The organism is Amycolatopsis sp. WQ 127309, assembly GCF_023023025.1.
Taxonomy (GTDB): domain Bacteria; phylum Actinomycetota; class Actinomycetes; order Mycobacteriales; family Pseudonocardiaceae; genus Amycolatopsis.
In genome coordinates this window covers 10,898,471-11,129,156 of record NZ_CP095481.1, presented here as the reverse complement: position 1 = coordinate 11,129,156, position 230,686 = coordinate 10,898,471, and the positions used below count along the sequence as shown (strand labels likewise).

The window sequence follows — 230,686 nt, the reverse complement described above, 5'->3', positions numbered from 1 at the left end:
AAGTCGGGGGTGCCGACGCGGCCGTCCTGGTAGACCGTCCGCAGTGCCGGTACGGCCAGCGCGATCCCGAACACCACGGCGACCAGCCCGGCTCCGGCCAGTCCGACCAGGGCGGACCGCCGGAACGAGCGCAAGCCCAGGTCGGACCCCGACAAGCCCGCCCAGCGCGCCAGGCCGATCAGCACCGACGCGGCCACCAGCCCGCACACCGGGTACGCCCAGCCGGGCAGCACGCGGTTGGCCAACGTCGTCGACGCGGCCAGCGTCACGACCGCCACGACCAGGGCGAACGCTCGGATCAAGGGATGATGTCCCGCGAGTCGAGCGCGTCGGTCAGCCGTTCGCGCAGCTCGGCCGCGGTGGCCCGCGGGTCGATCTCCGACGGCGGCGACAGCACCTTCGAGATCACCGTCGACAGGTTCTGGTACGCCGGGGTCAGCGGCCGGACGGCGGCGTCGGACAGCGCGGCCAGGATGTCCGGCTTCATCGGGAACCGGGCCGCCATCGTCGAGCCGGCGTCGGCCGGGTCGAGCGGCGCCGGGTCGTCGTAGACCGAGCGGGTCGTCGGGGCCAGGCCGTCCTCGATCGCCTGGTACTTCTGGCTCGCCGGGCTGCGCAGGCACAACGCGGCGTCGAACGCCTCCGCCCGGTGCGGCGAGTACGTGCTGATCGCCAGGTTGAAGCCGCCGATCGTGACGCGGCTCGCGCGCCCCTGCACCACCGACGGGTACCGGGCCCACTTCACGTGCGCCAGGTCCTGCGGCTTCTCCTTCGCGTAGGACGCGTAGACGTACGGCCAGTTCAGCTCCAGCGCGCCCTGCCCGCGCTGGAACGCCTGCCGGACCTCGTCCTCCTTGGCGTTGCCCAGCGACGGGTCGGTGACCCCGGCCGTGGTGAGGGTCTTCAGCAGCTCCAGCGCGCGGACGGCGCCGTCGTCCATCAGCACGGACTTGCCGTCGTCGGACAGGATGTGCCCGCCCGCCGACGCGACCAGCGTGTTGTAGAACACCACCAGCCCCTCGTACTGGGCGCCGGTGAACAGGATGTTGGCCGGCTTCCCGGCCGCTTTCAGGGCCTGGGCCTGCGTGATCATCTCGTCGAACGTCTTCGGCGGTGACGGCGTGAGCCGGTCGTCGTACCAGAGCAGCTGGACGTTCGTGTGCTTCGTCGCCGCGTACAGCTTGCCGTTCCAGCGCGCGGTCGAGAGCGGTCCGGGCAGGACGTCCCGCGTCGCCTCGGCCTCGGCCGCGCCGGTCCACGGCACCACCCAGCCCGCCTCGGCGAACTCCGGCACCCAGGTGACGTCGAGGCCGAGGACGTCCAGGGACGAGTCCTCCGCGGCGAGCCGGCGCACCATCTGCTCACGCTGGCCGTCCGCGCTGCGGGGGAGCTTGTGGTACTCGATCCGGTAGCGGCCGGCGGCGGCCGCGTTGCAGGTGTCGACGACGTGCTGGAGGTTGTTCTCCGGCGAGACGTACAGGTTGATCGTCAGGCCGGAGCCGCTGCCGCACGCGGTCAGGGTGCCCGCGACCAGCACCGTGGCCAGCGTGATCGTCGTCGAGCGCATGGGCGTCCCCTCACCTCGGCCGGGCGATCACCCGATCATGGGTGCTGCCCGGCCGGGGGACAAGGGGTCACCCGACCGCGTCCGAAAGATCGTCGGCCGGTGAGCGTCGCTGGACGGGCACCCGCTTGGCCATCGGCAAGGTGGCCTCGGGGTCGGACGGCCCCTCGTCGAGGGCGACGGCCGCTTCGGCCAGCAGACCCCGGCAGCCGAGGAGGCTCGCGTGGAGCTTGTCGCGGACGTCGGTGAGGGCCGCGACCTCGCGTTCCGCGGCCGTGACCAGAGTTTCACCCTTTCGGGTGGCGTCGGTGATCAGCTGCCCGGCCGTGGCCCGGGCCGCGGCGAGCTCGGATTCGCCCGTGGTGACCAGGGTTTCCTTGCGCTGGGTGGCATCGGCGACCAGTTTTGCGGCCTTCGCCCGGGCGGCGGCGTCCTGCTCGGCCAGCTCGCGCGCGGCTTCGGTGCGGCGGGCCGTGATCGCTCGCGTGTGATCCTCTTCCTGGCGGGCCCGGCGGTGCGCCGCGGCTTCGTCGAGCTCGCGGCGGCGCTGCTCGGTCGCCCGCAGGAGTTCCTCGTGCTCGACGCGCTGCCGCTCACGCTCGGCTTCGGCCAGAGCGAGGACTTCGTGTTCCTTCTCGGTGAGCCGGACGGCCTCGAGCTCGGCGTCACGGCGGATCCGTTCGGCGTTTTCCCTTGCCCGCCCGGTGATTTCGGTCGCTTCCTCGCGGGTGAGCTCGATCATCCGGCGCGAGCGCTCCTGCAGCGCGTCCGGCGCGATCGGGGTCCGGCTGATCCGGTCGATCTTGACCCGGAGCTCACGGTTCTCGTCGGCGAACGCGGCCGCGCGCCGGGCCGCGGCGTCGCGTTCGTCGGTGAGTCTGCGGATCTCGGCCTCGGCCCACTCGACGTATTCGACGACCTGCGCGCGGTGGAAACCGCGCCACGCCTGGTCGAATCCGGGCTGCGTGCGCGCCACGTCCTCGCCACCGCCGGGGGCCATGCCTCACCTCCGAATTGGATGGTTTCTCCTCGGCCGCACGTTTTCCTTGTGGTGCCGGGGATTTCCGTGTGCACCCCAGTGTGCCGCAAACCGGCCCCCGCGCGCTGCCCGGGCGGGCGATCATTCGTCGAGCGGTTCCCCGGCGCCGGTGGACGTGCTCCGGACGCCGGGCAGTTCGGCCAGTTCGGCGGCTAAGTCGTAAAGATCACCTCGGCCGTCGAGGCGCAGCGTGACGACCGCGATCCGTTGCCCTTCCTCGGAAGTGGACTCGTGGTCGACCTCCACGTGGTGCACGGACCAGCCGCGCCCGGTGCACGTGGCGAGCGCCGCGCGGAGCACGCCTTGGCCGTCGACGTAGCTCAAGCGCACCACCGGCGGCTCCTTGCGGTGGCGGGCGACGAAGCGCTGCAGCGGCGGCAACCCGCGCGTCACCACGAAGTGCCCGATCGTCGTGCCGACCGCGAGCACCGGCAGCCCGGCACCGCACGCCGTGCCGACCGCGGCGGTGAGCCAGATCGTCGCGGCCGTGGTCAGCCCGCGGACCGCGTCGCGCCGCACGAAGATCAGCCCGGCGCCGAGGAAGCCGATGCCGGACACGATCTGCGCGGCGATCCGCGACGGGTCGAGCGAGATGCCGCCGGTGCCGAGCAGGTCGGCGAAGCCGTACTTCGACACCAGCATGAACACGGCCGAGCCGACGCCGACCAGGCTGTGCGTCCGCAGGCCGGCGGCCTTCATGCCGGCTTCGCGTTCGAGGCCGATGGCGACGCTGAGCAGCAGCGCGAGCACCACCGGCGGCAGCAGCTGCCACTGCGCCGACGTGGACCACAGAGTGGTCAAGATCACTACCTCCCGAGGTCGTCGGTGCCGGCACGCGGGGAGAACCGCCGGGGCCGTCACCAGGGGATACTGGGTCGAGAGCACCGATCGTGCCAGGGTGGGGTGGAGCGCGTGACAGCGAGTCGGCCGGTTCCGGCCCCGGACTTCGTGGGCTACCCGGAGGTGCGGCGCGGCGTCCGCGCGCTGCTGGAGGCGCGGCCCGGCACCCACCTGCGCCCGGTGCCCGCGTGCCGGGAGTGGACCGTCACGGACCTGGTCGCCCACGTCGTGGAGATCGCCGAGCGCGTCCTCGGCCATGGCGGTACTCCGCCGCCCGCGCCGAGCGTCCCGGCCCTGCTCGACCGCTGGGACGACGTCGGCGAGCAGCTCGACCGCCGGCTCGCGGCGGCAGACGGGCGCAGTGGCGAGATCATGGTGATGGACGCGTACACCCACGAGCTGGACCTGCGCGCGGCGCTGGACGTGCCGCCGCCGGCGGAGCACCTGGCGTGGGCGCCGAGCTTCGAGGTGCTGGTCAGGGGCTTTTCCGGCGCCGTGTCGGCCCGCGGCCTCCCGGCGCTGCGGCTGCGCACGACCGGCGGTTCGGAGTGGACGGCCGGGCGCGGCCGGGTGGCCGGGACGCTGACGGCACCGGCGCACGACCTCTACCGCGCACTGGCCGGCCGCCGGTCGCCCGCGCAGCTGGCGGCGTTCGAGTGGACCGGTGACCCGGCGCGGTGGCTCCCGGCCTTCACCTGGGGCCCGTTCGTGCCGCCCGCGTACCCCGGGGTGTAGCCGAACCCGCTGGTCGAGCGCGGTTGCCGACGGGGGTTCCGGTGGCCCGGCGACGCGCTGTGCGGACTTGAACCTGCAGGTCAGCGGCGGGTCGGTTGCCGATGAGTTCCGGCGAAGTCGGCCCGAGCGTTCGCCGCGCCCTTCCGGGGTGGCCGACACGGTGACGGGAGTGGCCGACACGGCGTGCGGCGGTCGTCGGCGAAGCCGCTGCGGTGTGGTGGCCGTGCCGGGCGCACGCGCCGGCGGGGGAGCGGAACCGGAAAGACCGCGCACCCGGGGCGGGCCCGGGTGCGCGGTCTTCGGCTCGGTTCAGGCGGCTTCGGCGGCGGTGCTCGCGACCGCGGTCAGGCGGACCGGGAGGGTGCGGTGGCCGTTCATGATGAACGTCGGGAGCGGGGGCAGCTCCTCGGCGGACACGGCGAGGGTCAGTGCCGGGAAGCGGTCGAACAGCGCGGACAGGCCGACCTTGGCCACCATCCGGGCGATGCCCGCGCCCAGGCAGTAGTGCGGGCCGTAGCCGAAGGACAGGTGCTCCTTGTCCTCGCGGGCGATGTCGAACGTGCAGCGCGACTCGCCGTGCAGCTCCGGGTCGCGGCCGATCGCGGCGTAGTTGACCAGGATCGGGTCGCCCTTCGGGATGACGACGTCGCCCAGGTCGATGTCCTCGACGGCGTAGCGCAGCGGGAGGTTCGCGATGGGCGACTCCAGCCGCAGCACCTCGTCGATGACGGCGTCCCAGTCGGCCTCGCCGGACTTGACCAGCTCGAGCTGCTCCGGGTGGCTGAGCAGCAGCGTGATCGCCTTGTCGAAGAAGTTGATCGTGGTCTCCGAGCCGGCGCCGAGGATGGCGAAGATCGTGTCGGCGAGCTCCTGCTCGGACAGCCGGGAGCCGTCCTCGTCGCGGGCGGCGATCAGGTCGCTGGTGATGTCCGCGCCCGGCTCGACGCGCTTGAGCGCGACCAGGTCGGCGATCGCGGTGCGCCAGCCCACCAGGACGCCCTGCGCCTGCTCCGGGGTGATCGTGGTGTCCAGCATGACGTCGAGGACCTTCGCGGCCGCGACCCGGGCCTCCTCGGACATCCCGATCAGGTCGGCGACCAGCATGCCGGGCAGCGGGTAGGCGAACCGCTCCTTGAGGTCCACCACCTCGCCGGGCGGCACCGCGGCCAGCGCGTCCAGCAGCACGGTCGCCAGGTTCTCCACGTGCGGGCGGATCTCTTCGGTCCGCCGGGAGGTGAACGCCTTGCCGATCAGCCGGCGCAGCCGGTGGTGGTCGCGGCCGTAGGTGGTGGAGACGTTGTCCATCGCCACCCAGCTGATCAGTTCCCAGTCCGGGCGGAGCTCCCCGTTGGTGAACGCCGGCCAGTGGTTGCGGGCGCTCTTGGTGACGTTCGGGTCGGTCAGCAGCTTCTTGATGACGTCGTGGCTGTTGACCGACCAGACGAGCACGTCGCCGGGCAGCTTCACCTGGACGGCGGAGCCCTGCGTGCGCAGCTCGTCGGCCTGGCCGTGGATGTCACGGCCGCTCGGATCCAAGGCGGGGCAGCGATTTTCCATGGGGTGACTCCTGAATCTGTGCGGACACGAAGATGCCGGCGGCGAGCCACTGCCCGCCGATGTCTTGCTCCGATCCTGCCGAGGCCGGTCCGGTAGCTCGTCTTCATTGTTGCGAATTCCGTTGTGTCACAAGGAGAATGCGCACTGTTCCGGCGTGGGCGGCCAGCGCAAGGCGGGAGATGCGGCGTGCGGCGCCGGGGTGTGACGCTGGCCGCATGACTGAGTTCAAGGGCAGGACAGTTCTCATCACCGGCGGTGGGAGCGGCATCGGTTTTGCCACCGCGAAAAAACTTGTCGACGCGGGCGCGAACGTGGTGCTCGCCGGGCGGCGCATCGAGAAGATCGATGCTGCGGCAAAGGATCTGGACCCCAGCGGTGAGCGGGTCCTCGCCGTGGGCACCGACGTGTCCCGGCTGGACGACCTGGACGAGCTGGTCGAGCAGATCAAGCGTCGTTTCGGCCGGCTGGACGGCATCTTCGCCAACGCGGGAGTGGCCATGGCCTTCTCCATCCCGCGGGAGTTCACCGAGATCGAGTTCGATCAGATCGTCGGGACGAACTTCAAGGGCGCCTTCTACACGATCCAGAAGGCCTCGGCCCTCTTCGACGAGGCCGGCGGCGCCGTCGTGGTCAACGGCACCGTCCTCGTGCAGCACGGCATGGGGCTGGCCATGGGGCTGGCGACGGCCTACTCCACGACGAAGGCCGCCGTGACCAACCTGGCCCGCGCCCTCGCCGCCGACCTCGGCAGCCGGGGGATCCGGGTCAACGCGGTCACCCCCGGGTTCATCGACACGGAGATGTTCGACGAGCTCGCCCCGATCGACGAGGTGCGGGAGATCTGCCGCCGCCAGGTCCCGATCGGCCGGCTCGGCCAGGCCGACGAGGTCGCCGACGCGGTGACCTTCCTGCTGTCGCCGCGCGCGGCGTACATCACCGGGCAGGCGCTCGGGGTCGACGGTGGCCTCGGTGGCTCCCTGCCGATGAGTGGCGCCGCGGCCTGACCACCCCTCGGCGTACTCGGGCCGGAGCCGTTCCAGCGACGTCCCAGCGCGGGGCGCACGGGGAACGAATCCACACGGTCACAACGAGTACGAGACGAGGAACAACATGCCAAACCGTCGGGACTTCCTACGACTGGGCGTAGGTGCCGGCGCGGCCGCGGTGCTCGGCACGACCGCGGCCGCGGCCGCGAGCGGCGCGGTGTCGTCCGGTCGCGGCCGGGCGATCGACTGGAAGGCGTTGCGTCGCCACGTCGCGGGCGACGTGGTCCTGCCGGGTGAAGCGGACTACGACCGGGCTCGCGTGGGGGCGAGCTCGCAGTTCGACGCGATCCGGCCGCAGGCGGTCGCGTACTGCGAGTCGAGCGCCGACGTGGCGACGGTCCTGCGCTTCGCCGGGGACAACGCGCTGCACCTGGTCCCGCGCAGTGGCGGGCACAGCTTCGGCGGCTACTCGAACACGACCGGGGTCATCCTGGACGTCTCCCGGATGAACAGAATCCAGGTCAACGGCGCCACCGTCACCGTCGGCTCGGGCACGCAGCAGATCGATGCGCTCGCGGCGCTGTCCCCGCGCGGGCTCATGCTCGCCGGCGGCCAGTGCGCGACGGTCGGGGTCGGCGGTTTCCTGCAGGGCGGCGGGATCGGGATGCTGACCCGCAAGGCGGGCCTCGGCGCCGACCGGATGGTCGGCGCCGACGTCGTGCTGGCCGACGGCCGGAAGGTGCGCGCGTCCCAGCAGGAGAACCCCGACCTGTTCTGGGCCCTGCGCGGCAACGGCGGCGGCAACTACGGGGTGATCACGAGCTACGAGCTCGCGCCCGTGCCGGTCACCTCGATGGTCAACTACACCGTCGCCTGGCCGATCGACGTGGCGAAGCAGGTCATCGAGACCTGGCAGCCGTGGGCGATCGGCGCGCCGTGGGACCTCGCCGCCTCGCTGTCGGTCTACACCCCCGACGCCGCGGCCGTGCCCTCGGCGGTGGTCGCCTACGGCGCGTGGTTCGGCACCCAGGCCGCGCTCGAGAGCCTGCTCGACACCCTCGTCGCGCAGGTCGGGGTCGCACCGACCGCCCGCGTCGTGGGCCAGAAGGCCCCCCGTGACGCGATGCTGGAGTGGTACGGCTGCAGCCAGCTGACCACCGACCAGTGCCACCGGGTCGGCTACTCGTCCGCGGGGCAGATGCCGCGGACGAACTTCTACCGCACCCGCAACCGGATGTTCGGCGGTCCGGTGCCCTCGGTGGACGCGGTGCTCGCGGCCTACGAGGCCGACCCGCGCCCCGGGCAGTTCAAGATGCTGTACTTCGAGACCCTCGGCGGCCAGGCCGGCGTCCCGGACCGGCGCGCGACCGCCTACGTCCACCGGAACAGCCGAATGCTGTGCGGCTACTCGGTTTCGCTGAACAACGCGAACTACGTCGCCGAGGACGCCGCGGCCGGCGAGCAGTGGCTCACCGGCGGCTTCGCCGCGCTGGACCGGCACTCCCTCGGTGAGAGCTACCAGAACTTCATCGACCCGGCGCTCCCGAACTGGCAGGCCGCCTACTACGCCGAGAACTACCCGAAGCTGGTCGCGGTCAAGCGGCGCTACGACCCGCACCGCTTCTTCCACTTCGACCGCGCCATCGGCTGAAGTCCCGCACCACAGCAAAGAAAGACCGGCCGGCCCGAGTGGGCCGGCCGGTCTTTTCTTGGTGCCGAACCGTTTCCGGATCAGACCACGTGCACGTCCGGCACGTACAGCAGCCACTTGCCGCCGTCCGCGACGAACTCCTGCTCCTTGGCCATGATCTCCTCGGCGTGGTTCCACGCGAACAGCAGCGCGTAGTCGGGCCGGTTCTCGGCGAAGTCCGACGGCGGCCGCACCGGGATGCGCTGCCCCGGCGTGACGAGCCCCTGCTTCGCGTCCGTCGAGTCGCTGATGTACTCGACCAGGTCCGGCCCGATGCCGCAGAAGTTGAGCACCGTGGCGCTCTTCGCGGTCGCGCCGTAGCCGACCACGCGCGCGCCCGCGGCGCGCAGCTCGGTCAGCTTCGCCACGAGGGCGGTCCGGATCTCCAGCACGCCCTCGGCGAACGTCTGCAACGTCGCCGGGGACGTGAGCTCACGCTCGGCCTCCTCCGCCAGCAGCGCCTCGACCGCCGCCGACGGCGTGCGGGCGCCGAGCCGGGCGATCGTGTAGCGCACCTCGCCGCCGTGCACCGGCAGCCGCCGCACGTCCACGAGGTCGAAACCGAACCGGTTCGCCGCGGCCCGCACCGAGCGCGCGGAGAAGAGGTAGAAGTGCTCGTCGTAGATCTGGTCGAACGACCGCTTCGCGACGATGTCGCCGAGGTAGGGGTCCTCGAAGACGAACACGCCGTTCGGCGCGAGCAACGCGTCCACGCCGCGGAAGATCGAGTCCAGGTAGGGGATGTGGCAGATCGTGTTGGCCGAGTAGATGACGTCGGCCGGCCCGTCGGCCGCGGCCGTCTCCCGGGCCGTCGACTCCTCGAAGAAGTCGCCGCGCACCCGGATGCCGGCCGCCCTGGCCATCTCGGCCGGGTGACCGGACGGCTCGAAGCCGAGGTGGCGGACGCCGGCGTCCCGGATGGTCCCGAGCATGACGCCGTCGTTGCTGCCGATCTCGACGATGAACGGGTCGTCGCCGGCCAGCTCGGTCTCCAGGAAGTCCCGGGCCACGCCGCTGAAGTACTCGGTCATGTACCGCGAGCCGGACGAGGTGAACGGGTAGTCCTCGTGGAACATCTCCTCCCGCGGCACCTCCTCGACCAGCTGCACCATCGTGCACGTCGTGCAGTGGCCGACGGCGAGCCGGAAGAAGAACTCGCCGGAGGTGTCCTCCGGAGTGCGGAAGCGCTGGGATACGGGCTGGCTGCCCAGGTCGAGGAACTCCTCGACCTGGCCGCCGCACACCCGGCAGCTGACGTCGGATGGGGTAACGCTGTCCCGATCGGTCACGGGGTAATCCTCCTCGTCGTTCGTTCGATGGCGCGGCTCAGAGGTCCGCGATCACGTCGCGGAGCGCGCCGATCACCTTGTCCTGGGTGTATTCGGGCAGCGACGGGTACATGGGCAGCGAGAAGATCTCGCCGGCGAGCCGTTCGGTGACCGGCAGCGAGCCGGTGGCGTAACCGAGGTGGGCGAACCCGGTCATCGTGTGCACCGGCCACGGGTAGCTGATGTTGAGCGCGATGTCGTAGGCGGCCAGCCGTTCGATGATCGTGTCGCGCTGCGGGTGGCGCACGACGTAGACGTAGTAGACGTGCTCGTTGCCGGGCGCGGTGACCGGCAGCCGCAGGCCGGGGAGGTCGCCGAGTCCTTCGGCGTAGCGGTCGGCGATCGCCCGCCGGGCCGCCACGTAGTCGTCGAGGCGGCGCAGCTTGCGGCGCAGGATCTCGGCCTGCAGCTCGTCGAGGCGGCAGTTGTGGCCCGGCGTGCCGACCACGTAGTACTGCTTCTCCATGCCGTAGTAGCGCAGCCGGCGCAGGTTTTCGTCCACTGTGGAGTCACTGGTGAGCACCGCGCCGCCGTCGCCGTACCCGCCGAGGACCTTGGTGGGGTAGAAGGAGAACGCGGCCGCGTCGCCCATGGTCCCGGCCGGGCGGCCGTGGTGGCGCGCGCCGTGCGCCTGTGCGCAGTCTTCGAGCAGCACCAGGCCGTGCTCGTCGGCCAGCCGGCGCAGCGGGGCCATGTCGGCGCACTGGCCGTAGAGGTGCACCGGCAGCAAAGCCTTGGTGCGCGGCGTGATCGCGGCCGCGACCTGCCCGACGTCCATCAGGAAGTCCTCTTCCCTGATGTCCACGAACACCGGTGTCGCGCCGGCTCCGTCGATGGCGAGGACGGTCGGGGCCGCCGTGTTGGACACGGTGATCACCTCGTCACCCGGGCCGACGCCGAGGGCCTGCAGCCCGAGCTTCACCGCGTTGGTCCCGTTGTCGACGCCCGCGCAGAGCCCGCCGCCGTGGTAGTCGGCGAACTCCGCCTCGAACCCGCTCACGCTCGGCCCGAGCACGAGCTGACCCGACTCGAAGACCGTCGTGACCGCGTCGATCAGTTCGGCCTTCTCCATCTCGTATTCCAGCAGGTAGTCCCAGACCCGAGTCGTCACGTGAGCTCCTTCTTCGTCGCCTCCGCGGACCGTGCGGCCCGGACGTTCATGTAGTTGCTGTCGTGATCGAGCCCGAGGGCCTGCGCGCTGAGGTAGTCGACGGCGTCCGGGTAGGTGTAGGGCTGCATGAAGCAGCCGGCGCGGGCGTCGCGGTAGAGCCGGGCGAGCGGGTGCCCCGCGGTGAACGAGGCGCCGCCGGTCAGCGTGAGGCAGTCGCCGACGATGTCCGGCACCACCTTGTTGACGTGCTGCTTGGCGTACTGGAACGGGAGCATCATGAGCCGGCCCCGCTCGTCGAGGTCCCCGCTGAGGTCCACGTTCGCGATGTCCGCGTTGGCCAGTGCGGAGCCGACGGTGGCGCGGACGCTGTAGAGCCGCGTGTCGATCTCGGCGACGAGCGTGCGGACCGCCGCGGCCGGGGTGCCCTTCCGGCGCGCCACGGCCGCCACCGCGATGTCGCGGGCGGCCTGGGCGACCCCGACGTAGACCCCGAGGTTCGCGCAGGAGCTGACCGTCTGCCCGGCGAGCCCCACGTCGCTGCGCGTCCCGACGACCCCGCGCAGCAGCACGTTCTCGTCCGGCAGCAGGCAGTTCTCGAAGACGATGTCCACGGTGCCGGACGCCCGCATGCCGAGGCCGTCCCAGTTGTCGATGATCGTCATCCCCGGGGTGTCCGCGGCCAGCACCGGCGCGGCCAGCCGGTGCGGCTCGCCCTCGACCCGCGTCTCGGCGGAGACGATCACGTGCTTGGCGATGCCGGCCATGGTCACCAGCGTCTTGCGGCCGTTGAGCACCCAGCCCTCGCCCGATCCGGCCCGGGTCAGCGTGGTGACCCCCGAGTGGTGGTCCTTCACCCCGCCGCACACCGGATCGCCCGCGGCCATCAGCTTCAGCACCTGCGCGGCCAGCTGCTGGGCCGCCGGCGAACCGTGCTTCCACTCGTACTGGAAGGTCAGGCCGCGGCTGAACTGGGCGTGCAGCACGAGGGCCGTCGACGCGTCCGCCTCGGCGACCCGGCTCAGCGCGACGGCGACGTCGTAGAGGCTGCGCACCCCGAGGCCGCCCAGCTCGGCCGGCACCGTGCCGCCCAGCACGCCGTTGCGGCCGTACGCCTCGATGACGTCGACCGGCAGCGTGCCCGCGCGGTCGTGGTCCGCCGCACCGGCTCGCACGGCCGGGAGGTGCTCGTCGATCAGGTCGAGCAGCGCGCGCCCCTCCTCGGTGACCGGCTGGTAGAGCGCGCCGGATGCCCGGTGGATCACGGTTTCGGTCAGCATGTCGTCCCCACAGCTCCTTGTGCGCGGTCCGCGCTCAGTCGAAGAGGCGCACGGCCCCGGTGTTGATGGCCGCCAGCAGCGTGCGCGCCTGGATGTTCACGTAGTGGCCGTGCCGCATCAGCGAGCTGAGCTGGTTCGGCGTCACCCACTGGTAGCCCTCCGGCGGCTCCAGCGGCGCCTGTGCTTCGTCGGCCTCGACGATGAGGTAGCGGTTCTCCGCGTTGAGCAGGCGACCGCCTTCCTCGGACTGCACCGAGGTGTAGCGGACGCGTTCCGGTGCGGCGTCGAGGACCAGGTTGAGGAACCGCGACCGGGACGACCCGTCGAGTGGGTGGTACTGCGGGGTGCACTGCACCGTCGGCCCCATCTCGACGCCGTTGCGGAACCCGCCCTCGGCCCGCGCGTGCACCAGCAGGTGCGGCACGCCGGCGAAGTGGCGCAGCACGAACGCGGTGAGTCCGAAGTGGACGGGTTCGAGCAACGGCTGGCTCCACTGGGTGACCTCCCGGCTGTCGGCCCGCACGGACACGGCGACGACCCGGAAGTACCAGTCCCGCTCGTGCTTGACCGTCCACTCGTCGCTCGTCCAGTCGACGACGTCGTTGAGCGGGATGTGCCGGGCGTGCACGTCGTAGCGGGACCGCTCCGCGGTGAACCACGAGAGCACGTCGGCGTCGGAGTGCAGCGCGCCGTCCTCGGCCACGTTCGCCGGGGTGCAGGCCAGGACGGTGCGGGTGTCCATGTTGATCACGTTGTCCTGCCACAGCAGGTCGCCGACCTGGCCGAGGGTCAGCCAGCAGAAGTCCTCGCGCGCGGGGACGTCCTCGTCGACCTCGATGATCATGTTCCGGTTCACCTTGCGGGAGAACCAGGAGCCGTGCTCGGACTGCAGCACGTCCGCGATCACCTTGCCGCGCCCGGGATCGAGGAAGTACTCGAGGTAGGGCACCGAGGCGCCCTTGTGCACGCCGGTGTAGTTGCTGTGCGTGGCCTGCACGGTCGGCGAGAGCTGCAGCGGGTTCGGGTTGCCCGGCTCCATCTTCGCCTGCAGCAGGCAGTGCAGGACGCCGTCGAACTCCTTGACGAGGATGCCGAGGATGCCCACCTCGGGCTGCACGATGATCGGCTGCTGCCAGTGCCGGTAGGAGCTCGGCGAGCCGCCGTCCACCGTGACGTCGAGCCCCTCGATGGTGAAGAACTTCCCGCTGCGGTGCGCGAGGTTGCCGGTCTCGGGGTGCGTGGACCAGCCGTCCAGCTCGGTGAACGGGATCCGGTCCACCTGGTAGCGGTGGGCCCGCGCGCGACCGGCGAGCCAGCCGGTGACGTCGGCGGTGTCGTGCAGGTGGTCGCCGTGCTTCGCCGCGGCGGAGCGGGCGAGCCGGTCGGGCAGCGACCGGTCCTCGCGGGGCTCGAGCCGGACCGGCGCCGCGGCGCGCTCGCCGGGCGGCACGATCCGGGCGAAGCGGCCGACGACGGAGTCGTTCAGGGCGGTGCCCCGGACCGACGCGCCGTCGAGCACGATCGAGTCCGTGAGCGTGGCCGCGTGGATCACGCAGTCCTCGCCGACCGCGGTGTTCGGGCCGATCTCGCTTTCGGCCACGACGGTGTGGGCGCCGACGATCGCCGGCCCGACGATCCGGGACCGGACCACCCGCGCCCCGCGCTCGACCACGACCGGGCCGACCAGCTTCGTCTCGGCGTCGACGGCACCGGCGACGTCACGGTGCAGTTCGCCGAGCAGGTGCCGGTTGCACTCGAGCACCGCGTCCGGGGACTCGACGGCCCGCCAGAAGCCGAAGTACTCCTGCGCGCCGACTTCGACGCCCCGCTCGTGCAACCAGCGGACCACGTCGATGATGCCGGGCTCGGCCGCGTCGCCGGCGGCGGCGGAGACGGCCGCGGCGGCGGCGTGGATCCCGGCGGTGAAGAAGTACGCGCCGATGACGGCCAGGCCGTCGCCGCCGGCGTCCGCGAGGTACTCCGGCAGGCAGCGCACGAGGCCGTTGTCGCCCACTTCGGCCACGGCGAACGCGCTCGGGTCCGGCACCTTGTGCACGAGCAGCTGCGCCACCGGCCGGGTGGAGCGGAACTCCGCGGCCGCCGCGCCGAGGCCGTCGGCGAGCAGGTTCGCGCCGGAGTACAGCAGGAAGTCGTCACCGTCGAGGAAGTCCCGGGCCGCGGCGAGGGCCGGCAGGATCCCGGGTGGACCGTCGTGGGGGAGCACGCGCACGCCGTCGCCGACCGCGCCGAAGTTCTGCGACTCGCGGTCGTCGATGACGATCCCGATGTCGCTCACCCCGATGTTCCGGACGGTCTCCAGGACGTAGTCGAGCAGGGGCTTGTTGGCGATCCGGACGAGCTGGGCGGGCGTGGACCGATCGAGCGGGTGTCGCCAGTCGTCCCAGCCGCCCGGCAGCACCAGAGCCTTCATTAGCCCGTCCCTTAGTCGCCGTTACGGAGGAGAACTTCCTGTACACACAGTGAACTCGCCGGTGTTCGGCGGGCATCTCCCGACTTGCCTTTCGTCCACGGCAACGACTTCTCGCGACAGCGCAACTCCGGAGATGCCCGGGACAGCGCCGGGAAGAAGGGTGGTGGCATCTGCCCGAGAAGAGGAGCGATCCCCATGACCGAGCCAGAACGTCCACTCGTCGCCGTGCTCGGCGCGTCCGGCTTCATCGGCTCGGTGGTGACCGCGGCGCTCGCCGAGCGGCCCATCCGGCTGCGCGCGGTGGGTCGCACCCGCAGCGTCGTGCCGGCCGGCGGCGCCGCCGACGTCGAGATCCGCACCGCCGACCTGACCGTCCGCGAGGAACTCGCCGACGCGGTGGCCGGCGCGGACGCGATCGTCCACCTGGTCGCCCGCACCTCCGGCTGGCGCGAGCCCGGCGCCGAGGCGGCCGGCGAGCGCGTGAACGTCGGCGTGCTGCGCGATCTGCTCGACGTGCTGCGGGAACGCCGGGACCCCGGCAAACCCGCGCCGGTCGTCGTCTACACCGGATCGACGTCCCAGGTCGGGGTGCCGCCGCGGACCCGGCTCGACGGCACCGAGGCCGACCTGCCGGAGATCCCGTTCGACCGGCAGAAGCTCGCCGCCGAGCAGCTGCTGCTGGCGGCCGGCGCGGCGGGCGTCGTCCGGGGTGTGTCGCTGCGCCTGCCGACGGCGTTCGGGCACAGCCCCGTCACCGGCGCGCTGGACTCCGGGGTGCTCACCTTCATGGCGCGCCGCGCGCTCGCCGGCGAACCGATCACGATGTGGCACGACGGGACGGTGCAACGCGACCTGCTGTACGTGCGCGACGCCGCGAGCGCCATCGTCGCCGCGCTGGACCACGCCGACGCGCTGGCCGGGCGGCACTGGCTGATCGGCACCGGCGTCGGCGCGCCGCTCGGCGACGTGTTCCGCACGATCGCCGCGCTCGCCGCCGAGCGGACCGGGACCGAGCCGGTGCCGGTCGTGTCGGTCGAGCCGCCCGGCGTGGTGTCGGAGACCGACCTGCGCAGCGTGGTCATCGACGCCGGCGCCTTCCGGGCGCGCACGGGCTGGCGCCCGGCGGCCGACCTGAACGAGGCGTTGCGGGCCACCGTCGAAGCCGCCTGACGCACACCAGGAGACGTCCGGGTGGACGTCCCGGTGCTGGACTGACCGCACGAAAGCCCTGCAGGAGGAGCCACGCATGCGAGTTCTCTTCGCGCCCGTCCGCCACCCGAGCCGCTCGCCGCGGCTCTTCCCGCACCCCGGGGCGCTTCCCGCCCTCGCCGAACTCGCCACCAAGCACCGGAGCGGATCGTGACCGAATCGGACACCTCGCAAACGCTGTCCCTGCAACAGGAATTCATCAACGCGCTGGACAAGGGCGACGAGATGGGCTCGTTCGGCCCGGCCTACGTGCTGGCTTCGGCGTGGCGGCTGCGCGGGCCGGTCGACCCGGCCGTGCTGGCCGGCGCGCTGGACGACGTCGTGACCCGGCACGAGATCCTGCGTACTCCGGTGTCGCGGGGGACGTCCGTCGCGCTGCCGGCGGACCCGGCGCCGGCGCCGGTGCAGCTCGCCGTGCACGACCTGAGCGGGACGCCGCTCGACGAGCGCGACCTGCGCGGTGAAGAGCTGCTCAACGCCGTCGAGGCGGGGCGCTACCCGGCGACCGAGCTGCCGCACCTGCGGGCCGCGCTGGCCGTGTTCGCCCCCGACGACGCCGTGCTCGTGCTGCTGGTCCACCACCTCGTCGCCGACGGCTGGTCGATGGGCGTGCTCATGCACGACGTCGCCCACTTCTACGCGGCACGCAGTGGTCACGACGTGCCCGCGCTGCCGCCGGCCCGGCAGTACCACGAGTTCGCCGCCGCGCAACGCGCCGGCCTCGGGGACAAGTCGGTCGCGAAGGCCGTGGCGTACTGGGGCGAGCAGCTGGCGGGCGCCGAGATCTCGGTGATCCCCGCCGACCGGCCGTTCGCCGGGAAGACCGCGGTCTACGCGGCCCAACGCTTCCTGCTCGACGCCGAGCTCACCACCGCGACGTCCAAGCTGGCGAAGTCGCTGCGCGCCTCGCCGTTCATGGTGTTCCTCAGCGCCTACAACCTCCTGCTGCGCGAGCTCACCGGCTCCGACGACATCGTGGCGGCGTCGTTCAGCGCGGGCCGCGGGTTCGGCGACTTCCACCACGCGGTGGGCCCGTTCCTCAACTTCGTGCCGCTGCGCACGAAGCTCGCCGGCAGCCGCACGTTCGCCGACGTCCTCGACCGCACCCGGACGTCGTGCCTCGGTGCCTACAGCCACGAGCTGCCGTTCCCGCTGATCGCCGGGGCCGCTCCCGACCTGATGGGGCCGGCGATGGCGCCGGAGCGCGACCTGCCCGCGTTCGAGCTCCTCCAGTTCCCGGCGGACAAGAGCAGCGAAACGATCGGTGGGCTCGCCGTCACCGAGCTGCGCCGCCGGCTGCTGTCCCAGGACGTCAGCAGCGGCATCCCGGACGGGATCGTGTGGGCCCTGGACGTGCTGCCCACCGGGGAGACCGTCGCCAGCCTGAAGTTCGACACCAACCTCTTCGACGCGGAGACCATCCGGAGCTGGGGGCACACGTTCGAGCGGATCCTGCGCGCGGCGGTGACCGATCCGGACGCCGCGTTGCCCGAGTGGCCGCCGGCCGGTGCGGAGACAACGGAAACGCCCGCTGCCAATCCGGCCGCCGCGGCCCTCGCCGCCGCGCTGGTCGAAGCCGAGGACGCCCGCAAGGGTGAGCTGGCGATCCTGCTCGGCCTCGCCGTCGAAGCCGAAGAAGGACAGCCGGCGGGTCCCGTGACCGCTGCCGTGCGTGCCCACCTCGACGGCTACCTGGCGATCTGGCGCGAGACCACGGACGAGGCGCTGTCGCTGGCGCTGCTGTACCTGGTGGCGCACTTCCCCCAGGACCGGTCCCGGGTGCTCGACACGGCGACGACGTTGCCGCTCGACCCGGAGGACCTGTCCCGGCTGGGTCGCGCGCTGGCCGAGCTGGACCCGGACGACCCGGACATCGGCCGGGTCTTCCCGCACCCGGCCGCGTGGGAGCTCGACGAGGCCGCGCGCCGGTTCGACCGGGCGCGGATCAGCGCCCTCGGTGCGGAGAAGATCGCCGAACTCTGGCAGGAGGACACCGAAACCGTGCTCGGCCACCTCGGCGTGAAGGCGCGCTGGGCGGTCCGCAACGGACCGGTGCTGCCCGCGTCGTCGGACTCCGTGCCGGACCGCGACCTCCAGCCGGCCGCCGCCGGAGCGGAGCTGCTGGCGCAGCACGCGGCGGCGTTCCGCTGCCCGGGCTGCGGCGGTTCGCTGCGGCTCGAGGGCAACCTCGCCACGTGCGAGGCGTGCTCGAACGCCTACCCGGTCGAGAAGGGCATCCTCGACCTCACCGCCCGCGTCGGCGAGACGGGTGACGACTTCCTGCTCAAGCTGGCGCAGGTGCCGAGCATGGGACACTACTACGAGGCGCACGCCCGGCCGAACTTCGTGCGGTTGTGCGGATCCAACTGGGCCGGTCAGGTCCTGCCGTCCGACGAGGACGACTACATCGCCACGCACGTGCGTCCCGTCGACGGCCCGGTGCTCGACCTGGCGGCCGGTGCGGGCCGGTGGACCGAGGTGCTGGCGAAGACCGTCGGCCCGGAGCGGGTCATCGCGCTCGACCTGCTGCTGCCGATGCTCGTCACTCTGCGCGGCCGGCTGCCCGAGGTGCCCGCCGTGCTGGCGAGCGCCGCCACGTTGCCCTTCGGTGACGCGTCGCTCGGCGCCGTGCTGTGCTGGAACGCGTTGCAGGCCTTCCCGGCCCAGGCCCCCGCGGCCATCGCCGAGGTGGCCCGCTGCCTGCGCCCGGGCGGGACGTTCACGGTGCTGACGTTCCGCAACTCCGACGACCCGGTCTACCGGTACTTCGCGCGCCGGCACCGGTTCCCGGCGCACAACGACGGCCTGACGCTGTTCGACCGGGACGAGCTGGTCGGCTGGCTGACCGACGCGGGCCTGGAGATCGAGGAAGAGACGACGCCCGGCACGTTCCTGATCGTCAACGCCGTGCGTCCGTGAGATCCACGGTCCCGCGGGGGCAGCAGCGCACACCCCGGCCGCCGGCCACACTTCCGCGCCCGATCGAGCATCGGGTGTGGTCGTGGCCGGTGGCGGGGCTGCTGCTGCTCGCCGCGGGCGTGGTGCTCCACCTGAGTTTCATGCTGCCGCACTTCCTGCCGGAGTTCGTCGACCCGGCCGTTCCCGCGGTCCGGGTGCTGCACGGCTCGTTCGGCATCCTGGCCGTGCTCACCGCGTTCGTGCAGCTCTGGCCGGGACTGCGGCGGCGGTGGCCGCGTCTGCACCGGTGGAGCGGTCGCGCCTACGTCTTCGCGGGCGTGCTGCCGTGTTCGGTCATGCTCGCCGGGTTGCTGTTCGCCATCGGCAACCCGGCGAACACGGCCAGCTTCTTCTGGGGCACGGTGTGGGCGGTCACGACCGCGATCGCCTGGCGGGCCGCCCGGCGGGGCCAGTTCGACAAGCACCGGCAGTGGATGTCCTACAGCGTCGCGCTGACCCTGGTGGTCACCACGAGCGCCGGGCTCGTCGTCGCCGCGCCGCTGCTCGCCCCGCTGGTCAGCCCGGCCCTCGTCGTCGACTCGATCGACTGGCTGCCGTGGGTGCTGCACCTCGCTGTCGCCCACTGGTTCGTGGTCCGCGGCAAGAGCGCGTCCCGGGCGAAGAGCGTGCCGGTCGCCGGTGACCCGGTCGTCATCGACCTCGCGCAGCGAGCCGCCGGCCGGCGGCGGCGTCCGGGCGAGCACGACGAGGCAGCCGCGGCGTGACGGCACCCGCCCGGCGGGCCGGCGCAAGGCTGGAGACGCCGCGCGATCTCGAGAGCAAGCAGACTGAACACCAGTTGGTCCACGAGGCGAGGAGCGGATGATGCGGCACACCTCGATCCCGCACTGCTTCGTCGAGCAGGTGCACCGGACGCCGGACGCGGTCGCACTGTCCGAAGGGGACACCCGGCTGACCTACCGCGCGCTGAACGAACGCGCGAACCAGGTCGCCCACCGGCTGCTGGACGCGGGCGTGACCGCCGGGGAGCCGGTCGCGCTGGCGATGACGCGGTCGGTCGAGCTCGTGGTTGCGATACTGGGCGTGCTCAAGGCGGGCGCGAGTTACCTTCCGGTGCACGAGGCCTATCCGGTCGACCGCGCGCAGGACATCCTCGACCGGGCGAACGGCCCGCTGCTGCTGGCCGACGCGCCGGCCCGGATGCGTGGCCTGCCGCGCGCGGAGCGGGTCGTCTTCGCCGACGACCCGGCGGAGTTCGCCGGACAGTCCACAGTGGACCCCGTGCTCGCGGAGGCGGACGGCGGCCAGGTCGCCTACGTCATGCACACGTCCGGGTCGACCGGTGAGCCGAAGGGTGTCGCCGTCACGCACCGCGGCGTGCTCGGCCTGGCGCTGGACTCGTGCTGGGACACCGGCCGCCACGCGCGGGTGCCGATGCTGGCGCCGCACGCCTTCGGCGTGTCCACCTACGAGATCTGGGTGCCGTTGCTGCGCGGCGGGACCATCGTGCTGCCGCGTGTCGCGCTCGACGTCGACGGGCTGCGCACGCTGGTCGCCGAGGAGTCGATCACCGCGATGCACCTGACGGCCGGGTTGTTCCGGGTCGTCGCGGACGAGGCGCCGGAGGTGTTCGCCGGGGTCCGCGAGGTGCTGACCGGGGGCGACGTCATCGCGCCCGCGGCCGTGCGGCGCGCCCTCGAAGCCTGCCCCGAGCTCGTGGTCCGCGCGATGTACGGCGCCACCGAACTGTCCTCGTTCGCCGCGCACTTCCCGATGACCGCGCCGTTCGCGGAGCCCCGGACCATCCCCGTCGGCTACCCGATGGACGACGTCCGCCCGCACGTGCTCGACGACGAGCTGCGGCCGGTCGGCCCGGGCAAGGTCGGCGAGCTCTACATCGGCGGGCCCCGGCTGGCGCTCGGCTACACCGGCCGGGACGACCTGACGGCCGAGAAGTTCCGCGAGGACCCGTTCGAGGGGCCGGGAAACCGCGTCTACCGCACCGGGGACCTGGTGCGGACGCGGACCGACGGCGTGCTCGAGTTCGTCAGCAGGGCGGACAGCCAGGTCAAGATCCGCGGCTACCGCGTCGAGCTCGGCGAGATCGAGTCGACGCTGGCCACGCACCCGTCGGTCGTGCACGCCACGGTCGTCACGCGCGAGACCGAGCTCGGCGGGCACCGCCTCATCGCCTACGTGGTGTTCCCCGCCGGGACGGACCCGGTGCCGGCGACCGTGGAGCTGCTGGCCGACGCGGCGCGCCGGCTGCCCGACTACATGCTGCCGTCGGTCGTCGTCCCGCTCGACCGGCTGCCGTTGACGCCGAACGGGAAGCTGGACCGCGCCGCGCTGCCCGAACCGGACTCCGGGACGTCGGCGAACTACCGGCCGCCGGTGACCGAGCGCGAAGCGGTGCTGTGCGCGGTGTTCGAGGAGGTCCTCGACGTCGGCCGGGTCGGCATGGACGACAGCTTCTTCGATCTCGAGGGCAACTCGCTGCTCGCCATGCGGCTGATCAGCCGGATCGTCACGCGGTTCGACGTCGAGCTCACCATCGCCGACTTGTTCAACGCGCCGACCGTGTCCGACCTTTGCAAGCTCCTCGACGACCGGGGAGTGACCAACGATGAGTGAGCGACGGGCCGACCCGGCCGAAACGGGAGGAAATGTGAGCGCGGAGTCTGTGAACGACGTTTGGTACGTGAACGGCGTCGAAATGAGGCGGGGGATCGCCGAGGATTTCCGGAGTGCGCGCGACGCCGCCCACATCTACAACTCGGCCGTGGCCGCTTGGGCGATCTGCGCGGCCTGGGAGGTCGGCGCGCTGGACGAGCTGAACGAGAACCGCAAGCTCGACTCCGCGGAGTTCGCCGAGGCGCACGGCCTCGACCCGCTCTCCACGCTCAGCATGTTCCGCGCGCTGGCCTCGGTCGAGATCGTGCGCCGGATCGAGACCGTCGTCATCGCGACCGAGAAGTTCGACGAGATCTACCGGACCAAGTCGTTCTTCCACTGGCTGAACCGCGGCAGCGCCGCGTTGTTCCGGCAGATGCCCTCGGCGCTGGTCGAGAAGAACCGCGTCGGTGACTACTACGAGCGGGACGCCGCGGCGATCGCGTACGCCTGCCGCGACATCAGCGCCATCACCTACGACCAGACGTTCTACGCGGCGCTGAGCCGCATCGACTTCCCGTTCACCGTGGTCGCCGACCTCGGCTGCGGCAGCGGCGGCCGGCTGATGGACATGCTCCGCCGGCATCCCGGCACCACGGGGTTCGGCATCGACATCGCCGAGCCGTCGCTCCAGGTGGCCCGGGCCGAGGCGACGGAAGAGGGCTTCGGCGACCGCGCCCGGTTCTTCCAGGACGACGTGCTGAACCTCCAGGAGCGGCCGGAGTTCCGCGAGGTCGAGGTGCTGACCTGTTTCATGATGGCGCACGACTTCTGGCCGCGGGAGCAGTGCGTCGCGACCCTGCGCCGGCTGCGGGAGCTCTTCCCGAACGTCAAGCGGTTCCTGTTCGGTGACGCGACGCGGTCGGTCGACGTCCAGGACACCGATCTCGGCGTGTTCACCCTCGGCTTCGAACTCGGGCACGACCTGATGGGCACCTTCCTGCCCACCCTGCGCGACTGGTGCTCGGTCTTCGCCGAGTCGGGCTGGGACCTGTTGCGGGTCAACAGGATCGAGGTCGCGGCCGGCGAAGTGATCGCGGAACTCGCCTGAGGGACGGGAAACCCCAGTGACGACACTCGCGGCGGCAGTGGCCCACGAACTCGCGGCCGGCGGCGTCCGGCACGCGTTCGGCGTCGTCGGCGGCGGGAACATCCTCGCCGCCGCCGGCCTCGTCGAACGTGGCGTGCACTACGTCGCGGCCCGGCACGAGGGCGGGGCCATGGCCATGGCCGACGCCTACCACCGGGTGAGCGGCGCGGTCGCGGTCTGCACGACCTCCCACGGCGCGGGCATCGCCAACACGGCGACGGCGCTGGCCGAGGCCGTGCGGCACGGGAGCGGCGTCGTGGTGCTGTGCGGCGACAGCCCGGTGGGCGGCCTGCGCCGCTGCGACGTCGACCAGACGGTGTTCGCGCGGGCGCTCGGTGCCGAGGTCGTGCGGGTGCGAGACGTGGATACCGCGCGGGCCGACGCGGCCGAGGCGTTGCGCCTGGCCCGCACGCTGAGCCGGCCCGTGCTGCTGTGCCTGCCGAACGACCTGCTGAACGCCGAGGTGCCGGGCGGCCCGGTGTCCGTGACAGCCGTCTCGGACGCCGGCGCCGAGCGGGTGCCGGCCGCGCCGTCGGTGAGTGACGTCGGCGCGGTGCTGGATCTGCTGGCCACCGCCCGCCGCCCGCTGATCCTTGCCGGGCTGGGGGCGTGGCGGGCCGGCGCCGCGAAACCCCTGGCGGACCTGGCCGCGCGGACCGGCGCGCTGCTGACGACGACGGTGATGGCGAACGGCCTGTTCGCCGGGAACCGGTACGCGCTGGGGATCTGCGGCGGCTTCGCCGCGCCGCCGGCCGCCGAGCTGATCGGCCAGGCCGACCTGGTGCTGGTGTTCGGCGCCGACCTCGACCCCTTCACCCTGCACGGCGGGCGGCTGCTCGATCCCGGGGCGACGGTGGTCCGGGTCGACACCGCGGCGCGCACCCGCACCGCCCCGGTGTCGCTCGAGATCACCGCCGACGCGTCCGTCACGGCGTCGGCGCTGACCGACGCGGTGAACGCGGCGAACCTGCCCGCGTCGGGCTGGCGGGAGGCGACCGAGGACCTGCTGCCGTGCGGGACCTGGGCCGATCAGGCCCACCCGGACGCGAGCACGCCCGGCCGGATCGACCCGCGCACGCTGACCAAGGCCCTCGGCGAGCTGCTGCCCGCCGAACGGACGGTCGTCTACGACGGCGGGCACTTCATCAGCTGGCCGTCGATGTACTGGTCCGTGCCCGACCCGGCGGCGATGGTGTTCATGGGCGGCGCGTTCCAGGCCATCGGGCTCGGGTTCGGCGGCGCGGTCGGGGCCGCCGCCGGGCGGGCCGACCGGCTGACCGTGGTGGCGCTCGGCGACGGCGGCTCGCTGATGGGGCTGCCCGAGCTGGACACCCTCGTCCGCGCCGGGTCACCCGCGCTCGTGGTCGTCTACGACGACGCCTCCTACGGCTTCGAAGCGCACCTGTACACCCCGCGGGGCGCCGATCCGCGCACCGCGTCGTTCGCCGACACCGACTTCGCCGGCGTGGCCCGGGCGCTGGGCGCCGAAGCGGCCGTGGTGCGCACGGTGACCGACCTCGACGCCGTGCGCGACTGGCAGGCCCGCGGCTCCCGCGGCGTGCTGGTGCTCGACTGCAAGGTCGTGCCGGACGTCATCGCCCCATTCCTGTCCGACCTGATCGCCGGGCACTGACCACACGGAAGGAGTCCGCGATGGCACCGAAGACCGTTTCCCTCCCGCACGAGCCGGGTTTCGCAGAAGCCACCCAGGTCTTCAACCTCGCCGCCGTGCCGGAACCGGCGGCGGCGCTGACGGCGCACACGATCGACGACATCCGCGCGGCGCTGCGGTACGCCGAGGCGAACGGCGCGCCGGTGCGGATCCTGGCCACCGGGCACACGGCGGGCGCGCAGCGTCCGATGGCCGGCGCGGTGCTCGTCAAGACCGCCCTGCGCGGCGAGGTCGAGATCGACGCCGCCGCCCGGGTCGCCCGGGTGCCGGCCGGCACCCGCTGGGGCGCGGTGGTCGAGGCCGCCGCCCCGCACGGGCTGACCGCCCCGCACGGCTCCTCGCCGACCGTCGGCGTCGTCGGGTACTCGCTCGGCGGCGGGATGAGCGCCTACGGCAGGCGGTTCGGCCTGGCCGCCAACAGCGTCCGGGCGATCGAGCTCGTCACGGCGGACGGCGAGCTGCGCCGGGTGGACGCCGGCACCGACGCCGAGCTGTTCCGCGCGTTGCGGGGCGGCGGTGGCGGCTTCGGCGTCGTCACCGCGATCGAGATCGCCCTGTTCCCCGCGTCGTCGGTGCACACCGGCGCCGCGTTCTGGCCCGCGAAGCACGCCGCCGAGCTGCTCGCCGCGTGGCGCGCGTGGACGCTGACCGCCCCGGACGAGGTGACGACGTCGCTGCGGGTGCTGAACCTGCCCCCGCTCCCCGACGTGCCACCGGTCCTGGCCGGCGGGCCGGTCCTCTGCCTCGACGGCGCGGTGCTCAGCACGGACGACGACCACGAGGCCACCGCCCGCCGGCACACCGCCGAGCTGCTCGACCCGTTGCGCGCGATCGCCGAGCCGGTCATGGACACCTGGCACCGGGCCGAACCGGCCGCCGTGCTGGCGGCGCACATGGATCCGACGGATCCGGTCCCCGTCGTCGGCGAGCACATGCTGCTCGGCGAGCTCGACGACGGCGGTGAGGCCGCGTTCCTGCGGGTGCTCGGCGAGGGCTCGGGCTCACCGCTCGTGGCGGCCGGGCTGCGTCAGCTCGGCGGCGCGTACTCCCGGCCGGACCCGGCCGGCGGCGTGCTGAACCACCTGGACGCCCGGTTCTCCTACGCCGGGTCCGGGGTGCCGATGGGGCCGGTGACCGTCGAGGCGCTGCGGAAGCACGCCGCCGTGGTGCGCGCGGCGCTGAGCAAGTGGGACACCGGGCGGACGGTACCGTCGTTCGTCGAGCACGTGGAGCAGCCGCAAGGCCACCTCTCCCCGGAGCAGATCGCCGAGGTGGACGCGGTGCGCGAGCGGGTCGATCCCGCCGGCCGGTTCCGCGGCGACATAGCCCCGAATGCCACAGCACTCGGCTAAGTGGAGTACACCGCAATTTCGGAGAAGAATCAGTTGGCCACAGACGGTACAACAGGAAGGGCGCACAGAAGGGTGTGATCCCACGGGGCCGCTCGCGGGACCCGACGACGCGAAAGAGTGCATCATCATGGACACAAGCGCTGGACCGACCGGGTTGGCCGGTCGGAAAGAGTTCATCGGGCTGGCGGTGCTGGCCCTGCCCACCATTCTGGTGGCGCTCGATATGAGTGTGCTGTATCTGGCGCTGCCGCATTTGAGTGGTGATCTCGGGGCCAGCAGTGTGCAGCAACTGTGGATCACGGACATCTACGGCTTCCTGGTCGCCGGCCTGCTCATCACGATGGGGAACATCGGCGACCGGATCGGCCGCAAGAAGCTGCTGATGATCGGCGCGGCCGCGTTCGCCGTCGTTTCGATATTGGCGGCGTACTCCACGAGCCCGGAGATGCTGATCGTCATGCGGGCCCTGCTCGGGGTCGCCGGATCCACGATCATGCCTTCCACCATGGCGCTCATCGCCGCCATGTTCCCGAACCCCAAGCAGATGTCCATGGCCATGGGCGTCTGGATGGGCTGCTTCATGGGCGGCACGGCGCTCGGGCCGATCATCGGCGGCGGGCTGCTCGAGTTCTTCTGGTGGGGTTCGGTGTTCCTGATCGGCGTGCCGGTCATGGTCATCCTCCTCGTGGTCGGACCGAAGGTGCTGCCGGAGTTCAAGAACCCGGCCGCGGGCAAGATCGACCCGGCCAGCGTCGTGTTGTCGCTGCTGGCGATCCTGCCGGTCATCTACGGCCTCAAGCAGATCTCGCACGACGGGCTCTCGGCGGTGTCGATCGTCGCCGTCGTCGTCGGCGTGGCGTGCACGATCACGTTCCTGCGCCGGCAGAAGCGGATCGACAGCCCGCTGCTCGACCTGACGCTGTTCAAGAACCGGACGTTCAGTTCGGCGCTGAGCATGACGGTCGCCTCCGGGTTCATCGCCGGCAACCAGCTCTTCGTCTACATGTACCTGCAGTCGGTCTCCGGGCTGTCGCCGGTGGCGACCGCGCTGTGGCTGGTGCCGCCGGCGCTCTGCACGCTGGTCATGATCCAGGTGGCGCCGCTGCTGGCCCGCCGGATCCCGCCGGGCCGGCTGATGGCGGTGGGCCTGGTGGTCTCGGCCATCGGGTACCTGTTGCTGACCCAGCTGGACAGCACCGGCAACAACATCCCGTTGCTGCTCACCGGTCTGATCATCGCGAACATCGGCATGGGCCCGCTGGCCGGGCTCGGCGCCGCGCTGGCGATGCAGTCGGCTCCGTGGGAGAAGTTCGGTGCGGCGGCCGGCATGACGTCGACCTCGGGCGAGTTCGGTGTGGCGATGGGCGTCGCGGTGCTCGGCACGGTGGGCACCACGCTGTACCGGAACACCGTCGTGGTCGACCCGGCCATCCCCGCCGCACAGGCCCACGCGGCCGGGGAGAGCATCGCCGGTGCCCAGTCCGTCGCGGGCAGCCTGCCCCCGGCGGAGTCCGGGAACCTGCTGAACAGCGCCTACGAGGCCATCACGAGCAGTGTGCACGGCACCGCGATCGGCAGCGCGATCATCATCGCGGCGGCCGCGGTCATCGCCGCGGTCGGGCTGCGGCACCTGCCGGCCACCGGGCAGCAGCAGGCGCCCGCACCGGAAGCGGCCGCCGAGCCGGACGCCGAGGCCGCGGACACCGCGGACACGGCCGCCGAGCCGGCGGCGCGAAGCTAGAAAGCGCGTGCGGGCGGGGAATCCGGTGGCGACGTCGCCACCTGGTCCGCCGGCACCCGCGCACCACCCCTGAGGCCGTCGCTCGCGAAGGGCGGCAGCCGCCGGCTCAAGGACCGCGACCTCGGTCGCGGTCCTTGAGCCAGTGCAACCGAAGAACCGAAGATCACCACAGGCGAGAAAGGACATGCGATGGCTGACGCGTCATCAGCGACCACCAAGGAATTCGGGTTCACCCGGATCATCGACGCCCCGCGCGAGCGGGTCTTCGAGGCGTGGACCGACCCGGACCAGCTCGCCGCGTGGTGGGGCCCGACCGGGTTCAGCACCGCGCGGTCCACCGTGTCGATCGACGCCCGGCCCGGTGGCGAGTGGGCCGCCACGATGAAGTCCGACGGCGAGGACGGCACCGAGGTTCCGTTCCACGGTGTGTACAAGGACCTGGAGTCCCCGTCGGTGCTGTCGTTCACGCTGATCGACGACAACCACGTCGACGCGGACAACGCCGAGCTGATCGTGGTCGCGTTCAACGACCAGGGTGAGAAGACCGAAATCGTCTTCAAGCAGATCGGGCACCTGCCGGACGAGCAGATCGAGCCGAGCCGGCAGGGCTGGCTGAGCTTCATGGAGTCCCTGGCCGACTACCTCGCGCAGGCCTGAGCCGACCGGTGCTTTGGTCGGTGTGCGCTCATCGCACCCGATCAAAGTGCCGGGCTCGTCCGGCAATCGGGGAGATGTCCGGTCCGATCCGGCCGTGTGACCATGTGGGTGTCGCTTTCCGGGTTACGCGGTGAGGAGCTCGAATGGGCAAGGTCGTGATCGACGTATGGGTGCCGGACAATACGTTTCCGGGCTGGATGGAGCGCTGGTACCAGATCGGCGCCGAATTCGAGAAACTGCACCCCGAATACGCCATCAAGGTAACGGCCACGAGTTTCTGGAACGCGCCGCTCGAAGTCGCGCAGGCCGCCGCGCAGGGTAACCCGCCGGCCGTGTCCGAGCTGTACTCCTACCTGGGCCAGTCGGCCCGCGACATGACCCGCCAGGACGGCCGTCCGCTGTTCACCTCGCTGGAGAAGGCGATCGACGGCCGCACCGAGATCGGCGGCGAACCCGTCGTGGCGGGCGACGTCATCGCACCGTTCCGCGACTACTTCAGCCACCAGGGCGACCTGTTCTCGATGCCGTCGGTCGGCACGACGAGCCTGCTGTTCGCGAACACCCGCCTGCTCGAGGCCGCCGGTATCACCCGGCTGCCGGAGACGTGGGACGAGGTCACCGCCGCGTGCGAAAAGCTCGCGGGCTCGAAGAACCCCCCGAAGCACCCGATCACCTGGGCGAACCACGCCATGCTGTTCCAGCAGGCGGTGGCCACGCAGGGCGGGCAGCTGGTGAACAACGACAACGGGCGCTCCGGCCGGGCCACGAAGATCGAGCTGGCGTCGAAGGAGATGCTGACCTGGGTCGAGTGGTGGCGTGAGCTGCACCGCGACGGTCACTACCTGCACACCGGCGCGATTCCCGGCTGGATGGAGAGCTTCGCCCCGTTCGCCGAGCAGCAGGCCGCCATCCGGCTCTCGTCGTCGAACGACATCAACTACACGCTGCGCGCGGCGGAAGGTGCCGGCTTCGACCTCGCCGTGGGCATCTTCCCGTTCAACGACCACGTTCCCTACGCCGGCAACCACGTCGCCGGCACGTCGCTATGGCTGACGAACGGTCTCGACAAGGCCACCGAGGACGGCGCGCTCGCGTTCACGCAGTTCCTGCACAACCCGCGCAACGCCGCGGACCGGCACAAGGACAACAGCTTCGTCCCGATGACCTACGGCGCGTTCGACCTGCTCGAGAGCGAAGGCTGGTTCGCCGAGCACCCGTACCACCGGGTGGCGAGCGACCACCTCCACGCCGCCCCGGCGAAGGCGACCCCGGTCGCGAGCGGGGTGCCGCCGGTGCGGGGTGCGGTGTTCGGCAACTTCGCGGGCACCCAGGACGTGATGAACCGGGCCGTGCAGGACGTGCTGGAGGCCGAGATCGACCCGGCCGAGCGGCTCGCCGCGGCGACGCGCGAAGCGCAGGGCCTGCTGGACGACTACAACGCCTGGGCGACGGGTCCGGCGCCGCGCGACCCGGACGCGGCCCCGCACAGCAGCTTGAAGGTGGAGCACTACGCCGGCGTGGTGGCCGGGAAGGACTACGGCGGCCGCGACCTCGAACGCATCGTCAACAAGGACTGACGCGGCACGGAACCGACCGGGGCGCGACATCCCACACGAGAACGGGCCTGACCGGCTGGTCAGGCCCGTTTCTCATGTCTAGCCGGCGACCCAGTCCATGTGCTCGATCCAGTGGTCGAGCGACGCGCGGTCGCCGTGGAGGTCCAGGTTCCGCGCGGCGTCCAGGGGACGGCGCCGGGTGAGCACGAGCAGCAGCTCGGCGGCCGGGCCGCGGACGGTGGCGTCGGCTTCGGCGTGCGCGCGCTCCAGGACGACCAGGTCCGGCGTCCGGCGCACGAGCCATTCGTGTGCGCTGTCGGTGGCGTGGAAGTGCAGGACCCGGCCGGTGTCGCGGATCGCGTCGACGAACTCCGGCCGCGCCTGCGCGTAGCCCGGCGACGTCATCGTCTCCAGCCAGTCGTCGATGGTCGCGGCGGCGTGGTCCGGCGACACGTCGTAGTGCTCGCCGAGCGCGCCGGCGGCGTCGGCGCGGTGCACGGTGATCTCACCGAACAGCCGCCGCGCCCAGAACGGCACACCCGAGTCCCCGCCGGAGGGGTCCCACACCGGCGTGCTGTCGTCGACCGAGCCGAACGCGTCGGCGGCCGCGGCCGCGGTGCCGGTCAGCCACGCACGCCAGCCGGCCGGATCGGCGGGCCCGGTGTCCATGGCGGCCAGCGCGGCGCTGGGGTCGGTCAGCCGCTGCCCCACCAGCGTCGCCACCATCCGCTGCGTACCGCCGACGTGGCCGACGAGCTCGGCGAGACTCCACTTCGGGCAGGTGGGCACCCGGGTCGCCGGGTCCTGGCCCTGCACCCACTCGGCGAAGGTCGTCGTCTGCGCGACGACGGATTCCAGGTGCGCGGAGGTGTCCACGGTCTTCGCCTCGATGTTCGCTAGACGCCAGTAGCACTCCGTATCGGACCAGCACGGTGCGTGGCTGTCAACCCGGAACGGCGGCGAACGCGCGAATACCGCCCGAGCGTGTAACAGCACGCTGGGGCGGTATCCGGAAGTGCGGTGGCGCTCAGCCCTCGTAGGGGCTGACGGTGACCGGGATGCCGTTGAACACCGCGTTGCCCGAGGGGACGTCCACGACGAGGTCGCTGGTCAGTGCGTTCGCGTTGACGCCGGCGTTCTCCTCGGCCACCCGCTGGCGGCCGCCCTTGTGGCCCCAGCCGTGGGGGAGGCTCACGACGCCGGGCATGACCACGTCGGTCGGCTCGACGTCGACGATCAGCTCGGACACCGCCGACCGCACGACCGCCCGCTCGCCCAGCCCGTACTTGGCCATGTCGGCCGGGTTGACGTGCAGGGTGCACGTGTTGCTGCCGCCGACCAGGGACTTCACGTTGTGCAGCCAGCTGTTGTTGGACCGCAGCTGGCGCCGTCCGATCAGCAGCATCTCCGGCACCGGTTCCGCGGCCTTGGCCCGCAGCCGGGCCAGGTCGGAGACGATCGCCTCCGGCGTGAGCTCGACCCGGCCGGACGGGGTGGTCAGCAGCTCCTTGAGCCGCGGCTCCAGCGGGCCGAGGTCGATGCCGTGCGGCTGCTCCTTGAGCTTCGCGAGGGACAGCCCGTACGAGCCGAACTTCAGCAGGGTGTCGAGGATCTGCTCGACGCCGTCGTCGCCCTCGATGGTGGCCCGCAGGTCCGCGACGTCCATGCCCTCGACCGGGGAGCCGGGCATCTGCGTCGCGCCCGTCAGCAGCTGGCCGATGAACCCCTCGTCGATGGCGGACGTCGGCGCCGCCAGGGGCGCGCCCGCGGCGATCAGTGTCAGCCGCGCCAGGATCTCCGCCTCGGACCGCTGGTCCTCGTCCAGCGGCAGGGCCGCGGGCGAGTAGCGGGTGTAGTTGCGCACCATGACCATCTGCATCAGGAAGTCGTAGTGCGGCGCCTGCAGCATCCGCGGCGGCGGCAGGATCACGGTGGCGTGCTTGGTGGTGTCGTTGAGGTACGGGTCAACGGCGACCATGAAGTCCAGCTGGTCGAACGCCTTCCCGATCCGCGGCCCGTTGGGCGCGGCGACGACCTGGTTGGCCCCGATGTTGATGAGCGCCCGGACCTGGCCCTCGCCGGGGGTCTCGATCTCGTCGGCCAGCGTGGCCGTCGGCAGCTCGCCGAGCACCTCGGGGTACCCCTTGACGCGGCTGTGCCAGCGGGCCCACTCGTACGGCTGCCCGGTGCGGAACACCTCGAGCGCGGCGGTCTTGGCGAACATCGTGCCGCCGGGGTTGTCCAGGTTGCCGGTCAGGATGTTGATCACGTCGACCAGCCACTGGGTCAGGGTGCCGAACTCCACCACCGACCCGCCCATGCGCGAGTACACCGCGGCCGTCGGCGCCGCCGCCAGGCCGCGGGCGATCCGGGTGATGCCGTCGGCCGGCACGCCGCAGGCGTCCGCGACGGCGTGCGGCGGGAACTCCTTGACCAGCTCACGGAGTTCGTCGAGGCCGTTGACGTCGAGGGTGACCGTCGCGAGGTTCTCCTCGAGCAACGTGTGGACGACGCCCAGCAGCAGGAAGGGATCCGTGCCCGGCCGGACGAAGAAGTGCTCGTCGGCCATCGCCGCGGTGCGGGTGCGCCGCGGGTCGACCACGACCAGCTTGCCGCCCCGCTTGCGCAGCGCCCGCAGGCGCTTGGGCATGTCGGGCGCGCAGAACAGCGAACCGTGCGACTCCATCGGGTTCGCGCCGATGACCAGCAGGTAGTCGGTCCGGTCGACGTCGGGGACCGCGATCGCGAAGGGGTCGCCGTACAGGTGCCCGCACACGACGTGCTTGGGCATGTGGTCGATGGTGCCGGACGAGTAGACGTTCTTGGACGCCAGCGACTGGATCAGCGGCATGCGGTACAGGAACCCGGCCATCGTGTGGTAGGTCGGGTTGCCGAAGAAGACCGCGACCGCGTCCCGGCCGTACTTCTCGATGACGCCGTTGATGCCGCGCTCGACCGCCGCGAACGCCTCGTCCCACGAGGCCTCGCGCCACTCGTCGCCCTCCCGGATCATGGGGTGGCGCAGGCGATCGGGGTCCTCGTCGAGGCGGCCGATGCTCGCGCCCTTGGGGCAGAGGTAGCCGCCGGTGAACGGGTCGAGGTCGTCACCGCGCACCGCCGTGACGTGGCCGGTGACGTCGAGGTCGATCTTGAGCCCGCAGACGGAGTCGCAGATGGGGCAGGTGCGGTGCGCGGTCGTCATCCTCGGGCCACCTTGGGATCGCGGTCGGCTTGCTGGGTTCCCTCCCAGGATGACCGCGCCGCGGCGCGTTGTCTTATCCGCACATGCCCTCTGGGCGCCGAGTGCGCGACCGGACGGCTCGGCAACACTAGAGAAGCCACGGATTGCCGGAACGGCGACCATTCTCCTATGGAGCAGATGGTTCTCGTGCCGGGTGGTGAGTTCCTGCAGGGGTCGCCGCCGTGGCTGGTGGACTGGATGTTGGAGGCGGACCAGCCGCTGCCGCGGGACTGGTTCGGTGACGAGACGCCGCAGATCAAGCGGGCCGTCGCGCCGTTCTGGATGGCGCGGCACCCGGTCACCGTGGCCGAGTTCGCCGAGTTCGTGCGGCAGACCGGCTTCGTGACCGACGCCGAACGGCGTGGGTTCGGCCTGATCTACGACGACTTCGGCTGGACCGAGCACGAGGGGGTGTGGTGGCGCGAGCCGGGCGGACCCGGGATCGTGCCGGACGACTACGACGACCACCCCGTCGTCAACGTGTCCTGGGACGACGCCAACGCGTACGCGGACTGGGCGGGCCTGCGGTTGCCGACCGAGGCCGAGTGGGAGTTCGCGGCGCGCGGCGTCGAGGTCCGGATCTGGCCGTGGGGCGACGATTGGCAGGGCGACAACGCCAACACCGCCGAGTACCACGCCGGCAAACTGACCACTTTGGACTCGTGGCGGGAGTGGTGGCTGACGCTGTACGCCAAGCGGGGCCCGGTGCCGTTGAGCACGCCCGTCGGCGCGTTCTCCGGCCGTGGCGGCGACAGCGCCCACGGGTGCGCCGACATGGCGGGCAACGTCTACGAGTGGACCTCCACGCTTTCCCACCTGTACGACGAGTCGACCCGGTGCGATCCCACGATGCACGCCACGGTGGGGCGCTACCGGGTGATCCGCGGTGGGTCCTGGATGAATTTCCGCTACCAGGTCCGCTGCACCGAACGGATGCACGGCGATCCGTTGGGCTGGTCCAGCTTCGCGCATGGGTTCCGCTGCGCGAAGGACGCATAAACACACGGAGGAGTCACCATGATCACGATCATTGTGCCGGCGGTGTGGTCCCCGGAACGGCGGACCGGCTACAAAGTGGACGGATCCGGTTTGCTGTACGACGTCATGCGACGTTTCGTCGACGAGAACCCGGTGTTCCGCCGCCGCCTGATCGGCACCGACGGCTCGCCGGTGAAGTACGTGAACATGTTCGTCGACGACGAGCTCATCATGCGCAACCACCGCGACAGCACCGAGGTCGCGGCCGGCAGCACGGTCACCATCATCTCCCCGATGGCCGGCGGCTGAGCCGGTCGTCCGCCACGAAACGGCCCGGTCACCTCGATCCGAGGTGACCGGGCCGTTTCGTGTGTACGGGAAACGTTCCGGCACGCACGAAACCCCCGGTCGGCGAACCGGCCGGGGGTTTGCGTACAGCGGCGTTTCAGGTCACTGAAGGTCGGCCGGCACCTGCGCCTGGTGCCGCTCGACGAGCCGGACCAGCTCGGGGATCAGCTCGGCCGGGCTCGGCCGGTCGGCCCACGCCTTGTGCAGCGCCTTGGCGCCTTCCCGGTACGCCGGGTCGGTCAGCAGCGCGTCGATCTTCGCGCGGATCTCCTCGACCGACTCGGTCTGGTGGTTCACCCGGATCCCGGCGTTGTGGTCGGTCATGTACTTCGCGCAGACCCACGAGTCGCCGTGCCGGTCGGCGTTGCTGACGCTGATGTTGTCGCCGTCGCCGCTCCAGATCATCCGGTGCTTCTCGTCGGTGTCCAGGATGATCTGCGGGATGCCGGCCGAGTGCGCCGCCCAGAAGGTGCCGGTGGCGCCGTGCGAGATGATCGCGTCGCAGGTCGGCAGCAGCTGGATCAGCGGGACGTAGTCGACGACCTGCACGTTGTCCGGGATCGTCTCGACCTGCTTGAGCTGCTGCTCGGTGACCGTGGCGATCACCTCGACGTCCAGCTCGCCCACGGCCGCGAGCAGCTTCGGCAGCCGGGGGTCGCCGTCGACCTGCCACAGCCGGTTGGACAGCCCGAGGGTCAGCGCGATCCGCCGCTTCGCCGGCCGCCCGTAGAGCCACTCCGGCTTCTGCGCCCCGCCGTTGTACGGGATCGCCCGCACCGGCGCCGCGGTGATGTTCTCGGACATCCGCAGCTCACGGGGCAGCGGGTCGATCGTCAGCTGGCCGAGCAGCAGGTCGTCGTCGATCTCGACGCCGTAGCGCTTCGCCACCGGCTCGAGGTCCTCGACGATCGGGTTGCCGCCGATCGCGGCGACCGCGTCGTTGCCCTTCTGCGCGTACAGCTCCAGCGACCAGGCGCCGTAGTCCGGGCTGATCAGGATCCGCGCGTGCGCGGCGCCGGACGCGCGGGCGATGATCGCGCCGAACTGGAACCAGTTCTCCCACAGCACCAGGTCGGGCTTCCACGCCTTGGCGAAGTCGACGAGCCCGTCGAGCGTCGCCTGCGGCTCGGTCGGGATGGACATCCGGTTGTTGAACGCGAAGAACTGGTAGAAGGCGTCCCAGCGGTCGCGGGTGGCGTCGTCGAGCTCGAACGCGTCGGCGAACCGGTCCATCTTTTCGAGGTCGGGCACGCCGACCTTGCGCAGGTTCGCCGGGGTCAGCGGCGTCGGCACGCCGTTGCTGACGGCGGTCAGACCGGCCGCGACCAGCGCGGGTTCGGCTCCCGGCGGCGCCGCGACGACGACCTCGTGGCCGGCGTTCTGCAACGCCTGGGCGTAGGGAACGAGCGTGTAGAAGTGGCTCGGATGGGGCACCGTCGCGATCATCACGCGCATGGCTTCGTCCTTCGGTCGATCTCGGTGGGCGGTCGGACGGCGGGGCGCCGTCCGGCCCCGCGGTGTCGAGCCAGGACGGGCGTGCTTCAGCGCGGCGCGAGCGAGCCCGGGCGAGAAACACGCGTCCGCTGGACACTCAGCAGCCTGCCAGGGGCCCTCCGCCGCAACATCTCTTCGAGTGCGCACCTGACCGTCGTGGGTTCGCGGCCCGGTTCGAGCGTCCACAATGGACTACCGGAACCGGCCGGGCGTCCGCAATGCGGGAGATGACCCCGCGCGGCCGCGAATGTGACGCTGACCTTCGCGTGGACGGCGGGTTTGGCGAGTTTCCCTTCCACTGGATGTACCGGATCAGGACTGACGAGATCACCAAATTCTTAGGTATCAAGGAGGAATCCGTGATGAGCCACAACGCTGGATCGCGCGCGGTGGTGCTCGGTGGAAGCATCGCCGGGTTGTTCGCGGCACGAGTGCTCGCGGATGCCTACGACGAGGTGCTCATCGTGGACCGCGACGTACTGGTCGGGACGAAGGGCATCCGCCGGTTCTGCCCGCAGAGCCAGCAGGCCAACGGCCTGCAGGCCAGGGGCGTGCACGCCATGGAGGAGCTGTTCCCCGGCATCACGCAGGAACTGGTCGACAACGGCGCGCCCAAGGGTGACCTGGCCGGCACCTGCCGCTGGTACACCCAGGGCTACCGGCTCAAGCAGCACCACGCCGGTCTGCCGGCCCTAGGTGTGCTCCGGCCGGTGCTGGAGTGGCACATCCGCGAGCGCGTCCAGGCCATCCCCAACGTCTCCTTCGTCGAGCAGCACGACATCCTCGGGCTCGAGACGACGGCGGACAAGAGCCGGATCACCGGCGCCCGCGTGCAGGCGCACGGGAAGAAGACCGAAGAGGTCCTCGAAGCCGACCTGGTGGTCGACGCGACCGGCCGCGGCTCGCGGACCCCGGTCTGGCTGGAGCAGCTCGGTTACGCGAAGCCCGAAGAGGAGCGCAAGAAGATCGACCTGGTCTACGTGACGCAGCACTACAAGCTGCGCCCCGGCTGCGACCCGTTCGGCAAGGACACGGCCATCAACCAGATCGCGCACCCGGGCCTGCCGCGGGGCAACGTCTTCTTCAAGGTCGACGGCGGCCTGCTCGAGCTGACGACCTACGGCCTGCTCGGCGACCACCCGACGACCGACCAGAACGAGCTCTACGAGTGGATCCGGTCGCTGGGGGCCAAGGACGTCTACGACGTCCTGCGCTACGCCGACCCGGTCGACGCGCCGATCGCGTTCCGCTTCCCGACGACGCTGCGCCGGCACTACCAGAAGCTGGACCGGTTCCCGGAGGGCCTGCTCGTCACCGGCGACGCGGTCACCTGCTTCAACCCGGTCTACGCGCAGGGCATGACCGTCGCCGCGCTGTGCGCGCTCACCATGCGCCAGCACCTGCACAGCGGCGCCGGCCCGATCCCGCTCGACTACTTCCAGGACCTGGCGAAGGACGCGATCGACCAGGCGTGGGAGATGACCAACACGATCGACCTGACCTTCCCCGGGGTGAAGGGCGACCGGACCCGGCAGGTCCGCATGGCGCAGAAGTTCCTGAAGAAGACGCAGATCGCCGCGACCCGGGACGGCAAGGTGGCCGCCGCGTACTTCAAGGTCGCCGCGTTGATGGCGACGCCGGATTCGCTGATGCGCCCCGGCATCCTGCTGCGCGTGCTGGTGAAGTCGATGTTCGGCCCGTCGAAGGAGAGCCTGCGCCCGCACGTCTGGCAGGCCCCCGCGGACGTGGAGCCGGTGTTCACGGCCGCCGCCGACGTGCGCAAGGCGGCCTGACCGGCCGAAGGTGAGCCGCCGCCGGACGTCCCGTCCGGCGGCGGTCCCGTCACGAAGGGCCCGATTCCGGGCACGAGCCACGTTTCTCGAGAGAAGGCTGGGTTATGACTGCGGTCAGGAGTGTGTCCGAAGAGGACTACCCGTCGGCGCCGGAGCCGGGGTTGACGCCGGGGGAGGCGATCGCCCGGGCCGAGCGGATCGCGGCGACCCTCGTCGACCGCCAGGCGGAGACCGAGGAGCGCGGGTACTACGCGCTCGACACCCACGACGAGTTCCTCCGCGCGGGCCTGTACCGGTTGCTGGTGCCGCGGCGTTACGGCGGTTACGAGTTCGACCTCGAGACCCACGCCCAGGTGGTGTCCGCGCTCGCCCGGGGCTGCCCGTCGACGGCGTGGATGTACACCTTCGGCGCGTCGCACGCGCTCCTGGCGGCGACGCTGTTCTCCCAGGCCGCGCAGGACGAGCTGTTCGCGAACGGCGACTTCATCTGCCCGGCCACGGTCGGGATCTCCGGGTTCGCGCAGCCGGCCGACGACGGCGGCTGGATCATCGAGGGCGTCCACCCCTACAGCTCGGGTTCGCCGTACGCCACGCACTTCATCGGCCACACCCTGGTGGCCGGCCCGGAGGGCGCGCCGCCGATCCCGATGCTGTTCGTGGTGCCCCGCGCGCAGTGGCGGCGGCTGGACGACTGGGGTGCGCAGCTGGGCCTGAAGGGCAGCGGCTCGCACAGCGTCGCGATCGAGAAGGCGCACATCCCGGCGCACTTCGGCCTGGTCGGCACGCACATGGGGATGACGTCGGTCGTCGACGGCACGCCCGGGCAGGAGCTGCACGGCAACGCCATGTACGGCGGCGGGGTGCTGAGCTCGGTGCAGTTCCCGCTCGCCGCGATCGCGATCGGCATGGCCACCGGCGCGCTGGACGCCTACGGCGGGCTCATGCGGGAGCGCACGACGCTCTTCCCGCCGATCACCTCCCGCACGGAGGACCCGGACTACCAGTTCCGCTACGGCGAGGCCGCGGGCAAGATCGCGGCCGCCGAAGCGGCGCTCTCGGGCGCGGTGCGGCAGTGGACGGCCACCGCCGAGCGCGGGCCGGGCGCGTTCACCCGCGAGGTGGACCTGCGGCTGTCCCTGATCAGCCGCGAAGCGGTCCGGCTGTGCTGGAGCGCGGTGTCCGAGCAGCTGTTCCCGACCGCGGGCTCGAGCTCGGTCCGCGCGGGCGCCCGGCTCGAACGGGTCTGGCGGGACATGTCCACCCTGCACAGCCACGCCGGAGTCAGCATCTTCCTGGCCAGCGCCGCGAACCGCGAGCTCGCCCGCCTGGTCTTCGACGTGACGAACTGACCCCATGCCGGCACACGAGGGTGATGATCAGATGACCGAGCAGACGACCCGGCCGCTCACCGGCGACGAGTACATCGAGAGCCTGCGCGACGACCGCGAGGTCTACCTGTACGGCGAGCGGGTCAAGGATGTGACCGAACACCCCGCGTTCCGCAACCCGGTGCGGATGGTCGCCCGGCTCTACGACGCGCTGCACGATCCCGAGCACCGCGACGTGCTCACCACCGCGACCGACGCCGGCGGCCCCGGGGGCTACACCCACCGGTTCTTCACGACGCCGCACAGCGCCGAAGACCTCGTCGCCGACCAGCAGGCGATCGCGTCGTGGGCGCGGATGAGCTACGGCTGGATGGGGCGCAGCCCCGACTACAAGGCGTCGTTCCTCGGCACGCTCGGCGCGAACGCCGACTTCTACAACCCGTTCGCCGACAACGCGCGCCGCTGGTACCGGGAGTCGCAGGAGAAGGTCCTCTACTGGAACCACGCGATCGTGCACCCGCCGGTGGACCGGCACCGGCCGCCGGAAGAGGTCGCCGACGTCTTCGTCCACGTGGAGCGCGAGACCGACTCCGGGCTGATCGTCAGCGGGGCGAAGGTCGTGGCGACCGGGTCCGCGCTCACGCACTACAACTTCATCGCCCACTACGGGTTGCCCATCAAGGACAAGAAGTTCGCGCTCGTGGCGACCGTGCCGATGGACGCGCCGGGCATGAAGCTGATCTGCCGCCAGTCCTACAGCGCGGCGTCCGCGGTGACCGGGAGTCCCTTCGACTACCCGCTTTCCTCGCGGCTGGACGAGAACGACACCGTCCTCGTGCTGGACAAGGTCCTCGTCCCGTGGGAGAACGTGTTCATCTACGGCGACGTCGCCAAGGTGAGCATGTTCACCGGGCAGTCCGGGTTCATCGAGCGGTTCACCTTCCAGGGCTGCACCCGGCTCGCGGTGAAGTTCGAGTTCCTGGCCGGCCTGCTCGCCAAGGCGCTGGAGATCACCGGGGTCAGCGACTTCCGGGGCGTGCAGACGCGTCTCGGCGAGGTGCTCGCCTGGCGCAACCTGTTCTGGGGCCTGTCCGACGCCGCGGCGCGCAACCCGGTGCCGTGGCGCAACGGCGCGGTGCTGCCCAACCCGCGGTACGGCATGGCCTACCGGTGGTTCTCCCAGCTCGGTTACGCGCGGCTGCGCGAGATCGTGCTGCAGGACGTCGCGAGCGGCATGATCTACCTCAACTCCAGCGCGCAGGACTTCCGGAACGAGGACATCCGGCCGTACCTGGACAAGTACCTGCGTGGCTCGCACGGCATCGACGCGGTCGAGCGGGTGAAGGTCATGAAGCTGCTGTGGGACGCGGTCGGCACCGAGTTCGGCGGCCGGCACGAGCTCTACGAGCGCAACTACGCCGGCAGCCACGAGAACACCCGGCTGGAGCTGCTGTACGGGCAGATGGCCGACGGTCAGCTGGACGGCTACAAGGCCCTCGTCGACCAGTGCCTGTCCGAGTACGACCTGGACGGGTGGCAGGTGCCCGACCTCGCCTCGTTCGACGAGCTGGGCAAGGCGGGCCGCGACCTCTTCGGCGGCTGAGCCGCTGCTGGGACAGACCCGGGGCGGGCCGTTCGCGGCCCGCCCCGGGTCATGTGCGTGCCCGCGACCGGCCGGACGACGCCGGACGCCCGAGGTGCTGCCGCCGGAGCGAGTGAGCCCGCGGTGAAACCAGGGCAGTCCGGTGAGGACGTTCGAGGATCCGGGCGACACCATCACGCACGGCTGCGGAGTGGACTGGGCCGGACGCGACGAGTATCGGTGTGGCTCGACATCGGGTCGCAGACGGAGAAGGCGGGTCAGCCGCCGGGCGGGGTGACCGTCAGGAACGCCGCCAAGGCGAGGACGACCACGCTGAGCAGGACCTCCGTCGACACCGCCAGACGGAGGCGGCGCAGGTCCGTGGTGAGCGTCGCCGTGCCGCCGGGCGCGGGGGTCGCCATCCGGCGGACCGCGCGGCGGGACCGGCTCGCCACGGCCAGCAGCGCCGCGAAGCCCGCGATCTTCAGCAGCACCAGCAGCCCGAACCGGGTGGTCCACAACGACGTCAGCGACGGCATGATCCGCAGCGCCAGCACCGCGCCGCTGAGCGCGATCGCCGTCACCGCGCCCGCCGCCAGCCTGGAGAACCGGGCCGCCACGCCGGCGACGTCCTCGCCGTCGGCCGGGCGGTACAGGCACAGCGCCAGCTGGACCAGGCCGCCGGCCCAGATCGCGATCGCGCCGAAGTGCACCAGGTCCGCGGTCACCGAGAAGTACATGATCGGGTCGGTCACCGGGTGCCCGGTCGCCGAGAACGTCAGCAGGACGAGGAAGCCGGCCACCATCGCCAGGTTCTCGAAGCGCGGCCGCAGGTGATCCGACGGCCGCAGCAGCCGGGCCGTGCACACCGCCAGCGCGCCCACCGCGACCAGGCGCAGCAGCAGCAGCTTCCCGTACGCGACGCGGAGCGTGTCGGCCAGCAGGGCCGGGTCGGTCACCGCGGCCAGATCGCGCCCGGCCGCGTACGGGCCCTGCAGCACGAACGCCGCGGCCGCCATCGCGCCGACCAGTACCGCGCCCCAGCGCAGCAGCCGCCGCGCGCGGCCGTCGGTGCGAGCGCCCGGGCGGCAGAGCAGCACGAACGCCAGCCCGCCGAGCAGGACGACGCCGAGGTAGGCCAGCCAGCGGACCGCCGTCGACACGGCGTCGACCGCCGGGTCCGTGCCGGTGGCCGCCGAGACCGCGCCCGCCGACGTCACCAGCGGGCCGGTGCCGACGACGAACGCGAACGTGCCGCGCACCGGGTGCGAGTCGGCCGAGACGAACGCGTACTCGACCAGGTAGCTGCCGTCGGGCAGGCCCGGCTCGAGGCGCACCGCCACCTGCTCGGCGACGTCGCCGGGCTGGAACACCGGGCCGGTGTCGGCCTGCTTCCCGGACAGGTCCACGACCTTGATCGAGCCGGGCTGGATGCCGATGTTCTCCGACAGCGTCACCGACACCAGGGACGGCGCCGCCGTCAGGCGGGCACCGTCCCCGGGGGTGGACGAGATGATCTCGACGTGAGCCGAAGCGGGAACGGCGCCGACCACCAGCAGGCCGAGGACCAGGGCCAGCAGGGCCAGCGCGCGTTTCACGACGCGGCGAGCGCGGAGTGCCGGGGCAGCCCGCAGGTGCAGCCGGTCAGCTCGTGCTCCGCGGCCGAGGCCCGCCGGTGCAGCACGATCGCGACGATCATCGGGATGGTGACGATCGTGTTGTAGAACAGGTGCAGCTCCACCCGCGGGATCAGCAGCTGGATGATGCTGGTGGGCACCTTCTGCCCGGCCAGCCGCCAGCCCGACTGCGCCTGGATGAACAGCAGCAGGTGCTCGATGTGGTGCCAGAACTGGATGCCCAGGGCCAGGTTCCACCACTGCCGCGAGCGGCCGGCGAAGCCGTGGCGCAGGACCCACAGGAACACCAGCATCACGAGCGCGTAGCCGTAGTGCAGCCACTCCTGCGAGATCAGCCACGGGAACGGCATGCCCAGCACGCCGCGGGCGCGCGAGGTCGGCCAGCCGAAGCCGTAGATCTGCACGGCCTGCACGATGTGCTCGGCCCAGTGCCCGATGACGATCACCATGAACACGGCGAGCGCGCGGTGGTGGTACCGGCTGTTGAGCGCGGCGAGGAACCCGGCGGGGCGGGTGATTTCGGACGTCGACATGCAGACCCCAGTATCCCGAAAATGACGTTTCGCACGGATCTTAGCCTTCGCCGGAGGGCAATCCGTTCCTCCGGATTGCCCATCTCGTGGCGAAATTTGCGGCGGTGTGGCGGATTGCGCGGACCCGGGTCAGTGCACGGCCAGCCCGGTCGGGCGCTCCGGGGCCGGCGGGATGTGGAACAGCCGGGTGAACAGCTCCAGGTGTGCCGGGTCGCCCTCGACGTGGACCTGACCGCCGGACAGCGCGTCCTGCGCGGTCAGGCTGCCGTTGAGCAGGTCCAGGATCGCCGGGCCCTGCGGCTCGATCACCAGGTCGGGGCTGGGCAGCGAGCCGGCGGAGACCTTGAGGGTGCCGTCGTCGACCAGCGCGTGCACGATCATCTCGCCGCCGAGGTGGCGCAGCTCGTAGTTGACGTGCACGCCCGCGGCCTCTTCCTCGCGGAAGGTCGTGTAGAGCGACAGGATCGCGGTGTCCATGCTGAAGGCGTCACCCGGCTTCGGGTAGCCGAGCGAGCGGGCACCCCACAGGCCGAGGTCGAGCACGATGTGGTCGAGCTCGCAGCCGTACTCGGTGAGCTCGTAGACGACCCCGGCGTCCAGCTGCGACAGGACCCGGCGGCGGATCACGCCCGCCTCCTCGAGCTCGTTGAGCCGGGAGGTCAGGATGCTCACCGGGATGCGCGGCAGGGTCTGCTGCAGGTCGGTGAAGCGCTTCGGACCGAGCACGAGGTCCCGCACGACGAGCAGCGACCATCGTTCGCCGATGATCTCGAGCGCCCGGGCCAGGCCGCAGAACTGTCCGTAGGTGCGAGCAGAGGTGGGCATACTCGGTTCCTCACTTTTTCGGGTGCCTGGCCGGCTGCCGCCCGAGTCGCGCGGTGCCGCGGGCTCGGTTACGGTTCCGGCGACGTGCCGTGCCGCCACGGGCGTCGCTGTCCACGGTGACGTCCCGGGCCGCGCGCTGCCAGTGAGCCGCGCACCGGCGACCCCTGTGTTTCCCAGGTCGAAACATGCGTTTCGCACGACTTCTCCGTGCATTTCCACACTGGCCGGGCCCCGGCCTGCAGGAGCAGGATTCGGGTCCTCGTTCAATCCTCCCGACTGCCGGCAGGAGAGCCCCATGCGCACAACAGCGGTGGACGTGCGGGTACCGGACGACGGCGGGCCCGCCGCGGCCACGCCCGCTCCCGCCCCGACCCCGGCGTTCCGGCGGCACCTGCGGGCGGAGGTCCACGCGGGCAAGGGCGCCTACCTGTTCTCCGAGCAGGGCGTCATCGCGATGCGCGGGGCCAAGATCGAATCGCTGGCGGCCCTGCTCGACGGCACGCACGACCTCGACCGGCTGCTGCGCGGGCGGCCGGGGGGAATGGCCCCGGAGGAGGTCGCCGCGCTGCTGACCCAGCTGGTCGACGCCGGCCTGGTGACGTTGCGCAAGCCGGCCGGGGGCACCCGGCCGGGTGACGAGCGCGCGCTGGCCTACTGGGACGCCTGCGGCATCGACGCCGACGTCGTCGCCGCGCGGCCGGGCACCGCGGCGCTGATCGCGGTGGGCGACAGCGCCGCCGGCACCGACCCCGGAGCCGTCGAGCGGGCGCTGGCCGACGCCGGTATCGCGGTGGTGCCCGCGGACGCCGGCGTCGCCGACCTCTCGATCGTGCTGTGCGCCGACTACCTCGACCCGCGCCTGGCCGTGATCGACGCCGAGCACCGCCGGACCGGGCGGCCCTGGCTGCTCGCGCGCCCGTCCGGGGCCCAGGTGTGGATCGGCCCGGTGCTCCAGCCGGGGGAGGCCTGCTGGCACTGCCTGACGCACCGGCTGTGGGGCCACCGGCACGCCGAGGCCTGCGTGCAGGAAGAACTCGGCCACGCCGGCCCGGCGCACCGCCCGGTGTCGGCGCTGCCGTCGCTGACCGCGGCCGCGGCGCACCTGGTCGCGCTGGAGGCGTCCAAGTGGCTGGCCGGCTACCGCCATCCTGGCCAGCAGTGCGTGTGGACGCTGGACACGCTCGACCTGCAGGGCCGGCTGCACGAGCTGCGCCGCCGCCCGCAGTGCCCGGACTGCGGCGACCCGTCGCTGGTGGCCGGGCGCACGGACCGCCCGGTGGTGCTGCAGCCGGCGAAGAAGGCGACCACCGGCGGTGGCGGGCACCGGACGACCACCCCGGCGGAGATGCTGAGCCGGCACCGGCACCTGGTCAGCCCGGTCACCGGGATCATCAAGGAGATCCGGCCGGACCCGGACGCGCCGTCGTTCGCCAACGCCTACCGCTCCGGGCCCAACGTCGCCCGCGGCGTCACCGGGATGGCCGCGTTGCGCGCCGGGTTGCGCTGCGAGAACGGCGGCAAGGGCGTCAGCCCGCTCGACGCCGAGGTCAGCGCCCTCTGCGAGGCGGCGGAGCGGTTCTCCGGCAACTTCCAGGGCGACGAGCTCCGCATCCGCGGCTCCTACGAGCAGCTGGGCGAGGAAGCCGTCCACCCCAACGAATGCATGCTCTTCGACGACCGGCAGTACCGCGACCGCGCGGCCTGGAACCGCGCCCACGCGGAGTTCCAGGGGATCCCCGCGCCGTTCGACCCGGCGGCCGAGGTCGACTGGACGCCGGTGTGGTCGCTCACCGGGCAGCGCCGCCTGCTGCCGACGTCCTACCTGTACTACGGCATCCCGCGGGAGCACGCGACGCCCGGGGTGCGCGCGGACTCGAACGGCGCCGCGGCGGGCAGCAGCCTGGAGGACGCGATCCTGCAGGGCGCGCTGGAGCTCGTCGAACGCGACGCGGTGGCGCTGTGGTGGTACAACCGCACGCCGGTGCCGGGCGTCGACCTCGCGTCCTTCGGCGACCCGTGGCTGGAGGAGATGTCGGCCGGCTACGCGACGCTCGGCCGGGAGCTGTGGGTCCTCGACGTGACGTCCGATCTCGGGATCCCGGTGGCCGTCGCGCTTTCGCGGCGGACCGACGGCCCGCACGAGGACATCATGATGGGCTTCGGCGCCCACCTCGACCCGCGAATCGCGGTGCGCCGGGCGGTGACCGAGCTCAACCAGATGCTGCCCGTCGTGCAGGCCGCGGGCCACGACGTCGACGACCCGGACGCGCGGCGCTGGCTCGCGTACGCCACCGTCGCCAACCAGCCCTACCTGCGGCCCGCGGCCGGGCAGCGGATGCGGGCCGCGGCCGACTTCCCGTACGTCAACCGGTCCGACGTCCGCGACGACGTCGAGGCGCTGGCCCGGCTGCTCGGTCAAGCGGGTCTCGAGCTGCTCGTGCTCGACCAGACCCGGCCGGACGTCGGGATCCCGGTGGTCAAGGTGCTCGTCCCGGGCCTGCGGCCGTTCTGGGCCCGGTTCGCGCCCGGCCGGCTGTTCGACGTCCCGGTCCGGCTCGGCCGGCTCGACGCGCCGACGCCGTACGAGGGCCTCAACCCGTTCCCGATGTTTCTTTAAGAGTCCCGCGGGAGGCTCAGTGCTCGTTGTTCCGCCCTAGGAGAATACCTTGCTTGCAGACGGCCTGGAGGGCAGTCCGGAGACCGTCCGGCTGTGGTCCCTGAGCGAAGACACCCTGCTGGAAGCGGGGGAGGACGACACGCTCGTCGCGATCACGTGGTGGGGCGAGTACGAGCTGGCGAGCATTCCCGAAGCGGTCCGCGAGTCGCTGAGCCGGCTGCTGCTCGGGCCGGTGTCGATGGCCAACCTGGTCTCGTCGGCGCGCGGTGGCGCCGAAGCCTGGGCCGGCACGCTGCGCCGGGTGCTCAACCGGCTGGCCGGCTCGGTCGTGCACTCGCTCGCGCTCAACGACGGCCGCGGTCCGCTGCTCTCGGCGATCCCGGTCACCCAGTCCCCGGTCTTCCAGGCCGAACCGGTGCCACCCGGCCGGCAGGTCAAGCTCTCCCGGTTCTCGGCGATGCGCCCGGACGGCGGCGGGCTGCTGCTCGAGTCCCCCCGCGCCCGGTACCGGGTCGCGCTGCTGCGGCCGCCGGCGATGCTCGTGGTCTCGTCGCTGGCCGGTCCGGTCACCGTCGCGCAGGTCGCGGAGACCACCGGGCTGGCCGAGCCGGTCGTGGCCGACATCATCGCGTTCCTGGTGGCCGCGGGGGTGGCGCTGCTGGCCGACGACTGGGCGCGGTTCACCGAGGACACCGACGGTGACCTGGCCGTCTGGTCGCCCGGTGACCTGCTGTTCCACGCCCGGAGCCGGACCTGGCAGAAGGGCGGCCCGACGGATCCGGGGGCGCACCGCGAGGGCGCGGAGCCGCCGGTGGTCAAGCAGACCGCGGCCGGCTCGACCTTCCCGCTGCACCGGCCCAGCCCGGCGATGCTCCAGGCCAACGACCCGACGCTGAGCGAGCTGCTCGAAGACGACCACACCTGCCCCGAGATGACCGAGCGCGCGTTGTCCGCCGAGCAGATCGGGGAGCTGCTCTTCCGCGCCGCGCGGGTGCGCTCGGTCGGCCCGGCGTACCTGCCCGGCGGCCCGGCCCACGAGGCCTCCCAGCGGCCCTACTTCAGCGTCGCCTGCCTGTACGAGCTCGAGATCTACGTCGCGATCAACCGCTGCGTCGGCCTGGCGCGGGGGATCTACCACTACGACCCGCTGTGGCACACCCTGACGCTGACCAACGACGACGCCGGTGGCCTCGACGGCCTGCTCGACCTGGCGATGGTCGGGGCCGGCAGCCACCGCCGGCCGCCGGTGCTGCTGACGATGACCGCGCGGATGTCGCGGATCGCGTGGGTGCTGGGGAACGCCGCGTACGCGACGACGTTGCTGCACGTCGGTGCCCTGCAGCAGGTCCTTTACCTGACCGCGAAGGCGATGGGGCTGGCCGCGCACGCCGTGCCGGTCGACGCCGGGGACCGGGTCGACCGCTCGCTGAAGCTGGAGTGGCCGGCCGAGGTGAGCGTCGGCGAGTGCGTCCTGGATTTCCCGCCCTCGCGGTGACCTCCCGTTTTCCCGGACTTCCCTGTTACCTTGGAGTCTCCGGGATCCAGGGGGTATCTGGGAGGGCTCGTGGTTCAGCCGATACCGATTCGCGGGACGCGGCTCCAGGGGCCGGCCGCCGATCCGCCTCCCGCGTTCGAGGACGAGCGGTCCGAGACCCGGACACTCGTGTTCGCCGCACAGGTGGCGGCCGCGATCGGGGTGGCGTCGCTGGCGTCCCTGCCCGTGCTGACCGGCCCCCAGCCCGGGCTCGTCCGGCTGGCCGCGCCGGTTTGCGCCGCGGTGCTGGCGGTGGCGTACCTGGCCGGGTTCGGCCGCGGCCGAACCCGGCGACCGGTCCTGGTGCTGCTCCTGCAGGCGGTGGTCGGCTTGCTGCCGTTCGGCGCGTCGTGGAGCGTGGCCGGCGGGTTCTTCGCCGGGGGCGTGCTGCTGACGTTCCGGCCGGTCATCGCGGTGCCCGGCGCGTTGCTGGCGTGCGCCGGGGCGGCGGTGGTCCCGGCGTTGCCGGGTGGGTCGGTCGCCGCCGGCCTGGCGGGCGCGGTGTCCGCCGGGGTCGCCACGCTCGCGCTGTTCGGGCTGGGCACGGCCGCGCGGCTGGTGGCCGAGCGCGGCGAGCAGGTGCGCGAGCTGAAGCGCCAGGCCATCACCGAGGAACGCAAGCGGTTCTCCAGCGACCTGCACGACCTGCTGGGGATGAGCCTTTCGGCGATCACCCTGAAGGGTGAACTGGTCGACCGCCTCGTGCTCGACAGGCCGGGCCAGGCCAAGGAGGAGCTCGGCGAACTGCTGGTGATGTCGCGGCGCGCGCTGGCCGACGTGCGCACGATCGCCGCCGGCTACCGCGACCTGTCGATCGAGGACGAGTGCCGGGCGGCGGCGGCGGTGCTGAGCGCGGCCGGCACCCGCGTGACCGTGGCCCGCTCCGGGCTCGGCGGCCTGCCGCCGCAGGTCGCCACCGTGCTGGCCATGGTGCTGCGCGAAGGGGTGACGAACGTGCTGCGCCACAGCAGCGCGAGCTGGTGCGCGTTCTCCGTCAGCACCGAAGACGGAACGGCCTGGCTGGAGATCGTCAACGACGGAGCCGCGGGCGCGGCCTGCGACGGCGCGGACTCGGGCGCCGGGCTACGCAACCTCCGCGACCGCGTACAGGCCCTGGACGGCGCCCTGACGACGGAAACGGGCCCGGACGGCACCCACCGCCTGCTGGCCGCGATCCCGGTGCGCTCAGGCCCGCAGCTCGCCCGCCGCCGCCGGGCGAGCTGAGCGCCCGAGGTGAGTGGGTGGGCGGGCTGTGTGCCGGGCTGCGCGGGCGGGCTGAGCAGCCGAGCCGAGCTGAGTGCCTGAGCTGAGTGGGCGAGCCGAGCACCCGAACTGAGTGCCCGGGTTGAGTGGGCGAGCCGAGCGCCTGAGCTAAGTGGACGCGTTGTGTGGTCGGGCTGAGTGCCCATGCTGAGTGCCCATGCCGAGCGTCCAACCGGCTCCCGAGGTCCGGTCACATCGGACCGGTCAGAGCCATTCGGCTTCGGTGGCGATGCGGATGGCGTGTACCCGGTTGCGGGCGTTCAGCTTGGTCACCACGGCGGCCAGGTAGTTGCGCACCGTGCCCGCCGAGAGGTACAGCTCCGCGGCGATGTCGGCGACCGTGCGGCCCTTCGCGGCCAGGGACAGGATCTCGAGCTCGCGCGGGGTGAGCGGGCAGTCGTCGGTTTCCCAGGCCGCCAGTGCGAGTTCGCTGTCGATGAACCGGCGTCCTATCGCGACCGAACGCACGGCGTTGGCCAGTTTGTCCGACGGGGCGTCCTTCAGCAGGAAGCCGTTCACCTTCGCGTCCAGCGCCCGGCGCACCGTGCCCGGCCGGCCGAGGCTGGTGAGGATCAGCGTGTGGCAGTCGGGCAGGCTCTCGTGGATTTCGATCGCCGCGGACAGCCCGTCCTTGCCCGGCAGGTCGATGTCGATCACCGCGACGTCGGGCATCGCCGCTTTCGCGGCGGGCAGGATCTGGTCGCCCGAGGACACCTCGGCCACCACTTCGATGTCGGACTCCAGGTTCAGGAGGGCGACCAGGGCGCCGCGAACCATGTGCATGTCCTCGGCCAGCAACACCTTGATCACGCCGGTACCTCGCCCCCCAGTTCAGCGACTCCGTGTGGTGATTGTACGTCATTCGTCCCCGGTGCCGGTGTTTCGCGGACGCCGCTCGATCGTCCGGGTGAGAACGTCCGGAATTCCGCGGTTCCCGCCGGAGCGGACCCGTGACGCGCGAGACCCGCCGTCCGCGCGGTGCGGACGGCGGGTCCACGGCCGGAAAAGCGCGCGTTCAGCTCGCCATCGGCCGGGATATCGCGGGCTGGCGCAGGTCCGGCAGCGCCAGCAGCACGGGCGGGTCGAAACCGTCCCGCGGTCGCATCCGGACGTCCGCCAGGCTCGCGGTGACGCCGCGGTGGATGGTCAGCGGTCCGGTCAGGCCGGTGAAGGGCCGCAGCGCCGTGTCGTCGGGCGCCGTGGTGCCGTAGGCGTGCGACAGCACGAACCACGAGCCGAGCGGGACGTTCGTCAACGCGTAGGGCCCGGGCCGCGGCAGGATCACGTGCCGGGCCGGCGCGCCTTCGGTGATCCGGGCAGCGAAGAGCCCGATGAACACCGGCCCCACCTCGGCCGGCAGGGGCACCCGCAGCTGGCCCCGGATGGTCGCCTCCGAGCCGGGGCAGGCCTGCCGGTCGGACAGCCGCGGCGCGGTGCCGCCCAGCTGGCGGTAGCCGGACGGCGAGACGCCCACGCTGCCGCTGAACCGCGCGCTGAAGGTGCCGACGCTGTTGTAGCCGACCTGGTGACTGATGTCGGCCACCGAGGTCTCGGTGGTCGCGAGCAGGCGTTTCGCCTCGGCCAGCCGCAAGGCGGACAGGAAGCGGCCGGGCGAGAGCCCGGTGACCCGGAGGAACACCCGGGTGAAGTGGAACTTGCTGAACACGGCCGCACGGGCGAGGTCGTCGATCGTGAGCCGTTCGTCCAAGTGGTTGCGCATGGTCACGATGGCGCGAGCCACAGCTTGCCGGACGATCTCATCCATCGCGGGCCGTCCTTCCGACGTGGGAGCCGCCCTCCGGGCCTTCCCGACGAAGGCATCCGCTGCGGGCACTTGATTTCGACCAAAACTGTAGATCTGCGGACGTCTACTTCTTAAGTGCTCTGTGCACCGGTGCGCATGGGTTTCGCCGATGGTCGACATGCGTTTCGCACATCCGGGTCCGGCGGCCGCCGGACCGGGTAGTCCGACCATGACGAGATGTGCGTTCTGCACGCTGCGTAGCGGCGGGCCGTGACCGACCGGACGCGGACGGTGACGAAAGCCCCCGGATCGCTCCCGCGTCGATGGTTTGTTAGCCCATTCGGAGTCTCTCCCGAGCCGCGCGGAGCATGTGTAAGCCACAACGGCCCGGTGACACCGGCACTGGTTGTCAACGCATCCCTGAGCGACGATTTGTGGCACGTGGAGAATTCATCTTCGTCACTGGGGAGAACAACAATGACTGCACATGTTTCCGCTGACGTTCGCGCGCTTTTCTCGGATATGGGCATCGAGTTCGACAAGACGGCCACCGACCTGGTGATCGAACAGTTCGGACAGTGGCAAGAGGCCACTTCGGGCGGCCCGGCTCGTACCTGTTTCTGCCGGGCGGACGTCCTGGAAGCCGCCTGAGCGTCGTTTCCGCAGTTCCGCACCCGGCCCGTCGCTTGTGGACCGTCGCACAGTCCACAAGCGGGGCAAGCCGGAAAATTTCCCACCACGCTCGTCCGAGCCTCCGTCACCGGTCACCACAGGTAGCTGTCCGGTTGCGGATAGATCTTTTCCTCGAGCCGTCCCGGTGGGTGCCCGGACATTTCGCGATGCCGGCGCCAGTGGTGCCCGAATGGTGCAACCGATTCCTCGGGCAGAATGTTTAACTGGGGTTCTGGGGAATCGTGAGTGCGGAGGCATCCGTGATCAGAGTGCTCGTCGCAGAGGACATGCACATCGTGCGTGGGGCGCTGGTCGCCCTGCTCCGGCTGGAGCCCGACATCGACGTGGTCGCGGAGGTGGCGTCGGGCCTCGACATCGTGCCGATGGCCCGCGCGAAAGAGGCGCAGGTGGCGGTCATCGACATCGACCTGCCGGGCATGGACGGGCTCACCGCCGCCGGTGAGCTGCACGAACAGGTCCCGGACTGCCGGACGGTCATCCTCACCAGCCTCGGCAGACCCGGGACGCTGCGCCGGGCGCTGGACGCCAAGGTGGGGGGCTTCCTGCTCAAGGACGCGCCCCCGGACAAGCTGGCCAACGCCGTGCGGGGGGTCCTCGCCGGCCGGCGCATGGTCGACGGCGACCTGGCGCTGGCGGCCTGGGACTCGGTGGACTGCCCGCTCACCGCCCGGGAGCTGGACGTCCTGCGGATGACCGCGCAGGGCTTCGGGACGGTCGAGGTGGCCGCCCGGCTCTACTTGTCCGCCGGGACCGTCCGCAACTACCTCACGACGGTCGTCGCGAAGCTCAACGCCCGCAACCGGGTGGACGCGATCCGCATCGCCGAAGAGTCCGGCTGGCTGTGACCGCGGAAAGGTCTGGACCGGGTGGTTCAGACCGCGTGGTCCAGACCGGGTGGTTCAGACCGGGACGACGGCCCGCAGCCGGAACCGGCCGTCCGGCTCGATCCCGGCGGTGAGCTTGCCGCCGAGGTCGGTGACCCGGTGGGAGAGGTTGCCGATCCCGCTGCCCGGGGACGCGTCGGCGGGCACGGCGACCGTGCCCGCGAGCCGCGGTGCGGGCACCCCGGCCGCCGCCTGCTCTTCCGAGCGGGTGGCGGGCACGCGGGCGGCGTCCCGCTGGACACCGTCGTTGACGATGTCGAGGCAGATCCCGTTGCCGGTGCGGCGCATCGCGATCTCGCAGCTCTCCACCTTGCTGTGGCGCAGCACGTTCGTGATGCCTTCGCGCAGGACGACGGCCAGTACCGTGCGCACCGTCGTGGGCAATTCGTCTTCGAGCATCTCCATGCGCACCTTGACGTCCGCGGCCACCAGCACGGACCTCGCGGTGCGGGATTCACTGTCGAGGGACAGTTCGCGGTAGCCGCTGGCCACCGACCGGACGTCGGAGAGCGCCTGGCGGGTCAGGCCGAGGACCTCCGTCAGCTCCTCTTCGGCCCGGCCGCGGTCCAGCGGCAGCACCCGGGCGGTCAGCTCGCTCTTCAGCGCGATCGCGGACAGGCTCATGCCGAGCAGGTCGTGCAGGTCGCGGGCGAAGCGCAGGCGTTCCTCGGCGAGGGCCATCTCGGCCAGGCGCCGCCGGGTGCTGTCCAGCTCGGTGACCAGCCGGACCAGCCACAGCAGCCCGAACACGGCCAGCCCGGTCATCACGGTCGCGGCGGTGTAGAACACGGTGGAGGTGATGTCGGCGCCCGAGATCCGCTGGATCTCCGCGTAGGCGGCGATGTTCAGCGCGAAGAACGCCCAGCCCAGCACCGGGGGCAGGACCAGCAGCGCGCTGCCGATCAGCAGCCCGGGCAGGCTGACCCAGTTCTGCCCCAGCGGCAGCAGCGGGAGGTAGATCAGGCAGGCCTGGACGAACAGCATCCCGTAGCTTTGCGCCGAGCGCAGCTGGGTCGTCGGGCGGTTGAAGTACGAGAACTGCAGGGCGAGCAGCGCCGCGATCGAGCCGACGACCAGGGCCAGGTCCCACGGCTGGTCGGTCAGCTGGAGCTCGTGCACGGTCGCGCCGAAGGCCATCATCGCCATGGTGAGCGGCAGCAGCCTGCGGATCCGCTTCGACTCGATCTGCGTCCGCTGCTCGCCCTCGTGCGGGGCGGGGGTGCCCTGGCGGCCGGGCACGGGCAGCTCGACGCGCAGCCGGAACCGGCCGTCCGCGTCGATCTTCGCGCTCGCGGTGCCGCCGAGCGCGGCGAACTCCCCGGGCAGGCTGGTCAGCCTGCTGTCCGGCGAGAGCGCCGGGGCGTCCGCCGTCATGCCGTCGTTGACGATCTCCAGGGTGACCTTGCCGTCCTGGTGCCGGACGTCGATCTCGCAGTGCTCGACGTCGCTGTAGCGCAGGACGTTCGTGACCCCTTCGCGGAGCACCTTGGCCAGCAGCGTGCGCGTCTGCACCGGCAGGTCACCCTGGTCGAGGTGGATCTGCACGGCGATCTCGGAGCCCGACAGCAGCGATTCGGCCGTCCGGGACTCCTTTTCCAGCGACAGCTCGCGATAGCCGTGGGAGATCGCGCGGACGTCGGACAGGGTGCGCTGGGCGGTGGCGGTGATCTCGGCGAGCTCGGCCTTGGCGCGGTCCACGGACTTCCGCATCAGCCGGTGCGCGAGCTCGCCCTTGAGCGCGATCGCCGACAGGCTCATGCCGAGCAGGTCGTGCAGGTCGCGGGCGAAGGCCAGCCGCTGCTCCGCGACCGCGCGCTGGGCCAGTTCGGTGCGGGCCTCGTGGAGGTTGTGCACCATGCGCGCGAGCCGGGTCAGCAAGTAGAAGACCAGGCTGTAGAACACCGAGCCGGCCGCGTTGTACACGATGCTCAGCGGCGAGGCGTCGAAGAACCAGTAGATCCAGGCGACGCTGAAGAACACCGCGGTCAGCGCCGGCCCGGCGTATCGCGCCGGCAGGGCGAGCAGCACCGCTCCGCCGACGAAGACGGGCATGTCGGCCCACAGCAGCCCGAAGGTCAGGAGGGGGACGTAGGCCAGCACGACCATCACGGCGACCAGGATCAGGCTGGTGGCGGAGTCGTGCCGGACGGCCGGGCGGCTGAACCAGAGCAGCTGGATGGCCAGCAGCCCGCCGATGCCCAGCAGCGCGTAGGCGCCGCGCAGGAAGCCGACCGGCCCCGGCAGCAGCAGCAGGTTGACCAGCCCGATCACGCTGAAACCGGCGACGACGGCGACGACGATGGCCGAGGCCAGGTAGGCGGCCAGCCGGGGCCGCCGGTCCGCCGCGGTCGTACCGCGGGGTTCGGCGGTCACCGAACGTTCGGCGGCAGACTCGAGTGCGGTGACCGGAGACAATCAGGTGCCCCCTCCGGGATCGGCGCGGCGACGTGCCTGCCGGGACGCCCGGTCCGGGCGCGGTGTCGCTCTCTTACGGGTGGCTCTTTTACGGCTGATCTTAACGTACCAGAGCACACCGCAAACGAAGAGAAGCGCGGAACACCGTTCCGACGACGGATTCGGCCGAATGGCCGTCACGGAGCGGAGAAGAGCGGTCAGCGGCCGGCCGGCGCCGGCGGATAGCCGCCCTGCTCCGCGAGCAGACCCAGGAACCCCAGCCGCGGCACGGTGACCGACCCCATGTGCAGCACCTGCCCGCCGGCCAGCCGGAAGAAGCTCAGCCCGGACTCGTCGTCCCACGAGTCGCCGCCCGCGCCGGGCACGTGCCGGGTCGCCGGGAAGTCGTCGGTGAACGCCGTGCCGGCGGCCGAGTACGCGGGCACGCCCCAGCCGAGGTAGCGCCGGTACTGCTCGACCTTCGCGTAGGGCGCGTGGGAGACGAGCGCCAGCTGCAGGCCGGGTCCGTGCAGGGCGGTGGCGATGTCGGCGAGCGGCACGACGTCCGCCGGGCCGCTGTGGTCGGCCATCGGGTGGTGCACGGCCAGGCGGTCGTGCCGGCCGAACAGCCCGGCCAGGGAGACGAGCCCCCGCGGGCCCTCGAACAGGTGGTGCGCCCCGGCCACGACCCGGGGGCGGTCCAGCTCCAGCACGGTCGGCTTCGTCATGACTCGTCCTCCCTGGCTGCGGTCCCTCTTCGGATTGTGACCGCGCTGCACGGGCGGGCCCAGCGTTCGCCACCGGAACCGCAAGCTGGGAGACGAGCTCCGCCTTCGCCCCAGGTTCCGGCAGTCGTTCCAGTGCTTGTCACGCGCTGCCCGCAGCGGCCGACACGCCGCTGCGGGCGGTGAGTTGGCCGTTGCCGTCCTCGCCGGGCCCGGTCGGGTGACGGGGGACTTCGCCGGGGCCCGGCCGTCGTGCCGGGGTTCCGGGTGGCCCCTAGGCTCTGCGGTCATGGCACGCTATTTCGACCTGCACCCGGAGAACCCGCAGCGCCGGGCGCTCGGCCAGGTCGTCGAGATCCTCCGGCACGACGGGCTGATCGCCTACCCGACCGACTCCTGCTTCGCGCTCGGGTGCCGGCCGGGCAACCGCGCCGGGCTCGACCGCATCCGCACCATCCGCAAGCTGGACCACCGGCACCACTTCACCCTGGTGTGCCAGGACTTCGCGCAGCTGGGCCAGTACGTCCACGTGGACAACGCGGTGTTCCGCGCGATCAAGGCGGCCACCCCGGGCAGCTACACGTTCATCCTGCCCGCCACCAAGGAGGTGCCGCGGCGGCTGATGCACGAGAAGAAGAAGACGGTCGGCGTGCGCATCCCGGACCACCGCGTCACCCAGGCGCTGCTGGCCGAGCTCGGCGAGCCGCTGCTCTCGAGCACGCTGCTGCTGCCCGGCTCGGGCGAGCCGATGACGCAGGGCTGGGAGATCAAGGAAGAGCTGGACCACCAGCTGGAAGCGGTGCTCGACTCCGGCGACTGCGGGGTCGAGCCGACCACGGTGGTCGACTTCTCCTCCGGGGAGCCGGAAATCCTGCGCGTCGGCGCGGGCGACCCGGCGCTGTTCGAGTGACGCTCAGGGTGAGGTTCAGCCTTCCAGCAGTTCCAGCCACTCGGCCGTGCGCCCGCCGGTGAAGGTCAGCGCGAGGTCTTCGGCGTAGCGGCGGCCGGTCACCAGGAGGCAGAAGTCCTCGGCCGGCCCGGCGACGCGGTCGGTGGCGTCCTCCGGCCCGAAGTCCCACCGCGCGCCGGACGGGGCCCGCAGCTCGAACCGGAACTGCTCGGCGGGCGGCGTCGCCTGCCGGCGCAGGTAGGCGCGGTCCCTGGTGCGGACGCCGTAGTAGGCGACGTGGCCGATGGAGTCGTCCCGGCGGGGCCGGACGCCGAACGCGTCGGCGATGTCCTGGCCGGCGGCGAACACCTCGGTCAGCACGGCCGCGGCGAGCACGGACGGGCGCAGCGGGCCGTCGCTCCACGGCAGCTGCTGGTCCTTCGGGGCAGCGGCGAGCAGGGCGGTGGCCTTCCGCTGCTCGAGCAGCCACGTCAGGATCGCCTCGTCGAGCGAGTCGTAGGAGATCTGCGGGGTCACGCCGAACACGCCCGGGTTCTCGACGCTGAGCCGGACCAGCCGCGCGGTCGACGTCAGCCGGGCGAAGTACCCGGTGATGTCGGGTCCCGGACCGGGGCCGCGCCCGTGGCGCTCGGCCAGCTCGGCCAGCGCCTCGGTCTCGGCCTGCAGTTCCGTGAACACGTCGGCCATCGGTGCCACCTCCTGGTGCCGGGAAACCGCGACTGCCCCGGTTCAGGCTGGCAGGCGCGACCGCGATGACTCCACTTCCCGCTTGCGGCGTGGCATCACGGGCTCCGCGCGCCTCGGCTAGGGTCGGGCCGCGGACCAGGCGCGGTGGCCGAAGGGAGCCGGGACGTGAAGTACCTGCTGGCGATGTACCTGAACCCCGACGTGATGGCGAAGCTGTCCGAGCGGGACATGGACGCGATCAAGACCGGGCACGGGGAGTTCATCCGCACGATCCGGGAATCCGGCGAGATGATCAGCACGCAGGCGCTCGCCCCGGCCGGCGAGACCACCGTCGTGCGCGGGCGCTCGGGCCCGCCCGCGGTCACCGACGGCCCGTTCCTGGAGACGAAGGAGTTCCTGGCCGGGTACTACCTCGTGGAGTGCGTGAGCAGGGAACGCGCGGTCGAGCTCGCGGCGATGATCCCGGACACCGCCTTCGACGGCCTCGGCGTCGAGGTGCGCGAGGTCGTCTTCTTCGCCGGCGCCGAAGCCGAAGTCCCCATGGCGTGACCGCCGTCGCCGAGGTCCTGCGCCCGCTGGTGCCCTCGGTGCTGGGCGCGCTGGTGCGCCGGTACGGCCGGTTCGACGCGTGCGAGGACGCCGTCCAGGAGGCCCTCCTCGCGGCGAGCGAGCAGTGGCCGGGCGAAGGCGTCCCGGACAACCCGCGCGGCTGGCTGGTCACCGTCGCGTCCCGGCGGCTCACCGACCAGTGGCGCAGCGAGAGCGCGCGACGCCGGCGCGAGGAGTCGGCCGCCGCGCGCGAACCGGCGGCCGCGGTACCCGGGCCCGGCGAGGAGCGGCCCGCGAACGCCGACGACACCCTGACCCTGCTGTTCCTGTGCTGCCACGCCGCGGTGTCGCAGCCTTCGCAGGTCGCGCTCACGCTGCGGGCGGTCGGCGGGCTCACCACGGCGCAGATCGCGAAGGCGTTCCTGGTGCCGGAGGCGACCATGACGCGGCGCATCACCCGCGCGAAGGAGGCCATCGCCGCCGCGGGCTCGACGTTCGGCGCGCCGTCGCCGGACGACTTCCCGGAGCGGCTGCGCGTCGTCCTCCAGGTGCTCTACCTGATCTTCAACGAGGGTTACACGGCGACGTCGGGGGAGGACCTGCTGCGCGTCGAGCTGACCGCGGAGGCGATCCGGCTGACCCGCGCCGTGCACGCCCTGCGCCCGGACGAGGGCGAGGTGACGGGCCTGCTGGCGCTGATGCTGCTGACCCACGCGCGGCGGGCGGTGCGCACCGGCCCGGACGGCGAGCTCGTGCCGCTGCCCGAGCAGGACCGCGGCCGGTGGGACGCGGCGATGATCGCCGAGGGCGCCGGGCTGATCCGGTCCGCGCTCGGCCGCGGACCGGTCGGGCCGTACCAGGTGCAGGCGGCGATCGCGGCGCTGCACGACGAGGCGCCCAGCACCGAGGCGACCGACTGGCCGCAGATCGTCGAGCTCTACGGCGTGCTGGGCGAGCTGGTGCCGGGCCCGGTGGTGACCGTGAACCTCGCCGTCGCCCTCGCCCAGGTGCTGGGGCCCGCCGCCGGCCTGGCCGTGCTCGACGAGCTCGACGGCCCGCCCGGCGTCGGTGCCCGGGCCGACGCCGTGCGGGCCCACCTGCTCGAACGCGCCGGTGACCCGGCCGCCGCGCGCGAGCACTACCTCCGGGCCGCGGACCGGACCGACAGCGGACCGGAACGCCGGTACCTGCGGGCCCGTGCGGACCGGGCCGGCCGGGCGGAACCCCGGCCCTGACCCGGTCGCCGGGTCAGCGGACGACGATGCCGGTCGCCGGCTCCGGTGCCGCGGGGATGTGGAACAGCTGCGCGAACATCTCGAGGTCCGCGACGGCCCCTTCGATGCCGAGCTTGCCGGTGCGGGTCGCGTCGGCGGCGGTCAGCCGGCCGCTCATCAGGTCCAGCAGCGCGGTGCCGGCCGCCGCCTCGATCACCAGCTCGGCCCCGGGGAAGCGGCCCTCGCCGACCTTGACCGCGCCGTTCTCGACCAGCGCGTGCACGATCATCCGGTCGTCGTAGCGGATCTCGAAGTTGATCTGCACGTTCTCCGCGGCGTCGGAGCGGAACGTGGTGTAGAGCGACAGGATCGCCGCGTCCAGGGTGAACACCTCGTCGGCCTTCGGGGCGTTCAGCGAGCGGGCGCCCCAGAGCCCGAGGTCGAGCACGATGTGGTCGAGCTCGCTGCCGTACTGGGTCAGCTCGTAGACCAGACCGGCGTCGAGCTCGGCGCGGACGCGGCGGCGGAGCACGCCGGCGGCCTCCAGGTCGTTGAGCCGGGCCGACAGGATCGACGGCGGGATCTTCGGCAGACCGGCCTGCAGCTCGTCGTAGCGCTTCGCGCCGAGCACCAGGTCACGGATGATCAGCAGCGACCAGCGCTCGCCGATGAGCTCGAGTGCGCGGGCGATGCCGCAGAACTGTCCATAGGTACGCGTGTGCGGAGCAGACATCGGACTTCCTCACTTCGTTCTCGGGCGTGCGACGGAAACGGCCGGAGCCGGGCAAAGCGGTGGGTCAGCGGTGATCCCCTTCGGAGATCAGCTCGCGGTGCAGCACCTGGAGGTCGTCACACGGCTCGACTCCCAGTTCGCCGGCCAGCCGCGACCGCAGCCGGCGGTAGACGGCCATCGCGTCGGACCGGCGCCCGCTGCGGCCGAGCACGCGCATCAGCTGCCCGTGCAGTGCTTCGTCCAGCGGGCTGCCGGTGGCCAGCGACCGCAGCTCGCCGATCAGCTCGCGGTGCTTGCCGCTGATGATCTCCGCTTCGATCCGCAGGTGCAGCACACTGCGCCGCTGCTCCAGCAGTTCCGTGCGGTAGGCCGACAACACCGGTCCACAGTGGACGTTCGCCAGCGGCGGCCCGGACCAGAGGTCGAGCGCCGCCCGGTAGGCGTCGGCCGCCGCGGCGTGGCGTCCGGCGTCCTGGTGTTCGTGGCCGAGCTGCTGCAGCCGGATGAACCGGTGGGTGTCCACTCGCGTCGGGTCGATGTAGAAGGTGTAGCCGGACTGCTTGGTGGCCAGCATCTTCTCGCCGTCGGCGGCCAGCCCGTTCTGGTCGATGCACCGGCGGAGGTGGTAGACGTAGGTGTGCAGCGTCGTGCGCACCGTCCGCGGCGGGTTGTCCGACCAGAGCTCCCGGATGAGCGTGTCGATGTGTACCATCTTGCCCGGGCGCAGCACGAGCACGGCGAGCAGCTGCAGCACCTTGGGCGTGGTCGGCGCGTAGTCGACCCCGCCACGCAGCACTTCCAGCGGCCCCAGGACGGTGAACGTCACCCCGGTGTCGTCCGGCGGTGGCGGCGATTCGGAGTACATGACTGGCCTCCAGCGTATTCAGTGCGCCCCCGCACTCCCCAGTGGTGCCGCTCGTGTCGCGGGACGGCCGACACCGAGCTTCTCCCTGAATGTGACAGAGAGCCGGACCGGCGGCCAGTGAGGCACCCACCAGAGTCGAGGTGCGTTTGTCGGGTGCTCACGTGCGTCACGCAGGTTCGCGGTGTGCGTTTTGCACGGTCCGCCATTCGGCCTACCCTGGTCGTCCGTCTTCGCGGGTGTTCGCTGGAACGGACCAGGCACGGGCGCGCCGGGACCGCCCACTCCACACGTGCGGGCGTCCCGCACCCGCGCGCCGTGCGTTCCACACGGTCCGGTCGATGTGGATTCCCCGTGGCCGCTCGGACGCCGTCCGGCCGAGTGCGTTTCGCCTGGTAGGCCTCGACCGCTCGTCAATCGAACTGCAAGCAGCGGCGTCTTCCCTGGGCACCAGGAGAACTGCCATCAGGGGAATTCGAGGTTGGACGCATGATGTTGCGGTCTATAGCTGCTGTCGGATACGAGAGCGAATTCGACGATGAGCCCCGGGCACCGGCCATCGAGCGCGTGGAGAAGTCGGTCCGGCCCGCGGTGCTGCAGGCGATTTCCATGATCCAGGAGCGCTACTACGAGCCCATCACGCTCGGGGACCTGGCCTCCGAGGTGTTCGTCAGCCGGTTCCACTTCTCCCGGATGTTCGCCCACGCCACCGGCGTGACGCCGGGCCGGTTCCTGACCGCCGTGCGCCTGTTCGAGGCGAAGCGGCTGCTGCTGACGACGTCGCTGAACGTCTCCGACATCGTGTGCAGTGTCGGCTACAGCAGTGTCGGCACGTTCACCAGCCGGTTCTCGCGGGCGGTCGGGCTGACGCCGACGCAGTACCGCGAACCGCAGGTGGCCGAGCTGCTCGTGGCGATTTCGCCGACGCTGCAACGGCTTCCGCCGCTGCGCACGTTGCGCGCGGCCGGTCGCAGCTGCGCTTCGCTGCAGTCGGGCACGGGTGTGCTGTCGATGCGGCTGGACATGCCGGGTGACGCCGCGCCCGCGGACACCCTCGTCGGGCTCTTCGCCGACCCGGTGCCCCAGTGCGGTCCGGTCGCCTTCGGCGGCTCGGCCGGCATGAGCTCGGGAGAGCTGTCGATCCACGGCGTGCCCGCGGGGCGGTGGACGGCGATCGCCGTCGCGCAGCACCAGCCGGGCCTGGGCGGGCCGCGCTTCTCGATCGGCTACTCGAGCGTGACCGTGACGGCGGAGGGCCTGTCCACCGGCCGGGTGGGCCTGCGCGCGCCGGCCGCGACCGACGCGCCGATCGCGATCACCCTGGCCTCGAAGCAGTCGCCGTTCACCCAGCGCATGCGGGCCGCTCAGCACCCGCACCTGCGCGCCGTCGCCTGATCCGCCGAAGAGAAGAGGACGACCACGTCATGTCCACGGTAATCGGAGTCCTTCGGAAGCGGTTCCTGGCTCCATCACTGGCTTCGGTCGGGTTCGCCGAGCGCGGCTTCCCGGTCACCCACACCGACGCGACGGCCCGGCTGGAGGCGGTGCCGCAGGCGGTCGTGTGCGGGTTCGAATGGGCCATCGAAGGTGCGCCGCTGTGGGAGATCGAGCGCCGGCTGGCGCTGGTCGAGCCCGAGCAGCGCGGCTTCGCCTACGAAGGCGCGACGATGGGCTACACGATCCTCGACGCGATGCCGGGCGGCGGCCGCGACCGCACCCGCGCGCTGCTGGAAGGGCCGGGGCGCCCGCACATCTTCCTGACCTACATCGGGATCGGCTTCGCGATGGCGCGGCTGCCGCGGCCACTGTGGAAGAACATCCTGCCCGAGCTGACCGGGGTGACCTACCACCCGGTGATGAGCTGGCTCGCCGTCGACGGCTACGGCTTCGACCGCGCCTACTTCGACACGGACAAGTGGGTGGGCGAGCAGGCGGACCCGGTGCCCTACCCGTGGGCGGGCCGCCCGGAGTACTTCGGCCGGGCGTTCGACCAGGGGGTCGGCCGCGCGCTGTGGTTCATCAACGGCGGGAACTCCGACGCCGTGGCCGAAGCGGTCGGGCGGTTCCCCGAGGCCCGCCGGGCGGACCTGTGGAGCGGGGTCGGGCTGGCCGCGACGTTCGCCGGCGGCAGTGACCAGTCCGGCCTGGCCCGGCTGCGCCACGCCGCGGGGGAGCACTACGACCAGCTCGCGCTCGGCGTCGTGTTCGCGGTGAAGGCCCGCACGTACGCCGGGTACGTGCCCGCGCACACCCACCTCGCCGCCGGCGTGCTCACCGACCTCGCGGTCGGGCAGCTGCAGGCCATCTCCGACCGGACGGAGGCGGTCGGCGACGACGGCGGCCCGCTCCCGCGGTACGAGCTGTGGCGGGCCGCGATCCGGGCGGAATTCCGGCCGCACGCACAACGCGCGGCGAGCTGAATCCGGGCCGGGCAATCCGGCGGCAACGGTGGAGTAGACCGTCCGGAGTGGAATCTGTGACAGTTGAATCGAGTATCGGAAGATGTTCGTAGCCCGAAAGGGGAATGCGTTGGGCGACGGTTGGCGCGCATTGAGGCGCCGGATCCTGACACCGGACGACTCGGAGACGTCGCTGGACAAGCGTGGTTTCCACAAGAAGAGCCCGCAGGCTCAGGAGCTGCTGGAAACGGTGGGGAAGAAATTCCTGCTCGGTTACGCGCACGCCGTCGAGTCCCGCAATCCCGCGCAGTGCGAGGAATGGCTGGAACGCATTCCGGTGCAGTTCCGCGGATTCGCCTACGAGGGCGCGGGAATGGGTTACGCGATGCTCGACGGGCTGCCTTTCGGCAGCCGGCGGCACGTCGACGACTTCATCGCCGGTCCGGGTGGCGCGCGGCAGCACTACATCATCCTGGTCGGCGCCGGCTGGGCGATGGCGCGGCTGCCGCGCTTCGCCTGGCCGAAGGCCGACCGGTTCGACCCGCTGCTGCGGTGGCTGGTGCTCGACGGCTACGGCTTCCACCAGGCGTACTTCAAGACCGAGAAGTACGTCCGGCAGCAGTACCAGGAGCCGGGCTTTCCCTGGCCGGCCAAGGAGTACAGCGGTTACGCGCTGCGGGCCATCGACCAGGGCATCGGCCGGGCCCTGTGGTTCATCTGCGGCACGGACGTCGACCTGGTGACGAAGACCATCGCCGGGTTCGACCCGGCTCGCCACGGTGACCTCTACGCCGGGGTCGGCCTCGCGTCGACCTACGCCTGCGGCGTCAAGGAAGACGAGCTGACCGAGCTGGCCCGCCGCGCGGGTAAGCACCGCGGGCAGCTCGCCCAGGGGAGTGCGTTCGCGGCCGACGCGCGGGTGACCGCGGGCCTGCTGCTGCCGGAGACCGAGGTCGCCACCCGGGCGATCTGCGGCCTGCCCGCCGAGCGCGCCGCGGCGATCACCCGGGAGGTGTGGCCGGCGACTGTCGTCGACGGCGAGCTCCCGGCGTTCGAGACCTGGCGGCAGCGGATCGCCGATGAAGTGCTGACTCACGGAGGAGTGAACAAATGACCGCGACCTCGCGCTGGCTGCGCCGGCAGCTGGCGGGCATCGTGGCGATCGCGCTGGTGCTGACGATGTTCTTCGTCGCGCGCCTGCCGAGCGTCTCGGCCGCCGAGCAGGACCAGCTGGCAGCCCAATTCCACTTCACGCCCATGACGATCGCGCTGCCCGCCGCGGCGAAGTCGCAGAACGTCCGGACGCTGAACAAGCAGTACGAGCACATTTCGGCCTGGATGTCCTCGACCGGCGCCGGCATCGCGATGAACGACCTCGACGGTGACGGCCTGGCCAACGACATCTGCCTGGTCGACCCGCGCAGTGACCAGGTCGTGGTCACGCCGGTGCCGGGCCAGGGCCAGGACCGCTACGCGCCGTTCGCGCTCGACCCGGCGCCGTTGCCGACGTGGGACTACATGGCCCCGATGGGCTGCGTTCCCGGCGACTTCAACGAAGACGGCCGGATGGACGTCATGGCCTACTACTGGGGGCGCACGCCGGTCGTGTTCCTGCAGAAGGCCGGCGCCACCAAGCTGTCCCCCGCGGCGTTCCAGCCGACCGAGCTGGTGCCGGGCAACCTGCGCGGCCCCGACGGGAAGTACAACGGCCCGCTGTGGAACACCAACGCGGCCACCATCGGCGACTTCGACGGTGACGGCCACGTGGACGTCTTCATCGGCAACTACTTCCCGGACAGCAAGGTCCTGGACCCGAACGCCGACGGCGGCATCACGATGAACCAGTCGATGTCGCACGCGAACAACGGCGGCGGCAAGTTCATCTACCGCTGGACCGGGGCCACCGCGGGGACGAACCCGTCGGTGTCCTTCGTGGACTCTTCGACGGCCATCCCGGCGAACGCCCGCTCCGGCTGGTCGCTGGGCGCGAGCGCCACCGACATCGACGCCGACGGCCTGCCGGAGCTCTACATCGCCAACGACTTCGGGCACGACCACCTGCTCTACAACAAGTCCAAGCCGGGCAGCATCGAGTTCGGCGAGGTCACCGGGGTCCGCGGGTTCACCGACCCGAAGTCGAAGGTGCTCGGGAACGACTCGTTCAAGGGCATGGGTGTCGACTTCGGCGACTTCAACCACGACGGGCTGTACGACATCTTCGTCAGCAACATCACCACCTCGTGGGGTGTCGAAGAGTCGAACTACCAGTTCGTGAACACCGCCAAGGACCTCACGGACCTGCGCAGCCAGCTGCAGCAGGGCGTGGCCCCGTTCCACGACGAGAGCGGCGAGACGCGCACGGCGTGGTCCGGCTGGGGCTGGGACCCGAAGATCGAGGACTTCAACAACAGCGGTGACGTCCAGATCGCCCAGGCCACCGGCTTCATCAAGGGCCAGGTCAACCGCTGGCCGCAGCTGCAGGAGCTGGCCGTGGCCAACGACGGCGTGACGTCGAACCCGTTCTGGTGGCCGAACGCCCGTCCCGGCGACGACCTCGCCGGCGACCAGACGCTGCACTTCTTCGTCAAGCGCGCGGACGGCACCTACGTCGACCTCGCGCCGAACCTGGGCCTGGCGGTCCCGGTGCCCACCCGCGGCATCGGCGTCGGCGACGCGGACGGTGACGGCCTGCCGGACTTCGCCGTCGCGCGGCAGTGGGAGCAGCCGATCTACTACCACAACGACAGCCCGAAGACCGGCAAGTTCCTGCAGCTGAAGCTGACCACCGACGCCCCCGTGGCGCCCGGGCCCCTGCCGTCGGCCGGTTCGCCGGCGATCGGCGCCGAGGCCACCGTGACCACGGCGGACGGCAAGAAGTACGTCGGCCGCGTCGACGGCAGCAGCGGGCACTCCGGCCGCCGCAGCTTCGACGTCCAGATCGGCCTCGGCGCCGACGTCACCGGTCCGCTGGCGGTGCACCTGCAGTGGCGGGACCGCACCGGGCAGCTGCGCACGCAGGACCTGAAGCTCGCACCGGGCTGCCACATGTACCAGCTCGGTACCCAGGCGAAGGAAGAGATGTGACGTCATGGTGACGCCCATAACGACCAAAGTGGACACTGCACCGCCGAAGCGGACCAACAAGGTCATCACGGCCCTGCGCCGCTTCGCCATCTCGATCTCGATCTTCAACATCCTCGGCTACACCGTGCTCGGGTTCGAGCAGCCGTGGCTCTACCCGCTCGTCGCGCTGGCGGTCTCCTACACCACGGAAATCGTGCTGGAGACCATCAACGCCCGCGTGACGAACCGGCCCGTCCGCTACCGCGGCGGCGGGTTCAAGGGCCTGGTGGAGTTCCTGTTCCCGGCGCACATCACCGCGCTGGCCCTGAACATGCTGACCTACGTCAACGACCACATCTGGGCGATGATCTTCGGTGTCATCGTCGCGGTCGGCACCAAGTGGGTCCTGCAGGCGCCGGTGTTCGGCCGGATGCGGCACTACATGAACCCGTCGAACTTCGGCATCACCGTGATGCTGCTGGTGTTCCCGTGGGTCAACATGACGCCGCCGTACCACTTCTCGGAGAAGGTCGACACCTGGATCGGCTGGCTGATCGTGGCGATCATCCTGATCTCGGGCACGGTGCTCAACTCGCTGCTGACCGGCCGGATGTGGCTGATCGGGGGCTGGCTGTCGTTCTTCGTCATCCAGGCCGTCCTGCGTGGGGTGCTCTTCGGCACGGCCATCCCGGGCGCGCTGGCGATGGGCACCGGGATCGCGTTCGTGCTCTACACGAACTACATGGTGACCGACCCGGGCACCACGCCGTCGAAGCCGGCTTCGCAGTTCGCCTTCGGCGCCGGTGTCGCGATGATGTACGGCTTCTTCACCGCCGCGCACATCGCCTACGGGTTGTTCTTCGCCACCGCGTCGGTGTGCCTGATCCGCGGGCTCTTCCTGTGGGGCCTGCACTTCTCGAACAAGTCGCGGATCAAGTTCGAGGCCGAGCAGGCCGAGCAGAAAGCGAAGCTCACCGCGGCACCGCCCGTCCCGGCCGGTGACGAGAAGCCGCTCGCGGCGTGATCCCGGAAACGCGGAACGCAACTCTCCGCTTCGGACAGTGAGGAGGCAGGCCGGTGGCCAGCGAAGAAGAAGTCCAGGTGCTGACCCTGGAGGCGTACGCCGACACGATCGTGCCGGGGGAGAAACGCTCCCCGGACGACCACGCGGTGGCCGGGGTTTCCCCGGGGGCCGGCGCGGTCGAGGCGGGCGCGCTGGAGCTGCTGAACTACGACGCCACCGGCATCACCGCCGGCCTGCCGTACCTCGCGCAGTCGCTCAACGACCACGCGAAGACCTACGCGGGTGAGGTCGAGCTGGAGCTCGACTCCGACCTGCCGCCGTTCGTCGCGCTGCCGTACGAGCACCGGCGTGCCCTGGTGACCCGGCTGACGAAGCCGGGTCACCCGGAGAAGGAGGGCTGGGTCAGCCTGGCCCTGTTCTGCAACATGGCCTACGACACCGCCCCGCACCGGCACACCGCCGAAGCGCTGGCGGCCGGGCACCCCGGCCTGCTCGCGCTGGGCTACCGGCTGCCGGACGCCGACGGCCTGTGGCGGTTCCCGAAGTTCTCCTACGGCCGCAAGCTGGCCGAGCCGCATCCCGACACCACACCTTCGGGGAGTCCCGCATGAGCGCGATCGAGAAGACCGACGTCGTCATCGTCGGCAGCGGCTTCGGCGGGTCGATCCCGGCCTACCACCTCGCCGCGGGCGGAGCCAAGGTCGTGGTGCTCGAGCGCGGGCCGTGGCTGGCCGCGGACGAGTTCGAGCACGACTACATGCTCGGGTCGAGCTACACCCGGGTGTTCGACTTCGTCGCCGGCGACGGGATGAGCGTGCTCGGCGGCAACTGCGTCGGCGGCGGGAGCGTGGTGTACTTCGCCGCGATGCCGCGGGCGCCGAAGTTCGTCTTCGACCGCCAGGGCAGCATCGGCCGCCGCATGTGGCCGGCGGAGATCAGCCGCGACTCGCTCGAGCCGTGGTACGACCGGGTCGACGAGTCGATCCCGGTGTCGCGCCAGGACTGGAACGACGTCAGCTACGCCGGTGGGCTGTGGGCCGCGGCCTGCAACCACTCGGGCCGCACGGCGAACCCGGCCCCGGTGGCGGTGGACAACGCCCGCTGCACCAACTGCAACTTCCAGATGGCCGGCTGCCGGTTCGACGCGAAGCGCTCGATGCTGACGAACTACCTGCCCGCCGCGCTGGCGCACGGCGCGCAGATCCGGCCGCTGCACGAGGTGGAGCGGCTGGAGCGGACCGAAGACGGCGGCTACCGCGTCCACTACGACCTGATCGACGAAGAGGACTACCGCATCCACAACGGTTCCGGCGTGATCGAGGCGAAGGTCGTCATCATCGCCGCCGGCGCCGGGGCGACGCCGGTGATCCTGCAGCGGTCAGAGGCGTCGCTGGGCCGGATGCCGCACGGGGTCGGCCGGTACTTCTCCGGCAACGGGGAGCGGCTCAACACGGCCATCATCGACGAGGACCGCGTGCGCGAGGTGCTCGGACTGTCCCGTGAGGACGGTGCCGTCTACGCCGCGAACCACATCGGCAAGGGCCCGACCGTGGCGAACTGGGACAAGCTCGACGGCTCGCTGCCCGAGTACGAGCGGTACTCGCTGGAGCAGCTGTACTTCCCGCCCGGGCTCGGCACGATCCTCGCGCAGGCGCCCGGTGGCGAGGAGCCGCGCTGGTTCGGCGCGGAGAAGAAGGAAATCCTCAAGCAGTGGTCGAACTGGCTGACGATCTTCCTGATGACCGAGGACGACAACGAAGGCGTCTTCGGCACCCCGCCGCCGACCGGGAACGCGTACCGGATCTCGCAGCAGATGCTCGGCCGCGGGCCGTTGCGCTACGACCCGACGCCGAACACCCTGCGCGGCTGGGCCCTGGCCGACGCCGACTGCAAGGCCATCATCGAGAAGGACGGCCTGGCGAAGGTCGCGCCGTGGACCAACGACGTCGTGGGCGCCTACACCGTGCACCCGCTGTCGTCGTGCCGCATCGGTGACGACGCGGCGACGTCCGCGCTGCACCCGAACCACGAGCTGCGCGATCACGCGGGCATCTTCGTCACCGACAGCGCTTCGGTTCCCGGCGCGCTGACGGTGAACCCCGCCATGACGATCGCCGCGCTCGCCGAGCGGTCCGTGCCCGGCATCGTCCGCGCCCTGAACGAGCGCGGTGTCGCCGTCACCTACGGCGCGCCCGCTCCCGACGGCTCCATCACCGGCCGGCGCGCGGTGTCCAAACTGGACCTCGTGGCCGGCAGCTGAACCCCGAACGAGAGGACGGAACAACGTGACTGACACGACGGCTGTGCTCGCCGACCTGACCGCCGAGGCCGCCGAGGTCGACGCGCTCGTGGCCGGCCTCACCGAGACCGGGTGGGAGACCCCGTCGCCCGCGCCGGGCTGGCGGGTCCGGGAGCAGATCGCCCACCTCACCTTCATCCTGCGCATCGCCGGCTTCGCCTCGGCGCAGCCGGAAGCGTTCGTCGCGATGACGAAGTCGCTCACCGGCGGCCTCGACGCGGCGGTCGAGGCCGCGCTGAAGGAGTTCGAAACCGACCCGGGCGAAGTGCTGCTGGCCAAGTGGCGCGGCGAGCGGGACACCGCGATCAAGGCACTCGCCGCGGTGCCGGGCGACCAGCTCGTGCCGTGGCTGGTGAACCCGCTGCCGCCGTACGTCCTCGCGTGCGCCGGGATGATGGAGCTGTTCGGGCACGGGCAGGACATCGCCGACGCGCTCGGCGTGACGCCGGTGCGCACCGACCGGCTGCGGCACCTGGTCGGGTTCGCCGTCCGCGTCTGGGACTTCGGTTACCAGGCCCGGAACCTGACACCGCCGGAGACCGAGTTCCGGTTCGAGATCACCGGGCCCTCGGGCGCGCTGTGGACGTTCGGGCCGGAAGACTCGCCGGAGCGGATCACCGGTTCGGCCGAGGACTTCTGCTTGCTGGTCACCCGCCGGCGGCACCGCGACGACCTCGACGTGCGCGCCGAGGGAGCGCTGGCCGACGGCTGGCTCGACATCGCGCAGGCGTACCGCGGGCCGGCCGGCGAAGGCCGGACGCCAGGCCAGTTCGGCCGCTGAGCGGTACCGGATCGGGCGAATTCGAGGATGCGTGTCGCCGGGTGCTGTCCCGGTGACCGCGGGCATGCAGAAAGAAGACACGACCGGAACACCGGGTCATGCTGAACCGGGGCCGGTAATCGGGGCACGAGTAGCCAGTGGGAGTGCGGTGGCATGAGCGGTGAGCGGATTTCGATCGTGGGTATCGGTCTCCGGTACCCGGACGCGGGTTCACCGGAGGAGCTCTGGGAGAACGTACTGGCCGGTCGCCGGGCGTTCCGCAGGCTGCCCGACGAACGGATGAATCGGGCAGACTACTATTCGCCGGACCCCAAGGCACCGGACCGGTTTTACGCACAGAAGGCCGCGGTGCTGCGGGACTACGAGTTCGACCGGGTCGCCCACAAGGTCGCCGGGAGCACGTTCCGGGCCACCGACACGACCCACTGGCTCGCCCTCGACGTCGCCGCGCAAGCGCTGGCCGACGCCGGGTTCCCCGAAGGCGAAGGCACGTCGAAGCCCGCCACCGGCGTGGTCATCGGCAACAGCCTCACGGGTGAGTTCTCCCGCGCCAACGTGATGCGCCTGCGCTGGCCCTACGTCCGGCGCACCGTCGCCGCGGCGCTGGCCGGGCGCGGCTGGGGCGACGACGAGACCGGCGACTTCCTGCGCGAGCTGGAAATCCAGTACAAGGCGCCGTTCCCGGAGATCAACGAGGACACCCTGGCCGGCGGCCTGGCGAACACCATCGCCGGGCGGGTCTGCAACCACTTCGACTTCGGCGGCGGCGGGTACACCGTCGACGGCGCCTGTTCCTCCTCGCTGCTTTCGGTGGTGAGCGCGGCCAACGCCCTGACGCAGGGCGACCTGGACGTCGCCGTCGCCGGCGGCGTCGACCTCTCCATCGACCCGTTCGAGGTGATCGGGTTCGCGAAGACCGGCGCGCTGGCCAAGCGCGACATGAAGGTCTACGACGCCGACTCCAACGGCTTCTGGCCCGGCGAGGGCTCGGGCATGCTCGTGCTGATGCGTGAAAGCGACGCGATCGAGCAGGGCAAGCGGATCTACGCCTCGGTCACCGGGTGGGGCGTGTCCTCCGACGGCAAGGGCGGCATCACGCGGCCCGAGGCCGCCGGGCACCGGCTGGCGCTGAAGCGCGCGTACACCCGCGCCGGCTACGGCGTCGAGACCGTGTCCTACTTCGAAGGCCACGGCACCGGCACCGCGCTCGGCGACGCCACCGAGATCGAGGCGCTCTCGACCGCCCGCCGGGACGCCGACCCGCTGGCCAAGCCGGCGGCGCTGTCCACGATCAAGGGCAACATCGGGCACACCAAGGCCGCGGCCGGTGTGGCCGGGCTGATCAAGGCCACCCTGGCCGTCTACCACCAGGTCATCCCGCCCGGCACCGGGCACTTCGACCCGCACGAGTCGCTGACCGGCGACGCGGCCCGGATGTACGTGCCGAGCGAGGCCGAGCTGTGGCCCGCGGAGCACCCGGTGCGCGCCGGCGTGTCCGCGATGGGCTTCGGCGGGATCAACTCGCACGTCACCGTGGCCGAGGGGCCGCACGCGCCCCGCCGCGACGAGCTCGACGAGCGCTCCCGCGCCCTGGTCGCCGGCCGGCAGGACGCCGAGCTGCTGCTGCTCGACGCCGACGACGTCGCCACCCTGCGCGGACGCCTCGCGGCGCTCCTCGAATCGGTGCCGAAGCTGTCGTTCGCCGAGCTGACCGACCTCGCCGGCAGCCTCGCCGCCGAGCTGTCGGGCAAGCCGGTCCGGGCCGCGGTCGTCGCCGCGAACCCCGAGCAGGCCGAGCGCAAGCTCACCCGGCTGCTCGAACTGCTCGAAGAGGGCGACTCGGTGTTCGAGAGCACCGACGGCATCTTCGCGAGCTCGCGGCCCACCGCGCCGCGGATCGGGTTCCTCTTCCCCGGCCAGGGATCCGGGCGCGGCGGGGACAGCGCGGTCCGCCGCCGGTTCGACGTCGCCCGCGAGCTCTACGACGCGGCCGCGTTGCCGACCGACGGCGACCAGGCCTCCACCGAGGTGGCCCAGCCGCGGATCGTCACCGGCTCCCTCGCCGGGCTGCGGGTGCTTCGCGCCTTCGGCGTCGAAGCGAGCTCCGCCACCGGGCACAGCCTCGGCGAACTGACCGCCCTGCACTGGGCCGGCGCGGTCGGCGAGCGCGAGGTGGCCGAGCTGGCCAGGATCCGCGGCCGGGTGATGGCGACCGAGGTCGGCCCCGGCACGGGCGCGATGGCCGGTATCGCCGCGTCGCCGTCCCGGACCGAGGAGCTCGGGCTCGGCACCGACGTCGTCATCGCGGGCTACAACGCGCCGCAGCAGACGGTGATCTCGGGACCGATCGCGGCCGTCGACCGGGTGGTCGCACTGGCCAAGGCCCAGGGCGTCGGCGCGACCCGGATCAAGGTGTCGCACGCGTTCCACTCCCCGGCCGTCGAACCCGCCGCCACCGCGATGATCGAGCGGCTCGGCGAGTTCAGCTTCGAGCGGCTCCAGCGGCCGGTGATCTCCACGGTGACCGGCGACGTCCTGCACGCCGCCGAGAACCTGCCGGAGCTGCTGTGCGAGCAGATCGTGCAGCCGGTCCGGTTCCGGGAGGCCGCCGCGAAGGTCGCCGAACGCAGCGACCTGGTGATCGAGGTCGGTCCCGGCCGGGTGCTCACCGGGCTCTTCGAGGACATCGCACCGCGGACGCCGGTACTGGCGTTCGACACCGACAGCACCTCCCTCGGCGCCGTCCTGCGGGTGCTGGGCGCGGCGTTCGCGCTGGGCGCCCCGGTCACCCCGGAGCGGCTGTTCGCCGGCCGCGTGGTCCGGGAACTGCCCGCCGACGGGGTCTACCGGTTCCTGGCCAGCCCCTGCGAGGCGGCTCCGGCGATCGACGCCGAGCTCGCCGCGGAGCAGGCTGCCGCCGGTGCCCGGCCCGCCGAGGCGGAAGCCGCCGACACCGAGAGCACCACGCTCGACCTGCTGCGCAGGCTCGCCGCCGAGCGCGTCGAGCTGCCGCTGGAGACGGTCACGGCCGACACCCACCCGCTCGACGACCTGCACCTTTCGTCGATCACCGTGGGCCAGCTGGTCAACGACGTCACCCGGGCCCTCGGCCGGCCCGCGCTCGAGGGCATGCCGAACTTCGCCACCGTCTGTCTCGGCGATCTCGCCGAGATGATCGACGAGCTGGCGCAGACGGCGAAGCCGGCGGACGCGGCGGGCAAGGGCGAAGCACCGGGCATCGGGCCGTGGGTCCGGCCGTTCGCGGTCGAGTACCTGCCCGCGGCCCTCCCGGCCGCGGACCTGCCCTCGGGCACCGTGTCCGCGCAGTGGCAGGTCTTCTCGACCCCGGGCAACCCGCTCGCCGAGCCGCTGCGGACGGCGCTCGCCCGCAGCGGTGCGGGTGAGGGCGTGCTGCTCTGCCTGCCCACCGACTGCGACGCCGGGCACGTCGGGCTGTTCCTCGAAGCCGGCCGGGCCCTGATGGCCGCGCCCAACGGCACGCGGTTCGTCGTGGTGCACCACGGCTACGGCGCCTCCGGCCTGGCGAAGACGCTGCGCCTGGAGGACCCGTCGGCGAAGACCACGATCGTCGACCTGGCCGACCCGACCCCGGCGGAGCCGGCGGCGATCGACCGGGCGGTGACGACGGTGGTCGCCGAAGTGGCGGCGACGACGGACTTCGTCGAAGCCCGCTACGGCTCCGACGGCGGCCGCACGGTCCCGCGGCTGGTCGGCTTGCCGGCGGCGGCCTCCGGTCCCATCCCGGAGACCCTCGACAGCACCGACGTCATGCTGGTCACCGGCGGCGGCAAGGGCATCACGGCGGAGAGCGCGCTGGCACTGGCGAAGGACTCCGGCGCGAAGCTCGCGCTCCTCGGGCGCAGCGACCCGGAAACGGACCCCGAGCTGCTGGAGAACCTCGACCGCATGGAGGCGGCGGGCATCCGCTACGTCTACGAGCGGGCCGACGTCACCGACGCCGCGCAGATCGCCGGCGTGGTCGCCCGCGTGGAGGCCGAGCTGGGCCCGGTCACCGCGGTCATGCACGGCGCGGGCCGCAACGAGCCGGCCGCGTTGTTCAGCCTGACCGAGGACGCCTTCCGCAAGACCATCGCGCCGAAGATCGACGGTCTCAACGCCGTGCTCGACGCGGTCGACCAGGACCGCATCAAGCTGCTGGTGACCTTCGGCAGCATCATCGGCCGCGCCGGCCTCCGCGGTGAGGCGCACTACTCCACGGCCAACGACTGGATGACCGAGGCGACCCTGCGCTTCGGCCGGGAACACCCCCGGGCGCGGGCGATCGCGCTGGAGTGGTCGGTCTGGTCCGGCACCGGCATGGGCGAGAAGCTCGGCGTGGTCAGCGCCCTGATGCGCGACGGCATCACGCCGATCCCGCTCGACGAGGGCATCACCATCCTGCGCCAGCTGCTTTCGGACCCGGCCACGCCGCCGGTGCTCGTCATCTGCGGCCGCATGAACGGGCTGCCGACCCTGCCGATCCAGCGGCGCGAGCTGCCGCTGACCCGGTTCATCGACCGGACGGTCGTGCACTACCCCGGGGTCGAGCTGATCACCGAGGCCGAGCTGTCCGCGGGCAGCGACCCGTACCTGACCGACCACCTGCTCGACGGTCAGCTGCTCTTCCCGGCCGTGCTCGGCATGGAGGCGATGACCCAGGTCGCGTCGGCCACCGTCGGTCGCGGCGGTACCCCGGTGCTGGAGGGCGTCGAGTTCCTGCGCCCGATCATCGTCTCGCCGGGCAAGTCGACCACCATCCGGCTGGCCGCGCTCGCCCGGGACGCCGACACCGTGGACGTCGTGATCCGCAGCGACGAGACGGGCTTCAGCGCCGATCACTTCCGGGCCCGGCTCAACTTCGCCCGGCCGGAGTCGCTCGGCGAGACCACCCTGCGGGACGTCGCGCTGCCGTCGGTCCCGGTCGACCCGATCCGCGAGCTGTACGGCTCGGTCCTGTTCCAGGGCAAGCGCTTCCAGCGCGTGCTCGGGTACCGCCGGGCCAGCGCGCGGCACGCGGTCGCCGAGATCTCGACGTCGGCGAACGTGGCGTGGTTCGCGCCGTTCCTGCCGCAGGACAAGCTGCTGGCCGACCCGGGCACCCGGGACGCGATGATGCACGCGATCCAGTGCTGCATCCCGGACGCGACGCTGCTGCCGCAGAGCATCGAGAAGCTCTACCTGGCCGCACCGGGCGAGCAGCACGACGAGTACGTCCTGCTCGACGCGCGCGAACGGTCCCAGGACGGCGACAGCTACGTCTACGACCTGGACGTCCGCAACCCGGACGGCACGCTCGTCGAACGCTGGGAAGGGCTGATGCTCCGCGCGGTGCGCAAGCGCGACGGGGCGGGACCGTGGGTGCCGTCGATGCTCGGGGCCTACCTCGAGCGGGCGTGCGAGCGGCTGCTCGGCGGCCGGCGATCGGTGGTGCTGGAGCCGGACCCGGCGGACCGCGTGTGCGAAGGCATCGCGGAGCGGCGCGTCCAGACGGCGCTGGCGGCGAGCCGCAGCCTCGACCGGCCGGTCGAGGTGCGCTACCGGCCCGACGGCAAGCCGGAGATCGACGGGGCCGAGGTGACTGCGTCGCACACCGCGCAGCTGACGCTGGCGGTCACCGGCTCCGGGCAGCTCACGTGTGACATCGAGAGTGCGATCGAGCGGACCGACGAAGACTGGACCGGACTGCTGGGCGAAGAGCTCGTCGCCGTCGGCCGGCTGCTGGCCGCGGACACCGGCGAACCGGTCGCGGTGGCCAACACCCGGGTCTGGAGCGCGCTGGAGTGCGTGCGCAAGACCGGCGGGATGACCCAGGCCCTCACGGTCCGCCGGGTCGAGGCCGACGGGTGGGCGCTGCTCGCCTGCGGCGACGCCCTGATCGCGACCTGGTCGACCACGGTCGACGACCGGCCGGCCCCCGTGGTCTTCGCCGTCCTCCACGCAGAGGGGAACCGAGAATGACCGGCTACTACGAGCTCCGCCACACGGTCGGCTTCGAAGAGACCAACATGGTGGGCAACGTCTACTACGTCAACTACGTCCGGTGGCAGGGCCGGTGCCGCGAGATGTTCCTCGTCGAGCGGGCTCCGGCGGTACTGGCGGACATCCGCGGCGACCTGAAGCTCTACACCCTCAAGGTGGAGTGCGAGTTCTTCGCGGAGATCACCGGCTTCGACGAGCTGTCCATCCGGATGCGCCTCGAGGAGCTGACCCAGACGCAGCTGCAGTTCACCTTCGACTACGTCCACCTGCACCCGGACGGCGAGCGGTTGGTGGCGCGCGGACGTCAGCGGATCGCCTGCATGCGGGGACCGAACTCGGCGACCGTGCCGGTCCGGGTGCCCGAGGCGCTGCTGGAGGCGTTGGCGCCCTACACGACGGCTACGGCGCGCAACGGCAAGGGAGTCTAAATGGGCCACCCAGGAGCAGGCCCCGCCGAGCGGACACCGCTGCAGCGGGTGCCGACGTCGGCGGCGCGCCGCGGGCTCAGCCCGCAACCGGCACTGCGCCAGGTGATGGCGCAGTTCGCGACGGGCGTCACGGTGCTCACGGCCGGCGGCGCGGACCCGCACGGGATGACCGCGAACGCTTTCTCGTCGGTGTCGCTGGATCCGCCGCTCGTGCTGTGCTGCGTCGCCAAGGCGGCACGCATGCACAGTTCCATCGTCGCCGCGGGCTCGTTCGCGGTGAACATCCTGGCCTCGGACCAGCAGGCCGTGTCGAAGTACTTCGCCGACTGGAAGCGGCCCGACGGGCTGGCCCAGTTCGACGCGGTCAGCTGGACGCCGGGCGGCAAGACCGGGGCACCGCTGTTCACGGGCGCCCTGGCCTGGCTGGAGTGCGAGCTGGCGCAGGTCATCGAGGGCGGTGACCATTCGGTCTTCCTCGGCCGCGTGGTCGCCACCGGCCGGGGGGCCGGCGAGGACGCCCTCATTTTCTACAGCGGCGGCTACCACGACGTGGACGGCCGGGTCGCGTGAACCGACGCCGGCCCCGAGCACTACCGGGGCCGCACGAAGGAGAGGGAAAGTCATGACTGCCAACAACACGGGTCGCACGGACGCCGCCGCGGCCACCTCGCGGTACGTCGAGCCGGTGGAAGCGCCGGTCGACCTGACCGTGCGGCCGATGCCGCGGCTCGGCCGGGGCATCGTCTGGTCGGACGTCGTCGCCGAGATGGAGCGTGACCTCGAGGAGCGGCTGGGCGAGGCCGCGTAAGCGGTTCCCCGGACGGCCTCGCGCCACGAAGCCGGGCCCGGCGGGACACCGACCCTCAGCGACGGTGTCCGCGCCGGCCCCGGCTTCGTCCCCTTGACGGGCGCCGGGTCTCGCGGTGACCGACGGCGCACCGGTGATAGCTCGAACGGCTACGGCGGATCCTTCCGCCGTAGCCGTTCGGGTTTCCGGCGTGTGGTCCCGCGGACCGCCGTAGGACATCCGGCGAGGCCGGCACGAATCGTGCCGGCCTCGCCGAGTCGGTGGTACGACATCCCGGCACACCGCCCGCAACGGCCGACACGGCAACGAGAACGGCCGGCACACCGCCCGGCGTGGCCACCACGGCACGCGGCGTCGACAGCGAACCTGCCTGCCGGTGTGTCGGCCGTTCTCGTCCGCGCTGCTCCCATCGCGACCAAGCGGAAATGCCGCGGGCGCAAGGGTTTCCACGCAACCAAGAAGGCCTCCCCGCCCTTTCGGGTGGGGAGGCCTTCGGGCTACCGCGGGGTCACGCGTGGTCGGCGACGGCCCCGGCGAGCAGGCTGCTGACCCGGCGGGCCGCGGCCATCCCGGCCCACGCGGTCAGCTCGATCAGGGTGTCGTCGCCGGGCGCGGTGGTGCGGAACGCCTCGACGAGCCCCTCGTCGACCTGGTAGGACGCCAGCGCCGTGGCCAGCGCCAGCCGGCCGGCCGGCCGGTCGGCCTCGGCGAGCCCGGCGACCGCCTCGTCGAGCCAGGACCGGCTGAGCCCCGGCGCCTGCCCGTCCCAGGCGGCCAGCCGCTCCCGCACCAGCGCGCGGACGCCGGCGGGCACCGAACGGGCACCCGCCGCTTCGGCCACGGCGTAGGCGCGGGCGAACGCGTCGGCGATCACCGGGTTCCCGCGCGCCCAGCCCAGGTCCGCCGGCGCCGGAGCGGCCGGGAGCAGCTCCAGTGACGCTCCCGGCCGCGGTCCCGACGTCGCCGGGGGCCGCAGCACGCCGCCGAGCACCCGCCGCGCCTGCGGCTTGGCGGACTCGGGGACGTGCGCGGGGAACGGCGAATCCCGGAGGTACACGTTCACCATGCGGTTGTAGTACTGGAACGCCACGGCGACGCCGATCAGCTCGGGCGCGTGCGCGGCCGGGAACGGCGGCGCGGGCGCCGTCGTCGCGGACGCGCGCGCCCACGCTTCGAGTGCCGCCCGTTCGGCGCCGCCGGACTCGCCGGGGCCGTCCGGGATCGCGGCGAGCGTCATGCCGTGCACGTCCACGCAGTACGGGCAGCTGTTGGCCGCCGACACCCCGGTGGCCACCGCCTCCTTGGCCGCGCGGCCGGCCGGGCCGGGCACCAGCAGCGTCTCCCGCAGGATCAGCCACGCCGCGGCCATCGACTCCGGCGCCGCGGAGTGCAGCGCCGTCGGCGGCGCGAGCATCCCGAAGTCCTGCTCCACCTGCCGGTAGACCGCGGCCACCAGGCCGCGGGCCCGGCGCCGGGGCACCACGCCGACGTGCCGGGTGTCGCGCAGGGACTTGCGGACGGCGAAGCGGACCAGCCCGGCGATCACCGGGTGCTCGCGCGGGCGATCACGGCGCCGACCACGAAGTCCGGGTACTGCTCGGCGATGGCGTCCACGTCGGGCAGGACCGTCACGTCGCCGAGCCCGGCCGCCTCGAACGTGGCCCGCCAGGCGGCCGGGGTGAGGAAGCCGTGCGTCGGCCGCTTCACCGGGTCGGTGATGACGTCGGTGAAGCTGTCGAGGAAGTCGAAGATGATCTCGGCGTGGATGGGCCGGGCGAGCTTCGTCGGCCGCACGCATTCGGACACCACGACCGCGCCGCCCGGCTTCAGTGCCTTCGCCGCCTCGGCGACGACGAAGTCGAGGTCGGGCGCCACGTGGAAGCAGTTGACCGCGTACACGGCGTCGAACGTGCCGGGCTCGACCCCCTGCGCCTCCCAGGGCAGCGTCATGTCGATGCGGGCCGACTCGACCGTCGTCGACGGCGACGCGGCGGCCGCGGCCGCCTTCTCGCCGTGCCGGGCGAACGTCTCGGCGACTTCGGTGAACCGGTAGCGCGTGACGTCGGAACCGAGCGTGCGGAGCACCTGCTCGGCGCCGCTGCCGCAGCCGCCGCCGATCTCGAGGATCTCGAACGGGCCGCCCGCCGCCGGCACGAGGCGGCTCAGCGCCTCCGCGCCGACCTTGTTGTTGATGGAGTACAGCAGGTTGTCGTTGGAGAAGTACTTCAGCCACAACGGAAGCTGCGCGGGCGCGAAGAGGATCTCGTCGCCGGTCGCTTCGCCGGCGAAGAACGTCTTCGCCTCGTCGACGAGCGTCCGCAGGATCTCGACGGCGACAGCGGCACCCGGCTCGCGCGCGGCGAGTTCGGCGGCGACGTCGTCGAACGACGGGACGGCCACCGTGCCGGGCACGTACCGGCCGCCTTCCCGGGCGAAGATCCCCGAGTCCGACAGCTTCTCGTACAGGAAGTGCAACGGGATCGTCCGGCGCCACGGGATCGACAGCTCCTGCTTGGCCTGCGGGACCGAGGTTCCGGAGGCGGTCGGCAGGGCGCCGATCGCGGAGAGGATCCGGTGGGCGGTGGCGTCGACGAGGCGGGCGAACGTCTCGTTGGCCGCCAGGAAGCGGAACGGGAAGTGCTCCCGGACGCCCTCGTCGGCGATGGCGGCTCGCAGCTTCGCGAACTCCGCCGCCTTCGGGTGGTCTTCGGGCCGGCCGTAGCCGTTCTCCGCCTGCTCAGTCATGTTCACTCACTTTCGCGATGTCCGGCGGTCAGGCCGCGGCACGGCCGAGGTCCGGGAACGAGTGGACGGTCAGGGGCAGCCCGCCGCCGAGGCGCAGCGACATCATCGGCTCCGGCTTGACCGCGAACCCGGGCACGGTGTCGAACCGCAGGTCGCGCATCAGCGTGGAGATGATGAAGGTGGCCTCCATCATCCCCAGGTGGTTGCCGACGCAGAACCGGGGACCGGCGCCGAACGGGATGTGCGCGTAGCGCGGGCGATCCGACGTCACGTCCGGGTCGAACCGCTCCGGGAGGAACCGGTCCGGCTCCGGCCAGTAGCGCGGGTGCCGGTGCAGGATGTACGGGCAGATCAGCACTTCCGAGCCCGCGGGCACGTGGTACCCGCCGACCTCGTCGTCGGCCAGCGCCCGGCGCGGCAGGATCCACACCGGCGGGAACAGCCGCATGGCCTCCTGCAGCACCATGTGCGTGTAGCGCAGCCGGGTCAGGTCCTCGTAGGCCGGGCGACGGTCGCCGTAGACCGCCACCGCCTCCTCGTGCAGCCGCTCCCGGACCTCCGGGTGCCTGCTCACCAGGTCCAGCGTCCAGCCGACGGTGCTGGCCGTCGTCTCGTGCCCGGCCAGCAGCAGCGTCACCAGCTCGTCGCGCATGCGGCGGTCGGCGACCCGTTTGTCGGATTCCTTGGCGGTGGAGGCGATGAGCCGGGTCAGCACGTCGTCGCCGGTCGCGGACGGCCGGGCCTTCCGCTGCTCCACGAGGAGCCCGACGACGTGCTGGAGGTGGTCGCGGCCCGCGCGGAACGCCCGCTGCCCCTTGAGCGGGAGCCACCGCGGCACCATGCCCAGGGTCTCCATCTCGAACATGGCCTGGTCCTGCACGGCCTCGAAGGAGTGCTCGACCGCGTCGAACGCGCTGAGGTCGGTGTCCAGCAGGGTGCTGCCGAGCACGCCGAGGGTCAGCGCGGTGATCTCGGACAGCACGTCCACCGGCGCGCCGGAGTCCCGGTGGGCGGTGAGGCGCTCGACCAGGCTGAGCGCCTCGTCGATGATCACGTCGGCCTGCGCGGCGATCCGCTTGTGCTGGAACACCGGCTGGATGGTGCGCCGCTGTTCCTTCCACAGCGCGCCTTCCGACGTCAGCAGCCCGTCGCCCAGCGCCCGCTTGGCCTCGGTGTAGCCGATGCCCTTGTGGTAGTTGGCCGCGTTGTCCGCGAGCACGTGCTTGGCGTGGTCGGGGTGGTTGAAGATGTAGAGCGTCTTCGGGCCGATCGACACCCGCACCGCGTCGCCGTACTCGCGGACGGCCTCGCTCATCAGGCCGATCCGGTCCGAGCGGAGCTTGCGCAGGATCCCGGGGGCGGCCCGGCGCGGTGGTCCCGGGGGGACGCGGCGAGGGCTGGCGGTCATGCCGTCGTGGCGGTCGAGCCGGGCGTGGGCAGGCCCTGCTTCGCGGTGCTGTTCTGGTAGGCCGCGAGCCGCCACTGGCCCTCGGTCCGCACGGCCAGCCAGGAGGAGCGGATCGCCTGCGCGGCCGACACCTCGGTCTCGCCGGCCGCCAGCACCCCGCCGGACGACAGCAGCAGCGCGACGTCCGGGCCGAGGAAGCGCAGGCCGATCGGCTTGCCGACGACCTGGGTGCCGGCGTACGGGCCCTCGAAGGCCTCGGCGAAGTACTCCTTGATGTCCTGGCGGCCCTGGCGGAAGACGCCGGGCAGGATCAGCGTGCCGTCCTCGGTGAACAGGTCGGCGATCGACGCGGCGTCCTGGTGCGCCCAGGCCGCGAGGAGCCGCTGGGGGATGACTCCGATGGCCGCCTGGTCGGCGGCCGGCACCTCGGTGGTCGTCATGGCGCTTCCTTTCGGGCGAACGGCGGGACGGCGGCGGGCACGGGAAACCGGCCGGACGGCGCGGCTTCCCGGTCACTCGTCCACGTTCGCATCGAGCACCGCCCGCCCACGTCTCCCGCAGTGCGGGGGTGCCGGGCCCGCCCGGGCGCCGCAGCGCAAGTTCGGAGATGAGCCCGGCGGGTGTCCCGGGGCAAACTGGAAGCTGTTTGGGCCGGAGTGTCACCAGGGCCCGGCGGGCCGGGGCCCGCGGCCCGTCTCGGGTAACCCCGCGGACGTTTGGTTGGGAGGCCGGCGGATGGCGATGCGCCTCCAGCTCATCGAGGGAACCGAACTGCTCGACAAGTGGGCCGAATCGGCGTCACAGGCCCAGCGAAATGTCATGTACGAAGCATTGTTCGCCGTTGGCGACGGTTCCGCATTCCTCATTTACGACATTTTCGGCGATCCCGGGGACCGCGGTATTTTCGTGGTCGCGGTGCGGCCCGATCTGGTGCTCAAGGTCCTCCTGCGACGCGCGGACTCCTCGTTCGCGATTCGCTACGTCGGCCTGCCGGACAGCGAAGCCGCCGGTCTCGGCGGTGCGGTCGGGCCGCCTGTGGAGGAGCCCAGTAGCCCGGACGGTGGCTAGGCCGAACGGCCTAGCCACCGCGCCGCCGCCCGGCGGACGCGCGTCACGCTCTGTCGATGTGTTCCTCACCTTGACAGCGTCTCTCGGCGTGTGAAAGCCTTTTCGTGTTTGCGGGTCGGTCCGCATTCTGGGGGATCCTTGGTTAAAAGGAGGACGGATCATGTCGTCACCCGAGTTGCCCGGACTGGATGTCCACGGACGAGTGAGGGCCCGTGACATCCAGATGACCGGGACGGCCGATCTGAGCCGCCGCGTCCTGATGATCACCGGCGCCATCGACACGACCGACCACGACGTCTCGATCAGCGTCACCCTGCCGGAGCCGGGCCGCTGGCAGGTGATCAAGGCCGAGACGAACCTGACCGACCGCACGTGGGTGGCCATGCAGGCCGTGCTCGACGAGGACTCGACGTTCGTCGACGACCCCGGCACCGCGGTGATGTCCCCGCAGTTCGCGAAGAGCTTCATGACGCCGGACCAGCGCCGCCTCACCTTCTACGACGGTGAGGTCCGCCCGGGCGAAGCGGTGCTCAAGATGTATTCGATGGAGACGAACGGCCGCAAGCCGGGTTACTTCTACTCCCGGTACAGCCCGATCGCCTCCGACAGCGCCGAGCAGTCGGAAGCGACGCTGAGCCAGCTGGTCAGCGACGGGATGCAGCAGCGTCCGGTGATCGAGCTGATCGTGCCGATCACCGTCGTCGGTTGAGCCCGGCGGGCACGGCTGTGGGTGCCTCGTGATCAAGTTCGTGCCGGAGCCGCACCTGCTGGAGTCGCCACGCGGGCGTGACTGGCCGCGGCTGCCGCGCCCGGCCGTCCGCGACCGGCGCGAGGGGCCGGCGAACTCCGCCGAAGTCGTCATCGTCGGCGCGGGCCCGGCCGGGCTCGCGGTCGCGTCCGCGCTGTGGCACCACGGCGTGCGCGACGTCGTCATCGTCGACCGGGACGGCCGTCCGTGCGGCCGGTTCTTCGACCGGGTCGACCGGCTGGGCCAGCGGGTCCTCCGCTCACCCTACGAGCACCACCCCGGCGTCGAGGGGTACCGCGACTGCGAGCTGCTGGACTTCGCGCGGCTGCACTGGGCGCGCCTGAACGCCACCGAGCGGCGCGAGGTCCGGATGGCCCAGGCGGGGCACCGCTCGGTCGTGCCGGTCGACGTCTTCGAGGCCTACTGCGACCACCTGGCCACCAGCCACCACGTCACGGAGAACACCTGGCCGGGCTCGGTGCGCGAGGTGCTGCCGACCGACGACGCGGTGACCGTGCGCGCGAACCGGTTCACCGTGACCGCCCGGCACGCCGTGCTCTGCCTCGGCGAAGAACGACGTCCGGCGCCCGAAGCCTGGTGGGGCGGCGGCCGGCCGCCCGCCGGAGTGTCCTACTGGGACGAACCGGCGGCGCCGGGCGGGGAGAGCCAGGTCGTGGTCGGCGCCGGGCTCACCGCGGCGCACCTGATCGCCGGCGCGCTCGAGGCGGGCCGGCAGGTGCACTGGGTGGTCCGCGAGGCCGGCGAGCACTACCAGTGCGCCGACGTCAACTCCTCGTTCTTCCGCCCGGAGGGGCGGGCGCGCTTCGACGGCGTCGACCGGGCCGGGCGGCTGGACCTGATGCGCCGCTTCCGGCGGGCGTCCATCATGTTCGAGTTCCGGCCCCTGCTGCAGCAGGCCGAAGCCGACGGACGGCTGGTCGTGCACCGCGGCGAAGCGGTCAAGGAAGTCGACGCGGGCGTCGTCTGCCGGCTGGAGAGCGGCCGGACGATCAAGGCGGACACCGCCGTGCTGGCGCTGGGCACGACCCCGTCGATCGGCAGCGGCCTGCTGCCGTCGGCGGTCGTGGGCGAGCGCGACGGCTGGCCGGACCTGGACGAGCGGACGCTCCAGTACACCCGCGCCCCGCGCGTGTCGGTGGTGGGCGCGGCGGCCGGACTGGTGTTCGGCCCGGCCGCGCGCAACATCGACGGCCACCGGGTGGCGACCGCGCGGGTGGCCGCGTCGATCGCGCACGGCCTGCGCCACGGCCTGGTCCCGGCGGTGGCCGGTGCCCGATGACCTCCGGTTCGCGCTGGCCTCGATCGACGACCCGGACGGCACCGAGGTGGGCGTCATCCTGCTCGGCCTCGACGCGGAGCGGCTGCTGGCCGGCGTCGGATCCGCCCGGCTCGCCGACGCCGACACGGCGCTGGTCACCCAGGCCGTCGACCAGGCCCGGCACGAGGTGGCCGGTCCCCGTTACGCCGACCTGATCGCGGCCGGGCGGGCCCGCTGGCGCGCGGTCCGGGCGTCCCTCGCGAGCCTGCCCGTCGCGGCGAACCCGGCTTCCCCGCGGCGCGCCTGGGCCGAAACCGCCGCGCACGTCGCCGCCGCCGTCCCCGGCGCCGGACCGGCGTCCATCAGCTACCTGACCGCCTGCACGCTGCGTCGCCGGGAGGTCGACCGGCTCGCCGACGAACGAGGAGAACCCGATGTCCTACTTGAAGGCCCTGCCGGCTGAGACCGCCCTGCTGGACGTGTTCCGGGCCTACCCCGGCCCCGCCGGGCCGCTGCTGGACCTGCACGAGCAGGTGATGCGGGCCGAGTCCCCCTTCACCCCGGGGGAGCGGGAGCTGATCGCGGCGTACGTCTCGGGCCTCAACGGCTGCGACTACTGCCACGGCATCCACACGGTCACCGCGGAGGCGTTCGGCGTCCCCGAAGGGCTGCTCGCCGCCGCGGTGCAGGATCTCGACTCCGCGCCCGTCGACGAGAAGATGCGGCCGGTGCTCGCCTACGCCGGCAAGCTGACCCGCACGCCGTCCCGGGTGACCGAGGCCGACGCCGAAGCGGTGTTCGCCGCCGGCTGGGACGAGCGCGCGCTGCACGACGCGGTCCTGGTGTGCGCGCTGTTCAACTTCATGAACCGGATGGTCGAGGGTGTGGGGCTGCGCGCCGACGCGGCCTACGCCGAGGTGTCGGGCCGGCGGCTGCACGAAGTCGGCTACGCGGGCTTGGGGAAGGTGCTCGCCGCCGAGAGCTGAGCCGCGCGCCGCGGAGAATCGAGCACGACGGCGGGTGCGCAACCGTGGAGACGCAGCTAGCGGCCGCCCTGCCGGATGCTCGGTTCCTCGGGCCACCGCCACGGTGGTCGCGGCCGGCGGAAGGTGCGGAATCATGGTCGTCGTGATGGCTGCCGATGCCACGGAAAATGACGTCGAGGAAATCGTCGACCGGGTGGCGGCCGCGGGCGGCGAAGCCTTCGTCAGCCGCGGCGTGAGCCGGGTGGTCGTCGGGCTCGTCGGCGACGTCCACCGCTTCGAAACGCTGAACATCGGCGCGATGCCGGGCGTCCACAGCGTCACCCGCATCTCCGCCAAGTTCAAGCTGGTGAGCCTGGAGCACCACCCGCAACGGTCCACGGTGTACGTCCGCGGCGTGCCGATCGGCCCGGACACGGTGACCCTGATCGCCGGGCCGTGCGCGGTGGAGACCCCGGAGCAGACGCTCGAGGCGGCGCGGATGGCGCAGGCCGCGGGCGCGACCTTGCTGCGCGGCGGCGCGTTCAAGCCGCGCACGTCGCCCTACGCCTTCCAGGGCCTCGGCGAGCTGGGGCTGAAGATCCTGGCCGACGTGCGGGCCGAGACCGGTCTCCCGGTGGTCACCGAGGTGGTCTCCGCCCACGACGTCCCGATGGTCGCCCGGTACGCGGACATGCTGCAGATCGGCACCCGGAACATGCAGAACTTCGGGCTGCTGCAGGCGGTCGGCGAGGCCGGCAAGCCGGTGCTGCTCAAGCGCGGCATGAGCGCGAGCATCGAGGAATGGCTGATGGCCGCCGAGTACATCGCCCAGCGCGGCAACCTCGACATCGTGCTGTGCGAGCGGGGGATCCGCACGTTCGAGACCGCGACCCGCAACACCCTCGACATCTCCGCCGTTCCGGTGGTCCAGCGGCTTTCGCACCTGCCGGTGATGGTCGACCCGTCGCACTCCGGCGGGCGGCGCGACCTGGTGCTGCCCCTGTCGCGCGCGGCGGTCGCGGTCGGCGCGGACGGCGTGCTCGTCGACTGCCACCCCCACCCGGAGCAGGCACTCTGCGACGGCCCGCAGGCCCTCGTCGCCGAAGACCTGCGGATCCTGCAGAGCTCGCTGGAGGACCTCGCCGCCGTACTGGGCCGGCAGTCGCCGGCGTGGCGGACCCGCAGCGCCGGCTGAGCGGACCCGGGTGCGCGTCTGGATGTGCGGTCCCCCAAGGGATCGCGCACCCGGCGACCCAGCGCTTCGCCACGGGGGAGGGCATCTCCGGCGTTGCGAGCACGCAGCAGCCGCGAAGACGTGCCGGTGTGCCACCCGTTCCTAGTGTCGGGCAGGCACATCTCGGCGGCTCGACGGGGAGACACGCATGCGAGTACTGCTCACGTCCGCGGCCCTGTGCGGGCACTTCTACCCGCTCGTCCCCCTGGCGTGGACGTTTCGCGGCCTCGGCCACGAGGTGCTGGTGGCCGTCGCCGACGACTTCGTCCCCGAGGTGCTGCGGGCCGGGCTCCCCGCCGCCTCGTGCGGCCCCGCGGCGGACTTCGCCGGGCTCGCGGTCGGCGGCGCGACCGACCGGCTGTCCGCGCGGCGGTACGGCAACGGCCGGGTGTTCGGCCGCAACGCCGCGCGCAACCTGCCGGGCCTTCTGTCCATTGTGGACTCATGGCGGCCGGACCTGGTGCTCGGCGAGCGAGCGGAGGCGGCGGGCCCGGTGGCTGCCGCGGCGGCCGGCGTCCCCGCGGTCGAGCTGCAGTGGGGCATCCCGCTGTTGCGCGAGTACCGCATCGCGGCGGAGGACGAGCTCGAACCGCACCTGGACCGCCTGGGTGTGGCGGCCGCACCGCCGCCGATGACGGTGCTGAACCCGTGGCCGCCGAGCCTGCGCCGCTCGCACGCCGTGCGCCAGCGCCGGATGCGCAACGTGCCGTACGACGGCCAGGCCCGGGTGCCCAACTGGGTGTGGCAGCCGCGGAAGCGGCCACGGATCTGCCTCACCCTGGGCACCGTGCTGCCCCGGTTCGGTCCCGGCGGGGGAGCGGAGGTCGTCATGCCGATGCTGCACGCGCTCGCCCGCCTCGACGTCGAGGTGGTGGTGGCGGTCGAGGACGAGGTCGTCGCCGGCTGGCCCCCGCTGCCCGCAGTGGTGACCCACGCGGGCCGGCTGCCGCTGTCCCACGTCCTCCGGGCGTGCGACGTCACCGTCCACCACGGCGGCCAGGGCACATCCCTGACGGCCCTCGGAGTGGGCATCCCCCAGCTGGTGCTACCGGTGTTCGACGACCAGCTGGACAACGCGGCGGCCGTCGTGTTGTCGGGCGCCGGCCTGAGCCTGCCGCCGGGCGAGGCGGACCCGGCCGCGGTGGCCGACCGCTGCGCCGAGCTGCTCGAGAGGCAGGCGTTCCAGCAGGCCGCGGCGGCGATCGCCACGGAGATCGCGACTCAGCCATCCCTGGCGGCCGTGGCCGTCGACCTGACGGCCCTGGTGGGTCCAGCGCGCCGGCTGAACGCCGCGTGACACGGCTGACGGTTTCTGTTCCCCCTGGAGGCAGTCTGCCTTCCTCGCCGCGCTGTGAACCCGCGGGAGCCGGAGGGTGAATTCCCTTCGGCCGAACGAATCCCGAAGCTCCGGGCGGGCCCGGCGCACACGAGGAGACGTGCGAACCGGGTCCCCGAGGGCAGCCTGGAAGGGGAAGTTTTCCGGACGCCGGCCCGGTTTCGCGCGACTGGTGTTCCTTCTCGTCCGCTCCCTTTTGGAGGATATCTTGGCCACCACGATCCCGACGCGCGAGGAAATCGTGCGCAAGGTGTCGGACCTGCTCCCAACCCTGCGCAGCCGCGCGGCGTCGGCCGAGGAGAACCGGCGGCTGCCCGAGGAAACGATCGAGGCGCTGGCCGACGCCGGGGTCTTCAAGCTGCGTCGCCCCAAGCACTTCGGCGGGTACGAAGCGGACACCCGGACGATCACCGAGGTCGCCACCGAGCTCGGCCGCGGCTGCGGCTCCACCGCCTGGGTCGCGTCGGTGTACTGGATCCCGACCTGGATGGCGTGCCAGTTCCCGGACGACGTCCAGGAAGAGGTGTTCTCGACCCCGGACACGCGCATCTGCGGCACGCTGAGCCCGACCGCGATGGCCACGCCGGTCGACGGCGGCATCGTCGTGAACGGCAAATGGGGCTTCATCAGCGGTGCCCACCACGCGCAGTGGCAGGAGATCATCGCGATCCTGATCCCGGCGGACGGCGAGCCGTACCCGGTGACGGCGCTCGTGCCGATGTCGGACCTGCTGATCGTGGACGACTGGGACACCGCGGGCCTGCGCGGCACCGGCAGCGTCAGCACGTTCGCGAAGGACCTGTTCGTCCCGCAGGAGCGGGTGCTGCCGTTGCCGGTGGTGCTGTCCGGCCAGGGCGCGTCCCAGCGCAACGCGGACTCCCCGATCTACCGCCCCCCGCTGATGCCGGTCGCGGCGGCGTCCTCGACGGGCGCGATCGTCGGCATGGCCAAGGGGGCCATGGACGTCTTCCTGGACCGCCTGCCCGACCGCAAGATCACGTACACGAACTACGACAGCCAGCGCGAGGCGCCGATCACCCACTTCCAGGTGGCCGAGGCGACGCTCAAGCTCGACCAGGCCGCGTTCCACGCCTGGCGCGCGGGTGAGCTCGTGGACCGCAAGTCCGACGAGGGCACCGAGTGGAAGCTGGAGGAGCGGGCCCGCACCCGCGCCGACGTCGGCAGCGTGATCCAGCTGTCCAAGGAGGCCATCGGGATCCTCGCCAACGCCAGCGGCGGGACGTCCATCTACAAGGGAATCCCGATCCAGCGCATCAACCGCGACATCCTCGCGGTCAACCAGCACGCGCTGATGCACCCGAACACGAACTTCGAGCTGTACGGCCGCGTCCTGTGCGGCCTGGAGCCCAACACGCTGTACGTCTAGTCCCGGTCGAGACGGGGCCGCTACCCGCATCCGCGGGCAGCGGCCCCGTTCCGCTTCCTGGAGGTCCGATGTTGGTAGGCATCACGGGCGGCACGGGATACGTGGGCGCCCACTCGGCGGCGGCCGTGCTGCGGGCGGGCCACCGCGTCCGCTTCCTCGTCCGCGACGAGTCCGCAGTGGAGCGTGCGCTGGCGCCCCTCGGCGTGGACGCGGGAAACGTGGACGTCGTCACCGGCAACGTCCTGGACCGCTTCAGCGTGGACCGCCTGATCCGCGGCACGGACGCCGTGCTGCACGCGGCATCGGTCTATTCGTTCGACAGCCGAGCGCGCCACGAACTGGCCCGGACGAACGTCGCCGGCACGGAGCAGGTCCTGGAAACGGCCCGCCGGGCCGGAATCGGCCGCATCGTGTACGTGTCCAGCTTCGGAGCGCTGCTGCCGTCCCCTGGCAAGGTCCTGGACGCGGATTCCCCGGTCGGCCGCCCTCGCGAGCGGTACCTGGCGGCGAAGGCCGCGGCGGAGTCAGTGGCCCGCGCCCACCAGGAGGCGGGAGTCCCGCTGACGATCACCTACCCGCCGGCACTGCTGGGCCCCCACGACCCCAAGCTGGGCGACCAGGTGACGCGCCTCCGCAACACGTTGCGCCACTTGATGCCGATCTGGCCGACGGGCGGCCTCCCGATGGGCGACGTCCGCGACACAGCGTCCCTCCACGCGGCGTTGATCACGGGCACCGGCCCAGCCGGCGGCCGCCACTTCGGCCCCGGGCGGTACGTGAGCACCCGCGAGTTCATGGCAACGCTGCGAGAGGTGACGGGCCGGTCCCTACCCGCGATCCACCTCCCGGCCCGGGCGATGCTGCCGCTGGGCGCGCTGGTGGACTGGGCGCAACGAGCATGGCCGTGGCACATCCCGGCCGAGTACGGCGCGATCTACACGTGCGCCTGCGCGGCCCAGGTACCCGGGAGGCCGGGCCGCCCGCTGGCGGAGACGCTGGTCGACACGATCCGCTGGCTACACGGCGAGGGCCTGCTCCCAGGCCGAGCTGCAGGAGCCGCGGCAGCCGAGGGATTACGCGCGGCTTGAGGGGTGTGGAGCGCTCGGTCCCCGCGTCTGCGCATGCTTGCCTGCCGCGCCGGGACAGTTGCCGGACTTGGCCGCGTCCCGCTCGCCTGCCGCGCCGGGGAAGCCTGTTGGACTTCACCGCACCACGCTCGCCTGCTGCGCCGGGGATAGCTGCTGGACCTGAGCGCTTCGCGCTCGTCGGCCGCGCTAGGGAGGCCCGCCAGGCGGCTTGACCGCATCACGGTCGCGCGTCGCGCCGGGAAGGCCTGCTGGGCTTGACCGCTTCGCGCTCGCCTGCCGCGCTGGAGAAGCCTGCTGAGCTTGACCGCATCACGCTCGCCTGCCGCGCTGGGGATGGCTGCTGGGTCTGACCGCATCCCGTTCACCTGCCGTGTCAGGACGGCTTGTTGCCGGAACCACCCGCAAACGCCACCCCCTCTCAGGCCGCGGCCTGGTCGGCAGGACTCGACCGTTTCGCGCTCGTCGGCCGCGCCGGGACGCCTGCTGGACTCGACCGCATCGCGCTCGCCTGCCGCGATGGGACGCCTGCCGGATTCGACCGCATCGCGCTCGCCTGCCGCGCCGGGACGCCTGCTGGACTCGACCGCATCGCGCTCGCCTGCCGCGATGGGACGCCTGCCGGATTCGACCGCATCGCGCTCGCCTGCCGCGCCGGGAAAGCTTGCTGGTTGACCGCGCTGCGCTCGCCTCCCGCACCGGAGAAGCCTGCTGGTTGACCGCACCGCGCTCACCCGCCGCGCCAGGGGAGCGCTGCCGGACTTGGCCGCTTCACGCTCGCCTGCCGCGTGAGGGAAGTCCTCCCGGACTTCACTGCGCTGCCCTCGGCAGGCCCTGGCCGGCGGGCCCGACGCGGGCGAGAGACGCGACCGGTTCCGGTGGTCGACTTCTCTTCCCGATCTGTTGGCCCGCGTGCCGGAGCTGCAGCCTGGGGCGTGGCCCAGTGGCAGGGCGGGCCCGGATGGGCCGGTGGCTGCCGGGCAGTGTCAGGCGGCGTCCGATGTGGAGTGCGGGCCCTCCGTTGCCTGCTCGGGCGTTCGGGGATCGGGGTCGGCGGTGGGTGGGGTGCGCTCGGCCAGGTATCGGAGTTTCGTCAGGTGGCGTCGGACCAAGCCTGCGCGGCGGGCTTCGTCGAAGGCTGTGCGGGTGATGGCGTTCTCCCTTCGCCGGCGGTGGCGGCCGCCTGGGGGTTCCTGGTTCACCGTGGGCGTCTTCCTTTCTGCGTTTCGCTTGATCTGCTTGCTCAGCGGGCGTTGGCCTGATCGCTCGGCGTGACGGTTCGGCTGCGGAAGGGCGCGAGCGACCGCCCAGCCGGTCAGGTAACAAGGTTGTCTCGGATGGGTTCGGCCGGGGAGCGTTGGGCCACCTGGACGCACACGCGGTGCGACTTCCGGGCTCAGGCAACCGGGAACGAAAACGGTGACCGTCCACAGTGGGAGCACGGCCGAGAAGGGGCGGTGTGGGGCCGATCACTTCGCGCGGTGGACGTCGTGCGCGCTCGCGCACGACGTCTTCCCTGGTGGCGCCCCCGGCAGGACTCGAACCTGCGACCTAGAGATTAGAAGGCTCTTGCTCTATCCAGCTGAGCTACGAGGGCCCGCGCCGACGGACCGCGCCGACCGTGCCGGTCGCCCGGCATCGGCAGCTTAGTCGTCGCCATCCTCTCGATCGTTCGACACCGGCGAATCGTTTCAGGTCTCGTTCGACGGAATTTCGGAGTTCGGCGGCGTCGAGGTCAAAGCGGTGCGGCGCCCCGAGGTCGCGGGCCGGTGCGCGAAAGTGGTGCGGACCTTTCCGCGCGGTGGTCGAGGATCCGCGGGTTCCACCCGGTCGGGTGAGGTCCCGGCCGTGGGGCCGGGAGGGTGTGGCGGGGCATGTTTGTTCGACCCTTTCGAGGAGCGGCGCGCGGACTGCCGGTGACGCGCGGGAGCTGGCTGGTGGAGGTGCTTCGGACTGTCAGGCTGGCGGCGCGGGCGATCGGCCTGGCGCCGTGAGTCGGGTGTGGTCACCGGTCGGGATGGTTGCGGGCTTGCTCGCCCCTGGTGGCCGGGGCTTGTGGACGACTGGTGGTGCGCCGGGGCCTTGGCCGCTGGGTGTCTGCGGCGCCTGGGTGGTGGGCCCGTGGGCGCGCCCTGCCGCTGGGCGCGCCCACGGGTGGGGCCGCTTCGGGGCAAGCGGCCCCCCGGGGCTCGGCTGTCGCCTGGCGAGCCGGCTCGCTCCATGGAGCTGGCGGTCTGCCGGGCCCTGGTCGGGGGTTGCCGCTCCTGAGGTCGCGCGAGACGGCTCGGGAGCAGCAGGTGGTCGCAGAGGACCACGTTCGGTGGCTTCGCTGGGAAACGCTGGTTCGTGGCCGGGCGGCCACGGCTGGACGTTTGATGCGTCCGGGTCCTGGCCGCGGTCGGCTTGGCCTTGGGCGCAGACCAGGCGCTGAAAGGATCGCGCGAGGTGTGGTCCTGTCCGGTGCTGCGGTCGGATCGGCTGAGTCTTGGTCACGGGCACACGCCGGGCTTTCGCCCGATCGCGTGGAGTCCGGTCCGGCAGGCTGGTCGCGTGGGCCGCGGTCGAGGGCGCCGTCTCTGGTGCTGAGCGCGGGCTGCTTGCCGGGCTCGGTGGTCGGCTGCGTGGACCGCGGCCCGCGGGCTACTCCCAGATCTTGATCGCGCGGACCACGAACGGGGAGTTCGGGACGTACGTTCCCGCACCCGGGTAGGTGATGAAGTCGCCCTCTGTTGTGCATTCCTCGCTCTGGTAGACCGTGACGTCGCGGCTCATCAGGTTGACGAACGACGATCCGTCGAATCCCTCGGGCAGGGGAATGCAGTCCTCCGGATTCGCGGTGCGCAGGTCGAAACGCTGGGCGTCACCCGAATAGTGGTCGGCCGACCAGATGCAGAATTCGCCCTTCTTGCAGACCGGGTCCGGCTGGGACGGGGCGGCCTGGGCGACTCCGGCGCTGGTCAGGAGGCCGATCGTGGCCAGGAGCAGCAGGTGCGGCAGGCGGGCGCGGAGGCGGCGTGAAGACATCGTGGATCCCCTCGGGAGTGCGGCCGGTGGGCCGCGGTGAATGTGTGATTCCAGATTGGCGGGTTTGCGGGGAGTTGTCAGTACGCACTTTTGAATCTGTGGACAACGGACGGAAACGAGAATGGTTGTCCACAGATCCGCGAATGGTCTTGATCAACAGGCGTGGCAGTGCTAGGCGCGCGCTGTGCTGGCGCGGATCACCAGCTCCACCGGCACTTCGGCGGGGCCGCCCGGTCCTCGGCGCAGCCTTCTTGCCTCAGCGTGACCGAGGCGCTTCAGTCACGCTGAGGCAAGAAAGGGGGTCCGATGCGGGATCGGGTCGCGGTGTTCACCGTGTTCGCGCTCAACGGGCTGGCCCTGGGCTCCTGGGCCTCGCGCACGCCCGCCCTGTCCGCGCACGTGCACGCCTCACCAGGGGTTTTCGGGCTCGCGCTGCTGGGCGCCAGCGTCGGCATGCTCGCCGCCGCGTCCGTTGCCGGGCGGCTTGTCGAACGGGTCGGCGCCCGGGCGGTCGTCGCCGGGAGCACCGTGCTCGCCGCCGGCTCGCTGGTGCTGATCGGGTACGCGCCGGACGTGCCGCTGCTGGCCGGTGCGCTGCTCGTGATCGGGGTCAGCGTCGGGCTGCTCGACGTCGCGATGAACGTCGCCGCGGTCGCCGTCGAACGGCGCGTCGGCGTGGCGATCATGCCGGTGTTCCACGCCGGGTTCAGCTTCGGCGCGCTCGCCGGGTCGCTGGCCGCGGGCCTCGCCGCCGGGCACGGCTGGTCGCCGGCGCGTCACCTGACCGTCGCCGCGATCGTCGCTGTGCTGGTGCTGCTGGTCGTGGTCCGCGCTGTCCCCGGCAGCCGGCCCGAGCAGGCGAAAGACGCCGCACCGGGCCGGGCGCCCATCCGGCGTCCGGTGCTGTGGCTGCTCGCCGCGGTCGCGCTGTGCTCGGCCATCGCCGAGGGCGCCTCGTCGGACTGGTCCGCGTTGCTGATGACGGCCGAACGCGGGGTCGGCCCGGGCGCCGCGGCGCTGGCGTTCGCCGGGTTCCAGCTGGTCATGGCCCTGTCCCGGCTCGCGGGGGCGTGGGCGCAACGCCGCTTCGGCCCGACGCGCTGCCTCGTCGTGGGGTCCGCGCTCGCCGCGATCGGGCTGCTCGCGACGGCCACCGTGCCCGTCGCCGCGGTGGGTTACCTCGGGTTCGCGCTCGCCGGGGCCGGGCTCGCCGCGTCGTTCCCGCTCGCGCTGAGCCTCGCGGGTGACGCCGGGAAGCGCGGGGACGGCACCGGCGGTGAGCGTGAGATCGGCTTCGTCTCGGCCATCGCCTACACCGGTTTCCTCGGCGGTCCGCCGGTCATCGGCGGCATCGCGCAGGTGAGCGGCTACAGCGTGGCCTTCGTGTTCGTCGCGCTCGTGGCGGCCCTGATCCTGCCCGCCGCGCTGGCCGCCCGCCGGTCGCGACGGCGCGAGGACGCGGCCGCGATCGTCGGCCGCTAGCCGTTCCCGATGCGAAATCCGTGCCGCCAACCGGGTTTCAGCCACGCCCCGGGCGTTGACAGGCTCGCGGTGCGAGAGGCAAGCTGAGCCCCGTCGGTAAACTGAAATGAATACGGCGACGTTTCCATTTCAGGTCGGCTGATCGGGGTAGGGGCCTCGGTCGCGGGAGGGACGTCGTGAGGGTTGTACTGCTCGGCGGCGCGGGGGCGCTCGCCGGCGTGAGCGGGCGCTTCGGGCCCGGGCTTTCGCTGGTCCAGGGCGCCGTACCGCGGCTCGTGCTGATCCCGGTCGTGTTCCGGCTGGCGCTGTTCGTGCAGGTGGTGTGGGCCGCGGACACCGTCACCACGCCCGTGCTCTGGTTCGGCGTGGCCGGCTACCTGGTGCCGAACCTCCTCGAGATCGCCTGGGTCTTCCGCCGCACCACCGGCATCCGGCCGGTCCTGGCCGCCGACACCACGTACACGGTGGTCACCAGCGTGGCCGCGGCCTTGTTCGCGGCGCACCCGTCCTTCGCCGACCTCCTGACCCTGACCTGGCCGAACATCATGGGCACGGTCATGATCTGGACGCTCCTGCGCGGCGCGCTCGCCGGTGGCGCCGCGATCGCCGCGGCGGTGCTCCTGCGGTACGTGCTGGCCGCGCTGTCCGGCACGGCGGCGCCCGCGACGTGGATCCTGCTCGCGCTGGTCGCCGCGGCGGCGACGTCGCTGGCCATCGTGGTGCTGGTCGCCGGGTCGATGCGGTTCGCGCTCGGGCTGGGCGAGCAGCGCGGCCGGGCCGCCGAACGCGAACGGCACCGCCGCGACGTCCACGACACCGTGCTGCAGGTGATGGAGGCGCTCGCGCTGCCCTCGCCCGGCGACCTGCGCGACCCCGGCGCCAGCCTCGACCAGGTCCGCCGCACCGCCCGCGCGCACGCCCTGCGCCTGCGGCTGAGCCTCGAAGGCGACGCGCCGGCCGAGCCGGGTGGCCTGGAGCACCGGCTCGGCGCGCTGGCGGTCGAGATGACGGCCGAGGGGCTGCGGGTCGACCTCGTGGTGCTCGCGAAGGTCACCGACGTCCCCGAAAGCCTCGTGAACGCGCTTCACGACGCCGCCCGCGAAGCCTTGCGAAACACCTTGAAGCACGCGAGGACGCCTCGAGCTGTGGTGTGCCTCGAAGAGACCGGAGGCGTCGTGACGGTGTCCGTGCGCGACCACGGGACGGGCTTCGACCTCGGCGCCCGCCGCGCCGGGTTCGGCATCGAGAACTCGATCCACGCGCGGCTCGCGGAGATCGGCGGCGCGGCCCGGATCGACTCGGCGCCCGGCCAGGGCACCCGCGTCGTGCTGAGCGCCCCGCTAGAGCTGCGTTTCCCCGTCGGGTGAGTCCCGCCACTGGCCGAACGGCCGGTCGAGCGTCCACTTCCCGTCGTGCTCCTCGAGCACGCGGTATTCGCAGGTCCCGGGGTTGGACAGCGACTCGAAGAGTTCGACGCTCCAGCCGAACAACCGGCGGCACAGCAGCCGCAGCGTGAGGCCGTGCGAGACGATCAGCACCGTCTCCGGGTGACGTTCGTCGCGCCGCTGCAGGTCGGAGAGGAACCCGGCGACGCGGTCGTCGACGTCGGCGCCGGACTCGCCGAAGGGCAGCCGGTAGTAGAAGTGCCCGAACTCGTTGCGCCGCGCCTTCTGGACCTCCTGGTCGGCCGGGTCCTGGAGGTTGCCCCAGTCCTGCTCGCGCAGCCGCGGCTCCTGCAGCAGCCGGTCGCACGAGGCCTCGATGTCCAGCAGCCGCAACGTCTCCCGGGTGCGCAGGTAGGGGCTGACGTACACCGCGGGCCGCGCGCCGCCGAGCAGCCGGGCGATCTCCGGCGCCACCGCGGCGGCCTGCTCGCGGCCCGCGTCGGTCAGCGGCAGGGCGTGGTCGGGGATCCGCGTGTAGGCGCGCTCGTCGACGTTGCCGAGCGACTCGGCGTGCCGCAGCAGGATCATCTTCACGCACTCCATCCTGCCCGTCACACGGACGTCACCGCGGCTGGGCATACCCTCTGGGACGTGTCCAGCGAGCCCGTGACGAAATCCGGCGTGCCCCCGCGTCGCCGGGCCAGTGTGCTGCCCCTGCTCTCGGTCGGCGTGCTGCTGGCGGCCGTCGTCGCCGTCGGGCTGATCGCGCTGACCGGCGGCGCCGGTTACGTCATCGCGGGCCTGCCGGACCCCGGGCTGGTCACCAAGTACGGCATCACCGTCGTGCGCGTGCTGTCCGAGGCCGCGTCCGTGATCTGCGTCGGTTCGCTGCTGCTGGCGGCGTTCCTGGTGCCGCCGCAGAAGTCCGGCACGCTGGGTCCCGAGGGCTACGGCGCGCTGCGCGCCGCCGGGATCGCCGCCTGGGTGTGGTTCGCCGCGGCCCTGCTTTCGGTCGCCTTCACCGCCGCCGACACCGCCGGGAAGCCGTTCGGCGACGTCCTGGACCCGCAGACGCTGCTCGACCTCGTCGGCGCCATCGAGCAGCCCAAGGCGTGGCTGTGGACGGCCCTGATCGCCGTGCTCGTCGCGCTCGGCTGCCGGCTCGCGCTGTCCTGGGGCTGGACGGCGGTGCTGTTCTTCCTGGCCGTCGGCGGGCTGGTCCCGGTCGCCGTCACCGGCCACTCGGCCAGCGGTGGCTCGCACGACGTCGCCACCAACAGCCTGCTGTTCCACCTGGTCGCCGCGTCGCTCTGGGTCGGCGGGCTGATCGCGCTACTGGCGCTGGGCTACCGGCGCGGGGCGCACCTGAGCCTGGCCGCGCAGCGGTTCTCGCGCCTGGCGCTGGTCTGCTGGATCGTGATGGCGATCTCCGGCGTGATCAACGCGCTGGTCCGGATCGGCCTGAACGACCTGTTCACCACCGACTACGGCCTCCTGGTCGTCGCCAAGACGGTGGCCCTGCTGCTGCTCGGCGTCTTCGGCCACCAGCAGCGCCGCAAGGGCGTCGCGGACCTCGTCGACGGCAGGGGCGGCGGGCAGCTGCTGCGCCTGGCCGCGGTCGAGATCCTCATCATGTTCGTCACGCTCGGCATCGCCAGCGGGCTCGCCAGGACGCCGCCCCCGGCCGACGCGGTCACCCAGCCGTCCACGACCGAGCTGCTGATCGGCTACAACCTCGACGGCGAGCCGACGCTGTGGCGGCTGCTCTTCGACACCCGCTTCGACCTCATTTACGGCACCGCGGCCCTCGTCTTCGGCGTGCTGTACCTGGCCGGCGTCCGGCGGCTGCTGCGCCGCGGCGACACCTGGCCGGCCGGCCGCACGGTCGCCTGGATCGCCGGCTGCGTGGTGCTGCTGATCGCGACGTCGTCGGGCATCGGCCGCTACTCGCCCGCCATGTTCAGCGTCCACATGGGCAGCCACATGCTGCTCTCGATGGTGACGCCGGTGCTGTTCGTGCTGGGTGGCCCGGTGACGCTCGCGTTGCGCGCGCTGCCCGCCGCGGGCAAGGACGACCCGCCGGGGCCGCGCGAGTGGCTCGTGGCCTTCGTGCACTCCCCGGTGTCGCGGTTCCTGACCCACCCGGTGGTCGCGCTGGCGCTGTTCGTCGGCTCGTTCTACGCGCTGTACTTCTCGGGGCTGTTCGACAACGCGCTGAGCTACCACTGGGCGCACCTGGTGATGAACGCACACTTCCTGCTCGCCGGGTACGTCTTCTACTGGCCGGTGATCGGCGTCGACCCGGCGCCGCGGCGGCTGCCGTACCTCGCCCGGCTCGGGATGATGTTCGCCGCGATGCCGTTCCACGCGTTCTTCGGCGTGATCCTGATGAGCAAGCAGACCGTGATCGGGCAGGCGTTCTACAGCCAGCTGCACCTGCCGTGGGTCTCCGACCTGCTGACCGACCAGCGGCTCGGCGGCGGCATCGCGTGGGCCGCCGGCGAGATCCCGGTGCTGCTGGTGCTGATCGCGCTGCTGGTGCAGTGGGCGCGTCAGGACGAGCGCGAGGCGAAGCGGCGCGACCGGCGCGAAGCGGTGACCGGCGACGAGGAACTCAACGCCTACAACGCGATGCTGAAGAACATGGCCGACGGGAAGCGCGCCGAATAGTCTCGACTTCCGGTTGAGCTTGAGACTCCGGCGATCGGCCGTTCCGGTGATCCGCGGCTGACTTTCGGTAGCCCGACGGTGACCGGCGTCAGGTCGCGATCAGGTGCGCTCTACGATCGTGCGTATGGCCGAGTTCATCTACACCATGAAGAAGGTGCGCAAGACCGTCGGGGACAAGGTCATCCTCGACGACGTCAGCACCGCGTTCTACCCCGGCGCCAAGATCGGCGTGGTGGGGCCGAACGGTGCCGGTAAGTCCACCGTTCTCAAGATCATGGCGGGGATCGAGCAGGCCAGCAACGGCGAGGCGTTCATCCATCCCGGGTCGAGCGTCGGCATCCTGATGCAGGAGCCGGAGCTCAACGAGGAGAAGACGGTCCGCGGGAACGTCGAAGAGGGCCTCGGCGAGATCAAGGTCAAGCTCGACCGGTACAACGAGGTCCTCACGCTGATGGAGACCGAGTACACCGAAGAGCTGATGGAGGAGATGGGCCAGCTCCAGGAGGAGCTGGACCACGCCGACGCCTGGGAGCTCGACTCGACCGTCGAGCAGGCGATGGACGCGCTGCGCTGCCCCCCGCCCGAGGAGGCCGTCACCCACCTGTCCGGTGGTGAGCGCCGCCGCGTCGCGCTGTGCAAGCTGCTGCTGTCGGCGCCGGACCTGCTGCTGCTCGACGAGCCCACCAACCACCTGGACGCCGAGAGTGTCCTGTGGCTGGAGCAGTTCCTCTCCCGCTACGCCGGTGCCGTCCTCGCCGTCACCCACGACCGGTACTTCCTGGACAACGTGGCCGAGTGGATCATGGAGATCGACCGCGGCCGCGTCGTCGGGTACGAGGGCAACTACTCCACGTACCTGGAGAAGAAGCAGGAACGCCTCGCGGTCCAGGGCAAGAAGGACATGAAGCTCGCGAAGCGCCTGAAGACCGAGCTGGAGTGGGTCCGGTCGAACGCCAAGGCGCGCCAGACCAAGTCCCGGTCGCGGCTCGACCGCTACGAGGAGATGGCGGCGGAGGCGGACAAGCACCGCAAGCTCGACTTCGAAGAGATCCAGATCCCGCCGGGCCCCCGGCTCGGCAGCGTCGTGGTCGAGGTCGACAAGCTCAAGAAGGGCTTCGACGAGCGCGTCCTCATCGACGGCCTGTCGTTCGACCTGCCGCGCAACGGCATCGTCGGCGTGATCGGCCCGAACGGCGTCGGCAAGACCACGCTGTTCAAGACGATCGTCGGGCTCGAGGAGCCGGACGACGGCATCGTCAAGATCGGCGAGACGGTCAAACTGTCCTATGTGGACCAGAACCGCGGCGGGATCGACCCGAAGAAGACCGTCTGGCAGGTCGTCTCCGACGAGCTGGACTACATCCACGTCGGCCAGACCGAAATGCCGTCGCGAGCGTACGTCTCGGCGTTCGGCTTCAAGGGCCCGGACCAGCAGAAGCCGGCGGGGGTGCTCTCCGGTGGTGAGCGCAACCGGCTCAACCTGGCGCTGACCCTCAAGCAGGGCGGAAACCTGATCCTGCTCGACGAGCCGACGAACGACCTGGACGTCGAGACCCTGGGCTCGCTGGAGAACGCGCTGGAGCAGTTCCCCGGCTGCGCCGTGGTGATCTCGCACGACCGGTGGTTCCTCGACCGGGTCGCGACGCACATCCTGGCCTGGGAAGGCACCGACGAGAACCCCGCGCAGTGGTTCTGGTTCGAGGGCAACTTCGAAGGGTACGAGAAGAACAAGGTGGAGCGGATGGGCGCCGAGGCGGCCCGCCCGCACCGTGTCACCCACCGCAAGCTGACCCGCGACTGAGGGGGCGGGTTTCCCCGTGGAAGCCAGCAAGCAGCACTTGACGGGCCCGCTCGCGCCGTCGACCGCCACCTCCGCCGGAGGACGCGCATCGACGGGCACCGAGAGCGGGCGTTCCGCCAATGCCGGGGGAACCCTCTCCGCCGTCGGCCGGCTCATCGAGCGGGCGGACGCGCTGCACCTGCGCGCACCCGAGCTCGCCCTGGTCCTCGGCGAGCGCGCGGCCGCGCTGGCCGAGGCCGCCGGGGCCGACGAGCAGTGGATCCGGGCCGAGAGCCTGGTCGTGTCCGCGCGCGTCCGGCTCGGCGACCGGCCGGCCACGGTCGGACGGGCGGTCGCGGCGTTGCGCGCGGCCGAGCACGCCGGGTACGGCGACATCGCCGCCCGGCTGCGCATCGACCTCGCCGTCTGCGCCCGCAGCCTGGGCGTGCCGCTCACCGGCCTGTCCGCGCTGCGCCCGGTGCTCACCGACCCGGTCGTCTCGCCGGTGCACCGCGCCGCCGCGCTGACGCACCTGGTCGGCTGCCTCGCGCAGATCGGCCGGAAGTCCGAGCTGGACCGCGTGCTCGTCGAAGCCGACAAGCTCGTGCTGGGCGACGACTGGCTGGGCGCCGACACCCAGCTGCTGGTGCGGGCGCTGCTGCGGGTCGGCACGGCCGCGCACCGGCGCCGCCACGGCGACCTGACCGCGGCGGCCGACGCCGCCCGCACCGGGCTGGGCTTCCTGGAGAAGCTCGACAACCCCTCCGACGACGGCGGGCTCGTCCGGATCCGCTTGGTACTGCTGCTGGTCGGCACGCTGCTCGACCGCGGTGACGGCGAGATGGCGTACGAGATCGCCGAGCCGATGCTGGCCGAGCCCATGCGCGCCGCCGGCGTCGCGCCCGCGAGCTGGCTGCGGCTGGCCGTCGCGACCCGGATCCACCTGCCATCGGGCTCCGGCGAGGCCGCGATCGAGCTGGTCCGCGAAGCCGTCGCGAGCACCGACCGGCACGGGTTGTCCGCGGTCACCGCGCGGCTGTGGCTGGAGCTGGCGCAGCTGCACGAACGCTTCGGGCAGGCCGAGGAAGCCATCGCGTGCCTGTACCGCTCGCGCGCGGCCGAGCAGCTGTACGCGCGAGCCCGGCGGCAGGCGTGCAACGTCCTGGCCGGCGAGTTCGGCACCGGCGAACCGGCGTCGATCGACCTCGACGAGGTGCTCGAGGCGGTGCCGTCCCGGCCGGTCCCGGTCGTCGCGGCCGAGCCCGCCCCGGCGCCGGCGCCCGCCGTGCGCGAACCGGCCGCCCCCGCCCCGCAAGCTCCGGCGTGGTCGTTCGGCAGCCGCGAGCCGGAGTCCGGGACGCCGGCGCCAGCGTGGTCGTTCGAACGGCCCCGGACGACCGCCGACGCGGCCGAGACGACGTTGCTGCCGGCGGTGCGGGACGAGCCCGTGCGGCCGGAGCCGGTGGTCGTCGAGCGCCGCCCGGAACGGTCCGCGACCCGGCCGGAACCGATCGAGGTCCGCTCGGCCGAGCGGACCCCCCAGCCCGCGCCGCCGGAGCCGGCCGAGGTTCGTTCGGCGCGGGAGCGACGCCTGGAACCGAACGAAGCCCGCGCGGCCGAGCCCGGCCGGCGGCCGGAGCCGAGTGAGGCCCGCCCGCCGTGGCAGCGCGCGGGGACGGGCGAGAACCGGGCCGTGGAAGCGCGGCCGCAGGCCCGGGCCGAGCGGCGGTCCGCGTCCGAGCCGCGCCTGGATCCCATCGAGGTGCGCTCGGCGAAGCCGGAGTTCCGGTCCGAGCCGGTCGAGGTCCGCCCGGCGCAGCCCGATTTCCAGCCTGAGCGCGACGAAGTCCGGTCGAAGCCGGAGTTCGGCTCGGAGTCGGCCGACTTCCGGTCCGGCCGCCGTGCCGCACCGGAATCCGAACGGCGGGCCGCGCCCGAGTCCAACGGCCACTCGGCGCCGCAGCCCGCCGCCGAGGCGCCCGAGTCCAACGGCCACGCGACGTCGCAGCCCGCCGCCGAGGCGCCCGCCGGAAACGGGAAGGCCAAGTTCTCCTGGGCCGCCGTCGCCGAGGCCCGGCTGCGGGAGACCGCCGCCGAACGGGAGTCGGCACCCACGCGCGTGACGCCGGCCCTGCCGCTCGCGCCCGAACCCGCGGCCGAGCGGGAACCGGTGCGGCGCGAGCCGCAGCCCTCGACCCGGCACGACTCCGAGCACGGTTCGCAGTCGGTGCTGGACCGGCTCGGGATCTCCGCTTCGGGTGGTGGCGGGGGCCGCGGCCGCCGCCGGGCCGAGGACGCCGAAAGCCCCCGTGCGGAGCCGGCGCCCGAACCGAAGCGGCCGGAGGCCCTCGCGCCGGCACCACGTCCCGAGGACTACAGCGACGACGCCGAGCCGTGGCTGCCGAGGCTGCGGATGCCGCCGTCGCTGGAGCCGATGGAGGACTTCGGGCACTGGACGCCCGCGACGGCGCCGTTCCCGGAGAGCTACGCGCGCGCCATCGCCGAGGACGAGCCGCCGCCGGACGCCGGTCTCGCCGACCTGCTGGCCCGCGCGCTCGCCGAGCACCAGGCGGGCACGGCCAGCGCGGCCGCGCTCGTCAAGCAGCTGGGGTCGGAGGACAACGGCGGCCGCCGCAACGGGCACGGCCGCAACGGCCACGGCGCCGAGGTCCCGGACACCCGCCGGCACGGCTCGTCCGACTGACCCGCTCCGCCGCCGAACACCGCCACTCATCGCCGGGTTCGTGTCGCCCGCATCAGCGAACGCCGTTTCATTCGGTGAGACACCATCTTTCGTCGCCGACTCGCCGGCGCCCCGTGAGAGTGGGATGCGTCGCACTTCGCTGTCGGTGACCGGCCGTCACCGTTCGCCGAGCGGCTCGGGACCCTCCGTCGCGCGGGTCTGCTGAACCGATCATGTAGCCACCTCGCTGCGCACCGGCCGGTGCGCGCGGCTGGTCAGCGCCGCGAGAAGGTCCGCAACACAACCCGTCAGTAGCTTGACCGATCACGCGAATCCGCAGGCCCATAAGGGTTTTCCGGCGCCCGGCAAGCTCCGGGTCTTCGTGTGTTCCTCCAGCCCGGCGGATTAGTGTGGGGTGGCCGGAGTTCAACGCCGAACCCGGCGCGGAGTCACCCACGCATCTTGGAGAGTTGCCTCGAATGAGCTCGACCGGAGTCTCGTCCCCACCCGGAACCGGAGCCGTCACCGAACCCGAGTTCGGTCCCCCGCGCTCCACCGTCAGCCCGGAGCAGATCAGGGACGACCTGATCGACGCCGCCGCCGGGCTGGCCCCGGAGATCGGCGAGCTCATCCGGCTCTACTACCGGCACATCCCGGCCGAGGAGATCGTCGGCGACGAGCCGGTCAACCTGGTCGGCGCGGTCCGCTCGCACCGGCAGCTGGCCCAGCAGCGGATGCCGGGCCGTCCCGCCGTGCGGCTGCTGAACCCGACCGTCGCCGAGGACGGCTGGGCCCGTGAGGCCACCGTCGTGCAGGTCGTCACCGACGACATGCCCTACCTGGTCGACTCGATCGCCGCGGAGTTCGCCCGCGACGGCGTGCAGGTGCAGCGGATCGTCCACCCGATCGTCGTCGTCACCCGCGACCTGACCGGTGAGCTGCTGGAAGTGCACCCGGACGCGGACCCGGCGCAGCCGCCCGCGAACTCGGCCGCCGAATCGTGGATGTACATCGAGATCGACTTCGTCACCGACCCGAACCGGGCCCGTGAGCTCGACAACCGGCTCTCCAGCGTGCTGGGCGACGTCCGCGAGGTCGTCGAGGACGCCGAGAAGATGGCCCAGACGGCCTGCCAGCTCGCCGGCGAGCTGGAGACCGACCCGCCGCAGCTGCCCCAGGCCGAGGTCGCCGAGGGCGCCCGCCTGCTGCGCTGGCTGGCCGACGGCCACTTCACCTTCCTCGGTTACCGCCGCTACGAGCTGGTCGAGAACCCGCACCCGGACTCCGACGAGCCGGCCCTGCGCGCCGTGCTGGCCTCCGGGCTCGGCGTGCTGCGCCAGGACAGCCTGGCCGCGCGCGGCCTCACCGCCGGCCCGGACAGCTCGACGACCGCGCTCGCGCCGTCGCTGCTGGTGCTGACCCAGGCGAGCGCGCCGTCGACCGTGCACCGGCCGGTCTACCCGTACTACGTCGGCGTGAAGACCTTCGACGCCGAGGGCACCGTCACCGGCGAACACCGCTTCCTCGGCATGTTCACCACCACCGCGCTGCACGAGAACGTCCTCGACATCCCGGTGGTCTGCGACCGCGTCCGCGAGGTCATCCACCGCGCCGGGTTCCCGATGGAGTCCTTCTCCGGCCAGCGGATGCTCGAGGTGCTGCAGAACTGGCCGCGCGCGGACCTGTTCTCCGCCGACACCGACTCGCTGTACTCGACGACGACCGGCGCGATCACGCTGTCGGACCGCCGCCGGCTGCGGCTGTTCCTGCGCCGCGACCCGTACGGCCGCTTCTACTCGTGCCTCGTCTACCTCCCGCAGGACCGCTACACGACGCGCTCGCGGCTCGCGATGCAGGAAGTCCTGCTCGAAGAGCTCGAAGGCACCCAGCTCGAATACAGCGCCCGCATCGGGGAAACCGTGCTGGCGCAGGTGCACTTCATGGTCCACACCGATCCCGCGCGCGGCCAGGAGCCGGACACCCCGCGGATCCAGGACCGGCTCAACGACGCCGTCCGCAGCTGGGACGACCGGATGGTCGAGGCGGTCCTCGACGAACGCCGGGAGCGCTCGGACGGCGGCGTGGCCGTCGGGGTCCTCGGCGAGGAGTCGGCGACCGAGCAGGGCCAGCGTTACGCCGGCGTCTTCCCCGAGGGCTACAAGGAGGACTTCTCCGCCGAGGAGGCGCTCTCCGACCTGCGCGCCCTCGACTCGCTCTCCGACGAAGGCGACCTCGCGCTGTCGTTCTACCTGCCGGGCGACGCCGAGCCCGGCGAGCGGCGGTTCAAGCTCTTCCTGCGCGGTGAGGGCGTGACGCTGTCGAAGGTCCTCCCGGTGCTGCAGGCGATGGGCGTCGAGGTCGTCGACGAGCGGCCGTACGAGCTGCACCGCGAAGACGGCGGCCCGTGCTGGATCTACGACTTCGGCCTGCGCATCAGCCAGAAGATGCTGGGCCAGCAGCCGGACGACGCCGCCGTGGCCGAACTGCGCGATCGCTTCCAGGACGCCTTCGAGGCCGCCTGGCGCGGCGACGCCGAGGTCGACGGCCTCAACGGCCTCGTCCTGCGCGGCGGGCTCACCTGGCGCCAGGCCGCCGTGCTACGCGCGTACTCGCGCTACCTGCGCCAGGCCGGCAGCGCGTTCTCCCAGGACTACATCCAGAACACGCTGCTGTCCCACACCGAGGTCGCCACGAAGCTGCTGCGGCTGTTCGAGGTCCGCTTCGACCCGTTCCTCTCCGACGCGGACCGCGAGGCCGCGACCGACGGCCTGGCCGGCGAGCTGAACGCGTTGATCGACGAGGTCACCAGCCTCGACGAGGACCGGATCCTGCGCCGGCTGATGGCCGTCATCCGGGCCACCCTGCGCACGAGCTACCACGTCACCGACGCCGAGGGCGCGCCGCGGCCGTACCTCGCGATCAAGCTCGACCCGAGCGGCGTGCCCGACCTGCCCGAACCGCGGCCGCGGTTCGAGATCTTCGTGTACTCGCCGCGCGTCGAAGGCGTGCACCTGCGCTTCGGCGAGGTCGCGCGCGGCGGCCTGCGCTGGTCGGACCGGCGCGAGGACTTCCGCACCGAGATCCTCGGCCTGGTCAAGGCGCAGGCGGTCAAGAACGCCGTCATCGTGCCGGTCGGCGCGAAGGGCGGCTTCGTCGTGAAGCGCCCGCCGGTCCCGACCGGCGACTCCGGCATCGACCGCGACGCCCAGCTCAACGAGGGCATCGCCTGCTACCGCATGTTCATCTCCGGCCTGCTCGACCTGACCGACAACCGCGTCGAGGGCAAGACCGTGCCCGCGCCGGGCGTCGTCCGGCACGACGCCGACGACTCCTACCTGGTCGTCGCGGCGGACAAGGGCACCGCGAAGTTCTCCGACATCGCCAACGAGATGTCGGCGCAGTACGGCTTCTGGCTCGGGGACGCCTTCGCCTCCGGTGGCTCGGTCGGCTACGACCACAAGGCCATGGGCATCACGGCGAAGGGCGCTTGGGAGAGCGTCAAGCGGCACTTCCGCGAGCTGGGCAAGGACACCCAGGCCGAGGACTTCACCGTCGTCGGCATCGGCGACATGATGGGTGACGTCTTCGGCAACGGCATGCTGCTGTCCGAGCACATCCGGCTGGTCGCCGCGTTCAACCACATGCACGTCTTCCTCGACCCGATCCCGGACGCGGCGGCGACCTACGCCGAGCGCCGCCGGCTGTTCGACCTGCCCCGCAGCTCCTGGGACGACTACGACCGCTCGCTGATCAGCGAAGGCGGCGGCATCTACTCCCGCTCGGCCAAGTCGATCCCGGTCAGCCCGCAGGTGCGCGAAGCGCTCGGCCTCGACGCGAGCGTCACCGCGCTGGCGCCGATGGACCTGATCCAGGCCATCCTGCTGGCGCCCGTGGAGCTGCTGTGGAACGGCGGCATCGGCACCTACGTCAAGGCGGAGACCGAAACCCACGCCCACGCCGGCGACAAGGCCAACGACGCCATCCGCGTCGACGGCAAGCAGCTGCGCGTCAAGGTGTTCGGCGAGGGCGGCAACCTGGGCCTGACCCAGCTCGGCCGGATCGAGTTCGCCCGCGAGGGCGGCAAGATCAACACCGACGCGCTGGACAACTCGGCCGGCGTCGACTGCTCCGACCACGAGGTCAACATCAAGATCCTGCTCGATCACCTGGTGCAGACCGGGAAGCTCGAGCAGGCCCAGCGCAACGCGCTGCTGGAGGAGATGACCGACGAGGTCGGCGCGCTGGTGCTGGCCGACAACTACCGGCAGAACGCGGTGCTCGGCGTCAGCCGGGCGCACGCCGGGCCGATGGTCTCGGTGCACGCGCGGCTCGTCGCGTCGCTGGTCGCCGAGGGCGCCTTCGACCGCAAGCTGGAGGCGCTGCCGAGCAACTCGGAGTTCCGCGAGCTGGAGAAGGCGGACAAGGGCCTCACCTCGCCGGAGCTGGCGACGCTGCTCGCGCACGTCAAGCTGGAGCTGAAGGACGAGCTGCTGGCCAGTGACCTGCCCGACTCGCAGGTCTTCTCCGGCCGGCTGCCGGAGTACTTCCCGAAGCCGTTGCGCGAGCGGTTCGCGCCGGCGATCGGCGAGCACCCGCTGCGCCGCCAGATCATCACCACGCTGATCGCGAACGAGGTCGTCGACGGCGGCGGCATCTCGTTCGTCTACCGGCTGATGGAGGAGATGAACGCGACGGCGACCGACGCCGTGCGCGCGTACGCCGTCGTGTCGCGGGTCTTCGACCTGCCGTCGCTGTGGAGCGCGATCGACGCGCTGGACAACGTCGTACACACCGACGTCGCCGACGAGATGACGCTGGAGACGCGGCGGCTGCTCGACCGGGCCGCGCGCTGGTTCCTCACCAACCGGCCGCAGCCGCTGGCGCCGCTGGCGGAGATCAACCGCTTCGGCCGGGTGCTCAACGAGCTGGTGCCGAAGCTCGGCGACCTGCTGCGCGGCCGGGAAGCCGAGTCGGTGCAGGCGAAGGTGGCGGAGCTGACCGCCGGGCACGTGCCGGCCGAGCTGGCCCGCCGGATCGCCCTGCTGCTGCACACGTTCGGCCTGCTCGACGTCACCGAGGTCGCGGAACTCGCGGAGCAGCAGATCGGCGTCGACGCGACGCACAGCCCGGCCGAGACGGCGGAGCTGTACTACGCGCTGTCGGCGCACCTGGACGTCGACAAGATGCTCACCGAGATCAGCGCGCTCGAACGCGGCAACCGCTGGCACGCCCTCGCCCGGCTCTCGCTGCGCGACGACGTCTACGGCTCGCTGCGGGCGATCACGCTCGACGCGTTGCGGCACAGCGATCCCGGGTCGTCGGCGGACGCCAAGATCGCGCAGTGGGAGAAGACCAACGCCTCCCGGCTGCAGCGGGCGCGCGTCGCCCTCGACGAGATCACCAAGTCCGGCCGCCTCGACCTGGCGACGCTTTCGGTGGCGGCCCGCCAGATCCGGAGCACGGTCCGGTGACCTACGTTTCGCTGGTCCGCCCGCGCTGGACGGACATGGACGTCTACGGGCACGTCAACCACGCCAAGATGGTGACGCTGCTCGAAGAGGCCCGCATCCCGCTGTTGTTCGAGGGGGCCGTCTCGGCCGGGCTCGAGCAGCTGCCGAAGGGCATCGTCGTGGTCAAGCTCGAAGTGGGCTACAAGGCGCCGATCGTGGTGACCGGGCAGGAGCTCCGCGTCGACATCGACCTGGCCGAGCTGAAGGCGGCGAGCTTCACGCTGGCCTACCGGGTGCACAACGGGCCGGCGGAGACGGACCCGGTGGCGGTCACCGCGCAGACGGTGCTGGCGCCGTACGACACCGTCGCGTTGCGGCCGCGTAGGCTCACCCCGGCCGAGTCGGAGTTTCTGAAGCAGGGGTTCGCGGATGCCTGAGTTGTTCGTGCCGGACGCGGCGGACCGCGAGACCCTCGGCGCGTTCGTCGCCCGCGCGGTCCGGCTGGACGGCCAGACGGCCGTCCGGCTGCGCCAGCGCGGTGACGGCGTGGTCGAGGCCTGGACGGCGACGCCGTTCGAGTGCCTGGCGACCCGCGCGGTGGCCGGTGACGTCACCCCCGGCGACGTCACGGTGTCCGGCAACGAGCTGCTCGCCGCGCTGACGGTGGCGGGCGCGCCGCGGATGGACCCGGGCCCGGCCCGCGACCTGCTCTGGCACGGCGAGCTGCCACCGCGCGGCCCCTGGCCGCTGGTCGACGAGCTCCCGGCGCACGTCGTCGCGGAGCTGGCCGACCGGGGCGTCACGCTGGCCCGCGACAACGCGGGCCCGCACGGCAACCCGCCGGCGTCGCTGATGGACCAGGCGGTGCTCACCGTCAGCGGTGGCTCGCAGGAGGTCAAGGTCCAGATGCGGTGCCTGTTCGCGTTGTCCGGCATGGGTTTCGTGGACTCGGGCGTCGAGGGTGACGTCGTCCGCGTGACGGCGACGGACTCGTGGCTGCGCCTGGACGCGCGCTACGGCGCGATCCTGCGCCGCCGCCACGCGCTGCTGCCGCTGCTGTTCTGAAGCCTTACGGATTCCTTGCGAGCCGGGCGATCACCCGGCCGCGGTGGCACGCTGGGCTCATGACCCCGGACGACGACCCCACGGCGGATTTCCTCGACGGTGTCCGCGCCGAGGAAACGCCGTGGCGCCGCGACCGTCCGGTGGGTGAGAAGGCGCCCGAGGGCGTCGAAAGACCTGAGAGGTGGGGCCGCACGCGTGCGGCGGGCCGGGCGGCTGCCCAGGCGGCGCCCTACCTCCAGGCCGCGGCCCTGGTGGCCTGGCTGGCGAGCGGAGCTTTCGACGACGGCTCGGGTTCGGGTTCGGGCGACCAGTCCGGTTAGTGCGGGTCCGGCGGCCAAGGGCGAGCCAGCCGCGAACCGGCCTCAGACGAGCCAAGCCGCCGAGTCGGCCGGGAGCTTCCCGTCCACCAGCGGGCTGCTGGCCAACAGCACCTCACCCGGCGGCAGCGCGATCGGGCTGGCCGACGTGTTCAGCGCGCAAACCAGCCCGCCACCCCGCCGGCGGAACGCGAAACACCCCGCCGGCGCGCCGTACCACTCCAGCTCGTCGCCGCCGAAGGCCGTGTGGGTCTTGCGCAGCTCGATCGCCTGGCGGTACAGCGAGAGCGTCGAATCGGCGTCTTCTATCTGCTTCTCGACCGTCAGCTCGGCCCAGTCGCCCGGCATCGGCAGCCAGGTGCGCGGGTTGCGGGAGAAGCCGAACGGTGGCAGGTCGCCCTCCCACGGCAGCGGTACCCGGGAGACGTCGCGGCCGAACTCCGCGCCGCTCGTCTTGGCGCGCGGGTCCGCGATGGCGGAAACCGGGATGTCGACGTTGGCCAGCCCCAGCTCTTCGCCGTTGTACAGGTAGACCGCGCCGGGCAGGGCCAGCTCGACCAGCGCCATCGCCCGGGCGCGGCGCACGCCCTGCGCGCCGCCGCCGTAGCGGCTGACCTGGCGCCAGACGTCGTGGTTGCTCAGCGTCCACGTCGCGGGTGCCCCCGTGCGAGCCGGCACGCTCAGCGAGCGCTGGATCGCCGTGCGCATGGCGTCGGCGTCGAAGTGGGTCAGCACCAGCCGGAAGTTGAACGCCAGGTGCAGCTCGTCGGGCCGCAGGTAGCGCGAGAGGCGCTCCTCGTCGGTCACCCAGATCTCGCCGACGGCCATGGTCTCCGGGAACTCGTCGAGCACCTTGCGGATCATCTGGTGGATCTCGTGGACGCCGTCGTAGTCCCAGCGCGGGTCGTAGTAGTCGGTCGGGGTGAACCCGCCGGCCCGCGGGTCCATGTCCGGCAGGCCCGGCGGCTTCGCCATGCCGTGCGCGACATCGATGCGGAAGCCGTCCACGCCGCGTTCGAGCCAGAACCGCAGGGTGCGTTCCAGGTCGGCGGCGACCTCGGGGTTGGCCCAGTTCAGGTCGGGCTGCTGCGGCGCGAACAGGTGCAGGTACCACTGGCCGTCCGGCACGCGGGTCCACGCCGGGCCGCCGAACGCGCTGACCCAGTTGTTCGGCGGGTCCTCGCCGCGCGGGCCGACGCCGTCGCGGAAGACGTACCGCTCGCGCTCGCGGCTGCCCGGCGCCGCCGCCATCGCCGACTTGAACCAGGCGTGCTGGTTGCTGGTGTGGTTCGGCACGACGTCGACGGTGACCTTGATCTTGCGCTTGTGCGCCTCGGTCAGCAGGACGTCGAAGTCGCCGAGGGTGCCGAACATCGGGTCGACGTCGCGCGGGTCGGCGATGTCGTACCCGTGGTCGGCCATGGGGGAGCGGTAGAACGGCGTCAGCCACAGCGCGTCGACGCCCAGCAGCTCCAGGTAACCGAGCCGGGACCGGATGCCCTCCAGGTCGCCGACGCCGTCGCTGTCCGAATCGGCGAACGAGCGCACGTAGACCTGGTAGAAGACGGCTTCCCGCCACCACTCCGGCGCTTTCCGGGGGCCCCGGGTGGCGGAGCCCCCGGCTTCGGCGTCCTCCGGCTCGGCTCTCATCAGACGAAGCTGTTCATCATGCTGTGCGCGGCCATCTCCAGGTAGGCCCACAGCTGCTGCCGGTAGGGCTCGTCGAGGTTCTCTTCGTCCACGGCGATCCGGATGCAGCGCAGCCAGGCGTCGCGCTCGATCGGCCCGATCTTGAACGGCGCGTGCCGCATCCGCAGCCGCGGGTGCCCGCGCTGGTCGGAGTAGGTGTGCGGGCCGCCCCAGTACTGCATCAGGAACAGCCGGAAGCGTTCCTCGGCCGGGCCGAGGTCCTCCTCCGGGTAGAGGGGACGCAGGATCTCGTCCCGCGCGACTTCCTCGTAGAACCGCCCGACGATCCGGCGGAACGTGGGTTCGCCGCCCACCGCTTCGTACAGGTTCGCCGGTTCGCTCACTGGTGACACGCCTCCCATTTTGCCCTTCGGCCCGAGGTTCCCGACGCCCGGTACCGCTGCTTCCGAACCGTCGCAAAACCGTTTCCCAGCGTAACGGCGGCGGTCCCGGCGACCCCATCGCGACCAGCTCCGGCCGAGGGCCGTGAGTGCGCAACAGTGTTGGAACACTGTTACGCACTCACGACCGGTGCTAGTCGGACCGACGGCGGCCGTTCTCGAGCGCGGTGGCCGCCGCCTTGGCCGGGAACAGGCGGCCGAGCGGGGGCTCGAAGCCGGCTTCCTCCAGGGCCGCCAGGAGCTGCCCGCGCAACGCCCGCTGGACCGCCCACTGCTTGCCCGGGCGGACCTTCACCGTCAGGCGCAGCTGGATGCCCTCCGGGGTGACGCTCTCCACCCCCAGCATCTCCGGCGGCTCAAGCACGTTCTCCCGCAGCAGCTCGCTCGACGTCGCCGTGGAGGCGGCCGCCATGAGCACCGTGGACGCGCGCTCGACGTCGGCCGAGTAACCGAGCGGGACGTCGACCAGCGCGACCGCGAAGCCCTGGCTGGAGTTGCCGACGCGCAGGACCTCGCCGTTGCGGACGTACCAGACCGTGCCCTTGACGTCGCGCAGTGTGGTGATCCGCAGGCCCACGGCCTCGACGGTGCCGGTCGCCTCGCCGATGTCGACGACGTCGCCGACGCCGTACTGGTCCTCGACCATCATGAAGATACCGGACAGGAAGTCCTTGACCAGGTTCTGCGCGCCGAACCCGATCGCGACGCCGATGATGCCGGCCGAGGCGATGATCGGGCCCAGGTTGATGCCGAGCTCACCCAGCACGAGGATGAACGCGAGGCCGTAGATCAGGAACGTCGACATCGACTTCAGCACCGAGCCGATGGTCTGCGCGCGCTGGCGGCGGCGTTCGATCACGGCCGAGCCGAGCACCTCGGGGGCGCGCTCGCGCAGGGGGCGCAGCAGCGCCGGCAGCTTGCCGCCGGAGCGCGGCAGCCGCGTGACGCGGTTGATCATCCGCTTGATCAGCAGACGCACCACGAACGCGATCAAGAGGATGAACAGGATCTTCAGCGGCTTGGTGAGGAGCCAGTTCGCCGAGCCGGCCAGCCACGCGTTGTTCGTGACCTCGAACACCTGGGAACAGAAGGTGCTGGAGTCCTTGATGCATGGCGGGTCGGCGGTGAGCAAGGGGGACACGGGGGTTGATCATCCTTCCGATCTCGTCGGTTTCGCCAACTTCGAGTGGATGTTGGGTCGCGGGGATGTGACACGTCTTGTAACACACGTGCGCTGGGGGCCTGTTCTGTGGTCGACTATGCCTACGCCCCTGGAGGTGGTCGAGTGCCAGACCGACAACCCAGCCCCCGCGGTGTCTCCGGCCAAGCCATGGCCGAAGAGACGCCAGAGGTGGTCCTGCGCGCCTATCCGGGGGGAACCGCATCCGGCGGACCCGCCCCGGCCGGGCCGGGGAACCGCCCAGGGGGAATCACCCGCCCGCCCGGTCAGCGTAGTAGAGGCCGGGACCCGGCGGCCCCGGCCTGGGGCCGGCGCCGGGTGCTCCTGCTCAACGCGACCTTCGAGCCCTTGACCGCGCTGCCCCTGCGCCGCGCTGTGGTCCTGGTCATGTGCGGCAAAGCCGAAGTGGTGCACGGCGACCCCGGCGGCATCGAGCTCCACGCCGCGACGCTGTCACTGCCGGTGCCCTCGGTGATCCGGCTCAGCACGTACGTGCGGGTGCCCTACCGCGCGAAGGTGCCGCTGACCAGGGCCGGGCTGATGCACCGCGACCGGTACCGCTGCGCCTACTGCGGGGGGCGGGCCGAGACGATCGACCACGTCCAGCCGCGCAGCCGTGGCGGACCCCACAGCTGGACGAACTGCGTCGCCTGCTGCGCCAAGTGCAACCACCGCAAAGCGGACCGGCTGCTCTCGGAGATCGGCTGGAAGCTGCGCGTCGTCCCGCGGGCCCCGCACGGCCCGCACTGGCGCCTGCTCGCGCACTCCAAGGAGGCCGACCCGCTCTGGCGGCCGTATTTGGGCTCCGCGGCATAACCGGGCCCTGACATGCCGGCGCCCCGGCTGCCTTGCGGCGGCCGGGGCGAGCCGGGGTGCTTGCGCGGTGCGTCCAGGAAGTGCGGAAAGCTCAGGCGGCGAGCGCGAACTCGCTCTGGCAGGTGACGCGGGTGCCCATGGTGACGCGCGTGCCCCGGGTGACACGGGTGCCGCGCGTGACTCGCGTGCCGCAGGTGACGCGCGTGCCGGCCGTCACCCGCGTGCCCATCGTGACGCGCGTGCCGCGGGTGACCCGGGTGCCCCGTGTCACCCGTGTGCCCGCTGTCACCCTGGTCCCCATCGTGACGCGCGTCCCCGCCGTGACCCGCGTGCCGCGGGTGACCCGTGTACCCCGGGTGACCCTGGTGCCCGCCGTCACACGCGTTCCGGGCACGAAGTCGATATCACTGGGTGACGAGGTGGTCTCGGTGATCGCCTGTGCGGGGGTGTGGACGCTGTTCATGGCAAGGCCTCCTGGGACCGGTGCGTGACCTGCTGGGGCTGGGGAGCGGGGCGCAAGGCCCGTACAGGTGAAAAAGCTACGAGGATTTCAAGGCAACGACAAGACGACAGCGGCGGGTGCGGCCGCCTGTACGTTGAGTTGCAACCTTTCGGCCCGACGGTCTTCGCCCCAACGTTCCAGTGCCCGCGCGCCAAGCGGCGGACGGCGCCTGCCTTACGACGAACGGTCGAGTGCGCCGCGCGCGGTGGTCGCGGAGGTCATCCGATACGCTCAGCGCCGTGAACGTTGTCGAGACGATCGTGGTCTTCGCCGTGATCCCGCTGGCCATCTACGGCTTCGCCGGGCTGCTGACGCTCCGGCGCAAGTCCGGTGGCGCCCCGCGGCACCGGCCGGGCCAGGCTTGGGAGTACCCGGCCATGTGGTGGAGCGCCAACCCCGAAGGGGTCGGTGAAGGGCACGCGCACGCGGGTGCCGGGAACAGCGTGGTCGCCGCAGGCGCCACTACCGCGGCAGGGGGCGCTCGTGGCAACTGGTGAGCTGACGAAGCGCGTCGACGAGTCCGAACTGGGCTACGGCGAAGCGCTGACGTCCAGCGGCCGCGTGTCGGCCGCCAAGATGTACGAGCCCGCCGCGCCGGCCGGCCCGTTCACCACCCGCCAGCTGGCCCGCCTGGACGAGGCGCTGACGTTCGCGAGCCGGGAGACCGGCCTGGACTTCAGCCTGTACCTCGGCGAGCTGGGCGGCCAGGACAGCCGGGCGACGGCGGAGAGGCTGCACGCCACCACGGCGAACCCGGCCAACTCGGTGCTGATCGCGGTCTCGCCCGGCGAGCGGCTGATCGAGATCGTCACGGGCAAGACGGCCTACAGCCGCCTGCCCGACCGCGGCGCCAAGCTGGCGATCGCGAGCATGGTGGCGTCGTTCAAGGAGGGTGACCTGGTCCGCGGCCTGGTCAACGGCCTCGCGAACGCGCTCCGCATGCTGTCCGACCAGGCGGGCCCCGCGCCCCGCTGACCCAGCCACACGAAAGGGCCCCGCACCACCCGGTGCGGGGCCCTTTTCACGTGTGGCGAAGAGCCGTGAAGGACTGGCGGATTCACGCGGTGGTTGCAACACCTGTCGTCTGCTGATCCAACAGTAGCTTCGTGAGGACCTCGGCTGGTGTCCGCCAGCCGAGGGTCTCCCGCGGCCGCCCGTTCAGCTCAGCCGCGACCTCCGCCAGGTCCTCAGCTGTGTGCCGGGACAGGTCGGTGCCTTTGGGAAAGTACTGCCGGAGCAGACCGTTGGTGTTCTCGTTGGACCCCCGCTGCCACGGCGAATGCGGATCGCAAAAGTAGATGTCCAGCCCCGTGGCCAGGGTGATCGTCCGGTGATGCGCCATCTCTTTGCCCTGATCCCAGGTCAGCGATCCCAGCAGCAACGGCGGCAACGTCGCGATCATTTCGGTCATCGCCGCGGCGACGGTGGCTGCGTCTCGCCCGTCGGGCAGGTGCAGCAGCATCACAAACCGGGTCGAGCGTTCCACCAGGGTCCCGATCGCCGAGCGGTTGTCTTGGCCCAGGATCAGGTCACCTTCCCAGTGCCCCGGCACCGCACGATCAGCCACCTCGGCGGGCCGCTCGGAGATGTTGACCATGTCCTGGATCCCGCCCGACGGTCGTTCCCGGCGGGCCTGGGTTTGCCGGCGTGGCATCCGCAATGCCCGCCCGGTCCGCAGCGCCGCGGTCAGTTCCCGGCGCAACGCACCCCGGCCTTGCACGTACAGTGATTGGTAGATCGTTTCGTGTGACACCCGCATCTCCGGCCGGTCGGGAAAGTCCAGGGCCAGTCTTTCGGAGATCTGCCGCGGGGACCACTTGCGGGTCAGCCCGTCCTGCACCACCGCCCGCAGTACCGGATCAGCGGCCAGCTTCGCGGTCTTGGGGCGTTTCGCGCGGTGTTCGGCGCGGTGCTGGGCGCTGCTGGGCCGGTAGTTCCCGTTCAGGCCGGTGTTGCGGGCCAGCTCCCGCGACACCGTCGACGCCGACCGGCCGATCATCCTGCCGATCGCGCGGGGCCCGTGACCTGCGGCGGTCAGGCAGGCGATCTCGTCCCGCTCAGTGATGCTCAACCGGAGTGGGCCGGGGCGGGTGGGTGCGTTGCTGCTCACCCCGCCAGCGTGGCGGAACAGCCGGACTCCGGTGGCGGGGGCGAAGCCGGCCGCTTGCGCGGCCGGCTTCGCCGTCTTTCCTGCCCGGATGTGGTCCCAGAACTCCAGCTGCACTGACCTGGGTAGCCAGCGATGCGCTCGAACCATCGGCAATTCCACCTTTCATCGAGGTGGTGTTGCAACGACCCCATGACTCCGAGACTCCTTACCGGCTCTTAAGGCCGGTAAGGAGTCCTTCACGGCTTTCAGGCCTGGGCGTCGAAGTCGCGGGCCGCGAGGGCCCGGACGATGCCCGCCCGGCCTTCCGAGACCAGCCGGCGCAGGGCCTGCGAGTGCTCGGTCTCCAGCCACTTGTCGGACGCCTTCACCGTCGCCGGCTCCACGGCCCACGACGGGTACAGCCCGATCGCGATCGGCTGCGCGCGCTCGCTGGAGCGCCGCTGCCACACCTCGTCGATCACCTCGAAGTACTTCCCGACGTACTCGCCGAGCAGTGCCTTCTGCCCCGGGTGCGAGAAGCCCGAGATGAGCGAGTCGCTGACGGCGTTGGTCAGCTCGTCGTCGTGGACCGCGCGCTCCCACGCGTCGGCCTTCGCCTCGGCCGCCGGCCGCAGCGCGCGGCCGCGTTCGGCCTGGCGGCGCCCGGTCGCGGTGTTGTCGCGGGCCAGCTCGGCGTCGAGCTCCGCGGAACCCGCCTTGTCGTGCGCGACCAGCGCGTGCAGCAGGCGCCAGCGCAGGTCGGTGTCGACGCTGAGGCCCTCCAGCGGGGCCGAGCCGTCGAGCCAGCCGGCGAGCACCGCGAGGGTCGCCTCGTCCAGCACCGAACCGGCCAGCGAGTTCACGAACGCCAGCTGGTGGTCCGAGCCCGGCTCGGCGCCGCGGACCAGCTCCAGCAGCCGGCCGGTGAACGCCGGCCAGCCGGTCTTGGCCGCCCAGCCCTGCTCGGCGTAGGAGTTCAGCGCGGTCTGGGCCTGCAGCAGCAGCCGCTGGACGACGCCGACCTCGCTCTCGGTGTGGATGCCGCGCTGCACCAGGGTGACGAAGTCGCGGGCCTTCAGCTCGGCCTCGCGGGTCATCTCCCAGGCCGCCGACCAGCACAGGGTGCGCGGCAGCGGCTCGGTGATGTCGGCGACACGGTCGATCAGCGTGGTCAGCGACACCGGGTCGAGCCGCATCGTGCAGTAGGTCAGGTCGTCGTCGTTGACCAGCACGAGCTTGCCCGCGGCCTGCCCGACCAGGTCGGGCACCTCGGTGCGTTCGCCGTCGACGTCCAGCTCGACGCGGTGGGTGCGGACGATCTTGCCGTTGCCGTCCTCGTCGTAGATGCCCACGGCGACGCGGTGCGTGCGCAGCTCGCCGGCGCCCGGCTTGGCGCCGGACTGCACGACGGCGAACGAGGCGAACGTGCCGTCCGCGCCGATCTCGTAGCGCGGGCTCAGCGAGTTCAGGCCGGTGGTCTCCAGCCACTGCGCGCTCCACCACGACAGGTCGCGCCCGGACGCCTCTTCCAGCGCGCCGAGCAGGTCGGCCAGCGTGGCGTTGCCCCAGGCGTGCTTGCCGAAGTAGACCTTCAGGCCGTCGAGGAAGTGCTCCAGCCCGACGTAGGCGACGAGCTGCTTGAGCACGCTCGCGCCCTTGGCGTAGGTGATGCCGTCGAAGTTCACCTCGACCGCGTGCAGGTCGACGATGTCGGCGGCGATCGGGTGCGTCGAGGGCAGCTGGTCCTGGCGGTAGGCCCAGGACTTCTCGATGTTCGCGAAGCTGGTCCACGCGTTCTTGTACTCGGTGGCCTCGGCCTGGGCGAGCACGCTGGCGAAGGTCGCGAACGACTCGTTCAGCCACAGGTCGTCCCACCAGCGCATGGTGACGAGGTCGCCGAACCACATGTGCGCCATCTCGTGCAGCAGCGTCTCGGCGCGCCGCTCGTAGGCGTAGCGGGTGACGCGGCTGCGGAAGACGTAGTCCTCGAGGAAGGTGACGGCGCCGGCGTTCTCCATCGCGCCCGCGTTGAACTCCGGCACGAACAGCTGGTCGTACTTGGAGAACGGGTACGGCGTGCCGAACTTGTCGTGGTAGAAGCCGAAGCCCTGCTTGGTCTCGGTGAACAGGCGCTCGGCGTCCATGTGCTCGGCCAGCGACGCGCGGCAGTAGATGCCGAGCGGGATCGTCTTGTGGGCGTCGGTGTACTCGTCGCGCCACTCGGCGTACGGCCCGGCGATCAGCGCGACCAGGTAGGTCGAGAGCCGCTCGGACTCCTTGAAGACGGTCCGGACGGCGCCTTCCGGCGTCTCCTCGGCCGACTCCGCGAGGGTGTTGGAGACGACCTTCCAGTCCTTCGGGGTCACCACGGTGAGCCGGTAGACCGACTTCAGGTCGGGCTGGTCGAAGCACGCGAACATCCGCTTGGCATCGGCCGTCTCGAACTGGGTGTACAGGTAGACGCTGTCGTCGACCGGGTCGACGAACCGGTGCAGGCCCTCACCGGTGTTCATGTACCGGCAGTCGGCGGTGACCGTGAGCTCGTTCGTCTCGGCCAGGTCCGCCAGCGCGATGCCCCGGTCTTCGACATAGGCGCTGATGTCGACGTCCGCGCCGTTCAGCGTGGCGGAGTGCACGCGATCGGCGACGAGGTCGACCCAGGTCTGTTCGCCGGCCTTGGCGCTCGCGAACCGGACGGTCGTCTTCGACGCGAAGGTCTTCTCCCCGGGTCCGCCGTGGCCGTCGGTCAGATCGAGCTCGATGTCGTAGCCGGTGACGTCGAGCAGATCCGCGCGCAGCTTGGCGAGATCACGGGTCAGGTTGGGGGCGGGCACAGGCACCTCTGGTCGTGGGATCGGTTTTCAGGCTCCCCGCATCCAATCATGGGCGCGGGGTGGCGGGCGATGAGGGAACAAGCGTGCGCTCCCCGGTGTTGGCCCGCAGTGTGGGGCCTGCCCACACGCCGACGTCGCCTTCACGTGCACAGGAGTACCCGATGACCACTGCCGAGCAGCCCACGAAGGTCGATTTCTACTTCGACCCGATCTGCCCGTTCGCCTGGATCACCTCGCGCTGGATCCTCGAGGTGGAGAAGCACCGCAACCTGGACCTGACCTTCCGGGTGATGAGCCTCTCCTACCTGAACTCGGGCCGGGACGAGCTGCCGCAGGAGTACAAGGACCTGCTGGCGAAGGGCTGGGGCCCGGTGCGCGTGGCCGTGGCGCTGTCGGAGCTCAAGGGCGAAGAGGTGCTGCGCGACTACTACACCGAGTTCGGCACCCGCTTCCACAACCAGGGCAACAAGGACCGCGACGTGGTCATCAAAGAAGCCCTGGCCGCGATCGGCGCGCCGTCCGAGCTGTACGACGCCGCCGACTCCACGGAGTACGACGACGCGCTGAAGAGGAGCCACCACGAGGGCATGGACCCGGTCGGCATGGACGTCGGCACCCCGACGATCCACATCGACGGCGTGGCGTTCTTCGGCCCGGTGCTCAGCTCGATCCCGCGCGGCGACGCCGCGCTGAAGATCTTCGACGGCGCGGTCGCGCTGTCGAGCTACCCGGACTTCTTCGAGCTCAAGCGCACCCGCACGGGCGACCTGAACTTCAATTGACCCGTTCCAAAAAGCGTCACTTTCCCTAGGAAAGATGCGTCGGAGGCCCCCTCGGACGCATCTTTCCTGGTGAAAGTGACGTCTTCGGGTCAGAGGGTTTTGAGGGCGGCCGAGGTGACGTCGGCGGGGTAGCGGGACGCCGCCACCGCCGCCGCCTCGGTCGACTCGCCCCGGCCGACCGCCGCCTTCAGCGCGATCAGCTCGTGCAGGCCGTGGCGGTGGTAGCGGACGAAGTCGGCGTCGACCGGGTCGCCGTGGCCGGGGACGACGACACGCGGTTCCAGCGCGAGCAGCGTGTCGAGGGTGTCCGGCCACGCGGTCAGGTCCGAGTCGGTGCCGAACGAGAACGCGCTGAAGCCGTGTTCGGCGTTCTCGACGATGTCGCCCGCGAAGACCACTTCCGCGTCCGGCACGTGCACGATGACGTCGTGGTCGGTGTGGGCGCGCCCGGGGTGCAGCAGCACCGCCGTCCGGCCGCCCAGGTCGAGCTCGGTCCGGTCGCTGAACAGGTGATCGGGCACGACGAACGTCGTCCGCGCGATGGCGTTGGCGATCGCCGCCTTGCCCTCCTCGCGGTAGTAGGCCATCCACTTCTCCCGCGCGCCCTCGGCGTACTCGGTCAGCTCGGCGCGGCAGCCCTCGTGCGCCCAGACCGCGCACGGCAGGAACCGCTCGGTGCCCCAGGTGTGGTCGAAGTGCGCGTGGGTGAACGCGACCGCCCACGGCAGCGCCGTCAGCTCGCGCACGGCCGCCGCCAGCTCGGCGCCCTGGTCCAGGTCGCCCCGGGTGTCGATGACCAGGCAGCGGTCGGCCCCGACGACCAGCCCGACGGTCAGGTCCAGCTCCTCGTACCGCCGCGCGTGCACGCCGTCGGCGACTTCGACCCAGCGACCGGTCATCGCAAGACTCCTTCGTGCAGGACGGGAGCGGCTTCGCTCACGTCGATCTGGGCGGCCAGCGCGACGTCGCCGCCGTGCCCGGCCTCGGTCAGCTCGCGCCCGGACACGCAGTCCGCGATCGCCGCGACGTCCACCGCGCGCGCGGCCAGCGCCGCTTCGGGGGACAGTGTGCGCCCGAAGCGGGCCGGCGCGGCGGCGATCGCGCCCGCGCCCACCTGGTCCTCGACGCACGGGCGCAGCGGCCCGGACGTGTCGCCGTGACCGAAGATGTTCACCCCCCAGCGTTCTCCGGCCGCGATGACCCCGATCGGGCCGCCCAGCCCGTGCGCCTTGGCGGCCACGGCGGAGGCGTTGCGCAGGCAGCCGGCCAGCACGTGGGCGCCGGTCGACGCGGCCGCGTCGCACAGGGTGGCGCCGTTCGGCGACGGCAGCGCGAGCAGCGTCCCGGGCGGGATGTCCGTCACCGACGACGGCCGCAGGGTGAACGCGCCCTCGCCGGCGATGACGGCGCCCGCGGCCCGCGCGAGCGCGACGCCGCGTTCGTCGCGCCACCGCACGGGCAGCACCCGGCCGCCGCGGCCGACCACGAGATCCGTGGTGGTGCTGAAGGAAAGCACGTCGACGACCACCAGCACGGCGCATTCCCGGCCGAGCGCGGCCACCCCTTCGGCGCCCCAGTCGAGCCTGACGTCGTGTCCCGACTGCTCCCAGATCCCCACCCCCGGAGCATGCCGGAAACCGGCCGTGATGGCAGACTCCCAGCCGTGCGTGTCTACTTGGGATCCGACCATGCCGGCTTCGAGCTGAAGAACCACCTGGTGGCTCACCTGGAGAAGCAGGGCCACGAGGTCACCGACATCGGCCCGCGGGTCTACGACGCGGCCGACGACTACCCGGCCTACTGCGTCGAGACGGCGCTGCGCGTCGTGGCCGACGAAGGCAGCCGCGGCATCGTCGTCGGCGGCTCCGGCAACGGCGAGCAGATCGCCGCGAACAAGGTGCCCGGCGCCCGCGCCGGCCTGGCCTGGAGCGTCGAGACGGCCAAGCTGTGCCGCGAGCACAACCACGCCCAGCTGATCGGCGTCGGCGCCCGGATGCACACCGCCGAGCAGGCCACCGAGATCGTCGAGGCCTTCCTCGCGACGGAGGTCTCGCCCGAGGAGCGGCACGCTCGCCGCGTGCAGCAGCTGCTGGACTACGAGCGCACCGGCACCCCGCCGGCCCTGCCGGAGGCCTGATGCCCGAGGGGCACACGCTCCACCGGCTGGCCCGGTTGCACAAGCGCCGCTACGCCGGGGCCCCGGTCGAGGTGAGCAGCCCGCAGGGCCGCTTCGCCGCCGAAGCGTCCCGTTTGGACGGTCGGGTGCTCGTCGGCGCCGAGGCGCACGGCAAGCACCTGTTCCACGACTACGGGCCGCACGGGATCGTCCACATCCACCTGGGCCTCTACGGCACATTCGGGGAGGGTTCGCTGCCCGTGCCCGAGCCGGTCGGCCAGGTCCGGCTGCGCCTGGTCGGCCGGACACAGTGGACGGACCTGCGCGGCCCCAACACGTGCGAGCTGCTGGACCCGGCCCAGGCCGACGCGATCAAGGCGCGTCTCGGGCCCGACCCGCTGCGCCGCGACGCGAAGCCGGACAAGGCCTGGGCGCGGATCTCGAAGTCGAAGGTCTCGGTCGCCGCGCTGCTGATGGACCAGGCGGTGCTGGCCGGCGTCGGCAACGTCTACCGCGCCGAAGTCCTGTTTCGCCACGGCGTCGCGCCGCTGACGCCGGGCCGCGCGCTGGACCGCGCGCTGTGGGACGACATGTGGGCCGACCTGGTGACGTTGATGCGCGACGGCGTCCGCGTCGGCCGCATCGACACGGTCCGCCCGGAGCACCTGCCGGAGGCGATGGGCCGCGCGGCCCGCGTCGACCGCCACGGCGGCGAGGTGTACGTCTACCGCCGCGCCGGCGAGCCGTGCCTGGTGTGCGGGACGCCGGTGGAGACGTCGTCGCTGGTCGGGCGGAACCTCTACTGGTGCCCGACCTGCCAGCCGGCCTGACTCAGAGCCGCTTGCCGAAGGCCTTCGCGAACGTGTGCACGTCGCCCGGCCAGCGGGCCGAGACGTAGTTGCCGTCCTCGACGACGAACGCCGGACGGTCGTCGTCGAGGCGGTCGCGGGCCCGGCCGCTCGCCTGCACCCGGTCGGTGGTGTCCCGGAAGTCCGCCGGCCGCGCCAGTGCGCGGGTGACCTCCTGCTGCACCGACATGTACCCCTCGGGCTGCCCCGGTTCCTCGAGGTAGGTGCGGTAGTAATCCGGGTCCCAGAAGCGCGTCCGCCGCGTGAGCCGCCAGGCCGTCCGCTCCAGCGGCCAGGTCAGCGCCGTCGTCGTGCGGCCGTGCAGCACCGAGCGGCCGGTGGCCGGGTCGACGCTGCGCGCGGCGAGCAGGACGCCGTGGCAGATCGCGCCGACCGGCAGGTCACGGCGGAAGGCGTCGGCGACCACGCCCTGCAGCACGGGGCTTTCGAGGTACTCGCGCATGCCGCGGGCCCGGTGCCCGCCGGGCAGGAGCACACCGTCGACGTCGTCGAGCTTGATGTCGTCCCAGCGGATCGGGGTGCGCCACGCGGGATCCGCGAGCAGCGCGCGGTGGGCGTCACGCGCGGCTTCGTCGGCGCGCAGCACGCGGCCGAGCGCGGTGAGCTTCTTCAGGCCCGGCACCCGGCCCCACAGATCGAGGCCCTCGCCGGTGACCATCAGCTCGTCACAGGTGGCCTGCGTGCCGCCGGGTGTCGCGAAGACGACCGTGTGGTCCCGGCTCAGCACCGCCCGGCTGACGGCCACTTCGGACGGGTCCGAGTCCCGGGCCGGGACGGGGATCAGCACTCTCGCCACGGCATCCTCCTGAAGTCGTCCAGGAGGATGCCAGCCGGTGCTCAGAAGTCGAAACCGCCCCCGTCGAAGCCACCGCCGTCAAAGCCGCCGCCGTCGAAACCGCCGCCGCCCCAGTCGCCGCCGCCGTCACCACCGCCGAAGTCGCCTCCGCCGTCACCGCCACCATCGCCGTCACCGCCGCCGGAGTCGAGCGCGTCCTGCTGGCCGGCGTCGTAGCCCGACTCCCAGGCCCCGGCGCTGGCGATGCCGCCCATGCCGGAGAACATCGCGCTGAACAGGAACATCGACCCGAGGCCCCAGGCGCCGGCGACGAGCGCGGGCTTCCACCACGGCTCGCTGTACCAGCCCTGCGGCACCGGCCGGCCGGCCACGCGGCCGCCGGGGTAGTAGTACGGCGTGTCCTGGCCGGCGTCCGGGGAGGCGGCGTAGTGCTGGCCCTCGACGTCGACGTCGCGGCGCTCGGTCACCTTGCCGGCGCGCTCGCGCTCGGCCTCCTCCGGCAGCTGCGGGCCCGGGTCCATGCCCATCGCGACCCGCGCGGCGCGGACGTAGTAGAGGCCTTCGACGGCGGTGTCCTTGACCAGCCGGGCCTGCTCGATGGTGCGCGCCTGCTCCATCTGCGAGCCGGCCGCGTTGTAGCGCTCGCTCGCGTCGGCCATCGCCTGCTGCGACGCGGTGTCCGTGCCGTTGAGGTTGAGGACCTGGCCGCCGAGCCGCTCGACGAGGCGCCGCGCGTCGGCCTTGGCGTCGTCGAGTTCCCGCTGCCGGGCCGCGGCGCGCTGCCGCGAGAAATACAGGCCGCCACCGACGATCACGACGACGAGCACGATCAGGAAGATCGCGGTGCCCATGGACCACTCCCAGAAGCTCGGTGCCCGGTGACCGGAAGTCACCTTGTGATTCGGACAACGCGGACGTTGCGCGGAGGGTTCCCGGGTAGTGATCCGGCCCACCGTCAGCTCTGGCCGAGGAAACTAGAACACGTTATAGTTCCGCGGTATGAAGTTCACCCTGTCGATCGCGATGAACCCGCTTGATCAGCTGGGCGAGCTGGCCCGGGCCGCGGAAGAGGCCGGCTTCGCCGCCATCGCCCTGCCGGACTCGCTCTTCTACGCCGAGACGGTCTCCACAGACTATCCCTACACCCCCGACGGCAGCCGGTTCTGGACCGCCGAAACGCCCTGGGTGGACCCGCTGGTCGCGACCGCCGCCATGGGCGCGGTCACCAGCCGCATCGAGTTCTACACGTCGGTGCTGAAGCTCGGCTCGCGCAACCCGGTGCTGCTGGCGCGTCAGGTCGGCTCGGCGTCGGTGCTCACCGGCGGCCGGTTCGGGCTCGGCCTCGGCGTCGGCTGGCTGCCGCAGGAGTTCGAGTACTGCGGCGTGCCGTTCGAGCGGCGCGGCAAGCGCGTCGACGAGGCGATCGACGTGCTCCGGCTGATCCTCGACGGCGGCATGGTCGAGTACCACGGCGAGTTCTACGACTTCGACAAGCTGCAGATGAGCCCGGCGCCGCCGTCGCGCGTGCCGTTCTACATCGGCGGCCACACCGACGTCGCGCTGCGGCGCGCGGCCCGCGTCGCCGACGGCTGGTCGTCGGCGATGATGAAGCTCGAGGAGCTGCGCGAGACCATCGCCCGGCTGAAGGAGCTGCTGGCCGAGCGCGGCCGCGCCGACGACCCGTTCGAGTACCAGGCCGTCTGCATCGACAAGTTCGGCCTCGACGGTTACCGCGAGCAGGGCGAGGCGGGTGTCACCGACATCATCACGATGCCGTGGGTGTTCGACGGCGTCGGCTTCGACGCCCCGGTCGAGCCGAAGCTGGAGTCGATCCGCAAGTTCGGGGCCGAGATCATCGACAAGTTCGGGGAGTGACGGCGATGGGCGTGCAGGTCAGCTGGGACACGGAGAAGGAGCAGCCGCCGGCGCGGCGCGCGGCCCTGGCGTCGATGACGGCGGTGACGGCGGGGGACAAGGACGCGTGGCTGGCGCTGTTCGCCGCCGACGGTGTCGTCGAGGACCCGGTGGGCCCGTCGATGTTCGACGAGACGGGCAAGGGACACCACGGCCACGACGGCATCAGTGCCTTCTGGGACAAGACGATCGGCAACGTCGAGCGCTTCGAGTTCGTCATCCGCGACTCCCACGCGGCGGGCGCCGAAGTGGCGAACGTCGGCACGATCACGACGTACCTCCCGGGCGGCTACCGCGTCGACACGGACGGCGTGTTCGTCTACCGCGTCGGCGACGACGGCTTGATCACGTCGATGCGCGCGTTCTGGGAAACCGAACGCGTGATGGCCACGGCCCGGCAGGTCACGGGGTAGCTCCTCCGGGGCCCGCGCCGGTCCGGTGCGGGTCCCGTCGCCCCTCAGCGGCGGGACCGGCTGTCGTAGGCCTCCCGGGCCGCTTCGACCTTGCCGAGGTTGCCCGACCACTCCGAAAGGCTCGCGAACAGCGGCCCGAGGCTGCGGCCCAGCTCGCTGATCTCGTACTCCACCCGCGGCGGGACCTCCGCGTGGTAGGTCCGCACGACGAGGCCGTCGCGCTCCAGCTGCCGCAGCCGCTGGGTGAGCACCTTCGGCGTGATCGTGCCGATGCGGCGTTCCAGCTCGACGAACCGCTGCCGCCCGTATTCCTTCAGCGACCACAGGATCGGCGTGGTCCAGCGGCTGAAGACGATGTCGACCACCGGCGCGATCGGGCAGGCCAGCTCGGGTGTGGTTCCGGTCACTTTCGGGGCCTCCAGCCATTACTTTCCTCTAGGTACCTACTATACGTCGGAATGTAGCGTCCTCCGCATGATCACAGTCATGGGAGCGACGGGGAACGTCGGACGGCCGCTGGTGCGAGCGCTGGCCGCGGCCGGTGAACAGGTGACGGCGATATCCCGCCGAGAGGCGGCGGGCGTGCCGGACGGCGTGCGCGTGGCGCCCGCCGTCGAGTCCGCTTTGGACGGTGCCGAGGCGCTGTTCCTGATGGTGCCGGGCGGTTTCGCGCCCGTGGACGACGTGCTGGCCGCGGCACGCGCGGCCGGCGTCGAACGGGTGGTGCTGCTGTCGTCCCAGGGCGTCGCGACGGGCCGGCACCCGGCGGTGCTGGAGGACTCCGTCCGGACCTCGGGTCTGAAGTGGACGGTGCTGCGCCCGGGCGGGTTCGCGTCGAACGCCTTGCAGTGGGCGGAAAGAGTGCGGACGTCCCGGCAGGTGGTGGCGCCGTTCGGCGACGTCGCGTTGCCGGTGGTGGACCCGGAGGACATCGCCGCGGTGGCGGCTTCGGTGTTGCTGTCCGGACGTTCCGGCGACGTCTACGAGCTGACGGGCCCGGCGCCGATCACACCCCGCCAGCAGGCGGCGGCGATCGGCGAGGCGTTGGGCGAGCCGGTGCGTTTCGTGCCGCAGACACGCGAGGAGGCACGCGCGGCGATGCTGGGTTTCATGCCGCCGGAGGTCGCCGACGTGACGCTGGGCATCCTTGGCGCGCCGACCCCACGGGAGCAGCGCGTCAGCCCGGACGTCTCGCGGGTGCTGGGCCGCCCGCCGCATCCGTTCACCGAGTGGGCCGCGCGCAACGCGGCGGCGTTCAAGTGACGACACTGTCCTATCAGGACTCCGGAACGGGAGCGCCGCTGGTGTTCCTGCACGGCAACCCGACGTCGTCGTACTTGTGGCGCAACGTGACGCCGTCCCTGCCGGGTCGCCGTCTGGCGCCGGACCTGATCGGCATGGGCGCCTCGGAACGCCCGGACATCGAGTACACGTTCGACGACCACGCTCGCTACCTGGACGCCTGGTTCGACGAACTGGACCTGGAAGACGTCGTCCTGATCGGCCACGACTGGGGCGGCGCCCTGGCCGCGGACTGGGCGTCGCGGCACCCGGGCCGGGTCCGCGCATTGGCGTTCACCGAGGCGATCCTGAAGCCGATGACGTGGGAGGAGTTCCCGCCGGCGGGCGCGGAGGTGTTCCGCGCGATCAAGACGTCGACGGACCTGTCGGGCTTCTTCGCCGGCCTCCCGCCGGAGTACCGGACCACGCACGACGTCCCGCTGCTGCGCTGGGCGCGTTCCCTGCCCCTGGGCGGCGAGCCGGCCTCGGTGGTGTCGCGCATCGAGGCGTTCGGAGCCTGGCTGGCGGCGACCCCGGAGATCCCGAAGCTCCTGATCACGTTCGAACCGGGCCACGACACGATGCTGACACCGCCGATGATCGACTGGTGCCGGGACACCTTCGCGTCGCTGGAAGTGGTGCACCACCCCGTCGTCGCCGGTCACCACACGCCGGAAGAGCGGCCGGAGCTGATCGCGGAGTCGTTGCTGGCGTGGCTGCCGGGCTAGCAGGTGCGGTCCCGGGACGTGCCGTTCGGGGCGAACTCCAGCCGGACGTCGCCGGAGGCGGGCAGCAGGATCGCCGTGCCGTCCGCGCGGTTCCACGCCCTCGGGAGCAGCATCGACGTCCCGCCGGACTGCTGGACGAGCACGAGCCCGTCGTAGCGGAACCGGTACTGGGCGTCGGGCGCGCAGGGCGTCACCGTCACCCCGCGCGCCCGGAGGCCGAGGTCCTTGCCGCTGAACACGACGGTGTCGGCCATCGTCGGCAGGGCGACCTCGTACTCGTACGCGCGGCGTTCGCCGAGGGCGGCCGAGTAGTCCGTCACCGACCAGAACGCGCCGACGGTGACGAGCACGAAGGTGAAGGTCCACTGCACGACGGCCGCGGTCGGCGACCCGCGGCGGCCGGTGCGGGCCTGGTGCAGGCGGTCGGCGAGCGGGAAGAACAGGAAGCCTGCGGCGATGCACAACCCCGGCAGCCCGGCGAACCGGTAGAGCAGGGCGGGTTCGGCGAGGCCGGTCAGGCCCACGACGACCAGCACGATCCCGGCGACGGCGAGCACGGGCACGGCCCGACGCAGCAGCGTCTGCCACGCCCGCGGCGACAGCCGGGCTTCGAGCAGGCGATGGGCCCAGAGGACGGCGAGCCCGACGGCGGCGACGACGGTGATCGGCACGGTCATCCCGTCGCTCGCGCGGATCAGGTAGTCGGCCACGGACAGCCCGAGCACCGAGTAGTGCACGCCGAACCACCCGCAGAACGCGTTGGCGTGCTGGGTGCCGAAGTAGAACAGCAGCGCGGTCAGCACGGTGGTGGGCGCGAGGATGGAGCTGAAGACCTTCAAGGCCCGCGACGGCGCGTCCCGCGTGACGCCGGTTTCCCGCGGCCGCCCGGCCACGCGCCGCGCGGTCAAGCGGGATCGCAGAGGTTGTTGACGACCCAGGTCACGGTGCCGCCTTCGACAAGCGGGTCGGGGATCTCGTTGCGGCCGACCCAGCAGTCCTCGTCGGCGTGCCCCAAGCCCGGCTCTTCGCGGAAGGCGTTGTGGACGCAGACGTCGTGCGCCGGGCAGACCCGCCGGTAGAAGTCGTCGACGGAGAAGTTGGTGAAGGAGGTCCCGATCTGCTGTTCGAGACTGCGCCGGTCAGCGGAACCGAGCACCCACCGATCCGGCGGCTTGGGCGGCTCAGGCGGCTTCTCAGTGACGGCGGCGGTGGTCGTGTCCGCGGCCTTACTCGATCTCGGAGTGGTCGTCAGCGGCGCGACGCTCCGGCTGGTCGTACCGCCGGAGCTGGTCAGCCCCAGCGCGCTGGTGGTGCTGGGCGCTTGAAGAGTGGACGCGGCGGAGGTCACGACACCGCTGCTGCCGCCATCGGAGGCGGACGGCGCCGCCGGCTCCGGGGCACGCCCACAGGCCACGATCAGAACGGCCGTGACAACCAGCACGACACCGGCACGGGTCGGCCTGTTCATCGGACATCACCTCTCCGTGAGGAGAAGTCGCGAGAACGCGAGGAAATACAACAAGATCGACGCAGGATGGGCCGATCGCCTCAACACGTTAGGCATGGCTGCCGAGGACCTCAGATAGCGGCGATCCTCTTCCCATCCCGCTACCAGCGGGCCTGTAAGTCGGGATGACAGGATTTGAACCTGCGACCCTTCGCTCCCAAAGCGAATGCGCTACCAAGCTGCGCCACATCCCGGTCCACCCCCAGGGGGGTGTGCGATCAGCCTAGCGGGTCACGCTAAGCTGACCTCGCACCCGGGTACCTCGGGGGCACGCGGGTGTAGCTCAATGGTAGAGCCCTAGTCTTCCAAACTAGCTACGCGGGTTCGATTCCCGTCACCCGCTCCAACGGCCGAGGCGGCGTCCGCCTCGAGCTTGGCGGCTATCACGTCCAGCAGTTTGTCCGTGTCCACCGGCTTGGTGATGTAGTCGTCCGCGCCGCTGGCCAGGGTCCTTGCCCGGTCTTCCGCGGTGGCCTTCGCGGTCACCGCGATCACCGGGAGGTCGGCGTTGGCCGCTTCCGCTCGGATCGCCGCGATCGTCGCGTTGCCGTCCAGTTCCGGCATCATCACGTCCATCAGGACCAGGGCCGTGTCCTCGTTGCGCTCCAGGGCGCGGATGCCGTCGACGCCCGTCTCGGCGTAGACGACCTCCAGGCCGGCCTGCTCCAGGACCGCGGCCAGGGCGAACACGTTCCTCAGGTCGTCGTCGACGATCAGGACCTTCTCGCCCTGGAAGCGTTTCGGGGCGATGTGCGGGGCCGCGATCCGGACCGTGCTCGGGACCGAGGGCAGCCTGGGTGATGACAGCGCCGTCACGGCCGGGTCGACCAGGTTCGATGCCGCCACGGGGAGGTACAGGGTGAACGTCGAGCCCTTGCCCGGCTCGCTGATCACGCGCAGCTCGCCGCCGAGCAGCTCCGTGAGCTGCTGGCTGATGTTCAGGCCCAGGCCGGTGCCGCCGTACTTGCGGCTCGTGGTGCCGTCCGCCTGGCGGAACGCCTCGAAGATCACCGCCAGCTTCTCCTCGGGGATGCCGATGCCGGTGTCCTCGACGGCGAACGCGATGATGCCCGGCGCGGTCCGCAGCGCCTCCTGCTCGACCTCCGCCGGGTCGGCCGCGCGGATGTGCAGGCGGACGCTGCCCTCGTCGGTGAACTTCGCCGCGTTCGAGAGCAGATTGCGCAGGATCTGCTGGAGGCGGTGCTCGTCGGTGTGGACGCTGCCCGGCACCGGCGGGTCGATGTGGACGGCGAACTCCAGGCCCTTGTCGGCCGTGAGCGGCCGGCACAGCGACTCGACGTAGTCCACCAGCTCCGGCAGCGTGATGTCCGACATCTGCATGTCGAGCCGGCCGGCCTCGACCTTCGCCAGGTCGAGGATGTCGTTGATCAGCTGCTGCAGGTCGGAGCCCGCCGCGTAGATCGTGCGGGCGAACTGGATCTGCTTCTCGGTGAGGTTGCCCTCGGGGTTCTCCGACAGCAGCTTCGCCAGGATCAACGCGCTGTTCAGCGGCGTCCGCAGCTCGTGCGACATGTTCGCCATGAACTCGGTCTTGTACTGCGACGCGACCGTCAGCTGCCCGGCGCGTTCCTCCAGCTCCTGGCGGGCTTGCTCGATCTCGCTGTTCTTGACCTCGATGTCGCGGTTCTGCTGGGCGAGCAGCGCGGCCTTCTCGGCCAGCTCGGTGTTGGACCGCCGCAGCTCGCCCTGCTGGGCCTGCAGCTGCTCGGACCGGGCCCGCAGCTCCTGCGCCAGCCGCTGCGACTCGGTGAGCAGCGCCTCGGTGCGGGAGTTCGACAGGATCGTGTTGACGTTGACGCCGATCGTGTGCCGCAGCTGCTCCAGCAGGTCCTGGTGGACGGTGCTGAACTCGTTGACCGAGGCCAGCTCCAGCACCCCGAGCACCTCGCCCTGGAACAGCACCGGCAGCACGATGAGGTTGACCGGGGACGCCGAGCCGAGCCCGGACGACACCAGCGCGTACTCCGGCGGCGCGTTGTGGACCAGGATCGTGCGGTGGTCGACGGCGGCCTGGCCGATCAGCGACTCGCCGATCGCGAACCGCAGGCCGGCGCGGGACTGGGCGAGACCGTAGGCGGCGATGCACTCCAGCACCGTGCCGACCGAGTCGTCGTCGCGGGCCAGGAAGAACGCGCCCTGCTGGGCGCGGACCAGCGGCGCCAGCTCGGACAGGATCAGCGCGCCGACCGACGCGAGGTCGCGGTGCCCCTGCATCCGGCCGGACAGCTGGGCGAGGTTCGTCTTCAGCCAGTCCTGCTCGGTGTTGGTCCGCGTCGTCTCCTTGAGGTTCGCGATCATCTGGTTGATGTTGTCCTTGAGGTCGGAGACCTCCCCGGACGCGTCGACCGTGATGTGCCGGGTCAGGTCGCCCGCCGTGACCGCGGTGGCGACCTGCGCGATCGCGCGGACCTGCGTGGTCAGGTTCCCGGCCAGCTGGTTCACGCTCTCGGTGAGCCGTTGCCAGGTGCCGGACACGCCGTCGACCTCGGCCTGGCCGCCCAGCTTGCCCTCGGTGCCGACCTCGCGCGCCACGCGCGTGACCTCGGAGGCGAACGCCGAGAGCTGGTCGACCATCGTGTTCATGGTCGTCTTCAGCTCGAGGATCTCGCCGCGGGCGTCGACGTCGATCTTCTTCGTCAGGTCGCCCCGCGCGACGGCCGTGGTGACCTGCGAGATGTTCCGCACCTGGCTGGTCAGGTTGTGGGCCATGAAGTTGACGTTCTCGGTCAGGTCCTTCCAGGTCCCGGCCACGCCGGGCACCCGCGCCTGGCCGCCGAGGATGCCTTCGGTGCCGACTTCGCGCGAGACGCGCGTGACCTCGTCGGCGAACGCGCGCAGCGTCTCGACCATGCCGTTGAGCGTCTCGGCCAGCGCCGCGACCTCGCCCTGGGCGACGATCGAGATCTTCTTCGACAGGTCGCCGTTGGCCACGCCGGTCGCCACCGTGGCGATGCTGCGCACCTGGTCGGTCAGGTTGGTGGCCATGACGTTGACGTTGTCGGTGAGGTCCTTCCACGTGCCCGCGACGCCGCGGACCGTCGCCTGGCCGCCGAGCTTGCCTTCCGTACCGACCTCGCGCGCGACGCGCGTGACCTCGTCCGCGAACGCGGACAGCTGGTCGACCATCGTGTTCAGCGTCGTCTTGAGTTCCAGGATCTCGCCGCGCGCGTCGACCGAGATCTTCTGCGTCAGGTCGCCCTTCGCGACGGCCGACGTCACCGTGGCGATGTTGCGGACCTGGTCGGTCAGGTTGTTCGCCATGAAGTTGACGTTGTCGGTGAGGTCCTTCCAGGTGCCGGCGACGCCGGGCACGGTGGCCTGGCCGCCGAGCTTGCCCTCGGTGCCGACTTCGCGCGCGACGCGCGTGACCTCGTCGGCGAACGCCGAGAGCTGGTCGACCATCGTGTTGAGCGTGGTCTTGAGTTCCAGGATCTCGCCCCGGGCGTCGACCGCGATCTTCTGCGTCAGGTCGCCGCGCGCGACGGCCGTCGCGACCTGGGCGATGTTGCGGACCTGGGTGGTCAGGTTGTTCGCCATGAAGTTCACCGAGCCGGTGAGGTCGCGCCAGGTGCCGGCGACGCCGGGGACTTGCGCCTGCCCGCCCAGCTGACCCTCGGTGCCCACCTCGCGGGCCACCCGGGTGACTTCGTCGGCGAAGGCGGAGAGCTGGTCCACCATGGTGTTCATGGTCGTCTTGAGCTCGAGGATCTCGCCCCGGGCGTCGACGGTGATCTTCTGCGTCAGGTCGCCCTTCGCCACGGCCGTGGTCACGTGGGAGATGTTGCGGACCTGGTCGGTCAGGTTGTCGGCCATGCCGTTGACCGAGTCGGTGAGGCTGCGCCACGTCCCGGCCGCGCCGGCCACCTCGGCCTGCCCGCCGAGCTTGCCCTCGCTGCCGACCTCGCGCGCGACGCGGGTGACCTCCCCGGCGAACGCCGAGAGCTGGTCGACCATCGTGTTGAGCGTGTTCTTCAGCTGCAGGATCTCACCGCGGGCGTCGACGTCGATCTTCTTCGTCAGGTCGCCGGTGGCCACTGCCGTGGCCACCTGGGAGATTCCGCGGACCTGGTCGGTCAGGTTGTCGGCCATCAGGTTGACCGAGTCGGTGAGGTCGCGCCACGTGCCGGCGACGCCGGGCACCTGGGCCTGGCCGCCGAGCTTGCCGTCGGAGCCGACCTCGCGGGAGACGCGGGTGACCTCGTCGGCGAAGGAGGAGAGCTGGTCGACCATCGTGTTGATGGTGTTCTTGAGCTCGAGGATCTCGCCGCGGGCGTCGACGTTGATCTTCTGGGTCAGGTCGCCGCGCGCGACGGCCGTGGTGACCTGCGCGATGTTGCGGACCTGCTCGGTGAGGTTGTCGGCCATGAAGTTGACGGAGTCGGTGAGGTCGCGCCAGGTCCCGGACACGCCCGGCACGACCGCCTGGCCGCCGAGGCGGCCCTCACCCGCGATCTCGCGGGAGAGCCGCGTCACCTCGACGGCGAAGCGCGTCAGCTGCGCGATGAGGCCGTTGACCGTCTTCGCCAGGGTCGCGTACGCGCCCTGCAGCGGGCGGCCGTCGAGGGTGAGGGTCATCGGCTGGGACAGGTCGCCGTCGGCGACGCCGCCGAGCACGCGCTCCAGCTCGATGGCCGGGCGCGTGAGGTCCTCGACGAGGCCGTTGACGGCGTCGACGGCGGTGTTCCAGCCGCCGGGGCCGACCTCGGTCTCGAGCCGTTCGAGCAGTCTGCCTTCCTGGCCGACCGCCGTGCGCACCCGCAGCAGCTCGCTCACGAGCCGCTGGTTGCGCTCGGCGATGTCGTTGAAGGCGAGGGCGAGCTGCGCCGAGACGCCGTCGCCGTGCGGCACGAGCCGCCGCCGGAAGTTGCCGTCCCCGAGATCCCGCACCGCCACGAGCAGCCGCTCCAGCGCCGCCGCTTCGCCCTGGGATTCCGTTGTCATGTGTGCCGACCCTCTCCACCACGCATGCGCCAGCCGTGGTCGTCGACCCAGCGTGCCATGATTCGCCCTACACTTCGAGCCAGTCCGCCCGCTCACGCGGTAGCCGTGCGATAGCAGTCCGGAGGCAGGAGGTCCGTGCATGGTGTCACGTCCGGCTCCGTCGTCGGCAGCCCTGCCGCCGATGGCCGGCGGTGACGCGCCGCCGGGGTTCGACGCCTTCGGCCGGGCCGTTCTCGAGGACGTGCGGGACGCGGTGTTCCTGCAGGACGCCGCGGGCGTATTGCGCTGGGCGAACCCCGCCGGGCGGACGCTGACGGGCGACATCGAGCCGAAGCTGCACCCGGTCGCCGAGACCTCCGGACACGTGGAAGTGGCGGGAAACCGCCACCCCGCGCGCGTCCGGGCCCTGCCCGGCGGCTGGCACGCCTGGACGGTCGCCGGCCCCGAGGGGGAGAGCGTCTCCCCACGGCGGCATGTGGGCGACTTCCTGGCCGCGGCCGGGCCCCGGCTGGCGGCCGCGCGCGGCCGCCACGGCACCGCCCGCGTGATCGCCGAGCTGGCCGCGGCCGCGCTCGCCGAGACCGTGTTCGTCCTGCTGCCCACCACCCGCGGCCGGTGGGAGTGGTGGAGCTGCGAGCCCCCGGCCGCGCACGGCCACGGCCGGATCCGGCGGGTGCCGCCCCAGGCCGCGCCGGTGTTGGCGGCGACGTTCGGCGCCACCGGCCGGCCCCAGCCGGTCCCGGTGCCCGCGGCCGAGGTCGCCACGCTGCCGTCGGTCGTCGCGGACCGGTTCGCCGACCACGCCGAGGTCACCGTCGTCTCGCTGGGCCCGAGCGCGAGCGCCGGGGTCACCGGCGCGCTGCTGCTGGGCCGGCGCGCGGACCCGGAGTTCGGCGGCGAGCAGGACCGCGCCGTCGTCGAGTTCGCCAAGGCGGCCGGCACGGCGCTGGCCAACGCGCAGCGCTACGCCCGGCAGGAGGAGGCGACGCGCGGCTTGGAGACCACGCTGCGCCCGATCGACCCGCCGGAGCTGGCCGGCACCCGCTTCGAGACCTGGTACGAGCCGGCCGGCGGGGTGCTCGCGGTCGGCGGCGACTTCTACGACGTCCTCCCGCACGACGACGGCAGCGCGTTCCTGGTGCTCGGCGACATCTGCGGCAAGGGCGCCGAGGCCGCGGCGCTGACCGGGCGGGTCCGGCACGCGCTGACCGCGCTCGCCATGGTCGAGCGCGACGGCCGGACGTTGCTGCGGCTGCTCAACGAGCTGCTCATCGCCGGCGGCAGCAGCCGGTTCGCCACCCTCGTGCTCGGCACGGCCACCCCGACGGACGAGGGCGTCGACCTGACGCTGGCCTCCGGCGGGCACCCGGCGCCGCTGATCGTGCGCCACGCGGGCGGCGTCGAAGAGGTCACCGTCCCGGGCACGCTGGTCGGCATCTCGCCGCAGGCGCGCTTCGCCGAAGCGACGGTGCGGCTGGGGCCGGGCGACATGTGCCTGCTCTACACCGACGGCATCACCGAGGCCCGCAACCGGCACGACCCGTCGGAGCTGTTCGGCGACGACCGGCTGCGCGCGGTGCTGACGGCCGCGGCCGGGCAGCCGGCCCGCGAGGTCGTCCGGCAGCTGCGCCAGGCCGTGCGCGACTGGCTCGGCAGCTCCGCCCACGACGACATCGCCGTGCTGGCCGTGGAGTGCGCGGACTGATCGTCTGTTTGCTGGCCTGCCGCGTTCGCCGGTGCGTTTGCCGGCCGCCGGAGCGGGTAATTCCGATCCATGGCGAATGCACTTGAAGGCCGCCGGGTCGCGATCCTGGCCGCGGACGGCGTCGAGCAGGTCGAGCTGGAGCAGCCGCGCCGGGCCGTGCTGGACGCGGGCGCGACCGTGCAGCTCGTGTCCGTGGACACCGGTGAGATCCAGGCGATGAACGGCGACATCGACAAGGGCGACACGTTCGCCGTCGACCGCAAGGTTTCCGACGTGGCGATCGGCGACTTCGACGCGCTGCTGCTGCCCGGCGGCACGATGAACCCCGACAACCTGCGGGTGAACCCCGAGGCGGTGAAGTTCGTGGGCGACTTCGTGCGCGCGGGCAAGCCGGTCGGCGTGATCTGCCACGGTCCGTGGACGCTCGTCGAGGCGGATGTCGTGCGTGGCCGCACCTTGACGTCGTACCCGAGCATCCGGACCGATCTGCGTAACGCGGGGGCCACCGTCGTCGACGAAGAAGTGGTCGTGGACAACGGCCTGGTCTCCAGCCGCAACCCGGACGACCTGCCGGCGTTCTGCGCCGCGGTCGTGCGGGAGTTCGCGGGCTGACGGCCGTCCTCTGTGGACATTCACCCGGCCGTGTCCTTAAGTCCCGCTTAAATATGTTGGCTTTCGGCGTTCCGGCGGAGGACGCTGAGGGGGTGGCCAGGACCGCCCGAGAGGAGGTGGACGCAATGACAGTGAACGCGAGGCGCTACGGCCGTTGGTGCCGTGAACACTTCGACGTGGTCGCCGCCGAGCGCGTTCCCGCGCCCCGGGCCGCCGACGCCGCCGAAGCCCTCCCGCAGCCGGAGTCGGCGCCGGTCGAGACCGTCGCCGAACAACCGCAGCAGAGCTGAGTCTCCCGCACGCGAAAGGGCCCCCGGATCACGATCCGGGGGCCCTTTCGTTGCGCCGTTCGAGGCGGCCGACGTTCCGGCGGATGAAAGAATCCCTCTCCGGCGGACCGGGGGGGGGGGGCTTCTTCGCGAGCTGCGAGCCGCGAGCCGCGAGCAGAGCGCGCGCGGGTCAGCGGTAGCTGCGGCGGCGGTACCAGACCCGCCTCGGGCCGGGGGCGCCGATGCGGGTGATGACGTCCGTCAGCACCGCGCCGATGACCAGCCAGATGACCGCGGCCAGGCCGTCGTTGCAGAAGACCCGGAACTTCTCGGAGTCCGGCGTGAAGAGGTCGCGCAGGCCCAGGGAGACGCCGGCCGACCATTCGGAGATGAGGTGCGCGAAGCCGTTCGCCGCGTTCGCCTCGCCGAAGACCAGCACGATGTGCACGGCCAGGACCAGCGCGAACACCGCGCACACGAGGTGGATGAGCGCGTTGACCGTGCGCACGATCCGGAGGCGGGCGGGGGTTCGCTCCACGACTTCTTCGGTGGCGGCGGGTTCGTACCGCGGATCGTAGGGCTGCTCCGGGGGAGGGGGATACGGCATCGTCGGCGCCGTCCTTTCGACAGTCCTCTGTGGACGGATCTGGGGCGTGCGGTGCCAGGAAGAGGTACCCGGTGCCGGGGCCGGCCAACCCGGTGTTCCGCAAACTTCCGAAACATGGGGCGTGATAGGGTACTTTGCGGAATCGAGGAGGGTCATGGCGCAGGAGGTCTACTCCGTCGAGCAGGTCGCGACGCAGCTCGGGCTGCACGTCCGGACCGTCCGGAACTACGTGCGGGACGGGCGGCTGAAAGCGGTCCGGATCGGCAAGCAGTACCGGATCACCGCGGCCGACCTCGCGGCCTTCACCGGGCTCCCGGCCGCCGCGCCGGCGGCCGCCAAGAAGGCGGACCTCTCGGGTGTCGTCGAGGTCGAGGACGTCGACCGGGCGACGGCGGACCGGATCGCCACCCTGGTCCACGCGTCGCTGCAGGGACCGCAGTCGCTGCGCGTCGAAACGATCTACGACAAGGAGAAGTCCGTCCTGAAGCTCATCGTGCTCGGCGACCTCGCGGCCGGCGCGGACCTGCTGCGGATGGTCGCGGGGTTCGTCGAAGGCCTGGGCTGAGCCGGGCGGCTGAACCTCGCCCCGGGTGGGCAACCCGGGCCGCCACGGCACGTCCAGGTGATCATGAGACTCCTCCGGCGTACGGCACTGACGCTGTCCGTCCTCACCGCCCTGGCCGTCCCTGCCTCGCCCGCTTCCGCGGAAACCGTTGTCCCGAAAGGTTTCCAGCCCGCGTCGACCAGCTGGACCGGTCCGGACACCGGCTACGTCCTCGGCTACTCGCCCTGCGCGAAGTCGTGGTGCCCGGCGTTGCTGGGCACGACCGACGCCGGGCGGCACTGGCGGCGCCTCGGCGCACCGTCGATGCCGCTGCCGGACAACCACAACCACGTCGCGCTGACGTTCGTCACCGATCGCGTCGCCTACGTCAGCGACGGCGTGCACGTGCGGACGACGCGGGACGGCGGCGCGAGCTGGCACCCGGTCGGCCTCGTCGACGCGCGGGAACCCTTCTACGTCTCGAAGATCACCGAAACCGGCGGCCGCGTGTTCGCCGTGCTCAGCACCTACGGCGAGGGCCGCGGCTCGACGCGGCTGTACTCGGCGGCCGCCGGCTCGCCGGTGCTGGTCCCGATGCCGGGCTTCGCGGTCACCGGGGACATCACCTACGGCGACGTCGCCGTCGGCGGCGGCCTGCAGGTCGCGCTCGGCGCGAACTACGGCGACGAGAAGTACTGGACCTCGCGCGACGGCGTCCGCTTCACCCCGGCCGCGCCGCCGTGCCCGACGGGGACGGTGGCGTCGCTCGCCGGCGTCCGGGACAAGCAGGTCGTGGCGTTGTGCAGCAGCAGTCCCGGCTCGCCCCAGCCGGGCTCGACGGAACGGAGCCTGCGGCACGCGGCGCGCCTGGGTGGGACGTTCAGCGGCACCGACGCGGCCCCGGTCGTCGGGATCACGCAGGGCTTCGGCGCGGCGTCGCCGGCGTCCGCGACGATCGCGGCGGAGGGCGGCGGCGTCGGCTTCCTGCACCGCACGACGGACGGCGGGCGCACCTGGACGACGACCGTCCTCTCGGAACGCGGGCTCAGTCTGACCGATCTGGACTTCCCGGGCCGCGGCACCGGGGTGGTCGTCGACGGCCAGCCCGACGCGGCCGACGGCTCCGCTGTGTACCGGTCCACGGACGGCGGAACGACGTGGCACGAACTCCTGTTCGGCTGATTGTGCCTGGCAGGCAAGGCCCTTGCGCGGTTCACTTGATGAACGCCATGTCGTAGTCTGAGCACTGTCCGTTGCCGGACACGGTGGCCGAGCCCGGGGCAGGGGCTCGTCCGCCGCTCGACGAGGGAGAGTCGATGACGCCTGGGGACCTGCGGTCCGGGGCCGAGGGGGGCGCAGCCGCCCTCGATTTCAGCAAGGCGAGCTTGGCCCGGCTGTCCGACGCGTTGCTCGGCGGGCACGACCACTACGAAGTCGACCGCGAAGCGATGCGGCGGCTTCTGGCGATCGCGCCCGGCGCGCGCACGATGGCGAAGGAACACCGCGACTGGCTGGTCCGCGCGGTGCGGTTCCTGGCCGGAAAGCGTGGCCTCGACCAGTTCCTGGACCTGGGCTCGGGCATGCCGACCGCGGAGAACACCCACCAGGTGGCCCAGAGGTACAACCCGGACGCGCAGGTGGTGTACGTCGACATCGACCCGGTCGTGCAGGTGCACGGGCGTGCTTTGCTGGAGGAGAACTACCTCACCCACGTCACGGGCGCGGACCTGACGAAGCCGGCGGAGACCCTCGCCGACCCGGTCGTCCGGGAGCATCTGGACTTCTCCCGGCCGGTGGCGCTGATCCTGACGTCGATCGTGCACCACATCGACGACTACGACCGGGCGAAGAAGATCGTCTCGGAGTACGTCGCGGCGCTCGCGCCCGGGTCGTACCTGCTGCTCACGCACAACTTCGACCCGGAAGAGGACTCGCCGCGCCAGGAATTGGCGCGGTTGCTGGAGACCAGTTTCCAGGGCACCGGGCTGGGCAGCGTCCACCGGTCGCGGGAGCAGATCGCGTCGTTCTTCGACGGCCTCGAACCGCTCCGGCCGGGATTGGTCTACCTGCACGAATGGTGGCCGGACGGCCCGCGCATCCACCCGTTGAGCGAATTGAACTTCCTGACGCTGGGCGGCGTCGCCCGCAAGCTGTGACCGAGCCCGGCACTTTCCCGTGAAAGTGCCGGGCTCGGGGTGAAAAAGATCAGGCGGCGTTGAAGGTGTCCGGGTCCGGACCGGTGCGCTCGTCGCGGTTCAGCGGCGTCAGCGACTCCACTTCCTCCTCCGTGAGGGTGAACTCGAACAGGTCAAAGTTTTCCTGGATCCGTGACGGAGTAACGGACTTCGGGATCACCACGTTGCCCAGCTGCAGGTGCCAGCGCAGCACGATCTGCGCGGGTGTGCGGCTGTGCTTGACCGCCAGTTCCGCGACGATCGGGTCGCCCAGCAGCGAGCCGCCCTTGGCGAGCGGGCTCCAGGCTTCGGTCGCGATGCCGTGCTTCGCGTCGAACTCGCGGACCTCCCGCTGCTGCAGGTACGGGTGCAGTTCGACCTGGTTGAGCGCCGGGGGTACCTCGGCGTGCTCGAGCAGCCGCTCGAGGTGCGCGGGCTGGAAGTTGGACACGCCGATCGCGCGGACGCGGCCGTCGGCGTGGAGCTTCTCGAACGCCTTCCAGGTGTCGAGGTACTTGTCGCGCTCGGGCGTCGGCCAGTGGATCAGGTACAGGTCCAGCTGCTCCAGCCCCAGCTTCCGCATGCTGGCGTCGAACGCCTCGAGCGTCGCGTCGTAGCCCTGGGCGGAGTTCCACAGCTTGGTGGTGATGAACAGCTCGTCCCGGGCGACGCCGGACTCGGCGAGCGCCTGGCCGACGCCGGCCTCGTTGCCGTAGACGGCGGCGGTGTCGATGCTGCGGTAACCCGCCTCGAGCGCGGCCTGCACCGCGGCCTTGGTCTCGGCGTCCGGGACCTGGAAGACGCCGAAGCCGAGCTGCGGCATCCGGACGCCGTTGTTGAGTTCGATCACGGGCACGCTGGTCACGAAGGTTCCTTTCGGTGGGTGGTTCATCGGGCGAGTACCCGTTCCCCGGGTGCGAAACCAACCCGGGACTTGCGGTCGAGCAGGCCGGAGACGAGCGCCATGGCCAGGCCGGCCGCGGCGAGCAGGGCGCCGATCCAGCTGGGGGCGGTGTAGCCGAGGCCGGCCTCGATGGCCTGGCCGCCGAGCCACGCGCCGCCGGCGTTGCCGAGGTTGAACGCGGCGATGTTCGCGGCCGAGGCCAGCGCCGGAGCGCCTTCGGCCTTGGCCATCACGCGGGCCTGCAGCGGCGGCACGGTCGCGAAGCCGGCCGCGCCGAACAGCACGATGGTGATCGCGGCCGGCACCTGCGCGTGCGCGGTGAACACGAACGCCGTGAGCACCAGGGCCAGCGCGGCGAGGATGACGTACAGGCTGGGCATCAGCTTGCGGTCCGCGGCCTTGCCGCCGAGCAGGTTGCCGGCGAACAGGCCGGCGCCGAAAAGCACGAGCAGCCAGGTGACGGCGCCGCTGGAGAAGCCGGCGACCTCGGTCATCATCGGTGCGATGTAGGTGAAGGACGCGAACACCCCGGCGAAGCCGAGGGCCGTCGTCAGCAGCGCGAGCCACACCTGCGGGCGCCGGAACACGGCGAGCTCGCCGCGCAGGCCCGCGCCCGGGGCGGGCCGCTGGTGCGGCACGAGCGCCAGGATGCCGATCGCGCCGGCCACGCCCAGGGCGCTGACCACCCAGAACGTCGAGCGCCAGCCGAAGGCCTGGCCGAGCGCGGTGCCGGCGGGCACGCCGAGGACGTTCGCCACGGTCAGGCCGGTGAACATCAGCGCGATGGCGCCGGCCTGCTTGGCCGGGGCGACGAGCGAGGCGGCGACGACCGAGCCGACGCCGAAGAACGCGCCGTGCGCCAGGGCGGCGACCACCCGGCCGGTCATCAGCAGGCCGTAGCTCGGGGCCAGCGCCGAGAGCACGTTCCCCGCGATGAACAGGCCCATCAGCGCGACGAGCACGGTCTTGCGCGGCACCCGCGAGGCGAGCGCGGTGAGCACGGGAGCACCGACGACGACGCCGAGCGCGTAGCCCGAGATGAGCAGGCCGGCGGAAGGGATCGAGACCCCGAAGTCGCCCGCGACCTCGGGCAGCAGGCCCATGATCACGAACTCGGTGGTGCCGATCCCGAAAGCGCTGATCGCCAGTGCGAGCAGAGCGGCGGGCATGGAGTTCCTTCTTCCCCGGGTAGAGTGATCAGCAGCGTCAGCAACTACAAGCGTCCGAGATAGTTGCAGACGCCGTATATTGCACAAGCTTGATGGTGCAGCGTGCAACGGTGTGCGCGCAAGCCGGGGAGAGGTGAACCGTGTCACTGGACGACGACGCCGTCGAAGCGCGCGCGCAGGGCTGGCGGACGCTGGCCGCGCTGCACGCGCGGATCGAGGACCGGCTGCAGCGCGCCCTCGAACGCGACCACGAGCTTTCGGTGAGCGAGTACACGGTGCTCGACGTCCTCGGCCGCCAGGACGGCTTCCACCTCCGGATGAACCAGCTCGCCAACGCCGTGGTGCTGAGCCAGTCCGCGACGACGCGCCTGGTCACCCGGCTGGAGGACCGTGGGCTGCTGGCCCGCTACCTCTGCGCGGACGACCGCCGCGGGATCTACACCGAGGTGACGCCGGCGGGGCGGGCCCTGCTGACGGCGGCCCGCCCGACCCACGACACCGCGCTGGCCGAAGCTCTCGCCGAAGCCGAAGCGCTGCCGGAACTCGCGCCGCTCGTCGGCGCCCTCGGCACGCTCACGTTCCCCGGCGCCCGCACCGCCTGACCCGAGCACCCCAATGTGGCGTTGGGTGCGCTGGACGCACCGAACGCCACATTGGGGCGCTTGCCCGGACTTGCGGAAAGTTTCGTCGGGCCGAGCGACAAATTGTGCAAGCCGAATGGCGGAGTCCGCGCGTGACTGCGCTTTTCGGTGGAACGTCCCGATCAGCGGGGCATTGCGAAACCGCTCCCGTTCGGCGGCGGGATTACGGCGGCCACGCACCCGAACCCGTGCTCCATCCGTGGGACGGCATTCCCGACCTGGTTCGATAGTTTCGCTGGTCAGCTCGCTTTTTGCGGCTTTCGTCCGGCCCCGGTGCCCGGTTACCTCGTTGACCCGTTCGTTCCGCCCGCCCTAATTTGTTGTCCCACCAGACGAACTCGGGCGGTGTCGGCGTGGACTCCTCCTTCTCGCTCAAACCGGTGCGCCCGGCCGACCAGGCCGCGGTCCGCCGGACGAACCTCGCGTTGGTGCTGCGGCACCTGCGGGACGCGGGATCCCGGTCCCGGGCGGGCATCGCCGTGGACACCGGGCTGAACAAGGCGACCGTGTCGAGCCTCGTTTCCGAGCTCGTCGAACGCGGACTGGCCCGCGAAGGTGAACGCGAACGAGCCGGTTCGGTGGGTCGCCCCGGCACGATCGTCGAGCTCGACGGCCGCGGCGTCGGCGGGATCGGCGTCGAGATCAACGTCGACTACCTCACCGCCCTCGCGCTGGACCTGACCGGCACCGTCCTTTTCGAACAACGCGTCGCGCTCGACGTGCAAGCGCTTCCCGTCGAGAAGGTGCTCGACGCCGGCGCCGAGCTGACCGCGCGGGCGCTGCGGGAATGCCGCCGCCTCGCCGTCACCCCGGCCGGTGTGACCGTCGGGATCCCGGCACTGGTCGACGTCGCGAGCGGAACCGTCGCCTTCGCGCCGAACCTGCACTGGACCGACGTCCCGGTCGTCCGCGGCATCACCGAACGGCTGACGCGCCGCCTCGGGCCGCCGGCGTTCCCGATCCGCACGGCCAACGACGCGAACCTCGGCGCGCTCGGCGAGTACGCGATGGGCAGCGTCGCCGGGACCGCGGATCTCGTGTACCTGACCGGCGAGATCGGCGTCGGCGGCGGCGTGATCTCCGGGGGCCGGCTGCTCGGCGGCGCCGAAGGGTTCTCCGGCGAGATCGGGCACATCCAGCTCGACCCGGCCGGGCGCGTCTGCGGCTGCGGCCGCCGCGGCTGCTGGGAGACGCTCGTCGGGCTGGCCGGGATGCTGCGGCTGGCGGCGTCGCCGAACGACCCGGTGCACGACCCGTCGCTCGACCTCGAACAGCGGCTCGACATGATCCGCCGCCGCGCGCAGCTGAAGGACAAGCGCACGCTCGACGCGCTGGCGCAGGTCGGCACCGGTCTCGGGGTCGGCGCGGCCGTGCTGATCAACGTCTTCAACCCGCGGGTGGTGCTGCTGGGCGGCTACTTCGCCCAGCTGGGGCCGTACCTGCTCGGCCCGATGATGACCGAGCTCGAGGCCCGCGTGATCGCGCCGGGTATCGGAGGCTGCCGCGTCGAGCTGTCGTGGCTCGGGTTCTCCGCGGCTTCGCGCGGCGGCGCGCACGTCGCGCTGCAAGCGGTGTTCGACGACCCGGCGCTGGTGCCGGTGCGCGCGGAAAGGGACAGCGGATGACGCTCGTGGAGATGACCGGGATCGGCAAGCGGTTCCCGGGTGTGCGCGCGCTCGACGACGTCGAGCTGAGCGTCGAAGCCGGCGAAGTCCATTGCCTGCTCGGGCAGAACGGCGCCGGGAAGTCGACGCTGATCAAGGTCCTCGCCGGCGCGCACCGGCCGGATACCGGCGAGATCCGGCTCGACGGGACGCCGGTGCGGCTGCCGAACCCGACCGCGGCGATCCGGCACGGCATCGCCACGCTGTACCAGGAGCTCGACCTCGTCGACGGGCTTTCCGTGGCGGAGAACGTCTTCCTCGGCCACGAGCAGGCCCGCGGCGGGTTCGTCCGCCGCGCCACCATGCGGGCCGAGGCGCGCAAGCTGCTGGACCGCTTGGGGCACCGGGAAATCCGCGTCGAACGCGAGGTCGGCACGCTGTCGGCGGCGGGCAAGCAGATCGTCAGCCTCGCCCGCGCCCTTTCGCTCGACGCGCGGCTGATCGTGCTCGACGAGCCGTCCGCGGTGCTCGCCGCCGACGAGGTGGCCAACCTGTTCCGGGTGATCCGCGGGCTGACCGCGCGCGGCGTCGCCGTGCTCTACATCTCCCACCGGCTGGCCGAGATCCGCGAGATCGGCGACCGGGTGAGCGTGCTCAAGGACGGCCGGACCGTCGCCGCCGGGCTGCCCGCACGCACGACGCCGACCGGGGACCTGGTGGCCCGGATGACCGGCCGCCGCGTCGAGTTCCCGTTCCCGCCGCGCCCGGAACCCGGTGCCCACGAAGGTAAATCCGAGGTCCTCGGCGTCACCGGCCTCACGCTGGAAGGCGCGTTCGGCGACGTCAGCTTCTCGGTGCGGGAAGGCGAGATCCTCGGGATCGCCGGGCTGGTCGGCTCGGGCCGCTCGGAGGTCCTCGAAACCGTCTACGGCGCGCGCAAGGCGACGGCGGGGGAGATCCGGCTGGCCGGGAAGCCGTTGAAGAACGGCGTCGGCGCGGCCGTGCGCGGCGGGCTCGGCCTGGCGCCGGAGGAACGCAAGAGCCAGGCGCTGCTGCTGCACGATTCCGTGGCGCGCAACGTCTCCCTGCCGTCGCTGCGGCGGTACGCGCGGTTCGGCTGGTTCAGCGGGAAGGCCGAGATCGACGCCGTGCGCGGGCACACCGAGGCGCTCGACCTGCGCCCGGCCGACGTCCGCCGGATCGTCGGCAAGCTCTCGGGCGGCAACCAGCAGAAGGCCGTCGTCGCGCGCTGGCTGCTCAAGGGCTGCCGGGTGCTGCTGCTCGACGAGCCGACCCGCGGCGTCGACGTCGGCGCGCGGGCCGAGCTGTACCGCGTGATCCGCGACCTCGCCGACTCCGGCGTCGCGATCCTGCTGGTCTCCAGCGAACTGCCGGAGGTGCTCGGGCTGGCCGACCGGGTGCTGGTGCTGCGCGAAGGCCAGGTCGTCACCGAAGCCGACGCACGCGAACTCGACGAGCGCCGCGTGCTGGATCTCATCCTGGAGGAGCGCGTCCATGACTGAACAAGCGTCGGAGGGGCCGGTGGCCCGGGCCGCACCCCAGCGGAAAAAAGTCAGCGAGATCCGCAACCTCGGCCTCGTCGGGGTGCTCGTGCTGCTGGCGGTGATCGGCGCGATCACCCAGCCCGGCCAGTTCCTGTCCACCGGCACGCTCGTGCTGCTGCTGACGCAGGCGTCGGTGATCGGCGTGATCACCGTCGGCATGACGTTCGTGATCATCGGCGGCGGCATCGACCTGTCGGTCGGCGCGGTGGTCGCGCTCGCGACGGTGTGGGCCACGACGAAGGCGACGCAGTCGTTCGGCATCGGCGGGATCGTGTTCTGCGCGGTCGCCGTGGGTCTCGGCGCCGGCCTGGTGACGGGACTGCTGATCGCCTACGGGAAGCTGGTCGCGTTCATCGCCACGCTGGCCATGCTCGCCTCGGCGCGCGGCCTGGCGATCCAGCTCTCCCAGGGCCGCACGCAGACCGTCACGCCGAAGAACCAGGCGCTGGTCGACCTCGGCTACCAGGACAGCTACGTGCTCGGGATCCCGCCGCTGGTGCTGATCTTCGCCGCGGTCGCGGTCCTCGGCTGGATCCTGCTCAACCGCACCACGTTCGGCCGCCGCACCTACGCGATCGGCGGCAACCTCGAAGCCGCGCGGCTGGCCGGCATCAACGTCCGGCTGCACACCTGCCTGCTGTACGTGCTTTCCGGGCTCTGCTGCGGCATCGCCAGCGTCATGCTGATCATCCTGACCAGTTCCGGCACCAGCGGGAACGGGAACCTCTACGAGCTCGACGCCATCGCCGCGGTGATCATCGGCGGCACCCTGCTCTCCGGCGGGCGCGGCACGCTCGCCGGGTCCGTCCTCGGCGTGCTCGTGTTCACCACGATCAGCGTCCTGTTCACCCTCAACAACCTGCCCACGGCGGTGCAGCAGCTCGCCAAGGGCGTGCTCATCGTGCTCGCCGTCCTCGTCCAGCGCCGGTATTCGACCGAGAGGAAATCCTCATGAACAACCCCCTCCGCAGACGCGCGTTCCTCGCCGGCGCGTCCGCTGTCGGCGTCGGCGCGCTCGCCGCGTGCACGAGCAACAGCGACGAGCCCGCCGCCGCGACCGTCACCCAGGGCGCGGCCGACACCCCGGGCAAGAAGGTGACCGTCGGGTTCGCCGGGCCGCAGGCCGACCACGGCTGGCTCAACGCGATCACCGTCAACGCCCGCGCGGAGGCCTCGCGCCACCCGGACGTCGAACTGGTCGTCGCCGAGGGCTCGAACGACGCCGCCACCCAGTCCGCGCAGGTCGAGACGCTGATCAACCGCAAGGTCGACGTCCTGGTGGTGCTGCCGGCCGACGGCAAGCAGCTCACCCCGGCCGGGCGCAAGGCGATGGACGCCGGGATCCCGGTGATCAACCTCGACCGCATCTTCGACTCGCCGCAGAGCTACCGCACCTGGATCGGCGGCGACAACTACCGGATGGGCGTCAACGCGGGCAACTACATCGGGCAGAAGCTCGGCGGGAAGGGCACGGTCCTGGAGCTGGCCGGGATCGACACCCTGGAGCTGACGCGGCAGCGGTCGCAGGGCTTCGACGACGCGCTGGCCAACTTCCCCGGCATCCAGAAGATCGGCCGGGCCGCCGCGGAGTTCACCGTGCCGACGGGCCAAGCCCGGATGGCCGAGCTGCTGCAGGCGCACCCGAAGTTCGACGCGATCTGGAACCACGACGACGACCAGGGTGTCGGCGCGCTGCAGGCGGTGAAGCAGGTCGGCCGGTCGGACTTCCTGATGGTCGGCGGCGCCGGGTCGAAGGCGGCGATGGAGCAGATCAAGGCGGACTCGTCGGTGCTGAAGGCGACCGTCCTCTACCCGCCGACGATGGCCGCGTCGGCGGTCCGGCTGGCGCGGCTGCTCGGGCAGGCGAAGGGGCTGGGTGACCTGGCCGAACAGGAGGTGCCGGCGACGGTGACGCTGTTCTCGGCCGTCGTCACCAAGGAGAACGTGGACAAGTACCTGCCGGGGTCGTTCGAATGAGCGGCGGCACCCTCGGCGTGGGCATGGTCGGCTACGCCTTCATGGGCGCGGCCCACTCGCAGGCGTGGCGGACCGTGCACCGGGCCTTCGACGTCCCGCGCGCGCCGCGGATGGCGGTGCTCTGCGGCCGGGACAAACCGGCCACGGAGGCCGCCGCGGCGAGGCTCGGCTGGGCGTCGGTGGAGACCGAGTGGAAACGCTTGATCGAATCCGGCGATGTAGATCTGGTGGACATCTGCACGCCCGGCGACACGCACGCGGAGATCGCGCTGGCCGCGCTCGCCGCGGGCAAGCACGTGCTGTGCGAGAAACCGCTGGCCAACACGGTCGCCGAAGCCGAGGCGATGGCTGCCGCGGCAGCCGAGGCGGCCACCCGCGGGGTGCGGTCCATGGTGGGCTTCAACTACCGGCGGGTGCCGGCCGTGGCGCTGGCGCGGCGGCTCGTCGCCGAAGGCCGGCTGGGCGAGATACGTCACGTTCGCGCCCAGTACCTCCAGGACTGGATCGTCGACCCGGAGTTCCCGCTCGTCTGGCGGCTGCGGAAGGACAAGGCCGGGTCCGGCGCGCTCGGGGACATCGGGGCGCACGCGATCGACCTCGCCCAGTTCGTCACCGGCTCGCTCGTCACCGGCGTCAGCGGGCTGACCGAGACGTTCGTCGGCGAACGGCCACTGCCCGGATCGGCCGAGCGCGGCGCGGTCACGGTCGACGACACCGCGTTGTTCCTCGCGCGCTTCGCCGGCGGCGCCGTCGGCACCTTCGAGGCGACGCGGTTCGCGAGCGGCCGGAAGAACGCGCTGCGCCTGGAGATCAACGGCTCCGCGGGCAGCCTCGCGTTCGACTTCGAGGCGATGAACGAGCTGGCCTTCCACGACCACACCGAAGACCCGGAGCTCGGCGGCTTCCGCCGGATCCAGGTCACCGAGCCCGGTCACCCGTACGTCGGCGCCTGGTGGCCGCCGGGACACGGGCTCGGCTACGAACACACGTTCACCCACGAGGTGCGTGATCTGCTCGTCGCGCTGGCCGCGGGCGAGGACCCTTCACCGTCTTTCGCGGACGGGCTGCAGGTGCAGCGGGTGCTCGCGGCGGTCGAGGAAAGCGCCGCGGCGCGCAGTGTCTGGACCCGCGTCGAAGCAGGAGTGCCGGGCGCGGGCTGAACCAACAGGGAGGGAATCATGGGGAAGATCGGTGTCTGGCTGATCGGGGCCCGGGGATCGGTGGCCACCACGGCCATCGCCGGGGCCGCCGCGATGCGCGCGGGGCTGACCGCGCGCACGGGGTGCGTGACCGAGCTGCCGGACTTCGCCGGGGCGGAGCTGCCCGGCTTGGGGGACCTGGTCTTCGGGGGCCACGACGTCGTCGGCACACCACTGGTCAAGCGGGCCGAGCACCTGGTGGCGGCGGGTGTGCTGCCCGCGACGCTGCCGGGGCCGGTCACGGCCGACCTGGAGGCGGCCGAGGCGCGGCTGCGCCCGGCGCCGTCCGGCCACGGACGTGCGGCCGCCGACCGGATCGTCGCGGACCTGACAGCGTTCGGTGCGGGTCTGGACCACGTCGTCGTGCTCAACGTCTCCTCCACCGAACCGCCCTGCGCGCCGCACCCGGCGCACGCCTCCCTGGCCGCGTTGGAAGACGCGCTGGACGCGGGCCTGGACGTGCTGCCGCCCAGCGCGTTGTACGCCTACGCCGCGTTCCGCGCGGGGTGTGGCTTTGTCGACTTCACGCCGTCCACCGGCGCCCGGCTGCCCGCGCTGGACGAACTCGCCCGGTCCGCCGGCCTCCCGTACGCGGGCCGCGACGGCAAGACCGGCGAGACGCTGCTGCGGTCGGTGCTCGCGCCGATGTTCGCCCAGCGCGCGCTGAACGTGCTCTCGTGGTCGGGCACCAACCTGCTCGGCGGCGGGGACGGCGCCACCCTGGCCGACCCCGGGGCGGCGTCGAGCAAGAACGCGTCCAAGCAGCAGGTGCTCTCGCAGAACCTCGGCCGGGACGTCGACGGCGAGGTGCACATCGACTACGTCCCCGCGCTCGGCGACTGGAAGACCGCGTGGGACCACGTGCTGTTCGAGGGCTTCCTCGGCGCCCGCATGACCCTGCAGCTCACCTGGCAGGGCTGCGACTCCGCGCTCGCCGCGCCGCTGGTGCTCGACCTCGCCCGGCTCACCGCCAAGGCGTGCCGCGACGGCGTCGCCGGGCCGGTGGCCGAGTTCGGGTTCTTCTTCAAGGATCCCGCCGGCGACGGCCCGCACGACCTCGCGTCGCAGTACGCGGCCCTGCGTGAGTGGGCGAACCGGTGAAGGCGCTGATCGAGCTCGTCCGCGCGCCCGCCGCGCTGACCGTGCCCGGGGACGCTGTCGCCGGCGCGGCCGCGTCGGGCTGGCCCTTCGGCCGCCGGACGCTCGCGCTGACCGGCGCGTCCGTCTGCATCTACTGGGCGGGCATGGCGCTCAACGACTACGCCGACCGCGACCTCGACGCGGTGGAGCGGCCCGAGCGGCCGATCCCGTCGGGCCGTATCTCACCGAGCACGGCCCTGGGCGTCGCCACCGGGCTCACCGCGGGCGGTCTCGGCATCGCCGCGGTGGCCGGGGGCAAGCGCGCGCTGCGCGTCGCGGTGCCGCTGGCCGCGACCGTGTGGGCGTACGACTTCGTGCTCAAGTCGACGCCGTCCGGGCCGGTCGCGATGGCCGCGGCCCGGACCCTGGACGTCCTGCTCGGGGCGGGTGGCGCCCGGGCGGCCCTGCCCGCCGCGCTGACGGTCGGCGCGCACACGATGGCCGTGACGACGCTGTCCCGGTCCGAAGTGGACGGTGCCACGCCGGCCCTCCCGGCGGCCACGCTGGTCGCGACGGCCGGGGTGCGCGTCGCCGCCGGCCGCGTCGGGCCGCTGGCCTCGGCGCTGCTCGGGACGTACGCGGTGACGACCGGGCGGGCGCAGTACGACGCCGTCCGCGACCCGAAGGCCCCGGTGATCCGGCGCGCGGTCGGCGCCGGGATCCACGGGATGATCCCGCTGCAGGCCGGGCTGATCGCGCGGACCGGCGCGTGGCGCTCGGCGCTGGCCGTGGCCGCCGCGTTCCCGCTCGCGCGGGCGCTGAGCCGGAAGGTGTCGCCGACATGAGGTTCGGGTACGGCACCAACGGCTTCGCCAACCACCGCCTCGGCGACGCGCTGCGCGTCCTGGCCGACCTCGGCTACGACGGCGTCGCGCTGACGCTCGACCACCAGCACCTCGATCCGTTCGGCCCGGACCTCGCGCGGCGCGTCGCTTCGCTGGCCGAAGACCTGGACCGGCTCGGGCTGGCCGTCGTCATCGAGACGGGCGCGCGGTTCCTGCTGGACCCGTGGCGCAAGCACTCACCGACGTTCCTCGACCCGGACCGCTCCTTGCGCGTGGAGTTCCTGACCCGCGCCGTCCAGATCGCCGCGGACCTCGGCGCCGAGGCCGTCTCGTTCTGGAGCGGCAACAAGCCCGCCTATCTGTCCACTGAGGACGCCTGGGACCACCTGGTCGCGGGCTGCTCGGACGTCCTCAAGGCCGCCGACGAGCACGACGTCAAGCTCGGGTTCGAGCCGGAGCCGGGGATGCTCGTCGACGACCTCGACGGCTACTTCGACCTCGCGGGCAGGCTCGGTGATCCGGCGCGGTTCGGGCTGACGCTGGACATCGGGCACTGCCGGTGCAACGAGACTGCGTCCGTGCCCGACTGCGTCCGCCGTGCCCTGCCGCGGCTGGTGAACGTCCAGATCGACGACATGCGCCGGGGCACCCACGAGCACCTCGAGTTCGGCCGGGGAGAGATCGACTTCCCGCCTGTGCTCGAAGCGCTGTCGCCGTACCCGGGGCTGGTCGCCGTCGAACTGCCGCGCGACAGCCACGCGGCCCCGCGGATCGCCCGCGAGTCCCTGGAGTTCCTGCGCCAGGCGGTGACCGCGTGACCGCCTGGCTGGACGACGCTCTCACCAAGGTTGCCACCGACGCGACGGCGTTGCGCACGCTGTTCCCCGGTGTCGGCCGCCGAGTGGGCCGGGGATCGTCGGACGTCCCGGGGTGGACGGTCGACGACGTGGCCCGGGTGGAGCTGCTCAAAGCGGCTCCCGGGGCCGCCGCCGAGATGCCCGACCTCTACCGCTACGGCGACGCCGCCGAGAAACGGGCCGTCCTGCGTGGACTGTCCATTGTGGACACCGGCGACGCCGGGCTGGAGCTGGTCGCGGACGCGCTGCGCACCAACGACACCCGGCTCGTCACCGCCGCGATGGGGGAGTACGGCGCCGCGCGCCTGGACGACTCCGCCTACCGCCACGGCGTGCTCAAGTGCGTCTTCATGGGCATCCCCCTGGCGGACATCGCCGGGCTGGACCGCCGGACCGACGAGGAGCTGCTGTGGATGATGCGGTCGTTCGCCGCCGAGCGCACCGCGGCGGGCCGCGACGTGCCCGCCGACCTCCTCCCCCTGCTGACCGAACAGGACGTCTGATGCGCATCTTCGACCCGCACATCCACATGAGCTCCCGGACCACCGACGACTACGCGGCGATGCACGCCGCCGGCGTCCGCGCGCTCGTCGAGCCGGCGTTCTGGCTGGGCCAGCCGCGCACGAGCATCGGCAGCTTCACCGACTACTTCGACGCGCTGGTCGGCTGGGAACCGTTCCGCGCGAGCCAGTTCGGCATCGCCCACCACTGCACGATCGCGCTGAACCCCAAGGAGGCCAACGACCCCCGCTGCGCGCCCGTGCTCGACCTGCTGCCGCGGTACCTGGAGAAGGACGGTGTGGTCGCGGTCGGCGAGATCGGCTACGACTCGATGACCGCCGAGGAGGACAAGGCGTTCGCCGCGCAGCTGGCCCTGGCGATCGACCACGAGCTGCCCGCGATGGTGCACACCCCGCACCGCGACAAGGCGGCCGGCACCGAGCGCAGCATCGCCGTCGTCCGCGAGTCGGGCATCGCGCCCGAGCGCGTGGTGCTCGACCACCTCAACGAGGTGACCGTCGCCATGGTCAAGGACTCCGGCTCCTGGATGGGGTTCTCGATCTACCCGGACACGAAGATGGACGAAGAGCGGATGGTCGCGATCCTCCGGGAGTACGGGACCGAGCGCGTGCTGGTGAACTCCGCGGCCGACTGGGGCAAGAGCGACCCGCTCAAGACCCGCAAGACCGGTGACGCGATGCTGGCCGCCGGGTTCGGCGAGGACGACGTCGACCTCGTGCTGTGGCGCAACCCGGTCGAGTTCTACGGCCAGAGCGGGCGGCTTTCGCTTTCCGAAGTGGACAGTCCGGACGCCGAGTTCGCGGGCAACTCGATCCTGCGAGGTGCGCGCAAGTGAGGTTCCGGCACCCCGACGGCACGCTCGTCCACCTCGCCTACTGCACCAACGTGCACCAGGCCGAGGACCTCGACGGCGTGCTCACCCAGCTGGCCCGCTTCGGCGAGCCGGTGCGGGAACGCCTGGGCGTGGACCGGCTCGGGCTCGGCCTGTGGCTGGCCCGCCCGGTGGCGACCGAGCTGGCCTCCAACCCGGCCGCGGTGGCGCGGTTGCGCAGTGAGCTGGCCACCCGCGGCCTCGAGGTCGTCACGCTCAACGGGTTCCCGTACCAGGGGTTCCACGATCCGGTCGTCAAGCACAAGGTGTACCGGCCGGACTGGTCGACGCCCGAGCGGACGCGGTACACCCTCGACCTCGCGCGGCTGCTCGGCGAGCTGCTGCCCGAGGACGCCGTCCGCGGCAGCGTCTCGACGTTGCCGCTGGGCTGGCGCACCGAGTGGCGGGACGACGGCGGTCAGCTCGAACTGCTGGCCGAGGGGCTGGCGAAGCAGGACCGTCCGGTGCGGGTGGCGTTCGAGCCGGAGCCGGGCTGCGTCATCGAGACCACCGCGCAGGCGGTGTCGCTGCTGTCCGAAGTGGACAAGAAGTGGCTCGGCGTCTGCCTCGACACGTGTCACCTCGCGGTCGGTTTCGAGGACCCGGCCGCTGCGCTGGGCCGGCTGGAAGCGGCCGGACTCGACGTCGTCAAGCTCCAGGCGTCGGCTGCCCTGGAGGCCGCGGACCCGGCCGATCCGGCCACCCGGAAGGCGCTGGAGTCCTTTGTGGAGCCTCGGTTCCTGCACCAGAGCAACGAAGGCGCCCCACCGGGGGCCGACGACCTCGACGCGGCCCTGGCCGGCGGTCTGCCGGGGGAGGCGCCGTGGCGGGTGCACTTCCACGTGCCGCTGCACGCCGACCCGGCGCCGCCGCTGACGTCCACCCGGCCCGTGCTGGCCGGGACGCTGGCCGAGCTGTTCGGCGGCGCCGCCGCCCGGACCGACCACATCGAGGTCGAGACCTACACCTGGCAGGTGCTCCCGGACGCACCCGCCGACGACGCCGGGCTCGTCGCGGGCATCACCGCCGAGCTGGACTGGACCCGGCGTTCCCTGATCGAACTGGGCTTGGAAGAGGTAACCCGATGAGTTTGCTGGTTCTCGACGTCGTGGGCCTGACGCCCCGGCTGCTCCCGCACATGCCGAACCTGCGCAAGATGGCCGAACCGGGCTTCACCGCGCAGCTCGACACCGTGTTCCCCGCCGTGACGTGCTCGGTGCAGTCCACGTTCCTCACCGGGCTGCAGCCGGCCGAGCACGGCATCGTCGGCAACGGCTGGTACTTCCGCGACCTCGGCGAGGTGTTCTTCTGGCGCCAGCACAACAACCTGGTGCAGGGCGACAAGTTCTGGGCCGCGGCCCGCCGCGCGCAGGCCGGGCACAAGGTCGCCAACGTGTGCTGGTGGTACGCGATGGGCATGGACGTCGACCTGACCGTGACCCCGCGGCCGATCTACCACGCCGACGGCAAGAAGTCCCCGGACGCCTACACCCACCCGCCGCAGCTGCACGACCGGCTGGTCGGCGAACTCGGTGAGTTCCCGCTGTTCACCTACTGGGGCCCGACGGCCGCGATCACGTCGTCGAAGTGGATCATCGCCGCGGCGCGGAAGATCATGACCGAGGACAAGCCGGACACCACGCTCGTCTACCTCCCGCACCTCGACTACGACCTGCAGCGCTTCGGCCCGGACGCGCCCCAGGCCGCGGCGGCCGCGCGGGAGATCGACACCGCGCTGAAGCCGTTGCTGGACTTCGCGGCCGCGGGCGGGCACACCGTCGTCGCGTTGTCGGAGTACGGCATCACGAACGCGAGCCGGCCGGTGGACATCAACCGCGCGTTGCGCCGTGAGGGCCTGCTCAACGTGTACGTCCAGGCGGGCATGGAGTACCTCGACCCGTGGACGTCGCGGGCGTTCGCGGTGGCCGACCACCAGGTCGCGCACGTCTACGTCGCCGACCCGGCCGACATCCCGCGCGTGCGGGACCTCGTCGCCGGACTGTCCGGAGTGGACGTCGTGCTGGATCGGGAACGCCAGGCGGGTCTCGGGATCAACCACGAACGCGCGGGCGAGCTGGTCGCGATCGCCGAGCCGGACGCCTGGTTCACGTACTACTACTGGCTCAGCGACGACCGCGCGCCGGACTTCGCGAAGACCGTCGAGATCCACCGCAAGCCCGGGTACGACCCGGCTGAGCTGTTCTTCGACCCGGAAGACCCGATGGTCAAGCTGAAGGCCGCGTCCGCGCTGGCCCGCAAGAAGCTCGGCCTGCGGTACTCGATGCAGGTCGTCCCGCTCGACCCCGCGCCGGTGCGCGGCAGTCACGGCCGGCTGCCCGACGCGCCCGACGACGGGCCGGTGCTGCTGTGCTCGGACCCCGCGCTCGCGCGCGACAAGGTCCACGCCACCGAAGTCAAGGATCTGCTGCTCGCGGCTATCCGTACCGAATAACGCACCCAGGAGGTCAGACATGGCACGACCGTTGACGCTGTTCACCGGACAGTGGGCCGATCTTCCGTTCGAGGAGGTGTGCGAGCTGGCGAGCGGCTGGGGCTACGAAGGCCTCGAGATCGCCTGCTGGGGCGACCACTTCGAGGTGGACCGGGCGCTCGCCGAAGACGGCTACGTCCAGGCGAAGCTGGACACGCTGGCCAAGTACGACCTCAAGGTGTGGACCATCTCGAACCACCTGGTGGGTCAGGCCGTCTGCGACCACCCGATCGACGAGCGGCACGAGGCCATCCTGCCGGCGCGGATCTGGGGCGACGGCGAGGCCGAGGGCGTCCGGCAGCGGGCGGCGGAGGAGATGAAGGCCACCGCCCGCGCCGCGGCGAAGCTCGGGGTGTCCACTGTGGTCGGGTTCACCGGCTCGTCGATCTGGCACACGGTGGCGATGTTCCCGCCGGTGCCGCCGTCGATGATCGAACGCGGGTACGCGGATTTCGCCACGCGCTGGAACCCGATCCTCGACGTCTTCGACGAGGTCGGCGTGCGCTTCGCCCACGAGGTGCACCCGAGCGAGATCGCCTACGACTACTGGAGCACCGTCCGGACGCTGGAGGCGATCGGGCACCGGGCGGCGTTCGGGCTGAACTTCGACCCGTCGCACTTCGTCTGGCAGGACCTCGACCCGGTCGGGTTCCTGTGGGACTTCAAGGACCGCATCTACCACGTCGACTGCAAGGAGGCGCGCAAGCAGCTCAACGGCCGCAACGGCCGGCTCGGCTCCCACCTCCCGTGGGCCGACCCCCGCCGCGGCTGGGACTTCGTCTCCACCGGCCACGGCGACGTCCCGTGGGAGGACGTCTTCCGCATGCTCAACGCCATCGGCTACGCCGGCCCCATCTCGATCGAGTGGGAGGACGCCGGCATGGACCGCCTGACCGGCGCGCCCGAGGCCCTGGAGTTCGTCCGCAAGCTCAACTTCACCCCACCCACCGCGGCGTTCGACGCCGCGTTCTCCTCGAAGTAGCCCCGCAGCTTCTGCGTTAACGGGTGGCCGCCAGCCCCGTCGGAAGGTGATCGAAACCGGCTTCGCGCCAATCCGGGGCGAAGCACGCTCAAATTCAGGAAGGAACCAGCATGTCTCCGTCCCCACCGAAGTGGGCGAGGCTGTTCGGCACCGCGCTCCTCGGCGCCGGCCTCCTGCTCACCATCGACGCTCCCGCCAGAGCCGACATCCCCGCCGCCGACTACCAGCAGGTCGCGCTCGCCACCGGCGCGGCCGAGCTGGGCGAGGCGATGTCGCTCGCCGTGCTGCCCGACCGCTCGGTCGTGCACACCTCCCGCGACGGCACCGTCCGCGTCACCACTGCGGCCGGCGCGACGTCCGTCGCGGCCAAGCTGAACGTCTACACCCACGACGAGGAAGGCCTCCAGGGTGTCGCCGCCGACCCCGGCTTCGCCACCAACCGCTACGTCTGGCTCTACTTCTCGCCGAGACTGTCCACACCGGACGGTGACGCGCCGACCGACGGCACCGCCGCCGACTTCGCGCCGTTCAAAGGCGAGCTGCACCTGTCGAGGTTCGTCCTCAAGACGGACAACACCCTCGACCTGGCCAGCGAGAAGGTCGTCATGGCCGTGCAGAACGACCGCGGCCAGTGCTGCCACGTCGGGGGTGACATCGACTTCGACGCCGCCGGCAACCTCTACCTGACCACCGGCGACGACACGAACCCGTTCTCCTCCGACAGCTACTCGCCGATCGACGAACGCACCACGCGCAACCCGCAGTTCGACGCGCAGCGCTCCTCCGGCAACACGAACGACCTGCGCGGCAAGCTCCTGCGGATCCACCCGCAGGCCGACGGGACGTACACGATCCCGTCGGGCAACCTGTTCGCGCCGGGCACCGCGAACACCCGGCCGGAGATCTACGGCATGGGCTTCCGCAACCCGTTCCGGATGAGTGTCGACAAGGCGACCGGCGTCGTCTACCTGGGCGACTACGGCCCGGACGCCGGTGTCACCGACGCCAACCGCGGACCGCAGGGCCAGGTCGAGTTCGACCGGATCACCAGCGCGGGCAACTTCGGCTGGCCGTACTGCACCGGCTCGAACACGACGACCGAGACGTACAACCACTACACGTTCCCGAGCGGGCCGTCCGGGGCGAAGTACGACTGCGCCGGCGGGCCGACGAACTCCTCGTTCCGCAACACCGGTCTCGCCAAGCTGCCGGTCCCGAAGGCCGCGTGGATCAAGTACGCGGGTGACGAGGGGTCGCCGCCGGAGTTCGGCAGCGGCTCGGAGTCGCCGATGGGCGGGCCGGTCTACCGGTACGACGCCAATTCGACGTCCACGGTCAAGTTCCCGCAGTCGCTCGACGGCAAGTTCTTCGCCGGGGAGTACGGGCGCAAGTGGATCAAGGCGGTGACCGTCAACGCCGACGGCAGCCGCGGCACGATCGACAACTTCCCGTGGGCCGGCACGCAGGTCATGGACATGGCCTTCGGCCCGGACGGTGCGCTGTACGTCCTCGACTACGGCACCGGCAGCGACAACCAGGCGCTGTACCGGGTCGAGTACCTCGCGGGCACCAACCGCAACCCGGTCGCGAAAGCCGCGGCCGACAAGACGTCGGGGCCGAACCCGCTGACCGTGACCTTCTCGTCCGCGGGCAGCAGTGACCCCGAGGGCGGCGCCCTGACCTACCGCTGGAACTTCGGCGACGGCCAGACGTCGACGGCGGCGAACCCGGCGCACACCTACACGACCAACGGGACGTACTCACCGAGCCTCACGGTGACCGACCCGGCCGGCCTCACCGGCACCGCGAGCCTGGTCGTCACGGTCGGGAACACCGCGCCGACGGTGAACCTGACCACGCCGGCCGACGGGCAGCTGTTCTCCTTCGGCGACACCGTGCCGTTCCAGGTGACCGGCAGCGACCCGGAGGACGGGGCGCTGGACTGCTCGAAGGTCAAGGTGACCTACCTGCTGGGCCACGACAGCCACCAGCACCAGATCACCCAGGCGACCGGGTGCAGCGGCTCGATCGCCGTCCCGGTCGACGGTGAGCACGACGCCGCGGCGAACATCTTCGGCGTCTTCGACGCGCAGTACACCGACAACGGCGGCCTGGTCTCGCACAGCGTCCGCAAGCTGCAACCGCGGCACCGCCAAGGCGAGCACTTCTCGGCGCAGTCCGGGATCCAGCTCGCCGACCACGGTTCGGCGGAGGGCGGTCGCACGGTCGGGTACACCGACAACGGCGACTGGATCTCCTTCGCGCCGTACGCGCTGGGCAACGCGACGTCGATCAGCGCGCACGTCTCCTCGGGCGGCCCCGGCGGCACGCTGGAGGTCCGCGCGGGGTCGCCGACCGGCACCCTGCTCGGCACGATGACCGTGGCGAACACCGGTGGCTGGGAAACGTTCCAGGACGTGACGACGGCCCTGGCCAACCGGCCGTCCGGGTCGACGTCGCTGTACCTCGTGTTCAAGGGCGTCACCGGGCAGGGCAACCTGTTCGACCTGGACTCGTTCACCTTCGCCACCGGCACGCAGGCGGGGTCCATCGAGGGCGAGTCGTTCACGTCCGGGTCCGGCGTCCAGGCCGCGGCGCACGCCGCGGCGAGCGGCGGGAACACCCTGGGCTACATCGACAACGGCGACTGGGCCGGGTACGCGTCGGTGAGCACGTCCGGCGCGCGGACGTTCACCGCGCGGGTGTCGTCGGCCGGCCCGGGCGGCACGATCGAGATCCGCTCGGGTTCGGCGACGGGGACACTGCTGGGCACGGTTTCGGTACCTTCGACGGGGGACTGGGAGGTCTTCCAGAACGTCACGACGTCGGTGACCGGCGGCTCCGGTCCGTTGTTCCTGGTGTTCCACGGTGGTTCCGGTTCCCTGTTCGACGTCGATTCGTTTAGCCTGAGCAGCATGCCGACCCAGGTGGATCCCGCGTACAACGTGTTGGTGTTCTCCAAGACGGCCGGGTTCCGGCACGACTCGATCCCGGCGGGGATCCAGGCGATCCGCGAACTGGGCACGGCCAACGGCTTCGGCGTCACGGCGACCGAAGACGCGTCCGTGTTCACGGCTTCCTCGCTGGCTGCGTACAAGGCGGTCGTGTTCCTCTCGACCACCGGTGACGTCCTGGACGCGACGCAGCAGGCGGCGTTCGAGTCCTATGTGAACGGTGGCGGCGGCTACCTCGGCGTCCACGCCGCGGCCGACACCGAGTACGACTGGCCGTGGTACGGGCAGCTCGTCGGCGCGTGGTTCAAGAGCCACCCGGCGATCCAGGCGGCTCGGTTCGTGACAGAGGACAACACCCATCCGGCGACCGCGCACCTGCCGGCCGTCTGGAACCGCACGGACGAGCTGTACAACTACCGCACGAACCCGCGTGGCCAGGTGCACGTCCTGCAGACGCTGGACGAGTCGAGCTACACGGGCGGCGAGATGGGCGCCGACCACCCGATCACGTGGTGCCACCCGCAGGGGAGCGGCCGGGCGTTCTACACCGGCCTGGGCCACACGATCGAGTCCTATTCGGACAGTGCGTTCCGCGCCGAGCTGGTCGGCGGGATCCGCTACGCCGCGGGGGTCGTCGCGGCTTCGTGCGGGTCGTCGTCGTCCACTGTGGAGGGTGAGTCGTTCACGTCGGGTTCGGGTGTGCAGATCGCGTCGCACGCGCCGGCCAGTGGCGGCCAGACGCTGGGCTACATCGAGAACGGTGACTGGGCCGGGTTCGCTTCGGTGGGCACGGCCGGGATCACGCGGTTCAGCGCGGTCGTCTCGTCGGCGGGCGCCGGCGGCACGATCGAGATCCGCTCGGGTTCGGCGACCGGCGCCCTGCTGGGCACGGTCGCGGTGCCGAACACGGGCAGCTGGGAGACGTTCCAGACCGTCTCGACGACGGTGTCGTCCGGCACGGGTCCGCTCCACCTGGTCTTCCGGGGCGGCGCGGGTTCCCTGTTCGACATCGACACCCTGACGGTGTCCTAGAAAGTCCGTGAAGGCCTCCTTACCGGCTCTTATGGCCGGTAAGGAGGCCTTCACGGCTTTTCACGGGAGCCAGCCGCCGGTGAAGCCGAAGAACTGGCCCGTCACCGGGGTGGCCTTGCCCGAGGCGAGGAACGCGATCAGCGCGCCCATCTCCTCCTGCTGGCCGAGGCGCTGGAGCGGGACCTCCTTGGCGACGGTCGCGCGCAGCTCGGCGTCGGACTCCCAGAGCCCGGGCGGGAAGTAGGTCGGGTTCTCGAACCAGTTGGGGCCGATGGCGTTGAACTGGATGCCGTACTCGCCCAGCGCCTTCGCGGCCCCGGTCACCAGCGTGGTGGCCGCGGCGCGCGCCGCGCTGTAGAGGACCGCGGTGGCGAGCGGCCGGACGGCGGCCGCCGACGTCACCAGGATGATCCGGCCGGTCCGCGCCTCCTTCATCGCCGGGGTGGCGGCCTGGATCAGCTCGAACGGCCGGTACACCAGCTCCCGCACCAGGAATTCGAGGTCGCCGAGAGGCGCGCCGTCGAAGGGCTTCCGGACGGCGGACGGCGGCACGTAGTCGTTGCTCAGCACGACGTCGACGCGGCCGTGCTCCCGCGCGGCGGCGAGCATCGCCGCGGGCTCCTGCTCGGCGATCGGCGTCAGCTCCGGGTTCTCGGCAACGAACTTGCCGCGTACTTCGGAATCGGAGAACGTCTGGTCGTGGCAGACCACGGTGAACCCGTCGGCGGCGAGCGCCGTCGCACCGGCGGGGCCCGCGTACTGCGTCACGTTGGTGACCAAGGCAACTGTCATGCGGTGATCGTAAACAGCCACCCGGCCCCGCGGGTCCGCCGAACGGACGCGCGTGAGGGGCACCCTCAGGGACTCCAGGTCTCTGGGGGTGCCCCTCATGGCACGTCAGCGGACGCCGAGCAGGTGCTCCAGCGCCAGCTGGTTCAGGTGCGTGAAGTGGTAGCCGCGGGCCGCGGCCGCCTCGACGTCGAAGTCGTCCTTCTGCAGGTCGTCCAGGGACTCGCCCGGGGCCAGCGTCGGGGTCGACAGCTCCGGGACGCGGGACGCCGCCAGCGCCGCCACGACCTCGGGGTCGGCGCGGAACTTGCGGGACTTCTCGCGAAGGATCAGGTACGTCCGCATGTTCGCGGCCGCCGAGACCCAGACGTCCTCGGTGTCCTCGGTGCGCAGCGGCTTGTAGTCGAAGTGGCGGGGGCCGTCGTAGCCGCCGTTCTCCAGCAGGTCGACGAGGAAGAACGCGCTCTTCACGTCGCCGTGGCCGAAGATCAGGTCCTGGTCGAACTTCGGGCCGTGCTGGCCGTTGAGGTCGATGTGGAACAGCTTGCCCTGCCACAGCGCCTGCGAGATGCCGTGCACGAAGTTCAGCCCGGCCATCTGCTCGTGCCCGACCTCCGGGTTGAGCCCGAACAGCTCCGAGCGCTCCAGCTGCGAGATGAAGCCGAGCGCGTGCCCGATCGTCGGCAGCAGGATGTCACCGCGCGGCTCGTTGGGCTTGGGCTCCAGCGCGAACCGCAGCGAATAGCCCTTCTCGACGACGTACTCCGCGAGCGCGTCGAGGCCCTCCTTGTACCGGTCCAGCGCCGCGCGGACGTCCTTCGCGCCGTCGGACTCGGCGCCCTCGCGGCCACCCCAGACGACGTAGGTCTGCGCGCCCAGCTCGGCCGCCAGGTCGATGTTGCGCCGCACCTTGCGCAGCGCGTAGCGGCGGACGTCGCGGTCGTTGCTGGTCAGGCCGCCGTCCTTGAACACCGGGTGGGTGAACAGGTTCGTCGTGGCCATCGGCACCTTGAGGCCGGTCTCGGCGAGCGCCTTGCGGAACCGCTCGATCGCCTTGTCGCGGTCGGGTTCGGTGGCCAGCAGGTCGTCGTCGTGGAACGTCACCCCGTAGGCGCCCAGCTCCGCCAGCCGGTGCACGCTCTCCACCGGGTCCAGCGCCGGCCGCGTGGCGACCCCGAACGGGTCGTTCGCCGGCCAGCCCACGGTCCAGAGGCCGAAGGTGAACTTGTCGGCCGCCTGGGGGGCGTAGTCGTCCATGACTGTCCCTTCATTTAGTTCACGTTGTAGACTAAATATGCGCCGCGGCGGTCCCGGGCGTCAAGAGCCCGGATAGAGTGCTCGGCAGGAGGGACACGATGACCCAGGCCGTGCGGCACGACTCCATGCGCGCTCGCAACCTCGAGGTCGTGCTGGGCGCGGTCAGCCGCGGCGGCCCGCTGACCAGGGCCGCCCTCGCCGAGCTGACCGGGCTGACGAAGTCCACGGTGAGCAAGCTCGTCGGCGACCTGGTGGACGCCGGTTTGCTGGCCGAGACCGGGCCCGCCCGCGCGGGTGAGCGTGGCCGGCCGGGTGTCGACGTCGTGCTCAGCGGCGCCCGGATCGCGTCCCTCGGCCTGGAGATCAACGTCGACTACCTCGCCGTGCGTGTGCTCGATCTCACCGGCGCGGTCCGGTTCGCCGCCCGCCGCGATCGCGACAACCGCGGCTCCCGGCCCAAGAGGGTCCTGGCCGAACTGCAGGCGCTCGCCGAGGAGGCGATCACCGAAGCGCGGCGCCTCGGGCTCGACCTCGCGGGCGCGGTGCTCGCGGTGTCCGGCCCGGTCGGCGCCGGCGTGCTGTTCAGCGCCCCCAACCTCGGCTGGCAGGACGTCCGCGCGGCCGACCTGCTGCGCCTGCCCGTCCCGGTCGAGCTGGACAACGAGGCGAACCTCGCCGCGCTCGGCGAGCTCTGGTACGGCGACGGCGAGCGCGACTTCCTCTACGTCTCCGGTGAGGTCGGCATCGGCGCGGGCCTGGTCGTCAACGGCGAGCTGTTCGCCGGGTCCCGGGGGCTGGCCGGCGAGCTGGGCCACGTCGTCGTGACGCCGGGCGGCCCGGACTGCCGCTGCGGCGGCAACGGCTGCCTGGAGACCTACGCCGGCCAGGAAGCGTTGCTGGCAGCCGGAAACACCCCGACGCTGGCCGCCCTCCTGGCCGCCCTCGACCGCGGCGACCGCGTGGCACTGGACGCGTGCACCGCCGCCGGCCGCGCCCTCGGCGTCGCACTGACGTCGGCGGTGAACCTGCTCGACCTGGACCGCATCGTGCTCGGCGGCGTCTTCACGCAGCTGTACCCGTGGCTGGCCGAGCCGGTGGCCGGGGTCCTGGCCACCCGGCTGGGCGGCCTCCGCGGCGCACCACCGGTGCTCACGGCGTCACGCCTGGGCGGCGACGCCGCGACACTCGGCGCGGCGGGCCGGGTCGTGCACCGGGTGCTCGCCGATCCGGCGCCGTTCCTGGTGCGGGCTCAGGAAGCGTAAGCCTCCACTTCGGACGCTTGGCCCGCGGGCCAGCCGGTGTTGCCGGTGAAGGTGAGTTTCAGGTACCGCTGGGACGTCGGCGGGACGCTGATCGTCACGGAGTTGGCCTGAGCCGGATCGAAGGCGTACCCGGCCGGGGCGCCGCCGTTCACCGCGATCGTCTGGGTCCGGGAACCCCACGACGGCGGCAGTTTCAGCACCACCCGCCCCACGGTGACGGCCGAGCCCAGGTCCACGGTCACCGTCTGCGGGAACGCGTTGTTCGTGCTTTCCCAGTAGCTCGACGCGTTTCCGTCCACCGCGTTGCCCGGCGGGAACCCGCCCTGCGAACCACTCGCCGAGACGGCCTTGCCGAACGCGAGGTTCGGCGACGCCGCTGGGGGACCGCCGAGCTGCGCGGCCCAGTAGCGCGTCCGGTCCAGGTAAGCGGTTTCCGACGCCGCGCCCGACGTCCCGTAAGCACCCGCGAACGTCTCGTACGCCGACGACGGCGGCGAAGACCGTGCCGGTTCGATGATCGAGCCCTCGTGCCATTCGTTGAACGACGTCACCGACACCCAGTCCGGATTCCCGCCCACCGTCGGGGAAAGCGCGTTCTGCCACTCGCGGTCGTACGTGGCGCCGTTGTCCCGTGCCAGCGTCGGGGTCGTGTTGCCCGGCACCGCGCGGTCGTCGTTGTACCCCGGCCCCACCGACGGCGCCCAGACCAGGCCGTTCGCCGCGCAGAACGCCCCGGCGTCGCGCCAGCCCGGCGCGGTCGCCCCGGCGATGGCGTCGTAGGTGTACATCCCGCCGAAGTGCGCGACCTTGCTCGTGTCCGTCGTCTGCGCCAGCACGATCGCCGACGAGCGCACCTGGTCCAGTGCCGTCCAGTCGGTGATCCGCAGGCTCTCGAAGACGTAGAACGCCGGCCGGTTCCCGTGTTCGGTGTCGCGGTAGAACGCGGGACTCGACCCGTAGCGGCTGGTCAGGTAGTTGATGTCGGCCACCGTCGAAGCCGCTGTCCGCCCGGTGTAGGGCTCGAGGTGCCAGGCGAGTTTGATCCCGTGCCGCGCCGCGGCGGCCAGCACACCGGCGGCCAGACCGTCCTCATAGGACCCTTGGCCCCACCAGCTGTAGACGATCACCCCGGCGCCGGACTGCTCGATCCACCGCATGTGCTGCTCGACCGCGCCGGTGAAGTCACCGGAGTCGTACGGGCCGAGCGACGGGTAGAAGTTCGCGCCGATGTCGGCGGGCGGCGTGTGCCCGCCCTGGTCCCAGTGGCGGTACACGCCACCGCTGTTGCCGTACCAGGGGTAGTAGAACAAGTGGGTCCGGGTGGAGAGCGCCGCGGCGTGCGCGGCTCCCGGCAAAGTGGCCGCCAGCAGGACAAGTGCGGCGAACAGCGTCGAAATCCGTCGCATGGGTACCCTCTCGGGGATTCGGGGTGTTCCAGACCATACGGACGCCATGCGAAATCCCGCAACACTTCCACCGACATACGCAAACTTGCGTCGGAAACCCACCCGGAACGCTGCCCGGAAAGCGAAAACCGCCCCGGGCGGACCCGGGGCGGTTTCCGTTCAGCGGGACGGAACTAGCTCACGGCGTTGATCTGCACCAGCGAGCTGCCGACCGTGACACCGGTGTCGGTCTGCACGGTCAGCTGACCGCGCAGGACGCGCCCGGCCGCCGGGGCGGCGGTGACGGTGACCGTGCCCGGCACCGTCCACGTGCTGCCCGAGGCGTGCGCCGCGACCGGGTCGGCCAGGGCGACCGAACCGAACGCCGGGTTGGTGAACACGTCGACGTAGTCGTACTCGGTGGTGCCGGCCGGCACCGCGTAGCCGTCGACCAGCGCGATCCAGACGCCGGCCGCCGGGTTGGCGATGGTCACCGACTCCTCGGAGTCACCGTCCGCGCTCTGGCCCGCCACCACGCAGCTGCCGGTGGTGCAGTTGTACAGCACCAGGTCCAGGTCGGCGCCCACGTCGGACGTCTTCCCGATCGTGGCCGTCAGCGACGTCGAGCCCGGCGTCACCGCGATCTGGTACTGCTGCTGCGCGCCTTCGGCGATCGACGGCCGCGCCACCTTCGCGCTGCCCAGCGTGCCGCCGAGCAGGTGCCCGGTGAACGCGCCGAGGGTGTTCGTCACGGTGTAGGACCGCGCGATCGGCGTGTTCAGCGTGGCGGCCGCGATGGTGTCCGGGTTCGGCGTGATCGTCGTGCCGAGCACCGACGCGCTCAGCTTGAACGCCGCGTTGTCCACATCGGACGTCCGGCGCGCCTCGACGACGATCTCCCAGACACCCGGCTGCGGGTTGGCGAACGTCCGGCTGGTCGGCGTGCCGCCGGGGCAGCCCGCACCCGCGTCGGGCAGGTAGCAGTACGTCGTGGACGTGCTCGCCTCGGCCGGCACACCGGTCGGGTCGTAGCGCAGGAACCGCACCTGGCCCTTGCCCGGGGCACCGGCGCCGGCGTCCAGGTCCACCTTCAGCGCGCTGGCGCCCTGGGGCACCTTCACGAAGTAGCTGGTCGCCTGGTTGCGGGCGATCTTGCCGGCGACGTCGACCTGGTAACCCTTGGCGGCGGTGAACTCCTGCGGCGCGAAGACCGTGTTGAGGGTCTGCACGTCGACGCCGATGGTCAGCGGGTTGTCCAGGTACAGCAGCGCCGAGTGCGCCCCGGCGGTCTTCGGGTTCACCTTGACCTGGAAGGTCACCGGCTTGTTGAGCGGCACCGCGACGGTGCCCGCCGAGGAGAACGTGCCGTCGTTGCCGACCCACCGCGCGAAGTAGAGCGCCGGGTTGGCCGAGCCCGTCGTCCGCGTGATCGTGTACGTGCGGGTGTAGGCCTGGCCGGTGGTCACGCCCTCGCGGTCGTGGATGCCGACACCGGTGTTCGGCGTCGCCAGCAGGTTCGACTGCACCGTGTGCACCTCGACCGACGTCGAGACGGCGTCCGGCTTCGGGTTCAGCGACAGCGCGACGAACGCGGCCGGGACGTTGAACAGGCCCGCGCCCTGGGCGTAGGCGTCGATGCCCGGCACGAACCGCGCGGTCGACTTGATCGCCGAGCGCAGCTGCGCGACCGGCGGCCGCTGGCCGTTGTGCGTGGCCTTGTACGCGCTCACCAGCAGTGCGGCCGCACCGGTCGCCTGCGGCGACGCCATCGACGTGCCCTGCAGCATCGCGTAACCGGCGGGCAGGCTGTAGGTGCCGGCCACCGGGCCCGGCGCCTCCCAGCGCGGGGTGGTCGAGATCGCCGCGCCGGGCGCGACGATGTCCGGCTTGAAGCCGCCGTCTTCACGCGGGCCGCGCGAGGAGAACGGGTGCATCGACTCGGGCGCCTGGGTCTTCGAACCGTAGTCCGCGAGCCAGGTCTCCTTGGTGATGTACGAGCCGACCGAGATCGCGTCCGTGGCCACCGACGGGTCGCCGACGGTGTTCGCCCCGGCGCCGCTGTTGCCGGCCGAGATGAAGATCTGGACGTTGTACTCGGCGATCGTGCGGTTGTAGAGCTCCGCGCGGGCGTTGTTGCCGTCGTTGAGCGAGGGCAGGCCGCCGATCGAGATGTTGATGACGTCCGCGCCGTGGCTGGCCGCGTAGACGACGCCGTCGAGCAGGCCGCTCGAGGTGCAGGCCGCGCCGGTGAGGCAGACCTTGACGGCCAGGACCTTCGCGCCCGGGGCCGCGCCGTCCATCTTGCCGCCGAACAGGTCGTTGCCGGTGGCGATGCCCGCGACGTGCGAGCCGTGCTCGGCGCCGGCGATGCCGATGCCGACGAAGCCCGGCTTGTCGGTCTGGACGACGAAGGCCATCCGCTCGGCGATGTCGGTCGCCGGGTTGTCGGTGCCGAAGAAGCCGACGTCGTAGTTGGTCTTGTAGTCGGTCATCGGCTTCTCGTCGGTGAAGTCACCGTTGCCGTTGAGGTCGACGCGGACCTGCTTGGTCACCGGGTCGAGCAGCACGCCCCAGGAGTCGGCGCGGTCGCCGTCGCGGTTGATGTCACCGCCGGTCTCGCTGTCGGCGGCACCGAGGTCGCCCGCGGTCTCGCTGAACGAGCCGAACGTGTACGGGCCGCCGGTGGCCGGGGCCGTCCAGGTCTTGCCGTTCGCGGTGAACGTGCCGGTGTAGGTCTGGGTCGACTGCGCGACCCAGGTGCCGTCCCCGGAGTTGGTGGCGTTGGCGTTGTACCAGTCGACGATCTTGCGCTCGCCGTGGCTGGTCTTCGCCAGCGCGGGGGTGTCGAGGTCGACGCCGGAGTCCAGCACCGCGACCGTGGTGTCCTTGCCGTCCCAGTTGGGCAGGACCTGGCCGAACTGCGCGGCGTAGGTGTCACCGGTCGGGAGGTAGGGGTTCACGCGCGGCGTGTTCTTCCCCGGCGCCGGCTGCGGCAGCGGGTTCACGGTGCCGTCGGGCTTCGGGTCGTCGCGCACGATGAGCCCGTCGACGTCGACGGCGCTGACCGACTTCAGCTTCGCGGCCTTGCCGGCGTTGCCGGTCGGGATGCTCACCTTGACGTAGTCGAGCTTGCTGTCGGTGGACTGGACGACCCCGCCGAGGGCCTTGAGCTCGGTGACGGCGGCGCCGGTCTGGCCCTTTTCGGCCGCGACCAGCAGGGTCACGTCGGGCTTGCCGGCCTTCTCGGCTTCGGCGACGAGCGTGCGGTCGTGCTCGTCGAGGGCCTTGCTGCCGTCGGCGGCCCCGGCGGTGAGCGGGGCCTGCTGGGCGGACGCCACCGGGACGGCGATGCCGAGGACGGAGGCGCCGAGAGCGGTGGCGAGGACGGTGATCCCGGCCCGCCGTCTCCAGCTGGATCTGAGCTGTGTCACTGCGTGAGCCCTTCGTGAAGAGATGCTTGCGAGCAGTACACATCGCGGGATGATCCGCAGCAATAAGACACTTAGCCCATTATCCGCAATTGGTTGCGGGCCGAATGGCCTAACGTGATCACCGGTTGGGAGGCAACCGGATACGACGTTGCGGCGTGATGTGCCCACCTTGCTATATGTACGTATAGGGGACTACATTCACGTGTAGCAAGCTGCGTCGAGAGATAGGCCGTTCCATGACCGAGAGTGGTCCCGCATTCGAGGACCTCACCGCGCGCGCCCGCATCCGCGACGCCGCCATCAGGCTGTTCACCGAGCAAGGCGCCGAGAAGACGTCGATCCTCGACATCGCCCAGGCCGCGGGCGTGTCCGGCGGGTTGATCAGGCACCACTTCGGCTCGAAGGACGGCCTGCGCAAGGCGTGCGACACCCACGTCTTCGCCGAGCTGATGCGGTTCAAGGAGGAGGCGCTGGAGAAGGGCCACGCGAACCCGGGGTTCATCCCGACGTTCGACGCCCGTCAGCTGCTCTACCGCCGTTACGTGGGCCGCGGCATGATCGACGGCTCCGACGCCGCCGCCGAGCAGTTCCGCGAGATCGTCGACGGGACCGAGCAGTACTTCGTCGACTCCGGGCTCGACGTGCCCGACCCGCGGGCCGCCGCCGCCGCGCTCACCGCCATGACCGGCGGGCTGATGATCCTGCAGGACCACATCGCGCGGGCGCTCGGCGAGGAGCCCGGCACCCCCGAGGCGATGCTCCGCATGATGGCCGCCGCCGGGCACATCTTCACCCATCCGCTCGCCACCCCCGAACTGCTCGAGAAGGCCCGCGAAGCGCTGGCCAAGAACTCCCGGAAGGACTGACCATGGCCGAAGCGATCACCGCCGCCGGCCTCACCAAGGCGTTCGGCGCGGCGAAGGCCCTCGACGGGCTCGACCTGACCGTCCACACCGGCGAGGTGCACGGGTTCCTCGGACCCAACGGCGCCGGCAAGACCACCACGATCCGCGTCCTGCTGGGGCTGATGCGGGCCGACGGCGGCCGGGCCACCCTGCTCGGCGGCGATCCCTGGCGCGACGCCACCGAGCTGCACCGGCGGCTCGCGTACGTGCCCGGCGACGTCACGCTCTGGCCCAACCTCACTGGCGGCGAGGTCATCGACCTGCTCGGCCGGCTGCGCGGCGGCCTCGACGCCGGGCGCCGGGACGCGCTCGTCGAGCGCTTCGACCTCGACCCGCGCAAGAAGGGCCGGACGTACTCGAAGGGCAACCGGCAGAAGGTCGCGCTGGTCGCCGCGCTGGCGTCCGACGTCGAGCTGCTGGTGCTCGACGAGCCGACGTCCGGGCTCGACCCGCTGATGGAAGAGGTCTTCCGCCAGGTCATCGAGGAAGAGCGCGACCGCGGCGACCGGACCGTGCTGCTGTCCTCGCACATCCTCTCGGAGGTCGAGGCGCTGTGCGACCGCGTCACGATCATCCGCGCCGGCCGGACCGTCGAGTCCGGCACGCTCGACGAGCTGCGGCACCTGGGCCGGATCACCATCGACGCCTCGCTGGTGCGCGTCCCGCCGGAGCTGGCGTCGCTGCCGGGGATCCACGACCTGAGCACGTACGGCTCGCACGTCCACCTGTCGGTCGACCAGTCCGCTTTGGACGGTGTGATGCGGCACCTGGCCGACGCCGGGCTGCGCAACCTGGTGAGCCGCCCGCCGACGCTCGAGGAGCTGTTCCTGCGCCACTACCAGCACGACGAGCCGGTCGGAGCGGCGCGATGACCGGCACCTGGTCGCTGCTGCGGCTGGTGCTGCGCCGCGACCGGTTCCTGATGCCGCTGTGGATCGTCGTGCTGACGGTCGCGCCGCTGGGCTACCTGTCGTCGATCAAGGCCGCGTACCCGGACGCCGCGGCGCGGCAGCACTTCTACGACCTGAACGTCACCAGCGCGACGTTCGCCGTCCGCAACGGTCCGCTGTACGGCCCTTCAGCCGGGGAGCTGCTGGCCTGGCAGTGCGGGTTCTTCCCGGTCGTCGTCGGGCTGATCGCGCTGCTCACCGTCGTCCGGCACACCCGGACCGAAGAGGAAGCCGGCCGCGGGGAGCTGACCGGCGCGACCGTCGTCGGCCGGCACGCGGGGCTCGTCGCCGCCGTGCTCGCCGTCTGCGGCGCGTGCCTGGTCTACGGCCTGCTGGTCGCGCTCGGCGTGTCCGCGCAAGGTGTCCCTCTGGCCGGAGCGCTGGCGCTGGGGCTCGGGTTCACCATGACGGGCTGGGTCTTCGCCGCTATCGGCGCGGTCGCCGCGCAGCTCACCTGGGGCGCGAGCGGCGCCCGCGGCATCGGGATCGGCGTGCTGGTGCTGGCGTTCCTGCTGCGCGCCGCCGGGGACAGCAGCGAGACGACCGGCGGGTCGGCGGGCTGGCTCGCGTGGCTGTCGCCGATCGGCTGGGCGCACCGGCTGCGCCCGTTCGCGGGGGAGCGGTGGTGGGTGCTGCTGCTGGGCGTGGTGTCCACGGGCCTGCTGGTGGTCGCCGCGGCCGGGCTGTCGGCCCGGCGGGACCTCGGCGCGGCGCTGCTGCCCGCGCGGCTCGGGCGTCCCGCGGCGAAGGCGTCGTTGCGCTCGCCGCTGGCGCTGGCCTGGCGGCTGCAACGCGGGACGCTGCTGGTCTGGACCGTGTGCCTGGCGCTGGTCGGGTTGCTGATGGGCGGGGTCGCGCAGAACGTCTCGGACATGGTGCGGGACAACAAAGCCGTCGCCGGCGTCTTCGCGCGGCTCGGCGGCGGTGGCGCGGTGATGGACGCGTACCTGGCCGGGACGATGACGTTGTTCGGCCTCGCGGCGGCGGGCTACGCGGTGCAGGCGACGCTGAAGCTGCGCGCCGAGGAAGCGGCCGGCCGGGCGGAACCGGTGCTGGCCACGGCCGTCGGCCGGCTCGGCTGGGCGGCGGCGCACCTGGTGTTCGCGCTGCTGGGGTCGGCGTTCGTGCTGGCGGTCACGGGGCTGGCGACCGGGCTGGCCTCCGGCGACGGCGCGCGGCTGATCCCCGCGGCCCTGGCGCAGCTGCCCGCGGTGTGGGTCCTGGCCGGGCTCGCGGCGGCGTTGACCGGCTTCCTGCCGCGCTTCGCGGCGGCGGCGTGGGGCCTGCTGGCCGCGTTCCTGCTGCTGTCGCTGGTCGGCTCGGCGTTGCGGTGGAACGACGTCGTGCTCGGCATCTCACCGTTCCAGCACCTGCCACGGCTTCCGGGCGGCACCTTCTCGGTGGCCCCGCTGCTCTGGCTGGTGCTGATCGCCGCCGCGGCGGGCACCGCCGGCCTGGCCGCACTGCGCCGCCGCGACATGCCGGTGGGCTGAACGCCGTGAATGCCACATTGAGAGACCTGGTGTCCCTCGATGTGGCATTCACGGACTTCGGCGGCAACCGAGGGAGTCGAACCCTGCGCGGCTTGTGAAGGCGGCGCCCATGGACCGGCCCTGACCCTTCGGCGGGCGACGGCTGCCATCTCTCTCAACGGTAGCTAATACCCAACTATTTCCCATCTCACGCTGTGCTTCACCCGGACGTGACCTTCCTGGCAAGGTAGGGCCATGGACGATCTTCTGCTGCGCCGCGTGCGCCCGGGACTCGGCGGCGAGCTCGCGGACGTGCGCGTCACCGACGGCCGCGTCGCCTCGATCACCGCGCCCGGGTCGGATGGTTTCGCGGCCCGGATCGTCGACGGCCACGGCGGCACGCTGCTACCGGGCCTGGTCGACGCGCACGTCCACGTCGTGCAGTGGGCCACGTCCCGCCGCCGCATCCCGCTGGAAGCCGCGCGGTCGGCGGGGGAGACGGTCGAGCTGTTGCTGGCGCACCTGCTGGCGACGCCGTCGCAGCCGGCGGAACTGGTCGTGGGCGCCGGCTTCCGCGACGCGCTCTGGCCCGACAAGCCGCACAAGGAGCTGCTGCAGCGCGCGCTGCCCGGGCGCGCGGTGGCGTTGTTCAGCGCGGACCTGCACACGCTGTGGCTGAGCCCGGCGGCGCTGAAGCTGATCGGGCGCGAGCACCCGACGGGCGTGCTGCTGGAGAACGACTGCATGAGCGCGACGGCCGAGCTGCCCACGGCCGCCGTCGACGTCCAGGACCAGTGGGTAGCCGAAGCCGTGCGCGCGGCGGCCGCGCGCGGGGTGACGCAGATCGTCGACTACGAGTACGCCGACACCGTCACGGACTGGCTGCGCCGGCTTTCGCTCGGCACGCCCGCGGCCCGGATCTCGTGCGTCATCGCGCGGTACCTGCTGGACCAGGCCATCGAGCGCGGCCACCGCACGGACGACGTCCTCCCGGGCTCGGGCGGGCTCCTCACGGTCGGCCCGTTCAAGCTCTTCGTCGACGGCTCGCTCAACACCCGCACGGCCTACTGCCACGACCCGTACCCGGGCGGGGATTCGCTGGGGCTGCTGGAACTCCCGCCTTCCTCGTTGGTGCCCCTGATGCGGCGCGCGTCCGACCACGGCTTGCTCCCGGCGGTCCACGCGATCGGCGACCAGGCCAACACGATCGCGCTGGACGCGTTCGAGGAGGTCGGCTGCCCGGGCCGGATCGAGCACGCCCAGCTGCTCTCGCCGGCGGACGTCCCGCGGTTCGCGGCCCTCGGCGTCGTCGCGGCGGTCCAGCCGGCCCATCAGCCGGACGACCGCGACGTCGCGGACCGCCACTGGACCGGCCGGACGGCGCGCGCGTTCCCCTACCGCTCCCTGCTGGAAACGGGCGCCCGCCTGGAACTGGGCTCCGACGCGCCGGTCGCGCCGCTGGACCCGTGGGACGGTATCGCGTCGGCGATCTCCCGCACCGACGACGACCGCCCGCCGTGGCACCCGGAGCAGTCGATCCCGTTCGCCGACGCCTTGGCGGCGGCCTCGGGCGGCCGCCGCGGCGTCGCGGTGGGCGACGTCGCGGACCTGATGGTGACGGCGGCGGACCCGGCTTCCCTGTCACCACAGGACCTCCGCCGCCTCCCGGTGACGGCGACCATCCTGGGCGGCCACGTCACCCACCAGTCCTGACGCACCTCCCGGCTCACATTGGGGCGTTTGGGTCGCTCGTGGGACTTGACCTGTCCGGTGGACAACGTCAAGGATTCACCCACAGTCTGACAACGTTGTCACAGGAGGAACCGGATGAGAGCGCGCAAGCGCGTCCTGGCCGTCACGCTCGCCGGCGTGACCGCCGTCGCCCTCGCGGCCCCCGCGCAGGCGGCACCACACGGGCCGAAGTTCGCCGACGACCCGACCACCCTCGTCGACACCTCGATCGGCAACAACGGGGACGGCACCACCTTCCCGGGCGCGACGACGCCGTTCGGCATGGTCCAGCTCAGCCCGGACACCCAGCTCAAGAAGTACGCGTCCTACGACTACGCGCAGGACACCACCCTCGGCTTCAGCCACACCCACCTATCCGGCGTCGGCTGCCAGACCATGGGCAACTTCCGCTTCATGCCGACCACCGGCGCCGTCACCAGCAGCGACCCCGCGCAGTACGGCGCGAAGTTCAGCCACGCCAACGAAACCCGGCAGCCGGGCTACTACGGCGTCAAGCTCGACAACGGCATCGACGCCGAGCTGTCCGCGACCCAGCGCACCGGCCAGCACCGCTACACCTACCCGGCCGGCGCCACCAGCGAGAACGTCCTCATCGAGGTCGGCGAGAGCAACGGCTACACCTACGCCGGTGACGTCCACGTCGTCGGCGACGACACCGTCGAAGGCTGGCTGCAGGGCGGCAACTTCTGCTGGGAGACGCAGAAGGAGCGCTACAAGGTCTTCTTCAGCGCCAAGTTCGACCGCAAGTTCACCGGTTTCGGGACCTGGACCGACAACAAGCTCACGCCGAACCAGCGCGACGCGAGCCTCGGCAGCCAGCGCGCCGGCGCGTGGCTGAATTTCGGCACGGACAAGAACCAGGTCGGCGCGTCCGTCGGCGTCTCCTACACCTCGGTCGACGGCGCCCGGCTGAACCGGAAGACCGAGCAGCCCAGGTCGTTCGACAAGGCCCGCAAGACCGCGCACGACACCTGGGCGGACGAGCTGAACCGGATGCGCGTCGCCGGTGGCACCACTGCCGACCAGCGCACCTATTACAGCGCGCTCTACCGGTCGCTGCTGCACCCGTCCGTCGGGTCCGATGTGGACGGTTCCTACCGCGGCTTCGACGACGCTGTGCACCGCAGCCGGGACACCTACTACCAGATGTTCTCGCTGTGGGACACCTACCGCTCGCAGAACCAGCTCGTCGCGCTGCTGCACCCGGACAAGGCCGCGGACATGACCAAGTCCGTCCTCAAGATCTACCAGGACGGCGGCTGGGTGCCGCGCTGGGCGCTCGCCGGCGGCGAGACGAACGTGATGAGCGGCGACCCGGTGACGCCGTGGGTGGTCGACAACTACCGCCGCGGCCTCCTCGACGACCGCACCGCGCGGCAGCTGTTCGACGCGCTCTGGCGCAACGCCACCGAAGTCCCGGCCGACCAGTCCATCTTCCGCGGCCGCGACGGCAACCCCAACTACGTCAAGAACGGCTGGATCGGCTACCAGGACGTCCCCGGCTACACCTTCGGTGACACCCGCCAGGCCGGCTCCGCGACGCTCGAGTACGCCCTCGCCGACTGCGCACTGTCCACAATGGCGTCCGGGCTGGGCTACCGCGACAAGGCCAAGACGCTGTCCGCGCGCTGCGGCAACTTCTCGAAGCTCTGGGACACCAGCGTCGAGTCCCACGGTTTCACCGGCTTCCCGCGCACCCGCGCGGCGGATGGCACCGGCGTCGGCGACCCCGACCCGGCCCAGTCGACCGGGTTCCACGAGGGCACGCCGTGGCAGTACCAGTGGCTCGCCCAGCAGGACACCGCGAAGCTGTTCGGCCTGATGGGCGGCGCGGGGCAGGCCGAGAAGCGGCTCGACACGTTCTTCGACACGCCGCTGCTGCTCACCGACCCGGCGAAGGCCGCGAAGGACTCCTGGGTCCACGGCGCGTACGACTACCACAACAACTTCGCCTTCAACCCCAACAACGAACCCGACTTGCACGCGCCCTGGATGTACAGCTGGACGGGCGCGCCGTGGAAGACGTCGGCCGTCCTGCGCGCGGCGCGGACGCTCTTCACCGACACGCCGTACGGCATGCCGGGCAACGACGACCTCGGCACCATCTCGTCGTGGCTGGTCTTCGGCATGACGGGCGTCTTCGAGGCCCAGCCCGGTTCCGGGACGTACCTGCTCAGCACGCCGATGTTCGAGAAGGTCGAGATCCACCCGGAGCACGGCCGCAAGCTGGAGATCGAGGCGCCCGGCGCGAGCGCGTCGAAACTCCAGTACACAACGGACGTCCACATCGGACACCGCGGCTACGACCGCAGCTGGATCTCGCACGAGGACCTGCTCCGCGCGGGCACGATCCGCTTCACCCTGAGCGACACCCCGACGGCGTGGGGCACGAAGTCCGCCCCGCCCGCGATGTAGCTCAAAGCCGTGAAGGCCTCCTTACCGGCTCTTATGGCCGGTAAGGAGGCCTTCACGGACTTCAGCGGTGGCGCAGGGAGGGGAGCATCGCGGCGACGCCGAGTGCGGGCCGCTCAGGAGGTCGGCGCCGGTGGCGCTCACCGCCGACACCACGCCCAGCGCCACCGCCGGCCCGACCTGGAACGACGTGGTCACCAGCCCGCCCGCCAGCCCCCGGTCCGCGGCCGGGACGCTGTCGGCCGCGGCCATCGTCAGCGGGCCGCAGGTGAGCGTGAACGCCAGCCCGACCAGCAGGAACGCGGGCAGCATCAGCGTCACGTACCCGCTGGTGGCGTCCAGGAACCGCATGAGCGCGTACGCCGCCACCGACGAGGTGAGCCCGGCCAGCGCGACGCGCCCCGAGCCGAACCGGCCGACCAGCGGCGCGGCGAGCAGCGCCACGACCAGGCCGCTCGGCGCCACCGCGAGCCCGGTCTCCGGCGCCGACCAGCCGCGGAAGTCCTGCAGGTAGAGCGTCACGATGAACAGCGCGCTCACCCAGCCGCCCAGCAGCGACAGCGCCCCGACGGTCGCCCGCACCAACGCGCCCGACCGCAGCACGCCCAGCCGGACCAGCGGCGCCGAAACCCGCCGTTCGACCACGGCGAACGCGGCCAGCAGCACCACGACCGCGACCAGCGAGCCGAGCGTGCGCACCGACGCCCAGCCCGCGTTCGGTGCCTCGACCAGCGTGAACACCAGGAGCGGCATCGCCGCCGTGATGGCCGCGGAGCCGGCGACGTCGAAGCCGCCGGTCCGGGCGGGACGCGGTGCGCGCGGCACCACGGCCAGCGCGCCGGCCAGGGTCGCGAGCGCGACGACCACCGGCGCGTGGAACACCCACCGCCAGCTGACCTCGGTGAGCAGGCCGCCCGCGACGAGCCCGAGCGAGAAGCCGGCCGCGGGCACGGGGCGTCATCCGGTCGTGGACCGATCGGTCCGGGACTGATCGGTCCGAATCATGGCGGCGTCGCGGACACGGTGTCAACCAGGGATTCCACAATGTGGACCATTCGGTCCGGTACGATGGGTACATGCCGCGCAAGCCCACGCCGGACGCCCGAGAGCGCATCCTCGAAACCGCCACCCGGCTGTTCAACCAGCAGGGGGTGCACGCGGTCGGGATGCAGCAGATCATCGACGAGTGCAGCTGCGGCAAGAACCTGCTCTACAGCCAGTTCGCGAGCAAGGACGAGCTGGTCGTCGCCTACCTGCGGCGCTGCAGCGGAGACTGGGAGCACATCGTCGCGGACGCGAAGGCCGCCGCCGATGGCCCGGAGGGGCAGCTGGTCGAGCTGGTGCGCGAGGTCGGGGTCCGCGTCAACGTCCCGGGCACGCGCGGCTGCCCGCTGCGCACCACCTTCGCCGAGTTCCCTGAGCGCGAGCACCCGGCGCACCAGGTGTCGCTGGACCACTTCGTGCGGGTCCGGACGCAGCTGCGGGAGCTGGCCCGCTCGACGCCGGCGGCCGAGCCGGACCGCCTGGCCGACCGCGTCATGTTCATCATCGACGGCCTGTACACGAACGGCCCGATCTTCGGCGAAGAGGGAATGAAGACGGCGGTCGCGTTCGCGGAGGACGTGGTGCGCGCGGAAACGGCCGGCTGATCGGACGGCACCGCACGGATCGGACCGGCCGGACGGCCCGGCACGAAAGGCGTGAAAACCGCCCCCACGTGCGCGGATCCACCGTTCGTGCTGAGGTGGGGGCATGGCGGAAACCAAGCCGACGGCGACCGAGCGGTTCTTCCGGATCGCGATCGCGATCAAGGGCCTCGACGGCGCCCTGCAGGTCGTCGGGGCGCTGATCCTCGCGTTCATCCCGGCGTCGACCGTCAGCGGGTTCACCCACGCGGTGATCACCCGCGACCTGCTCGGCGACCCGTCGGGCACGCTCGCGCGGCACCTGGAGTCGGCGACCGAGAACTTCCTGCACGGCGACACCAAGACGTTCGCCGTCGCCTACCTGCTGGCCCACGGCTTGATCAAGCTCGGACTGGTCTGGGCGCTGGCGCGCAAGATCGTCCCCGCCTACCCGATCGCCGCGGTGATCCTCGCCGCGTTCGTCGTCTACGAGGTCTGGCGCGCGATCCACACCCACTCGATCGCGCTGCCGTTCTTCGCCGCCCTCGACGTCATCATCATCGTGTTGGTACTACGCGAATACCGGCAGCTCAAGCGCGAACGCGCTAGCTAGGGTCACGCGGCAACGGGAAATCGCACCGTGGTGCTGTCGGCCTCCACTGCCTCGACGTAGAGCGCGGTCGCGTTGTCGGATCCGCCGTGGGCGATCGCGGCCTCGACGAGTTCCGCGGCCCCGTGCGCCGGATCCGCGAGAATGGCGCGGATCGCGCTGCCGGCGAGCGGTTTGTGGACGCCGTCACTGGTCAGCAGCAGCCCGCCGCCGGTCACCTCGGCGGTGCCGATCTCGTGCGGTTTCGTCGTGCGGACGCTGGTGGTGACCACGTGTTCCATCCGCGGCGTCACCGGCTGGCGGCGGGCGCGGAAGTACTCGGCGAGCGTGTGGTCGGTGGTCAGGCGGCGCAGCGCCGTGCCGTCCCAGGCGTACGCGCGGGCGTCGCCGACCCAGGCGATGCGGTAGCCGCCGGCGACCGGCACGGCGACGACGAGCACGGCGTCGCCGTAGCTGCGTTCGCGGACGGCCTGCTGTGCGGCGAGAACGGCCTCGACCGGTCCTTTGTGGACCGGAGTGCGCGCGGCGGCCGCGGCGGCGACGCGCGCGGCCTGGGCGGCGGCCGGGTCGTCCCCGACGCCGTCGGCGAGGGCGAAGACGATGCCGGGCGCGCCGGCCGCGGCGTAGGCACCGACGGCGTCGGCGTTGTGCGAACGGGGGCCCTGCGCACTCGCGGTGTGCCAGCGCGGGTAGCCCGGACGGGTGGTGATCATCGCGGCCTCCTCATCCCTCATCCCTCATCCTCTGACCTCCATGATCCGCGCCGTTCCTGTGGGCGGTCTGAGACTTTCCTGTGCCGCCGGTGTCAGTCCCGGTACGGTGGGAACGGGGTGGGGGGATGGAGTTCCGGATTCTGGGGCCGCTGGTGGTGTGCCGCGCCGACGGCCGCCCGGCCGTGCTCGGCGGGCGCAAGCCGCGGACGCTGCTGGCGGCGTTGCTGCTGGCCCGCGGCCGGGTGGTGCCCGACGAACGGCTGATTTCCCTGGTGTGGGACGGCGTCCGGCCCTCGACGGTCGACGCGCAGCTGTGCACGTACGCGTCCCGGTTGCGGCGGGCGTTACCGGCGCGGCTCGTCCGCACGGGTGGCGGTTACCTGCTGGAGCCGAGCGGCACCCTCGACGCGCAGGAGTTCGAACGGCTCGCGTCGGCCGGTGCGGCGGCGTTCCGGGCGGGCTCGGCTTCCCGTGCGGCCGGGTTGTTCCGCGCCGCGCTGGACCTGTGGCGCGGTCCGGTCCTCGCCGACGTCGCCGAACCGCTTCGCGCGGGCTCGGCGGCGCGGTTCGAGGAACTCCGGCTGGCCGCGCTGGAAGGCCGTATCGAAGCCGACATCGCGTTGGGCGACCACCTGCGAGCCGTCCCCGACGCGACGGGCCTCGTCCTCGAACACCCGCTGCGCGAGCGCGCGCTCGCGCTGCTGATGGCCGCGCTGTGCGCGAGCGGGCGGTCGGCGGACGCGGTGGAGGTGTACCACCGGGGCCGGCGCGTCCTCGACGAAAAGCTGGGGATCACGCCGGGCCCGGCGTTGCGAGCGGCTTACGAGCGGGTGCTTCAGCCCAGCCCGGAGGGGTAGGGCGACGACTGGAAGTCACGGTCGAGCTGCGCGGGCTCCCGCGGCAGCCAGTAGCGGGCGAAGGCGCGGACCTGCCCCGCGGGCAGTCCGGGGTTGACGTGCCGGTGGTCGGGTTTCGCGACGGACTGCAAGGCCCAGGCGAAGCCGAGCACGGGATCGATGCGCGCCCACCGCTGACGGTCGATGCCGAGCAGCATCTGCGCGCGCTGGATCGCGTGCCAGAAGTGGTAGCTGGAGGGCGGGTTCCCGTCCATGGTGTGCACCTCGGACTCGACGGGTTCGCGTCGAGGATCGAAGAGAACCCCCTGCCCGAAGTCGGCGAACGCTCTGACGAGGCCGGCTTCGTCCCCGCGGTAGAAGCGGTCGAAGTTCCCGAGCTGCAGCTTCGACAGCGTCCGCAGCGGCGCCTCGACGGGCTTGACGAACTCGAGGTAGTTCCGCGGGTAGGCAGGCTCCTTGCTGAAGGCGAGCCACCTGCTGGCGATGCTTTCCTGGCCGAGGTACCCGAACAACGCGGTGTAGGCGGCACTGGTTTCCGGCGACGGGTGGTACAGCGCGATTTCGTCGAGCTGGTACCAGACTTCGTTGGCCCGCCGATCACCCAGCATCCCGGGCACCGGCGGTAGTCCCTCTGCTTCCGCTGTCCCGCTCAGCAGGACGGACCCGGCCGTGGCGACGGCGGCCCCGGCGGTGATTTTGAGCAGGCTCCGGCGATCCATGTCTACCCCCTGTGGGCGACCCCCGCCGCCCTCGCCGCCACCGTACGGAGGGTTTCTATACTTTTTCTGTACGATCATTTTCGTGGATGACACCCGGGCGATCGAGAACCTGATCCACCGGTACGCGTCCCTGGTGGACGCAGGGGACTTCGCAGCCGTCGGCGAGCTGTTCGCGTCAGGTTCTTTCGCAGGCAGCGGCGGCGTGGCGCGCGGCGCTCCGGAAGTCGCCGGAATGCTGCAGTCGACGGTGATCCGGTACGACGACGGGACGCCGCGCACGAAGCACGTGACAACGAACGTGTCGATCTCGGTCACCGGGGACACGGCTGAGTCGCGGGCGTACTTCACGGTGTTGCAGGCGGTGCCGGGGTTCCCACTGCAAACGATCGCGGCGGGCAGTTACCAGGACACGTTCACCCGCTCCGCGGGCGAGTGGCAGTTCACGGAACGCCGGGCCACGGTCGACCTGGTCGGCGACGTCAGCCACCACCTGCGTACAAAGAGGTCGTGAGTGGTAATGCGGGTGAGAACCCTGATCACCACTCACGACCCCTGGGTCGCGCTCAGCTCTGCAGGTCGTAGACCGTGGAGCCGTCCACCGTCGTAGCCGTGAAGTTGGCCGTCACCCACTCGGTGATCTCACTGGACCCGCCGCCCGGGCCGCCGCCGCGGCCGCCGTCGATGAAGTACTTCACCTCGCCCGCCGCGACGTACGCCTTGAACTCGGCCAGTGTCGGGGCCGGGTCCGAGCCGCTCCAGCCGCCGATGCCGATGACCGCCTTGCCGCTCGCCAGTTCCAGCGATGCCGCGCTCTGCGACCCCGTCGTCGCCGCTGCCCACTCGGTCGTCGTCGAGGCCAGCAGCTTGCCGACCGTGCTGGACGCCGAGTCTTCGCCGCCGCCGAAGCCGCCCATCGCGCTCGACGTCGGGCCGGACGTCGGGATCGAGCCGCTGTGGGCCACCGACGCCGTCTCGACGCCGTAGGCGACGGTCGAGGCGCCCAGCGAAAGCACCACCGCCGCGGCCACCACCGCCACCACCCGGCGCACCGGCGGCACGCCCATCACCAGCACCGTGGCGGCCAGCACGCCGAGCACCGCGATGATCCAGCGCAGCGCCGGGAACCAGTCCGGCGTGCGGTCCAGCAGGATGAACGACCACACCGCCGTCGCCACGACCATGCCGGCCAGCACGGCCCGCGGCGCCAGGTTCGCCCGGCCCTGCCACAGCGCGCGGCCCGAAATCGCGACCATCGCGGCGATCGCCGGGGCCAGCGCGACCGAGTAGTACGGGTGGACGATGCCGCTCATGTAGCTGAACACCAGCGCCGTCACGACCAGCCAGCCGCCCCACAGCACCAGCGCCAGGCGCGTCCGGTCGGTGCGCGGCGCGCGGCGGGTGAACCACAGCCCGGCGACCAGGCCGATCAACGCGGCCGGCAGCAGCCACGAGATCTCGACGCCGAAGCTGGCGCCGAACATCCGGAACAGCCCGGACGTCCCACCGAAGCCGGTGTTGCCGCCCATGCCACCGCCGCCGCCCGGGCCGCCACCCTCGCCGCCGCCGAAGATGCGCGACAAACCGTTGTAGCCCAAGGCGAGTTCGAGCAGGCTGTCCCCTTCGGACCCGCCGATGTAGGGCCGGGACGCCGTCGGCCACAGGTCGACCAGCGCGATGAACCAGCCCGCCGAGACGACCAGCGTCACCACCGCGCCGCCCAGGTGCAGCAAGCGCTTGCCGAGCGACGTCGGTGCCGCGATCAGGTACACCAGGCCGAACGCCGGCAGCACCAGGAACGCCTGCATCATCTTCGTCAGGAAGCCGAACCCGATCGCCGCACCGGCCAGCGCGAGCCAGCCGGGAGACGCCTTTTCCGTGGCGCGCACGACGAAGTAGGCGCCCGCGACCATCAGCAGCACGAGCAGCGCGTCCGGGTTGTTGAACCGGAACATCAGCGCCGCCACCGGCGTCACCGCGAGCAGCGCGCCCGCCATCAGCCCGGCGACCGGGCCGGACGTCCGCTTCACCGCAAGGTAGAGGATGCCGACCGACGCGACGCCCATCAGCGCTTGCGGTGCCAGCACGGTGAAGCTGGAGAAGCCGAAGATCCGCGCGAACGCCGTCCCGACCCACAGCGCGGCCGGCGGCTTGTCGACGGTCAGGACGTTGCCGGAGTCGAGCGAGCCGAACAGCCACGCCTTCCAGCTCTGCGTCCCGGACTGCACGGCGGCGGCGTAGAACGAGTTGCCGAAGCCGGACGCGGTCAGGTTCCAGAAGTAGAGCACCGCGGTCGCGGCCAGCAGCCCGAACACCGACGGGCGAACCCAGCGCGGGGGCGAGTGCGCCGCGGAGTCCTTGCGGTGGCGCGGTTCCTGCGTCACGGGGTCGGACAGGACGGCGGTCATCAGTACTCCTTCTGGGTGGCGCCCTGGCGGCGCGGGTTGAACACCCAGCCGCGCAGGAGCAGGAACCGGAGGACCGTGGCGGCGAGGTTCGCCAGCACGAGCACGGTGATCTCCAGGACCAGGCCGGGGGTGGTGGAGCCGTGGAGCAGGGCGAGCGCGCCGCTGGTCAGCGCCAGGCCGAGACCGAACACGATCAGCCCTTCGAACTGGTGCCGTCCCGCGCCGCCGCGGCCCCGGATGCCGAACGTGAGCCGGCGGTTGAGCGCGGTGTTCGCGATCGCCGTCACCAGCAGCGCGGCGAAGTTCGCGGGCTGCGCGCCGACGGCCGTGCGCAGCAGCAGGAACAGCACCAAGTACGCGAGGGTGCTGCTGACGCCGATCGCGGCGAACCGCACGAGCTGCGTGACGAGCCGTGGCGGCACCCCGGGTGCCTCGACCCCGATCGGCTGCCGGCCGAGCTGCTCGCGCAGCCGGCTGATCGGGATCTCGCCGGTGAATGTCGCTTTCGTGACGCGGACGATGCCCTTGAGGTCCGCGGTGGCCGTCTTGACGATGTTGACCGACGAGTCCGGGTCGTCGACCCAGTCGACGGGCACCTCGTGGATCCGCAGCCCGGCGCGTTGCGCGAGGACGAGCAGCTCGGTGTCGAAGAACCAGCCGGTGTCCTCGACGTGCGGCAGCAGTTCCCGGGCGACGTCGGCGCGGATGGCCTTGAACCCGCACTGCGCGTCGCTGAACTTCGCGGCGAGCGTCGAGCGGAGGATCAGGTTGTAACAACGGGAAATGAACTCGCGCTTGGGTCCCCGCACGACGCGTGCGCCCCGGGCGAGCCTGCTGCCGATGGCGAGATCGGAGTGCCCGGACAGCAGCGGCGCGACGAGCGGCGCCAGCGCGGCCAGGTCGGTCGAGAGATCGACGTCCATGTAGGCGAGGACAGCGGCGTCCGAGGCCCGCCAGACGGCGTTGAGCGCACGGCCGCGGCCCTTCTCGTCCAGGTGGTGGACCTCGACCTCGGGGAACTCCCGGGCCAGCCGCTCCGCGACCGGCAGCGTCGCATCGGTGCTCGCGTTGTCGGCGACGGTGATCCGGTACGGGTAGGAGACGTGTTCGGCCAGGTGCGCGTGCAGCCGGCGGATGCACGGTTCGAGGTCGGCCTCTTCGTTGTGGACCGGGATGACGACGTCGAGTACCGGCTGCGGGCCGGCCAGGTCGACCGGGACGGTCCCGGGCCGTGAAGCGGAGGCGGTGGCTGTCATGACGACTACGGTCGTGGGTCCCGCTTTGGTGACCGTGTGATCGCCCTGTGCGGTTGCTGTGCGCCGCCCCCGGACGGGTGGACGCCGGGGGCGGCGCGGCTCAGCTGTGCACCCGCAGCGGGACGATCTCCTGCGGGTTGCTGCGCTGCGCGGGCACCCACCGCGGCGGCGCCGTGCAGACGGCGACCGTCACCAGGCTCGCGAACCGCGGATGGCGGTCGACGTAGACCTCCGTCGCGAAGCACGCCGAAGCGATCAGTGCGCGAGCGTCACGGATCTGCCGGAACTCCAGGCCGGCCGGGCAGAACACGGTGACCAGGATTTCGCCGTCCCGTTCGCGCGTCCACAGGATCGCCGGCCGGCGGCCGTCCAGGGTGCAGACGCGGGCCCTGGTGAACGTCGCCCGGAGGCGGTGCTGCACGACGATCGCGCGCAGCCGGCCGCGCAGGTAGCGGCGGCCGGCGCGCCAGTAGAAGACCCAGTGGAACGCGCCGGCCAGGGCCACCGCGAACCAGAGCGGGCCGAGCCACTGGAAGAGCACCACGAGCGAGCAGGGCAGCAAGGTGACCGCCGCGATCTCGTAGCGCCAGTGGTAGGCCCACAGGAACGGGTTGGGCCGTTTCACCGGGGTGAGCTGCCGGGCCAGCTCGGTGACGTGCTCGGGAGTGTGCTTGCGGGTCATGACCGTGCTCCTCTCCAGCCGTCGGCGACCGGGACCGCGGTCTCGGGCGCCGAGCGAATGACTCCGGTACCGGCGCAGGCCGGGCAGGCGGCGCCGTCGGTGGGGCTGAGCCCGTGGCCGCCGCAGGATCGGCAGGCGCTGACGGTGTCCCAGCGGGGATCGCGGTAGGTGCGGGTCCGGCCGTTCGCGGCGCGGTGCACCTGCCAGCCGCGGGCCTCGGCCCGGGCGTCCTCGTCGGCGGCGAAGAGCCATTCGCCGAGGACAGCGAGTACTCGATCGAACCGGCCACGCCGGCGGGACGTAGGTAGGTTGTGGTCTTCCATCGGGACACCCCCAGACTGCGCGCGAATTCGGAGGGCAAGCCCGGCCGGCTCGGCGTAGGGGCTGCCCGCGGGCGGCTCGGGGAGGCCGCCGGACACTTTCCGCAGTGCCTCAGGTGCGCGGGGTCGCGACCGATCCGGGGCCGGGAGGGCCGCGAGCTGCGGATACAACCCGTTCGGGCGAGTCGCTCAGGGTTGGCAACCGCGAGGAGCCGCCGATGGGATAAGGTGCGCTCTGTGTCCACAAATTGTCACCTCCCTACGGTCGCCTACCTGTGTAGGTAAGTCCGATGAATCGGACTTACCTACACATGATAAGTCGACCGTGGCCCAGCCGATAGGTACTGATGTGGTAACGACGCCTGAACAGGTGGGCGACGAGCTGCGCCGGCTGCGCAAGGCCGCCCACGAGACCCAGGCGGACGTGGCCCGGATCGTCGGGGTGAGCCGGGCCAACCTGACGCAGTGGGAGACCGGGCGCTACCTCCCATCGACGGACAACGCGCGGCTGCTCGACGATCACTTCCGGGCCGCGAACATGCTGTTCGACCTGGTGGAAGGCGCGAGGTCGCCCGCGTCGGCGGGGTCGGTCGTCACCACCGGTGGCTCGCTCCTCGAAGTGCTCCGGCGGGCGGGGCACAGCCTCGCCGGGCACGTGATCCGCGACGACGACGGTCAGGCGGTCGGCTGGCGGCACAACCTCCAGCAGCAGGGTGAGCAGACCACGCTCGCCACCGCCTACGGGATCTCCGCGATGGTCGTGGTAGGCGAGCCCTACATCGGCCTACACAACGTCGTCGTGGATCTCTACGAGAAGCGGTCCGAATTCGGGTGGCAGGGACGGTCGAGCGGTCGCCGGCCGGAGGTCACCGCCGCGGTGGTGGACGCCCTCTCCCAGGCGAGCACCCTGCTCTCCGCCGACGAAGGTCTGCGCTACCTCGAACGCTCGCTGGACGGCTACAGCCGGACCCGGCCGTTCCTGCTGGCCACGGCGTTGCGTTCGGCGGTCCGGCTCCGGCCGGACGCGCCGTTGATCCGCAAGCTCGCCGACGACCTGCTCGCCACCCGTCTCGACTTCGACGGCCTCCTCCTCTGGGGCGAGAAGAAGGAGCCGCGGCTGGTGGCGCCGGAGCCGTCGGCCGCGCACACCGCGCGGGCGGTTGTGGCGCTTCGCGCTTTGCTGCACGGCGGCGGGGAGCGTTCCGACGTTCGTGACGCCGTCGAGACGGCTACGCAGTGGCTCATCGAGCGGGCCCACCCGGATGACGGGGTGTCCGAGGAACTGGCGTTGCCCCAACCCGGCGGCGGCCAGCCGGTCCGGGTGAACATCAAGCACTTCACGGCCGCGTGGGTGCTTCAGGTGCTGGCCGAGGCGCCCCACGTGCCGACGGCCAGGCTGAGCCGCGCGCTCGGCTCCCTCTGGGAACGCCATGAGCCGAGCCTGGGCCTGTGGGCCTGGGGCAGCGGCGATCTGCCGATCTGGATGACGCTCGACGCCGTCACGGCCCTCCGCGCGGCCGCGCTCGCGTTCGCAGTACCCGCCCTTCTTCCCCCGAACGTCCCCCAGAACGCCGCAGAATAGAGCGTCGCACGATGAGCACCACGTCACTGACGGCCCTCGACGATCACCGGTTTCCGCGCGGGCTCGCGGAAACCCTGGGTCGCGACGGTGCCGCGTTGTCCCACCTCGAAAAGGCGGCGTGGGAGATCCGCGTCGAACCGCGGCCGTTCGTCACCTGGCTGGCCGGGCTGCTGGCGGACGAAGCGAAGGTCACCGAGATCGCCGGCCGCTCGTACTGGCACCCCAACGGTTTCGCGAAGCTGGTCCTGCACACCGCGGCCGAGCCGGAGTTCCGGATCCGGCTGCACGTCTGGCCCGAGTCCGACGTCGTTTCGCCGGGTGAGTCGAACCCGCACAGCCACCGGTGGGAGTTCGCCTCCCACATCCTCGTGGGCACGGGCATGCACATGGTCGAGTTCACGGAGGTCGCCGACGGCGGCAAGCCGTTCCGGCGTTACCGCTACGGCGCCGATCCCGCGCACCCGGCCGCGCTCGTCACCGACGGCGAAGTGCGGCTGAAACGCCAACGGTCCCCGCACGTCGTGCGCGGCGAGGTGTACTCGTGCGACACGGACGTGGTGCACACCGTGCGCCCGATCGACGCGGGACTGACCGCCACCGTCGTGATCCAGGGACCGCGCCGGACGCCGACCACGGTGGTCTACTGCGAGCCGGGCGAGAGCGACGACCAGCCGAACGGCGTGCTGTCCGAAGCGGACTTCCGCCGGCTCGTGACGGCCGTACTAGCGGCTTTCAAGTCAGAGGCCGCATCATGATGCCGGTGCAGCTGGGATTCCGTGACAGAAAGCGCCGGTTGCCCGTCCGGCGCGCGCGGCGCGGGGTGCTGACCGACAAGGCCATCAAGCGCGCTGTCTCGGCCGGGGAGCTGACCGTCTCGCCGTTCGAGCCGGCGATGCTCCGGCCCGCCGCGCTCAGCCTGCGGCTCGGCCACGAGGCGTTCAGCCTCGCCACGACCGGTCCGGTCGACATCGCCGACCGGTCGACGTACCCGGAGCTGGTCCCCAAGGAACTCGACGCGCAGGGCCGGCTGGCCGTCGAACCCGGTGAGGTCGTGCTCGCGCCGACGCTGGAGAAGATCGGCCTCTCCGAAAATCTGGTCGGTCTCGTCGACGGCACCAGCGACTACGCGCGGCTCGGCATCAGCGTGGTGCTGTGCGGTCAGGTCAGCCCCGGTTTCGGCCGCGGCAAGCTCGCCGTGATCACGCTGGAGATCGTCAACCACCTGCGTCACCCCGTCCTGTTGTACCCGGAGACCCGGATCTGCAACTTGATGCTGTTCGCCTCGACCGGCAGCGAGCAGCCCTACGACGTCATGCCGCACAACTACTCGAGCGACCACGCCGTCGCCGCGTCCCGATTGGCCGACCATGTCCGACGCAACTGAAGAGTGCCTGGGTGACCTCGGCGAACGGGGGATTCAGGAGCGAGTCCTGCGACCGCGGTACGCCGGCACGGAAGGCTTCGGTGACGACAGCGCCCTGCTCGCCTCGGTGACGACGCCGAGCGAGCTCGTCGCGACCACCGACAGCTGCCCGACGCCCGTGGTCAACCTGCTCGGCGAGCCCGATCTCTACCACTCGGGCTGGCTGCTGGCCACGATCAACCTGTCGGACCTGGCCGCCGCTGGCGCCGAGCCGCTCGGGCTCGTCGTCAACTACACCCTGCCCAAGTCCACGACGGTGCGGGAGTTCGAGCGCCTGCTCGGCGGCGTCGACGACTGCTGCGCCGCCCACGGCACGAAGGTCGCCGGCGGCGACATCCGGGACGGCGAAGTCGTCCAGCTGACGGCGACGGCCATCGGCCGGTGCGCGCCGGGCAGCCGGCTGCGACGCTCCGGCGCCCGAGCCGGGGATCGCCTGCTGCTGGTCGGTTCGCCCGGCCACCTGTGGGCGGCGGCCCTGCTGAAGACGGGACAGGCGACGCTCCCGGAGTCCGAGGCCGCTGAGCTCTGGCGACGAGCGTGCAAGCCGATGGCCCAGCTGAAGGCCGGGCAGCTGCTGGCCACGACCGGCTTCGCGCGGGCGGCCATGGACGTCTCCGATGGCCTCTTCGCCACCGTCCGCACGCTCTGCGAGGCGAACGGCGTCGGCGCGGCCGTCAGCGCGGATTTCCGGCTGGACGACCTGGTGGCCGAGGTGGCCGCTCAGGCGAAACTGGACCCCTTCGACCTCGCCCAGACCTGGGGCGACTGGGGACTCGTCGTCGTGGTCCGCGAAGAGGACGCCAGGCTCGTCACGAAGACACTGCGCGAAGAGGGCATCGCCGCTCAGGAGATCGGAACCCTGACGACGGACGAGAAGCTGACGCTGGGGCCCGAGACCGCAGCCTGGCGCGGGATCGCGCAGGAGCGGTTCTCGGCCAGCTCGTGGCACGGCGGGGAGCCGGCCACGGTGATCACCGACATGTTCAAGGCGCGCTGAACCTCAGCTGTGCGCCCGCAACGGGACCACGTTGCTCGGCAGCACCGCGCGTCCCGGCTCGTGGTGGACTTCGGTCGGGCTGATCGTCAGCGTCACCAGGCTCGCGAACCGCGGGTGCCGGTCGACGTACACCTCGGGGACGTCGCAGGCCGCCGCGAGGATCCGGCGGTGGCGGTGGAGGTGCTCGAACGCTTCGCGGCCGTAGAGCGAGACCACGATGTCGCCGGCGCGGGGGCGGGTCCACAGGATCGCCGGGCGGTGGCCGCCGGGCAGGCGCAGCGACGGGAACGCCGCGCGCAGCCGGTGCTGCACCACCACCGCGCGGATCCGGGTCCGCACGTGCCGGCGGCGCAGCAGAGCCAGTGCCAGGACGGCCGCCAGCGTCCCCGACGCCCACGCCGGGCCGGCCCAGAGGCCGAACATCACCAGGCCGTAGGGGAGGAGCGTCACGGCGAGCAGCTCCCACCGCCAGTGGTACACGCGCATCGGGAACGGCGAATGTGCCTGCTGTGTCGTCATTTCCTTGCTCCTTCCGGTCGGTCGGCGACGGAGGAGGCCGCCGAGGTGGCGCACGAGACGTCCGGCGGCGATGACCAGCACGAGTGCCGTGACGATCACCGGCCCGGGGGTCATGTCGGAATCCGCGTCTTCGCGGCGGGCTCGGGCCGCAGGTCGCGGTCGCGGCCGAGCAGCCAGGTCCAGCGCCAGCCCGCCCAGATCGCGGCGACGGAGCCCAGCAGGATCAGCACGAAAGCCTGGCCCACCAGCCCGTCGAGCGGGGCCAGCCGGAGCAGGACGAGCAAGGCCCAGACCTGCGAAGCGGTGAAGGGGATGACGAGCCCGGCGGCGAAGACGCCCCGGCGCCAGCGGCTGCGCGGTGTGGTGGTGGGGTCCATGAAAGCCCTCCTCTGCGGTGGATCCAGGAAACCTCCGGCTCGTCCCGGCTCGTGTGCCAGCTGACTCACAAGGCGGGATTCGTTCGCGAAACTCGACGTCCGCCCAGGCGGCGGAAGGTGACCGACCGCGCTGGACCAGTTATTCAGTGAAGTTCAGTAAAATCGACTGTAAGGTCTGGATTTGACTGTAGCAACGGAGGAGAATCGGACGTTATCGCTTCGCTGCACAGTAAAGCCCCGGCTGCTCACGCTTCGGTCCCGGCTGCGGCGGGTCGGCGGCAGGCGCTGGGCCATTCGTGGGTACAATTGTGCCCCTGCTCACGCCACTGAAATTTACTGAAGGGCGGCGGAGTCGTGTCCCCAGCCGAGTCGCGCCGTCCTGCGCTCGCCCGGCGCCTGCGCGCGCTGCGGGAAGAGCAGTGGCCCGAGCTGGGAATCACTCAGGCGCAGATCGCCCACGCGATCGGCGGGAGCAGGCCGCTCAGCATTTCGCTCATCTCCTCCTGGGAGAACGCCGAAAAGCCCATCGCCCCGCCGGTCCGGCGGCTGGACGCCTACGCCACGCTCTTCGCCACGCCGCGTTCGGTGAACGGCGAAACCGTGCGGGTGCTCCCACTCGACCAGCTGACGGACGAGGAGCGCGACCGGCACGACGAGCTGCTCGGGGAGCTGCTGTCGCTGCGCGACGGGCGTGACCGCACGGCCGAACCGGTGCCCGACATCTGGAGCTTCCCGGAGAACGAGGACGTCACCATCGTCTGCGCCCAGCTGCCGACGGAGTACCGGCAGCACCTGACCTACGCCGACCCCGACAGCGCGGACTTCGTCTCGCTCTACACCTACGCCGACCCGGACGCCCTGATCGAGCTGTTCGGGCACATCCGGTCGGTCAACCCGCAGCACCAGGTCAGCTTCCACACCACGGCGGAGCTGACCCCCGACGACTACACGACCCACCTGGTCCTGCTCGGTGGCGTCGACTGGAACACCGTGACCCGCGACGTCATCGAACGCGTCGACCTCCCGGTGGAACAGGTAGCCCGTGCCGACGAGGCACCGACCAGCGAACCTGGCGGCTTCCGAGTGCGACGAGACGGCGGGTCGGAGCTCTTCCCACCCCAGTTGGACAGCGAAGGTCACCTGTTGCAAGACGTGGCACATTTCTACCGGGGGGTGAGCCCGTTCAACCGAAAGCGCACGGTAACCGTGTGCAACGGTATGTACGGTCGTGGCACCCTCGGCGCGGTTCGCGCCCTCACCGACGTCAAGTTCCGGGACCGGAACAGCGGTTTCCTGCGGGACCGGTTCGGCGGCGCGAAGTCGTTCAGCATCATCAGCCGGGTGCAGGTCGTCGCCGGCAAGGGCCTGACCCCGGACTGGACCGTGGCGGACAACCGGCTGCACGAGTGGCCGGAAGCCGCGTGACCGCGCGGCAACACCAGTCGCACCAAGACCTCCTGGTCCACGTCGATGCCGCGGCCGCGCCCCGGGCGGCGCTGGACGCGGTCATCGTGCCCAACGGCCGGACGGCGCCCTACCTGCGGCAAGCCATCGCGGCGGCCAAGGAGCGCGACGTCCTCCTGCTCGTGCTGAGCAGCATGCGCGGCGACGCTTCCGGCGCGGCTCTGGAGGCGAAACGGGCCGGCGTCCGGGTCGCGGCCATCGACATCGACGACGTGCCCCGCCGGGTCGTGCCCGAGTTCGCCACCGACAAGCTGCTCCGCCGCCACAAGTTCGATCGGCGGGTCGACACCAGCCGCAAGCGGAACCTCGGTCTGCTCATCGCGGTCCTCGCCGGGTGGCAGCGGATCCTCTTCCTCGACGACGACATCGTGCTGCCCGACCCCGCGGACGTGTCCGCGGCGGCCGGGCTGCTCGGCGAGCACGCGGTCGTCGGGCTGGCCAACTCCGGGATGCCGGACAACTCCGTGGTGTGCCACGCGCTTCGCGACATCGGGGCCGCGCAGAAGACGTTCATCGGCGGCGGCGCGCTCGTGGTCGGCGAACGGGCGTTCGGCTCGTTCTTCCCCAACATCTACAACGAAGACTGGTTCTTCCTGCTGGACGGCTTGCGGCTGCGCCCCTCAGCCGTCACCGGAACGGCGATCCAGCACCCCTACGACCCGTACCGGGACGCCCGCCGCGCCCGTGGTGAAGAGCTGGGCGACACCCTCGCCGAAGGGGTGTACGGCCTGCTGGACAACGGTCTCGGCCTCGCGGACGCCGACGAGAAGTACTGGCGTGAGTTCCTGCCGGACCGGCGGCGGATCATCAGCACGACCATCGAGCGGGTGCTGGCGTCGGCGATCGAGCCGGCGCAGAAGGCCCGGATGGTCGCCGCGCTGAAGGCCGCGATCGGGCGCAGCCACCTGATCACGCCGGAGCTGTGCGTGGCGTACCTGCGGGCCTGGCAAACGGATTGCGCGCGGTGGCGCAAGCACATCGGCCGGTACCCGCGCGGCATCGGCGTCGACGGCGCGCTCGCCGCCCTGCAGATCGGCCACCTGGTCCAGCCGGGCGTGGACGGGCGGATCAGTGCCGGGGCGAAGCGCCGATCCGCGTCTCCGTTCTTGGCGCGGGCGTGACCGGCACGAGGTCCTTGACCAGCACGCAACAGCGTTCCGGTTCGTAGAGAGGACGGCCGTCCGGCTGGGTCGTCCGCGCGTAGCAGACGACCTCGCCGTGGCCCCAGTCCTCGTAGCCGAGACGGCGGTACAAGCGCGCCGCCGCCGGGTTGTCCGTGCGGACCGCCAGGGCCACCCGCTCGTGGCCGTGCTCCCGCAGGTGCGCCTCCACCGCGGCGACCAGGGTCCGGCCCACGCCCCGGTTGCGCAGCTCGTGGTGCACCTGCAGGTGGGTGAGCAGGGCGACGCCGGGCAGGTGCCGGCGGATCGGGTACTCCTCGGCCTCCTCCAGCCACAGGTAGACCTCGCCCGCCGGGCGGTAGCGGAGCCAGGCCACGAACAAGACCCCGAGGCCTTTTCGCTGCCGGTCGAAGCGGTCGATGAGGAATTCGCGGTCGCCGAGGGCCGCGGCGAAGGGTTCCAGGTCCGCGGAGCGAGCCGACCGTACGCAAGGCTCGGTCATCGGCTGGGACTCCTGTTCGCCCGGGGCACCGTCAGTGTGCCGGAGGCACCGGCGCCTTGACCAGGTTGCCCGACGCGGCCGCGGCGTCACACCCTGCTTTCGTCGGGTTGCTCAGGTGGTCAGGTCGTAGACCGTCACTCCGTCCACAGTGGACGCCTGGTGGGTCGACGCCACCCAGTCGGCGATCTGCTGGGCCGCGTCCGAGCCGCTGCTGCCCTGCATCGTCATGCCTTCGCCGAGGAAGTAGTGGATCCGGCCGCTCGCCACGTACTGCTGGAACTGCTCGAGCGTCGGGTACGGGTCCGTGCCGTTGAAGCCGCCCACCGCCATCACCGGGGCGCCGCTCGCCAGCTGGTAGCCGGCGGCCGCGTTCGACAGCACCGTGGCCGCCGTCCACGTGTACTTCGCGGTGTCCTGCTTCAGCAACGCGGTCAGCTGGGCGCCCGGCAGCGTCGTGGTCAGCAGGGAGCCCGGGCCGCCGCCGCGTCCACCGCCGCCGAAGCCGCCCGGAGCGCCGCCCGGGCCGCCGCCGAAACCGCCGCCACGGCCGCCGAAGCCCGACGTGGGTCCGGCCGACGGGATCGCGCCGCTGTGCGTGGTCGCCGCCGTGGCCAGGGTGTACGCGCCCGTGCCGGCCAGCAGGACCACGAGGGCCAGGGCCGCGATCGAGGACGCCGCCCAGCGGGTCAGGTGGGCCGCGAAGAACAGGCCCACCGCGGCCAGGAGGCCGCCGACCAGGACCGTCGGGGCCAGCCACGGCTGCCACGTCGAGCCGGACAGCAGGAGGTACGTCGTGACCGCCGTCAACGCCACGCCGCCGCTGAGCAGGCCCGATGCCGACGGCTGGGAGCGCAGGCGCCACAGCTGCACCGCCGCGGTGCCGACCAGCGCGGCGATCGCCGGGGCCAGCGCCACCGTGTAGTACGGGTGGATGATGCCGCCCATGTAGCTGAAAACGAGGGCCGTCACCAGGAACCAGCCGCCCCAGACGATCAGGGCCGCCCGCGAGCGGTCCGTGCGCGGTGCGCGGCGGGTGAACCACAGGCCCGCGCCCAGCGCCAGCAACGCGGCGGGGATCAGCCAGGCGATGCCGCCCGCCATCTCGCTGCCGAACAACCGGGTCAGGCCGGTCGAACCCCAGCCGCGGCCGGCACCGCCGCCGACGCTGCCCACCTCGTCGCCCGTGATGCGGCCGAAGCCGTTGTAGCCGAAGACCAGTTCCCACAGCGAGTTCGTCTGCGAGCCGCCGATGAACGGCCGGTCCGCCGCCGGCCACAGCGCGACGACGACCAGGTACCAGCCCGCGGCGGCGACCGTCGCGCCCAGCAGGTGCAGCAGCCGCTTGCCGAGCGGCACCGGCGCGGCCACCAGGTACGCCACGGCGAACGCGGGCAGCACCAGGAACGCCTGCAGCATCTTCGCCAGGAACCCGAACCCGACCGCGACACCGGCCAGGGCCAGCCAGCCGGGGCCCGCCTTCTCGAGCGCGCGGACGACGCAGTACGCGGCCGCGACGAGCAGCAGCACCAGTAGCGCGTCCGGGTTGTTGAACCGGAACATCAGCGCTGCCGCCGGGGTCAGCGCCAGCACCAGCCCGGCGACCAGGCCCGCGGCCGGGCCGGACGTGCGCTTCACCGTCGCGTACAGCAGCCAGACCGAGCCGACGCCCATCAGCGCCTGCGGCACCAGCACGCTCCACGCGCTCACGCCGAACACCCGCGTCGAGAGTCCCAGCACCCACAGCGCGGCCGGAGTCTTGTCGACGGTGATCGCGTTCGCCGCGTCGCTCGAGCCGAAGAACAGCGCCTTCCAGCTCTGCGAACCCGCCTGCGCGGCCGCCGAGTAGAAGGCGTTGGCCCAGCCGGACGCGCCGAGGCCCCACAGGTAGAGCACCGCCGTGGCCAGCAGCAGCCCGGCCAGTGCGGGCCGGTGCCAAGTCCGGCGAGCGGGTGCGCCGGTTTGGCGCGACGCGGCACCGGCTTCTTTTCGGGGGCTACGGGTGGCGGAGCCCCCGGCCCGGGGCGAAGCCCCGGATGTCACAGCGGTCATGGGATCAGCTTCCGGTGCCCAGCTGGGGCCGGGTTGTGCCGATGCTGTGCACGCGCTGTGCAGGAACGGCCACCGGGAGGCGCACCGCGAACTCCGTCCGGCCGGGCCGGCTGTGCACCTCGATCGAGCCGTGGTGGGCGACGACGACGGCGGACGCGATCGCCAGCCCGAGACCGGTGCTGCCGGCCTGGCGCGAGCGCGACGTGTCGCCGCGGGCGAACCGGTCGAAGACGTCCGGGAGCAGGTCGGGGTTGATGCCGGGGCCGTCGTCGGTCACCGTCACGACGGCGCTGTGGGTGTCCTTGGAGCGGGCGAGCGCGGTCGTCACCGTGGTGCCGGGCGGGGTGTGCGTGCGGGCGTTGGCCAGCAGGTTCGCCAGCACCTGGTGCAGGCGCTGGACGTCGCCGTGCACGAGCACCGGGTCGGGCGGCAGCGCGAGCTGCCACCGGTGGTCGCGCCCGGCGACCCGCGCGTCGCCGACGGTGTCCGCGACGAGCCGCGTGAGGTCGACTTCGCGCACGTCCAGTGGGCGGCCCGCGTCGAGCCGGGCGAGCAGCAGCAGGTCCTCGACGAGCGTCGTCATCCGGACGGCCTCGGACTGGATCCGGGTCATCGAGTGGGCGACGTCCGGCGGCACCAGCGAGCTGCCGCGGGCCGCCAGCTCGGCGTACCCGCGGATCGCGGCCAGCGGGGTGCGCAGCTCGTGGCTGGCGTCCGCGACGAACTGGCGGACGCGCAGTTCGCTGTCGTGGCGCGCTTCGAGGGCCTGCGCGACGTGCCCGAGCATCAGGTTCAGCGCCGAGCCGACCTGGCCGACCTCGGTCCGCGGGTCGGTTTCGGACTCCGGGACGCGGATGGACAGCGCCACCTGGCCGCGGTCCAGCGGCAGCTCGGTGACGCGCCCGGCGGTCGCCGCGACGCGCTCGAGCGGCCGCAGCGTGCGGCGGACCGCGAACGCGCCGAGGAACGCCGCGCCCAGCACGCCCGCGGCGGCGACGCCGAAGAGGATGAGCCCGACGGTGAGCAGGGTGTCGTTGACCGGCTTCATCGGCAGGCCGGTGACCACGACGTCGGCCGACCCGGTGACCGGCAGCGCCATCAGCCGGTACTCGCCGAGGTCGTCGAAGGAGACCGTGTGCGGCTTGCCGTCCGCGGGCACCGACAGCAGCACGCCCTGCTGGGCCGCGGACAGGTGCAGCCGGTCCCCGTGCTCGGAAATGCTGTCGTCGTGCACCAGTGACTGCCCGGAGAAGGTGCCGCTGACCGTGCCGACGTTCTGCCCGAGCGGGTGCTCGCCGGGGCCCAGGTCCTGGGGCGGCGGCTGGCCCGGCAGGCCGTTCTGCCGCCCGGCGTTGCTCGCGAAGACCTGCGAGCGGGTGGCCGCGGCCGTCAGCTGCTGGTCGACCTGGCGGGTGAGGAACACGTCGAGCGCGAACTCGCTGACGACCCCGACGATCAGGCACACCACGGTGAGCAGCACGACCATCGAGCCGGTCAGCTTCGTGCGCAGCGAAAGCCGCCCCGGCCGGCCGGACCGGTGGGGGCGGGGCGTGAGGGTACGCGCGGCCATGGCTTCAGCGTCCGCCGCGGCCGTGTGCGCGGCTTGTGTGCTGCCTGTGAGGCGGCTGTGCGGTGATCGGCCCGGTGCGGGATGTCCGGTTCCTCCGGTCACAGGAACGGCTGACGGTCAGCACAGTGCGCACACAGCGTGGGGCCGGACTGTGGGTTGCGGCAACGCATCCCGTGAAGGAGCAACACCATGACCACACCGCAGGCCCCGCAGCAGACACCGTCCACTTCGGACCCGGCGTGGGGTGCCGCGCCCGCCGCCCCGGACGGCGGCTGGGGCGGTGCGCCCGGCCCCGCGCGCCCGGCCTGGTCCACCGGCAAGAAGGTCGCCGCGGGGGCCGTCGCGGCCGTGATCGTGGCCGGCGGGGGAGCGGCGATCTGGGCCGCTTCGTCGTCGTCCGCCAGCACGGACAGCGCGGCCGGCCCGGGCGGCGTGCAAGGCGGCCCCGGCGGGACCCAGGGCGGCCCCGGCGGCGCGGGCGGGCTGGGTTCGGCGCTGCACGGCGAGTACGTCGCTTCGGACGGGAACGGTGGCTACGTCACGAAGATCATGCAGACCGGCAAGGTGACGGCGCTGAGCGCGACGTCGCTGACCGCCCAGAGCGACGACGGCTTCTCGAAGACGTACACGATCACCGCCGCCCAGGCGACGGGCGTGGCGTCCGGCGACACGGTCACGGTGGTGGCCACGGAGTCGGGCACCGCGGCGACGGCGACCGCGGTGACCGAAGGCACCACCGGCGCGGGACAAGGCCGGCAAGGGCAGCAGGGCCAGGGACAACAGGGGCAGCCGCCCACGGGCTGACGCGCGTCCCGGGGGTCAGCGGTCGTAGTCGACCGCGACCTCCGGGGTCGTCGCGCGGGCGCGGCACGTCAGGATCCGGCCCACCGCGACGTCGTCCACCGTGAGGGCGTAGCGGACGTCCATGTCGACCTGGCCCTGCAGGAGCGTCGCCCGGCAGGTGCCGCACGCGCCGCCGGTGCACGAGTACGGCACCTCGAACCCGGCCCGCAACGCCGCGTCCAGCACCGTTTCCCCGGCCCGCGCGGCGATCCGCGTCGTCGTGGCGCCCAGCGTCACCGTCACCTCGGCCGGGAAGCCCGCCGGGTCGCGCAGGGGCGCCGCGCCGCGGAAGAGTTCGAAGTGGACGTCCTCCTCCGGGACGTCTGCGTCGGCGAGCGTCCGCCGCGCCAGGTCGGTCAGGCCGCGCGGGCCGCACAGGAACCACTCGTCGACCTTCGCCGGGTGGAGCCGGTTCTGCAGCAGCGCGCGCAGCCGCGTGCCGTCGAGGCGGCCGCGCTGGTACCGCTCGTGGGAGATGGCCAGCGCCTCGCCGACCGCGTCGAAGTGCCGGACCGGCCGGTGCGCGTGCAGGTCCGGGTCGCGCTCGTCGGTGCGGTAGTGGACGACGTGCAGCCGCCCGCCGAACCCCTCCGCGAGCGTCGTCAGCTCCGCGGCGAAGAGCGTCGTCGCGCCGGAAGTGTTGACGTACAACAACGTCGCCCGGCTGTGCGGCTCCGCCCGCAACGCGCTGACCACGATGGACAGCACCGGCGTGATGCCGCTGCCCGCGGCCAGCGCGACGTAGTGCGCGCTGCGCGCCGGGTCCGGGACGAGCGTGAAGCCGCCCGACGGCGGGAGCACGTCGAGGAACTGCCCGGCCGTCAGCGCCGTGGTCGCGAAGCCGGAGAATGCGCCGCCCGGGCGTCTCTTCACCACGATCCGCAGGTCGCCCGAACCGGCCGGGGCGCAGATCGAGTACGTCCGCCGCACCGGCTGCCCGTCCAGCACCGCGCGCACGGCGACGTGCTGCCCGGGCGTGAAGCGGTACTCCGCGGCCAGGTCCGGCGGGACGTCGAAGGTCACGGCGACGGCGTCGGCGGTCAGCGGGCGCACGTCGGCGACGCGCAGCCGGTGGAACCGGCTCGGTCCCGGGGGCGGCGGCGCGGGCGCGGGGACGGCGTCGTCCGGCCCGCCGGTGAGGCCCGCCTCCGCCCGGTACTGCGCCGTCGTCAGGTCCCGGCCCCACACCGTGCTGATCGGGACGTCGCGGGCCAGGTAGGCCTCGCGGTTGTCGAGCCAGACCCGGCGGTACCGGTGGAACGGGACGGCCGGGTGCAGGTGGTGCACCAGGTGCAGGTTCTGCGCCAGCAGCACGGGCGTGAGCAGCCGGTCGAGGCCGACGCGCACGCGGGTGGTGCCGAACCGGCCGCGCGGTCCCGCGGCGGGCAGCCCGTGGTGCGGCAGCCAGCCGAACGCCCAGGCGAGCAGGCCGACCCCGAGCCGTTGCGGCAGCAGGTAGACGAGCACCAGCTCCGGGCCGTGGCCGGCCGCGACCAGCGCGACCCCGGCGGACACGGCCACCGACAGCACCACCAGCGTCTCGGCCAGCTCGTGCGGCGGCCGGACGCGCAGCCGCGAGACGTAGCAGCGCGCGTAGGAGACGTCGAGGGTCAGCCAGCGCAGCGGCAGCAGCCAGGCCGGGCCGCGTGACGTCCAGGCGTCCGGGTCGGCGCGGACCGACGCGTTCGTGTGGCGGTGGTGTTCACCGTGGACGTACCGCAGCGACGGGAACGACGCGTACGCCGCGACGAACAGGACGGCCAGCCGGCCGAGCGTTTCGTTGACCCAGGTGAGCTTCCCGGCCGAGTGGTGCGCCGATTCGTGCACCACGGTGTACATCGCGAAGGTGACGGCGGTGTTCAGCACCACGGTCACGACGGCCGGCACCAGCCCGGCCGGCAGCAGCCACGTCGACGTCACCCAGACCGCGAGGGCGCCGGCGAACAGCAGCACCGCGGGCACCGAGACGGAAGGCAGCGGGAGCCGGGGAGCGGGGACCGCGCGGGGGGACGGGAGCCCGCGCGCGGGCTCCAGGGAGCCGCGCGCCGGAGTGTCGACGACGGACATCGCACGGTCTCCTCGGTCGAGAAGCTCCTGGTGAGGCGGGAGTCACCGTAGACAACGCGCCGGGCTTTGTAAACGGTGCGGCACGCTTCGAAAAAAGGTGCCGGCCTGGGTACCGGAACCGCTGGCTAAGATCGGCCTGTGAACGCCGTCACCCGCACCGCGCCGGCCAGTACCCGGGAGCGGTTGCTGGCCGCGGCGGCCGAGCTCACCACCACCGGCGGCTGGGCCGGCGTCACCATGGGCAAGCTGGCCGCGCACGCCGGCGTCAGCCGCCAGACCGTCTACAACGAACTCGGGTCCAAGGCCGAGCTCGCCGAGGCGCTGATGGCGCGCGAGACCGACCGGTTCGTCGAGCACGTCACCCGGATCGTCGCCGCGCACCCCGGCCGGGCGCTCGACGGCGTCACCGCCGCCTTCCGGGAGACCCTCGAAACCGCCCGCGGCAACCCGCTGGCCGCCCTCGCGCTCGGCGGCCGGCCCGGCGGCCGCGACGACTTCCTCCCGCTGCTGACCTCCCGGCCCGAGGCCGTGCTCGGCCGCGCCGTCGATGCCGTGGCGGAGCTGTTCTCGAGCCGCTACCCCGAGGCCCCGCTGACCGCGTCCGAGTGGCCGGTCGCGGTCGAGACCTTCGTGCGGCTGCTGCTTTCCCACCTGGTGCAGCCCAGTGGCTCGGTCGAGCACGCGAGCGGCCAGACGCGCTGGGTGATCGGCCGCATGCTGGGCGCGTGACGCCGCAGGTGGCCCCCGCCCGGGCGGCGCGGGCCACTGGCCTAGACTCGGACGTCCCGGTCTGACAGGTGACCGGGGGCATTTCCGCAGGATTGTCCACCACAATCGTTACCGCTCGAGGAGAAGACCTTGAAGAGCACCGTCGAGCAGCTGAGCCCGACGCGAGTCAAGATCAATGTCGAGGTGCCGTTCGACGAGCTCAAGCCGAACTTCGACCGCGCCTACCGCAAGATCGCCCAGCAGGTGCGCATCCCGGGCTTCCGGCCCGGCAAGGCGCCCGCTCGCGTCCTGGAAAGCCGGATCGGGCGTGGCCCGGTGCTCGACGAGGTCGTCAACGAGGCCATCCCGGCGAAGTACATCGAGGCGGTCCGCGAGAACGAGGTCCGCACGCTCGGGAACCCGGAGTTCGACGTCACGAAGCTCGAGGACCGCGACGTCCTCGAGTTCACCGCCGAGGTGGACGTGCGCCCGGAGATCGAGCTGCCCGACCTCGAAGGCTTCGCGGTCACCGTCGACGACGTCGAGCTGACCGACGCGGAGGTCGACGAGCAGCTCGACGAGCTGCGCGCCCGCTTCGGCACGCTGACCGGCGTGGAGCGCCCGGCCGAGACCGGCGACTTCGTCTCGATCGATCTGGCCGCGACCGTCGAAGGTGAAGCCGTCGAGGAGGCCGCCACCAGCGGGCTCTCCTACGAGATCGGCTCCGGCCAGCTCGTGGACGGCATCGACGAGGCGATCGTCGGCGCGAACGCCGGCGAGACCCGGTCGTTCACCACCGAGCTCGTCGCCGGCGACCACGCCGGCAAGGCGGCCGAGGTGACCGTGACCGTCCAGTCGGTCAAGCAGCGCGAGCTGCCGGAGGCCGACGACGAGTTCGCCCAGATGGCCAGCGAGTTCGACACGATCGACGAGCTGAAGACCGACCTTCGCGAGCGGCTCGCCCGCGTCAAGAAGATGCAGCAGGGCGTCCAGGCGCGCGACAAGGTGCTCGACGAGCTCCTCGAGCGCACCGAGGTGCCGATCCCGGAGAAGGTGCTCGACGCCGAGATCGAGAACCGCAAGCACGACGCGATCCACCCGTTCGACCACGACGAGGCCCAGTTCGCCCAGGCCCTCGAGGCCGAAGGCCGCACGCTGGAAGAGTTCGACGCGGAGACCCGCACCGAGGCGGAGAAGGCCGTCCGCACGCAGCTGCTGCTGGACACCATCGCCGACAAGGACGAGGTCTCGGTCAACGACGGCGAGCTGACCGAGCGGATCATCTACCAGGCCCAGCGCTTCGGGATCAGCCCGGACGAGTACGTCCAGCGCGCCCAGCAGTCCGGCCAGCTGACCGCGATCTACGCCGACGTCCGCCGCGGCAAGGCGCTCGCCTCCGTGGTCCGGAAGGCGACCGTCACCGACGGTTCGGGTGCCGAGGTCGACCTCGCCGAGCTGTTCGGTGGCGAGGAACCGGCCACCGATGCCGCAACCGAGGAGACGCCGGCCACCGAAGAGGCGGCGAAGACTCCCGCGGAGTGAAGCTGTGAGCGAACTTGGGCGGTGTCAGGCATTCTGCACCGCCCAAGTTCGTTAGGGTCGGTTGCAAGATCTCAAGCATCTGAAACGACAGCGGCGGTCGTCAGCACGAGACCGCCGTCGGCGAAAAGGCAGGCAGACGTGACGCAGCACACGCCCGAGGCGCGGACCGGAACCGCAGGGCTCACCCTCACCGACTCGGTGTTCGAGCGGTTGCTCCAGGAGCGCATCGTCGTCCTCGGTTCCGAGGTGAACGACGAGATCGCCAACCGGATCACCGCGCAGCTGTTGCTGCTCGACGCGGACGACGCCGAGTCCGACATCCGCTTCTACATCAACTCGCCGGGTGGTTCGGTCACGGCCGGGTTCGCGATCTACGACACCATGCAGCTCATCCGCCCGGACGTCGCGACCTACGCGATGGGCATGGCGGCCTCGATGGGGCAGTTCCTGCTCTCCTCGGGCACGCCGGGCAAGCGGTACTCGCTGCCCCACGCGCGGATCCTGATGCACCAGCCGTCGGCAGGCGTCGGCGGTACGGCCTCGGACATCGCGATCCAGGCCGACCTGTTCAACAAGTGGAAGCGCGAACTGGCCCAGATCACCGCGGACCAGACCGGGCAGACGGTCGAGCAGATCATCGCGGACGGCGACCGCGACCGCTGGTTCACCGCGCAGGAGGCGAAGGACTACGGGTTCGTCGACCACGTCCTCACCGCCGACATCGCCCGTCCGGGCTCGAACTGAGCCGAAGCACCAAGGAGACTTGACCATGAGCAACTTCAGGCTCCCGGGTGACTTCCGGGCCCCTTCTGCACCCCAGTCGCGGTACATCCTCCCGTCGTACGTCGAGCGCACCAGCTACGGCGTCAAGGAGTCGAACCCGTACAACAAGCTGTACGAGGAGCGCGTCATCTTCCTCGGCGTGCAGGTGGACGACGCGTCGGCCAACGACGTGATGGCCCAGCTGCTGCACCTCGAGCACGAGGACCCGGACCGCGACATCCTGATCTACATCAACTCGCCGGGTGGCTCGTTCACCTCGCTGATGGCGATCTACGACACGATGCAGTTCGTCCGCCCGGACATCCAGACCTACTGCCTCGGCCAGGCCGCCTCCGCGGCCGCGGTGCTGCTGGGGGCCGGTACCCCGGGCAAGCGCTACGCGCTGCCCAACTCGCGGGTGCTGATCCACCAGCCCGCCACCGAGGGCACCTACGGCCAGGTCTCGGACCTGGAGATCCAGGCGAACGAGATTCAGCGGGTGCGGCGCCAGATGGAGGTCATCCTCGGCAAGCACACCGGCAAGGACCCGGATCAGATCCGCAAGGACATCGAGCGGGACAAGATCCTCACGGCCGAAGAGGCCAAGTCGTACGGCATCATCGACGAAGTGCTGCCGTACCGTAAGGCGTCGGCTCTGTAGATCCGCCAGGCCGGTGTGTGTCAGGAAGACGACATACACCGGCACTCTGGTTTAGGGTCGTCCTTCTGACGTGCTCCCGGTGCCCGTGGGTGTTCCCGCCCACGGCATCGGACGGGTACCGTCAGTGGCAATGCGTGAGGCTCCGCCCGGTCGCTCGCGGCCGGGGGGTCGCACCGTCGCAACACACGTCAGGCGCGGACAACCGCGCCGGAGGGGACGAGGTCAACGGCCATGGCACGGATCGGTGACGGCGGAGACCTGCTGAAGTGTTCTTTCTGCGGGAAGAGCCAAAAGCAGGTGAAGAAGCTCATTGCCGGCCCCGGGGTCTACATCTGCGATGAGTGCATCGACCTCTGCAATGAGATCATCGAGGAGGAGCTGGCCGAGGCCGGCGACGTCAAACTCGACGAGCTGCCCAAGCCCGCCGACATCCACGAGTTCCTCGAGCAGTACATCATCGGCCAGAACGACGCCAAGCGGACCCTCGCGGTAGCGGTCTACAACCACTACAAGCGGATCCAGGCGGACGACAAGGCCGGCCCCAAGGACTCCAAGGAGGAGTCCGTCGAGCTCGCCAAGTCGAACATCCTGATGCTCGGCCCCACCGGGTGCGGCAAGACCTACCTCGCCCAGACCCTGGCGAAGATGCTGAACGTCCCGTTCGCGATCGCGGACGCCACGGCGCTCACCGAAGCCGGGTACGTCGGCGAGGACGTCGAGAACATCCTGCTCAAGCTCATCCAGGCGGCGGACTACGACGTCAAGCGGGCCGAGACCGGGATCATCTACATCGACGAGGTCGACAAGATCGCCCGCAAGTCGGAGAACCCCTCGATCACGCGGGACGTCTCCGGCGAGGGTGTGCAGCAGGCGCTGCTGAAGATCCTCGAAGGCACCACCGCCTCCGTCCCGCCGCAGGGCGGCCGGAAGCACCCGCACCAGGAGTTCATCCAGATCGACACGACGAACGTGCTGTTCATCGTGGCCGGTGCGTTCGCCGGGCTGGAGAAGATCATCAACGAGCGGGTCGGCAAGCGTGGCCTCGGCTTCGGCGCGGAGATCCGCACCAAGTCCGAGATCGAGGAGAGCGACGTCTTCTCGGACACCATGCCCGAGGACCTGATCAAGTTCGGGCTGATCCCGGAGTTCATCGGCCGGCTCCCGGTCGTGGCGACGGTCAGTCACCTGGACAAGGAATCGCTGGTCAGCATCCTCACCCAGCCGCGCAACGCCCTGGTGAAGCAGTACAAGAAGCTCTTCGAGATGGACAACGTCGAGCTCGAGTTCACCAAGACCGCGCTCGAAGCGATCGCCGACCAGGCGGTCCTGCGCGGGACCGGTGCCCGCGGGCTGCGCGCCATCATGGAAGAAGTGCTCCAGCCGGTGATGTACGACATCCCGAGCCGCGATGATGTGGCGAAGGTCGTCATCACCGAGCAGACCGTCCGGGAGAACGTGAACCCGACGATCGTGGCCCGGCAGCCGACTCGGCGCGCTCGCAGCGAGCGCGGCGAGAAGTCGGCCTGACCCGGCCGTCTCCGGGCACCCGGCCCGGAGACCCGACAGGAAAGCTGAATGACTGCTGACTCTTTCCCGGGTACCGGGGGTACGGCCCCTGGCGGAGGCGTGCAGGCACCGCCTCCGCCGGAGCCGTCCCCGGTACCCGCCGGGGACGCTCCGGCCGGGAGGCCGCTCGGGTTCCGTGAGCTGAGCGAACGCGTGATCGCGTCCGCCTTCGAGCGGTACCGGTGGCTGAACCGCGTCCTGATGGGCGTGCTGGCCGTCTGCACCGGCACCTGCGTGGTGGCCGTGGTCGCCCGGCTGTCGCCGTTGCCCCTGATCCCGGTGCCGCTGTTCCTCGTCGCCGGCTACGGCCTCTGGCAGGCCCGCGGCGTCCGGGACCGGCGTCAGCTGTTCAGCTGGGTTCTCCTCTTCGGCCTCGCCACGATCGTGGGCTTCTGGCTCATCGCCGTCGTCGGCCGCTGGGTGGAGTGACCGGATTCCTCCGCCCGGTCCGTTTGAAGTTCACGGCGCCGGGGTAGCACCCTCCCGTGGTAGATGCCCTGACCCCGTTTCGGCATCCGGCCTTGTTCTACCGTGGTGACAGTGAGTACTTGGACGGCGTCGTTCCGTTCCTCCTCGAAGGCCTCGACCGGGGCGAACCGGTCGCCATCGCCGTTCCCGGCCGCAACCTCCTGCTCGCCGAGAAGGCCCTCGGCCCCCGTTCGGGCGAAGTCCGGCTGATCGACCTGCACCAAGCGGGCCGCAACCCCGGCGCGATCCTGCCGACGGTCCTGCTCGCCTTCGCGGGCGAACACGTGGGCCCGGTGCGGATCGTGGTCGAGCCGGTCTGGCCCGGCCGGACCGCCGCCGAGTACCCGGCCTGCGTGCTGCACGAAGCGCTCATCAACACGGCCTTCGCGGGGCGGGCCGTCGCGGTCCTCTGCCCGTACGACACGGCGGCGCTGGCCCCCGGTGTCCTGGCCGACGCCGGCCGCACCCACCCGGAGCTGTGGGAACCGACGGGCCGGTCGGTCAGCCCGCACTACGACCCCGACCGCGTCCGCGCCGACCTCACCCGGCCCCTCGAGTCCCCGGCGGCCGCCGTCGAGCGCGAGTTCGGCGTGGGCCAGCTGGCGACGTTGCGCGGCTTCACGGAGATCTGGGCGGCCCGCCACGGCCTGCGCCGCCCGCGCCGGGACGACTTCGCGCTGGCGATCGCCGAGCTGACCACGAACAGCGTGCTCTACGGCGGCGGCACCGGCATCCTGCGGCTGTGGGCGGAGGACGAGCACGTCGTCGCGGAGGTCACCGACGACGGCACGATCACCGAGCCACTGGCCGGCCGCGTCCCACCCCCGGCCGCCACCCTCGGCGGGCGCGGGTTGCTGCTGGTCAACCGCCTGGCCGACCTGGTCCGCACGTACTGGGTCCCGGGCCGCACGACGACCCGGGTCCACTTCCGCTGCTGAAGGCCCCCGGCCCTCCAGGGACGCGGGGTCAGGCGGTGGTGCGGGGGACGTGCTTGCCCAGGAAGCTGACCAGGCTGGGCACGACCGTCTTGTTGAACGTGTCCCCGTGCTTGCCGTGGGCCGTGTGGGCGACCGCCGGGTGGGCGACGTCGATGTAGCGGCGGACGCCGGTGATGAACGAGTCCTCCGTGCCGCACCAGATGGCGTTCGGGACGCTCGCCGTCTCGGCGATGTGGCGCAGCGGGTCGAGGGACACCCAGTCCTCCATGCCCGTGAAGATGTGGCGCTTCGCCATCTCCGGCCAGTTCGTGATGAGGGCCGGCGCCAGCGTGGCGACCGCCGCGGGCGGCTGGCGGCGTTCCACCCGGCGGCGGGTGTACAGCAGCGCGCCGAACCCGCCCATCGAGACGCCCGTGCAGGCGAACGGCTGGCCGGTGTCACCCGCGAAGCCGCGCGCGCGGAGCCACTGGGGGACCTCTTCGAGCAGCATCGCCATCGGGTCGTCGTTCGGGTGCACCTGGTGCCAGTAGTTGTCGCCGCCGTCGACGGCCACGAAGCCGTACGCCGGGACGGCCTTGCGGGCGACGTCGCTGGAGAGCTGCTTGAGGGTGCCGGTCGGGGCCGCGCTGCGGGCGTTGCCGTGCAGGCCGTGCAGCATCAGCGACATCGGCAGCCCGCGCGGCGGGGTCTTCGACGGCAGCAGGAAAACGAGGTCGACCATCCGGCCGCGAGCCGCGGAGTAGACGCGCTCGACGCGCGTGCTGCCGAGCTGGGTCGTCGGGTTCGAGGACGCCACGCCCAGCGCCCGCTGCAGGGCCTGGCTAAAGGGCAGCTTGCCGGTGGCGGTGCCCGCGGCGAGACCGGCCACGGCCACCCCGGACGCCCCCGCGATCAGCACCGAACGGCGGCTCAGCCACCGCCGAGCGTCCCGGACCGCCGCGCTCCCCAACGTCGGCGGCGCCTCGACACCCTCGTCGGCTCCAGCCGGCTCGGTAGGCGTGCGGTCGTCTTCGTTGAGCGGTGCTTCAGAGCCTGCCCCGGCCCCGGAAACCGCGTCAGGGCGTGCCCCGGCCGCGGCCTGAGGCTCGGCCTCGGGCCGCTGCGCGTCGCCCCGGTCCCCGTCTTCCTCGTTCACCTGTCTCCGTCCCCCGCTTGCCACTTCCTGGGACGCCGCGCACCCGCTCCGCGTTCCCCCGCGTCCTGTCCTCCGCCGGGTTAGTCGTTCCCACCTTGCCCGGCGTTTCCGATTCGCGCGCGCCAAGCCGCTTTCGCGGCCTCGGACGAGCGTCCGGCCTGGTCCACAGTGTCCCCGAGCCCCACCGCGAGGGTGATGCCCAGGGGTATCAAGATGTGGTCTATACCCTGTTCGCCGGGCCCGAAGTGCCCGGACGCCTCCAATGTGACGAAACCGTGCAGTGCGCTCCACAACTGCGCCGCCGCCTGGTACTTGTCGGCCGGCCGGAACCGTCCGGCCTCGATGGCCCGTTCGGTCGCCCGGACGATGTGCTCGAACGCCTCCAGGCCCTCCTGGGCGGCTTCACGACCCTCTTCGGTGGTGAGGTCGGAGAGCGTCGCGCGCTTGCCGCCGGGTGCGCTCTGCCCGAACGTCACGGCGAACAGCTGCGGCTGCTCGGCGACGGCCTGCCGGTAGGTGCGGGCCAGGGAGAAGATGTCCGCCACCGGGTCGTCGGTCGCCGTGACCGCGCCCAGCCACGCCGACAGCCGCAGGAACCCCACCCGCGCCACCTCGTCGACCAGCGCCGCCATGCCCCCGAAGTGCGTGTAGACGGCCATCGTCGAGACGCCGACCTCCGCGGCCAGCTTGCGGGCCTGCAGCGACTCGGGGCCGCCGTCGTCGAGCAGCCGGATGGCGGCGTCGACGAGCCGGTCCTTGACTTCGGTCGCGCGCGGTTTCGGGCTCATGCTTGCCAGTATCCCATAACCCTGTTATAAATGAAGCTATAACCGAGTTATGGCACGTTCTGAGGGGTCAGCCATGGGCACCAAGTTCCTCGAAGGCAACTTCGCCCCGGTCAGCCGGGAACACACGATCACCGAGCTGGCCGTCACGGGGTCGATCCCGGACTTCCTCGACGGCCGTTACCTGCGCAACGGCCCGAACCCGCTGTCCGAAGTGGACCCGGCGGCCTACCACTGGTTCATGGGCGACGGCATGGTCCACGGCGTCCGCCTGCGCGACGGCAAGGCCGAGTGGTACCGCAACCGCTGGGTGCGCAACCCGTCGGTCACGGCGACGCTGAACGGCGAGGACGCGAGCCGCTTCTGCGGGCTCGACGCGCTGGGCGCCAACACCAACGTCATCGGCCACGCCGGCAAGACCCTCGCACTGGTCGAGGCGGGCGCGCCGATCTACGAGCTGACCGACGAGCTCGACACCGCCGGCCGCTGCGACTTCGACGGCACGCTCCCCGGCGGCTACACCGCCCACCCGAAGCGCGACCCGCGCACCGGCGAGCTGCACGCCGTCTCGTACTTCTTCGGCATGGGCAACAAGGTCCAGTACTCCGTGATCGACGCCGCCGGCCACGCCCGCCGCACGGTCGACGTCGAGGTCACCGGCTCGCCGATGATGCACGACTTCTCCCTGACCGAGCGGTACGTCGTGTTCTACGACCTGCCCGTGACGTTCAACGCCGAGATGGCCGTGGCCGCCAACGTGCCCAGCGCGCTGCGCACCCCCGCGAAGCTGGTGCTCTCGGCGATGGTCGGCAAGGTGCGCGTGCCGGACCCGGTGTCCGCGATGATGGCCCGCAAGATCGGCGCGAACGGCGGCCTGCCCTACCGCTGGGACCCGAAGTACCCGGCGCGGATCGGCGTCATGCCGCGCGAAGGCGGCAACGGCGACGTCCGCTGGTTCGACGTCGAGCCCTGCTACGTCTTCCACCCGCTCAACGCCTACGACGACGGCGACGACATCGTCCTGGAGGTCGTCCGCCACCCGCGGATGTTCGACCGCGAGCTGCACGGCCCGGACGAGGGCGGCCCGACGCTGGACCGCTGGACCGTCGACCTCGCCGCCGGGAAGGTCATCGAGGAGCGCCTCGACGACCGCGGCCAGGAGTTCCCGCGCGTGGACGAGCGGCTCGTCGGCCGCCGCCACCGCTACGGCTACGCGATCGCCACGGACGGCGGCGCGACCCCGGCCGGCTCGCTGTTCAAGCACGACTTCCGGACCGGCTCGGCGCAGGAGCGCGCGTTCGGCGGCGGACGTCAGCCCGGCGAGTTCGTGTTCGTCCCGTGCCACGACGACGCGGCCGAGGACGACGGCGTCCTGATCGGCTTCGTCTTCGACCCGGCGACGCAGCGCAGCGACCTGACCCTGCTCGACGCGGGAACGCTGGAGACGGTGGCCGCGGTCCACCTGCCGGACCGGGTGCCCCACGGCTTCCACGGCAACTGGGTGCCGGCCACGCCGTGAGGATCGCGCCGGCCGGTGTTCCTACGTCAGGACCCGGTGGTCGCCGGTGTAGAGGTTCATCGACTCGCCGCGCAGGAAGCCGATGAGCGTCATGCCGTTCTCCTCGGCCAGTTCGACGGCCAGTGACGACGGCGCGGACACCGCGGCCAGCAAGCCGATCCCGGCCATCGCCGCTTTCTGCACCAGCTCGAACGACACCCGCCCGGACACCAGCAGGCCGTGTCCGGGCGCCGGGATCCGGCCCGCCATGACGGCCCAGCCGAGCACCTTGTCGACCGCGTTGTGCCGGCCGACGTCCTCGCGGACGACGTCGATCCCGCCGTCCGGGGTGAACAGGGCCGCCGCGTGCAGCCCGCCGGTGCTGGCGAACACCTTCTGCTGCGCGCGCAACGCGTCCGGCAGCGTGGCGAGCGTCTCGCTCTTCACCGCGAAGGGGGCGCCGGCGGGGGAGTAGCGCGTCTTGAGCTTGACCGCGTCGAGCGCGGCCTTGCCGCAGACCCCGCACGAGGACGTCGTGTAGAAGTTGCGCTCGACGCCGACGTCCGGCGGCGGCACGCCGGCCGCGAGCGCGATGTCGAGGACGTTGTAGGTGTTGCGGCCCTGGTTGTCGACGCCGTCGCAGTAGCGGGCGACCGCGATGTCCTCGCGGCCGCCGATCACGCCTTCGGACAGCAGGAAGCCGTGGGCCAGTTCGACGTCGTGGCCCGGGGTGCGCATGGTCACCGACAGGGCGCGGCCGCCGACCCGCAGCTCGAGGGGTTCTTCGGCGGCCAGCGAGTCGGGACGCCGCCGGTCCCCGGTCGCGGTGATCCGCCGCACCGGCCGCCGCACGGTCACCCTGCCCATCGCTCGCACCCTTCGCCGTCGGAAAGTTTGACACTCGCATGGTGCAACACCGGGTATTTAGTAATACATTCCCTCCATCATCCCCACTCTACGGAGGGATCCGATGGCTCTCGGCTTCCTGGACCGTTCCCGGATCGTCGCACCCCCAGGCTGGACGCGCTGGCTGGTGCCCCCGGCGGCCCTCTCGGTGCACCTGTCGATCGGGCAGGCCTACGCGTGGAGCGTCTTCAAGACCCCGCTCGAAAAGACGATGCACCTCACCGGCACGCAGAGTTCGCTGCCGTTCCAGCTCGGCATCGTCATGCTCGGGCTGTCCGCCGCGTTCGGCGGCACGCTCGTCGAGAAGAACGGCCCGCGCTGGGCCATGTTCGTCTCGATGTGCTGCTTCGCCACCGGATTCCTCGTCTCGGCACTCGGTGTCGCGACCGGGCAGTTCTGGCTCGTCGTCGTCGGATACGGCGCGATCGGCGGCGTCGGCCTCGGAATCGGCTACATTTCCCCGGTTTCGACGCTGATCAAGTGGTTCCCGGACCGGCCGGGCATGGCCACCGGCATCGCCATCATGGGCTTCGGCGGCGGCGCGCTGATCGCGTCGCCGTGGTCGTCGTCGATGATCGGCACCACGCCGACCACCGGCAGCATCGCGACGGCGTTCCTGGTCCACGGCGTCGTCTACGCGGCGTTCATGTCGCTCGGCTGGCTGATCGTGCGGGTCCCGGCCGACGGCTGGAAGCCGGCGGGCTGGGAGCCGAAGACCGACCACGGCACGGCGATGATCTCCACCGCGAACGTCTCGGCGGCCAACGCCATCAAGACGCCGCAGTTCTGGCTGCTGTGGGTGGTGCTGTGCTTCAACGTGACCGCGGGCATCGGGATCCTGGAGAAGGCGTCCCCGATGATCGTGGACTTCTTCAAGGGCACCTCGACGCCGGTCGGCGCGGCCGCGGCGGCCGGGTTCGTCGCGCTGCTGTCGCTGTGCAACATGCTCGGCCGGTTCGTCTGGTCGTCCACATCGGACGCGATCGGGCGCAAGAACATCTACCGCACCTACCTCGGTGTCGGCGCGGTGCTGTACCTGGTGATCGCGCTGACGTCGAATTCGTCGAAGCTCGTGTTCATCCTGTGCGCCATGGTGATCCTGTCGTTCTACGGCGGCGGGTTCGCGACGATCCCGGCGTACCTGAAGGACCTCTTCGGCACCTACCAGGTCGGCGCGATCCACGGCCGGCTGCTCACGGCGTGGTCGGTCGCCGGTGTGCTCGGCCCGCTGATCGTCAACGCCATCGCCGACAGCGAGAAGTCGGCCGGCAAGTCCGGCCCGGACCTCTACGCGACGTCGTTCTACATCATGATCGGCCTGCTGGTGGTCGGCTTCGTGGCCAACGAACTGGTGCGGCCGGTGCAGGCGAAGTTCCACGAACCCGCCGCGGCGGGCGAGACCGCGAAGAGCGAGGCGTGATGAGCGAGCAGAAAACCGGGCCCAACCGCGTCCCGCTGATCGTGCTGGCCTGGGCGTGGGTCGTGCTGCCCTTCGGCTACGGCGTCTACCAGCTGTTCCTGAAACTGGTGCAGCTCTTCGGCTGACCGGTGTGCCCGGGACCACCGCGAGTGGTCCCGGGCACACCTTTGATGTCTCAATGTTGACATTAAGACATTATCGCTCCAGGCTGGTGACAGCCGACCCTGTTGGAGGACCGCTGTGACCCGTCCCGCCTTCCACCTCGCCATCCCCGTCGACGACTTGGGCCGCGCCCGCGCCTTCTACGGCGGTGTGCTCGGCCTGAGCGAAGGCCGTTCCGCCGACAAGTGGGTCGACTGGGACTTCCGCGGCCACCAGGTCGTCACCCACGTCGTCGCCGGGGCGCGTGCCGAAGCCGGGCGCAACCCCGTCGACGGCCACGACGTCCCGGTGCCGCACTTCGGGCTGGTGCTGACCGTCGAGGACTTCCACGTCCTGGCCGGACGGCTGCGTGACGCGGGCACCGAGTTCGTCATCGAGCCCTACCAGCGCTTCGCCGGCGAGCCGGGTGAGCAGTGGACGATGTTCCTGCACGACCCGGCCGGGAACGCCCTGGAGTTCAAGGCGTTCCGCGACGAGTCGCAGTTGTTCGCGCTGTGAGCGGACCCGGGAACGGCGTCCTCGTCACCGGGGCGTCCCGCGGCATCGGGCGCGCGGTGGCCGGCGCCTTCGCGGCGAACGGCCACCGCGTCGCCGTCCACTACGGCACCCGGCGGGCGGACGCCGAGGCGACGCTCGCCGCCCTGCCCGGTGACGGGCACGTGCTCGTCACCGGCGACCTCGCCGACCCGGCGGCCGCCCAGCGGATCGCCGACACGGCCGAGGCCGGGCTCGGCGGCGTCGACATCCTGGTGAACAACGCGGGTGTCGCGCCGACGCCGGAGACGGCCCACCCCGTCACCGGGGTGTCCTACGCGGACTGGCAGCGGATCTGGCGGCACACGGTCGACGTCAACCTGCTGGGCGCGGCCAACCTCAGCTACTGCGTCGCCCGGCACCTGATGACCCGCGGGGTGCCCGGCCGGATCGTCAACGTCGGCTCACGCGGCGCGTTCCGCGGCGAGCCCGACAACCCGGCGTACGGCGCGAGCAAGGCCGCCCTGCACGCGTTCGGCCAGTCCCTCGCCGTGTCGCTGGCGCCGCACGGGATCGCGGTGACGTCCGTGGCGCCCGGCTTCACCGCCACCGAGCGCCAGCTGGACCGCATCGACGACGCGTTGCGCGCGCAGAGCCCGTTCGGCCGGGTCGGCACGCCCGAGGAGGTCGCGGCGGCCGTGCTGTACCTGGCTTCCGCCGACGCGACCTGGGCGTCCGGCGCGATCCTCGACCTCAACGGCGCGTCCCACCTGCGCATGTGACGTGGCTCACCCGTGCAGCAGATCGGGCGGCGACGGCGTCAGGAGGGCGTGCATGCACTGGGGAAGGTCGTCGTCGCCGGGGTCGCCGTGGTCGTCTTCTGCGGCACGGCTTACGGCTACGCGAACCTGCGTTCGCTCGACGAGGTCACCCGCGACGACGTGATCGGCGCCGCGGCGAAACCGGGCGAGCAGCCGGCCGACGGCTCGCTCGACATCCTGCTGGTCGGCCGCGACTCGCGTGACGACCAGCAGGGCAACCCGATGCCGGCGGACCTGCTGCGCGAACTGCGCGTGGGCCCGAACGGCGACGACCTGACCGACACCCTCATCGTGCTGCGGATCCCGAACGGCACCCAGGAGGTCAAGGCGTTCTCGATCCCGCGGGACAGCTACGTCTCGATGCCGGGCGGCAAGGGGAAGATCAACGCCGCGTTCGGGCGCGCCAAGGCCGGGGAGGCGCGGAACCGCCGGGAGGCGGGGGAGACGGACAAGAAGAAGATCGACCAGGAGGCGCTCACCGCGGGCCGCCGCGCGACGCGGCAGGCGGTCGAGGACCTCACCGGCGTCACGATCGACCACTTCGCCGAGGTCAACCTGCTGAGCTTCTACGAGATCAGCAAGGCCGTCGGCGGCGTCGACGTCTGCCTGAAGACGGACACGAAGGACCGCAACTCCGGCGCCGACTTCAAGGCGGGTCCCCAGCGGATCGCGGGCGCGGACGCGCTGGCCTTCGTGCGCCAGCGCGACAACGTCAAGGGCGGCGACCTCGGACGCGCCCGGCGGCAGCAGGTCTTCCTGGCGGGGCTGGCGAAGCAGGTCCTGTCGTCGGGGACGCTGAGCGACCCGGGCAAGCTGTCGGACCTCATCGACGCGGTGAAGCGCTCGGTGGTCCTCGACGGGTCCTGGAACCTGCTCGACTTCGTGGCGCAGATGCGCGGGGTTTCCGGCGGGGGCATCCAGTTCGCGACGATCCCGACGGTCAACGTGGACTACCGGTACGACCCGGCCAACCCGCGCGCCACCGCGGTGCAGGTGGATCCGGCTCAGGTCAAGGCGTTCGTGGCGGGGCTGATCGGCGCCGCGGCCCCGGCCGCCCCCGCGCTGATCGTCGACGTGGCCAACGCGAGCGGACGCTCGGGCCTGGCCGCACGAGTCGGGGATCTTCTGCGGGACAAGGGATTCGCGCCGGGAACGGCGGGCAACACGGCCTCGCGCCGGACGTCGTTGGTCCGTTTCGGCCCGGACCTCGCGGACCGCGGCGCGGAGGTCGCGAAGCTCCTGGGCGGCTTGACGACCCAGCAGGCGTCCTCGGTCCCGGCGGGCCACATCGAAGTGGTGCTGGGAACGGTGTATTCGGGCCCCGGAATAGCGGGCGGCGGCGGCGCACCGGGCGGCGACGAACCGATCACCTCGGGCGGCGTCGTCTGCGTGGACTGAGCCGCGCTGTGAAACGCGGACAGTCCCGATCGCGACTCCCGGGCCATGGGCAAAGAGAACCGGGACACCCTGGTCCTGCAAGCGCGGGCGGCCTTGATCATGGCGGCGTTGCGGCGGTCGATCGTCACCTGCAAGGAGCTGGGCCACGCGATCGGCCGCCGTTGACCGCGCTGGTGGTCAACGCGCGGACCGGCGAACCGGGAGCCGGCTGGCGTGGCACCGGCAAGCCGTGGCACGCCGACGTCCAACGGGTGTTCCGGTTCTGGGCCGCGCGGGATTGACCGAAATACTGAGCCGCGCTGGTCATTTTCCCGAAACGCGTCGAAGTCGTTTTCTCCTGGCGGGGACCGGACCACAGCGGACCACTGGCGATGGTGGTCCTTGACGCTGCTGTCCTGGTGAGGCAGGGTTCATCGAACCGTGAAACCCCGGGTGCCGAACGGTTTCGGCGCCGCTCCACCGCGACTGATCACCGGATCGGCGATCATCAGGAAAACCGATTTCCACCGTTTCGCCTCAGGAAAACCGAATGCGCAGAAGCTCCGTCCGCCAATGGTGGTGGACACTTCCGATGATCGCTTCAGCCGTTCTGCTCGCCGGCTGCCAGTCGATGTCCGGGACGGTGCACTACCCCGATGCCGTGGACGCCTGCAAGCTGCCCGGGCCGGACACCCTCAAGCAGCTCGCGCCCGGGACCGTCGAGATCCCGGCCGGCTCGATCAAGACGGTCGACACCAGGGTCGTGCCCGAGGACCGTTCCAGCGCCGGCAACGAGCTGACCAGCTGCAAGCGCCTGTTCGCCCGTGATCTCGGCGGCGGGAAGCCGAACCTGCAGGACTACCGGATCGTGACGATCGCCGTCGTGCGGTTCACCGCGTCCGACGCCGCCGAAGCGTCCGCCAAGGCCACCCAGCTGATGACCGACGCGCTCGGCGACCACTCGGGCGTGCGGCTCGCCACCGGCGTCGGCGACGAGGCCGGGTTCTCCGAGCAGTGGGCGGCCGTGCGCACCGGCAACGTCGTGCTCGGCCTGGCCATCGCCGACGGCGGGACCGAGGCCGCGCTGATCCCGCCGGCCACGCTCGACAACGTCCAGGCCATGGTCACCGACATGACCGGCACCCTGCGCCGGGACTACCAAGGCTGACGACCAACGCCGACGACCAAGGCTCAGTCAGGGCTGCGGCTCCAGCCGCACCACGATCGCCTTGGACACCGGCGTGTTCGACTTGTCGGCCACCGAGCCGAGCGGCACGAGCGCGTTCGCCTCGGGGAAGTACGCCGCCGCGCAGCCGCGGGCCGTCGGGTAGGACACCACCCGGAACGCCGGGGCGCGGCGGTCGCCGTCGTGCCATTCCGACACGAGGTCGACCATCGCGGCGTCCGCCAGCCCCAGTGCGGCCAGGTCGTCCGGGTTGACGAGCACGACGCGGCGGGCGTTCTCGATGCCGCGGTAGCGGTCGGACAGGCCGTAGATCGTGGTGTTGTACTGGTCGTGGCTGCGCATCGTCTGCAGCAGCAGCCGCCCTTCGGGCACCTTCGGGTACTCCAGTCCGGACACCGTGAAGTTGGCCTTGCCGTTGGCCGTGCCGCTGAACTCGCGGGAGTCGCGCGGCGCGTTCGGCAGCACGAACCCGTCCGGCTCGCGGACCCGGCGGTTGTAGTCGTCGCAGCCGGTCACGACCCGCGCGATCCGGTCGCGGATCAGGTCGTAGTCACCCTCGAACGTCCGCCACGGCACCGCGTGCCCGGCGCCGAGCAGCTTCTCCGCCAGCCGGCAGACGATCGCGACCTCGGACAGCAGGTGCTCGCTCGCCGGCTTCAGCCGCCCGTGGGAGGCGTGCACCTGCGACATCGAGTCCTCGACCGTGACGAACTGCTCGCCCGCGGCCTGGACGTCGCGCTCGGTGCGGCCGAGCGTCGGCAGCACCAATGCCGTGCGGCCGTGGACGACGTGCGAGCGGTTCAGCTTCGTCGAGACGTGCACGGTCAGCGAGCACGACCGGAGCGCCTTCTCGGTCGCCTCCGTGTCCGGCGTCGCCGAGGCGAAGTTGCCGCCCACGGCGAAGAAGACCTTGCCGCGGCCGTCGCGCATCGCGTGGATCGAGTCGACGGTGTCGAGGCCGTGCTCGCGCGGGACGTCGATGCCGAACTCGCCGGCGAGGGCGTCCATGAAGGACTGCGGCATCTTCTCCCAGATGCCCATCGTCCGGTCGCCCTGGACGTTCGAGTGCCCGCGCACCGGGCACAGGCCCGCGCCCGGCTTGCCGATCATCCCGCGCATCAGCGCCAGGTTCGCGATCTCCGAGATCGTCGGGACGGCGTGCTTGTGCTGCGTCAGGCCCATCGCCCAGCAGTAGATCGTCCGCTCCGAGGACGCGATCATCCGCGCGACGCGCTCGATCTGCTCCCGCGGCAGGCCGGTGGCCCGCTCGACCTCGGGCCAGTCGATGCGGTGCAGGTGCTTGGCGTAGTCGTCGAAGTACTCGGTCGAGTGCTGGACGAACTCCCAGTCGACGATCGTGCCCGGCGCCTGCTCGTCCCAGGTCAGCAGCAGGTGCCCGACGGCCTGGAACAGCGCCAGGTCGCCACCGAGGCGGATCTGGGCGAACTCGTCGGCCAGCGGCGTGCCCTTGCCGACGACGCCGCGGACGTTCTGCGGGTTCTTGAACCGCATCAGCCCGGCTTCGGGCAGCGGGTTGACCGCGATGATCTTCGCGCCGTTGCCCTTGGCCTCCTCCAGCGCCGAGAGCATCCGCGGGTGGTTGGTGCCCGGGTTCTGCCCGACGACGACGATCAGGTCGGCCTTGTGGATGTCGGCCAGGCTCACCGAGCCCTTGCCGATGCCGGTGGTCGCCTGCAGCGCCGCGCCCGAGGACTCGTGGCACATGTTCGAGCAGTCCGGCAGGTTGTTGGTGCCGAACGAGCGCACCATCAGCTGGTAGAGGAACGCGGCTTCGTTGCTGGTCCGGCCCGAGGTGTAGAAGAACGCCTCGTTCGGGTCGGTCAGGGCCTTCAGCTCGCCCGCGACCAGCTCGAAGGCGTCGTCCCAGGAGATCGGTTCGTAGTGCGACGCGCCTTCGCGCAGCACGAAGGGTTCGGTGATCCGGCCCTGCTGGCCCAGCCAGTAGTCGGTCTTCCCGCGCAGTTCGGCGATCGGGTGCGCGGCGAAGAACTCCCGGCCGACCCGCCGTTTCGTCGCCTCCTCGGCGACGGCCTTCGCCCCGTTCTCACAGAACTCGGCCAGCTTGCGGTGCTCCCCGTCGACCTCGCGGGGCTCCGGCCACGCGCAGCCCGGGCAGTCGAAGCCCTGGCGCTGGTTCAGCAGCCGCAGCGCCTTGACCGTCCGGCCGGTGCCCATCTGCTCGACGCTGCGCAGGAGCGACACGGCCACGCCGGGTATGCCGGCCGCCCAGCCCTTCGGCTTGTGCACTTCGAGCTGGGCTTCGTTCACGTCCTGTGCCGGCGCCTCACGGGTCATGTGTTCATGGTGCGCCCCGATGACCGTTCACGCGAGCAGGGGGTTGGTCACACCCCCGGCACGCCACTTTCGCCGAGAAAGATGCGTCGGCGCCTCCTTGAGACGTCACTTTCCCTAGGAAAGATGCGTCGGCGCCCCCTTGAGACGTCACTTTCCCTAGGAAAGATGCATTGCCTCACGCGGATTTTACTTTGGCGGCGCGCAGTCCGCGGTCGGCGACGGTGACGACGAGCAGGGCCGCGCTGATGACGAGCAGCGCGATGGCCAGCCGGTGCAGGCCGGCCGAATCGGCGTGCGGGCCATAACAAAGCGCGATGAGCGTCGAGGCCACGATCGCGCCCAGGTACTGGGCCGTGCGGAACAGGCCGCTCGCCGTGCCCATCTGCTCGGCCGGGGCCTCCTGGTAGAGCGTCGTCTGGTTCGCGACGCTGGTCAGGCCCTGCGCCAGGCCGAACAGCGCGGCCAGGGCCAGCAGCGCGCCGATCCACGTGCCGTCGTGGACGGCCAGCAGCAGCGCCGAGCCGCCGAGCAGCGCCACGGCGACCGTGACCAGCCGGGCCTTGATGCCGGTGCCGCGGCCGGAGAACGCGGCGGCGCACACCGCCGTGCCCGACATCGGCAGCAGCATCAGCCCGGCGGCCTCCGCGCTGAGGTGCCGCGCGGTTTCGAGCCACTGGACGTAGCCGAACATGATCGCGTAGATCGCCATGAAGCTGAGCGCCTGCCGCAGGTAGGTGCGCAGGATCGCGTCGTTGGCCGCGAGCATCCGCAGGTCCAGGAACGGGGTGGCGCGGTGCAGCTCGACCAGCGTGAACGCGATCGCGAAGGCGGCGACGACCGCGAGCAGCCACAGGTCCGCGCCGGGGTTCATCAGGAAGAGTAGCAACGCCAGCAGCGTCGCGGAGAACAGTGCGATGCCCAGGACGTCGATCGGCGCCGCTGTGCGCGCCCCGCGGTCGTCCTTCGGCACCCACAGCAGCGCCAGGACCAGTGACAACCCGGCGAGCGGGATGTTCACGGCGAAGATCGCGGGCCAGCCGAACAGGCCGATGAGCAGCCCGCCCAGCGTCGGGCCGATGACCATCACCGTCTGCGCGGACATCGACAGCAGCGACAGCACCCGCGCGGGCACGCCCTGGCCGCTCGCTTCGGCGTGGTGGCGCAACACGGCCATCGCGGCCGGGAAGCCGGCGCAGGTGCCCAGGCCCAGGACCACGCGCACGCCGGTCAGCCAGCCGACCGAGAGCGGGATCATCCCGGCGATCCCGGCGACGATCACCAGCACAGCCCCGCCGAGCAGCACCCGGCGGGCGCCGTAGCGGTCCACCAGCAGCCCGACCACCGGCTGCCCGACCGCGGTGGCCAGGTAGAGCGCGGAGATCAGCCAGGCCGTCTGGCCGGGGCCGGCGCCGAAGCTCCGCCCGATCGGCACGAGCGCGACGGCGATGAGCGTGGAGTTGATCGGGTTGAGCACCGCCCCGGCCACCAGCGGGGTGACCAGGCGGGCGCCGAACTTGGCGGGAGCGGTGAGGGTGGTCGTGAGGACTCCTTCGGGGTCAGTGCTGGGCGACGCGCTGCAGCAGCGGCAGGGCGCGCACGACGGTTTCGAGCTCGGCGGGGGACAGCTCGTCCACCAGCGCCTGGGCGAGCCATTCCTCGCGGTGCTGGAAGACACCGCGCACGGTGTCGGTGCCGGCGTCGGACAGGCTGATCACCACGCGGCGCCGGTCGGCCGGGTCGGGGGTGCGGGCGAGGTAGCCCAGCTCGTCGAGGACGCCGAGGGTGGCGGCCATCGACTGCTGCCGCACGTGCTCGGCGGCGGCCAGTTCGCCCTGTGTGGCGGGGCCCCTGCGGTAGAGCCGGTTGAGCACGGCGGACTGCGACGGCGTCAGGATCCCGGCGTTGTCGACCTGGCGCAGCCGGCGGTGCAGCTGCCCGACGACCCCGCGGATCCAGCCGGCGTTCTCGGCGACGTGCGGTGGTACTTCACCCATACTCACAGCTTAGACTGCACAGTTCAGCCTGTGCATCTGGCTGTGACGCACTCCTCGGCGGGAGTGCGGGAGGGTCAGTCCTTGCAGCCGTGGACGTCGGGCATGGGGAGGCTCGGGTCGTAGGCGCCCGGCACGTCCTGGTCGTCGCCGGGCAGCCCGGGCTGGTCCGGGTTGGCGTAAGCGGGCGCGAGATAACCCTGCTTGAGCGCCTCGCAGCCGATCGAGTCGTAGAAGCTCCCGCCGCCGTCGCCGGGCCACAGGCCGCGGCTGCCCGCCGCGAAGTTCTTGCCCTGGCGGACGACGTAGCTCTCGTCCGACCGCACGAAACTCACGATCTCCCACGGGCCCTGCAGCCCGTCCGGGTGGACGTTGTCGAAGGCGTAGGAGGTGACGTACTTGACGTCGACCACCAGCTCACCCGGCTTCGCGCCGGCCTTCGCGGTCATCGAGCCGAACGTGCGCGGGCCCTGGTCGAGCAGGTGGTAGCCGTCGGCCAGCTCGGTGACGTAGGCCGAGAAGTCCGGCTTGGTCCCCAGGTCCTTCGCGATGGCGCCCTGGGCGTCCTTCGCGAACAACGCCAGGTAGGCCGCGGTGTCGTGCCGGTCGAGCACAGCGGGGTCGAGCCGGGACGCCGTGATCGCCTGCTTCACCTTCGCGTAGGCGTCGCCGACCTGCGGGGCGGTGAACGACCCCATCGCGGCCGGCGCGGGCACGGTGATCCCGTCGATGCCCTTGCGCCAGGCGTCCGCCGGGGTCCGCGCGTACGCGTGCTTCAGGTCCACCGGCGCGTACTGGGCGACCGAGGTCGGGTTGACCGTCGTCGGCACCGGCGTGTCCGGGGTGCCCGCTTCGCTGGTGGGTGTGCGCCGGCCGAGGGCGACGACCACGGCCGTCGTCACGGCCAGGATCAGCACGAACGCGACCAGGCCCCACCGGCGTCCCCGGCCCGGCGACGGCGCGTTCCGCCGGGCGCGCTTCTGCTGCTTGCGGAACTTCTTCCGGTCGCTCTTCGCCCCCAGCCAGGCGTCCGTCTGGGCGTGCTTGCGCCACTCCGGGTCCATCAGGTCCGGGTGCGTTTCGAGCAGGTTGTCCTCGTCCACGTGCTTCCCCCACAGTCGATGACTGATCATCGACGGAAGCACGGGTTCGTTACGCGGAAGTGTGCAGCGAGGCGCCGAAGAACAGGAACGGGTCCTCGTTGACGCCGACGCCCTGGACCTGGTGCACGACGACGGCCGCCGCGACCAGCGCGACGACCAGCAGCAGGGCGAGCAGCCCCGGCCACCGGCTGCTGCCGGGCCGCTGGGTGCCGCCGGTCCGGCGGTCGCGCTTGCGGCGTTTCCTCAGGTCCTTCTTGGCGCCCAGCCAGGCGTCCCGCTCGGCGTACTTCTGCCAGTCGGGGTTCATCAGGTCCGGGTGCGTCTCGAGGCGCCGGTCGTCCGGATCCTGCGGTTGCTGAGGCTGTGCCATCCCGAGTGCCTTCCCCCTGGGTGACCCGCCGTGACGGGTTCGTAGACTTGTCCATTGTGACCGAGAACGCTCCGCAGCAGACCACCGACCTTCCGGGTGCCTGGGACCCGGCCGCCGAGGAAGCACCGATGTACGACCGCTGGGTAGCGGCCGGGTACTTCACGGCCGACGCCTCGTCGGAGAAGCCGCCGTTCTCGATCGTACTGCCGCCGCCGAACGTGACCGGTTCCCTGCACATGGGCCACGCGCTCAACCACACCCTGATGGACGCGATGAGCCGCCGCCGTCGCATGCAGGGCTACGAGGTGCTGTGGCTGCCGGGCATGGACCACGCCGGCATCGCGACGCAGAACGTCGTCGAGCGCCAGCTCGCCGGTGAGGGGCTTTCGCGCCACGACCTGGGCCGCGAGAAGTTCGTCGAGCGCGTCTGGGAGTGGAAGGCCGAGTATGGCGGCCGGATCCTCGGCCAGATGAAGCGCCTCGGCGACGGCGTCGACTGGTCGCGCGAGCGCTTCACGATGGACGAGAACCTGTCGAAGGCCGTCCAGACCGTGTTCAAGAACTTCTTCGACGAAGGCCTGATCTACCGCGCCGAGCGGATCATCAACTGGTGCCCGCGCTGCCAGACCGCGCTGTCGGACATCGAGGTCGACCACAACGACGACGACGGCGAGCTCGTGTCGATCCGCTACGGCGACGGCGAAGACGCGATCGTGGTGGCCACCACCCGCGCCGAGACGATGCTGGGCGACACCGCGGTCGCCGTCCACCCGGACGACGAGCGCTACGCGCACCTGGTCGGCACGACCGTCGAGCTGCCGCTCACCGGCCGCCGCATCCCGATCGTGGCCGACAAGCACGTCGACCCCGAGTTCGGCACCGGCGCGGTCAAGGTGACCCCGGCGCACGACCCGAACGACTTCGAGATCGGCCGCCGGCACGACCTGCCGATGCTCACGGTGATGAACGAGCGCGCCGAGATCACCGTGAAGGGCCCGTTCGAGGGCCTCGACCGGTTCGAGGCGCGACCCGCGGTGGTCGCGGCGCTGCGCGAGCTCGGCCGGATCGTCGCCGAGAAGCGGCCGTACGTGCACGCCGTCGGGCACTGCTCGCGCTGCGACACGGTCGTCGAGCCGCGGCTGTCGCTGCAGTGGTGGGTCAAGGTCGAGGAGCTGGCCAAGCTGGCCGGCGACGCGGTCCGCGACGGCCGCACCAAGATCCACCCGCCGGAGCTGGGCAAGCGGTACTTCGACTGGGTCGACAACATGCACGACTGGACGATCTCGCGCCAGCTGTGGTGGGGCCACCGGATCCCGGTCTTCTACGGCCCGGACGGCGAAGTGGTGTGCGTCGGCCCGGACGAGCAGCCGCCGGCGGGCGAGGGCTGGACGCAGGACCCGGACGTCCTGGACACCTGGTTCTCCTCGGGCCTGTGGCCGATGTCGACGCTGGGCTGGCCCTCGTCGTCGTCCGATGACCTGGCCAAGTTCTACCCGACCAGCGTCCTGTCGACCGGCTACGACATCCTGTTCTTCTGGGTCGTCCGGATGATGATGTTCGGCGTGCACCAGATGGACGGCCGCCCGCCGTTCGACCACATCTACCTCCACGGCCTGATCCGTGACGCGCAGGGCAAGAAGATGTCCAAGTCGCGCGGCAACGTGATCGACCCGCTGGAGTGGATGGACGCCTACGGCGCCGACGCCACGAGGTTCACCCTGGCCCGCGGCGCCAACCCGGGCGCGGACATGGCGCTGGCCGACGAGTGGGCCGCGGGTTCCCGCAACTTCTGCACGAAGCTGTGGAACGCCACCAAGTTCGCGATGATGAACGGTGCGTCGGTCGCCGCGCCGCTGCCCGCTGCCGCTGACTTGACGGAGTCGGACCGCTGGATCCTCGGCCGCCTGGGCGCACTGGTGTCCGAAGTGGACGGCCTGTTCGAGGACTTCCAGTTCGCCAAGGTGGCGGGAGCGCTCTACCAGTTCACCTGGAACGAGCTGTGCGACTGGTACCTGGAGCTGGCGAAGGTCCAGCTGTACCAAGGGGATTCCTCGCGCGTCTCCGCCACTCGCGCGGTGCTCGGGCACGTGCTGGACACGGTGCTGCGCCTGCTGCACCCGTTCATCCCGTTCATCACCGAGAAGCTGTGGAAGGCGCTGACGGGCGGCGAGTCCCTGGTGGTCGCCTCGTGGCCGGTCGCGTTCGCGGGCTACGCGGACCCGGTCGCCGACGCGCACATCGCCGACGTCCAGAAGCTGGTCACGGAGATCCGCCGCTTCCGGGCGGACCAGGGCCTCAAGCCGGGCCAGAAGGTCGCGTCCCGCCTGGGCGGCTACGCGGGCGGCCACGAGGAGGCGGTCCGGTCACTGGTGCGCCTGACCGAGCCGTCGGACGACTTCGCGGCGAGCGCGTCGCTGGAGGTCGCCTTGGCGGACGGCGTCGTCACGGTGGAGCTGGATCTCTCGGGCACGGTCGACGTCGAGGCCGAGCGCAAGCGCCTGCAGAAGGACCTCGCGGCGGCCCAGAAGGAGCTGACCCAGACGGAGGCCAAGCTGGGCAACGAGGCGTTCATCGCCAAGGCCCCGGCCCCGGTGATCGACAAGATCAAGGCCCGCAAACAAACGGCGGCCACGGACATCGACCGCATCACGGCGCGCCTGGCAGCGTTGCCGGCTTCCTGACACGGTTCGACGGCACTTTCACGTGAAAGTGCCGCCTCCCGGCCGACCCGAACGGGCGCTGTTCCCCTGTGGACAGCGCCCGTTCGCGTTGCCGGGAGGAGCCGGGACTGTCGTACCCCTTCGGTAGGTTGGAAACGGGGGCTGCTCAGCCGGTCTCCGGAACTGACGGCCCTTGTCGTGCGACGGCCGAGCGCACCCGCCGGGCGTGAACGTGGAACCTGCTGCCGAGCAAGCCGGTGTCCTCCGGCGCGGCCAGTGCTCTTCGCAGCGGTTCGTCGAGCGCATACGTCTGCTCGAAATGCGCCCACGTGATGCGCCCGGCGGCACTTTCACGTGAAAGTGCCGCCTCCCGGCCGACCCGAACGGGCGCTGTTCCCCTGTGGACAGCGCCCGTTCGCGGTGCCGGGAAAGGCCGGGACCGTCGGGCCCCCACGGTAGGTTGGAAACGGGGGCTGCTCAGCCCAGTTTCCGAGATGTGGGGCTTTGTCGTGCGACGGTCAAGCTGACCGAGCAGCGTGGTAGCACCGTTGCCGTTCCTCGTTCCACACCTGCTCGTCACCGGACTGCGCGTACTCCTCTCGCAGCCGCCGGGCGAGAACATAGAATCCACTGCTGGGCAAGCCGGTGTCCTTCGACACCACCAGCGCGCTCCAAAGCGGTTCGTCACGATTCGCCGCGCGAGCGGACACCTGTTCGAGAAAGCGGCCCAGGTGGTGGGGCTGTACGCCGACGCGCCTGCCGAGCGGGACGTACTCGATCACGCCGCCTCCGGACGCGACGCCGTACAGAATGTCGGCGATGCGGTCCACGCGGTCCATCTCAAAGGTTTCCGGCATGTGGTGAAGTCGACCGCGGCGGTTCGGTTGTTACTCCGCTGTTCAGCCGGCTTCGGTCGTCCGCGCGGCTTCGATCAGTGCCACCAGTTCCGGCGTGACCCGGCGGTCCGACGGTGTCGCCAGGTATGTCGGCATCCGCGGTGCCGGGTCGCGCAACGGGCGGAACGCCACCCCCGGCACCGGCAGCAGGTTCGCGTGCGCCCGGTAGAAGACCGTCCAGTGTGGACGGCCGAAGCCCAGCGTGCCCAAGGTGTCCTGCGCGGTCGTGAAGTCCTTGCCCAGCACCGGCTCGAAGCCCGCCTCGCGGCAGCAAGCGAGCACCAGGTCGTACAGCGGCTGGTTCCGCGAAGGCGGACTCAGGCGTGCGGGGAGCGAAGCCAGCGCAGCGAAGGAAACGACATCGCAAGAAGCCAGCGGGTGTGACGCGGGCAGTGCGACCATCACCTCGTCCGTCCACAAGGGAGTGAAGTCCAGCCCGGATCCCGGCCACGAGCCGCGGACGATCGTCGCGTCCAGAGAGCCGTCGCGGACGCGTTGCAAGCGCTGGGTCGTCGGGGCGTGGACCAGTTCCAACGCGGCCGACGGCGCGAGCCGGGCGAACGCGTTCAGGAGAAGATCCAAGCGGTCGCCGAGGCCCTCGCTCGTGCCCAAGCGGACCAGTGTGGCCGGGACGCGGAACTCCGCCACCGAGTCGGCCGCGCGGTCGGCGGCCGCGAGTACCGCCCGCGCGTGCGGGAGGAACCGTTGCCCGGCCTCGGTGAGGGACACCGAACGCGTCGTCCGGCTCAGCAACGCGACTCCCAGCTCACGCTCCAGCCGCCGGACCTGCTGGCTCACCGCGGGCTGGACGATGTGCAGCCGCTCGGCCGCGCGCCCGAAGTGCAGCTCCTCGGCGACCGCGACGAAGTACCGCACCTGCCGTAGCTCCACCGCGCCCCCCCCATTCATCAGCGTTCGTGATGAGTGTACGAGCGGAGTGCTCATCGGAAAACGCACGTCCTGGCGGTTGGCTGGAACCCGAGCGAAAGGAACCGACATGCCCTCCCTGAACGTTCGCGGCACCCGCCTCCACTACGACGACGCCGGCCGCGGCCCCGCCCTGCTCCTCCTGCACGGCTGGGGGACCAGCGGCCGCGTCTGGCAGTCGTGCCTGCCCGACCTGGTGCGCGACCACCGCGTCGTCACCCTCGACTGGCGCGGGTGCGGCCGCTCGGACCAGCCGGCCGAGGGCAACACGATCGACGGCGTCACGGCCGACGTCGCCGCGGTGATCGAGGCGCTGGACCTGGAGAAGGCCGTCGTCGTCGGCTCGTCGTTCGGCGCGGTCTTCGGCACCGAGCTCGCCCTGGCCCGCCCCGAGCTCGTCGGCGGGGTCGTCGCGGTCGACGGCCCGGCCTACTGGCCGGCCGCGGCGATGCTGGAAAAGGTCCTTGACCTCCGCGAACGGATGCTCGACGACCGCATCGGCACCCTGGCGGAGTGGGTGCCGAACTGGTTCGCCCCGGGCGTCTCGCCGCAGCTGGTCGACTGGACCGTGCGCCAGCTGGCCGACTCGAGCGTCTACCTCGACGACATGTTCACCGAGGTGACGCGGTACGACCCGCTGCCGCGGCTGCCGCGGCTGACCGTCCCGATCACCTACCTGCACGGCGAGCTCGACACCGAGATCCCCCTCGAAGTCCCGCGGGCGTGCGCGGCGCTGACGCCCGGCGCCCGGGTGCACGTCATCGCCGGCTGCGGGCACATCCCGCACCAGGAGAACCCCCGCGCGTTCACCGCGGCCCTGCGCGCGGTCGTCCCGGTCGCCGCCTGAACCCGGAAGGAAAGCCATGCCCACGGTCCCCGTGACCCTCGCCGGCGGGGAAGCCGCCGTGCACTACGACGTCGACGGCCACGGCCCCGCGTTGCTCCTGCTCCACGGCACGGCCGCGTCCCGCGAGCAATGGGGACCGCTGACGGCCCTCGCCCGTGACCGCTTCACCGTGCTCGCCCCGGACTTCTCCGGCTCGGGGCTGACCACCGACCACGACGGGCCGATCGACGTCGCCGACCTGGCCGCCGAGGTGCTGGCGGTGCTGGACGACGCCGGGGTCGCTGCCGCGCACGTCGTCGGGCACTCGCTCGGTGCCGTGGTGGCCGCGCACCTGGCCGGCACCCACCCGGACCGGGTGCGCTCGGCCGTGCTGCACGCGGCGTGGCCGGTCACCGACGTCCGCCAGGACGCCGAGTTCCGCTTCTGGCTGGAGCTGCTGGCCGACGGCCCGGCGGCGTTCGCCCGGATGCTGCCGCTGATGGCGTTCGGCCCGCGCTACTGGTCCACGGCGACCGCGGCGGGCAACGACCAGCTCGTCGCGGACCTGACGACGATGATCCAGCCGGGCACGGACCGCCAGACGGAAGCCGACCGCCACGTCGACCTGCGGCCGGTCCTCGGCGCCATCACCGCGCCGACGCTGGTGCTCGGCAGCGCCCACGACCGGATCGTCACGGCGGAGCAGCAGCGCGAGCTGGTCGCGGCGATCCCCGGCGCCCGCGCCGCCACGATCGACGCCGGCCACGGCGCCCCGGCCGAGCTGCCGGCCGAGTTCGCCCGGCTGGTCCTGGACTTCGTGGCCGCGACGGTCTCCATCTGACCCAAAGCCGTGAGGGACACGGAGTCCCTGAGGGTGCCCCTCACGGCGTTGGTCAGCGAGCCTGCTTCAGCACCACCGCGGCGATCCCGGCCATGCCCGCCTTCAGCGGGTGGTAGGCCGCCGCGACGAAGATGTTCTGGTCCTGGCCGTTGATCCACGCCGAGCCGCCGCGCGCGCAGGCGTCGTGCCCGCGGGACGGGCCGAACGTGTCCACGTACGTCGCCTTGCCGTCCGCGTCGACGGCGTCCGACAGGGCCTGGTTCAGCTCTTGCTCGACCTCGTTCAGCCAGGCGTAGTCGCCGTCGGCGAACGGCAGGACGTCCGGGCAGTAGCCGCTCGGCGGCGCGATCCGCGGGTAGCCGACGACCAGGACCCGCGCGCCGGGCGAGCGCTCGTGGACGGCGGCGAGCACGGCCTCGACCCGCGGCACGACGTTCCCGATGGCCGTCTTCACCGTGTTGACGCCGTTGGTCGTGAAGTGCTCTTCGCACGGGCTGCCGGTCGGATCGGCCTTCCGCAGGCCCGGGCACGTCCCGACGATGCCGCCGAAGACGCCGAAGTCGTTGCCGCCGATGCCGAGGGTGACCAGGTCGGTGTCGATCCGCAGGGCGCCCAGCTGGGGTGGGTTGGTGCCGTTGAACGGCACGGACTGCGGCCGGGTCATGTTCGTGGTGTCGGCGCCGGCGCAGCTGACGTCGTCGAAGTCGCCGACGCGGAGCGCGTCCGCCAGCACCGACGGGTAGTTCGCCGTCGACCTCCCGCAACCGAGCGGGTCGGTCCGCTGGGCCGGGATGAACGGCCCCGAGGTGTAGGAGTCGCCGAGCGCGACGTAGTGGCCGATCCGTGGCGCCGCCGACGCCGCGGTGCCGGTGGTGGCGAGCAGGATGGCTGCCGAAACGACGGCGGTGAGCAGCCGGGTGTTGCGCATGAAGACCCCGTTCTTGTCCGGAAAACTCCCTCCACATCTAGCGAGACCGGGGTGGCGCGGGGGCGGACTTCACCCGCCCGTGGTGTCACAACGGGTGATCGTCTTCCGGCTCACGGTAAGTGATCAGCGTGCGCCAGAACAGCAGCGGCCGGACCGTGCTCCCGGGCAGCAGCCGGGCGGCGTCGCGCCGCACCTCGGCGCTCGCCGGGAACCGGAACAGGGTGGGTGCCTGCGGCCCGTCGTCCCCGCCGCCGTTGAGCCGCTCGCCGGCGTGGACGACCAGCCTGGCCAGCGCGTTGGCCGGCACGGCCGCCAGCTCCCGCAGCCAGTCGCGCGGGCCGCTCGGCCGGGCCGGCGTCAGCACCACGAGCACCCCGCCCGGCACCAGGGCGCGGCGCAGCTTGGTGACCGTCGCGAACGGCACGTGGTGCAGGGACGCGAGGCACGAGATGTAGTCGTAGTGCTGCTCCGGCAGGTCGTCGGTGGTGATGTCCGCCTGCCGGTAGACGATCTTGCCCGGGCCCGGCGACCCGAGTCCCGACGCCGCCTCCACCATGGCCGCCGACACGTCGAGGGCCTCCACCGCCATCCCGGTCGCGGCCAGCCGCCGCGCGAACCGGCCGGTGCCGCAGCCGACGTCCAGCGCGATCCCCGGCCCCGGCGGCAGCTGGTCCAGCAGCAGCGGGTGGTAGTGGTCGTTGTGGTTGAACGG

General features: G+C 71.6%; 196 protein-coding genes and 3 tRNA genes (2 of these 199 cut by a window edge). 123 read left to right on the top strand and 76 right to left on the bottom strand.

Features of this window, described 5'->3' with window-relative positions; all coding sequences use genetic code 11:
• The 4 genes from MUY22_RS49380 to MUY22_RS49365 all read right to left on the bottom strand — a co-directional run.
• Positions 1–302: the start of a type II CAAX prenyl endopeptidase Rce1 family protein gene (locus MUY22_RS49380; RefSeq protein WP_247055612.1), read on the bottom strand. It extends 382 nt beyond the left edge of the window; 302 of the gene's 684 nt are visible here — the first part of the coding sequence; it begins with the start codon at positions 300–302; its stop codon lies off the left edge, out of view.
• The gene (locus tag MUY22_RS49375; protein ID WP_247055609.1) at positions 299–1,567 is read right to left on the bottom strand and encodes an ABC transporter substrate-binding protein; all 1,269 of its coding nucleotides are present in this window, start codon (positions 1,565–1,567) and stop codon (positions 299–301) included. Before MUY22_RS49375 ends, MUY22_RS49380 begins: the two co-directional genes overlap by 4 nt.
• A 67-nt stretch (positions 1,568–1,634) precedes the next feature.
• On the bottom strand, positions 1,635–2,564 hold the full coding sequence (locus MUY22_RS49370) for a M protein (RefSeq protein ID WP_247055607.1): 930 nt from the start codon (positions 2,562–2,564) through the stop codon (positions 1,635–1,637).
• A gap of 120 nt (positions 2,565–2,684) precedes the next feature.
• Entirely contained in the window at positions 2,685–3,404 is a 720-nt protein-coding gene (locus MUY22_RS49365; protein WP_247055605.1) for an MgtC/SapB family protein, read from the bottom strand.
• A gap of 111 nt (positions 3,405–3,515) precedes the next feature.
• Between MUY22_RS49365 and MUY22_RS49360 the strand changes: the two genes are divergently transcribed.
• Positions 3,516–4,178 carry a maleylpyruvate isomerase N-terminal domain-containing protein gene (locus tag MUY22_RS49360; RefSeq protein ID WP_247055603.1) on the top strand — a complete coding sequence of 221 codons (663 nt, stop codon included), beginning with the start codon at positions 3,516–3,518 and terminating at the stop codon, positions 4,176–4,178.
• A gap of 309 nt (positions 4,179–4,487) precedes the next feature.
• On the opposite strand, the gene MUY22_RS49355 is transcribed toward MUY22_RS49360, so the two are convergent.
• Positions 4,488–5,735 carry a cytochrome P450 gene (locus MUY22_RS49355; protein WP_247055601.1) on the bottom strand — a complete coding sequence of 416 codons (1,248 nt, stop codon included), beginning with the start codon at positions 5,733–5,735 and terminating at the stop codon, positions 4,488–4,490.
• A gap of 137 nt (positions 5,736–5,872) precedes the next feature.
• Between MUY22_RS49355 and MUY22_RS49350 the strand changes: the two genes are divergently transcribed.
• The gene (locus MUY22_RS49350) at positions 5,873–6,739 is read left to right on the top strand and encodes an SDR family NAD(P)-dependent oxidoreductase (RefSeq protein WP_247055599.1); all 867 of its coding nucleotides are present in this window, start codon (positions 5,873–5,875) and stop codon (positions 6,737–6,739) included.
• 106 nt (positions 6,740–6,845) lie between these two features.
• Positions 6,846–8,372, top strand: a complete 1,527-nt coding sequence (locus MUY22_RS49345) for an FAD-binding oxidoreductase (RefSeq protein WP_247055597.1) — start codon at positions 6,846–6,848, stop codon at positions 8,370–8,372.
• An 80-nt stretch (positions 8,373–8,452) separates the two neighbouring features.
• Here MUY22_RS49345 and MUY22_RS49340 read toward each other — a convergent pair whose 3' ends face one another.
• Genes MUY22_RS49340 through MUY22_RS49325 form a run of 4 tightly spaced genes read right to left on the bottom strand, consistent with a single transcriptional unit; the run spans position 8,453 to position 14,558 of the window.
• Positions 8,453–9,700: a class I SAM-dependent methyltransferase gene (locus MUY22_RS49340; RefSeq protein WP_247055595.1), complete on the bottom strand. Its 1,248-nt coding sequence runs from the start codon at positions 9,698–9,700 to the stop codon at positions 8,453–8,455.
• A gap of 37 nt (positions 9,701–9,737) precedes the next feature.
• The gene (locus MUY22_RS49335; RefSeq protein WP_247055593.1) at positions 9,738–10,850 is read right to left on the bottom strand and encodes a DegT/DnrJ/EryC1/StrS aminotransferase family protein; all 1,113 of its coding nucleotides are present in this window, start codon (positions 10,848–10,850) and stop codon (positions 9,738–9,740) included.
• Positions 10,847–12,127 carry an acyl-CoA dehydrogenase family protein gene (locus MUY22_RS49330; RefSeq protein WP_247055590.1) on the bottom strand — a complete coding sequence of 427 codons (1,281 nt, stop codon included), beginning with the start codon at positions 12,125–12,127 and terminating at the stop codon, positions 10,847–10,849. The genes MUY22_RS49335 and MUY22_RS49330 overlap by 4 nt, the downstream gene beginning before the upstream one ends.
• A 34-nt stretch (positions 12,128–12,161) precedes the next feature.
• Positions 12,162–14,558 carry an NDP-hexose 2,3-dehydratase family protein gene (locus MUY22_RS49325; RefSeq protein WP_247055588.1) on the bottom strand — a complete coding sequence of 799 codons (2,397 nt, stop codon included), beginning with the start codon at positions 14,556–14,558 and terminating at the stop codon, positions 12,162–12,164.
• Between the two features lie 195 nt (positions 14,559–14,753).
• Between MUY22_RS49325 and MUY22_RS49320 the strand changes: the two genes are divergently transcribed.
• The 10 genes from MUY22_RS49320 to MUY22_RS49275 all read left to right on the top strand — a co-directional run bounded on the left by MUY22_RS49320 (position 14,754) and on the right by MUY22_RS49275 (position 29,448).
• Positions 14,754–15,728: an NAD(P)-dependent oxidoreductase gene (locus MUY22_RS49320; protein ID WP_247055586.1), complete on the top strand. Its 975-nt coding sequence runs from the start codon at positions 14,754–14,756 to the stop codon at positions 15,726–15,728.
• A gap of 189 nt (positions 15,729–15,917) precedes the next feature.
• The gene (locus MUY22_RS49315) at positions 15,918–18,686 is read left to right on the top strand and encodes a condensation domain-containing protein (RefSeq protein ID WP_247055584.1); all 2,769 of its coding nucleotides are present in this window, start codon (positions 15,918–15,920) and stop codon (positions 18,684–18,686) included.
• A gap of 89 nt (positions 18,687–18,775) precedes the next feature.
• The gene (locus tag MUY22_RS49310) at positions 18,776–19,450 is read left to right on the top strand and encodes a DUF2306 domain-containing protein (RefSeq protein ID WP_247055582.1); all 675 of its coding nucleotides are present in this window, start codon (positions 18,776–18,778) and stop codon (positions 19,448–19,450) included.
• Positions 19,451–19,550: 100 nt separating this feature from the next.
• Positions 19,551–21,320, top strand: a complete 1,770-nt coding sequence (locus MUY22_RS49305) for a non-ribosomal peptide synthetase (RefSeq protein WP_247055580.1) — start codon at positions 19,551–19,553, stop codon at positions 21,318–21,320.
• 82 nt (positions 21,321–21,402) lie between these two features.
• The gene (locus MUY22_RS49300) at positions 21,403–22,410 is read left to right on the top strand and encodes a class I SAM-dependent methyltransferase (protein WP_247055578.1); all 1,008 of its coding nucleotides are present in this window, start codon (positions 21,403–21,405) and stop codon (positions 22,408–22,410) included.
• A 16-nt stretch (positions 22,411–22,426) separates the two neighbouring features.
• Positions 22,427–24,082, top strand: coding sequence for a thiamine pyrophosphate-binding protein (locus tag MUY22_RS49295; protein ID WP_247055576.1), 1,656 nt, complete (start codon positions 22,427–22,429; stop codon positions 24,080–24,082).
• A 20-nt stretch (positions 24,083–24,102) separates the two neighbouring features.
• Entirely contained in the window at positions 24,103–25,473 is a 1,371-nt protein-coding gene (locus MUY22_RS49290; protein WP_247055574.1) for an FAD-binding protein, read from the top strand.
• A 127-nt stretch (positions 25,474–25,600) separates the two neighbouring features.
• Positions 25,601–27,214: an MFS transporter gene (locus tag MUY22_RS49285; RefSeq protein ID WP_256475276.1), complete on the top strand. Its 1,614-nt coding sequence runs from the start codon at positions 25,601–25,603 to the stop codon at positions 27,212–27,214.
• A gap of 189 nt (positions 27,215–27,403) precedes the next feature.
• Entirely contained in the window at positions 27,404–27,871 is a 468-nt protein-coding gene (locus MUY22_RS49280) for an SRPBCC domain-containing protein (protein WP_247055569.1), read from the top strand.
• A gap of 143 nt (positions 27,872–28,014) precedes the next feature.
• Positions 28,015–29,448, top strand: a complete 1,434-nt coding sequence (locus MUY22_RS49275) for an extracellular solute-binding protein (RefSeq protein ID WP_247055567.1) — start codon at positions 28,015–28,017, stop codon at positions 29,446–29,448.
• 78 nt (positions 29,449–29,526) lie between these two features.
• Here MUY22_RS49275 and MUY22_RS49270 read toward each other — a convergent pair whose 3' ends face one another.
• Positions 29,527–30,303 (bottom strand): maleylpyruvate isomerase family mycothiol-dependent enzyme, encoded by a 777-nt coding sequence (locus MUY22_RS49270; RefSeq protein WP_247055565.1) that lies wholly within the window; start codon positions 30,301–30,303, stop codon positions 29,527–29,529.
• 151 nt (positions 30,304–30,454) lie between these two features.
• The gene (locus MUY22_RS49265) at positions 30,455–32,629 is read right to left on the bottom strand and encodes a molybdopterin-dependent oxidoreductase (RefSeq protein WP_247055563.1); all 2,175 of its coding nucleotides are present in this window, start codon (positions 32,627–32,629) and stop codon (positions 30,455–30,457) included.
• A 168-nt stretch (positions 32,630–32,797) separates the two neighbouring features.
• Between MUY22_RS49265 and MUY22_RS49260 the strand changes: the two genes are divergently transcribed.
• Both MUY22_RS49260 and MUY22_RS49255 read left to right on the top strand, forming a co-directional pair.
• Positions 32,798–33,667, top strand: a complete 870-nt coding sequence (locus MUY22_RS49260) for an SUMF1/EgtB/PvdO family nonheme iron enzyme (RefSeq protein ID WP_247055561.1) — start codon at positions 32,798–32,800, stop codon at positions 33,665–33,667.
• 18 nt (positions 33,668–33,685) lie between these two features.
• A complete protein-coding gene (locus MUY22_RS49255) occupies positions 33,686–33,955 on the top strand; it encodes a MoaD/ThiS family protein (protein WP_247055559.1) in 270 nt (89 codons plus the stop codon).
• Positions 33,956–34,096: 141 nt separating this feature from the next.
• Here MUY22_RS49255 and MUY22_RS49250 read toward each other — a convergent pair whose 3' ends face one another.
• The gene (locus MUY22_RS49250) at positions 34,097–35,449 is read right to left on the bottom strand and encodes a nucleotide disphospho-sugar-binding domain-containing protein (RefSeq protein ID WP_247055557.1); all 1,353 of its coding nucleotides are present in this window, start codon (positions 35,447–35,449) and stop codon (positions 34,097–34,099) included.
• Positions 35,450–35,850: 401 nt separating this feature from the next.
• On the opposite strand from MUY22_RS49250, the gene MUY22_RS49245 reads away from it, so the two are divergent.
• The 3 genes from MUY22_RS49245 to MUY22_RS49235 all read left to right on the top strand — a co-directional run bounded on the left by MUY22_RS49245 (position 35,851) and on the right by MUY22_RS49235 (position 40,212).
• Complete coding sequence (locus tag MUY22_RS49245; RefSeq protein WP_247055555.1) at positions 35,851–37,281, top strand: NAD(P)/FAD-dependent oxidoreductase; 1,431 nt, start codon at positions 35,851–35,853, stop codon at positions 37,279–37,281.
• Positions 37,282–37,385: 104 nt separating this feature from the next.
• Complete coding sequence (locus MUY22_RS49240) at positions 37,386–38,630, top strand: acyl-CoA dehydrogenase family protein (RefSeq protein WP_247055552.1); 1,245 nt, start codon at positions 37,386–37,388, stop codon at positions 38,628–38,630.
• 31 nt (positions 38,631–38,661) lie between these two features.
• Positions 38,662–40,212, top strand: a complete 1,551-nt coding sequence (locus tag MUY22_RS49235) for a 4-hydroxyphenylacetate 3-hydroxylase family protein (protein ID WP_247055550.1) — start codon at positions 38,662–38,664, stop codon at positions 40,210–40,212.
• Positions 40,213–40,469: 257 nt separating this feature from the next.
• On the opposite strand, the gene MUY22_RS49230 is transcribed toward MUY22_RS49235, so the two are convergent.
• From MUY22_RS49230 to MUY22_RS49220, 3 genes are all read right to left on the bottom strand, one after another.
• Complete coding sequence (locus MUY22_RS49230; RefSeq protein WP_247055548.1) at positions 40,470–41,789, bottom strand: copper resistance CopC/CopD family protein; 1,320 nt, start codon at positions 41,787–41,789, stop codon at positions 40,470–40,472.
• Positions 41,786–42,361, bottom strand: coding sequence for a hypothetical protein (locus tag MUY22_RS49225; protein ID WP_247055546.1), 576 nt, complete (start codon positions 42,359–42,361; stop codon positions 41,786–41,788). Before MUY22_RS49225 ends, MUY22_RS49230 begins: the two co-directional genes overlap by 4 nt.
• Before the next feature lie 129 nt (positions 42,362–42,490).
• Positions 42,491–43,186 carry a helix-turn-helix domain-containing protein gene (locus tag MUY22_RS49220; protein WP_247055543.1) on the bottom strand — a complete coding sequence of 232 codons (696 nt, stop codon included), beginning with the start codon at positions 43,184–43,186 and terminating at the stop codon, positions 42,491–42,493.
• Between the two features lie 295 nt (positions 43,187–43,481).
• On the opposite strand from MUY22_RS49220, the gene MUY22_RS49215 reads away from it, so the two are divergent.
• From MUY22_RS49215 to MUY22_RS49205, 3 genes are all read left to right on the top strand, one after another.
• Positions 43,482–45,803, top strand: a complete 2,322-nt coding sequence (locus MUY22_RS49215; RefSeq protein ID WP_247055541.1) for a TOMM precursor leader peptide-binding protein — start codon at positions 43,482–43,484, stop codon at positions 45,801–45,803.
• Between the two features lie 49 nt (positions 45,804–45,852).
• Complete coding sequence (locus tag MUY22_RS49210; RefSeq protein WP_247055538.1) at positions 45,853–47,298, top strand: SagB/ThcOx family dehydrogenase; 1,446 nt, start codon at positions 45,853–45,855, stop codon at positions 47,296–47,298.
• 69 nt (positions 47,299–47,367) lie between these two features.
• A complete protein-coding gene (locus MUY22_RS49205) occupies positions 47,368–48,561 on the top strand; it encodes a sensor histidine kinase (protein WP_247055536.1) in 1,194 nt (397 codons plus the stop codon).
• Between the two features lie 243 nt (positions 48,562–48,804).
• Here the strand turns inward: MUY22_RS49205 and MUY22_RS49200 are convergent, their stop codons facing one another.
• Positions 48,805–49,410, bottom strand: coding sequence for a DNA-binding response regulator (locus MUY22_RS49200; RefSeq protein WP_256475271.1), 606 nt, complete (start codon positions 49,408–49,410; stop codon positions 48,805–48,807).
• Positions 49,411–49,615: 205 nt separating this feature from the next.
• Positions 49,616–50,365, bottom strand: coding sequence for a helix-turn-helix domain-containing protein (locus MUY22_RS49195; protein WP_247055535.1), 750 nt, complete (start codon positions 50,363–50,365; stop codon positions 49,616–49,618).
• Positions 50,366–50,821: 456 nt separating this feature from the next.
• Between MUY22_RS49195 and MUY22_RS49190 the strand changes: the two genes are divergently transcribed.
• Together MUY22_RS49190 and MUY22_RS49185 are read left to right on the top strand one after the other, a co-directional pair.
• Entirely contained in the window at positions 50,822–50,995 is a 174-nt protein-coding gene (locus MUY22_RS49190; RefSeq protein ID WP_247055534.1) for a hypothetical protein, read from the top strand.
• A 281-nt stretch (positions 50,996–51,276) separates the two neighbouring features.
• The gene (locus MUY22_RS49185) at positions 51,277–51,882 is read left to right on the top strand and encodes a DNA-binding response regulator (protein ID WP_247055533.1); all 606 of its coding nucleotides are present in this window, start codon (positions 51,277–51,279) and stop codon (positions 51,880–51,882) included.
• A 54-nt stretch (positions 51,883–51,936) separates the two neighbouring features.
• On the opposite strand, the gene MUY22_RS49180 is transcribed toward MUY22_RS49185, so the two are convergent.
• The gene (locus MUY22_RS49180) at positions 51,937–54,294 is read right to left on the bottom strand and encodes a sensor histidine kinase (protein WP_371827568.1); all 2,358 of its coding nucleotides are present in this window, start codon (positions 54,292–54,294) and stop codon (positions 51,937–51,939) included.
• Positions 54,295–54,533: 239 nt separating this feature from the next.
• Positions 54,534–55,043 carry a DUF899 family protein gene (locus MUY22_RS49175; protein ID WP_247055531.1) on the bottom strand — a complete coding sequence of 170 codons (510 nt, stop codon included), beginning with the start codon at positions 55,041–55,043 and terminating at the stop codon, positions 54,534–54,536.
• A 286-nt stretch (positions 55,044–55,329) separates the two neighbouring features.
• On the opposite strand from MUY22_RS49175, the gene MUY22_RS49170 reads away from it, so the two are divergent.
• Positions 55,330–55,950: an L-threonylcarbamoyladenylate synthase gene (locus MUY22_RS49170; protein ID WP_247055530.1), complete on the top strand. Its 621-nt coding sequence runs from the start codon at positions 55,330–55,332 to the stop codon at positions 55,948–55,950.
• 15 nt (positions 55,951–55,965) lie between these two features.
• On the opposite strand, the gene MUY22_RS49165 is transcribed toward MUY22_RS49170, so the two are convergent.
• On the bottom strand, positions 55,966–56,637 hold the full coding sequence (locus MUY22_RS49165) for a maleylpyruvate isomerase family mycothiol-dependent enzyme (protein WP_247055529.1): 672 nt from the start codon (positions 56,635–56,637) through the stop codon (positions 55,966–55,968).
• A gap of 165 nt (positions 56,638–56,802) precedes the next feature.
• On the opposite strand from MUY22_RS49165, the gene MUY22_RS49160 reads away from it, so the two are divergent.
• Together MUY22_RS49160 and MUY22_RS49155 are read left to right on the top strand one after the other, a co-directional pair.
• Positions 56,803–57,186 (top strand): YciI family protein, encoded by a 384-nt coding sequence (locus MUY22_RS49160; RefSeq protein ID WP_247055528.1) that lies wholly within the window; start codon positions 56,803–56,805, stop codon positions 57,184–57,186.
• The gene (locus MUY22_RS49155; protein WP_247055526.1) at positions 57,183–58,421 is read left to right on the top strand and encodes an RNA polymerase sigma factor; all 1,239 of its coding nucleotides are present in this window, start codon (positions 57,183–57,185) and stop codon (positions 58,419–58,421) included. The genes MUY22_RS49160 and MUY22_RS49155 overlap by 4 nt, the downstream gene beginning before the upstream one ends.
• 13 nt (positions 58,422–58,434) lie before the next feature.
• Here the strand turns inward: MUY22_RS49155 and MUY22_RS49150 are convergent, their stop codons facing one another.
• Positions 58,435–59,133, bottom strand: a complete 699-nt coding sequence (locus MUY22_RS49150; RefSeq protein ID WP_247055524.1) for a helix-turn-helix domain-containing protein — start codon at positions 59,131–59,133, stop codon at positions 58,435–58,437.
• A gap of 64 nt (positions 59,134–59,197) precedes the next feature.
• Positions 59,198–59,998, bottom strand: coding sequence for an AfsR/SARP family transcriptional regulator (locus MUY22_RS49145; protein WP_247055522.1), 801 nt, complete (start codon positions 59,996–59,998; stop codon positions 59,198–59,200).
• A 564-nt stretch (positions 59,999–60,562) separates the two neighbouring features.
• Here MUY22_RS49145 and MUY22_RS49140 point away from each other — a divergent pair.
• The 12 genes from MUY22_RS49140 to MUY22_RS49085 all read left to right on the top strand — a co-directional run bounded on the left by MUY22_RS49140 (position 60,563) and on the right by MUY22_RS49085 (position 76,797).
• Complete coding sequence (locus MUY22_RS49140) at positions 60,563–61,390, top strand: helix-turn-helix transcriptional regulator (protein WP_371827567.1); 828 nt, start codon at positions 60,563–60,565, stop codon at positions 61,388–61,390.
• A gap of 29 nt (positions 61,391–61,419) precedes the next feature.
• On the top strand, positions 61,420–62,415 hold the full coding sequence (locus MUY22_RS49135; protein ID WP_247055520.1) for a DUF1702 family protein: 996 nt from the start codon (positions 61,420–61,422) through the stop codon (positions 62,413–62,415).
• 82 nt (positions 62,416–62,497) lie between these two features.
• Positions 62,498–63,508 carry a DUF1702 family protein gene (locus MUY22_RS49130; RefSeq protein ID WP_256475265.1) on the top strand — a complete coding sequence of 337 codons (1,011 nt, stop codon included), beginning with the start codon at positions 62,498–62,500 and terminating at the stop codon, positions 63,506–63,508.
• Positions 63,505–65,478 (top strand): CRTAC1 family protein, encoded by a 1,974-nt coding sequence (locus MUY22_RS49125; protein WP_247055518.1) that lies wholly within the window; start codon positions 63,505–63,507, stop codon positions 65,476–65,478. Before MUY22_RS49130 ends, MUY22_RS49125 begins: the two co-directional genes overlap by 4 nt.
• 4 nt (positions 65,479–65,482) lie before the next feature.
• Positions 65,483–66,481: an enediyne biosynthesis protein gene (locus MUY22_RS49120; protein WP_247055516.1), complete on the top strand. Its 999-nt coding sequence runs from the start codon at positions 65,483–65,485 to the stop codon at positions 66,479–66,481.
• A 53-nt stretch (positions 66,482–66,534) separates the two neighbouring features.
• Complete coding sequence (locus MUY22_RS49115) at positions 66,535–67,092, top strand: DUF5987 family protein (protein WP_247055514.1); 558 nt, start codon at positions 66,535–66,537, stop codon at positions 67,090–67,092.
• Positions 67,089–68,741, top strand: coding sequence for a GMC family oxidoreductase N-terminal domain-containing protein (locus tag MUY22_RS49110; protein ID WP_247055512.1), 1,653 nt, complete (start codon positions 67,089–67,091; stop codon positions 68,739–68,741). The genes MUY22_RS49115 and MUY22_RS49110 overlap by 4 nt, the downstream gene beginning before the upstream one ends.
• Positions 68,742–68,766: 25 nt before the next feature.
• Entirely contained in the window at positions 68,767–69,561 is a 795-nt protein-coding gene (locus MUY22_RS49105) for a TIGR03084 family metal-binding protein (RefSeq protein ID WP_247055510.1), read from the top strand.
• A gap of 153 nt (positions 69,562–69,714) precedes the next feature.
• A complete protein-coding gene (locus MUY22_RS49100) occupies positions 69,715–75,540 on the top strand; it encodes a type I polyketide synthase (protein WP_247055508.1) in 5,826 nt (1,941 codons plus the stop codon).
• Positions 75,537–75,989 carry a thioesterase family protein gene (locus tag MUY22_RS49095; RefSeq protein WP_247055506.1) on the top strand — a complete coding sequence of 151 codons (453 nt, stop codon included), beginning with the start codon at positions 75,537–75,539 and terminating at the stop codon, positions 75,987–75,989. The genes MUY22_RS49100 and MUY22_RS49095 overlap by 4 nt, the downstream gene beginning before the upstream one ends.
• Positions 75,990–76,559: a flavin reductase family protein gene (locus MUY22_RS49090; protein ID WP_247055503.1), complete on the top strand. Its 570-nt coding sequence runs from the start codon at positions 75,990–75,992 to the stop codon at positions 76,557–76,559. It begins immediately after the preceding gene.
• A gap of 52 nt (positions 76,560–76,611) precedes the next feature.
• Positions 76,612–76,797 carry a DUF6222 family protein gene (locus tag MUY22_RS49085; RefSeq protein ID WP_247055501.1) on the top strand — a complete coding sequence of 62 codons (186 nt, stop codon included), beginning with the start codon at positions 76,612–76,614 and terminating at the stop codon, positions 76,795–76,797.
• 508 nt (positions 76,798–77,305) lie between these two features.
• Here the strand turns inward: MUY22_RS49085 and MUY22_RS49080 are convergent.
• From MUY22_RS49080 to MUY22_RS49065, 4 genes are read right to left on the bottom strand one after another with little or no spacing between them, the layout of a single operon-like run.
• Positions 77,306–78,343, bottom strand: coding sequence for a carboxymuconolactone decarboxylase family protein (locus MUY22_RS49080; protein WP_247055499.1), 1,038 nt, complete (start codon positions 78,341–78,343; stop codon positions 77,306–77,308).
• Positions 78,340–79,542 (bottom strand): class I SAM-dependent methyltransferase, encoded by a 1,203-nt coding sequence (locus MUY22_RS49075; protein WP_247055497.1) that lies wholly within the window; start codon positions 79,540–79,542, stop codon positions 78,340–78,342. Before MUY22_RS49075 ends, MUY22_RS49080 begins: the two co-directional genes overlap by 4 nt.
• Positions 79,543–79,570: 28 nt before the next feature.
• Positions 79,571–80,950, bottom strand: coding sequence for a cytochrome P450 (locus MUY22_RS49070; protein WP_247055494.1), 1,380 nt, complete (start codon positions 80,948–80,950; stop codon positions 79,571–79,573).
• Entirely contained in the window at positions 80,947–81,390 is a 444-nt protein-coding gene (locus MUY22_RS49065) for an SgcJ/EcaC family oxidoreductase (RefSeq protein WP_247055492.1), read from the bottom strand. Before MUY22_RS49065 ends, MUY22_RS49070 begins: the two co-directional genes overlap by 4 nt.
• A 295-nt stretch (positions 81,391–81,685) precedes the next feature.
• On the opposite strand from MUY22_RS49065, the gene MUY22_RS49060 reads away from it, so the two are divergent.
• From MUY22_RS49060 to MUY22_RS49015, 10 genes are all read left to right on the top strand, one after another.
• Positions 81,686–82,018: a DUF6235 family protein gene (locus tag MUY22_RS49060; protein WP_247055490.1), complete on the top strand. Its 333-nt coding sequence runs from the start codon at positions 81,686–81,688 to the stop codon at positions 82,016–82,018.
• A gap of 223 nt (positions 82,019–82,241) precedes the next feature.
• Entirely contained in the window at positions 82,242–82,727 is a 486-nt protein-coding gene (locus MUY22_RS49055) for a DUF6423 family protein (RefSeq protein ID WP_371827720.1), read from the top strand.
• Positions 82,728–82,755: 28 nt separating this feature from the next.
• The gene (locus MUY22_RS49050) at positions 82,756–84,066 is read left to right on the top strand and encodes an NAD(P)-binding protein (RefSeq protein WP_247055486.1); all 1,311 of its coding nucleotides are present in this window, start codon (positions 82,756–82,758) and stop codon (positions 84,064–84,066) included.
• Entirely contained in the window at positions 84,056–84,508 is a 453-nt protein-coding gene (locus tag MUY22_RS49045) for a DUF6187 family protein (protein WP_247055484.1), read from the top strand. The genes MUY22_RS49050 and MUY22_RS49045 overlap by 11 nt, the downstream gene beginning before the upstream one ends.
• Positions 84,480–85,031, top strand: a complete 552-nt coding sequence (locus MUY22_RS49040) for a carboxymuconolactone decarboxylase family protein (RefSeq protein ID WP_247055482.1) — start codon at positions 84,480–84,482, stop codon at positions 85,029–85,031. The genes MUY22_RS49045 and MUY22_RS49040 overlap by 29 nt, the downstream gene beginning before the upstream one ends.
• A gap of 145 nt (positions 85,032–85,176) precedes the next feature.
• On the top strand, positions 85,177–86,205 hold the full coding sequence (gene aroF / locus MUY22_RS49035) for a 3-deoxy-7-phosphoheptulonate synthase (protein WP_247055480.1): 1,029 nt from the start codon (positions 85,177–85,179) through the stop codon (positions 86,203–86,205).
• A 187-nt stretch (positions 86,206–86,392) separates the two neighbouring features.
• Positions 86,393–87,541: a nucleotide disphospho-sugar-binding domain-containing protein gene (locus tag MUY22_RS49670; RefSeq protein WP_305879352.1), complete on the top strand. Its 1,149-nt coding sequence runs from the start codon at positions 86,393–86,395 to the stop codon at positions 87,539–87,541.
• A 247-nt stretch (positions 87,542–87,788) separates the two neighbouring features.
• Positions 87,789–88,967: an acyl-CoA dehydrogenase family protein gene (locus tag MUY22_RS49025; protein ID WP_371827566.1), complete on the top strand. Its 1,179-nt coding sequence runs from the start codon at positions 87,789–87,791 to the stop codon at positions 88,965–88,967.
• Between the two features lie 68 nt (positions 88,968–89,035).
• The gene (locus MUY22_RS49020; RefSeq protein WP_247055478.1) at positions 89,036–90,055 is read left to right on the top strand and encodes an NAD-dependent epimerase/dehydratase family protein; all 1,020 of its coding nucleotides are present in this window, start codon (positions 89,036–89,038) and stop codon (positions 90,053–90,055) included.
• Positions 90,056–90,441: 386 nt separating this feature from the next.
• Positions 90,442–90,771, top strand: a complete 330-nt coding sequence (locus MUY22_RS49015) for a hypothetical protein (protein ID WP_247055476.1) — start codon at positions 90,442–90,444, stop codon at positions 90,769–90,771.
• Between the two features lie 801 nt (positions 90,772–91,572).
• Here the strand turns inward: MUY22_RS49015 and MUY22_RS49010 are convergent.
• Positions 91,573–91,649: transfer RNA gene (locus tag MUY22_RS49010), tRNA-Arg, on the bottom strand.
• A gap of 1,043 nt (positions 91,650–92,692) precedes the next feature.
• Complete coding sequence (locus MUY22_RS49005; RefSeq protein WP_247055474.1) at positions 92,693–93,076, bottom strand: peptidase inhibitor family I36 protein; 384 nt, start codon at positions 93,074–93,076, stop codon at positions 92,693–92,695.
• A 306-nt stretch (positions 93,077–93,382) separates the two neighbouring features.
• On the opposite strand from MUY22_RS49005, the gene MUY22_RS49000 reads away from it, so the two are divergent.
• Both MUY22_RS49000 and MUY22_RS48995 read left to right on the top strand, forming a co-directional pair.
• Entirely contained in the window at positions 93,383–94,558 is a 1,176-nt protein-coding gene (locus tag MUY22_RS49000) for an MFS transporter (RefSeq protein ID WP_247055473.1), read from the top strand.
• Positions 94,559–94,734: 176 nt separating this feature from the next.
• A complete protein-coding gene (locus tag MUY22_RS48995) occupies positions 94,735–95,925 on the top strand; it encodes a sensor histidine kinase (protein WP_247055471.1) in 1,191 nt (396 codons plus the stop codon).
• On the opposite strand, the gene MUY22_RS48990 is transcribed toward MUY22_RS48995, so the two are convergent.
• Positions 95,899–96,537, bottom strand: a complete 639-nt coding sequence (locus MUY22_RS48990) for a phosphoglycerate mutase family protein (protein WP_247055469.1) — start codon at positions 96,535–96,537, stop codon at positions 95,899–95,901. The two genes, MUY22_RS48995 and MUY22_RS48990, sit on opposite strands and share 27 nt — an antisense overlap.
• A gap of 57 nt (positions 96,538–96,594) precedes the next feature.
• Between MUY22_RS48990 and MUY22_RS48985 the strand changes: the two genes are divergently transcribed.
• The 7 genes from MUY22_RS48985 to MUY22_RS48955 all read left to right on the top strand — a co-directional run bounded on the left by MUY22_RS48985 (position 96,595) and on the right by MUY22_RS48955 (position 109,911).
• Positions 96,595–98,613 (top strand): cytochrome c oxidase assembly protein, encoded by a 2,019-nt coding sequence (locus MUY22_RS48985; RefSeq protein WP_247055467.1) that lies wholly within the window; start codon positions 96,595–96,597, stop codon positions 98,611–98,613.
• A 124-nt stretch (positions 98,614–98,737) separates the two neighbouring features.
• The gene (gene ettA, locus MUY22_RS48980) at positions 98,738–100,414 is read left to right on the top strand and encodes an energy-dependent translational throttle protein EttA (protein ID WP_247055465.1); all 1,677 of its coding nucleotides are present in this window, start codon (positions 98,738–98,740) and stop codon (positions 100,412–100,414) included.
• Positions 100,415–100,430: 16 nt separating this feature from the next.
• Positions 100,431–103,097: a hypothetical protein gene (locus MUY22_RS48975; protein WP_247055463.1), complete on the top strand. Its 2,667-nt coding sequence runs from the start codon at positions 100,431–100,433 to the stop codon at positions 103,095–103,097.
• 458 nt (positions 103,098–103,555) lie between these two features.
• Positions 103,556–108,547, top strand: coding sequence for an NAD-glutamate dehydrogenase (locus MUY22_RS48970; protein ID WP_247055461.1), 4,992 nt, complete (start codon positions 103,556–103,558; stop codon positions 108,545–108,547).
• Positions 108,544–108,963, top strand: coding sequence for a thioesterase family protein (locus MUY22_RS48965; protein WP_247055459.1), 420 nt, complete (start codon positions 108,544–108,546; stop codon positions 108,961–108,963). Before MUY22_RS48970 ends, MUY22_RS48965 begins: the two co-directional genes overlap by 4 nt.
• Complete coding sequence (locus MUY22_RS48960) at positions 108,956–109,591, top strand: hypothetical protein (protein WP_247055457.1); 636 nt, start codon at positions 108,956–108,958, stop codon at positions 109,589–109,591. Before MUY22_RS48965 ends, MUY22_RS48960 begins: the two co-directional genes overlap by 8 nt.
• Positions 109,592–109,650: 59 nt before the next feature.
• Positions 109,651–109,911, top strand: coding sequence for a hypothetical protein (locus tag MUY22_RS48955; RefSeq protein ID WP_247055455.1), 261 nt, complete (start codon positions 109,651–109,653; stop codon positions 109,909–109,911).
• A gap of 42 nt (positions 109,912–109,953) precedes the next feature.
• Here the strand turns inward: MUY22_RS48955 and MUY22_RS48950 are convergent, their stop codons facing one another.
• The 3 genes from MUY22_RS48950 to MUY22_RS48940 all read right to left on the bottom strand — a co-directional run bounded on the left by MUY22_RS48950 (position 109,954) and on the right by MUY22_RS48940 (position 113,139).
• Positions 109,954–111,558 (bottom strand): glycoside hydrolase family 13 protein, encoded by a 1,605-nt coding sequence (locus tag MUY22_RS48950; RefSeq protein WP_247055453.1) that lies wholly within the window; start codon positions 111,556–111,558, stop codon positions 109,954–109,956.
• Positions 111,558–111,959 (bottom strand): globin, encoded by a 402-nt coding sequence (locus MUY22_RS48945; RefSeq protein ID WP_247055451.1) that lies wholly within the window; start codon positions 111,957–111,959, stop codon positions 111,558–111,560. Before MUY22_RS48945 ends, MUY22_RS48950 begins: the two co-directional genes overlap by 1 nt.
• A 172-nt stretch (positions 111,960–112,131) precedes the next feature.
• Positions 112,132–113,139 carry a mechanosensitive ion channel family protein gene (locus tag MUY22_RS48940; RefSeq protein ID WP_247055449.1) on the bottom strand — a complete coding sequence of 336 codons (1,008 nt, stop codon included), beginning with the start codon at positions 113,137–113,139 and terminating at the stop codon, positions 112,132–112,134.
• A gap of 357 nt (positions 113,140–113,496) precedes the next feature.
• On the opposite strand from MUY22_RS48940, the gene MUY22_RS48935 reads away from it, so the two are divergent.
• Entirely contained in the window at positions 113,497–113,994 is a 498-nt protein-coding gene (locus MUY22_RS48935) for an HNH endonuclease (protein ID WP_326943444.1), read from the top strand.
• Between the two features lie 91 nt (positions 113,995–114,085).
• Here MUY22_RS48935 and MUY22_RS49925 read toward each other — a convergent pair whose 3' ends face one another.
• Positions 114,086–114,457, bottom strand: a complete 372-nt coding sequence (locus MUY22_RS49925; protein ID WP_326959245.1) for a hypothetical protein — start codon at positions 114,455–114,457, stop codon at positions 114,086–114,088.
• A 278-nt stretch (positions 114,458–114,735) separates the two neighbouring features.
• On the opposite strand from MUY22_RS49925, the gene MUY22_RS48925 reads away from it, so the two are divergent.
• A complete protein-coding gene (locus MUY22_RS48925; RefSeq protein WP_247055443.1) occupies positions 114,736–114,993 on the top strand; it encodes a hypothetical protein in 258 nt (85 codons plus the stop codon).
• A complete protein-coding gene (locus MUY22_RS48920; protein WP_247055441.1) occupies positions 114,980–115,471 on the top strand; it encodes a DUF5130 family protein in 492 nt (163 codons plus the stop codon). The genes MUY22_RS48925 and MUY22_RS48920 overlap by 14 nt, the downstream gene beginning before the upstream one ends.
• Positions 115,472–115,553: 82 nt before the next feature.
• Here the strand turns inward: MUY22_RS48920 and MUY22_RS48915 are convergent, their stop codons facing one another.
• Positions 115,554–116,753, bottom strand: coding sequence for an IS30 family transposase (locus MUY22_RS48915; RefSeq protein ID WP_247055439.1), 1,200 nt, complete (start codon positions 116,751–116,753; stop codon positions 115,554–115,556).
• A gap of 98 nt (positions 116,754–116,851) precedes the next feature.
• Positions 116,852–119,419 (bottom strand): aminopeptidase N, encoded by a 2,568-nt coding sequence (gene pepN / locus MUY22_RS48910; RefSeq protein WP_247055437.1) that lies wholly within the window; start codon positions 119,417–119,419, stop codon positions 116,852–116,854.
• Between the two features lie 161 nt (positions 119,420–119,580).
• Between pepN and MUY22_RS48905 the strand changes: the two genes are divergently transcribed.
• Entirely contained in the window at positions 119,581–120,201 is a 621-nt protein-coding gene (locus tag MUY22_RS48905) for a DsbA family protein (protein WP_247055435.1), read from the top strand.
• An 89-nt stretch (positions 120,202–120,290) separates the two neighbouring features.
• On the opposite strand, the gene MUY22_RS48900 is transcribed toward MUY22_RS48905, so the two are convergent.
• Both MUY22_RS48900 and MUY22_RS48895 read right to left on the bottom strand, forming a co-directional pair.
• On the bottom strand, positions 120,291–121,100 hold the full coding sequence (locus MUY22_RS48900) for an MBL fold metallo-hydrolase (RefSeq protein ID WP_247055433.1): 810 nt from the start codon (positions 121,098–121,100) through the stop codon (positions 120,291–120,293).
• A complete protein-coding gene (locus MUY22_RS48895; protein WP_371827565.1) occupies positions 121,097–121,819 on the bottom strand; it encodes a 2-phosphosulfolactate phosphatase in 723 nt (240 codons plus the stop codon). Before MUY22_RS48895 ends, MUY22_RS48900 begins: the two co-directional genes overlap by 4 nt.
• Positions 121,820–121,864: 45 nt before the next feature.
• Between MUY22_RS48895 and MUY22_RS48890 the strand changes: the two genes are divergently transcribed.
• Both MUY22_RS48890 and MUY22_RS48885 read left to right on the top strand, forming a co-directional pair.
• Positions 121,865–122,338: a ribose-5-phosphate isomerase gene (locus tag MUY22_RS48890; protein ID WP_247055431.1), complete on the top strand. Its 474-nt coding sequence runs from the start codon at positions 121,865–121,867 to the stop codon at positions 122,336–122,338.
• The gene (locus MUY22_RS48885; protein ID WP_247055429.1) at positions 122,338–123,147 is read left to right on the top strand and encodes an Fpg/Nei family DNA glycosylase; all 810 of its coding nucleotides are present in this window, start codon (positions 122,338–122,340) and stop codon (positions 123,145–123,147) included. Before MUY22_RS48890 ends, MUY22_RS48885 begins: the two co-directional genes overlap by 1 nt.
• A gap of 1 nt (position 123,148) precedes the next feature.
• Here the strand turns inward: MUY22_RS48885 and MUY22_RS48880 are convergent, their stop codons facing one another.
• Positions 123,149–123,982 carry a DJ-1/PfpI family protein gene (locus MUY22_RS48880; RefSeq protein WP_247055426.1) on the bottom strand — a complete coding sequence of 278 codons (834 nt, stop codon included), beginning with the start codon at positions 123,980–123,982 and terminating at the stop codon, positions 123,149–123,151.
• Positions 123,983–124,023: 41 nt separating this feature from the next.
• Positions 124,024–124,833 carry a hypothetical protein gene (locus tag MUY22_RS48875; protein WP_247055424.1) on the bottom strand — a complete coding sequence of 270 codons (810 nt, stop codon included), beginning with the start codon at positions 124,831–124,833 and terminating at the stop codon, positions 124,024–124,026.
• 148 nt (positions 124,834–124,981) lie between these two features.
• On the opposite strand from MUY22_RS48875, the gene MUY22_RS48870 reads away from it, so the two are divergent.
• Both MUY22_RS48870 and MUY22_RS48865 read left to right on the top strand, forming a co-directional pair.
• Positions 124,982–125,857 carry a TIGR03619 family F420-dependent LLM class oxidoreductase gene (locus MUY22_RS48870; RefSeq protein ID WP_247055421.1) on the top strand — a complete coding sequence of 292 codons (876 nt, stop codon included), beginning with the start codon at positions 124,982–124,984 and terminating at the stop codon, positions 125,855–125,857.
• 5 nt (positions 125,858–125,862) lie between these two features.
• Positions 125,863–126,309, top strand: a complete 447-nt coding sequence (locus MUY22_RS48865; protein WP_247055418.1) for a nuclear transport factor 2 family protein — start codon at positions 125,863–125,865, stop codon at positions 126,307–126,309.
• 44 nt (positions 126,310–126,353) lie between these two features.
• On the opposite strand, the gene MUY22_RS48860 is transcribed toward MUY22_RS48865, so the two are convergent.
• Positions 126,354–126,716: a helix-turn-helix domain-containing protein gene (locus MUY22_RS48860; protein ID WP_247055416.1), complete on the bottom strand. Its 363-nt coding sequence runs from the start codon at positions 126,714–126,716 to the stop codon at positions 126,354–126,356.
• 67 nt (positions 126,717–126,783) lie between these two features.
• Between MUY22_RS48860 and MUY22_RS48855 the strand changes: the two genes are divergently transcribed.
• Complete coding sequence (locus MUY22_RS48855; RefSeq protein ID WP_247055414.1) at positions 126,784–127,572, top strand: NAD(P)H-binding protein; 789 nt, start codon at positions 126,784–126,786, stop codon at positions 127,570–127,572.
• The gene (locus tag MUY22_RS48850) at positions 127,569–128,318 is read left to right on the top strand and encodes an alpha/beta fold hydrolase (RefSeq protein WP_247055411.1); all 750 of its coding nucleotides are present in this window, start codon (positions 127,569–127,571) and stop codon (positions 128,316–128,318) included. Before MUY22_RS48855 ends, MUY22_RS48850 begins: the two co-directional genes overlap by 4 nt.
• Here the strand turns inward: MUY22_RS48850 and MUY22_RS48845 are convergent.
• The 3 genes from MUY22_RS48845 to MUY22_RS48835 form a co-directional block, all read right to left on the bottom strand.
• Complete coding sequence (locus tag MUY22_RS48845) at positions 128,315–129,226, bottom strand: hypothetical protein (RefSeq protein WP_247055409.1); 912 nt, start codon at positions 129,224–129,226, stop codon at positions 128,315–128,317. The genes MUY22_RS48850 and MUY22_RS48845 overlap by 4 nt on opposite strands.
• A complete protein-coding gene (locus MUY22_RS48840) occupies positions 129,223–129,474 on the bottom strand; it encodes a hypothetical protein (RefSeq protein WP_247055407.1) in 252 nt (83 codons plus the stop codon). The genes MUY22_RS48845 and MUY22_RS48840 overlap by 4 nt, the downstream gene beginning before the upstream one ends.
• A gap of 471 nt (positions 129,475–129,945) precedes the next feature.
• Positions 129,946–130,019 (bottom strand) — tRNA-Pro (locus MUY22_RS48835).
• A gap of 78 nt (positions 130,020–130,097) precedes the next feature.
• Between MUY22_RS48835 and MUY22_RS48830 the strand changes: the two genes are divergently transcribed.
• Positions 130,098–130,171, top strand: a tRNA-Gly gene (locus MUY22_RS48830).
• Here MUY22_RS48830 and MUY22_RS48825 read toward each other — a convergent pair.
• Positions 130,123–134,787 (bottom strand): HAMP domain-containing protein, encoded by a 4,665-nt coding sequence (locus MUY22_RS48825; protein ID WP_247064500.1) that lies wholly within the window; start codon positions 134,785–134,787, stop codon positions 130,123–130,125. The genes MUY22_RS48830 and MUY22_RS48825 overlap by 49 nt on opposite strands.
• A 139-nt stretch (positions 134,788–134,926) precedes the next feature.
• Here MUY22_RS48825 and MUY22_RS48820 point away from each other — a divergent pair, with 139 nt between their 5' ends.
• The 3 genes from MUY22_RS48820 (at position 134,927) to MUY22_RS48810 (ending at position 137,394) form a co-directional block, all read left to right on the top strand.
• The gene (locus MUY22_RS48820) at positions 134,927–136,492 is read left to right on the top strand and encodes a SpoIIE family protein phosphatase (RefSeq protein ID WP_247055404.1); all 1,566 of its coding nucleotides are present in this window, start codon (positions 134,927–134,929) and stop codon (positions 136,490–136,492) included.
• A gap of 69 nt (positions 136,493–136,561) precedes the next feature.
• Positions 136,562–137,104, top strand: a complete 543-nt coding sequence (locus MUY22_RS48815) for a type 1 glutamine amidotransferase domain-containing protein (RefSeq protein ID WP_247055401.1) — start codon at positions 136,562–136,564, stop codon at positions 137,102–137,104.
• A 125-nt stretch (positions 137,105–137,229) separates the two neighbouring features.
• The gene (locus MUY22_RS48810; protein ID WP_247055399.1) at positions 137,230–137,394 is read left to right on the top strand and encodes a hypothetical protein; all 165 of its coding nucleotides are present in this window, start codon (positions 137,230–137,232) and stop codon (positions 137,392–137,394) included.
• 169 nt (positions 137,395–137,563) lie between these two features.
• On the opposite strand, the gene MUY22_RS48805 is transcribed toward MUY22_RS48810, so the two are convergent.
• The gene (locus MUY22_RS48805) at positions 137,564–137,980 is read right to left on the bottom strand and encodes a hypothetical protein (RefSeq protein WP_247055397.1); all 417 of its coding nucleotides are present in this window, start codon (positions 137,978–137,980) and stop codon (positions 137,564–137,566) included.
• Between the two features lie 154 nt (positions 137,981–138,134).
• Between MUY22_RS48805 and MUY22_RS48800 the strand changes: the two genes are divergently transcribed.
• The 3 genes from MUY22_RS48800 (at position 138,135) to MUY22_RS48790 (ending at position 140,680) form a co-directional block, all read left to right on the top strand.
• A complete protein-coding gene (locus tag MUY22_RS48800) occupies positions 138,135–138,545 on the top strand; it encodes a helix-turn-helix domain-containing protein (RefSeq protein WP_247055395.1) in 411 nt (136 codons plus the stop codon).
• A gap of 63 nt (positions 138,546–138,608) precedes the next feature.
• On the top strand, positions 138,609–139,706 hold the full coding sequence (locus MUY22_RS48795; protein WP_247055393.1) for a hypothetical protein: 1,098 nt from the start codon (positions 138,609–138,611) through the stop codon (positions 139,704–139,706).
• 134 nt (positions 139,707–139,840) lie between these two features.
• Positions 139,841–140,680 carry an SAM-dependent methyltransferase gene (locus MUY22_RS48790; RefSeq protein WP_247055391.1) on the top strand — a complete coding sequence of 280 codons (840 nt, stop codon included), beginning with the start codon at positions 139,841–139,843 and terminating at the stop codon, positions 140,678–140,680.
• Positions 140,681–140,729: 49 nt separating this feature from the next.
• On the opposite strand, the gene MUY22_RS48785 is transcribed toward MUY22_RS48790, so the two are convergent.
• Together MUY22_RS48785 and MUY22_RS48780 are read right to left on the bottom strand one after the other, a co-directional pair.
• Positions 140,730–141,563, bottom strand: a complete 834-nt coding sequence (locus tag MUY22_RS48785) for an aldo/keto reductase (protein WP_305879351.1) — start codon at positions 141,561–141,563, stop codon at positions 140,730–140,732.
• Positions 141,564–141,586: 23 nt separating this feature from the next.
• The gene (locus MUY22_RS48780) at positions 141,587–142,771 is read right to left on the bottom strand and encodes an MFS transporter (RefSeq protein WP_247055387.1); all 1,185 of its coding nucleotides are present in this window, start codon (positions 142,769–142,771) and stop codon (positions 141,587–141,589) included.
• A 140-nt stretch (positions 142,772–142,911) separates the two neighbouring features.
• Here MUY22_RS48780 and MUY22_RS48775 point away from each other — a divergent pair, with 140 nt between their 5' ends.
• From MUY22_RS48775 to MUY22_RS48710, 15 genes are all read left to right on the top strand, one after another.
• Positions 142,912–143,373, top strand: coding sequence for a MarR family winged helix-turn-helix transcriptional regulator (locus MUY22_RS48775; RefSeq protein WP_247055385.1), 462 nt, complete (start codon positions 142,912–142,914; stop codon positions 143,371–143,373).
• A gap of 392 nt (positions 143,374–143,765) precedes the next feature.
• Positions 143,766–145,037, top strand: a complete 1,272-nt coding sequence (locus tag MUY22_RS48770; RefSeq protein ID WP_247055382.1) for an ROK family transcriptional regulator — start codon at positions 143,766–143,768, stop codon at positions 145,035–145,037.
• Positions 145,034–146,539, top strand: coding sequence for a sugar ABC transporter ATP-binding protein (locus tag MUY22_RS48765; RefSeq protein WP_247055380.1), 1,506 nt, complete (start codon positions 145,034–145,036; stop codon positions 146,537–146,539). Before MUY22_RS48770 ends, MUY22_RS48765 begins: the two co-directional genes overlap by 4 nt.
• Positions 146,532–147,536: an ABC transporter permease gene (locus MUY22_RS48760; RefSeq protein WP_247055378.1), complete on the top strand. Its 1,005-nt coding sequence runs from the start codon at positions 146,532–146,534 to the stop codon at positions 147,534–147,536. Before MUY22_RS48765 ends, MUY22_RS48760 begins: the two co-directional genes overlap by 8 nt.
• Positions 147,533–148,558: a substrate-binding domain-containing protein gene (locus MUY22_RS48755; RefSeq protein ID WP_247055376.1), complete on the top strand. Its 1,026-nt coding sequence runs from the start codon at positions 147,533–147,535 to the stop codon at positions 148,556–148,558. The genes MUY22_RS48760 and MUY22_RS48755 overlap by 4 nt, the downstream gene beginning before the upstream one ends.
• On the top strand, positions 148,555–149,718 hold the full coding sequence (locus tag MUY22_RS48750) for a Gfo/Idh/MocA family protein (RefSeq protein WP_247055374.1): 1,164 nt from the start codon (positions 148,555–148,557) through the stop codon (positions 149,716–149,718). Before MUY22_RS48755 ends, MUY22_RS48750 begins: the two co-directional genes overlap by 4 nt.
• An 18-nt stretch (positions 149,719–149,736) precedes the next feature.
• On the top strand, positions 149,737–150,858 hold the full coding sequence (locus tag MUY22_RS48745; protein ID WP_247055372.1) for an inositol-3-phosphate synthase: 1,122 nt from the start codon (positions 149,737–149,739) through the stop codon (positions 150,856–150,858).
• Complete coding sequence (locus tag MUY22_RS48740; RefSeq protein WP_247064498.1) at positions 150,855–151,682, top strand: SCO3242 family prenyltransferase; 828 nt, start codon at positions 150,855–150,857, stop codon at positions 151,680–151,682. The genes MUY22_RS48745 and MUY22_RS48740 overlap by 4 nt, the downstream gene beginning before the upstream one ends.
• Positions 151,679–152,500 (top strand): sugar phosphate isomerase/epimerase family protein, encoded by an 822-nt coding sequence (locus tag MUY22_RS49920; protein WP_371827564.1) that lies wholly within the window; start codon positions 151,679–151,681, stop codon positions 152,498–152,500. Before MUY22_RS48740 ends, MUY22_RS49920 begins: the two co-directional genes overlap by 4 nt.
• Positions 152,497–153,042 (top strand): EboA domain-containing protein, encoded by a 546-nt coding sequence (locus tag MUY22_RS49915; protein WP_371827563.1) that lies wholly within the window; start codon positions 152,497–152,499, stop codon positions 153,040–153,042. Before MUY22_RS49920 ends, MUY22_RS49915 begins: the two co-directional genes overlap by 4 nt.
• Complete coding sequence (locus MUY22_RS48730) at positions 153,042–153,896, top strand: TatD family hydrolase (protein ID WP_247055369.1); 855 nt, start codon at positions 153,042–153,044, stop codon at positions 153,894–153,896. The genes MUY22_RS49915 and MUY22_RS48730 overlap by 1 nt, the downstream gene beginning before the upstream one ends.
• Positions 153,893–155,020 (top strand): metabolite traffic protein EboE, encoded by a 1,128-nt coding sequence (gene eboE, locus MUY22_RS48725; protein WP_247055367.1) that lies wholly within the window; start codon positions 153,893–153,895, stop codon positions 155,018–155,020. Before MUY22_RS48730 ends, eboE begins: the two co-directional genes overlap by 4 nt.
• Positions 155,017–156,384, top strand: a complete 1,368-nt coding sequence (locus MUY22_RS48720; RefSeq protein ID WP_247055366.1) for a nucleotide pyrophosphatase/phosphodiesterase family protein — start codon at positions 155,017–155,019, stop codon at positions 156,382–156,384. Before eboE ends, MUY22_RS48720 begins: the two co-directional genes overlap by 4 nt.
• Positions 156,385–156,403: 19 nt before the next feature.
• Positions 156,404–157,405, top strand: coding sequence for a sugar phosphate isomerase/epimerase (locus tag MUY22_RS48715; protein ID WP_247055364.1), 1,002 nt, complete (start codon positions 156,404–156,406; stop codon positions 157,403–157,405).
• A 110-nt stretch (positions 157,406–157,515) separates the two neighbouring features.
• Positions 157,516–161,391 carry a carbohydrate-binding protein gene (locus tag MUY22_RS48710; RefSeq protein WP_371827562.1) on the top strand — a complete coding sequence of 1,292 codons (3,876 nt, stop codon included), beginning with the start codon at positions 157,516–157,518 and terminating at the stop codon, positions 161,389–161,391.
• A 60-nt stretch (positions 161,392–161,451) separates the two neighbouring features.
• On the opposite strand, the gene MUY22_RS48695 is transcribed toward MUY22_RS48710, so the two are convergent.
• A complete protein-coding gene (locus MUY22_RS48695) occupies positions 161,452–162,183 on the bottom strand; it encodes an SDR family oxidoreductase (protein ID WP_247055362.1) in 732 nt (243 codons plus the stop codon).
• Positions 162,184–162,288: 105 nt separating this feature from the next.
• Positions 162,289–163,437 (bottom strand): xylose isomerase, encoded by a 1,149-nt coding sequence (gene xylA / locus MUY22_RS48690; protein ID WP_247055360.1) that lies wholly within the window; start codon positions 163,435–163,437, stop codon positions 162,289–162,291.
• 98 nt (positions 163,438–163,535) lie between these two features.
• Between xylA and MUY22_RS48685 the strand changes: the two genes are divergently transcribed.
• Entirely contained in the window at positions 163,536–164,699 is a 1,164-nt protein-coding gene (locus MUY22_RS48685) for an ROK family transcriptional regulator (RefSeq protein WP_247055357.1), read from the top strand.
• Here MUY22_RS48685 and MUY22_RS48680 read toward each other — a convergent pair.
• Positions 164,687–166,105 carry a discoidin domain-containing protein gene (locus MUY22_RS48680; RefSeq protein WP_247055355.1) on the bottom strand — a complete coding sequence of 473 codons (1,419 nt, stop codon included), beginning with the start codon at positions 166,103–166,105 and terminating at the stop codon, positions 164,687–164,689. The genes MUY22_RS48685 and MUY22_RS48680 overlap by 13 nt on opposite strands.
• A 173-nt stretch (positions 166,106–166,278) precedes the next feature.
• A complete protein-coding gene (locus MUY22_RS48675; protein WP_247055353.1) occupies positions 166,279–169,515 on the bottom strand; it encodes a S8 family serine peptidase in 3,237 nt (1,078 codons plus the stop codon).
• Positions 169,516–169,751: 236 nt separating this feature from the next.
• Between MUY22_RS48675 and MUY22_RS48670 the strand changes: the two genes are divergently transcribed.
• The 5 genes from MUY22_RS48670 to MUY22_RS48650 all read left to right on the top strand — a co-directional run bounded on the left by MUY22_RS48670 (position 169,752) and on the right by MUY22_RS48650 (position 177,009).
• Entirely contained in the window at positions 169,752–170,381 is a 630-nt protein-coding gene (locus tag MUY22_RS48670; RefSeq protein WP_247055351.1) for a TetR/AcrR family transcriptional regulator, read from the top strand.
• Between the two features lie 2 nt (positions 170,382–170,383).
• Entirely contained in the window at positions 170,384–171,292 is a 909-nt protein-coding gene (locus MUY22_RS48665; protein WP_247055349.1) for an ABC transporter ATP-binding protein, read from the top strand.
• Positions 171,289–172,863 (top strand): ABC transporter permease, encoded by a 1,575-nt coding sequence (locus MUY22_RS48660; RefSeq protein ID WP_247055347.1) that lies wholly within the window; start codon positions 171,289–171,291, stop codon positions 172,861–172,863. The genes MUY22_RS48665 and MUY22_RS48660 overlap by 4 nt, the downstream gene beginning before the upstream one ends.
• A 234-nt stretch (positions 172,864–173,097) precedes the next feature.
• Positions 173,098–174,555: an amidohydrolase gene (locus tag MUY22_RS48655; RefSeq protein ID WP_247055344.1), complete on the top strand. Its 1,458-nt coding sequence runs from the start codon at positions 173,098–173,100 to the stop codon at positions 174,553–174,555.
• 114 nt (positions 174,556–174,669) lie between these two features.
• Positions 174,670–177,009 carry a GH92 family glycosyl hydrolase gene (locus tag MUY22_RS48650; protein WP_247055342.1) on the top strand — a complete coding sequence of 780 codons (2,340 nt, stop codon included), beginning with the start codon at positions 174,670–174,672 and terminating at the stop codon, positions 177,007–177,009.
• A 21-nt stretch (positions 177,010–177,030) separates the two neighbouring features.
• Here the strand turns inward: MUY22_RS48650 and MUY22_RS48645 are convergent, their stop codons facing one another.
• Positions 177,031–177,957, bottom strand: a complete 927-nt coding sequence (locus MUY22_RS48645; RefSeq protein WP_305879350.1) for an MFS transporter — start codon at positions 177,955–177,957, stop codon at positions 177,031–177,033.
• A 125-nt stretch (positions 177,958–178,082) separates the two neighbouring features.
• Here MUY22_RS48645 and MUY22_RS48640 point away from each other — a divergent pair, with 125 nt between their 5' ends.
• Positions 178,083–178,655 carry a TetR/AcrR family transcriptional regulator gene (locus tag MUY22_RS48640; protein ID WP_247055340.1) on the top strand — a complete coding sequence of 191 codons (573 nt, stop codon included), beginning with the start codon at positions 178,083–178,085 and terminating at the stop codon, positions 178,653–178,655.
• A gap of 103 nt (positions 178,656–178,758) precedes the next feature.
• Positions 178,759–179,244, top strand: a complete 486-nt coding sequence (locus tag MUY22_RS48635; protein WP_247055338.1) for a DUF2127 domain-containing protein — start codon at positions 178,759–178,761, stop codon at positions 179,242–179,244.
• Positions 179,245–179,246: 2 nt separating this feature from the next.
• Here the strand turns inward: MUY22_RS48635 and MUY22_RS48630 are convergent, their stop codons facing one another.
• A complete protein-coding gene (locus MUY22_RS48630; RefSeq protein ID WP_247055335.1) occupies positions 179,247–179,954 on the bottom strand; it encodes a PP2C family serine/threonine-protein phosphatase in 708 nt (235 codons plus the stop codon).
• Positions 179,955–180,079: 125 nt separating this feature from the next.
• Here MUY22_RS48630 and MUY22_RS48625 point away from each other — a divergent pair, with 125 nt between their 5' ends.
• A complete protein-coding gene (locus MUY22_RS48625) occupies positions 180,080–180,811 on the top strand; it encodes an AfsR/SARP family transcriptional regulator (protein WP_247055333.1) in 732 nt (243 codons plus the stop codon).
• Here the strand turns inward: MUY22_RS48625 and MUY22_RS48620 are convergent.
• Positions 180,790–181,530 carry a hypothetical protein gene (locus MUY22_RS48620; protein WP_247055331.1) on the bottom strand — a complete coding sequence of 247 codons (741 nt, stop codon included), beginning with the start codon at positions 181,528–181,530 and terminating at the stop codon, positions 180,790–180,792. The genes MUY22_RS48625 and MUY22_RS48620 overlap by 22 nt on opposite strands.
• Before the next feature lie 82 nt (positions 181,531–181,612).
• Between MUY22_RS48620 and MUY22_RS48615 the strand changes: the two genes are divergently transcribed.
• Entirely contained in the window at positions 181,613–182,041 is a 429-nt protein-coding gene (locus MUY22_RS48615; protein ID WP_247055329.1) for a nuclear transport factor 2 family protein, read from the top strand.
• Positions 182,042–182,093: 52 nt separating this feature from the next.
• Here the strand turns inward: MUY22_RS48615 and MUY22_RS48610 are convergent, their stop codons facing one another.
• The 4 genes from MUY22_RS48610 to MUY22_RS48595 all read right to left on the bottom strand — a co-directional run bounded on the left by MUY22_RS48610 (position 182,094) and on the right by MUY22_RS48595 (position 186,196).
• Entirely contained in the window at positions 182,094–183,935 is a 1,842-nt protein-coding gene (locus tag MUY22_RS48610; RefSeq protein ID WP_247055327.1) for a glycosyltransferase family 39 protein, read from the bottom strand.
• Entirely contained in the window at positions 183,935–185,191 is a 1,257-nt protein-coding gene (locus MUY22_RS48605; RefSeq protein WP_247055325.1) for a bifunctional glycosyltransferase family 2/GtrA family protein, read from the bottom strand. The genes MUY22_RS48610 and MUY22_RS48605 overlap by 1 nt, the downstream gene beginning before the upstream one ends.
• A gap of 100 nt (positions 185,192–185,291) precedes the next feature.
• Positions 185,292–185,873, bottom strand: coding sequence for a hypothetical protein (locus tag MUY22_RS48600; RefSeq protein WP_247055323.1), 582 nt, complete (start codon positions 185,871–185,873; stop codon positions 185,292–185,294).
• Positions 185,870–186,196 (bottom strand): hypothetical protein, encoded by a 327-nt coding sequence (locus tag MUY22_RS48595; protein ID WP_247055321.1) that lies wholly within the window; start codon positions 186,194–186,196, stop codon positions 185,870–185,872. The genes MUY22_RS48600 and MUY22_RS48595 overlap by 4 nt, the downstream gene beginning before the upstream one ends.
• A 346-nt stretch (positions 186,197–186,542) precedes the next feature.
• Here MUY22_RS48595 and MUY22_RS48590 point away from each other — a divergent pair, with 346 nt between their 5' ends.
• The 4 genes from MUY22_RS48590 to MUY22_RS48575 are packed head-to-tail and all read left to right on the top strand — an operon-like array spanning position 186,543 to position 190,195.
• A complete protein-coding gene (locus MUY22_RS48590; RefSeq protein WP_247055319.1) occupies positions 186,543–187,775 on the top strand; it encodes a helix-turn-helix domain-containing protein in 1,233 nt (410 codons plus the stop codon).
• A gap of 11 nt (positions 187,776–187,786) precedes the next feature.
• Positions 187,787–188,530 (top strand): hypothetical protein, encoded by a 744-nt coding sequence (locus MUY22_RS48585; protein WP_247055316.1) that lies wholly within the window; start codon positions 187,787–187,789, stop codon positions 188,528–188,530.
• Positions 188,530–189,159 carry a dCTP deaminase gene (gene dcd, locus MUY22_RS48580; protein ID WP_371827719.1) on the top strand — a complete coding sequence of 210 codons (630 nt, stop codon included), beginning with the start codon at positions 188,530–188,532 and terminating at the stop codon, positions 189,157–189,159. The genes MUY22_RS48585 and dcd overlap by 1 nt, the downstream gene beginning before the upstream one ends.
• A complete protein-coding gene (locus MUY22_RS48575) occupies positions 189,143–190,195 on the top strand; it encodes a thiamine-monophosphate kinase (RefSeq protein ID WP_247055312.1) in 1,053 nt (350 codons plus the stop codon). Before dcd ends, MUY22_RS48575 begins: the two co-directional genes overlap by 17 nt.
• A gap of 3 nt (positions 190,196–190,198) precedes the next feature.
• On the opposite strand, the gene MUY22_RS48570 is transcribed toward MUY22_RS48575, so the two are convergent.
• Together MUY22_RS48570 and MUY22_RS48565 are read right to left on the bottom strand one after the other, a co-directional pair.
• Positions 190,199–190,714, bottom strand: a complete 516-nt coding sequence (locus tag MUY22_RS48570; RefSeq protein ID WP_247055311.1) for a hypothetical protein — start codon at positions 190,712–190,714, stop codon at positions 190,199–190,201.
• A 110-nt stretch (positions 190,715–190,824) separates the two neighbouring features.
• The gene (locus tag MUY22_RS48565) at positions 190,825–191,091 is read right to left on the bottom strand and encodes a hypothetical protein (RefSeq protein WP_247055308.1); all 267 of its coding nucleotides are present in this window, start codon (positions 191,089–191,091) and stop codon (positions 190,825–190,827) included.
• Between the two features lie 354 nt (positions 191,092–191,445).
• On the opposite strand from MUY22_RS48565, the gene MUY22_RS48560 reads away from it, so the two are divergent.
• Both MUY22_RS48560 and MUY22_RS48555 read left to right on the top strand, forming a co-directional pair.
• Positions 191,446–192,516: a helix-turn-helix transcriptional regulator gene (locus MUY22_RS48560; RefSeq protein ID WP_247055306.1), complete on the top strand. Its 1,071-nt coding sequence runs from the start codon at positions 191,446–191,448 to the stop codon at positions 192,514–192,516.
• A complete protein-coding gene (locus tag MUY22_RS48555) occupies positions 192,513–193,676 on the top strand; it encodes a hypothetical protein (protein WP_247055304.1) in 1,164 nt (387 codons plus the stop codon). Before MUY22_RS48560 ends, MUY22_RS48555 begins: the two co-directional genes overlap by 4 nt.
• Here MUY22_RS48555 and MUY22_RS48550 read toward each other — a convergent pair.
• The 3 genes from MUY22_RS48550 to MUY22_RS48540 all read right to left on the bottom strand — a co-directional run bounded on the left by MUY22_RS48550 (position 193,624) and on the right by MUY22_RS48540 (position 197,797).
• Positions 193,624–194,178: a GNAT family N-acetyltransferase gene (locus tag MUY22_RS48550; RefSeq protein WP_247055302.1), complete on the bottom strand. Its 555-nt coding sequence runs from the start codon at positions 194,176–194,178 to the stop codon at positions 193,624–193,626. The genes MUY22_RS48555 and MUY22_RS48550 overlap by 53 nt on opposite strands.
• A 111-nt stretch (positions 194,179–194,289) precedes the next feature.
• The gene (locus tag MUY22_RS48545) at positions 194,290–196,227 is read right to left on the bottom strand and encodes a glycosyltransferase family 39 protein (RefSeq protein WP_247055300.1); all 1,938 of its coding nucleotides are present in this window, start codon (positions 196,225–196,227) and stop codon (positions 194,290–194,292) included.
• A 4-nt stretch (positions 196,228–196,231) separates the two neighbouring features.
• Positions 196,232–197,797, bottom strand: coding sequence for a cell wall metabolism sensor histidine kinase WalK (locus MUY22_RS48540; RefSeq protein WP_247055298.1), 1,566 nt, complete (start codon positions 197,795–197,797; stop codon positions 196,232–196,234).
• A 189-nt stretch (positions 197,798–197,986) separates the two neighbouring features.
• Between MUY22_RS48540 and MUY22_RS48535 the strand changes: the two genes are divergently transcribed.
• Positions 197,987–198,601 carry a hypothetical protein gene (locus MUY22_RS48535; protein WP_247055296.1) on the top strand — a complete coding sequence of 205 codons (615 nt, stop codon included), beginning with the start codon at positions 197,987–197,989 and terminating at the stop codon, positions 198,599–198,601.
• Between the two features lie 15 nt (positions 198,602–198,616).
• On the opposite strand, the gene MUY22_RS48530 is transcribed toward MUY22_RS48535, so the two are convergent.
• Positions 198,617–200,707 (bottom strand): fatty acid desaturase, encoded by a 2,091-nt coding sequence (locus tag MUY22_RS48530; RefSeq protein ID WP_247055294.1) that lies wholly within the window; start codon positions 200,705–200,707, stop codon positions 198,617–198,619.
• A 138-nt stretch (positions 200,708–200,845) separates the two neighbouring features.
• On the opposite strand from MUY22_RS48530, the gene MUY22_RS48525 reads away from it, so the two are divergent.
• The 7 genes from MUY22_RS48525 (at position 200,846) to MUY22_RS48495 (ending at position 207,352) form a co-directional block, all read left to right on the top strand.
• Positions 200,846–201,436 carry a TetR/AcrR family transcriptional regulator gene (locus MUY22_RS48525; RefSeq protein ID WP_247055292.1) on the top strand — a complete coding sequence of 197 codons (591 nt, stop codon included), beginning with the start codon at positions 200,846–200,848 and terminating at the stop codon, positions 201,434–201,436.
• 129 nt (positions 201,437–201,565) lie between these two features.
• On the top strand, positions 201,566–202,957 hold the full coding sequence (tig, locus tag MUY22_RS48520) for a trigger factor (protein ID WP_247055289.1): 1,392 nt from the start codon (positions 201,566–201,568) through the stop codon (positions 202,955–202,957).
• 138 nt (positions 202,958–203,095) lie between these two features.
• Complete coding sequence (locus MUY22_RS48515; RefSeq protein WP_247055287.1) at positions 203,096–203,701, top strand: ClpP family protease; 606 nt, start codon at positions 203,096–203,098, stop codon at positions 203,699–203,701.
• A 25-nt stretch (positions 203,702–203,726) separates the two neighbouring features.
• A complete protein-coding gene (locus MUY22_RS48510; RefSeq protein WP_247055285.1) occupies positions 203,727–204,380 on the top strand; it encodes an ATP-dependent Clp protease proteolytic subunit in 654 nt (217 codons plus the stop codon).
• Positions 204,381–204,611: 231 nt separating this feature from the next.
• Positions 204,612–205,907 (top strand): ATP-dependent Clp protease ATP-binding subunit ClpX, encoded by a 1,296-nt coding sequence (gene clpX / locus MUY22_RS48505; RefSeq protein WP_247055283.1) that lies wholly within the window; start codon positions 204,612–204,614, stop codon positions 205,905–205,907.
• Between the two features lie 192 nt (positions 205,908–206,099).
• Positions 206,100–206,375, top strand: a complete 276-nt coding sequence (locus MUY22_RS48500; protein WP_247055281.1) for a hypothetical protein — start codon at positions 206,100–206,102, stop codon at positions 206,373–206,375.
• A 56-nt stretch (positions 206,376–206,431) separates the two neighbouring features.
• Positions 206,432–207,352, top strand: a complete 921-nt coding sequence (locus MUY22_RS48495) for an anti-sigma factor RsbA family regulatory protein (RefSeq protein ID WP_247055279.1) — start codon at positions 206,432–206,434, stop codon at positions 207,350–207,352.
• A 28-nt stretch (positions 207,353–207,380) separates the two neighbouring features.
• On the opposite strand, the gene MUY22_RS48490 is transcribed toward MUY22_RS48495, so the two are convergent.
• Together MUY22_RS48490 and MUY22_RS48485 are read right to left on the bottom strand one after the other, a co-directional pair.
• Positions 207,381–208,301 (bottom strand): alpha/beta hydrolase family protein, encoded by a 921-nt coding sequence (locus MUY22_RS48490; protein ID WP_247064494.1) that lies wholly within the window; start codon positions 208,299–208,301, stop codon positions 207,381–207,383.
• A 266-nt stretch (positions 208,302–208,567) separates the two neighbouring features.
• The gene (locus MUY22_RS48485; RefSeq protein WP_247055276.1) at positions 208,568–209,275 is read right to left on the bottom strand and encodes a TetR/AcrR family transcriptional regulator; all 708 of its coding nucleotides are present in this window, start codon (positions 209,273–209,275) and stop codon (positions 208,568–208,570) included.
• Positions 209,276–209,348: 73 nt separating this feature from the next.
• Here MUY22_RS48485 and MUY22_RS48480 point away from each other — a divergent pair, with 73 nt between their 5' ends.
• Complete coding sequence (locus MUY22_RS48480; protein ID WP_247055274.1) at positions 209,349–210,791, top strand: carotenoid oxygenase family protein; 1,443 nt, start codon at positions 209,349–209,351, stop codon at positions 210,789–210,791.
• A gap of 21 nt (positions 210,792–210,812) precedes the next feature.
• Here MUY22_RS48480 and fdhD read toward each other — a convergent pair whose 3' ends face one another.
• The gene (gene fdhD / locus MUY22_RS48475) at positions 210,813–211,637 is read right to left on the bottom strand and encodes a formate dehydrogenase accessory sulfurtransferase FdhD (protein ID WP_247055272.1); all 825 of its coding nucleotides are present in this window, start codon (positions 211,635–211,637) and stop codon (positions 210,813–210,815) included.
• Between the two features lie 103 nt (positions 211,638–211,740).
• On the opposite strand from fdhD, the gene MUY22_RS48470 reads away from it, so the two are divergent.
• The 6 genes from MUY22_RS48470 to MUY22_RS48450 all read left to right on the top strand — a co-directional run bounded on the left by MUY22_RS48470 (position 211,741) and on the right by MUY22_RS48450 (position 217,098).
• A complete protein-coding gene (locus MUY22_RS48470; protein ID WP_247055270.1) occupies positions 211,741–213,096 on the top strand; it encodes an OFA family MFS transporter in 1,356 nt (451 codons plus the stop codon).
• The gene (locus tag MUY22_RS49590) at positions 213,096–213,221 is read left to right on the top strand and encodes a hypothetical protein (RefSeq protein ID WP_256475229.1); all 126 of its coding nucleotides are present in this window, start codon (positions 213,096–213,098) and stop codon (positions 213,219–213,221) included. Before MUY22_RS48470 ends, MUY22_RS49590 begins: the two co-directional genes overlap by 1 nt.
• A gap of 115 nt (positions 213,222–213,336) precedes the next feature.
• Positions 213,337–213,756, top strand: a complete 420-nt coding sequence (locus MUY22_RS48465) for a VOC family protein (protein ID WP_247055268.1) — start codon at positions 213,337–213,339, stop codon at positions 213,754–213,756.
• Entirely contained in the window at positions 213,753–214,514 is a 762-nt protein-coding gene (locus MUY22_RS48460; protein WP_247055266.1) for an SDR family NAD(P)-dependent oxidoreductase, read from the top strand. Before MUY22_RS48465 ends, MUY22_RS48460 begins: the two co-directional genes overlap by 4 nt.
• A gap of 48 nt (positions 214,515–214,562) precedes the next feature.
• Positions 214,563–215,951, top strand: a complete 1,389-nt coding sequence (locus MUY22_RS48455; protein WP_247055264.1) for an LCP family protein — start codon at positions 214,563–214,565, stop codon at positions 215,949–215,951.
• Positions 215,952–216,522: 571 nt separating this feature from the next.
• Complete coding sequence (locus MUY22_RS48450) at positions 216,523–217,098, top strand: hypothetical protein (protein ID WP_247055262.1); 576 nt, start codon at positions 216,523–216,525, stop codon at positions 217,096–217,098.
• A 27-nt stretch (positions 217,099–217,125) separates the two neighbouring features.
• Here the strand turns inward: MUY22_RS48450 and MUY22_RS48445 are convergent, their stop codons facing one another.
• The 5 genes from MUY22_RS48445 to MUY22_RS48425 all read right to left on the bottom strand — a co-directional run bounded on the left by MUY22_RS48445 (position 217,126) and on the right by MUY22_RS48425 (position 222,896).
• Entirely contained in the window at positions 217,126–219,432 is a 2,307-nt protein-coding gene (locus tag MUY22_RS48445; RefSeq protein ID WP_247055260.1) for an FdhF/YdeP family oxidoreductase, read from the bottom strand.
• 175 nt (positions 219,433–219,607) lie between these two features.
• The gene (locus MUY22_RS48440; RefSeq protein ID WP_247055258.1) at positions 219,608–220,918 is read right to left on the bottom strand and encodes an MFS transporter; all 1,311 of its coding nucleotides are present in this window, start codon (positions 220,916–220,918) and stop codon (positions 219,608–219,610) included.
• A 70-nt stretch (positions 220,919–220,988) separates the two neighbouring features.
• On the bottom strand, positions 220,989–221,426 hold the full coding sequence (locus MUY22_RS48435; protein ID WP_247055256.1) for a MarR family winged helix-turn-helix transcriptional regulator: 438 nt from the start codon (positions 221,424–221,426) through the stop codon (positions 220,989–220,991).
• 74 nt (positions 221,427–221,500) lie between these two features.
• Entirely contained in the window at positions 221,501–222,556 is a 1,056-nt protein-coding gene (locus tag MUY22_RS48430) for a hypothetical protein (protein ID WP_247055255.1), read from the bottom strand.
• Between the two features lie 19 nt (positions 222,557–222,575).
• On the bottom strand, positions 222,576–222,896 hold the full coding sequence (locus tag MUY22_RS48425; protein ID WP_247055252.1) for a hypothetical protein: 321 nt from the start codon (positions 222,894–222,896) through the stop codon (positions 222,576–222,578).
• A 56-nt stretch (positions 222,897–222,952) separates the two neighbouring features.
• Here MUY22_RS48425 and MUY22_RS48420 point away from each other — a divergent pair, with 56 nt between their 5' ends.
• Positions 222,953–225,577 carry a valine--tRNA ligase gene (locus MUY22_RS48420; RefSeq protein ID WP_247055250.1) on the top strand — a complete coding sequence of 875 codons (2,625 nt, stop codon included), beginning with the start codon at positions 222,953–222,955 and terminating at the stop codon, positions 225,575–225,577.
• Between the two features lie 497 nt (positions 225,578–226,074).
• On the opposite strand, the gene MUY22_RS48415 is transcribed toward MUY22_RS48420, so the two are convergent.
• Together MUY22_RS48415 and MUY22_RS48410 are read right to left on the bottom strand one after the other, a co-directional pair.
• The gene (locus MUY22_RS48415; protein ID WP_247055248.1) at positions 226,075–226,413 is read right to left on the bottom strand and encodes a hypothetical protein; all 339 of its coding nucleotides are present in this window, start codon (positions 226,411–226,413) and stop codon (positions 226,075–226,077) included.
• Positions 226,414–226,455: 42 nt separating this feature from the next.
• Positions 226,456–227,343 carry a LysR family transcriptional regulator gene (locus MUY22_RS48410; RefSeq protein ID WP_247055246.1) on the bottom strand — a complete coding sequence of 296 codons (888 nt, stop codon included), beginning with the start codon at positions 227,341–227,343 and terminating at the stop codon, positions 226,456–226,458.
• 106 nt (positions 227,344–227,449) lie between these two features.
• On the opposite strand from MUY22_RS48410, the gene MUY22_RS48405 reads away from it, so the two are divergent.
• Complete coding sequence (locus tag MUY22_RS48405) at positions 227,450–228,226, top strand: alpha/beta fold hydrolase (protein WP_247055244.1); 777 nt, start codon at positions 227,450–227,452, stop codon at positions 228,224–228,226.
• Positions 228,227–228,242: 16 nt separating this feature from the next.
• Positions 228,243–229,046, top strand: a complete 804-nt coding sequence (locus tag MUY22_RS48400; RefSeq protein WP_247055242.1) for an alpha/beta fold hydrolase — start codon at positions 228,243–228,245, stop codon at positions 229,044–229,046.
• A 52-nt stretch (positions 229,047–229,098) separates the two neighbouring features.
• Here the strand turns inward: MUY22_RS48400 and MUY22_RS48395 are convergent, their stop codons facing one another.
• Both MUY22_RS48395 and MUY22_RS48390 read right to left on the bottom strand, forming a co-directional pair.
• Positions 229,099–229,974: an SGNH/GDSL hydrolase family protein gene (locus tag MUY22_RS48395; protein ID WP_247055240.1), complete on the bottom strand. Its 876-nt coding sequence runs from the start codon at positions 229,972–229,974 to the stop codon at positions 229,099–229,101.
• An 85-nt stretch (positions 229,975–230,059) separates the two neighbouring features.
• A protein-coding gene (locus MUY22_RS48390) for a bifunctional 2-polyprenyl-6-hydroxyphenol methylase/3-demethylubiquinol 3-O-methyltransferase UbiG (RefSeq protein ID WP_247055238.1) crosses the window boundary here: on the bottom strand, positions 230,060–230,686 show its 3' portion. The gene runs 3 nt beyond the window's last position; the window shows 627 of its 630 coding nt (coding positions 4–630); its start codon lies off the right edge, out of view; the stop codon is at positions 230,060–230,062.

Coding starts and splice junctions, on each gene's coding strand:
- MUY22_RS49375 (WP_247055609.1), bottom strand. CDS start 1,567: ATGCGCTCGACGACGATCACGCTGGCCACGGTGCTGGTCGCGGGCACC.
- MUY22_RS49370 (WP_247055607.1), bottom strand. CDS start 2,564: ATGGCCCCCGGCGGTGGCGAGGACGTGGCGCGCACGCAGCCCGGATTC.
- MUY22_RS49355 (WP_247055601.1), bottom strand. CDS start 5,735: ATGGAAAATCGCTGCCCCGCCTTGGATCCGAGCGGCCGTGACATCCAC.
- MUY22_RS49350 (WP_247055599.1), top strand. CDS start 5,873: ATGCGCACTGTTCCGGCGTGGGCGGCCAGCGCAAGGCGGGAGATGCGG.
- MUY22_RS49345 (WP_247055597.1), top strand. CDS start 6,846: ATGCCAAACCGTCGGGACTTCCTACGACTGGGCGTAGGTGCCGGCGCG.
- MUY22_RS49330 (WP_247055590.1), bottom strand. CDS start 12,127: ATGCTGACCGAAACCGTGATCCACCGGGCATCCGGCGCGCTCTACCAG.
- MUY22_RS49325 (WP_247055588.1), bottom strand. CDS start 14,558: ATGAAGGCTCTGGTGCTGCCGGGCGGCTGGGACGACTGGCGACACCCG.
- MUY22_RS49320 (WP_247055586.1), top strand. CDS start 14,754: ATGACCGAGCCAGAACGTCCACTCGTCGCCGTGCTCGGCGCGTCCGGC.
- MUY22_RS49305 (WP_247055580.1), top strand. CDS start 19,551: ATGCGGCACACCTCGATCCCGCACTGCTTCGTCGAGCAGGTGCACCGG.
- MUY22_RS49300 (WP_247055578.1), top strand. CDS start 21,403: ATGAGGCGGGGGATCGCCGAGGATTTCCGGAGTGCGCGCGACGCCGCC.
- MUY22_RS49290 (WP_247055574.1), top strand. CDS start 24,103: ATGGCACCGAAGACCGTTTCCCTCCCGCACGAGCCGGGTTTCGCAGAA.
- MUY22_RS49285 (WP_256475276.1), top strand. CDS start 25,601: ATGGACACAAGCGCTGGACCGACCGGGTTGGCCGGTCGGAAAGAGTTC.
- MUY22_RS49280 (WP_247055569.1), top strand. CDS start 27,404: ATGGCTGACGCGTCATCAGCGACCACCAAGGAATTCGGGTTCACCCGG.
- MUY22_RS49275 (WP_247055567.1), top strand. CDS start 28,015: ATGGGCAAGGTCGTGATCGACGTATGGGTGCCGGACAATACGTTTCCG.
- MUY22_RS49265 (WP_247055563.1), bottom strand. CDS start 32,629: ATGACGACCGCGCACCGCACCTGCCCCATCTGCGACTCCGTCTGCGGG.
- MUY22_RS49260 (WP_247055561.1), top strand. CDS start 32,798: ATGGAGCAGATGGTTCTCGTGCCGGGTGGTGAGTTCCTGCAGGGGTCG.
- MUY22_RS49255 (WP_247055559.1), top strand. CDS start 33,686: ATGATCACGATCATTGTGCCGGCGGTGTGGTCCCCGGAACGGCGGACC.
- MUY22_RS49250 (WP_247055557.1), bottom strand. CDS start 35,449: ATGCGCGTGATGATCGCGACGGTGCCCCATCCGAGCCACTTCTACACG.
- MUY22_RS49245 (WP_247055555.1), top strand. CDS start 35,851: ATGAGCCACAACGCTGGATCGCGCGCGGTGGTGCTCGGTGGAAGCATC.
- MUY22_RS49240 (WP_247055552.1), top strand. CDS start 37,386: ATGACTGCGGTCAGGAGTGTGTCCGAAGAGGACTACCCGTCGGCGCCG.
- MUY22_RS49235 (WP_247055550.1), top strand. CDS start 38,662: ATGACCGAGCAGACGACCCGGCCGCTCACCGGCGACGAGTACATCGAG.
- MUY22_RS49225 (WP_247055546.1), bottom strand. CDS start 42,361: ATGTCGACGTCCGAAATCACCCGCCCCGCCGGGTTCCTCGCCGCGCTC.
- MUY22_RS49220 (WP_247055543.1), bottom strand. CDS start 43,186: ATGCCCACCTCTGCTCGCACCTACGGACAGTTCTGCGGCCTGGCCCGG.
- MUY22_RS49215 (WP_247055541.1), top strand. CDS start 43,482: ATGCGCACAACAGCGGTGGACGTGCGGGTACCGGACGACGGCGGGCCC.
- MUY22_RS49195 (WP_247055535.1), bottom strand. CDS start 50,365: ATGGATGAGATCGTCCGGCAAGCTGTGGCTCGCGCCATCGTGACCATG.
- MUY22_RS49190 (WP_247055534.1), top strand. CDS start 50,822: ATGACTGCACATGTTTCCGCTGACGTTCGCGCGCTTTTCTCGGATATG.
- MUY22_RS49175 (WP_247055531.1), bottom strand. CDS start 55,043: ATGACGAAGCCGACCGTGCTGGAGCTGGACCGCCCCCGGGTCGTGGCC.
- MUY22_RS49170 (WP_247055530.1), top strand. CDS start 55,330: ATGGCACGCTATTTCGACCTGCACCCGGAGAACCCGCAGCGCCGGGCG.
- MUY22_RS49165 (WP_247055529.1), bottom strand. CDS start 56,637: ATGGCCGACGTGTTCACGGAACTGCAGGCCGAGACCGAGGCGCTGGCC.
- MUY22_RS49150 (WP_247055524.1), bottom strand. CDS start 59,133: ATGTCTGCTCCGCACACGCGTACCTATGGACAGTTCTGCGGCATCGCC.
- MUY22_RS49145 (WP_247055522.1), bottom strand. CDS start 59,998: ATGTACTCCGAATCGCCGCCACCGCCGGACGACACCGGGGTGACGTTC.
- MUY22_RS49135 (WP_247055520.1), top strand. CDS start 61,420: ATGTCCACGGTAATCGGAGTCCTTCGGAAGCGGTTCCTGGCTCCATCA.
- MUY22_RS49130 (WP_256475265.1), top strand. CDS start 62,498: ATGTTCGTAGCCCGAAAGGGGAATGCGTTGGGCGACGGTTGGCGCGCA.
- MUY22_RS49125 (WP_247055518.1), top strand. CDS start 63,505: ATGACCGCGACCTCGCGCTGGCTGCGCCGGCAGCTGGCGGGCATCGTG.
- MUY22_RS49120 (WP_247055516.1), top strand. CDS start 65,483: ATGGTGACGCCCATAACGACCAAAGTGGACACTGCACCGCCGAAGCGG.
- MUY22_RS49110 (WP_247055512.1), top strand. CDS start 67,089: ATGAGCGCGATCGAGAAGACCGACGTCGTCATCGTCGGCAGCGGCTTC.
- MUY22_RS49100 (WP_247055508.1), top strand. CDS start 69,715: ATGAGCGGTGAGCGGATTTCGATCGTGGGTATCGGTCTCCGGTACCCG.
- MUY22_RS49095 (WP_247055506.1), top strand. CDS start 75,537: ATGACCGGCTACTACGAGCTCCGCCACACGGTCGGCTTCGAAGAGACC.
- MUY22_RS49090 (WP_247055503.1), top strand. CDS start 75,990: ATGGGCCACCCAGGAGCAGGCCCCGCCGAGCGGACACCGCTGCAGCGG.
- MUY22_RS49085 (WP_247055501.1), top strand. CDS start 76,612: ATGACTGCCAACAACACGGGTCGCACGGACGCCGCCGCGGCCACCTCG.
- MUY22_RS49075 (WP_247055497.1), bottom strand. CDS start 79,542: ATGACTGAGCAGGCGGAGAACGGCTACGGCCGGCCCGAAGACCACCCG.
- MUY22_RS49070 (WP_247055494.1), bottom strand. CDS start 80,950: ATGACCGCCAGCCCTCGCCGCGTCCCCCCGGGACCACCGCGCCGGGCC.
- MUY22_RS49065 (WP_247055492.1), bottom strand. CDS start 81,390: ATGACGACCACCGAGGTGCCGGCCGCCGACCAGGCGGCCATCGGAGTC.
- MUY22_RS49060 (WP_247055490.1), top strand. CDS start 81,686: ATGGCGATGCGCCTCCAGCTCATCGAGGGAACCGAACTGCTCGACAAG.
- MUY22_RS49055 (WP_371827720.1), top strand. CDS start 82,242: ATGACCGGGACGGCCGATCTGAGCCGCCGCGTCCTGATGATCACCGGC.
- MUY22_RS49040 (WP_247055482.1), top strand. CDS start 84,480: ATGTCCTACTTGAAGGCCCTGCCGGCTGAGACCGCCCTGCTGGACGTG.
- aroF (WP_247055480.1), top strand. CDS start 85,177: ATGGCTGCCGATGCCACGGAAAATGACGTCGAGGAAATCGTCGACCGG.
- MUY22_RS49670 (WP_305879352.1), top strand. CDS start 86,393: ATGCGAGTACTGCTCACGTCCGCGGCCCTGTGCGGGCACTTCTACCCG.
- MUY22_RS49020 (WP_247055478.1), top strand. CDS start 89,036: ATGTTGGTAGGCATCACGGGCGGCACGGGATACGTGGGCGCCCACTCG.
- MUY22_RS49005 (WP_247055474.1), bottom strand. CDS start 93,076: ATGTCTTCACGCCGCCTCCGCGCCCGCCTGCCGCACCTGCTGCTCCTG.
- MUY22_RS49000 (WP_247055473.1), top strand. CDS start 93,383: ATGCGGGATCGGGTCGCGGTGTTCACCGTGTTCGCGCTCAACGGGCTG.
- ettA (WP_247055465.1), top strand. CDS start 98,738: ATGGCCGAGTTCATCTACACCATGAAGAAGGTGCGCAAGACCGTCGGG.
- MUY22_RS48970 (WP_247055461.1), top strand. CDS start 103,556: ATGAGCTCGACCGGAGTCTCGTCCCCACCCGGAACCGGAGCCGTCACC.
- MUY22_RS48960 (WP_247055457.1), top strand. CDS start 108,956: ATGCCTGAGTTGTTCGTGCCGGACGCGGCGGACCGCGAGACCCTCGGC.
- MUY22_RS48955 (WP_247055455.1), top strand. CDS start 109,651: ATGACCCCGGACGACGACCCCACGGCGGATTTCCTCGACGGTGTCCGC.
- MUY22_RS48950 (WP_247055453.1), bottom strand. CDS start 111,558: ATGAGAGCCGAGCCGGAGGACGCCGAAGCCGGGGGCTCCGCCACCCGG.
- MUY22_RS48945 (WP_247055451.1), bottom strand. CDS start 111,959: ATGGGAGGCGTGTCACCAGTGAGCGAACCGGCGAACCTGTACGAAGCG.
- MUY22_RS49925 (WP_326959245.1), bottom strand. CDS start 114,457: ATGAACAGCGTCCACACCCCCGCACAGGCGATCACCGAGACCACCTCG.
- MUY22_RS48915 (WP_247055439.1), bottom strand. CDS start 116,753: ATGGTTCGAGCGCATCGCTGGCTACCCAGGTCAGTGCAGCTGGAGTTC.
- MUY22_RS48905 (WP_247055435.1), top strand. CDS start 119,581: ATGACCACTGCCGAGCAGCCCACGAAGGTCGATTTCTACTTCGACCCG.
- MUY22_RS48900 (WP_247055433.1), bottom strand. CDS start 121,100: ATGACCGGTCGCTGGGTCGAAGTCGCCGACGGCGTGCACGCGCGGCGG.
- MUY22_RS48885 (WP_247055429.1), top strand. CDS start 122,338: ATGCCCGAGGGGCACACGCTCCACCGGCTGGCCCGGTTGCACAAGCGC.
- MUY22_RS48875 (WP_247055424.1), bottom strand. CDS start 124,833: ATGGGCACCGCGATCTTCCTGATCGTGCTCGTCGTCGTGATCGTCGGT.
- MUY22_RS48870 (WP_247055421.1), top strand. CDS start 124,982: ATGAAGTTCACCCTGTCGATCGCGATGAACCCGCTTGATCAGCTGGGC.
- MUY22_RS48865 (WP_247055418.1), top strand. CDS start 125,863: ATGGGCGTGCAGGTCAGCTGGGACACGGAGAAGGAGCAGCCGCCGGCG.
- MUY22_RS48855 (WP_247055414.1), top strand. CDS start 126,784: ATGATCACAGTCATGGGAGCGACGGGGAACGTCGGACGGCCGCTGGTG.
- MUY22_RS48825 (WP_247064500.1), bottom strand. CDS start 134,787: ATGACAACGGAATCCCAGGGCGAAGCGGCGGCGCTGGAGCGGCTGCTC.
- MUY22_RS48820 (WP_247055404.1), top strand. CDS start 134,927: ATGGTGTCACGTCCGGCTCCGTCGTCGGCAGCCCTGCCGCCGATGGCC.
- MUY22_RS48815 (WP_247055401.1), top strand. CDS start 136,562: ATGGCGAATGCACTTGAAGGCCGCCGGGTCGCGATCCTGGCCGCGGAC.
- MUY22_RS48810 (WP_247055399.1), top strand. CDS start 137,230: ATGACAGTGAACGCGAGGCGCTACGGCCGTTGGTGCCGTGAACACTTC.
- MUY22_RS48805 (WP_247055397.1), bottom strand. CDS start 137,980: ATGCCGTATCCCCCTCCCCCGGAGCAGCCCTACGATCCGCGGTACGAA.
- MUY22_RS48800 (WP_247055395.1), top strand. CDS start 138,135: ATGGCGCAGGAGGTCTACTCCGTCGAGCAGGTCGCGACGCAGCTCGGG.
- MUY22_RS48795 (WP_247055393.1), top strand. CDS start 138,609: ATGAGACTCCTCCGGCGTACGGCACTGACGCTGTCCGTCCTCACCGCC.
- MUY22_RS48790 (WP_247055391.1), top strand. CDS start 139,841: ATGACGCCTGGGGACCTGCGGTCCGGGGCCGAGGGGGGCGCAGCCGCC.
- MUY22_RS48780 (WP_247055387.1), bottom strand. CDS start 142,771: ATGCCCGCCGCTCTGCTCGCACTGGCGATCAGCGCTTTCGGGATCGGC.
- MUY22_RS48765 (WP_247055380.1), top strand. CDS start 145,034: ATGACGCTCGTGGAGATGACCGGGATCGGCAAGCGGTTCCCGGGTGTG.
- MUY22_RS48760 (WP_247055378.1), top strand. CDS start 146,532: ATGACTGAACAAGCGTCGGAGGGGCCGGTGGCCCGGGCCGCACCCCAG.
- MUY22_RS48755 (WP_247055376.1), top strand. CDS start 147,533: ATGAACAACCCCCTCCGCAGACGCGCGTTCCTCGCCGGCGCGTCCGCT.
- MUY22_RS48750 (WP_247055374.1), top strand. CDS start 148,555: ATGAGCGGCGGCACCCTCGGCGTGGGCATGGTCGGCTACGCCTTCATG.
- MUY22_RS48745 (WP_247055372.1), top strand. CDS start 149,737: ATGGGGAAGATCGGTGTCTGGCTGATCGGGGCCCGGGGATCGGTGGCC.
- MUY22_RS49920 (WP_371827564.1), top strand. CDS start 151,679: ATGAGGTTCGGGTACGGCACCAACGGCTTCGCCAACCACCGCCTCGGC.
- MUY22_RS48730 (WP_247055369.1), top strand. CDS start 153,042: ATGCGCATCTTCGACCCGCACATCCACATGAGCTCCCGGACCACCGAC.
- MUY22_RS48720 (WP_247055366.1), top strand. CDS start 155,017: ATGAGTTTGCTGGTTCTCGACGTCGTGGGCCTGACGCCCCGGCTGCTC.
- MUY22_RS48715 (WP_247055364.1), top strand. CDS start 156,404: ATGGCACGACCGTTGACGCTGTTCACCGGACAGTGGGCCGATCTTCCG.
- MUY22_RS48710 (WP_371827562.1), top strand. CDS start 157,516: ATGTCTCCGTCCCCACCGAAGTGGGCGAGGCTGTTCGGCACCGCGCTC.
- MUY22_RS48695 (WP_247055362.1), bottom strand. CDS start 162,183: ATGACAGTTGCCTTGGTCACCAACGTGACGCAGTACGCGGGCCCCGCC.
- xylA (WP_247055360.1), bottom strand. CDS start 163,437: ATGGACGACTACGCCCCCCAGGCGGCCGACAAGTTCACCTTCGGCCTC.
- MUY22_RS48685 (WP_247055357.1), top strand. CDS start 163,536: ATGACCCAGGCCGTGCGGCACGACTCCATGCGCGCTCGCAACCTCGAG.
- MUY22_RS48680 (WP_247055355.1), bottom strand. CDS start 166,105: ATGCGACGGATTTCGACGCTGTTCGCCGCACTTGTCCTGCTGGCGGCC.
- MUY22_RS48670 (WP_247055351.1), top strand. CDS start 169,752: ATGACCGAGAGTGGTCCCGCATTCGAGGACCTCACCGCGCGCGCCCGC.
- MUY22_RS48665 (WP_247055349.1), top strand. CDS start 170,384: ATGGCCGAAGCGATCACCGCCGCCGGCCTCACCAAGGCGTTCGGCGCG.
- MUY22_RS48660 (WP_247055347.1), top strand. CDS start 171,289: ATGACCGGCACCTGGTCGCTGCTGCGGCTGGTGCTGCGCCGCGACCGG.
- MUY22_RS48655 (WP_247055344.1), top strand. CDS start 173,098: ATGGACGATCTTCTGCTGCGCCGCGTGCGCCCGGGACTCGGCGGCGAG.
- MUY22_RS48650 (WP_247055342.1), top strand. CDS start 174,670: ATGAGAGCGCGCAAGCGCGTCCTGGCCGTCACGCTCGCCGGCGTGACC.
- MUY22_RS48640 (WP_247055340.1), top strand. CDS start 178,083: ATGCCGCGCAAGCCCACGCCGGACGCCCGAGAGCGCATCCTCGAAACC.
- MUY22_RS48635 (WP_247055338.1), top strand. CDS start 178,759: ATGGCGGAAACCAAGCCGACGGCGACCGAGCGGTTCTTCCGGATCGCG.
- MUY22_RS48630 (WP_247055335.1), bottom strand. CDS start 179,954: ATGATCACCACCCGTCCGGGCTACCCGCGCTGGCACACCGCGAGTGCG.
- MUY22_RS48625 (WP_247055333.1), top strand. CDS start 180,080: ATGGAGTTCCGGATTCTGGGGCCGCTGGTGGTGTGCCGCGCCGACGGC.
- MUY22_RS48620 (WP_247055331.1), bottom strand. CDS start 181,530: ATGGATCGCCGGAGCCTGCTCAAAATCACCGCCGGGGCCGCCGTCGCC.
- MUY22_RS48610 (WP_247055327.1), bottom strand. CDS start 183,935: ATGACCGCCGTCCTGTCCGACCCCGTGACGCAGGAACCGCGCCACCGC.
- MUY22_RS48605 (WP_247055325.1), bottom strand. CDS start 185,191: ATGACAGCCACCGCCTCCGCTTCACGGCCCGGGACCGTCCCGGTCGAC.
- MUY22_RS48600 (WP_247055323.1), bottom strand. CDS start 185,873: ATGACCCGCAAGCACACTCCCGAGCACGTCACCGAGCTGGCCCGGCAG.
- MUY22_RS48595 (WP_247055321.1), bottom strand. CDS start 186,196: ATGGAAGACCACAACCTACCTACGTCCCGCCGGCGTGGCCGGTTCGAT.
- MUY22_RS48585 (WP_247055316.1), top strand. CDS start 187,787: ATGAGCACCACGTCACTGACGGCCCTCGACGATCACCGGTTTCCGCGC.
- dcd (WP_371827719.1), top strand. CDS start 188,530: ATGCCGGTGCAGCTGGGATTCCGTGACAGAAAGCGCCGGTTGCCCGTC.
- MUY22_RS48575 (WP_247055312.1), top strand. CDS start 189,143: ATGTCCGACGCAACTGAAGAGTGCCTGGGTGACCTCGGCGAACGGGGG.
- MUY22_RS48570 (WP_247055311.1), bottom strand. CDS start 190,714: ATGACGACACAGCAGGCACATTCGCCGTTCCCGATGCGCGTGTACCAC.
- MUY22_RS48565 (WP_247055308.1), bottom strand. CDS start 191,091: ATGGACCCCACCACCACACCGCGCAGCCGCTGGCGCCGGGGCGTCTTC.
- MUY22_RS48550 (WP_247055302.1), bottom strand. CDS start 194,178: ATGACCGAGCCTTGCGTACGGTCGGCTCGCTCCGCGGACCTGGAACCC.
- MUY22_RS48545 (WP_247055300.1), bottom strand. CDS start 196,227: ATGACCGCTGTGACATCCGGGGCTTCGCCCCGGGCCGGGGGCTCCGCC.
- MUY22_RS48540 (WP_247055298.1), bottom strand. CDS start 197,797: ATGGCCGCGCGTACCCTCACGCCCCGCCCCCACCGGTCCGGCCGGCCG.
- MUY22_RS48535 (WP_247055296.1), top strand. CDS start 197,987: ATGACCACACCGCAGGCCCCGCAGCAGACACCGTCCACTTCGGACCCG.
- MUY22_RS48530 (WP_247055294.1), bottom strand. CDS start 200,707: ATGTCCGTCGTCGACACTCCGGCGCGCGGCTCCCTGGAGCCCGCGCGC.
- MUY22_RS48510 (WP_247055285.1), top strand. CDS start 203,727: ATGAGCAACTTCAGGCTCCCGGGTGACTTCCGGGCCCCTTCTGCACCC.
- clpX (WP_247055283.1), top strand. CDS start 204,612: ATGGCACGGATCGGTGACGGCGGAGACCTGCTGAAGTGTTCTTTCTGC.
- MUY22_RS48485 (WP_247055276.1), bottom strand. CDS start 209,275: ATGAGCCCGAAACCGCGCGCGACCGAAGTCAAGGACCGGCTCGTCGAC.
- MUY22_RS48480 (WP_247055274.1), top strand. CDS start 209,349: ATGGGCACCAAGTTCCTCGAAGGCAACTTCGCCCCGGTCAGCCGGGAA.
- fdhD (WP_247055272.1), bottom strand. CDS start 211,637: ATGGGCAGGGTGACCGTGCGGCGGCCGGTGCGGCGGATCACCGCGACC.
- MUY22_RS48470 (WP_247055270.1), top strand. CDS start 211,741: ATGGCTCTCGGCTTCCTGGACCGTTCCCGGATCGTCGCACCCCCAGGC.
- MUY22_RS49590 (WP_256475229.1), top strand. CDS start 213,096: ATGAGCGAGCAGAAAACCGGGCCCAACCGCGTCCCGCTGATCGTGCTG.
- MUY22_RS48450 (WP_247055262.1), top strand. CDS start 216,523: ATGATCGCTTCAGCCGTTCTGCTCGCCGGCTGCCAGTCGATGTCCGGG.
- MUY22_RS48445 (WP_247055260.1), bottom strand. CDS start 219,432: ATGACCCGTGAGGCGCCGGCACAGGACGTGAACGAAGCCCAGCTCGAA.
- MUY22_RS48435 (WP_247055256.1), bottom strand. CDS start 221,426: ATGGGTGAAGTACCACCGCACGTCGCCGAGAACGCCGGCTGGATCCGC.
- MUY22_RS48430 (WP_247055255.1), bottom strand. CDS start 222,556: ATGATCAGTCATCGACTGTGGGGGAAGCACGTGGACGAGGACAACCTG.
- MUY22_RS48425 (WP_247055252.1), bottom strand. CDS start 222,896: ATGGCACAGCCTCAGCAACCGCAGGATCCGGACGACCGGCGCCTCGAG.
- MUY22_RS48415 (WP_247055248.1), bottom strand. CDS start 226,413: ATGCCGGAAACCTTTGAGATGGACCGCGTGGACCGCATCGCCGACATT.
- MUY22_RS48405 (WP_247055244.1), top strand. CDS start 227,450: ATGCCCTCCCTGAACGTTCGCGGCACCCGCCTCCACTACGACGACGCC.
- MUY22_RS48400 (WP_247055242.1), top strand. CDS start 228,243: ATGCCCACGGTCCCCGTGACCCTCGCCGGCGGGGAAGCCGCCGTGCAC.
- MUY22_RS48395 (WP_247055240.1), bottom strand. CDS start 229,974: ATGCGCAACACCCGGCTGCTCACCGCCGTCGTTTCGGCAGCCATCCTG.